We start from the raw sequence: 230,686 nt of genomic DNA, 5'->3' as shown, positions 1-230,686 counted from the left end.
TGATTGCGGAGGAATTTTTGCTAGCTTTTATTCTCTTGCTGCTTGCGATTCTATTTCGCATTCCCGAGCTAGCTCTGGCTATTGGCTTCTGTCATACTCTTCATCTGCTGGGCCATATCATGCAAATACTTCGCTTTCGTCGCCTGGTACCGGGCGGCTTCACGGCTTTGACGACATTTCCCATATTGATCTTAGTCTTGGTCCGTTATCTAAGTCAGCAGTCAGTTTCTTGGCCGCTGCTGCTGATTTTAAGTGCGTTTATAATGGTTTTCCTTTTGGCAAACTTGGCTTTTTTACATAGCAGAGCTCAAAAGATAGAAACTTGGATATACAAGATAAGCAAAGCAAATTGATTTTACAGCTCCTATTTTTATCAATGGCCTTTCTATCTACGACTACTTGCAAAATAAGAATTTTAAAATATGACAAGCTGAAAATTTTCACGGCTTGTTTTATTTTTTGAATTTTTTACGAATAAAAAGATAAAGGAGAAAAATTATGTTTGAAGAAATCATTGAAAAATTGAAGGAATACAAGATTTTTGTTGGACTTTCCTTATTGGGGGTTATCTTTGCTGGCTTTTTCTTGCTGAAGGGCAACGCTCAGCCACAGAATCAGGTCAGTGCACTGGCTCAGGAAGTGGTCACATCAGCTTCGTCTGAAATCGACACAGAAAAAAGAAGTGCGAATCAGGAAAAAATCGACTCAGAAAAGGATATGGATTCAGAGGAATCTGAGGAAGAAGTCACCGTTGATGTCAAAGGAGCTGTCAAAAATCCAGGAGTTTATCAGTTGCGGGCAGGAGCGCGTGTGCATGATGCCTTACAAAAAGCAGATGGCCTACTGCCAGATGCCGAGTCAAAATCCATCAACCAAGCTCAAAAATTAACAGATGAGGCGGTTGTTTATGTAGCTAGAGTCGGTGAGGAAGGGGCAGATGTGACACAAGCTAGTCAGACGCCCGCTGGAAATGGAGAAACGGCAAAAGGGAAGTCTAGCTTGGTCAATCTCAATACGGCGACCGAAGCTGAACTTCAGACAGTTTCAGGAATCGGTCAAAAGAAAGCGCAAGACATCATTGCTTATCGGGAAGCCAATGGCCAATTTAAGTCAGTAGATGAACTGAAAAATGTCTCAGGAATCGGTGCTAAAACCTTAGAAAAGTTAAAAGACTATGTCACAGTGGATAAATAAATTTCCCATCAAACCTATCTATTTCTGTCTTTTGCTGGTGCTGACCTACTTTGCGATTTACACTAGTAGTCTGCCAGCTTATCTAGGTTTAGCAGTCCTCCTTGTTCGGCTCTTCTGGCTTTATTCGACTAGAAATAGTCTGCTTGTTTTGATGCTTTTGAGTCTCTTTGCAGGATTTTTCCTATTTCGGAGAGAAATGGCTAATCAAGCCTTTCAAGATGAACCGAAAACCATCTCTGCCATTGTGATGAAGCCAGATACAATCAAAGTCAATGGCGACTCGCTTTCTTTTCGCGGTCATTCCAATGGTCGAACTTATCAGGCTTTTTATAAAATCCAGTCAGAACAGGAAAAACAAGCTTTTCAAAAGCTGAGCGATCAACTGCTTTTGGATATTGATGGAGAGCTTAGTTTAGCAGAAGACCAGCGTAATTTTTCAGGTTTTGACTATCGGGCTTATCTGAAAACGCAGGGGATTTACAGGATTTTGAAGATCAATCAAATCAAGTCCAGTCAGCATTTTAACAGTCTTAATCCTTGGGATTGGCTGTCGGTCTGGCGGAGAAAAGCCTTGGTTTATATCAAAGAAAACTTCCCTAGTCCCATGAGTCATTATATGACTGGACTCTTGTTTGGTGATTTGGACACAGATTTCGCTGAGATGAATGAACTTTATTCCAGTCTGGGGATTATCCATCTCTTTGCCCTATCTGGCATGCAGGTCGGCTATTTCATGGATGGTTTTCGTCGTATTCTCCTGAAATGTGGCTTGAAAAGGGAAACTGTCGATTGGCTTCAGCTACCCTTTTCCTTTATCTATGCCGGTTTGACTGGTTTTTCAGTGTCGGTCGTGAGGAGTTTAGTGCAAAAGCTGCTCTCGCAGTTTGGTGTGACTAAGTTGGACAACTTTGCTTTGACAATCATGCTTCTAGCCATTTTTATGCCCAATTTTCTCTTGACGACGGGTGGCATTCTTTCCTGTGCCTATGCTTTTGTCATCTCTGTCATGGACTTTGAGCATTTACCTTCCATGAGAAAGGTGCTGGCAGAAAGTCTGACTATTTCACTGGGGATTTTGCCGATTCTGATTTTCTATTTTTCCGAATTTCAGCCGTGGTCTATTCTGCTGACTTTTCTATTCTCAGTCGTTTTTGATCTTTTTATGCTTCCAGCCCTGACTTTTATTTTTGCCCTATCACCTCTTTTGAAAATTACCCAGGTCAATGCCTTGTTTGAACTGCTGGAAGGGCTGATTCGCTGGACGGCGTCTATTTCTTCACGGCCAGTGGTTTTTGGTCAGCCATCTATCTGGATGATGCTGGGGCTGCTGATCACTCTTGGCTTGCTCTATGATTTTCGCAGACAGAAGAAAGTTTTGATCCTTCTCAGTTTGGCTCTTGCTCTGCTATTTTTCGTCACAAAGCATCCCTTGCAAAATGAGATCACTGTCATCGATATTGGTCAGGGAGATAGCATTTTCTTGCGCGATTGGCAGGGGAAATCTATTCTGATTGATGTAGGTGGGCGAGTGGAGATTGGCAAGAAAGAAGCTTGGCAGAAGCGGATTTCTTCGACAAATGCAGAAAAGACCTTGATTCCCTATCTGAAAAGTCGGGGACTTAGTCACTTGGATGTTTTGGTTTTGACCCACACCGATACGGATCACATGGGCGATATGCTGGAAGTGGCCAAGCATTTTTCTATAAAGGAAGTTTACGTGTCTAAGGGGAGTTTGACCCAGCCAGATTTCGTGGAGAAACTAGGTCGGATGCAGACAAGAGTCCATGCAGTAGAAGTAGGAGATAGGCTTCCGATTTTTGATGGAGCTTTGCAGGTTCTCTATCCTGAGGATACGGGCGACGGTAGCAATGATGACTCTGTCGTTTTGTACGGGAAGTTTTTTGGAACCAGCTTTTTGTTTACAGGAGACTTAGAGGAGAATGGCGAAGCTACCTTGATGCGACGTTTTCCGCAACTCAAGGTGGATGTCTTAAAAGCAGGACACCACGGTTCCAAAGGCTCCTCTAGCCCAGAATTTTTAGAGCAAATCCAGCCCAAACTAGCTCTCATCTCCGCAGGGAGGAATAACCGCTACAAGCATCCTCATCAGGAAACTTTGGACAGATTTGAGAACATTCAGACACAGATTTTCCGGACAGATGAGCAGGGAGCCATTCGCTTCAGTGGCTGGGATTCTTGGCAGATTGAGACGGTACGTTAGAAAACAAGAATGTTAACTTATTAAAGTGATATCGATTGTTTTCTGTTATTTTAGTAGGTTGTGGGATTGTGAGTTATTCTAGATTCTTGTGGAATACAATAAACGAGAAAAGAGTCGTCAATAACGAGAAGCCAGTCAGCTTTACATTTAAAAATGGAAAGGTTGTAACTGTATAGGGTTAGGTTTGAGTCATTTTTGATGTAAAATTTGAAGATTAAAAATATTGAGCTGTATCTGAATTTGAGTGATAGAAGCTAAAATATGGTATAATATCAAATAAGTTTGGAGAATAAAATTAGAATTTAGAGACAGTATTGTGAATATTTATAATTGGATTCAGAAAATAATCTTTAATACATACGAAGAATGGCATATGAAAAACCCTATATATGATAGTAGCGGTTTTCACATTGTGGGAATTGATAATTCGCTAAAGGCTATGCAGGATGGATATATTATGTATACCGAGATATATCCCCCACATGCTATAAATGGCTGTACATCCATGAAGGCAGTCGTCGGTAAAAGCGAAGAAGTTCTGAATTTATATATGGAAATCAATGGTAAAAAATATGCTATTTTTGACTTAAGCTATGGCGATGCAGTGCAGATCATGAGAACTTTCGTGAAAAGATCAGCTCTTCCGGACGAAAAAACATATACAGAAGTTTTGGGAAATGACAATGAGAAGATTAAGGCTTCTTTCACTGAACTATCAGAACTGCTGATAGGAGATTCTAAGTATGCTCAGAGCTTTCTTAAGAGAGTAAAGCCAGAAAATATGGAAGATATCGAAATTGCATGGGAAGAACTTTATGAAGAACTGTTAAGACTGGGAAAGGCGGTTGAATTAGACTGGAAAGGTAGAAAGGATATTTTTGTTCACGCAGTAAAAACATTGAGTTTAGGTTTGAAGCTTGAAATAAATGAAGACATACTCGACGGGAATGAAGATATTCCGAGATGGAGCAAAGTGATTAATTCTTTATGGGAAGATCATATTTTAGCAGCAATAGATATGGGCAGTGACAGCTATGTATTGATTATCCTTAGTAAAGAAAATTTTAGTAGAGTAAAAGAATTAGCGAGAATAATTTTGCATCGCATAGCCGCTGCTGAAGAGATGTGAAAAATTCTAATTTGCAGAATAAACCACTTGATAGACACTTTTTCAATGAAGCTTTCATGAACAGTGTCTCATTCGTTTGGGCGACAAAGTTGACCGTTGTATTGATTTATTTATGTAACTGTGCTATTATATACGTTATAAAAATTATAAAGGAGAATGTTATGTTTGCTGCATATAAAAAGTTCTGGGTTCAATATGCTGATTTTAGCGGCCGTTCAAGCCGTTCGGATTACTGGTGGGTTGTCCTATGTAATTTTTTGATTACCTTACCATTTTCGTTGATTGCCTTTTTCGGTTTCCTTATTCCACTTTTTAGTGAAATTTATTATGCGGGATTGTACGATTATGAACCCGATTTATCTGGAGCTATGGCTGGCGCTGGTTTAGCTACGTTCATAATGTTCTTGCTTGCCATCTATGGACTTGCAACGATCGTTCCTCATCTCGCTATCACAGTTCGTCGTCTTCGCGACGCTGGTTTCCACTGGGCATTTATTTTTTTGGGAGTAGGGCCATCAATAGCTTCTGTCATTCCAGTTTTGAATATTTTAGCTGCTTTGGTTTCTCTTCCATGTGGTATTGCTCTGATTGTATTGCTTTGCCAATCCAGCAAGCCAGTTCAACAAGTGACTGGAAATCCTTACGGACAACAGGTTGGTCAGCAAGGATTCCAAGGCCAGCAATTTGGTCAACCGCAAAACCAGCAGTTTGGTCAGTCAGGATTCCAAGGTCAGCAATTTGGTCAGCCACAAGCACCAGTTCAGAATCAACAGTTTGGTCAACCGCAACAACCGGTTCAAAACCAGCAGTTTGGTCAGTCAGGATTCCAAGGCCAGCAATTTGGTCAGCCACAAGCGCCAGTTCAGAATCAACAGTTTGGTCAACCACAACAACCGGTTCAAAACCAGCAGTTTGGTCAGCCGGGATTCCAAAGTCAACCATTTGGTCAGCCGCAAGCACCAGTTGAAAATCAACAGTTTGATCAACCACAACAGCCAATTCAAAATCAACCATTTGGCCAGCCAGTTGAACAGGAAGTTCAGCCAGCGGTTGAACCTGCACCGGACCAATCATTTGTATCCCCATTCCAAGAACAGCAAGAGCCTGTTTTAAATGAAAATGGAACTGAGGAAACATCAGAAAACTAATAAAAAAATCAAAGGAGGCTGGGATATGATTATCCTAGCCTTGATTTGTTATAGAAAAAACTCTTGATGTGGAGGCGGAATGCTAAAACAGTCCACTGGACTACTTTAGCTTGGAGATGAAATATCCGTAAAAATGTATCAACAGCATTACTCTGACAATTTTTAGATTAAAGGGATTGCTTTTGGAGAAAGAATAAATGTTGTTCGTGAACTTTCCTGCAGCAAACTCTAGTTTTATTTGTCGAATCGTGAAAACCAGCAGACTTTCCTGCTGTTTTTTGTTACAATTTAAACATGAGAAAGAATCAAGTAAAAATGAAAAGGGAGTGCACTGTGTTAGCAATTGAAAAAATTAAGAAAATCACTCCCGAAAATCTTCCATCCTTAACGATTTTGACAGGAGATGACTTGGGGCAATTTGAGCTGTTAAAAGATGAGTTTCTGAAGAAGATTCAATATAATCCAGCAGATTTGAATGTCACGCTTTTTGATATGAAAGAGGCAGCTTATCAAGATGTAGAGCTAGATTTAGTCAGCCTACCTTTTTTTGCGGATGAAAAGATTATTATTCTAGATCATTTTGCGGATCTGACGACGGCAAAAAAGCGCTATTTATCAGATGATGAGCTTAAGTCCTTTGAGCAGTATTTGGAAAATCCAAGCAGCACAACTAGATTGGTGATTTTTGCAGAAGGGAAACTGGACAGCAAGCGCCGACTAGTTAAGATGCTCAAGCGAGACGGACAGATCTTTGAAGCAGCTGAAATCAAGGAAGCAGATTTACGCCAGTATTTTGCCAAACAGGGGCAGCAGGAGGGGTTGGAGTTTGCTCCGAAGGCTTTTGACCACTTGCTCATCAAATCAGGCTTTCATTTCAGCGAAATCAGTAAAAACTTGGCTTTTCTGAAGTCCTATAAGAAATCTGGGCAAGTCAGTCTAGAAGACATTGCTGAAGCCATTCCTAAAACCTTACAGGATAATATCTTTGATTTGACCCAGTTGATTTTACAGAAACAAATTGATGCGGCGCGGACTCTGGTTCGGGATTTGACCCTGCAGGGCGAGGATGAGATCAAGCTGATTGCCATCATGCTAGGACAGTTTCGGATGTTTACTCAGGTTAAGATTTTGGCGGAGAATGGCCGAACTGAGAGCCAAATCGTGTCGGATTTATCAGACTATCTAGGTCGTAAGATTAATCCCTTTCAAGTCAAGTATGCACTCAAAGATGCGCGTGGGCTTAGCCTCAGCTTTTTGAAAAGAACTCTGGCCTGCTTAATTGAAACCGATTATCAGATTAAGTCTGGGCTCTATGATAAGGATTATCTTTTTGACCTTGCTTTACTGAAAATTGCAACAGAAAACTTCTGAAAGTCCAGCAAAATTGATAAGCAAAATAGTTGAAAAAAGCAGGTGTTTGCGTTATCATGCTTATAATAATAAAGAAAATGAGGACAAGTAAATGGCAATTATTTTACCAGATCTACCTTATGCATACGACGCTTTAGAACCTTACATCGATGAGGAAACAATGCACCTGCACCATGACAAGCACCATCAAACTTACGTGAATAATGTAAATGCAGCGCTTGAAAAACACCCTGAAATCGGTGAAGATTTAGAAAAACTTTTGGCAGATGTTGAGTCTATTCCGGCTGATATTCGTCAGGCAGTGATTAACAACGGCGGTGGCCATCTGAATCACGCACTTTTCTGGGAATTGATGACAGCGGAAAAGACAGAGCCATCTGCGGAGTTAGCAGCAGCTATTGATGCGACTTTTGGTTCATTTGAAGATTTCAAAACAGCCTTCACAACAGCAGCAACGACTCGTTTCGGTTCTGGCTGGGCTTGGTTGGTAGTCAACCAAGAAGGTGGTCTGGAAGTTGTCTCAACACCCAACCAAGACACACCAATTTCTGATGGTAAAACACCAATCCTCGGCTTGGATGTCTGGGAACATGCTTACTACGTGAAATACCGCAATGTTCGTCCTGACTACATCAAAGCTTTCTTCTCAGTGATTAACTGGAACAAGGTCAACGAGCTCTACGCAGCAGCAAAATAATAGAAAGACAACCCGAATCAAGATGATTCGGGTTTTTCTCTTCAAAATTGCCCTTTATACTTGTTATTTTTGGGATATTTTTTTATAATACTAAAAAATCAGGAGAAATATTTTGAATAAAAACGATATAATGAAATTTGCTGGGATGTTTTTGGCATCCTTCTTGCTTATTTGTGGATTGACTCTATTTTTCCAACAAAATCAACAAGTTAAAAAGAGCGTGCCGGAATCTAGTCTAGCAATCACCTCTTCGTCCTCTGGAGAAGAGACAAAAACAAACACAGAGCCAGCTCCTGTTGCTGCTAAGACACCGGAAGAGAAGCAGCGAGTGATGGAAGAAGACCTCCCGACCATGGAAGCCTTGGGCTTATCTTACGATTATGCGAATATGACCTTGACACAAGTCATCCAAGCCTACATGGATGAAGTAGGGATTGACCATTCTCAGATTGCTTTTTCATACAAGGATCTGACAAGCGGGCAAACCTATGCTATGAACGATACCCAGCCCATGACAGCCGGCTCCACTTATAAACTGCCTCTCAATATGTTGGTCGTTGATGAGGTGGTTGCAGGCAAATTATCATTGGAAGAGCGTTTTGATATTACGAACACTAGTTACGAATACAAAGGAGAGCATGATAATTATGTAGCAGCCTTCAATGGTGCTATGTCTATTCCAGATATGCAGGAGTATTCGCTGATTTACTCTGAAAATACACCAGCTTATGCTTTGGCAGAGCGGTTGGGTGGGATGGATAAGGCTTATGATCTGTTTAAAAAATACGGCCAATCAAAAGCGGAAATCAAGACCATCAGTAAAGAAAATAAAACAACAACGGATTATTATATTCAAGTCCTAGAGTATCTATGGAATAATCAAGAAAAATATAAGGATCTTCTCGATTTCATCGGGGTTTCTTTCCCAAATGAATATTACAAGCGCTATGTTCGCGGCATTACCATTTATCAAAAGCCTGGCTATGTCCGTGAGGCACTCAATGTCAACGCGATTGTCATGGAGGAGAAACCTTATATTGTGGCCCTCTATACGGCCTATTTGGGTGGCAGTACGGAGGCTAGTGACGAGATTAGCGGTGTCGGAATTGATCAGGTTGGTCAGATTGCTTATATCATCAATGAGTGGCATCGTGTAAATATGAACTAACCCAGTCCGCTATTGTAACGCTAGGTTATTACATCACAAACTTTGAATCAGAATACTTTTCTTCCTCTTTAGGCGAAAACGTTATTCCTGAATGTAACTTCTAATCCTAGAATAAGTGCTGTTTGCCTACATCTTAGAAGCTCTGCAAAGAGGATCGGTGTCTGGGGAGATAAATTATCTCATTCCATTAAAAATTTTTAAAATAGTCGAGGAGACAGCTTAATGCTTCAAATACATATTTTGCTTGCCATGTTACTGATTTTAGTTGCTGTGGTAATTCCAGTGCTTTATTTTAAAAAGACTAAGCAGATTTCTTTGCTTGTTTTTCTCTTGGGAGGGGTTGGATTTTATCTGTCCAGCCAGATTTTTGAAAATCTATTGCATCGTTTGGTTTTGCAGCCTCAGGCCGATGGGACGATTGCTCTGATGAAGGACTCTCCTTTACTCTATGTTCTTTATGGCATTACAGCTGCGGCGATTTTTGAGGAGACGGCGCGTTATCTGATTTTTTATTATCTGCAAAAGAAGCGTCCCTTGACTGTTAACGATAGCTTAGCTTATGGTCTGGGTCATGGTGGGATAGAGGCCTTCTTTATCGGAATTGCAGGACTTTTGAATCTTTTTTTCCTTGTCCAACTAGTCAGTCAAGGTGATAGTAAGTTGCTGGCACAGTTACCACAAGTGACGATTTCCTACGTGCAGCAGCTGCAAATAGGAAGTATTTATTTACTGGCTTTTGAACGAATCTTAGCACTTGCGATTCAAGTTTTCCTGACCTTCTGGGTTTGGGCAGCTGTAAAAGAGAGAACAGCAAAGTATTTTTTTGCAGCTCTGGTCTTCCATGCCCTTATTAATCTAGCGCCTGCTCTTGTCCAGGTTGGCTGGCTTGCTCAGCCTATCTTGGTCGAAGTTATGATTTTTGTAGAATTTCTTGCTCTGGTATATCTGACCAAGAAATTTCTGCCGGTTTATTTTTCTGAAGCTAGAGTTAGGAAAGCTTAGTAATAAATGACAGGATACAGCGTGCTTCAATCAATACTTTAGCAAATAGAACACTTAAAAGGCTGGAAATGGATTCCAGTCTTTTTGCAAGAAGTAACGTGGATAAAGTAATTCGTTTCTTTTGTAAGTGGATTTATGCTATAATCGTAATAGTATCAAACAAAAAGGTTTATTATGATCAATAAGGAACATTATCAAATTATTAAACAACATCCAGCTTTTGCTAATCTACCTGTGGAGCTTTTTGACAAAATAGCTGTTGAGATTCAATTTCGTAAGATTCCCAAAGGGCAGATTATCTTTTTTTCAGGGGATCGTCGGGAGCGGCTTTTCCTTTTGCATCAGGGCTATGTTCGTATCGAGCAATATGATTCAACGGATACATTTTCCTACATGGACTATATTAAAAAGGACAGTATTTTTCCTTATGGGGGCATGTTTTTTGATGAGCGGTATCATTATACTGCCAGTGCGGTCACTAATGTGGAGTATTTCAGCATTCCCATGGACTTGTTTGAGAATTGTTCAAAGAGGAGTGTAGAACAGCTGCTATTTATCACCAAGCGGTTATCGCAGATTTTAGAATTTCAGGAGCTCCGCTTGAGAAATGTTGTATCAGCCAGTGCCACGGATCGTGTTATCCAATCTCTCTCCATTTTATGCATGGATTTTTGCAAGGAGGGAGACAGCCTACCATTTCCTATCAGTATGAAAGAATTAGCCAAGCTGGGAGCTACAACACGCGAAACAGTCAATCAGGTTCTAAAAAAATTGAGGGAAGAAGGCCAGATTGATTATGAGCATAAGAAACTCACTTTTAAAAAGAAAGAATATTTTATGAAATATTTTGAAGGAAGCTAATCAGTCATTTGATTAGCTTTTTTCAAACATTTTGCTACATTTTAGCCATTTTTCTGATGATATCCTCATATTAAGCGCACATTATTTTTTTGTAAAAAAATATATATTCTTAAAAATAATATAATAGCTATAATATGCAAAGAAAACGCTTAAAAAAAGATAAATATGAAAATGTTTTATAAAAAACACAAAGGATTTGGCATTTACAATGTAAGATTTTTGATGTAAGCCTTTTCAAACAGTGGTAGAATAAGAGACATAAAAGGGATTGGGAAACCAAACCTCAATGAAGAAGGAGGACAGTTGATGTCTACACATCCAATTCATGTTTTCTCAGAAATTGGGAAACTGAAAAAAGTTATGTTGCACCGTCCAGGCAAAGAGTTGGAAAACTTGCTGCCGGACTATCTAGAACGTCTTCTTTTTGATGATATTCCTTTCTTGGAAGATGCTCAAAAAGAACACGACGCTTTTGCTCAAGCACTTCGTGATGAAGGAGTGGAAGTTCTTTATCTTGAAAAGTTGGCTGCTGAGTCACTGACTTCTCCAGAAATTCGTGAACAGTTCATCGAAGAATATCTGGAAGAAGCAAATATTCGTGGACGCGAAACGAAGAAAGCTATTCGTGAATTGCTGCATGGTATCAAGGACAACCAAGAATTGGTTGAAAAAACAATGGCAGGGGTTCAAAAAGTTGAATTGCCAGAAATTCCTGAAGAAGCTAAAGGTCTGACTGACTTGGTGGAATCAGATTATCCATTTGCGATTGATCCAATGCCAAACTTGTACTTCACTCGTGACCCATTTGCAACAATGGGTAATGCAGTATCTCTTAACCACATGTTTGCAGATACTCGTAACCGTGAAACTCTCTACGGTAAATACATCTTCAAGCACCATCCAGAATACGGTGGTAAGGTTGAGTTGGTTTACAACCGTGAAGAAGATACTCGTATCGAAGGTGGAGATGAGTTAGTTCTTTCTAAAGATGTACTGGCAGTTGGTATTTCTCAACGTACAGACGCAGCTTCTATCGAAAAACTTTTGGTGAACATCTTCAAGAAGAATGTTGGCTTCAAGAAAGTTTTGGCTTTCGAATTTGCTAACAACCGTAAATTCATGCACTTGGATACTGTCTTCACTATGGTAGACTATGACAAGTTCACGATTCACCCAGAAATCGAAGGCGACCTTCGCGTTTACTCAGTTACTTATGAAAATGAAAAACTCAAGATCGTTGAAGAAAAAGGTGACTTGGCTGAACTTCTTGCTCAAAACCTTGGCGTAGAAAAAGTTCATTTGATTCGTTGCGGTGGTGGCAATATCGTAGCAGCTGCGCGTGAACAATGGAATGACGGATCTAACACCTTGACTATCGCTCCTGGTGTGGTAGTGGTTTATGACCGCAATACCGTAACCAACAAGATTTTGGAAGAATACGGGCTTCGCTTGATTAAGATTCGCGGAAGTGAATTGGTTCGGGGCCGTGGTGGACCTCGTTGTATGTCTATGCCATTTGAACGCGAAGAAGTTTAATCCGTGCTAGGCAGTCGTCAATAGAAAATCTAATAACTAGAAAGAGGAAATAATAGAATGACAAATTCAGTATTCCAAGGACGCAGCTTCTTGGCAGAAAAAGACTTTACTCGTGCAGAGTTAGAATACCTGATTGGTCTTTCAGCTCACTTGAAAGATTTGAAAAAACGCAACATTGAGCACCGTTACCTTGCTGGTAAAAATATTGCTCTCTTGTTTGAAAAAACTTCTACTCGTACTCGTGCAGCCTTTACGACAGCAGCTATCGACCTTGGCGCGCATCCAGAATACCTTGGAGCAAACGATATTCAGTTAGGTAAAAAAGAATCTACTGAAGATACTGCTAAAGTATTAGGACGTATGTTTGACGGGATTGAATTCCGTGGCTTCAGCCAACGCATGGTAGAAGAATTGGCAGAATTCTCAGGTGTTCCAGTATGGAATGGTTTGACTGACGAATGGCACCCAACTCAAATGCTTGCTGACTACTTGACTGTTCAAGAAAACTTTGGCCGTCTGGAAGGCTTGACATTGGTATACTGTGGTGACGGGCGTAACAACGTTGCCAACAGCTTGCTGGTAACAGGAGCTATCCTTGGTGTTAATGTTCACATCTTCTCACCACAAGAACTCTTCCCAGAAAAAGAAATCGTTGAATTGGCAGAAGGATTTGCTAAAGAAAGTGGCGCACACATCCTCATCACTGAAGATGCAGACGAAGCTGTTAAAGGTGCAGATGTTCTTTACACAGACGTTTGGGTATCTATGGGTGAAGAAGACAAATTCGCAGAACGCGTTGCACTTTTGAAACCTTACCAAGTTAACATGGAATTGGTGAAAAAAGCTGAAAATGAAGACTTAATCTTCTTGCACTGCTTGCCAGCATTCCACGATACAAATACTGTTTACGGTAAAGATGTTGCTGAAAAATTTGGCGTAGAAGAAATGGAAGTAACAGACGAAGTCTTCCGTAGCAAGTACGCTCGTCACTTCGACCAAGCAGAAAACCGTATGCACACTATCAAAGCGGTTATGGCTGCAACTCTTGGAAACCTCTACATTCCAAAAGTATAATTTTACATAAGAAACCGTCTACCAACAGCTATGAGGGCTGCGACTAATAGCTTTAGTCCTGCCCTCTTTTATATGATAAGGAATGTTTATTTCCTTGTTGAGAATTTGAAAAATATAAAAAATAGAAGCGCATTCGTTCGAGCGCAATAAAGGAGAATTAAATGGCAAATCGTAAAATCGTTGTAGCCTTGGGAGGAAATGCCATCCTTTCATCTGATCCATCAGCAAAGGCTCAACAAGAAGCTTTGGTTGAAACAGCCAAGCATCTTGTAAAACTAATCAAAAATGGGGATGATTTGATCATCACCCATGGAAATGGTCCGCAAGTAGGAAACTTGCTGCTGCAACACTTGGCAGCTGACTCTGAAAAGAACCCTGCCTTCCCACTAGACTCTCTTGTTGCAATGACAGAAGGAAGCATTGGTTTCTGGTTGCAAAATGCGTTGCAAAATGCTCTCTTGGATGAAGGCATTAAAAAAGATGTTGCTTCAGTTGTAACACAAGTTGTTGTAGATAAGAATGACCCAGCTTTTGTCAACTTGAGCAAGCCAATCGGTCCTTTCTATTCTGAGGAAGAAGCAAAAGCAGAAGCTGAGAAGAGCGGAGCGACTTTCAAAGAGGATGCTGGCCGTGGCTGGCGCAAAGTTGTTGCTTCACCAAAACCTGTTGACATCAAAGAAATTGAAACTATCCGTACTCTCTTGAACGCTGGTCAAGTTGTGGTAGCAGCTGGTGGCGGCGGTATTCCAGTTATCAAAGAAGATAATGGTCATCTGGCTGGTGTTGAAGCTGTTATTGATAAGGATTTCGCTTCTCAGCGCTTGGCTGAATTGGTCGAAGCAGACCTCTTCATCGTCTTGACTGGTGTGGATTATGTCTTTGTCAATTACAATAAACCAAATCAAGAAAAATTGGAACATGTAACAGTTGCTCAACTGGAAGAGTATATCAAGCAAGAACAATTTGCACCAGGCAGCATGCTTCCAAAAGTAGAAGCAGCGATTGCCTTTGTCAATGACCGTCCAGAAGGAAAAGCAGTTATCACTTCCCTTGAAAATCTTGGTGCTTTGATTGAATCTGAAAGCGGAACAATTATTGAAAAAGGTTAGTCATAATTAATTTATACATACTTTAGAAAATCATTTATATTTATTTTCTGTTTTCTTTTAATAAAGTTTTTAGGAAAAGCATATTTGGCGGTTACATTGTCTTCCTTTTATTCAAATTTAAGAAAGCTTTTCCTGAAAATATTTAATAGCTTTTCACAAAAATACTAGCTTTTTAAATGTTAATATGGTAAAATAAATTTAAATAGAAAGCGTTTTCTTGAATGAAAATTCAAGAAAGTAGTCAGTTTTTTACACTTTGTTATAATATTAGGAGGAAAAAACAATGAGTGAAAAAACAAAAAAAGGTTTTAAGATGCCTTCATCTTATACCGTCTTGTTGATAATCATTGCTATTATGGCAGTGATGACATGGATTATTCCTGCGGGTGCTTTTGTAGATGGTGTTTACAAAGCTCAGCCTCAAAATCCACAAGGGATTTGGGATGTCCTCATGGCACCGATTCGGGCTATGCTAGGTACTCATCCAGAGGAAGGCTCGCTGATTAAAGAAACCAGCGCAGCGATTGATGTAGCCTTCTTCATCCTGATGGTTGGTGGTTTCCTTGGCGTTGTTAATGAAACGGGTGCTCTTGACGTAGGGATTGCCTCTATCGTGAAGAAGTACAAGGGCCGCGAAAAAATGTTGATTTTGGTTCTCATGCCTTTATTTGCCCTAGGTGGTACAACTTATGGTATGGGTGAAGAAACCATGGCCTTCTATCCGCTTTTGGTTCCAGTTATGATGGCTGTTGGTTTTGATAGCCTGACTGGTGTAGCGATTATCTTGCTCGGTTCCCAAATTGGATGTTTGGCTTCTACTTTGAACCCATTTGCAACAGGTATTGCTTCAGCAACTGCTGGAGTTGGTACGGGAGATGGTATCGCTCTTCGCTTGATCTTCTGGGTTGTCTTGACTGCTCTGAGCACTTGGTTTGTTTATAGCTACGCGGACAAGATTCAAAAAGATCCGACTAAGTCGCTGGTTTACAGCACTCGCGAAGAAGATTTGAAACACTTTAATGTAGAAGATTCTTCATCAGTAGCATCAACACTTAGCAGCAAACAAAAATCAGTTCTCTTCTTATTTGTTTTAACATTTGTTCTGATGGTATTGAGTTTCATTCCATGGACAGATCTTGGTATCACTATCTTTGATGACTTTAATGCTTGGCTGACTGGTCTGCCAGTTCTTGGCCAAATCGTTGGTTCATCTACAGCTGCTTTGGGTACTTGGTACTTCCCAGAAGGAGCAATGCTCTTTGCTTTCATGGGTATCCTTATCGGTATTGTTTATGGTCTTAAAGAAGACAAAATTATTTCTGCCTTCATGAATGGTGCTGCTGACTTGCTCAGTGTTGCCTTGATCGTAGCGATTGCCCGCGGTATCCAAGTTATCATGAACGATGGTATGATTACTGACACTATCCTCAACTGGGGTAAAGAAGGTCTGAGTGGTCTATCTTCACAAGTCTTTATCGTTTTGACTTATATCTTCTATCTGCCTATGTCATTCTTAATCCCATCCTCATCTGGTCTTGCCAGCGCAACTATGGGTATCATGGCACCACTTGGTGAATTTGTAAATGTACGTCCTAGCTTGATTATCACTGCTTACCAATCTGCTTCAGGTGTCCTAAACTTGATTGCACCAACATCCGGTATTGTGATGGGAGCTCTTGCACTTGGACGTATCAACATTGGTACTTGGTGGAAATTCATGGGCAAACTCGTAGTCGCTATTATTGTAGTGACCATCGCCCTTCTTCTCCTTGGAACCTTCCTTCCATTCCTATAAAATAGTGAGTGAGGTGATTCCATGAAAATAGATATAACAAATCAAGTTAAAGATGAATTTCTTATATCATTAAAAACCTTGATTTCCTATCCTTCAGTACTCAATGAAGGAGAAAATGGAACACCTTTTGGACAAGCAATCCAAGATGTCCTAGAAAAAACTTTAGAGATTTGTCGAGACATAGGTTTCACTACCTATCTTGACCCTAAAGGTTATTACGGATATGCAGAAACCGGTCAGGGAGCAGAGCTTCTGGCCGTTCTCTGTCATTTGGATGTTGTTCCATCAGGTGATGAAGCAGATTGGCGGACACTGCCATTTGAAGCAACTGTCAAAGACGGCTGGGTATTCGGACGTGGTGTCCAAGATGATAAGGGACCATCAATGGCTGCTCTTTATGCAGTCAAGGCTCTGCTAGATAGCGGAGTTGAATTTAAAAAGCGGGTTCGTTTTATCTTTGGTACAGATGAGGAGACACTTTGGCGCTGTATGGGTCGATACAATGAGTTAGAGGAGCAAGCTGCCATGGGTTTTGCACCAGATTCTTCTTTCCCTTTGACCTATGCTGAAAAAGGCCTCTTGCAAGTCAAGCTGCATGGTCCTGGCTCAGATAAGCTAGACCTAGAAGCAGGAGCAGCCTTTAATGTTGTGCCTGGCAAGGCTAGCTACCAAGGAGAGCTTTTGGAACAGGTCGTGGCAGGTTTGCAAGTAGCTTCTTTTGACTATGAGCAAACAGATCATCAAGTCACTGTCCTTGGACTGCCTAAGCATGCCAAGGATGCAGCTGAAGGTGTCAATGCTATTGTTAGGCTGGCGACAGTTTTGCAGCTCTTACAAGCTCATCCTGCCCTGACATTTATTGCAGAAGCGGTGGGAGAAGATGCAACTGGCAGCCGTTTATTTGGTGACGTTTCGGATGAACCGTCTGGCAGACTCTCCTTTAATATTGCAGGTCTGACTCTGAACTCAGAAAAATCTGAAATCCGTATCGATATTCGGATTCCTGTTTTGGCGGATAAAGATCAGTTAGTGGCAAAACTAGCTGAGATTGCTGGGCGCTACCAGCTTGACTATGAAGAATTTGACTATTTGGCTCCGCTTTACGTACCTAAAGACAGCGAACTGGTCAGTACCTTGATGGCCATCTATCAAGAAAAGACTGGCGATGCCAGTCCAGCTCTGTCCTCTGGTGGGGCTACCTTTGCTCGGACCATGCCAAACTGTGTGGCCTTCGGCGCTCTATTCCCAGGGGCTGAGCAGACGGAGCATCAAGCCAATGAACGAGCTTCTTTGGATGATTTCTATCGTGCAATGGATATCTATGCTGAGACCATTTACCGCTTGGCCGGAGAGTAAAATTGCTGGGATATATTCGTTGTTGCTATTTTTTCTAAGGTGAAGCTATTGAAGTTTTTAAAATGATCCTTAAAAGATATTGATAGAAACAAAAGGAGGCTGGGACAAAAGTCCGACCTCAAATATAAAAAGCGAACAAAACTAGTTTTCTGGTAATCAGAATTCTGCTTTGTTCGCTTTTTGCATTTAATTATAGATTTGAAGGGCTTAATAATTAAGATTTTTAAAAATTGAAATCTTTTTGTCTCAGCCTCTTTTTGTTGCACTATGTTTTACAATATATCATTTACTAAAGAAAAATGGGGGCGCAAATTCTTTGAGTTTATCAAAGCATTCGATAGCGGATTGGTTATCTTCACAGATAATTAAGCACACATCGTCTCCACAGACTGTAGCAACAATCTGGGGTAACTCCAGAGCATCTAAAATGGCACCAAAAGATTGGGCTAGTCCGGGCAAGGTTTTCATGACGACTTGATGCTGAACGGGGCGCAACATAACTAGGGCATCTTCCATATAGAAGCGCAGCCTTTTCTCCCAACGAGAAGGGGCGATGCTGTTAATGACATAGTAGGATCTGTCGTTTTCGGTCACCTTGACTAGATTTAGAGTTTTCATGTCACGAGAAAGGGTAGACTGGGTGACAAACACTCCATTTGCTTCTAGTAGTTCTTGGAGTTCCTGTTGGGTATGGACCCTTTTTTCCATAATGAGGGAGCGGATGAGACGATGTCTACTTTCGATTTTATTCATAGATTCACCTGTATTTATTTGATAAACATAGCGTCGCCAAAGCTGAAGAAGCGGTAGTACTCAGCGATAGCATGCTCATAGGCTTGCAGTGTCAGTTGGCGTCCAGCAAAAGCCGATACCAGCATGACGAGAGTTGATTTTGGCAAGTGAAAGTTAGTCGAAAAAGCATCGACAATCTTCCACTGATAGCCTGGTTTGATAAAGATATTGGTCCAGCCAGAGTCAGCTTGGATTTGGCCATCGAATTTACTACCAATTGTTTCTAAAGTGCGGATAGAAGTGGTACCTACGGCAACGACACGGTGGCCGCTTGCCTTGACTTGACGCAGGGTCTCGGCTGCTTCTTCAGATAGGGTATAAAATTCGGAATGCATTTCATGCTCGTCCAAGTTATCAACTGATACGGGACGAAAGGTTCCAAGTCCGACATGCAGGGTCAGGTAGACGAGTTTAATGCCTTTTGCAGCAATTTTATCCAGCAATTCCTCTGTGAAATGGAGGCCAGCGGTTGGAGCGGCAGCGGAGCCGTTTTCTTTGGCATAGACCGTTTGATAGCGCTCACGGTCTTCTAGTTTCTCATGGATATAAGGCGGCAGGGGCATTTCACCCAAACTTTCTAGGACTTCCAGGAAAATCCCCTGATAGTCAAAGCGAACAATCCGTCCACCGTGCTCCAGCTCTTCTGTAACGGTGGCAGTCAAACGGCCATCACCGAAAGAAACATGCGCTCCGACTCTTAGACGCTTGGCAGGCTTGGCTAGGACTTCCCAGAAGTCTCCTTGGGTATTTTTAAGGAGCAGGAGCTCTACATGACCGCCGGTTTCAGGCTTGGTTCCATAAAGGCGAGCTGGTAGGACACGGGTGTTATTCATAACCAAGGCATCGCCTGGCTCAAGTTGGTCAATAATGTTGTCAAAATGTTGGTCACTAAACTGGCCAGTTTTCCGATCTACGATGAGCAAGCGAGAGGAGTCTCGCTTCTCCAAAGGGGTTTGAGCAATTAATTCTTCCGGCAAGTGAAAATCAAAATCAGCAGTATTCATTCTATCTCCTTAAACAGTTATCATCATCCAAATGTAGTAAGCGGCTAGTAAAAAGGGAATACTAATTAAGAAACTTCCCAAGCATAAAAACACTATCTGCCAGCTTCGATGTTTTTTTAAGAAAAGACCGATGATAAAAAGTGTAATTCCTAGCAAAAATATAATAATCATTGGTAACAGCATTCTTTTATTATACCACGATTTGTTAATAAATCCTTCAAGGAAAATTTGAAAAATTAAGCAGATTATACTTGACAAAAATTGGTCTATACCATATAATAAAAGAAAGAAATCAAACAAGATAAACAGGAGAGATAGGATGAAAGTTATTCGTGTTGAAAATCAAGTGGAAGGCGCAAAAGTAGCTTTGGCACTTTTGAAAGAGAAGTTAGCTCAGGGAGCCAAAACTCTGGGATTGGCAACAGGAAGCAGTCCAATCGAGTTTTACAAGCAAATCGTTGCCAGCGACTTGGACTTTTCAGAGCTGACCAGTGTAAACTTGGATGAGTACGCGGGACTTTCAGAAGATAATCCTCAGTCTTACCGTTACTTTATGAATGAGCAGCTGTTTCATAAAAAACCTTTCAAAGAAAGCTTTCTGCCGAATGGTGTGGCAGAAGATGCGGAAGTAGAAGTAGAGCGCTACAACCAAGTTTTAGCTAATCATCCAGTAGATCTGCAGATTTTAGGAATTGGAATCAATGGTCACATTGGATTTAATGAGCCTGGAACGAGTTTCGACAGCACCGTCCATATCGTTGATTTGGAGCAGTCAACCATCGAAGCTAATGCTCGCTTCTTTGATAAGATCGAGGATGTACCTACTCAGGCTTTCTCAATGGGGATTCGTAATATTCTGGATGCTAAATCCATCATCCTTTTTGCTTACGGTGCTTCTAAGGCTCAAGCAATTGCGGGAACGGTACAAGGTGAGGTGACGGAATCTTTGCCAGCTAGTGCCCTTCAACGACATGAAGATGTGGTCATTATCGCAGATAAAGAAGCTCTGAGTTTGTTAGATGCCTGATTTTCTATTTCCTATCTAATTTTTAGATAGGATTTTTTATATTTGCTAAAAACCTTGTAGAAAATATGTTATACTAATAAGGAATGATTTTTTTGGAGGATAAATGTGAAGAAGAAGTTTTTTGTACTTGGATTGATTTTATCAGCTGTTTTGTCGCCACTTGCTGCTAGTGCAGATGAATTAGTGGATAGAGCGCAGAAAATGTATCCAAATGATCACGTACAAGCGATTAATCGGCCCAAATCATCTTTGATGATTGATGGTAATACAGGAGATGTGCTGTGGCAGGACAATATTGATGAGGTCCGTGACCCAGCCAGCATGAGTAAAGTCATGACTTTGTACTTGGTCTTTGAGGCGATAAAAGAAGGAAAACTCAGTTTGGACACGGTAATCAAAGCGACACCACAAGACCAAGCCATCGCCGGTATTTATGAAATTTCCAATAATAAAATTGTTGCAGGTGTGGACTACACTGTTTCGGAGCTGATTACCATGACGGTTGTGCCATCATCTAATGCAACGACTGTCATGTTGGCGAATTATTTATCAAATAACGATCCAGATGTTTTTCTGGACAAAATGAATGCCAAGGCTCAGGAATTGGGCATGACCAACACCAAATGGTTCAATGCCAGCGGAGCAGCGGCGATTTCTTTCAAGGGCTACTATACTCCTCAGAATTATGACAATTATGCTAGCAATCAGACGACTGCGCGTGATTTGGGGATTCTGGTTTACAATTTTGTAAAAAATTATCCTGATATTTTAAACTATACCAATCAGGCTAAAGTGACGGTAAAAGCTGGCACGCCATATGAAGAAACGTTCGATACCTATAATTACTCTTTACCGGGTGCTCGCTACGCTCTAGAGGGAGTAGATGGCTTAAAGACAGGCTCAAGTCCGAATGGTGCCTTCAATTATATTGCGACAGTCAAACGTGGAGACCAGCGGGTGATTGGTGTCATTATGGGGGTTGGCGACTGGTCTGACCAAGACGGCGAATATTATCGTCATCCATTTGGCAATGCCTTAATCGAAAAAGCCTACGCTGACTATGAATACAAGAAGGTATTTTCTAAAGGAGAGCAGGAAATTGATGGGGAGACATACAATCTACCAGAAGATTTTTATGTGACGGTCAAAAAAGGCACTGAACCAAAAGTAAAAGTTGAAAATGGTGTCTTAAAAGCTGAAAATGACTTGACAACGCTCTCTACGCTAATCTCAGATGGTATGAAAGTGGAGCGAGTAGAACGATCTATCGCACAATCTGTGAAAGAAGTGGCTACAGGGAAAAATACCAAAAAAGCATGGTATAATCTTCTGATTAATAATCGCTTGCTTATCCTGTTGCCTGTCGGGATACTCGTCCTTATCTTGTTTGCCGAAAACTCTAAACGCAAAAAAAGAAGAGCGCAGGCTAAAACTAGACGAGATAGATACAGATAAATAATTTTCATCTATAAAGAAATCAAATAAAACTCAGTTGAAATAAATTGGTAGACTCCCTTTATAGTGGATAGTAAAAAAACTAAAAATTTACTAGAAACTAAATGGAGAGTATATCAAATCACTGAGTTTTCTTTATATATTTTAGGAGTCTCCCTTGACCACTTTAAAAAAATTTCAGAATAGCTATTTTGTCTATTTTTTGATGTACAATTTTTATTTTCTTTCATTGTCGTTGTTTTCGACCTTGATATCGGTTTATATGCTGGATAAGGGGTACACGGCGGGTCAAGTATCCATTGTCGTATCAGCTTCCTTCTTTTCGTCCATGCTGGCTCAGCCCATCATGGGAATGTTGAATGATACACTTGGAATCAAGAGAGTTTCGCTTGTCAGCTTTGGATTGATTATTTTAGGAGCCATCTTTTTCATGCAGGCTGATAATCTCTGGCTTTTGACCATCTGGTACAGTTTTGTCTTGATGCTCATTAACGGAGTCAGCACAGTGATGGATGTATTGGCGACCCAGAGCCCTTATAAATACGGGGAAATTCGAATTTGGGGGACAATCGGTTATGCCTTTGGTTCGCAACTGGCAGGTTTGATTTATAAAAATATTTCTCCTCAAGCCATTTATCTGGTCTTTATTGGGACTATGTTGCTGAGTATTCTAGGGGTTCTTGGTATGAATCCTAAGCGGGATAGGTTGACTAAAAAAATTGAAAAAAGAGGCCATTCGTTCTTTTCAGCCATTCTTAAAAACAGAACCTATCTTTCTTATCTCATTCTTGTCGCCCTTTACTCTGGTGTAGGCAATACAGGTCACACTTATATTCCATCTATGCTAGAATACAGTGGCTTGAGTGTTGATTGGGCAACGACAGTCGTGGCTGTCTCTGTACTATGCGAGACTCCCTTAATCTTTTATTCTTACCTTTTCATGGATAAGATATCTGTCAAAAAGTTGCTCTATATTTGTTTGGGTATGATGCTCCTTCAGTACGCAGTTTATGCTTTGAACTTTGGCTTAGGCTCGAAAATTGTAGTCACTCTGATTTCCAAGCATGCTTCTGGCATGCTACTGACTATGCTTAGTTTGCGCATTGTTGCAAATTTGGTGGATGAAAAATATTTGGTGACAGCCTTTGCGCTGCTCCAGACAGGGCGAAATTTAGGCACGATTTTCATCCAGAATATGTCAGGCTCCATCTTGGATCACTTTGGCTATGAAAGGATGAATCTTATGCTGACAGCCATTATCGGCCTGGTGCTCTTGCTTGCCCTCTTCTTGAAAGTTCCTGAAAAGAAGAATCAGAATTTATTTGGATAAGAAAAAACGAGCCTGGAAATTTTTCAGCTCGTTTTTCTTTGGGGAAATTGGCAAGAAAGTAAGCAGCTTTTCTTTGTTCTATGTACACAAGTTCTCACTTTGGCTTTTTAATTACGAATAAAGATATAAAAGACATTGTTTTGAAAGGGAAATGCTCATGTTGCTTGCGAAAAATGAAGAGGGGATTTTGCTGAATGCCATGGAAAACCAGCCGTCCCTAGGCGAACAAACCTTTTGTCCGGCCTGTTCCGGTGAGGTCCGTTTTAAAAATGGAAGGGTCATGCGGCCACATTTTGCGCATATTTCTCTTGAAAATTGTTTGTTTTATGCGGAAAATGAAAGTGCGGAGCATTTGAACTTGAAAGCTGGACTTTATAGCTGGGGGAAGCAAAGCCAAGAGGTTCAGGTGGAGGCCTTTTTGCCTGAGATAAGGCAGATTGCTGACCTTTTGATAGACGACCGCATAGCGCTGGAAATCCAATGTAGTCCTCTCAGTCAGGAACGACTAGAAGAAAGGATGCTGTCCTATCGCCAGCATGGCTATCCGGTCCTCTGGCTTTTGGGCAAGAAATTATGGTTAAAACAGTCGCTGACGAAACTGCAAAAGGACTTTCTTTATTTTAGTCAAAATATGGGCTTTCATCTTTGGGAATTGGATGAGAAAAAGCAGGAGCTTCGGCTTAAATATCTCATTCACGAAGACTTGCATGGGCGAGCTCAGTACAAGGTCAAATCCTTTCCTTTTGGTCAAGACTGCCTTTTATCTGTCCTCCGCAGCCCCTTTCAGAAGCAGGAGTTAGAGAGTTATCTGGCTCGGCAGGATCCAGAGATTTGTCGCTATGTTCGTCAGCAGCTTTATTACCAGCAGCCTCGATGGATGAAGCTCCAAGCCCAGCTTTATCAAAAAGGAGACAATCTTCTGACCAAGTCAGTAGAGGATTTTTATCCGCAGGTTCGGCCTGTTCAAGCCAGCTCCTTTTGCCAAATAACAAGAGATTTGACGCCCTATTACCAGCACTTTAATCGCTATTATCAGGCTGAAAACAATAAGCAGCTTCAAATTATCTATCCACCGGTATTTTATGCGAGGAGGAGAGCAGATTCTTAAATATTATTCCACTTCCTATTGATGAAGAAGAGAGTTTTTACCTATACTTTGAATTTAAGAATATTTGAAAATCCTGTATAATAAAGTAATAAGTTAGATATTTCAAAATTCTAATTTTGACTAGTCCAACCAACTTTACCAAAGATGAGAAGCGAAAGGAGCCACCATGAAGAAAATTTTTGTAATCTTTTTGAGTATCATCACGCTCAGTTCAGCTATGTTTTTAGGAGGTTGCAGTCTGCTAAACAGTCGGTCAGAAAAAGAAAAAATGATTCAGATTGCGGAGGGGAAGAAAGCACAGACAGCAATAGAAGAATTACTAAGACAGGAAGATTCTAAAGCATTGACTGAGGAGGGGATTATAAAAGAATATTCAATAAATAAAGATAAATTAGAGTATAATCCTATGGGGGGGTTAATCGTTGAACTTATAATCAATGGTGAACCAGAATTAACTATTAAAACAACATTGATGGAAGAATCTGAAGAGAAATTAGAACACACAGGTTATGTAATCTCTGGTGAACTCGCAAAGAAATTGAGGGGAGAATAACATGAGATATGATAAAGCATTTAGTGATAAGAAAAAAGTTAATATTGCATTGCAAGAATATGAAATTAAGAAAGTAAATCAAGAGATCAAACTTAAAGATGGAGGCTATGTCGGCACCGTCGCCCAAATTTACGACAATGTACATGGCAATGAGGAGCAATTTTCTATCTTTACGAACTTCTATCAATGATTGCGTTTTCATATTCTTTGGAAAAATAGTATAATAATCAATATAAGACGTTAATCTAAAACTGGTTTCTTATTTTCGTTAAGGTATCAGCTTTAGCAAAGATGAGAAGCGAAAGGAGCTATCATGAAGAAAATTTTTGTAATATTTCTGAGTGTCATCACGCTCAGTTCAGCTATGTTTTTAGGAGGTTGTAGTATGCTAAACAGTCATTCAGAAAAAGAAGAAATGATTCAGATTGCAGAGAGTCAGAAATCTAAAAAGTTAATTGAGGAAATGTTAAGGAAGAAAGATCCTGAAGCACTGACAGAAAAGGGGATAATAAAAAAATATACAATAAATGAAAAAAATCTTAAATATAATCCAATGGGTGGCTTAATAGTTGAGCTTATAATAAACGATGACCCGGAATTAACAATTACCACAACATTGATGGAAGAGTCTGATGGGAAGCTAGAACATACAGGGTACGTAATTTCTGGTGAGCTTGCAAAGAAGTTGAGGGGAGAATGAGATGACGTATGATAAATCATTTAGTGATAAACAGAAGGTTAAAATTGCTTTGCAAGAATATGAGATAAAAAATGTTAATCAAGAGGTTGAACTAAGTGACGAAACATATATCGGTACTGTCTCCCAAATTTACGACAATGTAAATGGTAATGAAGAGCAGGTTTATGTACTAACAAATAATGTAACGAATCGCGCCGCTGTCCCCTACTCCGCTTCGGATGCTGAGCGTGCTCAGGTGCAGGATGTGACGGTCATGATGCAGGGATCGCAGACCAAGACGCACACTCCTAAGTTGCTCCACGACACTGTTACGGATTGGCTGCCTACAGACTTTGTGACGGCGGCCCACCGCCTGGGTCCTGTCGGTGCAGTGGAACATGCTACCCCTTTTGTTTATCGCCATTCCCAAAATATCATCACTCAGAAAAGCCGGGAAGTGCTGGATAAGGCAGATCGAGATGCTAGCAATAATATAGGAGATGCGGTCGGATTCTTTAATAAAGATGTTGGTCAGGCTGTGACGAGGGGGGCTTAATTCTTTAACTTGAATTGTCAAATTAAGTGCACAATTTTACCATAAAATACTTCATAAGGAGTTTTCCGGTTGAGACACTTTCGTGGTCTATTATTTAGTTTATCCTCCCACAGCTGAATGGTGTGCTCGTCAATGAATGTTAAGTCGCTCCCTTTGGGAAAATACTCCCTTAATAATCCATTGGTATTCTCATTTGTTCCCCGTTGCCAAGGCGCATGAGGGTCTGGGAAATAGACCTCTACCTTTAATTTGTCCGTCAAGTCTTGATGATTCGTGAATTCTTTTCCTCTATCTGGAGTGATCGTTTCTTTCGGTAAGGGCTCCAACATTTGTACCATCGCCTCTATGACCAGTTTGCTTTTCTTGACCGCTACCTTCTTGATTTTAAGAAAACGAGAATAGCGATCCGTTAGAGTAACTAAGCAAGCTTTCCCGGTTTTCCCTGCAACCGTATCTGCTTCCCAATCACCGATCCTATCTCGCTTGTTTGCTTCTTCGGGTCTTTCATGAATGGTATGAGAAATAGGAATTTTCCCTCTGTTTTCAACATGACCTTTCGTATGACGTGTTTTCCCACGATGACGGAGTTTGCGAATCACACCACGAGCGCCATGTGAAAGCTTGTCGTCAAAGTGACCGCGATAGATGGCTCTATAAATCGTTTGATAACTAATAACAGCTTTCCCATATTCTAGGCATAACCGGCCTTCTATTTCTTCAGGAGACCATTGGCAATCGAGAAAAAGGTGCTTGACTATTTTGCTTAGATTCGAGTCTAGATCTAACTTTCTCTTTCGTCCACAATGTGATTTTGCAAGTTGATAAGCTGCTTGTGCTTTGTTGGGAGAATAGATATTTTCTTTCGTATGACGTTTCCATTCCCGACTAATGCTGGAAGGATGACGGTGAAGTAATTTTGCGATTTGAGAGAAATTTAGTCCTTTTGTACGGTAAATCAGAATACTTTCGCGTTCATCTATGGTAAAATGGTGATAGCTCATAAGATTTCCTTTCGTAACTAGTTGGTTCAATTCTATTTTACTAGAAAATCTTATGAATTTTTATTGTGCACTTATATTGTATATTCAAGGTCTAAGAAAAGAGCTTTTTCCGATATGCTTCAAGAAGAGTATGAAATGGCAACAGCCATTTTACGGAAACAGGAGTGGGATACTAGTGTTGAATGGCAGGTTCTAAATCAGTATATAGAATCCTATGATATAATGGCGGATGAAGCCAGTAATGACCAGTTGAAAAAATTAGATTTGAAAGATGAGGAATTGGTAGAAAACTTCTCAAGACAGAGACGTCGATTAGAGTGGGGTATTGAAGAGAACTATCGCCGTCTTCGTGAATCTAAATGAATAACGACAGATGCTTTAGTGAATAAAAATAACGGGCATAAGATTGAATAGAGTTAGAGTAAAGGAAAAAGTTTATGTTTATAACAGAATCAAGATCAGAACCAGTAAGAGCTTATTTTTCATCATCCAAAACGATTGATTTAGTAGAAATCAAGAAAGCAATAGAAAAGCAAATTATAACGAATGTTCTAGCTCCGCTCTTGCTGGCTCAAAGGAACAGGCTGCAGAGCACATATGATAATCTTTTTACCGATGTCGCAAAGACAGTTCAAGAAAGCGTAGAAGTAGCTGCAGATCAGTTGGATACCTCTATGAAAGGCCAATTCTCTAAGAAAGTTGTGACCGTCATAAAAGAAAATAGTGAAAAATATAAAGAAATTTAACAATTGAGCTCTTTTGGATTCGAGTCCTGATTAGTCAGGAATCGGATGCAGAGAGCTCTTTTAAATGAAGTTTATCTATTTGTCTACCCTGCTATTTTGATGCTTGAGTTTCATAAAATCAGAATTTTTGTGATAAAATAGAAAAGATGGAGGAAATTTCTATGGCAAAACAAAGAAATGAAATTGAAGAAAAATATACTTGGGATTTGAGCACCATTTTCCCAACAGATGAAGCCTTTGAAGCAGAATTGGCGCAGGTTTCAGAAGAAGTGAAGAAAGCAGCTAGTCTGGCTGGACATTTGCTGGATTCAGCGGACAGTCTTTTGACAACGACTGAAGTGCAGTTGGACTTGATGCGACGGATTGAAAAGCTTTATTCTTATGCTCACATGAAGAATGACCAAGATACTCGTGTGGCCAAGTATCAAGAATATCAAGCTAAGGGTATGACTCTTTATAGCGAATTCGGACAAAGCTTTGCCTTCTATGAGCCCGAATTTATGGCGATTACAGAAGAACAATACCAAGCTTTTTTGTCTGAGCAGCCGAGTTTGCAGCTGTATCAGCATTATTTTGACAAGCTTTTGAAAAAGAAAGCTCATATCTTGACACAGCGTGAAGAGGAGCTACTGGCTGGTGCTGGTGAAATCTTTGGGGCAGCGGGCGAAACTTTTGCTATCTTGGATAATGCAGATATCGTCTTTCCGATGGTGCATGATGAAGATGGAAATGAAGTTCAGCTCAGCCACGGCAACTATATCACCTTGGTTGAGTCTAAAAATCGAGAAGTCTGTAAGGAAGCTTACGAGGCTCTCTACAGCGTATACGAGCAGTATCAGCATACCTATGCCAAAACTCTGCAGACCAATGTCAAGGTTCACAACTACAATGCGAAAGTCCGCAAGTTTTCATCTGCCCGTGAAGCGTCCTTGTCAGCTGACTTCATTCCAGAGAGTGTTTATGACAGCCTAGTTTCAGCGGTTAATAAGCATTTGCCTCTCTTGCAGCGTTATATCGCTTTGCGAGCGAAGATTTTAGGTATTTCTGACTTGAAGATGTATGATATGTACACACCTTTGTCAGAGACAGACTACAAGTTCACTTATGAGGAAGCCTTGTCTAAGTCTGAGGAAGTTCTGGCTATTCTGGGTGAGGATTATTTGAGCCGAGTGAAGAAAGCATTCTCAGAGCGCTGGATTGATGTTCATGAAAATCAAGGCAAGCGGTCAGGAGCATACTCAGGCGGTTCTTATGATACCAATGCCTTTATGTTGCTCAACTGGCAGGATACGCTGGACAATCTCTTTACCTTGGTGCACGAGACGGGTCACAGCATGCACTCCAGCTATACACGTGAGACGCAGCCTTATGTTTACGGAGACTACTCTATCTTCTTGGCTGAGATTGCTTCAACGACCAATGAAAATATCCTGACAGAGAAGCTCTTGGAAGAAGTAGAAGACGACGCTACTCGCTTTGCTATCCTCAATCACTTCTTGGATGGCTTCCGAGGTACAGTCTTCCGTCAAACCCAGTTTGCTGAGTTTGAGCACGCTATCCACAAGGCTGACCAAGAAGGTCAAGTTTTGACTAGCGAGTTTCTCAATGACCTCTATGCTGACTTGAATGAGAAATATTACGGTCTGAAAAAGGAAGACAATCCGCAGATTCAGTACGAATGGGCTCGGATTCCGCATTTCTACTACGATTACTATGTTTTCCAATATTCGACAGGCTTTTCAGCAGCTTCTGCCTTGGCTGAAAAGATTGTCCATGGCAGTCAGGAAGACAAGGACAAGTATTTGGACTATCTGAAAGCTGGGAACTCTGACTATCCACTCAATGTCATCAAAAAAGCAGGTGTGGATATGGAAAAAGAAGACTACCTAAATACTGCTTTTGCTGTCTTTGAGCGTCGTCTGGATGAATTTGAAGCTTTGGTCGAAAAGTTGGGACTGGCATAAAATGGTCGAGACTTATAATCAAAACTCCAATCCCAATATGCGGCGGCCAGTGGTCAAAGAAGAAATTGTAGACTTTATGAGACAGAGACTCCAGCCGGTCGCTGGTAGACTCAAGGAGCTGGAGGATTTTGCCAGAGCTGAAAATGTACCTGTGATTCCCCATGAGACAGTGGCTTACTTCCGCCTGCTACTCGAAAGTCTCCAGCCTGAGAAGATTTTAGAAATCGGTACGGCTATTGGTTTTTCGGCCCTTTTGATGGCGGAACATGCTCCTCAGGCTCAGATTACAACTATTGACCGTAATCCAGAGATGATTGAGCTGGCCAAGGCTAATTTTGCTAAGTATGACAGCCGTCAGCAGATCACTCTGCTGGAAGGTGACGCAATGGATTTGCTTGATACACTGGAGGATTCTTACGACCTTGTCTTTATGGACTCTGCCAAGTCCAAGTATGTGGTCTTTCTGCCCCAAGTCCTTAAGCGCCTTAATCCTGGTGGCCTGGTCCTCATCGATGATGTATTCCAAGGTGGCGATGTTGCCAAGCCTTTTGAGGAAATTAAACGTGGTCAGCGGGCTATTTACCGTGGCTTGCATAGTCTTTTTGACGCAACTCTGGACAGCCCAGATTTGACTTCTAGTCTGCTTCCCTTGGGAGATGGGCTGCTTATGATTAGAAAAAAATGAGATATCTGAAATTATCCTGTTATTTAAAAGTTTTTAGCAAAATTTAAGATATCAAGTTAGATTTGTGGTACAATAGACAAAGTGAATTTATATAAAAGCGAGGAGAAAAACATTCTATGAAGAAAAAATTGTTCGCAGGAGCTGTGACACTTTTATCCGTTGTTACGTTAGCTGCGTGTTCGCAAGCAGATGGTAAAGACATTATTACCATGAAGGGAAACACAATTACGGTTAATGAGTTTTATGATCAAGTTAAGAGCAATGGAGCTGCTCAGCAAGTCTTGCTTCAAATGACGATCAAGGAAGTATTTGAAAATAAATACGGTAAAAAGGTAACCGATAAAGAGGTGACAGAAGCCTTTGATAAAATGAAATCAGCCTATGGCTCTGCTTTCCAAAAGGTTCTTGCACAAAACGGATTGACCGAAGATGCCTATAAGGATCAAATTCGGACCAATAAATTGGTTGAGTATGCTGTAAAAGAAGCTGCTAACAAAGAATTGACAGATGAAAATTATCAGGCTGCCTTTGCAAATTATACGCCAGAAGTGACTGCTCAAATCATCAAGCTGGACAGCGAAGATAAGGCTAAAGAAATCCTTGAACAGGCTAAAGCGGAAGGTGCTGATTTTGGTCAAATCGCAAAAGATAACTCAACAGATGCAGCAACCAAAGAAAAAGGTGGAGAAGTGAAGTTTGATTCTGGCTCGACAGATGTTCCAGATGCTGTCAAAAAAGCTACTTTTGCCTTAGAAGAAAATGGAATTTCAGATGTTGTAACTGTTCGAAGTTCTCAAAATTATAGCTCCAGCTTCTATATTGTTAAGTTGGTCAAAAAATCTGAAAAATCTTCAAATTGGAAGGATTATAAAAAGCAGCTGAAAGAAGTTATTTTAACGCAAAAACAAAATGATGCTAGCTTCATTCGCTCAGTTGTAGCCAAAGAGCTGAAAGATGCAAATATTAAGGTGAAAGATGCTGCTTTCCAAAATGTTTTTGCGCAATATATTGATTCAGAAACCTCAGATTCATCTGCCTCTGCTTCCTCAAGTGCTGCCAGCAGCTCAAAGACTTCTGAGTCCAGCTCAGCAGCTGAAAGCAGTTCAGAAGAAGCTTCTTCATCAGCCGCAGAATAAGGTTGACGAAAAGAGAATAAGCAAGTATAATAAGACTGGTGAGAATTGATTTTTCAAGTTCTTAGTTCAGAGAATTGGCGGTGCTGCGAGCCATCTGAGACGGGAAATCATGCTACTCATCTTGGAAAATAGAATATGAAATGAGAATGACAAGTTCATTGAATGAAGGTGGTACCGCGGTTTTTCGCCCTTCGGACAAGGAACTTGTCTTTTATATTGACTGTGGAGGTCAAACGATGAAAACCTATTTGGTCAAACAGAAACTTCGCTTAGGCGGCGAACGTTTTGATATCAAGGACGATCGAGGCAATGTAGATTACCAAGTGGAAGGATCTTTTTTCCAGATTCCTAAGACTTTTACCATCTACGATGCACAGGGGCAGACTGTCAGCCAGATTTCCAAAACCTTTCTAACTTTCCTGCCCCAGTTTGAGATCAAGCTCAGCAACGGACATAGCTTTTATATCCGTCAGAAATTCACGATTTTGCGTGATAAGTATGAATTTGACAATTTGGGGCTACGAGTGGAGGGCAATTTTTGGGATCTGAATTTCCGTCTGCTGGATGATCACAATCAAGTCGTTGCGGAGATTGCCAAGGAGCTTTTCCATCTAACCTCTACTTATCAGGTTCATATTTATGAGGAGACTTATTCAGATCTGGTGATTTCCCTCTGTGTCGCTATTGATTATGTCGAAATGCTGGAAAGCTCGTCGTCATAATGCAATTATTTTTAGAAAAAATTTAAGGAGAAAAAATAAATGAAACAAATGTCAAGTGCTCAGGTTCGTCAAATGTGGCTGGATTTTTGGGCAACTAAAGGTCATGCAGTAGAACCATCTGTCAGCTTGGTGCCAGTCAATGATCCAACCCTGCTCTGGATTAACTCTGGAGTAGCAACCCTCAAGAAATACTTTGACGGAACCATTATTCCAGAGAATCCTCGGATTACCAATGCTCAAAAGGCGATTCGGACCAACGACATCGAAAATGTCGGAAAGACTGCCCGCCACCATACTATGTTTGAAATGCTGGGCAACTTCTCTATCGGCGATTATTTCCGTGATGAAGCGATTGAGTGGGCTTACGAGCTTTTGACTAGCCCTGAGTGGTTTGATTTCCCCAAAGACAAGCTTTACATGACCTACTATCCAGATGACAAGGACTCTTACAACCGCTGGATTGAAATGGGAGTGGATCCAAGTCACTTGATCCCAATTGAGGACAACTTCTGGGAAATCGGTGCAGGACCTTCTGGACCAGATACAGAGATTTTCTTTGACCGAGGCGAAGCTTTCGACCCAGAAAATATCGGAGTCCGTCTCTTGGAAGAAGATATTGAAAACGACCGTTATATCGAAATCTGGAATATCGTCTTGTCACAATTCAACGCCGACCCTGCTGTACCGCGTAGCGAGTACAAGGAATTGCCTCATAAGAACATTGATACGGGCGCTGGTTTGGAGCGTTTGGTCGCTGTTATCCAAGGGGCGAAGACCAACTTTGAAACAGACCTCTTCATGCCAATTATTCGTGAAGTAGAGAAACTGTCTGGCAAGGTCTATGACCAAGATGGCGACAATATGAGTTTCAAGGTTATCGCAGACCATATCCGCTCGCTCTCCTTTGCGATTGGTGATGGCGCTCTTCCAGGAAATGAAGGCCGTGGTTATGTCCTTCGTCGTCTGCTTCGTCGGGCTTCTATGCATGGTCAGAAGTTGGGTATTGAAGGGACCTTCCTTTACAAACTTGTACCAACTGTGGGCAAGATTATGGAAAGTTACTATCCAGAAGTTCTTGAAAAGCAAGGCTTTATCGAAAAGATTATCAAGAGTGAGGAAGAGTCTTTTGCTCGTACTCTGCACTCTGGTCAACACTTTGCCCAAGGCATCGTAGCAGACCTGAAAGAAAAAGGTCAAACAGTCATTTCTGGTCAAGATGCCTTCAAACTTTACGATACTTACGGCTTCCCACTGGAGCTGACTGAGGAAATCGCTGAGGAAGCAGGCATGACGGTGGATCGTGCTGGCTTTGAAGCGGCTATGAAAGAGCAGCAGGATCGGGCGCGTGCTTCCGTCGTCAAGGGCGGCTCAATGGGCATGCAAAATGAAACACTGCAGGCCATCACAGTAGAGAGTGCCTTCAACTACGAAAGAGAAGAGTTGACAGCTGAGTTGGTCGCTATCGTGGCGGACGATGCAGCAGTGGAGTCTGTTGAGATAGGCACAGCTGCCCTCATCTTTGCAGAAACACCATTCTACGCAGAAATGGGTGGTCAGGTGGCCGACCACGGTCAAATCTTTGATGCAGAAGGCAATCTGGTAGCGCAAGTAAGGGACGTGCAAAAGGCACCAAATGGTCAGCCATTACATACTGTAGAAGTTTTGGCTCCTTTGGCTCTGGGGCAAAACTATAAACTGGAAATTGACCACAGCCGTCGTTACCGTGTGATGAAAAACCATACGGCGACTCACCTCTTGCATGCAGCCCTACATAATGTTCTTGGGAACCATGCAACCCAGGCAGGCTCTCTGAACGAAGTAGAATTCCTGCGCTTTGACTTTACGCATTTCCAAGCAGTGACAGCAGAAGAGCTGCGCGCTATTGAGCAAGAAGTCAATGAGAAGATTTGGGAAGCTATTGCCATTGAGACAGTAGAGACAGATATTGATACAGCTAAGGAAATGGGTGCCATGGCGCTCTTTGGCGAAAAGTATGGTAAAGAAGTTCGTGTCGTAACCATTGGTGACTACTCTGTTGAGCTTTGCGGAGGCACCCACCTAGGCAACACTTCTGAAATCGGGATTTTCAAGATTATCAAAGAAGAAGGTATCGGATCTGGAACTCGTCGTATCTTGGCAGTCACCAGCAAGGAAGCTTTCGAAGCCTACCGTGAGGAAGAAGAAGCGCTCAAGGCTATCGCAGCGACCCTCAAGGCACCGCAAATCAAGGAAGTGCCTAATAAGGTAGAATCTCTGCAAGAACAGCTTCGCCAACTCCAAAAAGAGAATGCTGAGCTCAAGGAAAAAGCAGCAGCAGCGGCCTCTGGGGAAGTCTTCAAGAATGTTCAAGAAGCAAATGGACATCGCTTTATCGCTAGTCAGGTCTCTGTTTCCGACGCTGGTGCCCTGCGTACCTTTGCGGACACTTGGAAGCAGAAGGACTATTCAGATGTTCTCGTACTGGTCGCAGCAATTGGAGACAAGGTCAATGTCCTTGCAGCCAGCAAGACTAAGGATGTTCATGCCGGTAATCTGATTAAGGAATTGGCACCGATTGTGGATGGTCGAGGCGGTGGTAAGCCAGACATGGCTATGGCCGGCGGCAGCAAGCAATCAGCCATCCAAGATTTACTTGGAGCAGTTGCTGAGAAATTATAATAGATTTTTTAAGATCAGGATTGATGTCCTGGTCTTTTTTTTCGCTTTTCTAAAGACAAGAAAATGTTTAATTAAAATGTTTTTATGAATAAAAATACAAATAATGCTTGACAATATCGGATTTTGATAGTAGAATTATACGCATATTTATACAAAGGAGTTTTAAAATATGCGTATTTCGATTGTTGGAATTACAGGTTACTCAGGATTAGAACTCCTTCGTATCCTACAGCATCATCCAAGAGCTAAGGTCGTTTCGATTCATGCGACGAAGGAAATCGGCAGATTTTTGTCAGAACTTTACCCACATTTAAAAGGGCTGTGTGACCTAAAAATTGAGGTGTTTGATAGTCAGCGTATTATGCAGCAAGCTGATCTGGTATTTTTTGCAACTCCGAGCGGGGTAGCAAAAGAGATGGTGGCAGATTTTATTGCAGCAGATTTTCCGGTAATTGACTTGTCTGGAGATCATCGCTTACCAGGAGATATTTATAAAAAATGGTATAAAAAAGTGCCTGCTCAGGCAAGTATTCAGAAAAAGTTTATTTATGCCTTGTCTGAATTTGTAGATGTAAGTAAGAAGCACTTTATTGCCAATCCAGGCTGCTATGCTACAGCAACGGAACTGGCCTTGGTTCCTCTGTTGCAAGCGCAGGCTATTGAGCTTGATTCTATTATTGTGGATGCTAAGAGTGGTCTGACTGGTGCAGGGAAAAATCCTACAGAAGCCAGTCATTTCGTACAGGTTCATGATAACTATATCACTTATAAACTAAATCAGCACCAGCATATTCCTGAAATTGTTCAGTTTTTGCAGAACTTTGATGAGAAGCTTGTGTCTATCCAGTTTTCGACTTCTCTGATCCCGGTTAATCGTGGGATTGTGGCAACGGTTTATGTAAAATTGAAAAAAGGCCTGAATGTAGCAGATATTTCCAGTATGTATCGACGATGTTATCAGGATAAACCTTTTGTCAGGGTGCAGGCAGCCTTACCAACCTTGCATCAAGTGATTGGTACTAACTACACAGATATAGGTTTTGATTACAATCCGGTGACCAATATCTTAACGGTGGTTGCAGTTCTAGATAACTTGGTCAAGGGAGCGGCTGGACAAGCTGTTCAAAATATGAATCTTATGTTTGCTTTTCCAGAGACGGAAGGACTTCTCAGTCCACCTCTATTTGTATAGTGATGATTGGAGTCAGAATGAAAGTAATTGATGGAAATATTGCCAGCCCCCTAGGCTTTTCAGCCGACGGTTTATATGCTGGTTTTAGGAAAAAGAGGCTGGACTTTGGCTGGATTGTTTCAGAAGTGCCAGCTAGCGCTGCAGGAGTTTATACGACCAACAAGGTCATTGCGGCTCCGCTCATCGTCACGAGAGAATCCGTGAAAAAAAGCGGGAAACTGCAAGCAGTAGTGGTCAATTCAGGTGTAGCCAATTCCTGTACAGGAATCCAAGGAATGGAAGATGCCTATGAGATGCAAAGGCTGACAGCACAAAAACTGAAGATTGAGCCTGACTTAGTAGGTCTTGCTTCAACAGGAGTCATCGGTGAGCTGCTTCCAATGGATGCACTGAAAAATGGTCTGTCGCAAATTGTCATCAGTGGTAAGGCCGATGATTTTGCTCGAGCGATTCTAACGACAGATACCTGCACGAAAACCTGTGTTGTGACGGAACGATTTGGTAAGGATTTGGTGACCATGGCAGGAGTAGCGAAAGGATCAGGAATGATTCATCCTAATATGGCTACCATGTTGGCTTTTATCACTTGTGATGCCAATATATCTAGCCAAACATTGCAGAAAGCACTTGAACAGAATGTTGAAACGACTTTCAACCAAATTACAGTGGATGGAGATACGTCAACTAATGATATGGTTTTAGTCTTGGCCAACGGTTGTACTCAAAATGAAGAAATTTTGCCCGATACAGAGGAGTTTGAACGCTTTGCCCAGATGCTGCACTATGTAATGGAAGATTTGGCGAAGAAGATTGCTAAAGACGGAGAGGGAGCGAGTAAGCTGATTGAGGTGGATGTTCTGCATGCTCAGGACAGCCTGAGTGCACGAATGATTGCCAAAAGTGTGGTCGGTTCCAGTCTAGTCAAGACAGCGATTTTTGGAGAAGATCCAAATTGGGGCCGAATTATAGCCGCGATTGGATATGCAGGAGCCGAGTTGTCAGTTGCAAATATTGATATCTTTATCGGTCAGCTTCCGGTCATGTTGGCTTCTAGTCCAGTTGCTTTTGATGCAGAAGAAATGCAAGAAATGATGGGGCAGGATGAAGTCACTATTACCATTGACCTCCATGACGGAGACGCTACTGGACAAGCTTGGGGGTGTGACTTGTCTTATGATTATGTGAAAATAAATGCCCTCTACAGAACCTAAGGAGAAATAATATGAAAGATGTTATCGTGATAAAAATTGGCGGTGTTGCCGCTCAGAAATTATCTGCTTCTTTTATCAAGCAGGTGAAAAATTGGGTCGATAATGGGAAAAAGATTATTCTTGTTCACGGAGGAGGTGTTGTCATCAATCAGCTCTTGCTGGAACGTCATTTGCCGAGTCCTAAGGTCAAGGGGCTACGTGTGACCAGTCAGTCAGATATTCCTATCATCAAGAAAGCTCTGCTGGATATCGTTGGACAGGGTCTGACTCAACAGTTCAATCAGGCTGATATTGACAGCATTCAGTTAGTGTCTCATCTGGGCCAGACCGTGTCGGCGGATTATATCGACAAATCAATTTATGGCTATGTTGGTCAGGTCACGGATATTCACAGTAGTTATTTGGAGCAGCTTTTGGATGACCATATTATTCCAGTGTTGGCTTCACTTGGGGAAAATGCAGACGGTCAAGTATTGAATATCAATGCGGATTATTTAGCTGCTGCTGTAGCTAAAAAATTTCAGGCAGAGAAATTGATTTTGATGACGGATACGCAAGGTGTCTTGGAAGATAAAAAAGTGCTGCCACAGATTTTGACCAGCCAAGTGCCCCAAAAAATCCAGAAAGGAATTATCAAGGACGGTATGATTCCAAAAATTGAAAGTGCTGTTCAGACAGTCCTCTCTGGTGTCAGTCAGGTCTGGATTGGGAATAGTCTTTCGGCAGGAACCTTGATAGCAGAGGGATAAATATGAGTTTTTTATTTCAAAATTATAATCGAGCCTCGATTGAATTTGTCAAGGCCGAGGGCAACTATCTGATGGATAGTGAAGGGCGTGCTTATTTGGATTTTTCTTCTGGGATTGGGGTGACCAATTTGGGCTTTCACCCGCAAGTCCAAGCGGCTCTGCTTCGGCAGGCTGAGCAAATTTGGCACAGTCCCAATCTTTATCTCAGCTCATTGCAAGAAAAGGTGGCTGAGGAGTTGGTTGATGGCTATGATTACCTAGCATTTTTCTGCAACAGTGGGGCAGAGGCCAATGAAGCAGCCATTAAGTTGGCCCGAAAATCCAGCGGCAAGCAGGGGATTATTAGTTTTCAGCAGTCCTTTCACGGTCGGACTTTCGGGGCGATGGCTGCGACTGGCCAAGAGAAAATTAAAATAGGATTTGGTGACGGTCTTTCTCATTTCAGCTATGCCATTTATAATGATTTAGCCAGTGTTAAAGCCTTAGTCAATAGTGATACTGCTGCTGTGATGCTGGAATTGGTTCAAGGAGAATCGGGTGTCCTGCCAGCTGATGAGCAATTTGTTCAGGATTTAGCTGATTTTTGTCGGCAAAACAAGATTTTGCTAGTGGTAGATGAGGTGCAGACAGGGATGGGTCGAACGGGCAAGCTTTATTCCTTTGAACACTATGGCATTGTGCCAGATATTGTGACTTTGGCCAAGGGACTGGCCAATGGAGTGCCAGTAGGGGCAATGCTAGGCAAGAAAGAGCTGGCTTCAGCCTTTAATTACGGCAGTCATGGTTCAACTTTTGGCGGTAATCGATTAGCCATGGCAGCTGCTTTAGAAACATTGCGCCAACTAAAAGCGCCTGACTTCATGGAAGAAATTCAGGAGAAAAGCAGATTGCTAGTCGGAGAATTGCAAACAGCCCTCCAAGGAAATCCAAGGATCCTAGCTATTAGAGGTCTGGGTTTGATGATTGGAATCGAAACAAGCTCTAACCTGTCTGTCCTAGTTGAAAAAGCACGGGAAAAAGGCTTGATTGTTCTGACAGCTGGAACGAATGTGATTCGCCTCCTGCCACCTCTGACCCTTAGTGAGGAAGAAATCCAGCGAGGCGTAGGCACTCTCAAGGAAGTATTTGAAGAAGTAGATTAGAAACTCAGCTGAAGCTGGGTTTTCTTTTGTCAAGGATTCTATACTTTATGACAAAAATCTTTATTTTTTTGACAAATATACTTGTCAAAAAGAAAAGAATCTGTTACAATGTATTTAAGTTAAGAAGAAAAGATAAAAGGAGGGACTCATGGATATACTGTTTTGGTGTCTACTTCCGATATTTTCTGGTTTGTGGCTGACGTCATCCAGTGAATTGAAAAACGTAAAAAGGAAGTTGAAACGTTTAGAGAGAAATAAAGAAAGGAGTGGAGAAATGTCACGTTTTTTTAAAGAAATGATTGGGAAAAAACCGATCATAGTCGGTGAACTTTTCGGGACAGATTGCTGGGAGGTGGTTGATGCTGATGACGATTGGGTTAAGTTGAGTAAGACCAATAAAAAAGGTCAAACAAGAATGAAGCTCATGCGAATTGACGATATCAAGTCTGTTGAACTGAAAGAAGACTGAGAGGTGTTGTCATGAAGCTGAAAAATCGACTCAAAGAGCTGAGGGCCAGAGACGGGCTGAATCAAACTGACTTAGCCAAGAAAGCCGGCGTTTCCCGGCAGACGATTAGTTTGCTTGAGCGGGATGAGTACACACCCTCCGTGGTCATTGCCCTCAAGATTGCTCAGATTTTTAACGAAAGCGTTGAAAATGTCTTTCGCCTAGTGGAGGAAGAGTAGAACGTTAGGAAAAATCGGTGACTGGGGATATTTTATGCTAGCCGTCTTGTCTTGAAGACTAGCAAGCAAGTTCTATATCACGGTGATACTGGATCTAAAGCTGATAAGTTGTATAGGTATATTAGTACTTTCCGTAAGTGAGAGAAAGTAAAACGAGGAGAAAAACAATGCAAGAATTTATGGAAAACTTTAAAGTTAACGAAGAACAAGCAAAAATTGCTGGTGTCTGTGCAGGTTTGGCGGATTATTTTGGGATAAAGGTAGCTTATATTCGTCTGATCTTCGGAGTTGTAGTGCTAGCATCAACTGAGCTAGGGATTTTTGTAGCCTTGGGCTATGCCTATCTAGCAGGATGGTTCCAAAAGGATTATTTGTGGAATAAAATGAGCAAAAAAGTTAGAAATCACTTTATTTTTCTTATGACAGTCCTGATTATTTTACCTTTATTTGGCCGTGAAATACTGGAAACTGCCTCTGACTTTATTAGCCAAGTCATGGCTTGGCTGACTGCACTTATGTAAATATAGGAGAAAACAATGTCAACAAAGAAAAGAATATTGAGAAATATCGGCATCTTAATTCTTGCTGTTATATTAGGAGGGGTAGTTGGTTTTATAATGGCTCATTTTGAACATTTTTCTTGGCCGACTGTTTTAAATGTTGAATTGCTGAAGAACATTGGTCGAGCGAGTTTGTTTATTCTCTATCCCGTAACCTTTTTCTTGCTCTATCAGACGCATAAAGTTCACGGGGCTTACCAGAGAGAAGAAGATGATGACAGAAGCTATGATCTATATCGTCAAACTTTCAAAACCCTAGAATATGCGACGATTTTATATAATATCTCGTCTGCTCTGACTCTATTCACCCTCTTTGTAGGAGTGAGCTACCTAGGTCCGCTACTAGGGTCAGAAACGACGATTGACATTCCATTTTATGATATTGTACTGTTTCTTGCTTTGATTTTAGGGCAAATTCTTGTATTGAAAACTACTCAGAAGGTTCGTCAATATAAATTATCTGCTATGCCAACCATTGAGGAGATGAAGGACTATGCGCTGTCCTATGATGAAGGGGAGTTGCAGGCTCATTATGAACAAAGCTTTTTGACCCTCTTCAACCTCAATCAGCGCCTCATTCCAGGTCTCTATATCCTTCTCTTTCTTGTCGGAGCTGGGACACCGATGCAGGTCGTATCTGGCATGATTGTCTTAACCATTATTTTTGTCTATATCAATGCTGAATCTTATCAAGCGGTTAAAAGATATTTCAAATAAGCTGTTTGGCGGCCAAAAAGGAGTTCGTCATGAAATTAATCAAAAAAATCAACTTTATGGAAGAAAAGAAATATGTAATCGGTCTAAATGTAGCGGGGATCTTGCTGATTTTTCCCTTCTCCGTGCTTTTTGCGAAATTGACCCAGCTAATCTTTCGTGCAGACCATTATGATTTTTCGGGTCTAGATATCGTCTATTTGTTAGTTTTTACCTTTATCCTTGTCGTCATCCATGAGTACATCCACGGTTTCTTCTTCAAGTTTTTTGGTAAAGGGAAAGCCAAGGTAAAGTTTGGTTTTAAAAATGGGATGGCCTATGCGACTAGTCCAGGTACCTTCTACCATCGTAAGGACTTCTTGGTCATTGGTTTGGCTCCCTTTGTTTTGATTAGCCTACTTCTGACTTTATTGGCCATGCTGGGCTTGCTCAGTTCAACTCTCTACATGCCTCTAGCTAGTCTTCATGCAGCGGGTTGTGTTGGTGACTTTTACATCGCTTTGCTGCTGTTGGGGCAGACTGATGATATTCTCATCGAGGATACTGAGGTTGGCATGAATTTTTACCAGAAAGAAGAAGGAAATTAGGTCATCAAAGGTACTTGCTATTAGGCTTATTGATAAAGAGTTTTAGTCCTGGTTCTTTCGAAGTCAAAAACAAAGTTTAAGTGTATTTTATCTGGTACAAAATAAAAAAGATTATCAACTTGAACCGCACCCCAAAAAGTTAGATTTTTCTGTCTAACTTTTTGGGGTCAGTACAACTTGGTTGATAATCTTTTTATGTTCTGTTTTACTTATTCTTTTTCTTTCAAAGAACTTGCCATCTGGCTAGTAATTCCTAGTGTTGTGTGCTTATCGTTCTATGTTTGAAAGTAGCTCTTATTTATCAGGCTGCCATTGCCAGTTGGCTCCGAATTGTGCTAATAGATCAAAGGCAGCTTCTGGTCCCATAGAACCAACAGCGTATTCATGCAGCGGCACTTGGTTTTGGCTCCACAGCTGTTCGATTTTATCAATCAATTCCCAGCTAGCTTTTACTTCATCCCAGTGGCTGAAATTGGTCGAGTCGTTATTGAGCACGTCAAAAATCAGCTTTTCATACGGGTCTGGAGAGGCTCCTGAGGCTGTGGCATCTGTCCGGTAATCAAATGAAATCGGAGCTAGATTAAAGAGCTCGCCGACTTCTTTTCCGTTGACACTGAGTGAAAATCCTTCGGTTGGCTGGATGTAAATAGTCAAAATATTTGGTTTGAGCGGCTCACCAAAAATGGAATCCATCTGCTTGAAAACAATATTGACATGAGTACCCTTTGCGGTCAGGCGTTTTCCAGTTCGGAAGAAGAAAGGCACATCACGGAAACGGTCAGTATCAATAAAGAAGGCACCAGAAACAAAAGTTTCAGTGGTCGATTCAGGATTGACATTGGGTTCGCTACGGTAGGAAATGTATTTTTTTCCGTTGACTTTGCCAGACTTGTATTGCCCCCGAATGAAGAGACGCTTCAAATCGTCCTCACTTGGCTGAACAATGCGCTCAAAAACTTTGACTTTTTCTGCTCGAATGTCTTCTTTGGTAAAGCTTTTTGGCTTATCCATGGCTAGCAGAGAGAGGAGTTGTAAGGTATGGTTTTGCACCATATCGCGGAGAGCCCCAGATTGATCATAATAGCCACCGCGTTCTTCAACACCGAGCTTTTCAGCAAACGTAATCTGCACATTATCAATATAATTGCGGTTCCAAATATTTTCAAACAGGAGATTAGCAAAACGAATCGCGAAGATGTTTTGGATCATTTCCTTGCCCAGATAGTGGTCAATCCGGAAAATCTGTTCTTCGTCAAAAGTGGCCAGTAAGTCTTCGTTGAGCTTGCTGGCAGTTGCCAGATCTGTCCCAAAGGGTTTTTCGACAATCAGACGCTCAAATCCTTTTCCATCAACAATATGCTCAGATTTGAGGTGCTTGGCAATGGTTCCAAAAAACTGAGGAGCCATAGAGAGGAAGAAGAGTTTATTGTTCTCTGCCTGATATTCCTCATTGAGCTTGTTTTGCAGCTTGCACAGCTCAATATAATGCTCGGTATCCTGCACATCGTGGCTTTGATAATAAAAATGACTGGCGAATTCTTGGGCTTGCTCAGGACTGTCAGCTAGGTCTAAGATAGAGTCGACAACGACAGACTCAAAATATTCCTTACTCCAAGGTCTGCGGGCAGTTCCGATAACGGCAAAATGTTCAGAAAGATTGCCAGATTTATAAAGTCTAAACAGGGAAGGATAAAGTTTTCTTTGGGCTAAGTCCCCACTGGCACCGAAAATTGTAACAATAACTTTTGAAGACATGATACCTATTACCTATCTAAATGTGATTGTTTCTATTTTATCACAATTTTCAGAAAAATTGTATTTGAAAAATTCGGATTTGGTGGAAAGAAAATATCCCGAGGGAAAGTCGGGATACGAGTTTAGGATTGGCTTTTCTTCTTGATAGCGCGAAAGAGGAAATAGTAGAAAATAAAGTTGCCACCCACGAGGACTAAAAGCAAGCTGAAGACATTGTGGACACCAGTTGTGGTGTCGGGTGCTTGATTGAGCAGGACGGCTGCAATTGCTGTTCCCAAGGCGCCTGCGAAGGTCTGAGCTAGTTGAAAGAGGGCAGTTACATCTGCTGTTTTTCCTTTGCTGGCTTGTGAGGCGGAAAGAGCCATAGTATTGTTGAAGGCCATGTTGCGGCCCAGAGTAAAGAGGATATAAAAACCTAAGATTAGTGGGAGATTGAGCCAGTTTGTAAAGAAGCTATAGACAATCATGACGAGAAAGACTAGGCTATTACCGCCAAAGAGAGATAGTTTAGGGCCTTTGTTATCGTATAATTTTCCCAGAAAAGGAGACATGAAAGCTCCGATCATAGTTCCTGGAAGGAGGGAAAATCCAGCTTGAGCGGTTGAGACATTCTTGACCAGCACGAGAAAGTTGGGAATGAGAAAATTGCTGGATAGGTTGGAAAATTGAAAGATCAAAAAAGGTAGAATTCCAAAGAAAATCGTTGGTTCTTTCAAGATACGGATGTCCAGGAATGGATGTTGGACAGTCAGACTCCGCCAGATGAAAAAGGCAAAGGAAAGGAGGAAAACAGCCAGATACAGCCAATTAACGCTGGCTCCCTCTTCCAAACTGGAAATGGTCATTAAAGAAAAGGAAAGGGCAACTGCAAGAGAGAGAAAGCCAAGCACATCAAAAGGACGCTTGCTTTTACCAGTTGAATTTTGTAGGTTAAAATAGGCTAGTAAAAAAGAAATGATGGGAACCGGTAAGATACAGGTATAAATCATATGCCAGTCAAAGGAGGCAATCATATAGCCTCCGTAGGTCGGGCCGATGGCTGGTGCCAGGCTGATGACTAGACCGCTCAGTCCCATGAAAAGTCCAATATTTTTCCGAGGGATTCGTTCTACAATGAGATTAAACATGAGCGGCATGGCAATTCCAGTTGCTCCGCCTTGGAGGATTCGTCCTATCATTAGGAAGGTAAAATCTTGTGCCAGCGTGGCAATCAGATTTCCAAGGCTAAAGATGGCGAGTGAGGTAAAGAGGATGCGACGCTCAGTCCAGTTGTGGGCCAGAGTCGCTCCCAGCGTTATAGTGATGGCGACCGCCAGCAGGTAGCCAGTCGTAATCCATTGTAGTACTCCTAGGCCCAAGCCAAAGACCTGGCTGAGGTGGGGAAAGGTCACATTCATACTAGTCTCTGAAAGAATTCCAGCAAAGGCGACTAAGGCCACAGCCAGAATAGAAAGCAAATCTTGTTTCCTTGCTTTTTCTTGCTTCATAAAAATAACTCCTTTTCAAATGAGATAGTATTATTGTAGCACGATTTTCCCAAGATAGGAGAGAAAAAAATCAAATAGCAACTTTAATCAAGGTTCTTCTAATTTATAAAATCCAGTCAGACCAACTTTGTAAAGGGGAAAGAATGAATTGCAGGGATTGCATATAAAAGAAACACCCATGAAAATGGATTTTCACAGGTGTTTGACTTTAAAAGACTCGATAGACGTAAGGATTGTCCGGTTTTTCTACCCTATCAAAGCTTTCAACTTCTAGAGTTGGCAGGCTTTGTCCCAGACTTTTATGGTAGTGCATGGCAAGTTTCCCCTTGGCATGAATCCAGGTATTATCCTTGAAATGCTGGGTATTTCCGGTCGTCAAGAGACCATAGACACCCGAGTCAGCAATACAGTGGATGATGCCGAAGCGAAAGAGAAATTGACTCTTCTGATCGCTGGGATCATTGTAGACAAAGCCGGTGAACTCCAGCGTCTTGCCTACAAACTCGTCGGGATAATCATAGATGACTTCCATGATTTCCATGTAGTTCTCAGTTGTGACCTGAATGGTATCTTGCTTGACATATTTCTTGGCGGCTGCCCGCATTTCTTTTTCGTAAGCCCCTTTGGTAAAGTAGGTGCTGGTGTCCGGCTTCAGGTATTGGCTGGTTGTGCCTTCGTCCTGCTGGACGGCTGCAGAAGTTCCCTCAGCCAGTGGAAAATGAAATCCTTTGGCCGAAACGGTGGTCGAATCCAAGGTGACAGTTGGAAAGAAAATTCCCACAAAAAGCGGAATGACAAGGAGCAGGACGCTGCCTAGCTTGGCCCAGCGAGTGCTTAAATGACTGTGAACCTCCATCTTCTTCATCCAGATAATGAGCTGCACGACTGCCAAGACAAAAGACAGAATCATAGACAAGTAGGCCAGATAGGAGTAGTGGAGATTGATATATTGGTTGAGCTTGCCCGTCAGCTGCAGATACATGGTAATCTCAAAGTAGCCGACTAAGATTAGAAATCGAATCATAGCACCACCCCCACAAGCCAAGAGTAAAGAAAGACGACGACGGTAACCAGGCTGATAAATTGCCAGATAAAGCGTGTCTTAAAGTAGTTTTTCATCATCAGCAGATTCTTGACATCCAGCATAGGCCCAATGACCAAGAAAGCTAAGACTGGTGCTAAGCCGAAGCTAGCAATCAAGGAGCTCCCGATGAAAGCATCAGCTTCGCTGCAAAGTGAGAGCAGGAAGGACAGCAGCATGAGCAGGAGAATAGCGACAGCTGGTGTCGAGCTGATGGAGGTCAGGATTCTGGTTGGCACATAGACTTGTACTATGCTGGCGAAGAGACAGCCAAAGACCAGATAGCGACCAGTATCGAAAAATTCGTCAATGGCCTGCACAAAGACCTGAAAAAGCTTTTGTCCTTTGCTGAGATGTGAAAAGTCATGCTCATGAACAGGCTTGCGATTTTCTTTTTGGATATTGCTATCCGCAAAGAAGCCCAGAAAGATCCCTAAAAGAATAGCCACTGCCATAGAACCTAAGGCACGAAGCAGAGCCATTCGGAAGGAATTTCCAAATGCTGAGTAGGTCGCAAAGAGCACGATGGGGTTGATGACTGGAGCCGTTACCAGAAAAGGCACAGCCGTGTAACTGGGAACTTTCTTTTCCAGAAAACGATTTATAATGGGAACAATTCCGCACTCGCAAGAGGGGAAGACAAAACCAATCAAGCTCCCAAAGAAAATCCGAGCCCACTTGTTCTTAGGCAGGAAGTGATAAACCTTATCTGGCGTGACATACACCTCGATAAAGCCAGAAATAATACTCCCTATCAAGACAAAGGGCAGGGCCTCAATGATGATGGAGAGAAAGATGGCACCAGCCTGTAAGACGCTGGAAGGAAGGTTAGAAAAGAAGCTCATGCTTTTTTAGCCTTGCCTTGCGTTTCTTTTTTCTTTTTGTCATCTGGAAATTCTACTTTTTCCAGCTTGGGCAGAGCGGCAAATTCCTCGAACATCTTGTCTAAATCGTCTGTTTTAGTAAATTTAACAGCCATAAAAGTACCTCATTTCTAAAATAATAATTCTATTATACTACCAAAAGAAAAAAAATGATATTTTCAGCCATGATGGATCAGAGACAGTAGACTTATCCTAGCAAGAAAAAGATGGATTAAACTAGTCTTTATAGATTTTTCAGCTTCATATTATGATATAATAGAAGCGTTATGGAAAATTTAAATATTGAAAAAATTGCCCAGAAATTGGGTCTTAGAGAAAGCCAAGTATCACAGGTCCTAGATCTAACCGCTGAGGGAAATACGATTCCTTTTATTGCTCGTTATCGTAAGGAAATGACAGGAAATCTGGATGAGGTAGAGATTAAGGCAATCATTGACTTAGATAAGAGCATGACTGCTTTGGCAGAGCGTAAAGCAACAGTTTTGGCCAAGATTGAGGAGCAGGGCAAACTAACGGATGCACTGCGCTCTGAGATTGAAGCTGCTGAAAAGTTGGCCGATGTGGAAGAGCTTTATCTGCCCTACAAGGAGAAGCGGCGCACAAAGGCAACCATTGCGCGTGAAGCTGGTCTCTTTCCTTTGGCTCGACTTATCTTACATGATGTGCTTAATCTGCAGGAAGAGGCTGAGAAACTGACTAGCGAAGCCTTTCCAACAGCAGAAGCTGCTCTAGCTGGAGCAGTGGATATTCTGACTGAAGCAATTTCTGAAGATACCAAGCTGCGGGCTTGGACCTACCATGAGATGCAGACCAATTCTTCTATCGTATCCAGTCTCAAAGACGGGGATTTGGATGAAAAGCAGGTCTTCCAGATTTATTATGATTTTTCCGAAAAAGTAGCGACCATGCAAGGATATCGTACCTTGGCTCTTAACCGTGGTGAGAAGCTAGGTATTCTCAAGGTTGGTTTTGAGCACAATCTTGAGAAAATTCTGCGCTTCTTTGAAGTACGCTTCAAGGTGAAAAATGCCTATATTATTGAAGCAGTTCAGCAAGCGGTTAAAAAGAAAATCATTCCAGCCATGGAGCGCCGTATTCGGACCGAGCAGACTGAGGCTGCTGAGGATGGAGCGATTCAGCTTTTCTCAGATAACCTCCGTCATCTCCTCCTGATTGCTCCTCTCAAAGGTCGTGTAGTACTGGGCTTTGACCCAGCCTTTCGGACAGGAGCCAAGCTAGCTGTTGTTGATGCGACAGGTAAGATGATGACGACTCATGTTATCTATCCAGTAGCGCCAGCAAAGCCAGCTCAGATTGAAGCTTCTAAGAAAGAGTTATCAGAGCTGATTGAGCAGTTTAGTGTGGAAATCATCGCCATCGGAAACGGAACGGCCAGCCGAGAAAGCGAAGCCTTTGTAGCAGAAGTTTTGAAATCTCATCCAAATGTCAGCTATGTCATCGTCAATGAGAGCGGAGCATCTGTATACTCTGCTAGTGAACTGGCTCGTCATGAGTTTCCAGAGTTGACTGTTGAAAAGCGCTCAGCTATTTCCATCGCCCGCCGTCTGCAAGATCCTTTAGCAGAGTTGGTTAAGATTGACCCTAAGTCCATCGGAGTTGGTCAGTACCAGCATGATGTCAGTCAGAAAAAGCTGTCTGAAAGTCTGGACTTTGTCGTGGATACCGTGGTCAACCAAGTCGGAGTCAATATCAACACCGCAAGTCCTGCCCTGCTGGCCCATGTAGCTGGTCTTAATAAAACTATCTCAGAAAATATTGTCAAGTACCGGGAAACGGAAGGCTTGATTCGGTCTCGCGAGGCCATCAAGAAAGTGCCACGTCTGGGCGCAAAAGCTTTTGAACAGGCAGCCGGCTTCCTGCGTATTCCCGAAAGTGATAACTTGCTAGACAATACAGGCGTTCACCCAGAGTCCTATAAGGCAGTGGAGGAGCTCTTTAAGCGTCTTGAAATTAGCAGTTTGGATGAAGCAGCCCAAGCCAAATTAAAAGCTGTTCAGATTGCTAGTTTGGCTGCAGAGCTAGGCTTGGGAGAAGAAACTCTCAAAGATATTATTGCCGATCTGCTCAAGCCTGGTCGAGATTTGCGTGATTCATTTGATGCGCCGGTTCTGCGGCAAGATATCTTGGATATAAAGGATCTGCGCATTGGTCAAAAATTGGAAGGCGTCGTCCGCAATGTCGTCGATTTCGGAGTCTTTGTGGATATCGGCATCCACGAAGATGGCCTTATCCATATTTCTAAAATCAGTAAAAACTTCATTAAACATCCTAGTCAAGTCCTATCAGTCGGTGATCTGGTCACTGTCTGGGTGGATAAGCTAGATGTGGAGCGGGAGAAGGTCAACCTCTCTCTGATAGCACCAAATGAATCTAACTAACTACGTCAGGCAGGTTTCGCTGGAAGATTTCGGCTGGGAATTTCGCCACCAAGCTTTTTGGAACAAGCGTCTCCGCACTACAGGCGGACGCTTCTTTCCCAAAGATGGCCATCTGGATTTCAATCCGAAAATCTATGAAACTTTTGGGCTAGAGACCTTTCGAAAAATTGTCCGCCATGAGTTGGTCCACTATCACCTCTATTATCAAGGCAAAGGTTACCGTCATGGAGATAGAGACTTTAAAGAATTACTCAAGCAGGTGGATGGTCTACGCTATGCTCCATCCTTGTCCGACTCGCAAACCTTTCTCATCTATGAATGCCTGAGTTGCAGAGCACTTATTCGCCGCAGACGCAGAGTAAATATTCAAAAGTACCGTTGTGGTCGCTGTAGAGGTAGATTAGCGTTCCTAAAAGAGGAAACAAACAGAAGCTGAGCGAATGAAAAACGGATAGAGGCAGAATCAGCCTTGGGGCTGATTTTTTTGTCCTTTTGCTATGATAAAATGAAGGAAAGAATGAGAGTTGAGGTCGTCATCATGAAAACTAAATTTTATAAATTAAGAAGAAACCGAGTGATTTCAGGGGTTTTGTCGGGACTGGCCGATAAATTCAACTTTGATCTTGGCTTGCTGCGTTTCCTGTTTATCATCTTTACAGTTGTGAATTTTGGTTTGGGTATTTTGATTTATGTCTTGCTGGCCATGGTTATGCCCTATAAGGAAGATCTGGAAGAAGAAATGTACGGGACCGGCCCTCGCAAGATAAAAGAAGCTGAACCTATCAACGACAATGATGGTTGGTTTTGGTAAATGTTGATTTAAAAGTCAGTTCATTTAGTGGACTGACTTTTCTGTGGTTTAATGGCTATATTGCCAAAAGGAGTTGCAATGGAAGTTTGGAATGCTTATGACTTCAATCGAAATATACTGCCTTATCTTTTAGTCAGAGGAGAGCCTGTTCCTAAAGGTCAGTTTCATCTTTGTGTCAATGTCTTGGTTCGCCATGAAGATGGAGATATTCTCGTTATGCGCCGTTCTGCCAGCAAGCCTTTATATCCCGGCTATTATGAGTTTGGTGCGGGAGGGAGTGTCCTAGCTCATGAAAGCAGTTTGGTAGCTGCCCGCCGTGAGCTTGAGGAGGAAACAGGCTTGGTACCCGACAGCATGGAATTGCTTGAGAAAAGAACGGAAGTAGCAGATCAGTGCCATTTTGACTACTATTTAGCTCTTGTTTCATGTGACAAGACATCTATTTCTTATCAGGAAGGTGAAACAGACGGGCACATTTGGCTACCAGTCAGTCAACTTTCGGATTTTATCGAAAGTCATCCTTGCTTCCGACATCAAAAACAGATTTTAGGGAGACTGATAAAGAGGTTGCATAGCTAACTCGCTTAGTATTGAAAGTTTTTCTGCAAAATATACTCTGTTTTAAAATGGCTAGGGGCATTACTTATTAAAGAGCCTCACTTCGCGAGACTTGTTCAGAATTATTCATTTTTTCTAGCTACCATCTGAAACATTTCAAAACTCTCAAAAGATTCTGTGATTTTAGTGCTACTGAGAGTTTTTTATTTATATTCTTTTTAAGTTTTCCATTATATAATGGAATATAAGATGAAGCTATATGTTAAATCTGTTTTGATATGTTACATTTCTAACAATTCCGTAACAAGCAAGCGCTATTCTTGCCTCTCTGCATAAAATCAGATAAAATAAAAGTGGATTATTATCAAATTAGGCAAATGTCTGAAAATGTGATATAATAAAACGATATATGAAAAGAGGTAACTATGGATATTTCAGAAATTCGTCAAAAAATTGACGCAAATCGTGAAAAATTAGCTTCTTTCAGGGGGTCTCTTTGACTTAGAAGGTCTGGAAGAAGAAATCGCCATCTTAGAAAATAAGATGACAGAACCTGACTTTTGGGATGACAATATCGCAGCCCAAAAAACATCTCAGGAGCTCAATGAACTCAAGCAAACCTATGAGAATTTCCATCAGATGACCGATTTGTTTGATGAATCGGAAATTTTACTTGATTTTCTAGCTGAAGACGATTCTGTTCAAGAGGAGTTGGAAGACAAACTGGCAGACTTGGCTAAAATGATGACCAGCTACGAGATGACTCTCTTGCTGTCAGAGCCTTATGATAATAACAACGCCATTCTTGAAATTCACCCAGGGTCTGGTGGTACAGAGGCTCAAGATTGGGGCGATATGTTGCTACGGATGTACACGCGCTTTGGCAATGCCAAGGGCTTCAAAGTAGAAGTCTTGGATTATCAGGCTGGTGATGAGGCGGGTATTAAGTCAGTGACCCTTTCATTTGAAGGACCGCATGCTTACGGTCTGCTCAAGTCAGAAATGGGAGTCCACCGTTTGGTTCGAATTTCGCCATTTGACTCAGCTAAACGCCGCCATACTTCCTTTACTTCAGTAGAGGTCATGCCAGAGTTGGATGATACCATTGAAGTAGAGGTTCGCGATGATGATATCAAGATGGATACTTTCCGTTCAGGTGGAGCCGGCGGGCAGAATGTCAACAAGGTATCGACTGGCGTGCGGCTGACGCATATTCCGACGGGAATCGTGGTTCAGTCTACCGTTGACCGAACCCAGTATGGCAATCGTGACCGAGCTATGAAAATGCTTCAGGCCAAGCTCTACCAGCTTGAACAAGAGAAAAAAGCAGCAGAAGTAGACTCGCTCAAGGGAGATAAAAAAGAGATTTCTTGGGGAAGTCAGATTCGTTCTTATGTCTTCACCCCTTATACCATGGTCAAAGATCATCGAACCAGCTATGAAGTAGCTCAGGTAGATAAGGTCATGGACGGAGACTTAGACGGATTTATTGATGCCTATTTAAAATGGCGTCTCAACTAAAAAAATAAACTGAAGCTAGAAGTATGGAATGATTTAGATAGCTTTAGCATCTTATGAAAGGACTCTTTACAATACATGTCAATGATTGAAATGAGAGATGTTGTCAAAAAGTATGACAACGGGACCACTGCCTTACGTGGTGTGTCTGTGAAAATTGAACCGGGGGAGTTTGCCTATATCGTAGGCCCCTCAGGTGCAGGTAAATCAACTTTTATCAGACTGCTTTACCGTGAAGTGAAATTAAACAAAGGCAGTTTAAATGTGGCGGGCTTTAACTTAGCTAAGATAAAAAAACGGGATGTGCCAATGCTGCGCCGTCAGGTTGGGGTTGTATTCCAGGATTATAAACTGCTTCCTAAGAAGACGGTTTATGAAAATATTGCTTACGCGATGGAAGTTATCGGTGAGCGTCGCCGCAATATTAAAAAGCGGGTTATGGAAGTCTTGGATCTGGTAGGTCTCAAGCACAAGGTTCGTTCTTTTCCAAATGAGCTTTCAGGTGGGGAGCAGCAACGGATTGCCATTGCGCGGGCCATTGTCAATAATCCTAAGGTGCTGATTGCTGATGAGCCGACAGGTAACCTGGATCCAGATAATTCATGGGAAATCATGAATTTGTTGGAGCGCATCAACCTGCAAGGGACAACAGTTCTAATGGCGACCCACAATAGCCAGATTGTAAATACTCTGCGTCACCGCGTAATTGCCATCGAAAATGGTCGTGTGGTGCGTGATGAGGCGGAAGGAGAATACGGATACGATGATTAGAAGATTTTTTCGTCACCTGCTAGAATCGCTGAAAAGTCTCAAGCGAAATGGTTGGATGACAGTAGCAGCTGTGAGTTCAGTTATGATTACTCTCAGTTTGGTTGCTATCTTTGCTTCTGTTATCTTAAATACAGCAAAATTAGCATCTGACATTTCAAACAATGTCCGGGTCGTTGTGTATATGCGCAAGGATATTGCAGATAACAGTGAAACGATTGTAAAAGAAGGTCAGACAGTTCAAAATGAAGATTATCATAAGATTTATGATGCTCTGACTGCTATGGAACATGTCTCAAAGGTCACTTTTTCAAGCAAAGAAGAGCAGTATGAGAAGCTGACAGAGACGATGGGAAGTGAATGGAAGGTCTTTGAAGGAGATTCTAATCCACTTTACGATGCTTACATTGTTGATACGACAGAGCACCAATATGTAGAATCCGTTTCTGCAGCAGCTAAAAAAATTGAAGGAGTGTCTGAGGTTCAGGATGGTGGAGCAAATACAAAGAGACTCTTTGCTCTATCTGACTTCATTCGAATTTGGGGTCTGATAGGAGCAGGTCTGCTTATCTTTATTGCCGTCTTCTTGATTTCAAATACTATTCGGATTACTATTATTTCACGGAGTCGTGAGATTCAGATTATGCGCTTGGTAGGAGCGAAAAATGGTTATATCCGTGGCCCATTCCTTTTTGAAGGAGCCTGGATTGGTTTGTTAGGCTCAATCGTTCCAGCAGCCCTAGTCTATTTTGTTTATAACATGGCTTTTCAGTCCATGAATAAAAGTCTGGTTGCTCAAAACTTATCTATGATTGAACCAGATTGGTTTGTTCCGGCTATGATTGCTTCTTTATCAGTATTGGGAGTCTTAATTGGTGCACTCGGCTCAGCCATCTCAATGAGACGCTTCTTGAAAATTTAACTATTAAAACAGCTCACAAGGCTGTTTTTTTTATGACCTGAAATAAAAACGAGGCAGGAATCATTCCTGCCCCACTATTGATTTATTAGAAAAATGGATTAAAAATCTTTTCGTGGCCAATCGTTGTATCATTGCCATGCCCAGGATAGACACGATAATCTTTAGGTAAGACAAATAATTCTTCACGGATACCAGTGAGTAGCTGCTCCAGATTGCCAGTCGGTAGATCTGTACGGCCGATGGTTTCACGGAAGAGAGCATCACCAGTCAGAACCACCTGATCTTCTGGGAAAATAATGGAAACTCCTCCGATAGAATGACCAGGTGTCTGAACAACGTAGAAGGAGAAGTCATCAAGTTGGTAGTCTTCGTGATAGCTGAAAAAGTGTTCAGCTGGCTTCAGAATGACATCTTCCAAATCTGCATGGCGGTCAAGCCCTGATAGATTGTCTGTCGGAGTATAGAGCCAGCTTGCTTCGCTCTCAGCTACATAGACGGGTGGATTGGCGAAGTTATCTCGGACCTTATCCAGACTCATAATGTGATCGTAATGTGTATGAGTCAGAAAAATAGCTGTGATGGGCTTAGCGATTTCTTCTAGCTTGCGTTGGATTTTCTGCCAGTCGCTGCCGGGGTCAACCACGATAACATGACGGTCATTTTCAAGAATATAAGTATTTTCAAAGGCGATGAGATTGACAATTTTGTGAACTTTCATGGGGCTTCCTTTGCGTATGTTTTCTTACTAATGAGTGTAACAGAAAAGTGGAAATTTTGCACAAAATTTATTTTGTGGCTCAGCTTATTTTCAGATGTTTCAGGCTGGCATTTGTGATATAATCATAGCAGTATGACACAATCGAACTATAAATATGCTGTCATAGACTTGGAGGCTACAAGTGCGAACAGCAATGCAAAAATTATTCAAATCGGCATTGTCATCATTGAAAACGGGGTGATTTGCCAAACTTATGAAACAGATGTGAATCCACATGAGGACTTGGATGAGCATATTAAACAGCTGACGGGACTGGATGATCAGCGCTTGCGCCAAGCTCCGGATTTTTCACAGGTTGCCCGTGAGGTTTATGAACTGATTGAGGACGCGATTTTTGTCGCTCATAATGTCAAGTTTGATGCCAATTTATTGGCAGAAGCTCTCTTTTGGGAAGGCTTTGACCTGCTGACTCCGAGAGTGGATACGGTGGAATTAGCTCAGGTTTTCTATCCGACATTTGATAAATATGCCTTGGGGAACCTGTGCGAGCTTTTGGAAATTCCTCTGGAAAATGCTCACACCGCTTTGGCAGATGCTCAGGCGACAGCTCAGCTATTTCTAAAAATCCAGGAAAAGATGGCAGGACTGCCAAAATCTTTGCTAGAGAAAGTGCTGGAATTTGCTGATAGTCTCATCTATGAGTCACGGCTAGCGATCGAAGAGATTTTTCAGTCGATGCCAGACTATTCTGGTCAGTTTTTTCAGGAGACGCATGGTATCTTTTTGAAAAAGCCGAAAATCTTACCGTCTGAAAAGAAACTTTCGCAGGACTTTCTGACCAACCTTTATCTGCTGGGGCTAGATGAGCGCCCCGACCAGCTGACATTTGCCCAGTATGTGACTGATGCTCTTAATCAGACTGCGGCTAGCTTTTTGGAGGCCCAGACAGGACTTGGCAAGACCTTTGGCTATTTATTGCCCATTTTGTCTCATGGTCGGGAAAGAGTCTTGGTGACCGTTCCGACGAAGATTTTACAGGACCAGCTGATGCAAAAGGAAGGCCGACTCTTAGAGGAAGTCTTTCATATTGCTTTTCATAATCTCAAAAGTCCCGAAAATTATCTGAAATTAGATCAATTTTATCAGAGTCTATCGGTACTGGATGATAATCGACTTGTTAATCGTTGCAAAATGCAGCTTTTGATCTGGCTGACAGAGACGGAGACGGGTGATTTAAATGAAATCGGTCAGGCTTATCGTTTCGAATCTTACTTAAGCCAGATACGCCATGATGGGAAATTAAGTAAGCATTCGCTCTTTTATGAAGAGGATTTTTGGCGACTGGGACAGGTCAAGGCAGCTAGCAGTCGTGTCGTGATTACCAATCATGCTTACCTTCTGACGCGCCTAGAAGATGATCAGTCCTTGCTGGACAATCGGATGCTGGTGGTGGACGAGGCCCAAAAAATGTTTTTTGCCTTGGAAGGTTTCTCGCAGGCCAGTATCAATTTGACCAAGCAAGTGCAAACTATCAGCCAAGCCCTGCAGACAGAAAAACAGATTTTACAAGAACGCATCCTGCAAAGCATCCAATTTGAATTGGCGGATGCTGCTGAAAAGAAGCGGGGTAAGACCAGTGAATTGGATTCCAAGAAGATAGCCAAGCTACGTCAGGATGTGTCTGAGCTGGATGATAGCTTGTTGCCAGAGCTCAGGGAATTATTTTCAACCAAGTACCAATACTACTGGCTAACGGAGGAACAATTTGCAGATCATCGGGTGACAAGGCTTCATGCTGGGCGTTCAGAGCTTATGAGATTTAAGGATTTCCTGCCTGATACCGTCAAGGTGATCTTGGTTTCTTCTACTTTGGAGATTAGTTCCAAGGTGAATTTACCTCAATTGTTAGGCTTTGAGGATTATCATTTTTATAAACTTCCTCATCAAAAGAGACCCTTGCAGAAACTTTTCTTAGATCTAGATTTTCCAGATGTGGTGGATTTATCAACGCAGGAATACGCTGAGAGAATTGTCGCAAGCTTGGAGAGCTTGGCACCACTGACTCTGCCGATGGTGGTTCTCTTTACGTCCAAGGACTTATTGCTGGCTACTTCAGACCAGCTAACCTTGCCGCATTTGGCTCAGTATAAGAATGGCGAGCCAGCCAATATCAAGCGTCGCTTTGACAAGGGAGAGGCGCTTATCTTGCTGGGAGCAGGCAGTTTCTGGGAAGGAGCAGATTTTGCTCAGCAAGAGCAAATCATTCAGCTCATTACGCGGATTCCTTTTGACAATCCCAAAGATTTCTTTGTTCAAAAAATCAATCATCATTTGAAGGTAGAAGGAAAAAATCCTTTTTACGATTATCAGTTGCCGTCAGCTATTTTACGATTGAAGCAGGCTATGGGGCGAACCCGTCGCAATGAACACCAGAAGTCGGCTGTCATTCTTTTGGACAAGCGTATTTCAACCAAACGTTACGGTCGGCAAATCCAGCAAAATCTGAACCAGCTGGCGTCTTTAGAAATGCTTTCGCAGCTGGATATTTTACAAGAATTAAAAAATTTTTTCGACTAAAACTGCTTGAAAACAGTCAATTTTATCTGGCTGTTTTTCTAAATGATTTCATATTTTGTCGGCTAGCTATGCCAAAAATCTGTTATAATGATAAGAATAGGAAGAAGGTTATAACATGAAAAAATATGTACCAGGGATTGTTTTATCGTTTGGGATGGCAGCTGTTTCCATTATATTAGGGAATTGGTTTCCGCTGATTGGTTCCAGTGTTTTTGCGATTGTGCTAGGAATTTTACTTAGTAATTTCCTGAAAATTCCGGATTCTTTTCAGCCGGGCCTGACCTATTCAGGAAAGAAGCTGCTTCAATATTCTATTATCTTTTTAGGTTTTTCCATGTCAATCGGCAATGTTTCTGCAACGGGCTTGTCCTCTCTGAAGATTAGTATTTTAACCATTTTGATTGCTTTTTTCGCAGCATATGCCGCTGGAAAATTTTTCAAGATGAGGCGGGTTTTAACCGTTTTGATTGGTTTTGGAACAGCTATCTGCGGTGGTTCTGCTATTGCAGCAGCTTCGCCCATTCTAGAAGCAGAGGAAGAGGAAATCGCTCTGTCTATTTCAACGATTTTCTTCTTCAATATTTTAGCTGTTTTCATCTTTCCTTTTCTGGGCCACCTTATGCAGATGTCCGATGGCTATTTTGGGACTTGGGCAGGAACGGCCATCAATGATACTTCGTCAGTTGTTGCGGCAGGTTATACCTATAGCCAGGCAGCCGGTGATTTGGCAACCATTGTCAAGCTAAGCCGGGCTTTGATGATTGTACCCGCTTGCCTTATCTTTGCGGGTTATCGATATGTCCGAGGTAAGCAGTCAGCGCAAAAAGTGGACTTGAAGAAGATTTTTCCTTGGTTTATTTTGTGGTTTGTTTTAGCTTCTGTAGTGAGCAGTTTGGGAATTTTCCCGTCAGAGCTAGTTCCTTACACAAAACTCTTGTCTCAATGGCTGATGGCCATGGCTTTAGCTGGGATTGGAGCTAAGGTGTCTTTGAAACAATTTAAGGAAGCTGGAGCTGGGCCTTTATTAACCGGAGCTTTTGCTTGGTTCTGCGTCGCAGTCTCTAGCTTGATTATCCAATATTTTTTGTAAGAAAGGAGAATTATGCTTTCACAAAAAAGAACATTTGAGTCACGAATTGACTATAGCCTGCTTTTACCAGTTTTGCTTCTGCTTTCGATTGGTGTAACGGCTATTTATATAGCAGTTAGCCATGATTATCCAAAAGAAGTTGAAACGATTGTAGGTCAGCAAATTGCCTGGATTTTCCTTGGTTTCTTGATTAGTTTCATCATCATGTTTTTTAATACGAAATTTCTCTGGCTGATTACACCTTATTTGTATGTTTTTGGTTTGGGGCTGATGATTCTACCGCTGATTTTTTACAGTGACAGCTTAGTTGCCTCCACAGGTGCGAAAAATTGGGTAGCTATCCACGGTGTCAGTCTCTTTCAGCCGTCTGAGTTTATGAAAATCTCGTATATTTTAATGCTGTCGAGGGTTGTAGTGAATTTTATGCAGCAGCATAAGAAGGAAGAGCGAACCATAAGGTTAGATTTTCTATTGATTTTTAAATTAGGGCTTTATACCTTGCCTGTATTATTTCTTTTGACCTTACAGAGTGATTTGGGGACAGCGCTAGTCTTTGCTGCTATTTACTGCGGCATTGTTCTTTTGTCTGGTGTCTCGTGGAAGATTATCCTGCCGATTTTCTTTTCTGCGACTCTTCTCTTTACTGCTTTCATGTTTATTTTTATTTCCGCTGGGGGTCGTGCCTTTCTGCATAATTTAGGGATGCCGACTTATCAGATTAATCGTATCTTAGCTTGGCTCCACCCCTTTGAATATGCTCAGACGACGACTTATCAGCAGGCACAGGGACAGATTGCCATTGGCAGCGGTGGCTTGATAGGTCAAGGGTTCAATGTTTCCAATCTTCTTGTTCCTGTCCGTGAAAGTGATATGATTTTCACAGTGATTGCGGAAGATTTTGGTTTTCTTGGCTCTACCTTGGTGATTGTGATTTATCTAGTTCTGATTTACCGAATGCTCAAGATTACCATCAAATCTAACAATCAGTTTTATACCTATATCTCAACTGGTCTGATTATGATGCTGCTCTTTCATATTTTTGAAAATATTGGAGCTGTGACAGGCATCCTACCGCTGACGGGGATTCCGCTCCCTTTTATCTCTCAAGGAGGCTCCTCTATCATTAGCAATCTTATCGGAGTTGGTCTATTGCTTTCGGTTTCTTATCAAAATAGTCTAGCAGAGGAGAAACGAGAGGGAACGCCCTCTATCCGTAAAAAAGTTGTGCTTAGAAAAATAAAATAAGAAGTGGATACATTCGTATCCTAGAAAGGTGTTTCATATGAAAAAAGTAGCTCTCATGTTAGCCAATGGCTTTGAGGAAATAGAAGCGCTCACCGTTGTCGACGTATTGCGTCGAGCAGGCTTCGTCTGTGACATGATTGGCTTTGAGGAGACTGTGGCTGGCTCTCACCAGATCACTGTCCAAGCTGATCAAGTCTGGAATGGGAATTTATCTGCTTATGATATGGTCGTTCTTCCGGGCGGGATGCCAGGGTCGATGAATCTACGCGATGACAATCGTCTGATGAACGTTTTAAAGGAATTTCAAGCAGAAGAGAAATTTGTCGCGGCTATCTGTGCGGCCCCCATTGCCCTTGATCGAGCAGGTCTGTTAAATGATAAAAATTTCACTTGCTACGATGGGGTGGAAGAGGCAATTGAAAATGGTAGCTATCTTAAGCAGACTGTTGTCGTAGATGGAAAGCTAATCACCAGCCGCGGCCCGTCAACGGCCTTGCCTTTTGCCTATGAGTTGGTTCGCCAGTTAGGAGGAGATGCAGATCAATTGGCAACAGGAATGCTTTTCAAAGATGTTTTTGGAAATTAAGATAATTCACTCGATTTTCGGGTGAATTTTTTCTATCTGACTTGGTGAAAAATGCTTGAAAATATGCTTTTCTGTCAGAGATAATACCCCCTTTTTTGTGAAGAATATGGTATAATAAAGGGTATGAATTATCAAGATTACATCTGGGATTTGGGTGGGACTCTCTTGGATAATTATGAAACTTCGACCGCAGCTTTTGTCCATACATTGCAAGATTTTGGTCTGCACGCGAGTCATGATGAAGTTTATAAGGCTCTCAAGGTCTCTACCGATTATGCAGTCCGCCAATTTTCCCCTACAAACAAGGATTTCTTAAAGACTTATAAAGCTAATGAGGCCAAAGAATTGGAGCAGCCGATTTTATTTGATGGTGCTTCAGAATTATTGGCCCAGATTATCCAGCAAGATGGCAGAAATTTTTTGATTTCCCACCGGGATGATCAGGTTTTAGAAATTTTGAAAAAGACGCAAATCAGTGCTTATTTTACGGAAGTAGTGACAGCTAGTAATGGCTTTAAACGAAAGCCGGATCCTGAGTCCATGCTGTATTTAAAAGACAAGTATCAGATTCAGTCTGGACTGGTTATCGGGGATCGGCCGATTGATATCGAAGCTGGACAAGCCGCAGGATTTGCAACCTATCTCTTTGATGATATGAAAAATCTTGAAAAATTTGTAGATATTGAACTAGAAAAGGAATAATATGACAGAAGAAAAGCAACAAGACATGCAAGTGCAAGAATATGATGCCAGTCAGATTCAGGTCCTAGAAGGCTTAGAAGCCGTTCGGATGCGCCCAGGTATGTATATTGGTTCGACCTCTAAAGAAGGTCTGCATCACTTAGTATGGGAAATTGTAGATAACTCAATTGATGAGGCTTTAGCTGGCTTCGCCACGCATATTCAAGTCTTTATTGAAAAAGATAATTCGATTACGGTGGTTGATGACGGCCGTGGAATCCCAGTTGATATTCAGGAAAAAACAGGCCGGCCGGCCGTGGAAACTGTCTTTACTGTACTTCATGCCGGAGGAAAATTCGGCGGTGGCGGATACAAGGTCTCAGGAGGTCTGCACGGAGTTGGCTCTTCCGTTGTAAATGCTCTGTCCACTCAGCTGGATGTCCGCGTTTATAAAAATGGCCAGATTCATTACCAAGAATACAGTCGCGGTCAAGTAGTCGCTGATTTAGAAATCATCGGTGAGACAGATCGTACAGGTACGACAGTTCACTTTATACCAGATCCAGAGATTTTCACTGAAACGGTAGAATTTGACTTTGAAAAGCTCAATAAGCGGGTGCAGGAACTGGCCTTCCTCAATCGTGGTCTCAGAATTTCCATTACAGACAAACGAGAAGGACTGGAACAAAGCAAGGATTATCACTATGAAGGCGGAATCTCTAGTTACGTTCAGTACATCAATGAAAATAAGGATGTCATCTTTGAAACGCCGATTTATACAGATGGGGAAATGGACGACATTACCGTTGAAGTAGCTATGCAGTATACGACTGGCTATCACGAAACAGTGATGAGCTTTGCCAATAACATCCACACCCACGAGGGCGGAACGCATGAGCAGGGTTTCCGAACAGCTCTGACGCGGGTTATCAATGACTACGCCAAGAAAAACAAACTTCTCAAGGAAAACGAAGATAATCTGACGGGTGAAGATGTCCGTGAAGGATTGACAGCTGTTATTTCTGTTAAACATCCGAATCCGCAGTTTGAAGGGCAAACCAAGACCAAGCTGGGCAATAGCGAAGTGGTCAAGATTACCAATCGTCTCTTTAGCGAAGCTTTCTCAGATTTCCTTTTGGAAAATCCTGCGGTGGCTCGAAAAATCGTAGAAAAGGGAATTTTGGCTTCCAAGGCGAGAATTGCTGCCAAGCGAGCTCGGGAAGTAACCCGCAAGAAGTCTGGCTTGGAAATTTCCAATCTGCCAGGTAAATTGGCCGATTGCTCGTCCAATAATCCACAGGAAACAGAACTCTTCATCGTGGAGGGAGACTCAGCGGGTGGTTCAGCTAAGTCTGGCCGTAACCGTGAATTTCAGGCCATTTTGCCAATTCGAGGGAAGATCCTCAACGTTGAAAAAGCCAGCATGGATAAGATTTTAGCCAATGAAGAAATCCGTAGCCTCTTTACTGCTATGGGAACAGGCTTCGGAGCTGACTTTGATGTTAGCAAGGCTCGCTACCAAAAATTAGTCATTATGACTGATGCCGATGTAGATGGTGCCCATATTCGGACTCTGCTCTTGACTTTGATTTATCGCTATATGAAGCCGGTTCTGGAAGCAGGCTATGTCTATATTGCTCAGCCACCAATCTATGGTGTCAAGGTCGGAAGTGATGTCAAAGAATACATCCAGCCTGGGGTGAACCAAGAAGAAGAATTGCAAGCAGCTCTGGCCCGTTACAGCGAAGGACGCTCAAAGCCAACTATCCAGCGTTACAAAGGTCTGGGAGAAATGGATGACCATCAGCTGTGGGAAACGACCATGAACCCTGAACATCGCTTGATGGCGCGGGTTTCTGTCGATGATGCAGCAGAAGCAGATAAGATTTTTGATATGTTGATGGGTGACCGTGTTGAACCTCGTCGTGAATTTATCGAAGAAAATGCTGTATATAGCACGCTTGATGTCTAAAAAAATCAGAAAAACTAACAATTATGAATAAAATTATGATATAATCAATATGTTTGTTTTAAAGTAACAAAATGAAGGAGTTTTATATGTCTAATGGACTAATTATTCTCATTATTGTAGTAGCTGTGCTTTTGATTTTAGGCTATGTAACAGCAGTATTGATGAGAAAACGAAATGAAGCTTTACTTCAAAAATTGGAAGAAAGAAAAGAGAAACTCTATAATCTTCCAGTAAATGATGAAGTTGAAGCAGTAAAAAATATGCATTTGATTGGGCAAAGTCAGGTAGCTTTCCGCGAATGGAACCAAAAATGGGTTGATTTATCCTTAAACTCATTTGCTGATATTGAAAATAATCTTTTTGAAGCGGAAGGCTACAATAATTCATTCCGCTTTATGAAGGCCAAACATGCAATTGGCAATATTGAAAGTCAGATTGATTTAATTGACGATGATATCAAGGAAATTCGACAAGCCCTAGAAGAATTAGGCAAGCAAGAATCAAAAAACAGCGGCCGAGTACTTCATGCTTTAGATTTGTTTGAAAAATTGCAGGTTACAGTTGCCGAAGATGCAGAGGCTTATGGCCAGTCTCTTCCAGAAATTGAAAAACAATTAGCAAAAATCGAATCTGAATTTTCACAATTTGTCACACTCAACTCATCAGGGGACCCAGTAGAAGCAGCAGAAATCCTAGATAAGACCGAAGATCATATCCTTGCCTTGACCCATATTGTTGAGAGAATTCCAGCTATTGTGAAAGAATTAACGGAGACCTTGCCAGATCAATTAGAAGATTTGGAATCAGGTTACCGCAAGTTGTTGGATTCAGGTTATCACTTCATTGAAACGGATCTTGAATCTCGCTTTCAACAGTTGCATGCGGCTTTAAAACGCAACGAAGCCAATGTATCATCTCTGGAGTTAGATAACGCTCAGTATGAAAACGAACAGGCACAAGAGGAAATTTCAGCCCTCTACTCAATCTTCACTCAAGAAATTGAAGCGCATAAAGTCGTGGAAAAGCTGGTAAAAAATCTTCCAAGCTATCTTGCCCATACAAAAGAAAATAACCAGCAGCTTCAAAAAGAAATTGAGCGCCTTTCTCGGTCTTTCCTCTTATCGGAAGCAGAAATTTCCCATATCAAAGACCTTCGAGGAGAGTTGTCAGCTCAAGAAGAGGTTGTTCTCGGAGCTGTAGAAGATTCTTCAGAAACCCAGCAAGCCTATTCACTTGTTCGTGAAGAGTTAGAGAGTATTCAAGAGCGTCTGAAAGAAATTGAAGACGAACAGATTGAGCTTGGAGAGGACCTTGCTGAGATCGAAAAAGATGATGCCAATGCTCGTCAGAAGGTAAATATTTATGCCAATAAATTACACACTATCAAGCGATTTATGGAAAAACGGAATTTACCAGGCATTCCACAATCTTTTCTTGAAATCTTCTTTTCAACAAGTAACAACATTGAAGAACTTGTAAGAGAGCTTGACGAAAAACGTGTAAATATTGAATCAGTCAACCGTTGGCTGGAAATTCTGACCAATGATATATATGAGTTGGAGTCTGAGACTTATCAAATTGTTCAAAACTCAACTTTGACAGAGCAGTTGCTGCAATATTCCAACCGTTATCGCTCATTTGATGATAATGTTCAAGCAGCTTTCAACGAATCTCTCTATGTTTTTGAACATGAATTTGATTATGCAAAATCTCTAGATATCATTTCAAAGGCCTTGGATCTTGTTGAACCAGGTGTTTCAGACCGTTTTGCTACCTCATACGAAAAAACACGTGAAAATATTCGTTTCTAAGAAAGTTCCTTCGGGAACTTTTTTCTTTGCAATCTTGCTTGTTTTGTCGGTAAAAATCCTGTATAATACAAAAAATTACAGAAAATATGAGGTAAGAAAATGAGTCAGGTCAAAGGTCTATTGGTAATGGATGTAGACAGCACTCTCATCATGGAAGAGGGCATTGATTTGCTGGGAGAAGAAGCAGGAGTGGGGCAGCAAGTGGCTGTTATCACAGAGCGAGCCATGCGCGGGGAATTGGATTTCGAGGCAGCCTTGCGGGAAAGAGTTTCACTCTTGGAAGGCCTCCCAGAAACCATCTTTTCTCAACTAGCTGAGAAAATTCATTTCACGCCCGGTGCTAAAAAATTAGTTGATGAGTTACATGAGCGTAGTTACAAGGTTGGCTTGGTTTCAGGCGGTTTCCATGAAACGGTGGATAGGCTGGCTGAGCAGCTAGGAATTGACTATGTAAAGGCCAATCGCCTGGAAAGTAAAAATGGTTTCCTGACCGGTCGAGTTTTGGGAGAGATTGTTAGTAAAGATACTAAAGTTCAGATGTTGAAAGAATGGGCTCAAGATAATAATTTGGAATTAAATCAAACCATTGCGATGGGGGATGGCGCCAATGATTTGCCTATGATTCAAACGGCAGGCATTGGAATTGCTTTTAATGCCAAGCCAATTGTAAGAGAGCAAGCACCTTATCAAATCAATGTTTACGATCTCTACCAAGTGATTGACATTTTGGATGCTAAGAAAAAATAGGAGGCACTATGCATATTTTGTTAGCACCGGATTCTTTTAAGGAAAGTTTGTCTGCTGTTCAGGTAGCAGAAGCCTTGAAAGAAGGTTTTTCCCAAGCCTTGCCAGAGGCGACTTTTGACTTACTGCCTATTGGAGATGGCGGCGAGGGGACCGTGGCTGCCTTGATTTCTACTATGCACCTAAACGAGTTTCGCCATTGGGTGACCGGACCTTTTGGCCAGCCAGTCGAAATAAAATATGCTAGACAAGACCAGCTAGCCCTTTTTGAAATGGCAGATTTGGTTGGACTGGCTTTAATTCCTAAGGGAAAACGCAATCCTTTAGGCTTGGAAACGAGAGGTCTGGGGGAGCTGATTCTTCATTTGGCTGAAAATGGAGTCAGGAAGATGCTGGTCGGTGTTGGAGGATCGGCAACGAATGATGGAGGTCTTGGTATGGCAGCCGGTTTGGGTTATGAATTTTTTGATGAAAACAATCATCAGCTGCGACCTATCGGTTCCTCTCTAGGGAGAGTTGCTCGAATTTCTGGAGAACATGTTCCAACTTACTTGGATGATATAGAAATCGAAGTTTTGACAGATGTTTCCAATCCTTTATGTGGTCAGCAAGGAGCGACTCATATCTTTGGACGGCAAAAAGGCCTGTCTGAATGGCTTCTTTCATCTATCGATCAGGAAATGAGGAAGTTCTATGAACTGGCCAATCCACAGATTTTTACCCAAGCTGGTGCTGGCGCAGGAGGTGGTATGGCAGCAGGGCTGGTCACATTTACCAAGGGGAAAGTCGTGTCAGGAATTGATACCTGTCTGGATTTGCTGGATTTTGACCGCAGAGTTAGAGAAGCGGATTTAGTTGTTGTTGGTGAGGGCCGCATGGATAAGCAGTCTTTGGCAGGAAAGGCTCCAGTTGGGGTAGCAAGGCGGACGCCAAAAGAGATTCCTGTTCTTGCTATTTGCGGTAGCTTAGCAGATGATTTGCCCCCATTTCCTAGTGAAAATATCCAAGCAGCTTTTCCAATTATCTCGCAAGTGGCGGATTTGGATACAACTTTAGGTCGAGCGAGGGAAAATCTAGTTCGTACTGCTCGCAATATTGGCAACCTATTAGCAATCAAAAAAAGCGGAATTTAATCCGCTTTTTTCAGTAAGTATTCGATTTCTTTGACAATTAAGCCGTTTGCAAATTCAAATATATCGCAGGATAGGTCACCGCAATCATTGACCAAAATTGTTAGAATCCGACTCTGATCGGAATTGGTGTGATAGTGTTGGCAGCTAAACTGGGTGGAATTGTCCTGATGAGTCTCCCTTATCCTGTGGAGGTAGCCTTCTTTTCCCTGGATGATTTCTGGGGAGTCTCCATGTAGCTCCCAGACGACATGCTCGTCTAAAAAAGTTTGATAAATATCCCAGTCACGCTGATTTTCTGCCTCAAAAAAGGCAAATAATTTTTCTAAATTTGTCATCTATTTAAACATTTTTTCCAAAAGGAAGTCTTTTTGTCTGCAGATTTTTTATTTTTTACTGGGTGGAGCACATTAGTAAACTGTTTATTCAAATCTTTTTCTTCAACATCAACAGGATAATTGCTGTGGATGACCAATCCAAAAGGCGAGGATTGGCAAAAGGCAGAGACGATGGTTGCCTCACAACTCAGCTCTTTAGCTGTCTTGAGATAAAAGACTTGGTAGCTGGATTCGACTTCAGGAGAGATTTTAACTGTGACGGGCTGGTAGCTTTCCGTTATGTTAGCTACTATCTCTTTAAAATGCTGCTTCATAATAGAAGAGTTTGCATCAGAAATAGAGCAGTAGCCTATCACCCGCTCTTCAAAAGTTTCCAGAAATTTACGCTGTTCATCAGGATTGAACTTAGCATTCCCTTGAGATTTTTCCATGATAATTTTATTAAAGTCTGCCATATCTTTAGTATAGCATAAATAAATTGATTTCTTCTGTTAAAACACATAAATACTCCAAAACAAACAATGTAATCGATTGCAAGTTAAAAATTGTGATTTTTCAAGCAAAGATACTATTTTTCCTTGAAAAAAAAGCGTTTTTACGGTATTATAGACTAGTAAATAATTTTAAATAATAAGGAGAGTCAGAAATGTCAATTATTACTGATGTTTACGCTCGCGAAGTCCTCGACTCACGCGGAAACCCAACACTTGAAGTAGAAGTTTATACTGAATCAGGTGCTTTCGGACGTGGTATGGTTCCTTCAGGAGCTTCTACAGGTGAACACGAAGCAGTAGAACTTCGTGATGGCGACAAATCTCGTTACGGTGGTCTTGGTACACAAAAAGCAGTTGACAACGTGAACAACGTTATCGCTGAAGCTATCATTGGTTACGACGTACGTGATCAACAAGCTATCGACCGTGCAATGATCGCTCTTGACGGTACTCCAAACAAAGGTAAATTGGGTGCGAACGCAATCCTTGGTGTGTCTATCGCTGTAGCTCGTGCTGCTGCTGACTACCTTGAAGTTCCACTTTACAGCTACCTTGGTGGTTTCAACACTAAAGTTCTTCCAACTCCAATGATGAACATCATCAACGGTGGTTCTCACTCAGACGCTCCAATTGCTTTCCAAGAATTTATGATCGTACCTGCTGGTGCACCAACATTCAAAGAAGCTCTTCGTTGGGGTGCTGAAATCTTCCACGCTCTTAAGAAAATTCTTAAAGGCCGTGGTCTTGAAACAGCTGTAGGTGACGAAGGTGGATTCGCTCCTCGTTTCGAAGGAACTGAAGATGGAGTTGAAACTATCCTTGCTGCTATCGAAGCTGCTGGTTATGTTCCAGGTAAAGACGTATTTATCGGATTTGACTGTGCATCATCAGAATTCTACGATAAAGAACGTAAAGTTTACGACTACACTAAATTTGAAGGTGAAGGAGCTGCTGTACGTACTGCTGCAGAACAAATCGATTACCTTGAAGAATTAGTTAACAAATATCCAATCATCACTATCGAAGATGGTATGGATGAAAATGACTGGGACGGTTGGAAAGCTCTTACTGAACGTCTTGGCGGCAAAGTTCAATTGGTTGGTGACGACTTCTTCGTAACAAACACTTCTTACCTTGAAAAAGGTATTGCTGAAGGTGCTGCTAACTCAATCCTTATCAAAGTTAACCAAATCGGTACTCTTACTGAAACATTCGATGCTATTGAAATGGCGAAAGAAGCTGGTTACACTGCTGTTGTATCACACCGTTCAGGTGAAACTGAAGATTCAACAATCGCTGACATCGCAGTTGCAACTAACGCTGGACAAATCAAGACTGGTTCACTTTCACGTACAGACCGTATCGCTAAATACAACCAATTGCTTCGCATCGAAGATCAACTTGGTGAAGTAGCTGAATACCGTGGACTGAAATCATTCTACAACTTGAAAAAATAATCTCTTTATGGGATTAGGGGCTGTAAAGCCTTTGAAATAAGCACTTGGGGGCGCTTTCCCTTAGTGCTTTTTTGATTTTACTACCCTTTTTACTACCCCTACTAATTTTTGGTATAGTAAGAGGGTAGCCCGAAAATGGGTCACCCTTATTATTTATAAATTGCTGATAGCTGTTTCATAATTTGAGACAGCTTTTTTTGCGTTTTCTTGGTTAGTATGCCAATAAGTATTTTCAGTGATCATCAAATTAGAATGACCTAATCTGTACTGAACATCTTTCGGGCTAGCTTGAGCATAGAGCATCATAGTAGTATGTGTATGGCGGAAACCATGAAATGATACGTTAGTTACTCCTGCAGCCTTAAAATGCTTATTAAGGCGCTTTCGTAAGTTACAAGCATAGGCATATTTTTCTGTAAATACAGAGAATACAACCGTTTCAGATCGGCCTAATTTCCAAGACTGAATTTGTTGGCGGTTTTTGTATTGTTTGAGCATAAGTAACGTGGCGTTGTCTATTGGTATATCACGATAACCAGCACTTGACTTAGGAGAGTTTATTTCTTGATAGCGATTTAGTGTCTTATTGATACTTATAACACCGCTTTCTAGGTCAATATCAGACCATTCAAGAGCTAGAGCCTCACTTATTCGGCATCCAGTGGCCAGTAAGGTCTTATACAGGACAACATCAAATAGATTTTCATAATTTGATTGATCGAGTGTATCTAAATAATCGAGAAACTGTTTTAATTCTTTGTTGTCTAAGTATTTGACAGCAGCCTTTTCTTTTTGCTGTTTACGTGGAACGATGACATCATTAGCTGGATTGTATTGTATTACCTGGATAGCTACGCCATATTTCAAAATACGCTTATTCATGTTATGGAGCAAGGAGTAGTTAGCAAATGCTCCCTTTTCGCCTGTATTAGCCTTGTCAGCCCATTTGTTTACTTGCTGTTGAAGAATAGGCGTAGTGAGTTTAGATAGCTTATAATCGCCAAATACGGGTAATAAATGCACTCTAACCAACCCCTCCATGGATTGTCGAGTATTTGGCTTAACTGTATTCTTATAACTATTCCACCAAACTTTTACAAGCTCATTGTATGTTGTAATTGTCGGCTTGTCTTTAACTGTATATCCGTTAGCAGCGAAAGCATTGATAGCATCACGCGCTTTTATCTTAACACCTTTTTTAGTGGTTGCTGTAACAGTTGTACGGGCTTTCTTGCCCGTTAGTTGGTCAACGCCTAGATAAACACTAGCATAATAAACTCTTTGGCCATTCTTTTTGATTTTCTCTTTGATATTCATGTATTTGTACCTTTCTTTCCATCAGCAGGCAAGGCGCGTGGTTTTGTTAGGTATTTATACATGAGATCGATTAGTTAGTTTTTACTAATTTTGATTGTCGTATGTTTTGTTAATTGATCTTCTAAAATATTTACGGTGTAACCAGAAACATCTATATTCTCAAGTAAAAAACTTGATTTTAATATATGTTCCAAAATTTTAGGAACTACTTTAGAACGTTGTCGAATGTACGTACTAAACGAAACAATTTCTGAAGGTGTGATATAGTCAATTTTTTGTAAAGACGAATTAGGAATATCATTGCCAAAGAAATTAAAAAATCTTGCTGTATTTATATCATCAATATATATCGTTTTTGTTGGCTCGTTCATTATAGCTAGTAAGGCAGTGTATAGATATTTTTCTTTATAGGTGAGTCTATACCCAAAATAGAAATATTCTCGGTTTTTAGCACCGCCAAAAAGTGAATAGTCAAAATTAGATAAGTTATTTTTTAACAAATTTCCTTGCAAATCTCTCGATTGTTCAATAGCTAAATTAATAAATTTTTTGATTGTTTCGTCTGAAATTTGATAATCAATCTTAGAAATGGTATTTTGAGCGATCTGTAATGCTTTATTTGTTATATCATCGTGTAAAGAGTTATACTCATCATAATTTTTTATACATTCAGGAGCTAAATCCATAATTTTTAAGTGTAGATAAGTATTGTAATCGCCGTAGAGTAACTCTTCAACACTCATTTTTCCAATAGATGCAATTTTTAGTAAGTTTTCTTTATTTGGTAAATTGCGACCTTTTTCCCAGTTGTTAACTGTACCTTTGCTAGTATTAAATTTTTCTCCAAATTTTTCCATAGAGTCGCCATGGCTTAAGCGGATATTTTGAATACGTTCTCCAACGAGTTTATTATTTATTTTCACGTTTTACACCTCCTTAAAGAACATAATAAACTTTTTTTAAGAAAAAGTAAAGAAAAGTATTGACTTTATAAAAATAAAGTTTTATAATCTAGGTATTCAAAAGTAAAGGAGGTGTGGAAATGAATAGAGAAAACAAGATGCGTGGATATAGGAATATGCTAGGTTTAACACAAGAGAAACTCGGAAAAAAACTTGGTATATCTAAGCAGAGTTATTACAACAAAGAAAGTGGCAAGACACAATTTTCAGATAAAGAAAAACTTAAGATTAAAAATCTTTTAATCCCTTTATTTCCAGATATTACAATAGAAGATATATTTTTTTAAACAAAAGTATGCAAAAGTAAAGAAAAGGAAAGTGTAAGGTGGAGTTAAAGCGAAAATAAAAGCCATGTACAGGCGACCAAACCAGCGTACACGGCTAAGGAAAAATAACAAAACTCAAGCAAAGGCAAGGCGCGTGGTTTTGTTAGGTATTTAGTAAGGGGACAAACCCCTTTGTAAATAGTCTCCTTTAATTCTATCAAATTTCGAGGAGAAAGACAACGTAATTTATAAAAAGAAAGCGGAGGATGAAAATGGAGATTCTATCTAAAGAAATACAGTTACAAGGCTTACAATTACTAAAACAGACTCTTGAAACTTTAGTTGAGCTAGAAAAACAACGATCTAATAAGTTAGATTTAATTTCTCGTAAAGAATTAATGGATCTGCTAGGTATAAGTGCTACAACCCTTGATAACTGGGAATCCCTTGGTCTCCAGCGGTACCAGACCCCAACGGATGGAGCTAAGAAAATATTCTATCGTCCGTCAGATGTGTATTTATTTTTAGCAATAAAATAGGAGTTATGGAATAAACAATAATCAAAAAATAATCTAAAAAATAGCAATCACACAAACAACGAAACAGAGGTAAATACTATGAATACATATTTTGAAAATTTTGAAAAAGAGCTAAAACTAGTTGATGAAAAGCTAGATATTTTATCGGAGTGGCATCTAGCAAAAGATCATAGGGGAGCAACAGAGATTACTGAGGATTGTAGATCAGCAATCAGTCAGCTATGGTTTCAGTTTTACAAATTATCAAAAGTCTATAAAAAGCAAGAGGCAAGTCATGAGGATTTCTTTAATAGAAATGTTGAGAATTTGCTTGGGAAATTAAAAAAATATGACGACGAATGCACGGAAAGACACGGCCAGGCTCCTGACTGGTTGCTATTCAATTTCTTAGATCAAGCAATAAAAGAAAACAATTTAAGTAATGGGATTGATCATGCAACAGCTTCAACGTGGATGTACTTACGTAGTTTAGTAGCTGCTGATCTACAAAAAAGAGGTCTATTAAAATGAACGAGCTAGATTTAACCAATACACAAGCGCTTATCTTTTCCGTGGTTTTGACTGGCTTGATGCTGTATCTAAACCGCCGAGACCGCCCAAAAAGCGCCCAAATTGAGCGAGAAAACACACTGACAGTAGGAAACACCTAGCGAGGATTTAAACCCTGATTATGGGCGTTATATTCAAGCGAAACAATATGATCAGACACCTAAAAATGGAGCTAAAAAGATTTTTTATCGGCCTAGTGCTGTTTATCTATTTTTAGTGGTGAAGTAGGAGGATAGAGCATGGAAATAGTAAGTTTTGATTCAGCAAAAGAATTAGGCCTTGATGCATTTTATAGTGAGTATCTAGATGTGTTATTTATTTCAAACCAGGTAAACGAAGAAACACGTGCAGCAATCATAGAATGTTATAAGAAACCGCAGGAAGCTGATAAATTAGAATAAGGAGGGGATAATGGCAAAAACAAAAGTCTATTTTTGGCTAAAAATTGATAAGAAGTTTTTTGATAATATCTTTATCAAGAGACTAAAGACGGTACCTGGTGGGTACACTATGACAGTGATTTATATTAGGCTCATGCTAGAGAGCTTGGAAAGTGACTGTATTTTATACTATGAGGGCTACTTTGACAATCTCAAGGAAGAGTTAGCCTTAAAATTAGATGTATCAGAAGATGATATAGATATGACCATGGCATACTTTACAAAATGCGGTCTAATTCAGATTGATGAAGATAAAAATGCAGAGCTACCACAAGCTAAAGCCTTGGTACAACAGGAAACTAACCAAGCAGCATATATGCGAGAATATCGGAAACAGCAGCAAGAAAAGCGGGAGAATCTTACAATGTTATCTGATAATCTTACAACGTCAACTATGTGTAAGACAGAGAAAGAGATAGAGAAAGAGATAGAGAAAGAGTTAGAAGAAGAGATAGAGAAAAAATTTCCTACTGCTGAAATCTCTAACTACTATCAAACCCGTATAGGGATTATAGATGGCCAACAGTATCAGATATTGACCGACTATCTCACGCTTGATGGCATGGAGCTAGAGGTTATCAAGACTGCCATAGACAAGGCTGCAGATAACAGCAAGCGATCTTTTAGCTATATCAATTCAATACTGAAGAACTGGCGACAGAATGGCATTAAAACCATGGTACAAGTTGAAGATGAACAGAGACAGTTTCAGCAAAAGAAACAAGGTCAGTCTGATAATGATATTCAAGATCCGTTTATCTACTGACGGAGAGGAGAATCAATGGAATTACTGAATACAGACCAGTTAAACGAAAAAATAAAGGTTACTGATGAGCTTTGCCCAACTCATCAGATTAACCTGGTACAGTTCCAAAAGCCAGATGGTTATACATCGCCTTACTGTATGGAATGTACTAAGGAGAACATTAAACGGACGGAGTTAGAGGGCATAGAAAAAGCCCTAGGGTATGATTTGGACTATTCAACCTATGATGTGCTAGCGCGTGAAAGCACGGTGTCAAATGAGCTGAGAGAAGCCTCTTTTAGCACTTTCAAAGCTGAGATAAAAGAGGAATACGAGGCCAAGGAGTTTGCTATCAAGCAAGCTAAACAGTACCTAAACGGTATGACAGGAAACACGCTGATTATGGGCAATCCTGGCACTGGCAAAAGCCATTTATGCTATTCCATGGCCAAAGCCATCAACGAAGGCTACAAGGCTAAGAATGAGCCCAAGAGTGTCCTCTTTGTCAGCATCGCTGAAATCGTCACGCGCATTCAGTCAGGCTGGCAGTATAGACAGAGTGATTTTACAGAATATGATGCCTTGAAGCTATTGACAGAGGTTGATTATCTCTTTATTGACGATCTAGGCACAGAAAGCGTTATGAATAGCCGAAAAGATGAAGCTAATAATTGGGTACAGACCTTTCTTTTCAAGGTTTTTGATAAGCGGGAAACAACTATCATCAACACTAATCACAACGGCAAAGAGCTGGCCAAGATTTATAATGACAAGCTAGTCAGTCGAATAGGAAAACGATCAGAGGGGAATGTATACAACATGACAGACATCAAAGACAAGAGGATGAAGCGCAATTTTTAGCCATACGGAGGGCGCTATCCCTTAAAACTCGGTAGAGAAAAGTATTAAGAAAATCACATACAGCTAGGCAGTCATTTTGGCACAGATTTACATGACCACGGGGCGACCAGGTAAGTTTGGGGCGGTTATCCGCTGGGGACAGTCTAGGCTTACAAAAAGAAGTATTCTACAAGGAAGCAGACAAGAAATAAGTCTTTTTATCACGGAAAAGTATGCTCATTTGGAGAACAATTACACAGAAAAAATAAATAATAACGAGGTAAAACAGTGTGTCAACAAAAACAACTTATGAAAAGCTAACAAAAAACTTGGATAGAATCGCCGATAATTTGCACCAAATCGGAGAGCAAAACAACTTAGTCGATTTATCCTTGCTATCTGCTCAGTTAGGGGCTATCAAGGAGGATTTAGCCAGGTTGCTTTGGGTTGAATTGCCTGAACTGAATGACGGCAGCAAATTAGAGAAACTTTTTAATAAGTCAACGGGTATGCTTTTCGGCCCTGGCATTTTTGAAATTGATGCAATGAGGCAGGCCTTTTTCAAGCGACAAGCTCAAACATTCTTTACGACAGAGGAAGAGCGACAGGCATATCTTACTTACACAGAAAAGCTATACTTAGGAGCGACTAAAACTTTTAAAGAAATCATGAAAGATACTAACCAAAATTTACCCAATTCTAGTTATCAAGAAAAACAAAAACGAAATATCAAGCAATTTACAACGGCTATCAGTAGCAATGTACAACACAAGGAGTTATCAAAATGAGCGAGCTACTAGGTGCAATTTTAACACTACTACTTTTCTTTCTGACCGGCGTATGTGCTGAGCTGTTTCACTCCTGGGCTATTGCTTACAGACGCCGAGGATATATCACCAAACGGCAACTCAGAAAGATGGAAAAATGGCTTGAAACAATGGAGGCGAGAAGATGAACCAAGGATGAACCAAGGGAATTTATCAAAAATTGGCTTTTGGGATATTAAAAAGGGTAGTATTTTAGATGTAGAAATAAGAAGAGCTAGTATTAACAAGCGCTTAAGAGATACTGGATTACAATAGTTGAATAATGAGGTTTAAAATGTTAGAAAATAGGGATAAAACAATTCTTGAAATTTTAGAGCAAGGCTTTATAGTTTTTTCGAAAAATGGTATAATAAATAAAGCTGAGTTACCAAAACATGGTAGTGTCACAATTAAAACACAAGATGGTCAACCAATATTTTTGGAAATTCAGAAAAAAGAAAAAATAAGCTGACTAGAAAAACTAGAGGCGAGATAATTGAGTTTAATACTCTTTTGTCTCGTCTTTTTAATTGTCATAAGGAGGTAAAATATGACACTAACAATATTGAAAAACGATATTAAGGCATTTGGAAAGAAAAAGATCGAGTTTATGAGTAGTTACGTTGCTATGCAAGAGGATTATCAAAAGAAACTTGCCGAGGGAATGATCGGTCAGAAATGGGCTGATCAAGAGCTCCAAAATTATAAAAAAGAAGCAGATACATTCTCTTATAACACTTCACAATCGCTCTATAAGCAGCTAGAAGTAGAGAAAAAGAATGAATTAGCCAGATATGAAACGGCAGGACAATCCGTAACAGCTGATGATGTAGCTGAACTGAGTTTACTATCTACCATGAAATTATCAAGTAAGGAGATGCTTTCCTATCTGGAGAAATATAAAAATAAACCCCTAGCAATTAAAAAGTTGTTGGAGATTATACATAACGATACGAATTTGACCTTTATTGAAATAGATATTGATAAATATGACAATAAGCAGAAACTTGAAAATTTATTTCATCTCCTAACAAAAAGAATTGATTATTTTGGTGAGGGCATAAAAGTAAATGGTGATAAAGCTGATTTAGCAATCCATCAATCAATTGTCGAAAATTCTTTAAAATCTATTGATGTAGAAGTTCAAAAATATTTAACGGCTTAGGAGCCAATCGGTCGTTAAATGAAAAATAATCATAATCTAATACCAGTTACCAAACGAACAAGACAAGAACAAATAGTAATCAGTCGTAAAGGTGGCAAGGCATCGGGAGAATCTAGGAGAAAGAAAGCTCATTTAAGAAAGACCTTAGATGAGCTTTTAACCATGGATGTCTCAGATGAGCGACTAAAACAAAAGTTAGAAGAGATGGGACTACACGCTGATAATCAAACCTTGCTGTGTGTAATTATGCTTGAAAAAGCTATTAAAGGTAATGTAAGAGCTGCTGAATGGATTGCTAACATCATAGGAGCGTATAAGAAAGATAAACTGGATATCCAAGATCAAAAGGAGCGTATCAAGTTTCTTAGACATCAGAATAAGAAACAAGAGACTCTTATTGGTGAAATAGAGCAGCCTTTGATAATCGTAGATAAATGGGCTAGTGAGTATGACGCAGTAGAGATTGATTTAGGAGATATAGATGACAAAGAAGAAAATTGAGCGCATTTCTGTTATACACAGAGAAAAGATTTTATGGCTCAAGTGGTATTTTATGCGAGATAAAGAAAAACCTAAGTACAGTGTTCTTGAACGTAAAATGTTTGATGCGGTTAAAAATCAAGATATGCTAGCTTATCAAAAATACGCAACTATTAAGCAGATAACAGATATTAGGGTACAGACAAGTGAAGATGATGTTTTAGAGGCAGTAAAAGAGGTTTATGTCTATAATCGCATGAATGTTATTGGAGCTTGTCAGCGAATACTATTTGTGAGTCAGTCGCCAGCTTATACCAAATTGAATAAGTGGTTTGATACCTATTCTGATCTGTATTTTAGTATTATACCAGTATCTAATATATCTGCTTATCATGAGTTAGTAAGAAATTGATTTCATTGCTAAAGTCAATATAATATGAGATAATAAGATTCGGATAAGTAGGGCAGTGGTTTGAAGAAGGAATACGCTCTCTCGTAGAGAAATGGCGGTGCAAATCCGTCCGACTACTTATTTAGCCCCAGATATGGGGTTTTTATTGTATGGATTAAAATGAGAACTCTAATATAGTGAGTTGCTTGATAACATCGAAAAACTGATTAAAATAGTGTAAAATCCCCCCTTTTTATACATATAAAATGAAATCATGAGTAATATACTTGTGATTTTTTTGCTGGAAATGAAAGACAGAGGCGCTTTGCAGATGAGTAGATAAAGACAGGGAACGGTTATCAATCAGCAATTAAAGCTGGTTATAGTGATAGTTAAGCTAATAACCCTATTGCTGAACTGTTGGGAAATGTTGGGATAAAAGAGTACATAAACAAACAAATTCAAGAGCTGCATAAGACTAATACCTCGCAAGTAGAAGGATCTTTATCCATTCTATCAGATGTTGCAAGAGGCAAGAGAGAATTAAAACGAGGAAAAGCATTCGGAAAAAGAATTTAATGACTAAAAGTATTTACAAATAATAACTTTTGAGTTATAATTCTTCTTAGAGAGAGGTGCTAATAGTGCATAATATCTATTTTTACAAGGATAAGAACGGTAATGAGCCTGTTTTAGATTATATGCGAGAGCTTGCCAATAAAAAGGGAAAAGATAGTAGAATTAAACTCAATAAAATCAATGATTATATTGAGTTGTTAAGCCAGCATGGAACACGCGCAGGTGAGCCATATATTAAGCATTTAGATGCTGAAATTTGGGAACTTAGACCACTAAGGGATAGGGTTTTATTTGTTGCTTGGATTGATGGCAGTTTCGTTTTATTGCATCATTTTATGAAAAAGACACAGAAGACTCCAAAGAGAGAAATTGAACAAGCCAAGCGTGAATTAGAAGATTTAAAAGAAAGAGGGCTAGATAATGAAAAATAGTGCGATCGGCAGCAATTGGAAAGATGTTAGAGCTGAGCTTTTTAGCAAAGAGGAGATTTTAGAAAGTGATATGCGCGTGGCTATCATGAGCGAGCTTATCGAGGCCAGAAATGAGAAGGGAATAAGCCAAAAGAAATTGGAGGAATTAAGTGGTGTAAGTCAGCCTGTCATTGCTAGAATGGAAACAGGTAAGACAAGCCCGCAACTGGACACGGTGCTAAAAGTATTAGCAAGTCTGGGAAAAACTTTAGCAGTGGTACCTTTAGAACATGAACAGGCATAGAAAAATAGCACCATTAAATGGGTGCTATCTCCTTGCCTGCTGAACTCATAAATATAGTACCTTTTTTGTTACCCTTTAATAATTTCTAAATTGTTTGTACGTTGGTTATTTTGACAAAATAAGTAGAAATAAAATTTATAAATAGGCGTAATTTATTGTAATATATAATAGGGAAATAACTTGAAAAAATAATCTCTTTATGGGGTTAGGGGCTGTAAAGCCTTGATATTAAGCACTTTGGGGCTCTATCTCAAGGTGCTTTTAGTTTTCTATCATTTGTTGAAATTTGGAGATGGGCTGGGGGATACTTCTTGGTAAGGTGTTTGTTTTATGTTTCAGAGTGTATCTTCAACAATGAAACGGAATATTTACGTTCACTACTTTTTTTATGCCTCTAATAATGGTATACTAGAAGGCAGATATTTTGTTTAGAAAAGGGTAATCAATGCAAATAAAGACTATTTCCCAGCGCTTGGAGCGAGTAGCTGCTTTCGTGCCGGATGGGGCTAAGCTGCTGGATGTTGGGAGTGATCACGCCTATCTGCCTATTTACCTGATTCAGCAGGGACGGATTGAGAAGGCTCTGGCCGGTGAAGTGGTAGAGGGGCCTTTTCAGTCTGCCCAGAAAAATGTAGCAGAGCATGGCTTGACGGAGCAGATTGAGGTTCGCTTGGCCAATGGTCTGGCGGCTTTTGATGCGGAGGATCAGATTGGCACCATCGTTATCGCTGGTATGGGTGGTCGCTTGATTTCAGAGATTTTGGAAAATGGCAGAGCGAAACTTGCGTCTGTTTCCCGCTTGATTTTGCAGCCCAATAACCGAGAGGATGAACTCCGTAGCTGGCTGGTATCCAATGGCTTTTGCTTGTTGGCTGAGGATATCTTAGAGGAAGCTGGCAAGTTTTATGAAATCCTAGTGGCAGAAGCAGGCCAGCAAACTTTGACAGAGCAAGAAAAGCGTTTCGGACCTTTTCTGATGAAGCAACAGTCACCTGCTTTTCAGCTAAGATGGCAGAAAGAACTGAAGAAACTTGAAGGAGCTCTAGCCCACATCCCAGAAAAGAATGAGCTAGAACGCTCTGCTATGTCCCAAAAGATCGAAAGTATCAAGGAGGTACTACATGTTAGCAAGTGAAATTATCGCTCGTTATGAAGCCTACTGCCCGCAAGAACTGTCCATGGAGGGTGACATTTCAGGCTTGCAAATCGGAACTTTGGACAAAGAAGTGGACAAGGTCCTAGTAGCGCTAGATATCCGCGAGCAGACGGTGGCGGAGGCTATTGCGGCAGGTGCTGGACTGATTATCGTTAAACATGCGCCTATTTTTCGCCCGCTCAAGGACCTAGTGGCGGATAAGGCGCAAAATCAGATGATTTTAGACCTCATCAAGCATGATATTGCTGTCTATGTCAGCCATACTAATATTGATGTTGTGGAGGACGGACTTAACGACTGGTTCTCTCAGCGTTTAAAGATTGAGGAGACAAGTTATCTCAGTCAAACGAGTCCTGATCACGGTATTGGTCGCGTGGGGAAGATAGCTCTTCAGACCTTTGGGGACTTTGCGGCTAAGGTCAAGGAAACTTTTGGACTAGATAGTTTGCGTCTGGTCGCTTATGAAGAAGCAGATCTCGAACGCGTGATTGAGCGTGTGGCTATTTGTGGTGGCAGCGGTCAGTCCTTTTATCCGGAGGCCATTGCCAAGGGAGCGCAAGTCTACATAACTGGTGATATTTACTATCACACTGCTCAGGAAATGCTGACAGAAGGGCTTTTAGCACTGGATCCAGGCCACCATATTGAGGTTCTTTTTACGGAAAAAATAAAAGAAAAATTTGATACTTGGAAGGTAGAAGAGGGCTGGGAGATTGAGATTCTAGCTAGTCAGGCTTCGACCAATCCTTTCCGGCATATTTGAGAGGGAGTGACATGAAAAAAGTAGCAGTAATTGGTGCTGGAATTGTCGGATCAACAGCCGCTTACTATCTGTCCAAATCCCCAGATGTGGAAGTGATTGTCTTTGATGATGGCAAGGGGCAGGCGACCAAGGCAGCAGCTGGCATTATCAGTCCTTGGTTTTCCAAACGTCGCAATAAGGCTTGGTACAGGATGGCACGTCTGGGCGCTGATTTTTATCAGGATCTGATTACGGAACTAAAAGAGGCTGGTATCCAGACAGACTTTTACCAACAGACAGGTATTTATCTGCTGAAAAAGGATGAGAGCAAGCTGCAGGAGCTTTATGATTTGGCTGCTAATCGTAGAGAAGAGTCGCCTCTAATTGGGGAGGTGAGTCTTCTCAGTCGTCAGGAAGCCCAGGAGAAACTTCCAGACTTGCAAGGATTTGAGCGGCTTCTCTATGCTTCCGGTGGTGCCCGTGTGGAGGGAGCACTCTTGACGGAAACGCTTCTGAAAGCCAGCAAGGCAGAGCTGGTTGAGAAAAAGGTAAGCTTGACAGTAGAAGGAGAGCAACTTCTGGTGGATGGTTGTAACTTTGATTGTGTTGTCTTGGCTGTGGGAGCTTGGCTGGGAGAAATCTTGCAGCCGCTGGGCTATGAGACAGATGTTCGGCCGCAAAAGGGACAGCTACGTGATTTTAGGCTGGCTGAGCAGACAGATGACTACCCTGTTGTTATGCCTGAGGGCGAGCTGGATATCATTCCTTTTCTGGCAGGCAAGGTCAGCGTCGGTGCCAGCCATGAAAATGATCAGGGCTTTGATTTGACGGTAGATAGGACGGTTCTGAATCAGTTGCAGCAAGAAGCGGAAACTTATTTTCCAAGCTTGGCTACTGCAGGGATTTTAGGCGAGCGCGTGGGAACACGGGCTTATACCAGCGACTTTTCTCCTTTCTTTGGAGCTGTGCCAGACTTGCCACATGTCTACGCAGCTAGCGGACTAGGATCTTCTGGTCTGACAACTGGTCCGCTCATCGGACGCCAATTGGCCCAGATGGCTCTAGGAGAAGCGGGGCTGCTGAATCCAGCTGACTATCCTATCGATAGGTATGTGAAGAAGGTTTGATATGACAGAACATATTTTGAATTGGGTTAATATTTGTGTTAAAAAAGGTGATGAAATTTTACTGCTTAATCGCCAGCATGATAATTTTAAAGGGTGGATACAACCAGGCGGGAAGGTGGAGTTTCCAGAATCTTTTTTTGAAGCTGCAAGGCGTGAATTAAAAGAAGAAACGGGGCTGACTGCTCTAAACTTGGAATTGAAGGGGCTTTCAGGCTTCACTAATCCGAGTAAAAAAGAACGGTATGTGTATTACGATTTTCTTTGTACTGCCTTTGAGGGTCAAGTTAGGGGAAACGATCATGAAGGGGAGCCCAAATGGTGGAAGATTTCGGAACTTGACCAAATAGACATGCAGGCCGATATTCGTGAACGCTTGCCTCTTTACTGGCGGAAAGGCTCTTTTGAGCGAATTCATTATTGGGATGAGGAGGATCACTGTATCGGCGAGACCAAGACGATTTTGTATGATTGATTTTAGAGGATAGGGAGAAGTTATGGACTGGTTACGATCGCAGCCTGTGGTTATGCAGGCATTCTTGGCTGGGCTGTTCACATGGGGTTGTACTATTGTGGGCTCGGCTATTGTATTTTTCTTTAAACAGGTCAGTCGCAAGCTGCTGGACATTATGATGGGCTTTGCGGCAGGCGTTATGATTGCGGCTTCCTTTTGGTCGCTTCTGGTACCGTCGATTGAGTATGCGCAAAGTTCTTATGGCAAGCTATCCTGGTTGCCTGCAGCGATTGGGTTTTTAGTAGGAGGTTTTTTCCTGCGGCTGATTGATGCTGTGGTGCCTCACTTGCACTTAAGCAAGGATATTTCAGAAGCGGAGAGTGTTCCTGAGCATAGCTGAAAGAAGCTGTCCAAAACGGCTCTGCTCTTTTTAGCCATTACCATTCATAATTTTCCAGAAGGTTTGGCGGTAGGAGTAGCTTTTGGTGCCTTGGCTGCCAATCCTAGTCCGAAAGCCTTTGTCGGCGCGATTGGTCTGGCTTTGGGAATCGGTCTGCAAAATGTTCCAGAAGGAGCGGCTCTATCCATTCCGATTCGGACGGATGGCAAGTCTCGGCTTAAAGCTTTTTACTGGGGGGCCATGTCGGCTATTGTAGAGCCTGTCGGAGCAGTGCTGGGAGCTGTCGCAGTCATGGCTATGACGGCTATTCTGCCCTATGCCTTATCCTTTGCGGCAGGAGCCATGATCTTCGTGGTGGTAGAGGAGTTGATACCGGATTCGCAGACCAATGGCAATACCGATGTGGCGACTCTATGCCTCATGGTGGGCTTCGTCATCATGATGGTTCTAGATGTAGCTTTGGGCTGATTTGGGGCTGATGTTAGACCAGAATTGAATAGCAGAAGAAAGCGGATATTCCGCTCTTTTTCTTTTGTTTAAGGGTAGTGAAAAGGATGACATCCGCTTTCAAAAATGGTAAAATAAGGAGAATACATTAAGAGAGGAAACTCATATGAAAGGTATTATTCTTGCAGGTGGTTCTGGTACACGTTTGTATCCATTGACCCGCGCTGCGTCAAAACAGCTCATGCCGGTTTATGACAAACCCATGATTTATTATCCGCTGTCAACTCTTATGCTGGCTGGTATCAAGGACATCTTGATTATCTCCACTCCGGCAGATTTGCCTCGTTTTGAGGATCTGCTGGGTGACGGCTCTGAGTTTGGCATCAAGCTCTCCTATGCAGAGCAACCAAGTCCGGACGGATTGGCACAAGCCTTTATCATTGGGGCTGATTTTATTGGAGATGATAATGTAGCGCTGATTCTTGGGGATAATATTTACCATGGACCAGGTCTGAGTAAAATGCTCCAAAATGCTGCTGCTAAGGAAAAAGGAGCAACTGTCTTTGGCTACCATGTCAAGGATCCAGAACGCTTTGGTGTAGTAGAATTTGATGAAAATATGAATGCTATCTCCATCGAAGAAAAACCGGAACAGCCGCGCTCTAACTATGCAGTAACTGGACTCTATTTTTACGATAACGATGTTGTAGAAATTGCCAAGAACATCAAACCAAGTCCTCGCGGGGAGTTAGAAATCACTGATGTCAACAAGGCTTACTTGGAACGTGGTGATTTGTCTGTTGAGCTTATGGGACGTGGTTTTGCTTGGTTGGATACAGGAACTCACGAAAGTCTCTTAGAAGCTGCTCAATATATCGAAACAGTTCAGCGGATGCAGAACGTTCAGGTGGCAAATCTGGAAGAAATTGCCTATCGTATGGGCTATATCACTAAAGAGCAAGTGTATGAATTGGCGCAGCCGTTGAAAAAGAATGAATATGGCCACTATCTCTTGCGCTTGATTGGAGAAGAGTAATATAATGACGGAACAATTTTTTGATAAGGAATTAGCAGCGCGTGAGGTGCCTGGAATCCCTGGAATGTTAGAATTTGATATCCCTGTTCGCGGGGACAATCGAGGCTGGTTTAAGGAGAATTTCCAAAAGGAAAAAATGCTGCCGCTAGGCTTCCCTGAAAGCTTCTTTGCAGAAGGGAAATTGCAAAATAATGTCAGCTTTTCTCGTAAAAATGTCCTGCGGGGTCTTCATGCTGAGCCTTGGGATAAGTACATCTCTGTTGCAGATGACGGTAAGGTGCTGGGTTCTTGGGTCGACCTACGCGAGGGCGAGACCTTTGGTAATACCTACCAGACAGTAATCGATGCCAGCAAGGGAATTTTTGTGCCACGGGGTGTAGCCAACGGCTTCCAAGTCCTTTCTGATACTGTTTCCTATAGCTATCTGGTCAATGACTATTGGGCTTTGGAACTCAAACCCAAGTATGCCTTTGTTAACTATGCAGACCCAGCTTTAGGCATCCAGTGGGAAAACCTAGAAGCAGCAGAAGTCTCAGAAGCAGACAAGAACCATCCGCTACTTAAGGATGTCAAACCTCTAAGAAAAGAAGATTTGTAAAAAAGAATTCTTTTCTGATGCATTAATTTATATTGAAATATATGATTTAGCTCAGCTCCTATCCGAGCGAAGCGAGTGGAAGAAATGATTGCTGCTGGGGTGTAAATCATGAGAGTGGGACAGAAATCGGTAATTCATTAGAATTCGATTTCGTCGTCCCACCTCCGCACAGTTGAGTAGGGCTGTAAAAGCTGATGAAATCAGCGTAGTAGAGCCCACTCAACCACTGCGTCTTGATCGACAATCCAAAGACAATTGAGAGGCTAGGACTTTTGTCCCAGCCTCATGATAGGAGATTTTTGAGACATTAGGCTCAAAAATAAGCAATGAAACCGAAGGTTTGCTTGCGTCCCTACCACTTAAGGCAATTATAAAAAAGTTAAGGAATAAAAATGACTGAATACAAAAAAATTATCGTGACAGGTGGAGCTGGTTTTATCGGTTCTAACTTTGTCCACTATGTTTACAATAACTTTCCAGATGTTCATGTGACAGTGCTGGACAAGCTGACTTACGCGGGTAATCGTGCCAATATTGAAGAAATTTTAGGCGACCGCGTTGAGTTGGTTGTTGGAGATATTGCTGACGCTGAGTTGGTGGACAAGCTGGCAGCTGAAGCTGATGCGATTGTTCACTATGCGGCAGAAAGCCACAATGATAACTCGCTCAATGATCCGAGTCCATTTATCCACACCAACTTCATCGGAACTTACACACTTTTGGAAGCAGCTCGTAAATACGACATTCGTTTCCACCATGTGTCAACTGACGAAGTCTATGGTGACCTGCCTCTGCGTGAAGATTTGCCAGGTCATGGAGAAGGTCCAGGTGAGAAGTTTACGGCTGAAACCAAGTACAATCCAAGCTCGCCTTACTCATCAACCAAGGCGGCTTCAGACTTGATCGTTAAAGCTTGGGTGCGCTCATTTGGCGTCAAAGCGACTATTTCTAACTGCTCAAACAACTATGGTCCTTACCAGCACATCGAGAAGTTCATTCCGCGCCAGATCACCAATATTCTGAGTGGTATCAAGCCAAAACTCTACGGTGAAGGTAAAAACGTTCGTGACTGGATTCATACTAATGACCATTCATCAGGTGTTTGGACGATTCTGACCAAGGGACAAATCGGTGAAACTTACTTGATTGGTGCTGATGGTGAGAAGAACAATAAGGAAGTGCTGGAGCTGATTCTTAAGGAAATGGGACAACCAGCTGACGCTTATGACCATGTGACAGATCGTGCCGGTCACGACCTCCGCTATGCGATTGATGCTAGCAAGCTCCGCGATGAGCTAGGCTGGAAGCCTGAGTTTACCAACTTTGAAGCGGGTCTCAAAGAAACAATCAAGTGGTACACGGATAATCAAGACTGGTGGAAATCAGAAAAAGAAGCAGTTGAAGCTAACTACGCTAAGACTCAGGAAGTGATTAAATAAATTAGATTGAAGCAGGTGTGCGAGACAAGGTAAAAAATGTAGAGTTTTTAGTAGCCTATCTCAAATCGTAGGAATTAGCTACCAGGCCTATCTGAATCTTTTATGATACAAAAATGAGGTTGAGACGATTATTGTCCTAGCCTCTTTTTCGTAATGTTTAGCCTCTTAGAGTAGATTTTTCAAAAGAAAGTTTTTAAAAAAATTTGCTATAATAGATCTATGAACAAGCTAATCCAATCAAAGCTGGAACTGTTGCCGACCAGTCCCGGCTGTTACATTCACAAAGACAAAAACGGTATCATTATCTATGTCGGAAAAGCTAAGAATCTCCGCAATCGGGTTCGCTCTTATTTCCGTGGCAGCCACGACACCAAGACGGAGGCCTTGGTTTCCGAGATTGAGGATTTTGAGTTTATTGTCACCGAGTCCAACATTGAGGCTTTGCTCCTAGAAATCAATCTAATCAAGGAAAATAAGCCCAAGTACAATATCATGCTCAAGGACGATAAGTCCTATCCTTTTATTAAGATTACCAACGAAGTCTATCCGCGTCTGATTATCACGCGCCAAGTCAAAAAGGATGGGGGGCTCTATTTTGGCCCCTATCCAGATGTCGGTGCAGCCAATGAAATCAAGCGTTTGCTCGATCGAATTTTCACTTTCAAAAAATGTACCAATCTACCTGCAAAAGTCTGCTTTTATTATCACTTGGGGCAATGCGAAGCCCATACGATTTGCAAGCGGGATAGCCAGTATTTCAAGAATATGGCTCAGGAAGTGTCGGATTTTCTCAAAGGTCAGGACGATAAGATTATCGATGAGCTCCGTGATAAGATGAATAAAACAGCTGTAGCTATGCAGTTTGAGCGAGCAGCTGAATATCGTGACCTGATTCAAGCTATTGGCACCTTGCGAACCAAGCAGCGGGTTATGGCCAAGGATTTACAGAATCGGGATGTCTTTGGTTACTATGTAAATAAGGGCTGGATGTGCGTACAGGTCTTCTTTGTCCGCCAGGGCAAGCTAATCGAGCGTGACGTTAATCTCTTTCCTTATTACAATGATCCTGATGAGGATTTTTTGACCTATATCGGCCAGTTCTATCAGGAAAAATCCCACCTCAAGCCCAATGAAATTTTGATTCCGGCAGATATTGACGAAGAAGCTGTCCGAGCCATGGTGGATACCAAGGTGCTTAAGCCCCAACGAGGCGAGAAGAAGCAGTTGGTCAATCTGGCTATCAAGAATGCTCGGGTCAGTCTCCAGCAGAAATTTGACCTTTTGGAGAAATCCGTTGAGAAAACGCAGGGCGCTATAGAAAATCTAGGGAAGCTCCTCAATATTCCGACACCAGTCCGAATCGAGTCTTTTGATAACTCTAACATCATGGGGACCAGTCCCGTCTCAGCTATGGTGGTCTTTGTCAATGGTAAACCTAGTAAGAAAGATTACCGCAAATACAAGATCAAGACCGTGGTAGGGCCGGACGACTACGCCAGTATGAGAGAGGTCATCAAGCGACGCTATAGTCGGGTGATACGTGACGGGCTGACGCCACCAGATCTGATTGTCATTGATGGTGGACAGGGCCAGGTCAATGTCGCTAAAGAAGTTATCCAGGATCAGTTGGGATTGGATATTCCCATCGCTGGACTGCAAAAAAATGACAAGCACCAGACTCATGAATTGCTCTTTGGCGATCCTCTGAAAGTCGTAGAATTATCTCGTAATTCTCAGGAATTTTTCCTCCTCCAGCGCATCCAAGATGAAGTCCACCGCTTTGCTATCACCTTCCACCGTCAGCTCCGGTCTAAGAATTCCTTCTCATCGAAACTGGATGGTATCGAAGGCTTGGGGCCAAAACGCAAGCAAAATCTCATGAAACACTTCAAATCTCTGACAAAGATTAAAGAAGCCAGTGTGGATGAAATCGTCGAAGTCGGAGTACCGCGAGCGGTGGCAGAAGCTGTGCAGGCAAAACTCAATCAAACAGAGCCATCCCGTCCCTTGTTAGAAGTGGCAGAACCCTTAGCAGAATTGGATAGTTAATATATAAACTAAGACCGTGAAAACGGTCTTTTTGTGGTATAATGGGAAAGAAGTGAGCCAGAATGGAGAGACAATCATGATACCTATAGAAAAATCAAATCCGTCTGAAGTTGAAAAAATTTGCTTGGCATTATATAGAAAAATGAATTTTCAAGATTATCCTGAATTTAAAAATGAATTAAATAAATGGGTCACAGATAATATACCAGGACTTGAGAGTGAAAAGGATGCTTTTCTAAAGATAATGTCTGCGGAGTATTTATTTTTAGAGGAATGTAAAAAATTGTTGGATAATTTTATCGTTAATGAACCTAAATTAACAGAGTATTTAAAAAAATCCTATGGAAAGATAGATTCGAGATTAAGGAAGAAAATAATTGATTTAAAGAACGTTTCGGTATGCCCGTATTGCAATCGTAATTATATAAACTCAACATATAAAGTACTTCATTGTAATAATTGTAGTCAAGAATTATTAGTAATTGATGAGGCTGAAAAAGAATGTCGATATTGCAAACAAGAGATTAACAGTCAGACTAAAGTAGTAAACACTGCTCAACTAGACCACTTTTCTCCAAAAGACAGCTATCCACTGTTTTCCGTTTCATTTTACAATTTAATTCCTAGTTGTTATAGCTGTAATCATGTGAAATCAAATAAGGGTTTAGAATATAGTCCCTATGATACTAGTTTTCCATTCGATGATGTAAAGTTTACATACATTCCAAAGTCTGTCGATGAGATTAAAATCAAAATTAATTCTCATAATATTGACTTTAAAAATGGAATTCGTATTTTGGGTATAGAGGAGCTATATCAAAGTCACATTGATGTAGTAAATGAATTGATTTGGAAAAAAGAAGTATATACAGATAGTTATAGAGATGGTTTGTCAAAAATCTTAAATCAAACAAATCATGAATTGAGAAAAGCTGAGTTGAATCGCTTTATAACAGGTCACTACACAGATAAAGAAAATTATGGGAAAAGACCACTTTCAAAAATGGTTACAGATATTAGTAGAGAAATGGGACTGATAGGAGAAGAGGAATGAAATTAATTGCCTTGGTGATTAAACAGTACGATGAGCTTTTTAAAAATCAAATATTTAATTTTTCAGACGAATATAAAGTTGATTTTGATTTTGAAACGAATGAATTAAAAATTGATAAAAATCCAGATTATATTGAAAATTTTTATGGAAGATCAGTTAATAATATTAGTTTAATATCAGGGATAAATGGTACAGGGAAGTCAAGCATATTAAATATGCTTGTACATTATGATGTATTTCAAAATGAGGAAGCTTTTATTGAAGATAAAATATATTGTTTAGTTTTAAAAAGTGAAACAGAATTATATTTTGAGTTCGTATATAATTTCTTTGATAGTAGTAAATATAGTCTTTATTTTGATGGTGAGCTGATGAGTGGATTCTCTACTTTTACGGAGGGAAAAAACAAAGGTAGCATTAAGAGTTCTATATATAATTTAGAAAATAGAGATAGTAGAAAAAATCCAAATATTTCAAGTATTATACTTGGCTTCTTACAAAGTCGTTTTAAAGAAAAGCTTAAGAGGTACAGTGTATATAATAAAAATAAAAATCATCAAACTATTATTAACAGACATTTCACAGAAGCATATCCTAGCGATATTTTTGAAACTTATCAAAATTTGTATAAGGATGGACTAATTAAATCGGACCTGAAATTAAAATTGGAAATACAACTTGAAAACATAGAAGATATATTTCCTTATATGAAATTTGAGGAATATAAAAACAAAACAAAAGCCGAACGGTTTAGAGAGTTTGCTGAATTTAAAGAAGACTTTCTTGAGGGACTAGATTTAATGGAAGATGAATCAGTACGTGAAGTTTGGAGAACTATACATGACTTAAAAAAAGAGCAAAAGATAACAACTGAGCTGGATATTAACAGAAAGACAAATTTTTTAATAGTTAATATATTTTATAGATATCAAGTGGAGTTACCTGAATTATTTTTAGAATTTAATAAAAGTTTTAACAAATATTTAGATGATAAAAATCTAGGTCATAAAAAAAAGACAAGATTATTTTCCGAGATTGCAATTACTATGTCTACTGGAGAAACTAATCTTTTACTTTTAATTAGTGAGATTAGAAGAGTTTTATCTCATAATATTTCCCGTGATCACTACATAATTTTAATTGATGAAATAGAGATGGGGATGCACCTTGAATGGTCTAGAAACTTAATTAATTTTTTAGTGGACTATATAAATAAAATCAACAAAATAGGAGGAATGAGCTTCCAACTCATTTTCACAACCCACTCTCCCTACATGCTTTCGGATATTAAACCAGGAAATGTGATTATGCTTGAAAAGAATCAAGAAACTGGATATTCAGAAGGTAAAGTTCTTCAAAACACTTTCGCTAAGAATATCCAAGAAATCATGAAGGAAAATTTGATTGATAACATTTATGGTGATTTTGCCTTAGCAAAAATTAATTCTATGATTGATAGATTAAACGGAGAAGAGAAACAGGAAGGAAACGAAGACGAGAAACTTTTAAAAGAAATTCATTTGATCAGCGAGCCTATTCTTCGTAATAAATTATTAGAGATGTATGATAAGAAATACTATACCTCAGAATTTAGTATTGAAAAACAACTGCAGAAGTTGAATCTTAATGAGGAGCAGCGTGAGCAGGTCAGAGCAATGATTAAAGAAAATAAAAGAAATTCTAATGCGGATAAATAGTATTTGTACATAAATTATTTTAAATAGAAAAACCAAAGAATAGGAAGTGATAAGATGAACCACAGAATTGCAATTCTCTCTGATATACATGGGAATACCATGGCTTTGAAGGCAGTTCTGACAGATGCTAAAAGACAGGAAGCGACAGAATATTGGCTTTTGGGGGACATTTTCCTCCCTGGTCCGGGAGAAAATGATTTGCTAGCCTTGTTAAAAGGTCTTCCTATTACAGCGGCTGTCTGCGGAAACTGGGATGATTGTGTCTTAGAGGCTTTAGATGGACAATATGGCTTAGAAGACCCACAGGAAGTCCAGCTCTTGCGTATGACGCAGTATTTGATGGAGCGAATGGATCCTGATCAGATCGCTTGGCTGCGGAGTCTGCCTATGGTTGCGAAGAAAGAAATTGATGGCCTGCGTTTTTCGCTCTCTCATAACTTGCCTGACAAAAACTATGGGAGTGACTTACTGGTTGATAATGGGACGGAAAAATTTGACCAGCTACTTGATGAGGAGACTGATGTGGCAGTTTACGGTCATGTCCACAAGCAGTTGCTTCGCTATGGCAGTCAAGGGCAACAAATTATCAACCCTGGTTCGATTGGTATGCCCTATTTTGATTGGTCGGCCTTGAAAAATCACCGTGCCCAGTATGCCTTGATTGAAGTTGAAGACGGGGAACTGGTAAATATCCAATTCCGGAAAGTCGCCTATGATTACGAGGCAGAGTTGGAATTGGCCAAAGATAAAGCTCTCCCTTTTATCGAAATGTACGAAGAATTACGACGTGAAGATAATTATCAAGGGCACAATCGAGGATTGTTGGCTTACTTGAATGACAAGTACGGTTACACTGAGGATGTGAGAAAATTTTTTGGAGAAAACGACGATTAATCCCCTAGAGAAGGAAAGGTGAAAAAAGAAAGCTAGAGTAGCTAAATCATCTAGTCATACTAATGAAGTTGTTGGATGATAATAGACTGGAGAAGTATCATGTTAGACATAAGAAACCAAAGTGTAAAGCCCCTTTTAGCAACATCCTAGTATTTGGAATTATTATATAGAATAGAGGTAGCAGAACTTGAAAAGGGAATTTGGCTGGCTTGCCACAAACGTGCTTCAGCTATGATTTGACAATAAAATAATATTGTATTATAATATATGTATTCTTTATTTACAGGAGGTAATAATGAAAAAAATTATTACAGCTAGTGTAGCGCTTTTATCAGTTATCACTTTAGCAGCATGCTCAGGAAAAACAGCTTCAGAATCTTCTGGTAAAGCTTCAAGCTCGGTAGAAAAAAAATCTACTTCAGAGAATCAATCAAGTGGCTCTGAAACTTCATCAAAAACGGCTAGTTCAGATGCAGAACTGTCAGAAATTGTTCTCTTGACTGACGAAGAAATCGACAATGCTAAGACAATTGGCGATATGAAAGCTCTCTTTGGGAAGCTGATTGATAACTACCAAAAATACATTACTGAAATCGGGAAGAAAGTCCCAGAGGCTGGGAAAGAAGCTTACAATCAGCAAGTAGAACCTGCAATTCAGTCTATGGAAGCTTCTAGAAAGGCATTTAATGACACGCTTTCAAGTGTTGGCTCAGACGATGCAGAACTTCCAGAACAAAGTCGTGCCCTATTCGTTCAACAGTTGAAAACAGGACGTGATACCATGAAGAAAGCGATTGAAGGGGCTTATAAAGCTCTTGCTCCTCTCACATCTGGACAATAATATCAACAAAGTAGGTGAGCTATCACCTGCTTTTTCTGTGCTAAAATTAAAAAAGAGAAGCAAAGAAAGGACACTTTGAGAGAAAAGTTTGAATATACAAGTTCCTGAGTGTTTTCTCATTTAGAGAAATCTGTAAAAATAGAGAATAGCTACTGAAAACATTCCTAACACTTTTTTAGTCAGGTTCCTTTCCATGGAAAATCCCTGCAAACTCTTACAAAATGTGATAAAATGAAGCTAGTAGATTTAGAAAAGGAAGTTACTATGAAATTTCTTGAGTTAAATAAAAAACGTCATGCGACCAAGCATTTTAACGATAAGCCCGTAGATCCAAGGGATGTGCGGACTGCGATTGAGATTGCGACTTTGGCCCCCAGTGCTCACAATAGTCAGCCTTGGAAGTTCGTTGTCGTGCGGGAACGCAATCAAGCTTTAGCTGAGACAGCTTTCGGTGGAAATGTTGCCCAGATTAAGGAAGCGCCAGTGACTATTGCCCTCTTTACGGATACAGATTTGACAAAGCGAGCTCGTAAGATTGCGCGCGTAGCTGGAGTGAGGAATTTCTCAGATGAGCAGCTCCAATTTTACATGCAGAATTTGCCAGCTGAGTTTGCTCGCTACAATGATCAGCAAAAGAGTGATTATTTAGCACTTAATGCTGGTCTGGTGGCCATGAATCTTGTCCTAGCTCTGACTGACCAAGGTATCGGATCCAATATCATTTTAGGTTTCGACAAATCCAAAGTCAATAAGGTTTTGGAGATTGACGCGCGTTTCCGTCCAGAGCTCTTGATTACTGTTGGCTATACAGACGATAAGTTAGAGCCTAGCTATCGTTTGCCAGTCGATGAGATTATTGAGAAACGTTGATAAAATTCTATTTTTAGAATTTACGATTTAATTCGATAGATAGTTCGTTTTAAATCAAATGATGTATTGAGGTGAAATAATGACAATTGATTTTAAAGCAGAAGTTGAAAAACGCAGAGAAGCCCTCTTGGCTGACTTGTTCAGTCTGTTGGAAATTAACTCAGAGCGGGACGATTCAAAGGCAGATAAGGAACATCCTTTTGGACCTGGTCCTGTTCAAGCCCTACATAAATTTTTAGAAATCGCTGAACGTGATGGCTATGAAACCAAGAACGTGGACAATTATGCCGGGCACTTTACTTTTGGCGAAGGAGAAGAAGAATTAGGAATTTTTGCTCACATGGATGTGGTGCCAGCTGGAAGTGGCTGGAATACAGATCCTTACAAACCTGAAATCATTGATGGCAAGCTTTATGCGCGTGGTTCATCTGATGACAAAGGGCCAACCATGGCTTGTTACTACGGCTTGAAAATCATCAAAGACTTGGGCTTGCCGGTTTCTAAGCGCGTGCGCTTTGTGGTAGGTACAGATGAAGAGTCTGGCTGGAAAGACATGGAGTATTACTTTGCTCATGTAGGCCTGCCTGAGCCTGATTTCGGCTTCTCGCCAGACGCTGAGTTCCCAATCATTAACGGTGAAAAAGGGAATATCACAGAATATCTCCACTTTGGTAACAGTAATGATGGCAGCTTTAAACTCAAGAGCTTCACTGGCGGACTTCGCGAGAATATGGTACCTGAATCAGCAACAGCTATTTTTACGTCACCAGTTGATGCAGCTGAATTGGATGAGAAATTGCAAGAGTTTGCGGCTGGCCACAAGCTTTCAGCTAGTCTGAAAGCAAATGGCGACGCTGTTGAAGTGACGGTTATTGGGAAGTCTGCTCACGGTTCTACACCAGAGGATGGTATCAACGGAGCAACCTACTTGGCTCTCTTCCTCAATCAATTTGACTTTGCAGGAGATGCCAAAGCTTATCTGGAAGTGGCAGCACAAGTTCTGCACAACGATTTCGCTGGCGAGAAGTTAGGAATTGCTTATACAGATGCTAAAATGGGCGCTCTCAGTATGAACGCAGGTGTTTTCGATTTCGATAGTGCTAAGGATGACAATACCATTGCTCTGAACATCCGTTACCCACAAGGAATTGATCCAAAAACGATTCAGGCTGATCTTGAAAAAGTTCCAGGTGTCGTGTCAGTGAGCCTGTCTGAGCATGAGCACACACCGCACTATGTCCCAGCGGATGATGAATTGGTAGCAACACTTTTGAGTGTTTACGAAAAACAAACAGGTCTCAAAGGACATGAGCAAGTCATCGGTGGCGGAACTTTTGGCCGTCTTTTGAAGCGCGGTGTGGCTTTCGGTGCTATGTTCCCAGACTATGTCAACACCATGCACCAAGCCAACGAATTTACAGATGTAGAAGACCTTTTCCGTGCAGCAGCGATTTACGCGGAAGCAATCTACGAGCTAATCAAATAAAAAGAAGAACTCGTTTGGCATTGTCAGATGAGTTTCTTTGCAAGGAGCTGCCATGCAGACACTAGAAGATATTAGCAAGGCCATCATGGCTGATCCAGAAAATCAGAAATATACAGAGCAGGGTATCAAGCCGCTTTTTGCGGCGCCTAAGAAAGCTCGAATTAACATTGTCGGTCAGGCACCAGGTCTTAAAACCCAGCAGGCGGGGCTTTACTGGAAGGACAAGAGTGGAGACCGATTGAGAGAATGGCTGGGTGTTGATGAAGAGACTTTTTACAATTCAGGCTATTTTGCAGTGCTTCCTATGGATTTTTATTTCCCAGGACATGGAAAGTCTGGAGATTTACCGCCTCGTAAGGGCTTTGCCGAAAAGTGGCATCAGCCGATTTTAGAGCTTTTACCAGATATTGAGCTGACAATTTTGATTGGTCAGTATGCGCAGAAATACTATCTGCAACAAAAAGGCATTGTTAAGCTGACCGAGACTGTCCAACATTATCAAGACTACCTGCCGGAATTTTTCCCTTTGGTACATCCATCTCCTCGCAATCAAATCTGGATGGCTAAGAATCCTTGGTTTGCGGAGCAGATTGTGCCAAATTTGCGGTCTCGTGTGCAGGAAATTATATTAAAGTGAGAGCAAAAGACTTCCTACAAGATATTTTTTGGGTGTCACACTTCGTAGAAACTTACAATTTGTATCACTGTTAGGCGATTTCAGACTAGATTTGTGAGAAATGACTCTTTAAATCAAATTGCTAGATTATTTGCAAAATAGGAATAATAAAGAAGGTGTCTCATGAAACAATTATTTTTATGTTCATATTTGGCTGATATCAAGAACCTTTTTAAGTCTTATGCGGCTGACAAAGGTCTGGGCGACCATCTGCTTTTTATCCCTACAGCCGGAAATGTGGAGGAATATCGAGATTACATTGATGAGGCAAAAGTAGTCTTTGAGGATTTAGGTTTTGCGGTAGAGGTTCTAGACCTGGATCAGACCGACCAAGAGACGGCTCAAGCTAAGATTTTCCAGACCAAGCTACTTTATATTGCGGGTGGCAATAGCTTCTATCTTTTGCAGGAATTGAAAAAGAAGCATTTGCTCAGTTTGATACGGGAGCAGATTGCAGATGGTATGGTCTATGTGGGTGAATCAGCTGGTGCTATCATCACAGCTGAGGATATTGACTACAGCAAGCTCATGGATAATAAGGGAGTGGCAGGTGAACTGTCCGATACAGCGGCACTAAACGAAGTGGATTTTTATGTCCTTCCTCATGCTGGCGAAGAACCCTTTTCCGAAAGCACTCAGGCAATCCTAGATACTTACAGAGACAAGCTCAATCTGCTGCCAATCAATAATAGCCAAGCGGTGCTTGTGGAGGGTGAAGAAGTGCGGGTTTGGTGGAAAATAAATAAGAATATTGGGGTAGTATTTTGATTGAAAAGACATACGAAACATCAAGTGGAGTCATTCACTATTGGACAAATGATGGTGATGAATCATCCCAAAGAGTTCTTATCTTTTTACCTGGGCTAACTGCTGACCATAGGTTATTTGAAAAACAAATAGAATATTTTAAAGATACATATAGAGTCTTGGTTTGGGACGCACCTGGACACGCGTCATCTTATCCTTTTAAGCTCAATTTTAGCTTGTTTGATATGGCGAAATGGCTAGATGGAATATTTGTCAAAGAGAGAATAGAGAATCCAATACTAATTGGTCAGTCAATGGGAGGATATGTAGGACAGGTTTATGCTCAACTTTTTCCCGAGAAATTAAAAGGCCTTGTTACAATTAATTCACCTTCCATGCAAAGGAAGTATTATACAGCTATGGAATTGTGGCTCTCAAAAAATATGGAGGCAATTTATAGAATCTATCCATGGAAAGCTCTTTTGAAATCTGGGCCTAAAAGCGTATCAACAACAGATTATGGAAGAAAACTGATGTATGATATGATGATGGTTTATGATGGCAATCAAGAAAGGTATGCTCGTCTTGCGGGATACGGATATAAGATATTTTCAGAAGCAGTAGAGAAGAATCTATCTTATGAAGTAAAATGTCCACAATTGGTTATATGTGGAAAAGAAGATCGTGCAGGGTCTTGCATACGATATTTGAAGGCCTATGAAAGAAATACTGGAAAGTCTGTTAAATGGATTGATAAGGCGGGACATAATTCTAATACCGACCAACCCGATATTGTAAATAGACTGATTAATGAATTTTTGAATAACAAAATTAAAGAAAAGCTTGGTTGAAAGACCGGCTTTTTGATATAATAGACTCTATGAATACAAAAGATAAAATTTCAAATTATCAACTGTTGCTAGATCAGTTGGAAGCCTTGCTGGATGGTGAGACCAATGCCTTGGCAAATCTGTCGAATGCTAGCGCCCTGCTCAATCAAGCCCTGCCTAATTCTGTTTTTACTGGTTTCTATCTTTTTGATGGGTGCGAGCTGATTTTGGGGCCCTTTCAAGGGGGCGTTTCTTGTGTCCACATTGCATTAGGTAAGGGAGTCTGCGGGGAGTCAGCTGAGAAAGAGCAGACGATCATTGTGGATGACGTCACCCAGCATGCCAACTATATCTCCTGTGATAGCAGGGCTAAGAGTGAGATTGTACTGCCGATGATAAAAGACGGTCGCCTTCTGGGAGTGCTGGATTTGGACTCAGCCTTGACGGGTGATTATGATAAGGTAGATCAAGAATATCTGGAAAGGTTCGTCCAGATTTTGCTTGAAAAAACGACTTGGAATTTTGAAATGTTTGGAGAAAAAGCCTAATGTATCAAGCTTTATATCGGAAATACCGCAGTCAGACCTTTGGTCAGCTGGTGGGGCAGCAGGTAGTAGCCACCACCCTGCGGCAGGCTGTGGAGCAAGGGAAAATCAGCCATGCCTATCTCTTCTCTGGCCCGCGTGGAACAGGAAAAACCAGTGTTGCCAAGATTTTTGCCAAGGCTATGAACTGTCCTAATCAAAAGGACGGCGAGCCCTGCAATGATTGCTATATCTGTCAGGCTATCACTGAGGGGAGCCTTGAAGACGTCATCGAAATCGACGCGGCTTCTAATAATGGGGTCGATGAGATTCGTGATATTCGGGACAAGTCTACCTATGCGCCTAGTCTGGCCAAGCACAAGGTCTATATCATTGACGAGGTGCACATGCTCTCGACAGGGGCTTTTAACGCCTTGCTCAAGACCTTGGAAGAACCGACAGAAAACGTCGTCTTTATCCTAGCGACGACAGAGCTGCATAAGATTCCAGCGACTATTCTTTCTCGCGTCCAACGTTTTGAGTTTAAGTCTATCAAGACTCAGGACATTATTGGCCATATTGAGTGGATTTTGGAGCAGGAAGGCATTGATTTTGAGCAAGAAGGTGTGCAGATTATTGCCCGTCGAGCTGAAGGCGGGATGCGAGATGCCCTGTCTATTCTCGATCAGGCTCTTAGCTTGACTCAGGAAAATCGTTTGACTACGGACATTGCTGAGGAAATCACAGGCTCTATCAGTTTGGGAGCCTTGGATGCTTATGTAGCTGCCTTGATTGCTCATGATGCAGTCACAGCCTTGGATAATCTCAATCTGATTTTTGACAGCGGCAAAAACATGGCCCGTTTCGTGACGGACCTCCTGCAATATCTGCGTGATTTGCTTATTGTCAAAACTGGTGGGGAGAATACTCATGCTAGTGAGCTTTTTCTGGAAAATCTCAAGACACCGCAGGATGCTCTCTTTGCCATGATTGAGACGGCGACCAAGAGTCTGGTAGACATCAAGAATAGCTTGCAGCCTAAGATTTATACAGAGATGATGACCATTCGGCTGGCCGAGGAAAAAACAGGCTTGGATGAGATTCCTGACAACTTGGCAGAAGAGTTGACTAATCTCAAGCAGGAAATCCAGCAGCTCAAGCAGCAATTAGCCAATGTCGGCAGTCAGCCAGCTCCAGCAGTTAAAAGAGCAGAAGTACGACCTCAGAAATCCAAGACTTATCGGGTGGACCGTAATAAGGTCAATGCCATCTTGGAAGAAGCGGTGGAAAATCCTGAATTAGCTCGTGGCAATTTGACCAAGCTGCAAAATGCTTGGGGTGAAATCATCGAGAGTCTGGCGGGCGCGGACAAAGCCTTGCTCATTGGTTCTCAGCCAGTCGCAGCCAATGAAAATCATGCTATTTTGGCATTTGAGTCTCATTTCAACGCTGAGCAGACCATGAAAAGAGAAAATCTCAATACCATGTTTGGGAATCTGCTGAGCAATGTTGCTGGGTTTTCACCAGATATTCTGGCCATTTCCCTAGAGGATTGGACTCAAATTCGGGCAGAATTTTCAGCTAGAAGTCGTAGCAATAAAGCAGAAGCAGCCGAAAAGCAAGAAGGAAGCTGGATACCGGAGGGATTTGATTTCTTAGCAGAGAAAATCACCGTACAAGATGATTGAATTTAGATTTTTATGATTTTTCATGCTATAATGGAAGAATGAATAGACGACAATTTATAGTAATGGCGGCTTTTACAGCCCTAGAAACATATTTTTTTAATGAGGCAATCATGTCTGAGCACTATCTGATGGCTATTTTCTGGGCTATTCTGATTGGGCGTAATCTGCAAATTAGCTATGTCATGGGGCGGATTGTGGATGAAATTGATAAACATTTGAAGCATAAGTAAATGTTCAAAGTGAAATAAATGGCTCCTTGTCACTACAGTAGGTGACAAGGAGCCATTTTTCTTATCTTCCGAAAGGTGCTAGCTAAGCAGTTGCTTCCATTTTGCCTTTACCAGCTGATGAGGGAAACTTCCCCGCTGTTGAGCCAGATTTCCTGTCCGTTCTCCAACTGGACTAGGAGTTGCCCGCTGTCAGAGACGTCACGGGCGATCCCCTTATAGGTTTGATTGTTTTGGTGGAAACTTACTTGTCGGCCAAGGACTAGGGATTGCTTCTTGTAAAGGTAAATGAGCTCCTCTGGGTCACTTTCAAAAAAGCAGGTCCAAATTTCGGTAATCAATTCATTTCTGGTGATGGGAGCTGGGGCGCTAAAGAGCGATCCTGCTTTATTTTGCAATTCTTTGGGGAAGTCACTAATGCAAAAATTAAAACCAACTCCGATAATGACATCTGTGACGAGACCAGTTTCAATTGAAGTAGTGGCTTCGGTCAAAATGCCAGCAATTTTCTTGTTTTTGTAGTAGATATCATTGACCCACTTGATGTCCACATCCATGAGGGTCAAATTTTTGACTGCCTTATAAATAGCCCCTGCTGTCAGAATGGTATAGGAAGGAATTTGCTCAAAAGGCAGGTTGGGCTTGAGATGGAGGGACATATAAAAGCCACCTTGATTGGGGCAGAAAAAGGATCGTCCGAAGCGACCGCGGCCGGCGGATTGAGCAGCAGCCAGATAGAGGGTGTTTGCCTCACCACCCGCTTCCATACCTGCTTTTGCATCCATCTGAGTAGATTGGCAGTTGGGGTTGAAGGAAACCTTGACAGGTGCCTCTTGCTCAATCAGGTCTGGAATCAGTAAATCTCCTGTTTTAAGCTTGTAGCCACGATTTTTAACAGAATCAATCTGCACACCTTCCTTTTCCAAGCGCTGAATGGCCTTCCAAATGGAGGTTCTGGAAATGCCTAATGTCTGAGCCAGGCTTTCTCCGTTAACATAATCGTCAGCTTGGCTGAGAATGGTAAATAATTTTTCGTAGGTTTTCATTCGTTCTTTTTCTGTTAGATGCTGCTTTCTCGAATGGTCAGCTTGGTAGAAAGTTTGACCATATAGGGAATGGAATCCTCTTCGGATGCTAAACTTTGATCCAGAATATGCAGAGCCTGCTTGCCCATTTCTTCTGTAAAAACAGTGACTGTACTGAGACTTGGATAGATGTACTTAGCAATAGAGGTATCATTAAATGAAATGATGCTGACATCTTGGGGAACCTGGATTCCGTGTTCTTGCAGAGCCCGCAAGGCACCGATAGCCAAAGCATCGCTAGAGATGAAGAAGGCGGGTGGCAGCTGGTTTTTGTACTCGCTAAGAAGCTCAGTCATCATCTGATAGCCTGATTCCGAAGAAAAGCTGCCTACTTTAACGAAGTCAGGTTGATAAATTTCTTTTTCAGACAGATACTGCTGAAAGCTTGCCAAACGAGGGTCGCTGATTAGACTAGTCTGGTCAGAGGTTCTTTCTTGTCCGGCAATCATGCCAATCTGCTCAAAACCAGCATTTATGAAGTGCTGAAGAACTTTCTGTACAGCATTCTCAAAATCAACTGTTACACAGCTGTGGCCTGCATTAAGCGTATCACTGTCGACAAAAACTAAGTGGTTGCTGTACTGCTCCAGCTGTTGAATTTGAACTGGGCTGAATTTACCGATGGCAATCAAGCCATCAATGCCTTTCAATAGCTCAAGAGAATCGTTTTGAAACACTCTGAGAATCTCATAGCCCAATTCCTGGGCTTTTTTTTCAATACCCAAGCGAATAGAGTAGTAGTAGAGGTCATTGAGTTCCTCCTGCTCGGTGTACCATTCGATAAGCCCGATACGGTAGGCTTGAGTCCTGTTTGGCTTAGTTTTTCTTGATTTTTTATAGTTTAGTTGCTCAGCGATGTCAAAAATCTTTTTTCGGGTGCGATCACTGACTGACATGGCAGGGTCGTAGTTGAGTACGCGGGAGACCGTAGCGGGAGAGACCCCAGCAGCCTGGGCAATATCCTTAATCGTAGCCATTTGATTTGGTCCTTTTTAATTTACTGTCTACATAAATTATAACTCAAAAAATAGTAAATATCAAAGTTAAGTTTAGTAAAACTTAACTTTGTTCTCGAAATGAGCTGGGTGAAAAGCCAAAATATTTTTTAAAAGCCTTTGAAAAGTAAAGGGGATCTGAGAAACCGACAGAATAGGCGATAAATTGGATAGGTTCACGGGTGCTTTCGAGGAGTTGTTTAGCTCGATGCATGCGTATATAATGCAGATACTCTTTGGGAGAGAGTCCATTGTATTCTTTAAAAATGGTTGTCAAATAGCTGCGATTGACATTTAGTTCATTAGCAATACCTTGAATGCTCAGTTGTTCAAGCGGATAGCGAGTTTCTAGAATACGTTTGGTATCTATATACAACTGATAAGTGGAATTTTGTTGTTTCAGGAGCTGTTGGTTTGGTGCGAGTTTCCCTAGTTTAAATAGTAGTTCATAGAGCATGGCGAGAAGTTGTAAATGACTTAACATGGTAGATTGGGAATGTTCAGCTTCTTGAATAATATCTATAATAAACTTTCCCAAACTATCAGTAGGACTAGTACTTGAGTTTCTTAGAAATCCTGTTTTGCCAATTTCTGATAAGTTAAAATAATCCGAAACCTTTGTTCCACTAATTCCGAGCCAATAATAGGACCAAGGATCTTCAAAATCTGCTTTATAGTAAGTTAGTTCGTTTGGTTTTAGTAGGAATAAATCACCAGCTTTCAGGAAAATTTGTTCTCCTTTATAGTGAAAGACACCTTTGCCTTTTGTAATAAAATGAAGGACGAAACCGTCACGAATAGCAGGCCCGAAAGAATAGTTCGGCTGGCAATCCTCATAGCCGTAAAAGTCTAATAATAAATCAATTGTTCCCGTCTGGTATTCAGAAAATATAAGCATACTTTTTACATCTCCGTACATTAGAAATAGTATTGTATTTTTTATTGTCACCTAACATTTTACCATATTTCCCTAACATAATTCTATTTTAGGAAGCGATTTCAAAAGGTAAAATATTAGTAAATATGGAGGTTCAGAAATGGCTATCAAAATAGACAAGCATCTATTCTACATCAATACAAAAGATTCCAGTCTTATCATTGAGGAAAGGGATGGCTACCTTTTGCTTAAACACTTAGGCAGAAAAATCGAATCCTATCATTTTTCCAATACAGTATTTGAGCGAGATCATGCATTTTCTGGTAATCCGAGGTCGAATGAGCGGAGTTTTAGCTTAGATACCCAGCGGCAGGTTTTGGGTCAGCATGGTTTAGGAGACTTTCGGCAACCTTCTCTGCAAGTCCAACATGCTAATAATGAAGTAACAGATTTTCGGTTTGTTGAGAGTCAGCTGATTAAGGGAGGTTTGGAAGTTCCAGGACTGCCTAGCCCTCACAGTACAGAAGATGCAGAAACACTGGCCTTTATTTTAGAGGATGCAGTAGCTCACTTACGCCTCACTCTCTATTACACAGCTTTTGAGGATAGCAATACCATTGCAACCTTTACTAAGCTGGAAAATATCGGTAGAGAGACAGCAGTCATACATAAGAACTTGAGCTTAATGACAGATTTGCCGGCAGGTGCTTATGATGTGATTAGTTTACAGGGAGCTTATGCTAGGGAAAAAACAGTTCGTCGTCACAAGCTAGAACAGGGAATTTTCAAAATAGCTTCCAACCGAGGAGCTTCTGGTCACGCGCAGACTCCAAGCCTTATCCTTTGTGATAGTGAATCGACGGAAGAGGCTGGTCAAGTTTGGGCAATTCAGCTCCTTTATAGCGGAAACTTTGAAGCTTGGATTCAGCAAAATCAGTTGAATGAAGTTCGGCTAGGTATCGGTATCAATGAAGATAACTTTGCTTGGAAACTGGAAGCGGGGCAGACTTTCTATAGTCCTGTTGCTCTGTTGAATTATTCGGCTCAGGGTTTGACTGGTCTTAGTCATGAGAGCCAAGCTTTTGTTCAAGAGCATATCATTCCTAAAGCTTTTGCGAAGCGAGAGCGGCCAATTTTAATCAATAACTGGGAAGCAACTTACTTTGATTTCAAAAAAGAGAAGTTGCTAGAGTTAGCAGATGAGGCACAGAAAGTTGGTATTGAGCTCTTTGTTCTCGATGATGGCTGGTTTGGCAACCGTTTTGATGACAATCGGGCTCTGGGCGACTGGTTTGTCAATGAAGATAAGCTAGGTGGCAGTTTGACAGAGCTCATAGCAGAAGTTCATAGCAGAGGATTGCAATTTGGTTTATGGGTTGAGCCAGAAATGATTTCCGTAGACAGTCAGCTTTATCGGGCACATCCAGACTGGGCTATTCAAGTGCCTGATCGGGATCATACCTACTCTCGCAATCAACTCGTATTGGATTATGCTAATCCAGATGTGGTAGCCTATATCAAAGGAACACTGGATCAGCTGTTGAGTCAGCACGATATTGACTACATAAAATGGGATATGAATCGTAATATTACCAATCTTGGGAATGGCACTAACTATCTGGCGACCAAAATGCAGTCGCATAAGTATATCTTGGGGCTTTATGAAATTGTAAAATATTTGACAGAGAAATATGAGAATATTCTCTTTGAGTCCTGCTCAGGTGGTGGTGGACGAAATGATCTTGGTATGATGCGGTATTTCCCTCAAGTCTGGGCTAGTGACAATACCGATGCCATAGCTCGTTTGCCAATCCAATATGGGTCTTCTTATCTTTATCCGACTATTTCAATGGGTGCTCATGTGTCGGCAGTGCCTAATCATCAGATGGGACGAATTACTCCGCTGGCAACTCGTGGTCATGTGGCTATGATGGGAAATTTGGGGTATGAGCTTGATTTGACTAGTCTATCAGATGAAGAGAAAGCGGCGATTGCAGACCAGGTGAAGTTGTATAAAGAATTACGGCCAGTGGTCCAGCTAGGACGTCAGTATAGGCTAATCAATCCAGATGTTGGCTCCAATGAAGCAGCAGTTCAATTTAACTATGAAGATCAAACGATTGTAACATATGTCCGAGTCTTATCAGTTGTGGAAACGATGGAAACAACCTTGAAACTAAAAGACTTAGAGGAAGAAGGGCTTTATGAACTTCAGGGAAATGGCGCAGTTTACTCAGGTGCAGAACTCATGTATGCTGGTATCACTATGAATCTTCCGCAAGGAGATTATCTTAGCAGACAGTTGCATTTTATTAAAAAATAAGGAGGCTAGACCATGAAATGGTTTAAAAAGATGAGCTTAGCTGCTATTACAGGACTGTCCCTTTTGGGGCTGTCAGCTTGCAGCAGCCAAGGTGAGTCAACAGATGGTAAGGTAACGATTGAGTATTTCAATCAGAAGGGTGAAATGGTTGATACCCTTCGTGAGATTGCCAAAGACTTCGAAAAAGAAAATCCGAATGTGCATGTGAAAGTGGTATACGTCCCTAACGCTGGGGAAGTACTCAAAACGCGCGTTCTGGCTGGAGATATCCCAGATGTTGTCAATATCTATCCCCAGTCTATTGAATTGCAAGAATGGGCTAAGGCTGGGTACTTTGAAGATTTATCTGACAAAGACTATATTAAGCGAGTTAAGAATCATTACGCAGATAAATATGCGATTGACGGAAAAATTTACAATATCCCTTATACTGCCAATGCTTATGGTATTTATTACAACAAAGATAAATTTAAAGAACTGGGATTGAAAGTTCCAGAGACTTGGGAAGAATTTGAAGAATTAGTTGATACGATTATAGCAAAAGGGGAAACACCTTTTGCCATTGCAGGAGCAGATACTTGGACCTTGAATGGTTATCATCAGTTAGCTCTTGCCACTGCAACAGGTGGCGGTAAGGAAGCGAATGATTATCTACGTTTTTCCAAGCCAAATGCCATCAAGTCTTCAGATTCAGTGCTTAAAGATGATTTCAGACTGTTAGATTTATTCCGCAAAAAAGGTGCCATGCAAACCAACTGGCAGGGAGCAGGCTATACTGATGTTGTCGGTGCCTTCGCTAGAGGCGATGCCCTGATGACTCCAAATGGCTCTTGGGCTATCACAGCAATCAATGCGCAAGAGCCTAAGTTTAATGTTGGAACTTTCCCTTTTCCTGGAAAGCAAAAAGGACAAAGCTTGACCATTGGAGCAGGAGATCTAGCTTGGTCTATCTCTTCAAGTAGTAAGCACAAGAAAGAAGCCAATGCCTTTGTTGAATATATGTCACGTCCAGAAGTTATGCAGAAATATTATGATGTGGACGGCTCACCAACAGCTATTGAAGGTGTCAAGGAAGCTGGGTCAGATGCACCGCTAGCCGGTCTTGCTGAACTAGCATTTACAGACCGACACCTCGTTTGGCTAGCTCAAGACTGGACCAGTGAAAGTGATTTTTATACCTTGACTGGGAATTATATTACAACTGGAAACAAAGAGGATATGGCGAAAGCACTAAATGCCTTCTTCAATCCGATGAAAGCAGACGTAGAGTAGGAGTAGATCTACTATGAAAAAATTGATTGAGAAATATTGGGGCTGGCTCTTTGTCCTTGTTCCCCTTGTACTACAGGCTGTATTCTTCTATGTGCCCATGTTTCAGGGTGCCTTCTACAGTCTGACAAACTGGACTGGTTTGACCTATAATTATAAGTTTGTTGGACTCAATAACTTTATGCTCCTCATGAGCGATCCTAAGTTTATGAACGCAATAGGCTTTACATTGATCATTACTATTTGTATGGTGGTTGGTGAGATTATGCTGGGAATCTGGATAGCGCGAGCTCTCAACTCGAAGATAAAGGGAAAGACTTTCTTCCGAGCTTGGTTTTTCTTCCCCGCTGTCCTATCTGGATTGACTGTGGCTCTTATCTTTAAGCAACTTTTCAACTACGGATTGCCAGCTATAGGGAATGCCTTAGGAATTGAATTTCTTAAAACCAGCCTTCTAGGAACGAATGGAGGCGCAATCTTTGCAGCAATCTTCGTCTTGCTTTGGCAAGGGGTAGCCATGCCCATTATCATCTTCCTAGCTGGCCTTCAGTCTATCCCGACTGAGATTACAGAAGCAGCTCGAATTGATGGAACTAGCAGCAAACAAATTTTTTGGAAGGTGGAACTTCCTTATCTGCTACCAAGCGTTTCCATGGTCTTTATCTTGGCTCTAAAAGGTGGTTTGACTGCATTTGACCAGGTCTTTGCCATGACAGGCGGCGGTCCGAATAATGCGACCACCTCTCTAGGACTTCTGGTATACAACTATGCTTTTAAGAGCAATCAATTTGGTTATGCCAATGCCATTGCTGTTATCCTGTTTCTCTTGATTGCGGTTATTTCTATTATCCAGTTGAGAGTATCTAAGAAATTTGAAATCTAAGAGGAGAAGCCCGATGAAAAATGCAGAAAGAAAAGCTAATTTTAGTAAATATATCTTGCTAACACTGGGGTCTATTATCATTTTAATTCCACTCTTAGCAACGATATTCAGTTCCTTTAAGTCTACCAAAGACATCGTTAATAATTTTTTCGGATTTCCGACTCAACCGACTTTAGAAAATTTCCAACGCCTTTTGGCTGATGGTATCGGAGGCTACTATTGGAATTCAATTGTAATCACGGTTCTATCTTTGGCTGTTGTCATGATTTTTATTCCCATGGCTGCTTACTCTATCGCTCGTAATATGTCTAAGAAAAAAGCTTTTGGTATTATGTATACGCTTTTGATTTTAGGGATTTTCGTTCCTTTTCAAGTTATCATGATTCCTATCACAGTTATGATGAGTAAGCTAGGACTAGCCAACACTTGGGGATTAATTATCCTCTATCTGGCTTACGCTGTTCCACAGACTCTCTTTCTCTATGTAGGCTACATTAAGATTTCCATTCCAGACAGTCTGGATGAAGCAGCAGAAATTGACGGTGCTGGAAAGTTTACAACTTATTTCAAGATTATCTTTCCTATGATGAAACCTATGCATGCGACAACTATGATTATCAATGCCCTCTGGTTCTGGAATGATTTCATGCTTCCTCTCTTGGTACTCAATAAAGACTCCAAGATGTGGACTCTGCCACTCTTCCAATATAACTACACAGGTCAATACTTTAATGATTATGGACCGAGCTTTGCTTCTTATGTTGTTGGGATTATCACCATTACTATCGTTTATCTTATCTTCCAGCGCAACATTATTGCTGGAATGAGCAACGGGGCAGTGAAGTAAGCTCAAGATACAAAACCTGTAAAAAGCTCACAGTGCATACAAAGGCAACCACATCCGTAAACTACTGAATTAGTAACGGCTGTGGAAGATTCATCTTTTTCGCACAGAGCTTAGGGCGTGTTCTATTCAGCGCATGGGAAAGAGTATAGAAGACAAGATTTTAGAGGAGAAGACTATGGCTATTCAAAATAAGACCATGCTGATTACTTACTCAGACAGCTTGGGGGAGAATTTAAAAGATTTATATGACAATTTAGAAAAGCATTTTGGCGATGCAGTTGGAGGAGTGCATTTGCTTCCTTTCTTCCCATCAACTGGTGACCGGGGATTCGCCCCAGTAGACTATGAAGAGGTTGATTCAGCCTTTGGTGACTGGGAGGATGTAGAAAAGCTGGGTGAAAAATATTATCTCATGTTTGACTTTATGATCAACCACATCTCACGCCAGTCCAAGTATTATAAGGATTTTCAGGAAAAGAAGGATCAGAGTGAGTATCGTGACCTCTTTCTCAGCTGGGATAAGTTTTGGCCAGAAAATCGTCCGACGCAAGCTGATGTTGATTTGATTTATAAGCGTAAGGATCGTGCACCTAAGCAAGAAATCGTCTTTGCAGATGGAAGCACCGAGTATCTGTGGAACACCTTTGGTGAAGAGCAGATTGATCTAAATGTTCGCAGTCAGGTAACTAATGATTTCATCAAGAAAACATTGCGTCAACTGTCAGAGCATGGCTGTGATCTGATTCGTTTAGATGCATTTGCCTATGCAGTCAAAAAGTTAGATACCAATGATTTCTTTGTTGAGCCAGAAATCTGGGATTTATTAGAAAAAGTTCAGCAGCAAGCGGCTGAGTTTGGGACGGATATTTTACCAGAAATTCATGAGCATTATTCTATCCAGTTCAAGATTGCAGAGCATGGCTACTTTGTCTATGATTTTGCGCTGCCGATGGTAACTCTTTATTCTCTATACAGTGGTAAAGCTGAGCGTCTAGTCAAGTGGCTTGAAATGAGTCCTATGAAGCAATTCACAACACTGGATACTCACGATGGTATTGGGGTTGTTGATGTTAAGGATATTCTGACTGACGAAGAAATTGACTTTGCAACCAATGAACTATATAAGGTTGGGGCCAATGTCAAGCGCAAATATTCCTCAGCTGAGTACAATAATCTGGACATTTACCAGATTAACTCGACTTACTACTCAGCCTTGGGAGATGACGACAAGAAGTACTTCATTAGCCGTCTGATTCAGGCTTTTGCTCCAGGGATTCCACAGGTCTATTATGTTGGTTTCTTAGCTGGGAAAAATGACCTTGAACTGCTAGAAAATACTAAGGAAGGCCGCAATATCAACCGTCATTATTACAGTAATGAGGAGATTGCTGAAGAAGTCAAGCGTCCAGTTGTGCAAGCCTTGCTCAAGCTTTTCAGTTACCGCAACCAGTCTGCTGCCTTTGACCTAGATGGCACTATTGAAGTGAATCTATTGGATGAAAATAGCCTCCGGATTGTCCGTAGCAATGCAGATAAATCAGTCACTGCTCAAGTAGTTATTAACCTCAAAGAATTGACATATAGCGCTAGTGAAAATGGCCAAGCTATCACTTTTGAATAGAGATAAGAAAAGAGAAGAAGAATGGTAGAATTAAATCTGAAAAATATCTATAAAAAATATCCCAACAGCGACCACTACTCAGTGGAAGACTTCAATCTAGATATCAAGGACAAGGAATTTATCGTCTTTGTCGGTCCGTCCGGTTGCGGGAAATCAACTACGCTGCGTATGATTGCGGGTCTTGAAGACATCACCGAAGGAACAGCCTCTATTGACGGTACAGTGGTCAATGATGTGGCACCAAAAGACCGCGACATCGCTATGGTCTTCCAGAACTATGCCCTTTATCCGCATATGACTGTCTACGATAACATGGCCTTTGGTCTAAAGCTGCGCAAGTACAGCAAGGAAGATATTGACAAACGGGTCAACGAAGCAGCAGAAATCCTAGGCTTGAAGGAATTCTTGCAGCGCAAGCCAGCTGATTTGTCTGGTGGTCAGCGTCAGCGGGTAGCTATGGGACGCGCTATCGTTCGGGATGCAAAGGTTTTCCTTATGGATGAGCCTCTGTCTAACTTGGATGCTAAGCTGCGTGTTTCTATGCGGGCGGAGATTGCCAAGATTCACCGCCGTATCGGGGCAACAACTATTTATGTTACCCACGACCAAACAGAAGCTATGACCTTGGCGGATCGTATCGTTATCATGTCAGCGACCAAGAATCCTGCTGGAACTGGAACGATTGGACGAGTGGAGCAGATTGGTACACCGCAGGAAGTCTATAAACATCCGGCAAATAAGTTTGTTGCCGGCTTCATTGGCAGCCCAGCTATGAACTTTTTTGAAGTGACACTGGAAGATGGCCGTCTTGTCGGACCAAACAGAGACTTCAGTCTCCAAGTCCCAGAGGGCAATCTTAAGGGGTTGCGGGAGAAGGGCTATGAAGGCAATAAGTTGATTTTTGGTATTCGTCCGGAAGATATCAACATGGAACCAGCCTTTCTGGAAACCTTCCCTGAGTCGGTTCTAACTGCGAAGATTTCTGTTTCTGAGTTGCTTGGAGCGGAGTCTCACCTCTACTGTGCGGTTGGTGGCAGTGAGTTTGTTGCCAAAGTTGATGCACGTGATCATATGAATACAGGAAGCAGTATCAAACTTGGCTTCGACCTAAACAAGGCGCATTACTTTGATGCTGAGACGGAAGACAATATTTTCTAATCTATTGCTCCTTATAAAATAATCCAGACAGATTACTGTTTGGATTTTTACAAAAAATCTATCTATAAAATTAGTAAAATTTTACTAAATTTATTGAAATTTTACTCAAAAACAGGTATAATAAAGAAAACGATTACAAAGTCGATCATTCATTTTAAAGGAGTTTAGCTTATGTCAAACCTAATTTCAGCGGAGCAAGTCCGCGCAGATTTTGCCAAAGTTTTTGGAGTAGAAGCGGATCACACATTCTTTTCACCTGGTCGAATCAATCTGATTGGTGAGCATACGGACTATAACGGCGGCCATGTCTTTCCTGCAGCAATTTCCCTAGGAACTTATGGAGCGGCTCGCAAGCGGGACGATCAGCTCTTGCGATTCTTCTCAGGGAATTTTGAAGAAAAAGGGATTATTGAAGTGCCGTTGGAAAACCTGCACTTTGAGCCTGAGCATAACTGGACCAACTATCCGAAAGGAGTTCTGCATTTTCTGCAGGAGGCGGGTCATAAGACTGACCGAGGAATGGATATCTATGTTTATGGAAATATTCCCAACGGATCGGGCTTGTCTTCTTCTGCATCTCTAGAGCTTTTGACGGGTGTCATTGCTGAGAAACTCTTTGATTTGCAGTTGGAACGTCTGGACCTAGTGAAAATTGGTAAATTGACTGAGAATGAATTTATCGGGGTTAATTCTGGTATTATGGATCAGTTCGCTATCGGAATGGGAGCTGACCAGCGGGCTATTTACCTTGACACCAATACTCTTGAATATGACTTGGTGCCGCTTGATCTCAAGGAAAATGTCGTAGTGATTATGAATACCAACAAGCGTCGGGAATTGGCGGATTCTAAGTACAATGAACGCCGTGCTGAGTGTGAAAAAGCTGTTGAAGAGCTCAATCGTAAGCTGTCTATCGCAACCTTAGGCGAGTTGGATGAGTGGGCCTTTGATGAGTATAGCTATCTGATAGAGGACGAAAATCGTCTCAAACGAGCTCGCCATGCTGTTTTAGAAAATCAACGTACTTTGCAAGCACGGGCAGCTTTGCAGACAGGCGATCTTGAAAAGTTTGGCCGTCTCATGAATGCTTCCCACGTTTCATTGGAGCATGACTATGAAGTGACTGGTCTAGAGCTGGATACCTTGGTTCATACGGCCTGGGAGCAAGATGGTGTTCTAGGGGCTCGTATGACTGGGGCTGGCTTCGGTGGCTGCGCCATTGCTTTAGTTGCTAAGGATGGGGTGGAATCTTTCAAAGAAAATGTCGGCCGCAAGTATCAAGAAGTTGTCGGCTATGCCCCTAGCTTCTACATTGCAGAAGTAGCTGGCGGAAGCCGAGTGCTGGATTAAATGGCAGAAAAGAAACTTGGGCTGACAGTAATGCCAGCCCTTTACTAGCAAGAGAAAGGAAGAACTATGCCCAAGAAGTTACTGGATGCTTTTGTATCAGCAGTGATTGACAATAGCACTTTTGAGGAAATGGACGCCATTTATCTAAGCAATCGTGTCATGGCTCTGGTTGGAGAGACAGTGGCTGAGCAGGAGACGACGGCTGAGCAGTTAATTGACCTGAAGGATGACTTGGTAGCTGTAGCTATGAAGAATGGGAAGATTGGTGATACTCTGGCTGAGCAGGATGTACTGGGAGCTGAGCTCATGAACTTGATTACCCCTGCCCCTAGCCAGCTCAATCGGGACTTCTGGACGACTTATGCCTCCAATCCCGAGCAAGCTGTAGCTGATTTTTACCAGCTTAGTCAAAAAAATGACTATATCAAGGTCAAGGCTATTGCTAAAAACATTGCTTTCAAAGCACCGACTGAATATGGAGATTTGGAAATCACTATCAATCTTTCCAAGCCGGAAAAGGATCCCAAGGAAATTGCGGCAGCTAAAAAGGCTAAGAATAGTAATTATCCAGCCTGCCAGCTTTGCATGGAAAATGAAGGCTACCAAGGCCGCTTGGACCACCCAGCCCGAGCCAACCATCGGATTATTCGCTTCGATTTGGCCGGACAGGAGTGGGGCTTCCAGTATTCGCCCTATGCCTACTTTAATGAACATTGCATCTTTCTGCACAGTCAGCACCTTCCCATGTCTATTAGTCAGCTGACCTTTGAGCGCTTGCTGGACATCGTTGAGACTTTTCCGGGTTATTTTGCTGGCTCAAATGCCGATCTGCCCATTGTCGGCGGCTCTATCCTGACCCACGACCACTATCAGGGCGGACGTCATACTTTCCCTATGGAAATAGCAGAGCTGGATTGCAACTTTACTTTTAGCGGATTTGATGAGGTGGAAGCAGGCATTGTCAAGTGGCCCATGTCCGTCATTCGGCTGAGATCTGAGAAGAAGGAACAGTTGATTGAGTTGGCTGACAAGATCTTGCAGGCTTGGCGGACTTATTCTGACCCTAGTGTGCATGTGTTGGCAGAGTCTGAGGGTGAGTCACATCACACTATCACACCGATTGCCCGCAGAAAAGATAGATTTTTTGAGCTAGACTTGGTCTTGCGGGACAATCAAACGTCGCCGGAACATCCAGACGGCGTTTATCACCCTCATGCAGATGTGCAGCATATTAAGAAAGAAAATATCGGCCTGATTGAGGTTATGGGACTGGCTATTCTACCGCCTCGGCTCAAGGAAGAACTCAAGCAGGTAGAACTTTTCTTGCTGGGAGAAGACTGTCAGGTTGCTGCCTATCATCAGGAATGGGCCAGTCAACTCAAAGACCAGAATCCAGATGTTACCGCTGAGACGGTGGAAGGAGTAGTTCAGGCCTCGGTTGGACAAATTTTCAGCCGTGTGTTGGAAGACGCGGGAGTCTACAAGCGAACAGAGGAAGGGCAGGAGGCTTTCATGCGCTTTGTCAAATCCGTCGGCATCCAGCCCTAGGAAATGTGTTATAATGAATCTAGCGTAACAGGGAAAGGAAGTTTTATGGCAATTTTAGTATTAGGTGGAGCTGGCTATATCGGCTCGCACATGGTAGACCGTCTGGTAGCGGCAGGCAAGGAAGAGGTAGTTGTCGTTGATAATTTGGTGACTGGTCATCGGGCAGCCGTCCATCCGAAAGCAGTCTTTTATGAGGGGGATTTGGCGGATAAGGACTTTATGCGTGATGTCTTTGCCAAACATCCATCTATCGATGCAGTCATTCACTTTGCTGCTTTTTCACTGGTGGCAGAGTCTATGTCGGATCCACTCAAGTATTTTGACAATAACACAGCCGGCATGGTTTCTCTTTTGGAGGTCATGCAGGAATGCGGTGTTAAAAATATTGTCTTTTCTTCGACAGCGGCGACTTATGGTATTCCTGAGGAAGTTCCGATTCTGGAAACGACTCCGCAAAAGCCTATCAATCCTTATGGTGAGAGCAAACTCATGATGGAGACCATTATGCGTTGGGCAGACCAGGCCTATGGCATCAAGTTTGTAGCCCTGCGTTATTTCAATGTGGCTGGTGCTAAGCCTGATGGCTCTATCGGTGAGGACCACGGACCCGAAACTCATCTCTTGCCGATTGTGCTTCAGGTTGCTCAGGGCAAACGTGAGAAGATTTCTGTCTTTGGCGATGACTACGACACTCCTGATGGGACTAATGTTCGCGATTATGTCCATCCTTTCGACCTAGCTGACGCTCATATTTTAGCGGTTGAGCATCTGCGTGCCGGTCAGCCTTCGGATGCTTTTAATCTTGGCTCCTCGACTGGCTTTTCTAACCTGCAAATTGTAGAAGCAGCTCGCAAGGTGACCGGACATCCGATTCCTTTGGAAATAGCAGAGCGGCGCCCAGGTGATCCGGATACGCTGATTGCTTCCTCTGAGAAAGCAAGAAGGGTTCTGGGCTGGCAGCCGAAATTTGACAATATCGAAACCATCATTGAAACCGCTTGGAAATGGCATTCCAGCCATCCAAATGGCTATGATGATAGAGGATAAACTGACAAACCAGCAAGAAAAGCTGGTTTTTTTCTTGCTTTTTGAATCAGATTATGGTTAAATTTTATAAAGAAACAACTGTTGCGCAACGATTGTGTTAGAAAGGGATATCAATGCCTCCAAAAAATAAATTTACTAAAGAAGAAATAATTGAAGCTTGTTTAGATCTTGTTCGAGAAGAGGGGAGGTCGGCTGTCACGGCACGAGCTGTTGCTGCTAAATTAAAGTCCTCTTCTAAGGTCATTTTTGGTCTCTTTGATAACATGGAAGAGTTGAGCAAAGCAATCGTCATTGCTGCTGAGAAGACCTTTGTCAGACAAGTTGAAATCGCATTACAGGAAGAAAAAGCCTTCCGTGCTGTTGGGATTACTTATATCCAATTTGCAGCTGAGGAGCCCCAGCTTTTTCAATTGATTTTTATGAATGAGCCTGAGCGTCACATTGACAAGTTTGCTGACTTTTTGCCAATCAAAGATTACAGTTATGAAAAAATGATTCGGTCTATTCAAGAGGAATATGGACTCTCAAGACAACTGTCAGAGCAGCTCTACCAACATCTATTTATTTACTCACACGGAATTGCCAGTATGACTGCTGCAGGAATCTATCGATTTTCATCAGCAGAACTGCTGCCTATGCTGACACAAGTATTTACAGCTTTTATAAAAGAATTATTGGGAGGAAATCATGATTGAACTAAAGGAAGTTAGAAAGTCTTATGGTACCAATGAAATTTTAAAAGGTATTGATTTACAGATTGCAGACCAAGATTATTTGGTTATTTTGGGAGCTTCTGGCTCAGGTAAATCAACCTTACTCAATATTCTTTCAGGCTTAGAAAAGCCAGATCAGGGCGAGGTTCTATATGATGGAGAAAATATTGCCTCTTTGAGCGAAAGCCAGCTGACAAAGTTTCGTAAGGAACAGGTTGCTTTCATTTTCCAACAATATTATCTATTGCAAGAGCTGACAGTAGAGCAGAATGTTAAAATGGGAGCCCACCTAGCAAATAATCAAGATTACCTGCCAATTCTTGAAGCAATGGGGCTTAGGGACAAACTTCACCAATATCCTAGTGAATTATCAGGAGGAGAGCAGCAGCGCGTGGCTATTGCCAGAGCCTTAGCGAAGAAACCACGGGTCCTTTTTCTTGATGAACCAACAGGAGCTTTAGATGAAGCGACTGGTCGCCAGATTCTTTCCTACGTTGCTCAAATGAAAGAAGAACTTGGTTTTACTCTGGTAATGGTCACTCATAATGAGCATATCGCTCAGCTAGCTAAGACAGTTGTCAAGATAAACAGCGGAAAAATCCAAGAGATTTTGGTTAATGAAGAGCCAAAAAGCGTAGAAGAGATTGGATGGTAGGCTATGGTAATCGGTATTAAGGATTTACGCAAGCTGTTTGTTGTATCAATAATCAGTTTTTGTGCGGTGTTAGTTTCTACTTTATTTGTCAATTTTTATATTGATCTTCAAGCAATCAATATTGAGAAGTTATCTCAACCTGCTAAGGCCTACTATGATGCTCAAGTCCTCATTGCTAAATTTGTTTCCTTGGTGAGTGGAGGTGTTCTCTCTTTCTTAGCAGTTTTGCTTTTATTCTTTTATATCAAGCAGTTTATTGATAGTCATAAAGAGGAGCTAGGAATTCTCAAAGCTTTAGGCTACCAAAATTTCGAATTGGCCAAGCATTTCTGGGTCTTTAGCTTTTCGGTTTTTCTAGGAACGTTCCTTGGTTTCGGAGCTTCATTCTTCTTTATGCAGGATTTTTATGATTTGCGAAATCAAAAATCTCTGCTGCCTCTTATTAACATTCATTTTCATTGGGAATTGCTGGGGGCTTTAGTTGTCTTGCCGACCCTTATTTTTGCTCTATTAGGGATTGGCTACGCTGCTATTAAACTAAATCAACCGAGTCTCTATTTGCTGAGGAGACTAGAATTGACGCGGGTCAAGCATAAGCGTCACAAGGTAAAATCTGACCGACCATTTTTGAAAGAGCTGAGTGCAGTTCATTTTTATCAACGGAAACTTCTGATTTTCTTTGTCATTTTTGCAGCTTTTTCCTTTGCAGCCATGATGCAACTTTCCTTTGGAATGAAAGAGTTTATTGATGGCAGTATTCAAGCCATGATGATGGGTATAGGGCTTGTGTTGTCACTTTCAGTTTTGCTGCTTTGTTTAGGAACGGTTGTTCAAGAAAATAAAGCTAGTCTAGCTCTGATGAAGGCCTTTGGCTATAGTCAAAAGGAATGTTATCAAGTTATTCTAGCCAGATATCGAGTAGTGGCTTATCTAGGCTTTGTCTTAGGAACAGCTTATCAATACGGAATCATGAAATTATTGCTTAAAGTCATTGTAAAAGATGTTCAAGGCGTGCCTGATTACTCATTTGATATGCAGCTTTGCTTCCTTGTTTTTTTAGCTTTCGTAATGGTTTATGAATTTCTTGTCGCTTATTATTTCCGAGCTATTAGACGATTGAGTCTTAAAGAAGTCATGCTAGCTGAATAAGAAACCTCATCTCGCTTTTATGCAGGAAAAACCTGTATGAAAGCCTTTTTTATGCTATAATGATGAAAAAGTATGAGGAGAAAATGATGAATCAAACTGTTCAATATTTACAAGAATTAACGGCTATCCCTTCCCCAACAGGCTTTACGGCTGAGGTGGCAGACTATTTGGTACACACGCTAGAAGGATTGGGCTATGAGCCTGTTCGGACCAATAAAGGCGGCGTTCATGTCGTGGTGAAGGGCGAAAATGATGTCCAACATCGGGTCGTGACGGCCCATGTGGATACTCTGGGAGCTATCGTGCGTGCGGTCAAGCCAGACGGTCGGCTCAAACTGGATCGAATTGGCGGTTTCCCTTGGAATATGATTGAGGGAGAAAACTGTCTGGTTCATGTGGCCAGCAGTGGCAAGACTATCAGCGGTACAATCTTAGTTCACCAAACTTCCTGCCATGTCTATAAGGATGCTGGGACGGTTGAGCGGACTCAGGACAATATGGAAGTGCGTTTGGACGAAAAGGTGATGAGTGAGAAAGAAACGCGGGATTTAGGAATCGAAGTAGGTGATTTTATTTCCTTTGATCCGCGTACCACAGTTACCGAGTCATGCTTTATCAAGTCCCGTTTTCTGGATGATAAGGTCAGCGCAGCTATTTTGCTCAATCTTTTGCGCATTTATAAAGAGGAAAATATTCAGCTGCCAGTGACGACTCACTTTGCCTTCAGTGTCTTTGAGGAAGTCGGCCACGGAGCCAATTCCAGCCTGCCAGAGCAAGCGGTAGAGTATTTGGCGGTTGATATGGGGGCTATGGGTGACGATCAACAGACGGATGAGTATACGGTTTCCATCTGTGTCAAGGATGCTTCAGGACCTTATCACTATGGTTTCCGCCAGCATTTAGTTAATTTAGCCAAGGAGCAGAATATTCCTTACAAACTGGACATTTATCCGTTCTACGGGTCGGATGCCTCTGCAGCCATGAGTGCAGGAGCAGAAGTCAAGCATGCCCTGCTAGGCGCTGGCATCGAATCCAGCCACTCTTATGAGCGTACCCATATTGATTCAGTTGTCGTGACAGAGCGCATGGTGGATGCTTATCTAAGAAGTGGATTGGTGGAGTAAAAGTAGGACATCTAAGCTGGATAAAACACAAAAAATCTGAGTATCACAATAGAAATCAGATAGTTGTTTTGTTCAAGTGATTGGTTTTTTGTAGAGGTTGAAACCAGATTAAAGATATTTGGAAAGTTACGATGTTGGTGTATTTGAAAAAAATTCTTCTATTTTTATTTATTACAATTATAACTGCTCTAGTTTTCATCTTCACTTATCATCAAATCTGCCTGACTAAAGAGCAGAAATTGCTTGATAAACCCGCAGGTCGCCTGGTTCAAGTAGACGGCAAGAATATGAATGTCTATGTAACTGGTCAGGGAGAAAAGACGCTGGTTTTTTTGGCGGGCGGTGGCACAACGTCCCCCATTCTCGACTTTAAGACCCTTTATTCAAAATTGGAACAAGATCATCGCATAGTTGTGGTCGAACGCTTGGGCTATGGCTTCAGCGATGACAGCGAAGGGGATAGTAGAGATATTGACACGGTACTTGCCCAGACGAGGCAGGCTTTAAAAAAGGCTGAAATCAAGGGTCCATATACATTGGTAGCTCACTCTATGGCTGGACTAGAAGCGCTTCATTGGGTTGCAAAATATCCTGAAGAAGTCCAAGGCATTATCGGACTGGATATAGCCTTGCCAAGTTCTTACACCAACCTAAGCCTTTACCCCTTGGTTTATAAAGGCTTACAAATGGCTGCTAATTTAGGCTTAAGTCGGGTATTTTATGATGTTGACAAGCAAGTTCCCGCTCTTGCGGCTGGTGATTTGACAGCAGAAGAAAAGCAGGTATACAAGGCTCTTTTCTATCGTCGTCCATTGTCAAATGCTGTTTATGAAGAGGTCATGCAGGTTAAGCAAAATGCTGAGGCAGTTTCTAGAGAAAAGCTTCCTGAACTACCGATCTTACTCTTTTCTTCAAATGGCCAAGGGACTGGTTATAGTCAGGAAGAATGGCAGAGCTTCCAGAAGGATTTTGTAGCGCAGCATCCACAGACAGAGCTGATTCTACTGGACTGCCCTCACTATGTGCATGATTATGCCAGTGATGAGTTGTCAGAAAAAATAAAGCAGTTTCTAAAATAGCAAGTTTTATAGGAGCTTGAAATACTAGAAAAACGAGAAGGAAAGATTCCCTCTCGTTTTTGAATATACAGATTATTTGACAGACCAGACACTGACTGACTTTTCTTCCACTGGAAATTCTCCCCAGCCTTCGTCGTCAATCGTCACGATTTGAGAGCTGTTGTCCAGAGAATCGCTGAATTCTCTGCCAGCCCATTCTGAACCGACCAGCATACGTTTGCTGCTTGTTTGGTCATTGCTGACAACAACAGCGATTGGCTGACCCCCGTCCTTGCCCTGACGAGTCCAGCCGATACAGTTAGCATCGTCAAAGTAGTCAGTCTGCTCGCCGTAAGCTAGATTGAGGCGGGCATCCAAAAGCTTGTCCAGCACATCCTGAAAACTCTCCTGAGCAAACTGGCCCTCAATGCCATAGTAGTCTCCGTAAAAGACACAAGGAAGTCCAGCTTCTCGTAGAAGGATGAGAGCATAGGCTGCTGGCTTGAACCATTCTTCGACAGTGGACTCCAAAGCCTGCCCCCGCTGAGTATCGTGATTGTCCACGAAGGTCACGGCTGACTCAGGATGATTTTTTGCCAGAGTATGGTCAAAAATGGTCCGTAAGTCATAGTCTGATCCAGCTCTGCTGGCATCAAAGAAGTTGTGGTGGAGCTTGACATCGACAAGGTCAAAGCGATAGTCAATACTTTCTAGATACTCGTTATTGGCTGTCTCATCGCCATTCCAAAATTCTCCAAAGACATAGAAATCATCGCCATATTTTTCAGTAATATCACGGATGAAATTCTTCATAAAGAAGGAGTCAATGTGCTTGACAGCATCCAAACGAAAACCTTGGACTCCAGTTGTTTCGATAAACCAGTGAGCCCAGTCATAGAGATTTTGAATGACCTCTGGATGTTTGAAGTCAATATCGGCGTACATGAGATAGTCATAGTTGCCGTTTTCATTGTCCACCAGCTCATCATCCGCCCAGCCTTTATTGTCTCCTTGGATGAGGTAAATGCCAGACTTATTGTTTTTGGCATCGTAGTCCGTACCGGTGAAGTGATACCAATGCCATTTAAAATCATTGTAGGCTTTATTGCGACCTGGGAAGGTGAATTTAGTCCAGCCTTTGATTTCGAAAGGTTCTGACAAGACCTTTGTTCGGTCGTTAGGATCCACTTCAACGACGGTAAATCGCTCTTTGCAGTCTGCTGCTGCCTTGTGATTAAGTACCACATCGGCCATTGGCTCAATGCCGTTGGCTTTCAAAGTCTGGATAGCTTTTAGGTAGTCTTCCTTAAAACCATATTTTGTTCGGATGGTTCCTTTTTGGTCAAACTCACCCAAGTCGAAGAGGTCATAAACTCCATAGCCAACATCATTTGAACTCGTTGCCTTAAAAGCTGGCGGCATCCAAATTTTGCGAATGCCTTTTGATGCTAGGTTCGGAGCATCCTCCGCCAAGCGATTCCAATGCTGTCCATCATTTGGTAAGTACCATTCAAAATATTGCATTAATGTTTGATTTTCCATACTAGATACCTCACATTCTTAGTGATGGGTCTATTTTACCAAAAGAAGAATGATTACGCAAACGTTTGCGTAAATAATTTTTTACTTTTCTTACTTTTTCCGTAGATAAAAGGAATGTTATATTGAATTTAAAGCGCTTACAGAGTATAATGGACTTATATAAATAAATTTTATATATAAGGAAAGGGAGTCTTTATGAAAAAGAGAAGACTAGTCACATTGCTCCTGCCAAGCTTGCTGTTTGCACCTTTGGTATTGTCACAGGCCGTTCAGGCGGATGAGGTGGCTCAGGCGACCAGTGAGCGTACGGAAAATATTAGTACAGAGGCAGCTACACCTGTCGCTTCTGAGCCTACTTCCTCAGTTCAGCAGCCGGCGATTGTAGAGGTTCAAAGTCAGGCTTCGTCTGAGAGTTCAGCGCCAGAAAAGCAAGAAGAAGCAGTTATTTCAAGTGAAAAACTAGTTGCAAGTCCTGTAACAGCGAGTTCGTCACAGGCTCAGGCACCTTTGGCTTTGGCTCAAGAAGTCAGCTTAGCACCTTCCGCTGTATCAACCGTTGCAAAAGGGCAAGATTTGTCCGCTTATACCGGTAGCCTTTCAAATCCCGCTTTAGCTGATAAGGAACTGTCCTTGCAAGAAGCGGTAGACGAGTTGTTAAACTGGGCAGCCGTCAACAATTCTCAACTGGGTAGCAGTGCTCAGGATAGAGTGAATCTGGCCAAGAGTCTGGGAATGATCGAAAAAGAAGCAGACCTGACAGCCAGCGTGCAGGGAGCTAATCTGCAATCTATGTATGCAGTTGCCAAGCGGTTACATGATGCTTATCGTGCCGAAAAGAAAGCACCGCTCTTTTTGAACGGTCGGGCACAGCCGATTTTCCCATATAGCAGTGGGGAAAAGGAAGACCATGACTATTCTTATGAGAAAAGCGATATCGTTCGTTTTCCTGTCTATGTTGAGACGGATCATGATACGGACGGAGACGGCAAGCGAGATTTAGTCAAGGCTATTGTGCAGCTTCCGAAAGCAGCAGCTAAAGGTGATTTTAAAGCTTCAACGATTTTAGAAGCTCGGCCTTATGTTGCAGGAACTTTGGATGAAAATTATGTAACCTTGGAAAGCCTCAATTTGCCGACTAATGGTTCTTATGACATGAAGAGCTTGCGCAATCGTCCTGCCAAGCGCCAGCCTATTTCCAGTATGAGCAGCGTTGATGCAGCTAAAAAAGCCAAGGCATCAGATTGGTATTACTATAGTCCTTATGAAGGGATTTATGACTACGAAGATTTGAACTGGTATGATTATTTCCTAGTGCGGGGCTATGCTTTTATTTCCAGTGCTGGTCTGGGAACCAAAGGTTCAGAAGGCTTTAATACAACTGGCTCTGATTTGGAAATCGAAGCATTTAAGAATATTATCGAATGGGTCAATGGCAAACGCAAGGCCTATACAGACAGAACCAGCAATATTGAAATCAAAGCTGACTGGGCAAATGGCAAGGTCGGCATGACTGGTCTATCTTGGGCCGGTACGACAACTTTCGGTGTAGCAACGACTGGGGTGGAAGGCTTGAAAACGATTGTTCCAGCCGCAGGAATTGCCAGCTGGTATGATTATTTCAATAGTCAGGGGACAGCTTATACTAATCCGCCTTACAGTGACCTATCTTGGCTCTCACTTTATGTCTCCACACGGATTTTAGATCAGGATGATTGGGCCACTATCTGGAACAAGTACGCCGATTATATCAATCAGCTAAATAAGGACCAAAATGCCCACGGCCGCAATTACAGTCAGGTTTGGCGGGAACGGGATTATACCCTGCATCCAGAAAAGATAAAGACCAGTGCCCTGCTAGTGCATGGTTTAAATGATGACAATGTTAAAACCAAACAGTTCGAGCTTATGTACGATGCCTTGAAGAAAGCCGGCCAGAATGTAAAACTCTATCTCCATCAGGGAGACCATGTCAATCCGGCAGCTATTTCTAGAGGCTATGGTATTACAGCTAATAAGCAGGATTTCTATGACTTGCTCAATACTTGGTTCTCACATTACCTCTATGATGTCGAAAACGATGTCAGCAAACTCCCTCCTGTTTTGGCACAAAACAACTATGATCCAAATAAATGGACCAGTTACGATAACTGGAAAAGTAGCAATCGTATGATTCTGACAGCCCAGTCCAAACGCTTGGAAGAAACGATTTCTAGTGACTATGCGGGGGCAGGGATTGACACTAGCAAGCGAGATGAAACGGTCAGTCAAGCTTCTTCCAAAGCGAATCTGACCTTTGTAACAGATGTCAAAGAGGATCTGACCATCAAAGGCCATATTCCTGTCCATTTCAAGGCAGCTCTGGCCAAGGGCAGCGGTAGAAATCTGCAGGTTAATGCGCTCTTGGTAGACGTATCAGACCAAGAATTTGATGTGGTCGGAAATGGTGCTGCTAGCGATGACAGCCAGACAGGTGGCTTCTGGATGGGCAGCAATCTCAGCAATCTGGATATTAAAAACTTTGCGACAACCAAAACCAAATACAAGGTGATTGCTAAAGGCTGGCTAAACTTAGCTAATCCAGAATCAGGCTATACACCATCCAGCTCGGAAAAGAGCATTAAGCCAAAAGTTGGCCAATTCCACGATTATACGATGTATTTGCAGCCGAATCTTTATACTGTGAAAAAAGGTCATAAGCTGGCTCTGGTTCTCAATACTTACGACCCTAGCGACCTCACGATTAAGCGTCAGTATGCAGTGACTTTCAAGACGGACTCCATCAGTGCGCTGTTGCCAACTGTGGAAGCGACTCGTTCGCAGAAGGCTACCTATGTACCAAATGCTCTTGATACCGAATATGCGAAATTGCCTGAGATTATTGGGGAAAAATTAGTTGCACCAGAAATCACAGAAGTTCCAGAATATATCTTTGACAGGAAAGAGCAGAAGGAAAGCCCGTCAGTTGACTTGAAGGTTCGCTATGCAGGACACTATGATCGGGGGACAGTCCAAGTGCAGCAATTAGCAAGTCATCAAGCTCAGCAAGCACCAGCTACCTTACCTAAAACGGGTAGCAATCCAGCAAAAGGAATGCTCCATCTTGGCTTGGCTCTGCTTTTCAGCACACTAGGTATGTCTAGCCTTGCTAAGAAATATTCTCATCGTTAACAGTCACTATTTAAAAGCAGCCAGAAATTCATAATTAGGTGAAGTTTGGCTGCTTTTGCCTTATCGTCTTTTAGCTGGACTCGACTTTCACTTAGATTTGATGTAAGGAGTGCCGGCAATATAGGGGTAGAAAGAATGAAAAATCATATTCAAGATATTTTTGACCAAAGTATGGCGATTGAAAGTTTTACCCATACTGGTTCTGAGCGGGAGATTGAAGCCTTTCTTCAGGAGCGAATAGGAGAGATTCCTTATTTTCAGGAGCATCCTGAGCTGTTTGGCTGCTATCAGATTCCAAATGATTTTTATAACCGCAGTGTCAATTGGGCTTTGGTCAAGCAGGATACGGCTGACACCGTAATTCTTTTTCATCATCATGATACAGTGGATATTGAGGATTTTGGCAGTCTCAAAGACTGGGCTTTTGATAATCAGGCCCTGAAAGAAAAATTACCCTCCATTTCTTCACATTCAGAACTTTTAGCGGATATTGCGTCTGACAAGTGGCAGTTTGGTCGGGGCTCTTGCGACATGAAAGCTGCTCTGGCCTTGCAGCTAGGAGTGGTGGAAGCATACAGTCAAAGACAGTCTGGTCATGTCAATTTGCTCTATCTGTCTGTCGGGGATGAGGAGTCCTATTCCCAAGGTATGCGGGCAGCAACAGCCCTGCTTGCTGAATTGAAGGAGCGCTTCCAACTTCATTACCTTCTGGCTGTAGATTCTGAGCCTTTTGAAAGCCCGTCAGCGGAGGAAAAGGTGCTTCATATAGGAACAGTTGGCAAGTTGATGCCAGTTGTCGTGACTCAGGGCATCCTTTCTCACATGAAAGAGCCACTCAAGGGGATCAATGCCCTGTCCTTGCTAGCCAAGGTTGCTGAAAAAATTGACCTTAATCCGGCTCTGTCTGACATGGCCTACGGAGAACGTTCGCCTTTGCCATCTTGGTCCTATCTGCGCGATTTGAAGGAAAATTACGATGTGTCAACTGTGCTGCGTGCTGCAGGTTATTTCAGCGTCCTTTATCTAGAAAAGAGTCCAAGTGAGCTGCTGGCGACCATAAAGAATCTCAGTCAGGAAGCAGTGGATGGCTTTTATCAAAACTACTGTCAATTGCAGAAAGTTTATGAAGAAAGCAAGCTTGTACCGAAACCGCACGTGCTGACCTATCAGGAATTACTGCAAGAATGCCAAGAAAAAATCGGTTTTGAAGAAATTTTGAAGCAGATTTATGAGGAAGCACAGCAAGCCTTGCAAGAAGGCTCATCCTATCAGGAAATCAGCATTCAAAATATCCAGAAAGTTTTAGATTTCTACGACCGTAAGGAAGCTTTGGTTGTCTTAGCGATCGCGCCGCCTTACTATCCACCCATGAATTGTCGCCGCTTGTCAGATAGTCCGATTATGATTGACAAGATCATTCAACTTTATCGGGATTATCTGGACAAGGAAGCTGGCTGTCAGCTCCAAGTGGACGAATTCTTCATGGGAATTTGTGACCTTAGTTACTGTGCCTTGGAGAAGCCTGCCGCTGAATACCAAGACCTGATTGCTAGTATGCCTGTACCGGAGAATCTTTACCAACTTAATTTTTCGGAAATTGCTTCCAATCATATCCCTGGCATCAATCTAGGCCCATGGGGGAAAGATTTGCATCAGCTGACTGAGCGAGTCTATGAGCAGGATATGCTGGAAACCATTCCTAATTTCCTGCTCTATCTGCTGGAAAATACTCAATCTTTCAAGGTTTAAAGGATGGTTCTGGCTTGTTTTAAAGCAAAATCCGAACTTTTTCGCTCATTTTAAGACAAATAACTTTTAAGATAGTATAATAAGCTCAAAACATAGTAAAGGAGTTTCTCATGATTGAATTTAGAGATATAACAAAAGACTATGATGGCAAGCTGGCGCTTAACCACCTGAATCTGACCTTGGAAAGCGGTGAGATTGTCGGTCTCATCGGTCACAATGGAGCGGGTAAGTCAACAACCATTAAATCCTTGGTCAGCGTCATCAATCCGACACAAGGAAAAATTTTTGTGGACGGCAAGGAGCTATCCAGTAATCGTCTAGAAATCAAGAAAAAAATCGGTTATGTAGCCGATTCTCCTGACCTTTTCTTACGTCTGACAGCCAATGAATTCTGGGAGCTAGTGGCGACTTCCTACGATATGACCACGGCAGAAGTAGAAGCTCGTTTGGGTGAGTTGCTGGCTATTTTTGATTTTGCCGGCCATCGCTATGAAGTGATTGAGTCGTTTTCACACGGTATGCGGCAGAAGGTCTTTGTCATTGGTGCCCTTTTGTCTGATCCAGATATCTGGGTCTTGGATGAGCCTTTGACGGGGCTGGATCCTCAGGCAGCTTTTGATCTAAAGCAGATGATGCGTGAGCATGCTGACAAGGGCAATACAGTTCTTTTTTCAACCCACGTTTTAGAAGTGGCCGAACAGCTATGCGATAAGATTGCCATCCTCAAAAAGGGAGAGCTAATATTCTATGGCACGATTGAAGGATTGAAAGGTCAACATCCCGAACAGTCCCTCGAAGCCATTTACCTAGGTCTGGCTGGCCGCAGAGAAGAGGTGAGTCCAGATGCGCCTTAAAGTGATTAAAAAATTAGTTGATATCAATATCCTCTATGCTATCCAAACTTCTCAGCTGCAACAATACCGCAAGAAGCAGGCAAAGAATCTAGAGGTCAAGGTCAATGTTTCCCTGCAGGCTATTCGAATGTACCTGATTTTGGGTCTGGTCTACCTATTCATCTTTGGTATCATGAGTGCTTTCAATCGCATGGTAGGAAATCCGGGCCTTTTTGCTAATATGGTCTCCATATTTGCTATGTTTTCCATGTCGCAGGGCTTCCTCGTTTTCTATAATGTCTTTTATGAAAGCAAGGATTTGCAGTCCTATCGGCCCTATGCCTTTAGTGAATCAGAAATCATCGTAGGAAAGAGCATCTCTGTTGTTCTGACTCTCTTGATTGCAATTCTGCCGATGTATAGCTATTTCATCGTTCTAGGCCTTCAAGGTGGAAATCCTTTAGTCGGTCTTCCTATGGCCTTGATTTCGATTGTGATTTTAAGTTCGGTTTTGACCTTTGTCATTTTGATTTTGGTGCATTTTATCACCAAGACAGCCTTCTTTAGAAAGTATAAGACCATCCTATCCAATGTGATTCTAGGGCTTGTTTCCCTAGGTTCGGTAGGACTCTATATCTTTATCAATCAGATGAATAGCCGTAGTATCGCAAGTAACACAATGGCCACGCCATATTTCCCGCCAGTTGTGGCCTTTTACGACTTTATTATCAATCCTTTCAGCTTGACTGCGGTTTTAGGAATTTTAGCTTGGCTCGCCGTAGCAGCCTTTCTCTTTTTACTGGTCAAGTTCAAGGTGATACCAGAATTTTATGAGGCAGCCTTGATGACGGGTGCAGCAGGAGGTAAACGCGAACGTGTACATGATATCAACATGGACGAGGCCAAGAATTTCAAGAAGTTTGTCTGGCGCTATCATCTTCGGCTGCTGAGTGAAGGTTCAGTCGTTTTACAGGCTCTCTTTATGTCGGCACTGATTCCCTATATCATTATTTTTAGTATGGTCATGGGAACGATCAATGCAGGCTTGGATATTAGTCCCTTTCTGATTCCACGGTATTTGCTTCCGCTTATCTTTCTATCTATGTTTATCGCTACGCTCAATTCAGGGGGTAATAATCTGACCTCTATCGGTTTATCCTTAGAGAGGGAAAATTTTGATTATCTGAAGGTTTTGCCTTTTGATTTGAGAAAATATATTCGTCTCAAATTCTGGTATCTTTTTGCGATTCAATCCATTTTGCCAGTGATTCTCCTTTTTGTGACCAGTCTTCTATTTCATATCCATCTGGTGATTCTTCATGCTATGCTACTGACTTGGTTTATGGCTAGTCTAGCATGGAGTGCTTGGGGCTATCATCGAGACTATAAACACTTGGTGACCAACTGGTCCAATGTCAACGAGTTGATGAATCGGGATAATAGTATGGGGAAAACGCTGTTGGCTCTCCTATTTACTTTTGGAATTATCATTGTGATAGGGCTTTTCTATATGATTTCCTACTTCCTACCTCTCACCGTCCTTTATTTCCTTTCAGCGGTGCTGATTCTTGTTTCTGGACTCATATCTTATCTGACATACCGAGACTACATGAGGCGACTCGATAAGGAAATCGCCAGTTTTTATTAAAAAGTACTGAGATGCTTAGAAAATATCAGAAATATGAGGTCTTGCAAAACACATTCTGAGTAAAGGCATATTTCAAATAACTATCTCAAAAAGGCTTAGAAGAACGTTTCTAAAAAACGTGTTTCTAGGCCTTTTATGATGATACAAAGATTAGCGTCTTTTGAGTTTTAGAAGCAAGTGTCTCTATCTTCTGTTTTAATTTCAGTTTATCTTCCTGTCACATGATCTCTTACGGAAATGTCAGGGCAATATCTCTTTATTTAGAACAAGGTGATAAAGTATGGTTAAAATGAGCGGACAAAAAACTGCCTTGTTGGCAGCTTTCTACATGAAATAAACAATAGCCAAGTACTGGAGAGCAGAAGCAGCTAGGATGAAGAGATGCCAAATCATGTGGAAGTAGGGCTTCTTTTTAGCATAAAAACCAGCGCCGACTGTGTAACAAAGACCGCCTGCTAGCATGAGTCCCCAAAACACTGGTCCAGTTTGTCCGATAATTTGCGGGATGATAAAGATAACCAGCCAGCCCATAATCAGATAAAGGGCCAGACTGAATTTCTCATTGACTTTTTTGGCAAAGATTTTGTAGAGAATGCCGAAGATAGTCGTGCCCCACTGAATCGCAATAATCAGATAGCCCCGCCAGTCATTCATGAGTGAAAGGACGACGGGAGTATAGCTGCCAGCGATGGCAATGTAGATCATGGAGTGGTCGATAATCCGCAGAATATATTTGTGGGTCGAGCCATAGGACATGGAGTGATAAATGGTGGAGGAGAGAAACATGAGGAAAAGGCTGATGACAAAGATAGAAGTACCGATAGCAGAGACTAGGCCATGCCTTTCATAGCTGTAAACAGCGGAAATCGGAAGGAGAATCAGCATCAAAACAGCTCCGACGGCATGGGTAACAGCATTAGCAATTTCCTCTCCAAAAGAGAGCTTTTTACTGAGTTTAAGCGCGTAGTTCATCGTTATTTTCCTCCTTTTTGGGTACTTGGATAAAGGCTAGGGTTTGCTGGTAGAGCTTGACGGTAAGACAGGCACTGGCAATGATGGGCGTCACTTCAAGTTTCTGTCCATTCATGTAATCCACAAAGTCGTTGTAAAGCTTTTCAGACTGGGTTTGGGCATTCAGCATATCCAAAGTAGCTGCAATATCCTGAATAGAAAAAACAGTTTTTAAGCTTGTAATGGCAATCAAACGGGCAACTTGCTGGCGATTGTATTTTTTCTTTAAGGGTTTATCAAGATAGGCATGTTTAACATAGTTATTAATCATTGATGCGGTCAGTCCTTTGTCCGAAGCGGTGAAAGCAGGCTTGCAGACGTTATTGACATAGAGCAGGACTTGGTCCAAATATAGATCAAGATCAGGTAATTCATCCCATCTTGGAAAAAGAATTGTTGTTTCCAAATTTCAATCTCTCTTATATCTAGTTTTGATAACTAGATAATATCATTTTTAAAAAATAAAGTCAAGAATAAATCCATGTTTGATAAAATCTGCTATAATCATTAATAAAGTAAAGTAGGAATGCAGACTCGCAGTCCAACGTTAGAAAGAGTAAGTATGAAGATTTTAATCCCAACTGCTAAAGAAATGAATGAAAAGCAGAGCTCACTGGGTTACTCCCAGTTAACGCCTAAAAGCAAAATTATAATAGAAGAGTTGTTGAAATTCTCAGCCAAGGAGCTGGAAAAATTATACAAAATCAGTCCGCAAATGGCTGAAATAGAATACCAGCGGATTCAAAATCTGAGCAAAAATGAAGCGGAGACTTACCCAGCTTTGCTCTTATTTGACGGGCTCATGTATCGCAATATCAAGCGAAAAGATTGGACACAAGAGGAAAAATCCTACATTCAAGAGCATTTGCTTTTAACTTCTAGTCTATATGGGGTCATTCCTGCCCTTAGTCCGATTGCCCCTCATCGGCTGGACTTTTTGGTGGGGCTGAAGCCCAATGGTCAAACGCTGAAAAAATTTTGGCAGGACGATTATACAAAAGCAGTAGCGGATGAAGATATGCTGCTTTCTTTGCTGTCTAGTGAATTTGAGGAAGTTTTTGATAAATCAGTCAGAGATAAAATGCTTCGTTTTAAATTCTTAGAGGAAAAGGCTGGCAAACTCAAAAGTCATTCTACCATTTCCAAAAAGGCGCGTGGGCAGTTTCTGACTGCTTTGATGGAAGCGCAGGTCGATAAACTTGAGCAAATCAAACAGCTCTCTTTTGCAGGTTTTGCCTTTCGAGCTGACCTATCGGATGACAAAGAATTCATCTTTGTAAAGGAAGAATAAGAAAAGGCTTCACTTGGATCTTATCTAAGTGAAGCTTTTACATATTCTGTTAATTGCACTTGATTCTGTAATTCGATGAATTTCTCAGGGAAAGTCTGGCGAACTTTTTGATAGCGATTTTTAGTCCTTTTTGTCCGGCCATCCCAAAGGATCCAGCGGATAAATTCCCAGTCAAACTTCTCAGAACAGCCTGGTGCCATGCTTTCTCTAGTTTGATTGCGATATTTTAGATAGCGTTTGAAAGCCCGATAGAGGCAGCTCCAGCGAGAAAAGTTCAGAAAGATGATTTGGTCAGCCTCTTTCATCCGCTTTTCATAAAAACACCAAGAGTAGTTGCCATCAATGACCCAGGATTGATTTTGCTGGAGGAAATCTGCTAAATCAGCTCGAACTTTGTCCTGACTGCGAGCCTGCCAATTTACTTTAAACTGGATCGTGTCCAGATGAAGGACGGGAAGTTGGTAGTATGATCCTAAATGCTGGGCCAAGGTTGATTTTCCTGAACCCGAGTAGCCAATGATAGCAATTTTCATTAGAAGTCTCCTTTGTTTAATGTGCAACAAAAAAAGCTCCTTAGAGCTCCCTTTGCATGCGTGGCGCATTATTTAGCAAGTTTAGCTGAAAGACGTGCTTTGTCGCGGCTTGCTTTGTTTTTGTGGATCAAACCTTTAGTTTCTGCTTTATCGATAGCTGAGCTAGCAGCACGGAAAAGTTCTTCAGACGGGTTTGCTTCAAATGCTTTAATTGCAGTACGCATAGCTGATTTTTGAGCTGAGTTTTTTTCGTTTTGTTTCACGTTCAATTCAGCGCGTTTGATAGCTGACTTAATGTTTGCCAAGTTATTCACCTCCATTGAAAATACTAACTATCTAATTATATATGAAAAGTTTTGATTTGACAAGCCTAAATTATTTTTTTAGATAGATTTCATCAATTTCATGGTTTTCTGCTTTGTGTAAAATAATCTCAGCTCGGTTACGAGTGGGCTCGATGTAGTCCAGCAGATTGACGAGATTAATTGTTTTCCATATATTTTGCGCGAAAGCCATGACTTCGTCATCGGACTGGGTTGTGAAGCGATAATAGTAGTTGGTTTGGTCGTTTTCAGCTAGAGCCAGCATTTTTTTAAAGCGATCCAAATACCAAGATTCGATATTGTCAACTTCGGCATCTACATAGATAGAAAAGTCAAAAAAGTCGGTCATATACAGCCGTTCATTCTGTGGATTTTGGAAAACATTGATTCCTTCCACAATGACAAAGTCAGCAGCCTTGATTTCTTGCTTTTCATTTGGGACAATATCATAAATTTCATGCGAATAAACAGGGATTTGATAATCCTGACCATTTTTGATGGTGTCTAGGAAGTCAAGGAGCAGCTCCATATTGTAACTTTCTGGAAAGCCCTTGCGATTTAAAATTCCTGCTTCAATCAGGGTTTGATTGGGGTAGAGAAATCCATCTGTTGTAACCAGTTCGACCGATGCATTTGAAAATGTCCGCGATAGGAGGATTTGTAGCAGCCGGCTGGTGGTTGACTTTCCAACGGCAACGCTGCCAGATACTCCGATGATAAAGGGCTGTTTTTTGCTTTCTTTTTGTAGAAAAATTCCTTTTGAAAAGGCAAGGTCTTCCTTGGCACGCTTGTAAATCTGAATTAAATTTGTCAGTGGCAGATAAATATCAGTCACGTCCTGAAGGCTGATTTTATCATTGAAACTTTTAATAGAATCGAGCTCTGCTTCAGTGAGCGGTGGATTTGTTTTGCGATGCAGATTCTGCCATGTGTGGCGGCTGATTTTTTCAAAATGAATAAATTCGTTAGTCATAAGTTACTCCTATATGATGGATTTTAGTATAACATACTTTTGGAGAAATGAAAACGATTTACAAATCTAGAAAATTTATGATAAAATGGTTTTATGACTAAAATGTATTTTGCAGAAAATCCGGATGCCAAACATGACATTCATGAATTAAAAGTGGAACTATTAGGACAACAGATGACCTTTTTAACGGATGCTGGTGTCTTTAGCAAAAAAATGATCGATTACGGCAGTCGAGTTCTTTTATCTACTCTGGATTTTGGAAAAGGAGAAACCTTACTGGATGTCGGCTGTGGGTACGGAACTCTGGGCTTGACCCTGGCTAAAGCGCAGACTCTAAAGGTCACTCTAGTGGATATCAATCAGCGGGCTTTAGACTTGACGCGGAAAAATGCGGTAGCGAATCAGGTGTCTGCCGAGATTTTCCAATCTAATGTCTATGAAAATGTGACAGGAAAATTTCAGCATATTATCAGTAATCCGCCGATTAGGGCTGGTAAGAAGGTGGTACACGAGGTTATTTCAGGCAGCTACAATCATTTGCTGGATGACGGAGATTTGACGATTGTCATTCAGAAAAAGCAAGGAGCTCCTAGCGCCAAAGCCAAGATGGAAGAGGTTTTTGGGAATTGTGAAATTTTAAAAAAAGACAAGGGATATTATATCCTTAGAAGTAAGAAGTGATGATGAGAGCAGTTGATATTATTCAAAAGAAACGTGATGGACTGGAGTTGTCCAGCCAAGAGATTGAGTGGTTGATTGAGGGGTATGTGGCTGGAACAGTGCCAGATTACCAGATGTCAGCCTTTGCTATGGCTGTTTATTTTAAGGGAATGACCACTAGGGAAATTTCTGATTTGACCATGGCGATGGTGGGAACAGGCCAGCAGTTTGACCTGTCAGCAATTTCAGGGATTAAGGTAGATAAGCATTCGACTGGCGGAGTGGGGGATAAGGTAACTTTGATTTTGGCTCCTTTAGTAGCTAGTTTTGGAGTGCCAGTTGCCAAGATGAGCGGTCGTGGACTGGGTCATACTGGCGGTACGATAGACAAGCTAGAGTCTGTCAAAGGCTACCAAGTGGAGCGCAGTCAGGAAGATTTCATCAAGCAGGTTCAAGATATCGGCCTGTCTGTGATTGGCCAGTCAGATAAGCTGGTCAAGGCAGACAAGCTCCTCTATGCCCTACGCGATGTGACAGCTACGGTCGATACGATTCCTTTGATTGCCAGTTCAGTTATGAGCAAGAAAATCGCTGCTGGTGCGGACAGTATCTTGCTGGATGTGACCGTCGGTGAGGGTGCCTTTATGAAAAATCTAGAGGATGCCCGTGTCCTAGCCCGTACTATGGTAGATTTAGGTAAGGCTGTCGGACGCAGAACGGTTGCAGTTATTACGGATATGAGTCAGCCTTTAGGTACTAGCATTGGCAATCGTTTGGAAATCTTGGAAGCACTGGAAATCCTTCAAGGACAAGGACGCGAAGATATTACGGAATTTATCTGTGAGCTCGCTCGGATCATGCTTAATTTGGCTAATGTTGAGAAATCTGTTTCTGAAATCAGAGAACATTTGACAAACGGAGCAGCTTTAAAAAAATTTGAAGAGATGATTGCAGCTCAAGGTGGAGATCTAGAGGACTTGTATCGACCATCCCAAGCGGCTTATGTGGCTGCAGTGAGAGCAGAGCGATCTGGTTATATCACAGAGCTTCCAGCCATGGAATTTGGCTTGTTTGCGATGAGATTAGGAGCAGGTCGAGCCGTCAAATCTGATAAACTAGATTATGAAACTGGAATCGTGTTTGAAAAGAAGGTTGGCGAAACAGTCGAAATTGGGGAAATTGTCGCAAAAATTTACGCAAATGAAAAAATTTCTCAAGAACTAGTTACAGAATTCCAAAAAAATGTTAGAATAGGTAGTGAAAGCGTTGCAGTAAGCGAGATTGTCGAAGTGATCGCTTAATTCTAGGAGAATCCAACATGAAACTAAACAAATACATTGACCATACGCTTTTGAAACCTGATGCAAGTCAGGAGCAGATAATGAATTTGATCGAAGAGGCTACAGAGCACGACTTTGCTAGTGTCTGTGTCAATCCGACTTGGGTGGCATTTGCTGCTCAGGCACTGAAGGGGACAGATGTCAAGGTTTGTACTGTTATCGGCTTTCCTTTGGGAGCCAATACTCCTGAAGTGAAGGCTTTTGAAGCCGAAGATGCGATTCAAAATGGGGCTGACGAGATTGATATGGTTATTAATATCGGTGCCTTAAAGTCTCAGGATTATGAATTGGTCGAAAAGGATATCCGAGCTGTTGTTGAGGCTGCAAAAGGAACTTTGGTCAAGGTCATTATTGAGACCTGCCTGTTGACAGATGATGAGAAAGTGAAAGCTTGCCAAATTGCTCAGAAAGCTGGTGCGGATTTTGTCAAGACATCCACTGGTTTCTCAACTGGTGGTGCAACCGTTGTAGATGTAGCTTTGATGCGTAAGACAGTTGGGCCAAATATGGGAGTCAAGGCTTCTGGCGGTGCCCGTTCTTACGAAGATGCACTTGCATTTATCAAAGCTGGTGCGACTCGCATTGGAGCATCCTCTGGTGTAGCGATTATGGAGGGAGACGTGGCTAATGGCGACTACTAATTTGATTGATTTAGTTGTAGAAACCACGAAGAATGCCTATGTTCCATACTCTCATTTCCCTGTCGGAGCTGTTTTATTAGCTAAAAATGGACAAGTTTTCACAGGTGTCAATATCGAAAATGCTAGTTTCGGCTTGACCAATTGTGCAGAGCGAACAGCCATTTTTAAAGCTGTTTCTGAAGGCTTTTTAGACTTTGAGGAATTAATTGTTTACGGAGAAACGGAAAAACCGATCTCCCCGTGTGGTGCCTGCCGCCAAGTAATGGCAGAGTTTTTTAATCAGGATTTACCAGTGACCTTGGTCGCTAAAGATAAATCGACGGTCGTGATGACGGTCAAGGAGTTACTTCCATACTCTTTTACAGACTTAACTTGAGTCTGTTGCTGGTCAACTGACCAAAATTAAACTTGCAACTAAGTTGCACATCTTATATAGGAGGTTCAGAAATGAACAAGAAACAATGGCTAGGTCTTGGTCTAGTGTCTGTCGCAGCAATCGGACTTGCTGCATGTGGGAATCGTGCGTCTAAATCAGATAGCTCTAACGCTAAAACTGATTTAAAAGCTGCTATCGTAACCGATACAGGTGGTGTTGATGATAAGTCATTTAACCAATCTGCATGGGAAGGTTTGCAAGCTTGGGGTAAAGAAAATGGCCTTTCAAAAGATAACGGCTATACTTACTTCCAGTCGACTGACGAGTCACAATACGCGAACAACCTAAACCAAGCTGCTACGGATGGTTACAACCTAGTATTTGGTATCGGTTTTGCCCTTCGTGATGCCGTTGAATCTGCTGCAAAAGATAATTCAAGTATTAACTACGTTATTATTGACGATGTGATTGAAGGTCAAAAGAATGTTGCTTCAGCAGTCTTTGCAGATAATGAAGCAGCTTACCTTGCTGGTGTTGCAGCTGCAAAAACTACTAAGACAAAACAAGTTGGTTTCATAGGCGGTATAGAAGGTGCAGTTATCACACGTTTTGAAAAAGGTTTCGAAGCTGGTGTGAAATCAGTTGATCCATCTATCAAGATTAAAGTGGACTATGCTGGCTCATTCGGCGATGCAGCTAAAGGTAAAACAATTGCTGCTGCTCACTATGCTGGCGGTGCGGATGTTGTTTACCAAGTAGCTGGTGGTACTGGTGCTGGAGTATTTAACGAAGCTAAGTCAATCAACGAAACAAGAAATGAAAATGAAAAAGTTTGGGTACTTGGTGTTGACCGTGACCAAACTGAAGAAGGTAAATACAAATCTAAAGATGGTAAAGAATCTAACTTTGTCTTGGCATCAAGCTTGAAACAAGTTGGTAAGACTGTCCAAGACATCGCTAATCAAACTGCTAAAGGTAAATTCCCAGGTGGTAAAACTACAACCTTTGGTTTGAAAGACGGTGGTGTTGATTTGACAACAACCAACCTTTCTGAAGATACTAAAAAAGCTGTTGAAGAAGCAAAAGCTAAAATCCTTGACGGTAGCATCACAGTTCCTGATAAATAATTGAATGTTGAGCGATCCGACCTACTAGGGTCGCTCATTTTTAAATTCTGACGCCTTTGCATCGATTAAGCCTACTAGGATAGGAGTCCGAGGAGGTTATATCGACATAAAATGAAATTCTGGAAAGGAAAGAGCCATGACACATGAAAATATCATTGAAATGCGAGAAATTACCAAGGTTTTTGGTGAATTTGTAGCCAATGATAAAATCAATTTGGAACTCCGAAAGGGTGAAATTCACGCTCTTTTAGGAGAAAATGGTGCCGGGAAGTCAACCTTGATGAATATGTTGGCCGGCCTACTTGAGCCGACTAGTGGTGAGATTGTAGTAAACGGAAAGCCAGTTAAGCTGGACTCTCCATCAAAGGCGGCCTCACTTGGTATCGGGATGGTGCATCAGCACTTTATGCTTGTGGAAGCCTTCACTGTTGCTGAAAATATTATTCTTGGAAGTGAGATTACAAAAAATGGTATCTTAGACTTGAAACGCGCTACGCAAGAAATTAAGCGTTTGTCTAAGAAATATGGTTTGTCGGTCGATCCATCTGCCAAGATTGAGGATATTTCTGTTGGAGCCCAACAACGTGTTGAAATTTTGAAGACCCTTTACCGTGGTGCAGATATCCTAATCTTTGACGAACCAACAGCTGTTTTGACACCATCTGAGATTGATGAATTGATGAAAATCATGAAAAACTTGGTCAAGGAAGGTAAGTCTATCATTCTTATTACCCATAAGTTAGATGAAATTCGTGCAGTTTCTGACCGAGTAACCGTTATTCGTCGAGGAAAATCGATCGAAACAGTTGAAATTGCAGGTGCAACCAACCAAGACTTGGCGGAAATGATGGTTGGACGTGCTGTTTCCTTCAAGACTGAGAAGAAACCTTCTAATCCGCAAGAAACAGTTCTTTCAATCAAGAATCTTGTCGTTGAAGAGAATCGCGGCGTTCCAGCTGTTAAAGGACTTTCACTGGATGTTCGTGCTGGTGAAATCGTTGGGATTGCAGGAATTGATGGAAATGGTCAGACTGAGTTGATTCAAGCTATTACAGGACTTAGAAAAGCAAGCTCGGGTGAAATTTTGATCAAGAACCAGTCTGTTATTGGTAAGAAGCCACGTCAGATTACAGAGATGAAGGTCAGCCACGTCCCTGAAGACCGTCATCGCGATGGTTTGGTGCTGCAGATGTCCATTTCTGAAAATATTGCTTTGCAGACTTACTACAAGGAACCACTTAGCAAAAACGGCATCTTGAATTACAATAATATTTATTCTTACGCGTGCAATCTGATGAAAGAGTTTGACGTGCGGGCAGCTAGCGAGTATGTACCTGCTTCAGCCCTCTCAGGAGGAAACCAGCAGAAGGCTATCATTGCTCGGGAAGTGGATCGTGATCCAGATTTGTTGATTGTCAGTCAGCCTACTCGTGGACTTGATGTCGGAGCAATTGAGTACATCCATAAACGCTTGATTGAGGAGCGTACTCAAGGTAAGGCAGTACTTGTTGTCAGCTTTGAGCTAGATGAAATACTCAATCTTTCTGACAGAATCGCCGTTATCCATGATGGCAAGATTCAAGGAATTGTGACTCCAGAGAAAACCAATAAGCAAGAACTTGGTATTCTCATGGCTGGTGGTAAGATTTAGAAGGGAGATTCAAATGTCTAAGAAAACACAACAGATTGCAGTTCCCTTAATCTCAGTTCTTTTAGGGATTTTATTGGGAGCGATTGTCATGGCTATCTTTGGCTATGATGCCATCTGGGGATATGAATCCCTCTTTAAAACAGCTTTCGGTTCTTTGAGAAGTTTGGGTGAAATTTCTCGGGCGATGGGACCTCTAGTTCTCATTGGTCTGGGTTTTGCCGTTGCTAGTCGGGCTGGATTTTTCAATGTCGGACTTCCAGGTCAGGCCTTGGCTGGTTGGATTCTGGCTGGTTGGTTTGCCCTTTCCTTCCCTGACCTACCTCGCCCTCTGATGTTGTTAGCAACTGTAGTCATTGCTGCAGTAGCTGGTGGGATTATTGGTGCTATTCCAGGAGTTCTGCGTGCCTATTTAGGAACGAGTGAAGTCATCGTTACGATTATGATGAACTATATCGTCCTCTTCGTTGGAAATGCCTTTATCCGCAGCTTTCCAAAATCTGTGATGCAGAGTGTTGACTCTAGTAAACGTGTCGGTGCTAATGCGATTTATCAAACAGAATGGCTGAGAAGTCTGACAGCCAACTCTCGGATGAATATCGGTATCTTCTTTGCCTTGATTGCAGTCGTGCTAATCTGGTATATGCTGAAGAAAACAACGCTTGGTTTTGAGATCCGTGCTGTTGGTCTTAACCCAAATGCAGCTGAGTATGCAGGGATGTCTTCTAAACGGACCATCATCTTGTCCATGATTATTTCTGGCGCCCTTGCAGGACTTGGAGGAGTCGTAGAAGGATTGGGTACTTATCAGAACGTCTTTGTACAAGGTGGCTCTCTAAGTGTCGGATTCAATGGTATGGCGGTTAGCCTTTTAGCAGCCAATTCTCCAGTTGGTATCCTTTTTGCGGCTTTCCTCTTTGCAGTTTTAAGTGTCGGTGCGCCAGGTATGAACGTGGCTCAGATTCCGACAGAATTGGTGAATATTGTAACAGCTTCTATCATCTTCTTTGTCAGCGCCCATTATTTGATTGAGCGTATGACTGGTATGACGATCTTTGATTTCCTTAAAAATCGTCGGCAGGAAGCTAAAAAAGTGAAGGAGGGAAACTAGGATGAATATTGTAACGGTATTAGGTTTATTAGTATCATCTATGCTGATTTATGCGGCTCCCTTGATTTTCACAAGTATTGGCGGAGCTTATTCAGAGCATGCTGGGGTCGTCAACGTCGGCTTGGAGGGAATCATGGTGATGGGAGCCTTTACAGGAGTTCTCTTTAACCTGACCTTCGAAAGTAGCTTGGGTAGCTTGACTCCGTGGCTTTCCTTGTTTGCTGCTGGGTTGGTTGGAGTACTCTTCTCTCTTATCCATGCTGTAGCAACCATTAACTTCCGCGCAGACCACGTTGTTAGTGGCACTGTGTTAAACTTGCTGGCACCAGCTTTGGCAGTTTTCCTTGTTAAAGCTATTTATAACAAGGGGCAGACTGACAATATTCAGCGTTCATTCGGGAAGTTTAATTTCCCTGTCCTATCTGATATTCCAGTTTTGGGAGACATTTTCTTTAAACACACAAGTTTGATGGGATATTTGGCCGTTGCCTTCTCTTTCTTAGCTTGGTTTATTATGTTTAAGACAAAATTCGGACTTCGTCTTCGCTCAGTCGGAGAGCACCCGCAGGCAGCGGATACCTTGGGTATCAATGTGTATCTGATGCGTTATTGCGGTGTCATGATTTCTGGTCTGCTCGGTGGTATTGGTGGAGCTATTTACGCTCAGTCAATCTCTGTTAACTTTGCTGTCACTACTATCGTAGGACCAGGCTTTATCGCCTTGGCAGCCATGATTTTTGGTAAGTGGAGTCCTATCGGTGCGATGTTGGCTAGTCTCTTCTTTGGAGCTTCCCAAAGTTTGGCGGTTATCGGAAACCAGTTGCCTCTCCTTTCAAAGGTACCGACAGTTTATCTGCAGATTGCGCCTTACGTATTGACGATTGTAGTCCTTGCGGCATTCTTCGGTAAAGCTGTTGCTCCGAAAGCGGATGGTATCAACTATATCAAGTCTAAGTAATCATCAAAAGAGAAATCCATCGCTTGCATGAGGCATGACGAAAAGATTGTCACGTTTCAATGCGAATGATGATGAAATGAACTCATTAATTGCCCTAAAAAATGTTTTTAAGGCAGTTACCTATTAAAAATCCATTATTCTTAACATGAGAATAATGGATTTTTTTATCCATTCGTTAAAGTGGATTTCCAGAACAAATGCACGAGGGTTTCTTCTGGATAAATTTGTGAATCACTATTTGTTACATCAAACAGTTTTATATGTTTCATAAATCATGATCAAATGATATTTTTTGCTACATACTAATCTTTTTCTAAAGATCTAACTTTTTCAAGTCAGCTAAGCTAAACTGATTCAACGTATTCAAATATCAGACAGAAGTCTTCTATGCTCTTCCAGTGTTCAGCTCCTAGTTTAGAGACGGAGAAAATCAAAGAAAAATCTCTGCTAACTTGTGTTTTATTTTTTAACTATCCCTTAGACTTTTATCAGTCTGCAAAAATTAATGGTATTAACCATGAATTAAGAGACATCATTTTCAAAGCTGAGACTGTTATCTGAAAATTATCTTTTCATCGTGTGGATGTATCAAGAATTTGTTTATTTGAATGAACTTGTGATATAATTAAAAGATATGTAAAGAAGGTTTTAACAATGAATATTCAACAATTGCGTTATGTGGTGGCCATTGCCAACAGTGGGACCTTTCGCGAAGCAGCAGAAAAGATGTATGTCAGTCAACCCAGCCTATCTATCGCGGTGCGAGATTTGGAAAAGGAGCTGGGATTTAAGATTTTCCACCGAACGAGCAGCGGGACCTTTCTGACTCGGCGTGGCATGGAATTTTACGAGAGAGCTCAGGAATTGGTCAAAGGCTTCGATGTTTTCCAAAATCAATATGCCAATCCCGAAGAGGAAAAGGATGAATTTTCCATTGCCAGTCAACACTATGACTTTTTGCCACCTTTGATTACGGAGTTTTCTCAGAGTTATCCTGACTACAAGAATTTCCGGATTTTCGAGTCTACGACTGTGCAGATCTTGGACGAGGTAGCCCAAGGCCACAGCGAGATTGGGATTATTTATCTCAACAATCAGAATAGCAAGGGCATCATGCAGCGGATAGAAAAGCTAGGCTTGGAGGTCATTGAGCTGATTCCTTTCCAGACCCACATTTACTTGCGGGAAGATCATCCTTTGACTCAAAAGGAGGAGCTGGTCATGGAAGACTTGGCAGATTTGCCGACGGTTCGCTTCACACAGGAAAAGGATGAATATCTCTACTATTCGGAGAACTTTGTTGATACCAGCGACAGTTCACAGATGTTTAATGTGACGGATCGGGCTACGCTGAATGGGATTTTGGAGAGAACAGATGCTTATGCAACGGGTTCCGGTTTCTTGGACAGCGATAGTGTAAATGGGATTACTGTCATTAAACTGAAAGATGATCTAGACAATCGTATGGTCTATGTCAAGCGAGAAGAAGTGGAGCTAAGCCCAGTCGGGGAAGCCTTTGTAGTTGTTATGAAAGAATATTTTGCACAGAAAAGAGAAGTATGAAACGAAAGATTGCCATTCCTTTTTTAGTTATTCTCTTGATTGTCCTTGATCAGGCAGTCAAGTATTATATTGTCTCCAATTTTTCCTTAGGACAGGTCAGGAAGTTTATCCCTAAGTTTGTCAGCTTGACCTACTTGCGAAATACTGGTGCAGCCTTTTCTATAATGGAAAATCAGCAGTGGTTTTTTGCGTTGGTCACTTGTATCGTGATTGGAGCGGCTATTTGGTATTTGATTAAGAATATTCAAGCGTCCAAATGGATGCTGTCTGGGCTGATCCTGGTTATAGCTGGTGGATTGGGGAATTTTATTGACCGGATTCAACGAGGATTTGTAGTGGATATGTTCCAGTTGGATTTTGTCAATTTTGCTATTTTTAATGTAGCAGATATGTACTTGACTGTTGGAGTAGCGATTTTGTTATTGGTTATTTTGAAGGAAGAAAAAGATGGAATTTAAAATTGATGCAGTGGCCGCCGGTCTACGTTTGGATAAGGCAGTGGCGGATTTCACTGAGTTGTCACGTAGTTTGGCCAATGAGCAGATTAAAAACGGTCAGATTTTGGTCAATGGACAGGCTAAAAAAGCCAAGTATGCTGTCAAAGAAGGTGATGTCATCAGCTATGAAGTGCCAGAGCTAGAAGAGGTAGAGTATGTAGCAGAGGATCTTCCGCTAGAAATCGTCTATCAGGATGAGGATGTAGCCGTCGTCAACAAGCCACAAGGCATGGTGGTTCACCCGTCAGCTGGGCATACCAGCGGTACTCTGGTCAATGCTCTCATGTACCACATCAAAGACCTTTCTGGCATCAATGGTGTGTTGCGTCCGGGGATTGTCCATCGCATTGATAAGGATACTTCTGGACTTTTAATGATTGCCAAGAATGACCAAGCGCATCTAGCACTTGCAGACGAGCTCAAGGATAAGAAATCCCTGCGTAAATACTGGGCTATTGTTCATGGAAATCTGCCTAATGATCGCGGAATAATTGAGGCACCGATTGGCCGTAGTGAAAAAGACCGCAAGAAACAGGCAGTCACAGCCAAGGGTAAGCCTGCTCTGACGCGTTTTCAAGTCTTGGAGCGTTTTGGGGACTATACGCTGGTTGAGCTACAGTTGGAGACTGGTCGGACGCATCAAATCCGCGTCCACATGGCTTACATTGGTCATCCAGTAGCTGGAGATGAGGTTTATGGACCACGTAAGACCCTGAAAGGGCATGGTCAATTTCTGCACGCGCGAACTCTAGGTTTCACCCATCCTCGGACTGGCGAAGTGTTGGAATTTACAGCTGAAGCGCCAGCTCTTTTTCAAGAAACTTTAGAAAAGCTGAGGCAGCAATAGATTTGTTGAATTAGCTGAGGTGCTCTTTTCAAAGAATTTAGTAATGATATGGATAACAAGGGCTCGAAAGAGCCGTTTTTTATCTTCTGTATTTTTAATCTATTTCGTGGTATAATAATACAATCTAATAGAGAAGGAAGAGGCAATGAAAGCAAAGCGAATTGTATTTAAGGTGGGTACGTCGTCATTAACAAACGAAGATGGCAGTCTGTCACGCGCCAAGGTAAAGGAAATTACTCGGCAGTTGGCTCTCTTGCACGAGGCAGGGCATGAGTTAATCTTGGTCTCATCAGGAGCTATTGCAGCAGGTTTTTCTTCTCTGGGCTTTAAAAAGCGACCGACTAAGGTGGCTGATAAACAGGCTTCGGCTGCGGTTGGACAAGGTTTACTCTTGGAGGAATATACGACTAATCTTCTTTTGAAGCAAATCATTTCAGCACAGATTCTTCTGACACAAGATGATTTTGCGGACAAGCGGCGTTACAAGAATGCCCATCAGGCCTTGTCTGTCTTGCTGAATCGCGGTGCTATTCCCATCATCAATGAAAATGACACGGTTGCTATCGAGGAGCTTAAGGTCGGTGATAATGATACGCTGAGTGCACAGGTGGCAGCCATGGTTCAGGCAGACCTTTTGGTGCTCTTGACAGATGTTGATGGACTTTATACAGCTAACCCTAGCACGAATCCAGATGCCCGTAGGATTGACAAGATTGAGAATATTACCTCTGAGCTGATTGATATGGCAGGCGGTGCGGGTTCAAGCAATGGAACTGGCGGTATGCTGACAAAGATTAAGGCTGCAACGCTTGCGACCATGTCTGGAGTTCCGGTCTATATCTGCTCCTCGCTCAAGACGGATGCTCTGCTGGAAGCTGCGGAAGAAACCAAGGATGGTAGCCTCTTTTTGGCCCAGGAAAAGGGGCTAAAAACGCAGAAGCAATGGCTGGCTTTCTATGCCAAAAGTCAAGGGGAAATCTATGTAGACCAAGGAGCAGCTGATGCTCTTAGAAATAATGGAAAAAGTTTGTTAGTGTCAGGTCTTGTATCTGTATCAGGTAGCTTTACCTATCAGGATACAGTGACAGTTTATGAAGAAGGCAGTGGAGCTATTCTTGGTAAAGGGCGCGTGCGTTTTGGCAAGTCAGCTCTTAAAGATATGCTCAAGTCCAAAAAGCCCAAGGGTGTCGTGATTCATCGGGATGACTGGATCTCTCTGACGCCGGAGCTAGATGAACTGTTCTTAGAATTTTAGAAGTTAAAGTTGAACACGACTTAAAGAAAATGTTTAGTGAAAGAAAGCTTCGCTTTCTTTATTCGCAATTTTCAACAGTTCCTTGAACTATTGAAACAGCTTTTGTATTTTATGAAGGGAGTCGTTATGGCCTCAACACAAGCGATTTTTGAAAAGGTTCAGAAAGTCAAGAAGACGATCAATACGGCCACAACGGCTGAGAAAAACCATGCTTTGGAAGAAATGGCAAAGCAGCTCTGGCTTTCTCGTGCGGATATTTTAGCAGCCAATAAATTGGATATGACCGCAGCAAAAGGTAGGATTTCAGATGTGATGCTGGACCGCCTCTATCTGGATGAGGATCGCATTGCTGCCATGGCAGAGGGTATTCGCCAATTGATTGACTTGGAGGATCCTGTAGGGCAAGTCTTAGAAAGGACTGAGCTTGAGAACGGCCTTTTCATCAGTAAAAAGCGGGTGGCTATGGGAGTGATTGGGATTATCTACGAAAGCCGGCCCAATGTAACCTCTGACGCTGCTGCTTTAGCGCTAAAGAGTGGCAGTGCGGTCGTTCTCAGAAGCGGAAAGGATGCCTATCAGACAGCGCTGGCTATTGTTACAGCTCTGAAAAAAGGTTTGGCTCAAACGAAAATTTCGCCGGACTGTATCCAGTTGGTCTCTGATACTAGTCGGGCTTCGGCACAGGCTATGATGAAAGCTAAGGGCTATCTGGATTTGCTCATTCCGCGTGGAGGTGCCGGACTGATTCAGGCTGTCGTGGAGAATGCGACTGTGCCAGTTATTGAGACAGGTACTGGAATTGTCCATATCTATGTAGATAAGGATGCTGATCAAACCAAGGCTTTGGCGATTATTGAGAATGCCAAGACCAGTCGCCCTTCTGTCTGCAATGCCATGGAGGTGCTACTGGTTCATGAAGAGATTGCAGCTGAATTTTTGCCACGTTTGCAGAAAATGCTGGTGACAGACCGTGATGGTGCGCAAGAAAACCCTGTTGAATTACGTTTGGATGAGAAATCAGCTCAGTATATCTCGGGCTCGCAAGCTAAATCGGAAGATTTTGATACCGAATTTTTGGATTACGTCTTAGCGGTCAAGCTGGTTTCTTCGCTGGAAGAAGCGGTGGAGCATATTGAAGCTCACAGCACCCATCACTCGGACGCCATTGTGACGGAGAACGATGCAGTGGCAGCTTACTTCACAGATCAGGTGGATAGCGCAGCAGTTTATGTCAATGCCTCAACCCGCTTTACAGATGGCGGTCAATTTGGCCTCGGCTGCGAAATGGGGATTTCCACTCAGAAACTGCATGCCAGAGGTCCTATGGGACTGAAAGAGTTGACCAGCTATAAATACGTCATCCAAGGGACTGGTCAAGTGAGGAAATAATGATGAAAATTGGATTTATCGGTCTGGGAAATATGGGCGGCAGTCTCGCTCGTCTAGTTGCCCAAGATGAAAGATTTAGAAGTGAATTACTCCTGGCTAATCGCAGTCGAGACAAGGCTGAAAAGATTGCTGCGGAAGTTGGTGGCCAGCCGGTCAGTAATAAAGAAGTTTTTGCTCAGGCAGAGGTGATTTTTATGGGAATCAAACCAGCTCAATTTGCTGACTTGCTGGCTGAATATCAGGAAGTTCTAGAAAAACGGGAGTCTCTTTTGCTGGTTTCCATGGCTGCTGGTCTGACCTTGGAAATATTAGAAAAATTGACACCTAGCCACCATCGTTGGATTCGGATGATGCCTAATACCCCTGTTGCCGTCGGCGAGGGTGTTATTACCTATGCTTTATCCCAGCAAGCACATCAAGCGGATGAGGATTTATTCCGAGAGCTTCTGTCTTCGGCTGGTCTTTTGGTCAAACTAGAGGAAAAGCAGTTGGATGCGGCGACGGCTCTTGCTGGCTGTGGACCAGCTTTCGTCTATCTCTTTATAGAGGCTTTAGCGGATGCAGGTGTCCGAGCAGGACTCAATCGCGATATATCCCTGCAGCTAGCCAATCAGACCCTCTTGGGTGCTGCTAAGCTAAGTCAGGTCAGTGGGCAACATCCTGCTCTACTCAAAGATCAGGTCTGCAGTCCGGCTGGTTCGACCATCGCCGGGGTAGCTAGTCTGGAAGAAAATGCCTTTAGAGGAACGGTCATGGAAGCCGTTCAAGCTGCCTACAAGAGGACGCAGGAGTTGGGGAAGAAATGATTTAAATCTTTAATTTTTTAGATTATAGGAAAAGGTGTGACATGCGAGGACAATTTTTGTCTTTGCAGGCTCACTCTTTTTTTCTTTGTTTGATAATCAAATAAGTCCTCTCTTTAAAACTGTGGTATAATAAGTACTATGCAAACCAAACCGACTTCTGCTTATGTGCACATTCCTTTTTGTACCCAGATTTGTTATTACTGTGATTTTTCCAAGGTTTTTATCAAAAATCAGCCAGTGGATTCTTATCTGGAGCATTTGATTGAGGAGTATCATTCTTACGACATCAAAAAGCTCCGTACCCTCTATATCGGAGGCGGGACTCCAACGGCTCTCTCGGCACCTCAATTGGAATTTTTACTAAAAAAACTGACGGATAAGCTGGACTTGTCTTATCTTGAGGAGCTGACCATCGAAGCCAATCCCGGGGACTTGGATGAGGAGAAGATTGCTGTACTCAAAGACTCGCCTGTCAATCGGGTTTCGTTGGGCGTACAGACTTTTAATGACCGCATGCTCAAGCAGATTGGCCGCAGTCACTCGGAAAAGGACATCTATGAGAATATTGCCAATCTCAAAAAAGCGGGTTTTGACAATATCTCGATTGACCTGATTTATGCCCTACCCAAGCAGACCATGGAAGATGTGAAAATCAATGTAGCCAAGGCTATTGCTCTGGACATTCCTCACATGAGTTTGTACAGCTTGATTTTGGAAAATCATACGGTCTTCATGAATCGGATGAGGAGAGGGAAGCTGCCTCTGCCTAAGGAAGATTTGGAAGCGGAGATGTTTGACTACATTATTGCTGAGCTTGAAAAGGCCGGCTTCGTGCATTATGAGATTTCAAATTTTTCCAAGCCAGGCTTTGAGAGCCGTCACAATCTTATGTACTGGGACAATGCGGAATATTATGGTATTGGAGCGGGAGCGTCTGGCTATGTCGATGGTGTTCGCTATAAAAACCACGGACCAATTCGTCATTATCTGCAGGCGGTGGAAGCGGGCCATGCCCGAGTGCAGGAAGAAGTGCTGACGCTGAAAGAAAAGATGGAAGAAGAGATGTTTCTAGGACTGCGCAAAAAATCTGGCGTTTCCAAAAAACGTTTTGAGGAAAAATTCGGTATTTCTTTTGAAGGCCAGTATGGAGCTGTTGTGTCTGATCTGACCGAGCAGGGCTTGCTAGTGCCAGACAGAGATATCGTGCGCATGACCAAACAAGGCCTCTTTTTGGGCGATACGGTTGCTGAGAAATTTATATTGGAGTAAATCATGGGCTTAACTTATCAAATGAAAATGAAAATTCCTTTTGATATGGCAGATATGAATGGCCATATTAAGCTGCCGGATGTTATCTTGCTGTCCTTGCAGGTATCGGGGATGCAGTCGATTGAGCTTGGCGTCAGTGACAAGGATATGCTGGAGCAGCATAACCTAGTCTGGATTATCACGGACTATGATATTGATGTTACACGTCTGCCACGATTTGCAGAGGAAATTACCATTGAAACAGAAGCTTTGACCTATAATAGGCTCTTTTGCTACCGTCGCTTCACGATTTTTGATGAAGCAGGTCAGGCCATTATTCAGATGATGGCAACCTTTGTTCTTATGGATCGAGATAGCCGCAAGGTTCACGCAGTTGAACCTGAAATTGTCGCTCCTTACCAGTCTAACTTTTCCAAGAAATTGCTGCGCGGTCCCAAGTATCCAGCTTTGGAAAATCCTGTTAGCAAGGACTACCATGTGCGTTTTTATGACTTGGATATGAATGGCCATGTCAATAATAGCAAGTATCTGGACTGGATCTTTGAGGTTATGGGCGCAGACTTCCTCACCCAGCACATTCCCAAGAAAGTCCATCTCAAGTATGTCAAGGAAGTTCGACCAGGCGGCATGATTGCTTCTAGCTATGACCTAGAAGGTCTGCAGAGCAATCACCAGATTTCCAGTGACAGCGAAGTCAATGCCCAGGCGCTAGTGACCTGGCAGGAGTTTAAACAAGAGAATTAGGAAGAGTAGAAATGACTTATAAAGGATATTTGATTGATTTAGACGGGACGATTTACAAGGGAAAGAGTCGGATTCCGGCTGGTGAAGCTTTTGTGCATGAGTTGCAGAAGCGTAAGATTCCCTATCTTTTCGTGACCAATAACACCACGCGCACTCCAGAAACTGTCAAAAACATGTTGGCAGAAAATTTCAACATTGAGACACCGCTGGAGACTATTTACACAGCGAGTATAGCAACCATTGACTATATGCTGGAAAAAAATCTGGGTAAGAAAGCCTACGTTATTGGCGATGTGGGACTTAAACACGCTATTGCAGAAGCTGGCTATACAGAAGACACAGAAAATCCAGACTATGTAGTAGTGGGTCTGGACTGGGAAGTGGACTATGAGAAGCTGACGATAGCGACTCTGGCCATTCAAAAAGGTGCTCACTTTATCGGGACCAATCCTGATCTCAATATTCCGACGGAGCGCGGTCTGCAGCCGGGAGCAGGTGCTATCAACGCCCTCTTGGAAGCAGCCACTCGGGTTGAGCCCACCTTTATCGGCAAGCCAAATGCCATCATCATGGAAAAAGCCATAGAGCATTTAGGACTGGCACCTGAAGAAGTGGTCATGGTCGGTGATAACTATCTGACAGATATTCGAGCGGGAATCGACAACGGCATTCCGACCCTCTTAGTCACGACTGGCTTTACCCTGCCAGAAGAGGTGCCCAATCTGCCGATCCAACCGACGCATGTCTTGTCTAGCTTAGCGGAGTGGGACTTCGATGCGTGATAAATTGAGATTTTCAGCAAGCGTCTTGTGCTTGTTGGCAGCAGCGATATTGCTAACTATTTATCTGGCTTGGTTCTTATACCCAATGGAGATTTCTTATTTCAACCTACCAGATAAAGTTTATTTAAAATCAGAGACCATTCAGTATAATTTTAATATTTTGATGAATTACCTGACCAATCCTTTTAGTCAGAAGCTGGCAATGCCGGATTTTCGCTCGTCAGCAGCAGGTCTGTATCATTTCCAGGCGGTTAAGTATCTCTTTCATTTGGCACAGGCTGTTTTCCTACTGACTTTGCCGGCTTTGATTCTCTTTATCCAAAAAGTAGTCAAAAAGAGATTTTTAGCCCTTTATCAAAGAAGTTTGTTTATCTTGAGCGTATTGCCATTTGTCATGATTTGCTTGGCTGGCTTGATTGGTTTTAACAGTTTTTTCACACTCTTTCATCAAGTGCTTTTTATGGGAGACAATACATGGCTATTTGATCCAGCCAAGGATCCAGTTATTTGGATTTTGCCAGAAGAATTTTTCATGCACGCCTTTATTCTTTTTGCTTTGCTTTATGAGGGAATCTTTTCGACATTGTTTTTCCTGAGCAGAAAGAACAGGCTCTAATAATAGCAGAGGAGATTTTATGTTTTTTTCACCTGAACCTTTAAATCCTAAAAAAGATTTAGGGCGATTTTCAGCAGCCTGTTTTACTTACTCTATCGTGATGCTTGTGGTTATTTTTATATATACTTTCCTCTCGATTCTTTTGGTCCTCCCGCAACAGGATTTTGATTTAGCCAAGACAGAGGAAATTGTAACGAAATTTATGGATTCGGATGGTGGAGCATATATTATTGCCTCTTGCCTAGGTATTTTAGTTTTTACAATTTTCCGAGGCAAGCAGTTGTTTACTCAAGATTTGCGCAAGAAAAATAAGAAAATGACTGCCAAAGTCTTCTTTTTCATGATTTGTTTTCTATTTTTTGCTCAATTATATAGCGCCTTGACGACTCAATTCATGGAGAGTATTTTATCACTCTTTGGTTTGGATCTTTCTGAGATTATATCACAGGATTTTAGTTCTCGAAGCGTCACCATGTTTATCTATTCAACGATAATGGCGCCGATTACGGAGGAAATGATTTTCCGAGGAGCGGGCTTGCGGGCTTTGGAAAAGTACGGGAAGGTATTTGCTATAATTATGACAGCACTTCTTTTTGGTCTCTTTCACGAAAACCTATATCAGCTTTATTTTGCCACCATAATCGGTCTGGGTTTCGGATATATCGCTTTTGAATATTCTATTTTCTGGGCGATTTTCTTCCATATCTTCAATAACTTGGTAATAGCAGAAGGGCTTGATTTCCTGACCAACTATATTCCAGAAAGAATTGTTAATATCGTCAATTATTTATTGATGGCTACAGGGTCTACGGTAGTATTGATTGTGCTTATTCTGAATTGGCCTAAGATTAAAGTGTATATCGATGAAAATAGACCTCAACCAGGGACATATAGGCAGGCCTTTAAGTCGGTCTGGTTCTGGGTGTTTTCAAGTTTATGTATTCTCTCTGCCGTTTTACCAATCCTCATCATTTATATCAACTCTAGATAATGAATCAAATAGAAAAGAAGTCTGAGCAGGCTTCTTTTTTGTATTTTTAGATAAATGAATTATGTTTTTGAAAGAAAATGACAGAAAATGCTTGACTTTGATTTTAAATCATGTATAATATAAGTGTAATCGATTGCAGAGGAGGTGTTATATGCTGAAGTCGGAGAGAAAGCAGGTCATACTAGAAACTGTGACTAAAGAAAAATTTGTTTCTTTAGAGTATCTGGTGCAAGCTTTAAACACTTCAGAATCAACTGTTAGAAGAGATTTGGATGAGCTTGAAGGCGAGCGTAAGTTAAGACGTGTTCACGGTGGTGCGGAGAGTCTTCATTTTTTGCAAGAAGAAGAAAGCAATCAAGAAAAATCTATCAAAAACATTCAAGAGAAGACCAAAATTGCTCAAAAAGCAGCAGATTTGATTCAGGAATACGACGTGATTTTTATTGATGCTGGCACGACTAATGAGCTTTTAGTCAATGAATTACATGATCCAAGCGTTACAGTGGTAACCAACTCTATCCACCATGCTACTAAGTTAGTTGAACGGAATATTCCCACTGTTATTATTGGCGGTGTCGTGAAACGCTCAACAGATGCCAGTATTGGCGGTGTTGCCTTGAATCAGATTGGTCAATTAAATTTTGATAAGGCTTTTATAGGGATGAATGGCATTGATAGTTCCTTTTACACGACTCCGGATATGGAAGAAGGAGCGGTTAAGCGGGCTATTTTGGAAAATGCTAAGAAAACCTATGTTTTGGCTGATGCTTCAAAGCTGGGGAAGACATCTTTTGTAAAAGTCGCACCAATTTCGCGTGCAAGGCTTATTACAAATCAAATTGAATCTGAAGTGATTCAAAAGATTAAAGAAAAAACGGAGGTAATAGAAGCATGATTTATACAGTCACACTAAATCCTTCCATTGACTATATCGTCCGCTTGGACAAGGTCAATTTAGGTAGCGTCAACAGGATGGACAGTGATGATAAGTTTGCCGGCGGCAAGGGCATCAATGTCAGTCGTGTTCTCAAACGACTAGGAATTGAAAACACAGCGACAGGCTTTATTGGCGGCTTTACTGGGAAATTCATCACAGACAACTTGATCAGCGAAGGGATTGCCAGCAATTTTGTCGAAGTGGATCAGGATACGCGTATTAATGTCAAAATTAAGGCGGATGCTGAAACAGAGATTAATGGACCCGGTCCAGAAATTTCCACTGAAAAGCTAGCTGAGCTCAAGGAAATTCTTTCTTCATTGTCTCCAGCTGATACGGTAGTCTTTGCCGGCAGCAGTCCTAAGAATCTAGGAAATGTTGTTTACAAGGAACTGATTGGTTTGACCCGAAAAACTGGCGCTCAAGTAGTCTGCGACTTCGAAGGACAAACCTTGCTGGATTCCTTAGAATTTGAGCCACTTTTAGTCAAACCTAACAACCACGAACTAGGTGATATTTTCGGTGTCAAGCTGGAAAACTTGGATCAGATTGAAAGCTATGCCCGTCAAATCTTGACGAAAGGTGCCCAACATGTCATTATTTCTATGGCTGGTGAAGGTGCCTTGCTGGTGACTCGGGACGGTGCTTACTTTGCTAAGCCCATCAAGGGAAATGTGAAAAATTCTGTCGGGGCTGGAGATTCCATGGTGGCAGGCTTTACTGGAGAATTCGTCCGTTCAGGCGATGCAGTAGAGGCCTTCAAATGGGGTGTAGCCTGCGGAACAGCCACCACCTTCTCAGATGATTTGGCGACAGCTGATTATATCAAAGAAACTTATGAAAAAGTAGAGGTAGAAAAAAGATGAAAATTCAGGATTTACTGAGAAAAGATGTCATGTTGATGGATTTGCAGGCAACTGAGAAGACAGCAGTTATCGAAGAGATGATTCAAAGTCTTGTGAAACATGGTTATGTGACAGATTTTGAAACTTTCAAGGAAGGAATTCTTGCGCGTGAAGCCCTGACTTCAACTGGTTTGGGTGATGGAATTGCCATGCCTCACAGCAAAAATGCTGCAGTAAAAGAAGCAACGGTACTCTTTGCAAAGTCAAATAAAGGTGTAGACTATGAAAGTTTGGATGGCCAGTCGACGGATCTCTTCTTTATGATTGCTGCTCCAGAAGGTGCTAACGATACTCACTTGGCTGCCTTGGCTGAATTGTCCCAATACCTGATGAAAGATGGTTTTGCTGAAAAATTGCGTAAGGTATCTTCGCCAGATGAAGTTATTGCTCTTTTTGACCAAGCGTCTGAAAAGGCAACTGAACCAGCAACTGTTGCTCCTGCAACTGAGGGAGGGGACTTCCTTGTAGCGGTTACAGCTTGTACGACAGGGATTGCCCATACTTATATGGCTCAAGAAGCTTTGCAAAAAGTGGCTGCTGAAATGGGTGTTGGCATTAAGGTTGAAACCAATGGTGCTAGCGGAGTCGGCAACAAACTGACAGCAGAAGATATCAAAAAAGCGAAAGCAGTCATCATCGCAGCGGACAAGGCTGTTGAAATGGATCGTTTTGACGGCAAGCCTTTAATCAATCGTCCAGTTGCAGACGGTATCCGCAAGACAGAAGAACTCATCAATCTGGCTCTGTCAGGAAATGCTGAAGTATACAAGGCTGCCAATGGTGGAGCTGTAGCAGCAAGTAGTAATGAAAAACTGAGTCTAGGCGGAGCCTTCTACAAGCACTTGATGAGTGGAGTATCACAAATGCTGCCATTCGTTATCGGGGGCGGTATCATGATTGCCATCGCTTTCTTGCTGGATCAAATTTTGGGTGTGCCACAAGACCAACTGTCCAACCTAGGAAGCTATCATGAAATTGCGGCTCAGTTTAAGGCAATTGGTGCAGCAGCCTTTGGTTTCATGTTGCCAGTCTTGGCTGGTTACATCGCTTATTCAATCGCTGAAAAACCAGGTCTGGTATCTGGTTTCGTAGCTGGAGCGATTGCTAGCAGCGGTGCATCCTTTGGCGGTGTGGCCTATGCTGCGGGTGGTGAAAAGACACTCTCTTTAGCAGGTGTGTCATCTGGTTTCCTCGGAGCTTTAGTTGGCGGTTTCCTGGCTGGTGGTGTGATTTTAGTCCTTCGCAAGCTTCTTGCTGGTCTGCCTCGCTCACTTGAAGGTATTCGCTCAATCTTGCTCTTGCCACTTCTTGGTGTGTTAGTGACTGGATTCCTGATGCTGGCAGTCAATATTCCAATGTCAGCTATCAACACAGCTCTCAATGATTTCCTTGCAAGTCTGAGCGGAAGCTCTGCTGTCCTTCTTGGTCTCTTGGTCGGAGGTATGATGGCAGTTGATATGGGTGGACCAGTTAACAAAGCAGCCTATGTATTTGGTACAAGTACACTGGCAAGCACTGTTTCAACTGGTGGTTCTCCAGTCATGGCAGCGGTTATGGCAGCAGGAATGGTTCCTCCGCTTGCAGTATTCGTTGCAACTCTTCTTTTCAAAGATAAATTTACTGCCGAAGAACGTGATTCAGGTTTGACCAACATTGTCATGGGGCTTTCCTTCATCACAGAAGGTGCGATTCCTTTTGGAGCTGCTGACCCAGCCCGCGCTATTCCAAGCTTTATTGTAGGATCAGCTCTTACAGGTGCGCTTGTCGGTCTATCTGGCATCAAACTTATGGCTCCTCACGGAGGAATCTTCGTAATCGGTTTGACCAACAACCCAATCCTTTACCTTGTGTATGTCTTGATTGGTGCAGTAGTCAGCGGTATTATCTTTGGATTCCTGCGCAAGCCATTGGAAAAATAATCTTTAGACTGAATGAAAATAGAATCTCAACCGAGATTCTATTTTTTTGCATGATTCATACCCTCTGCTGATAAGTATAGGTAGAAAGTCCCATAGAATTATGATATAATGGGCTATCGTATATTTTTAGGAGAATAGTAATGAATTTACAACGTGAACAAGAATTTGTTAGCCAATATCATTTTGACGCGCGCAACTTTGAATGGGAAAAAGAAAATGGAACACCAGAAACAAAGGTTGATGTGAATTTTCAGCTAATTGAGCGGAATGAGGAAACCCAAACAACTTCTTTGATTGTCATTTTGACTTTCATGATTGTATTTGATAACTTTGTCATCAGCGGAACGATTTCACAGGCTAACCATATTCAGGGACGTTTGGTCCAGGAACCTAGTGAATTTGATCAAAATGAAGTGGAGGAATTGGCTCGTCCTTGTTTGACTATGCTCAATCGTCTGACCTATGAAGTGACGGAAATTGCTTTGGATTTGCCAGGTATTAATTTGGAGTTCTAATGATGAAATTAGCGGTTATAACGGATTCTTCTGCTTTTTTATCAGAGAATCTTCTGGAAAATGAAAATCTTTTTGTCTTAGATATTCCAGTAGTGATTGCTGGTGAAACTTATGTAGAAGGAAAAAATCTGACAGCCAGTGAGTTTTATGAGAAAATGGCTGCCGCAGATGAATTGCCAAAGACTAGCCAGCCTAGTATTGCAGAGCTGGAGGAAACTTTGACTAGCCTTGCCAGTAAGGACTATACTCATGTGTTGGGTCTCTTTTTATCCAGTGGGATTTCAGGATTTTATCAAAATATCCAGTACCTTAAGGCTGAGTTTGATGGCTTGGAAATCGCCTTTCCTGATTCAAAAATCACCAGTGCTCCGCTGGGGATCATGGTTGAAAATGCTTTGACTTGGGCCGCGGAAGGGCAGGATTTTGAAGCAATTTTGACCAAAATCCAGCAGCAAATCGATGGGACCAGCGCTTTTATCATGGTTGACGACCTGAATCATCTGGTTAAGGGAGGTCGCTTGTCTAATGGCGCAGCTATTCTGGGCAATCTCCTGAGTATCAAGCCTATTCTGTATTTTAACGATGCGGGTGTCATCGAAGTCTTTGAAAAGATTCGGACGGAAAAGAAGGCGACTAAGAGGTTGCTTGAGGTAGTTGAGGAAAGAACTGGAACGGGTTCCTATCAAGTTATCGTGATTCATGGGAATGCTGAAGAGAAGGCGGAAAGCTTGCGCCAGCAGCTGATAGAGGCTGGTGTGGCAGATGATATTTCCCTTGCTACCTTTGGCAGTGTCATCGGCACTCACTTGGGCGAAGGCAGTGTCGCTTTGGCTTACATTCCGCTTGTATAGCGATTCCGCAGGGCAGCTAGTCAAGAAATAGAGAGTAGAGGTTCGAGATGAGTATAAAAGTCATTATTGCTGGTTTTAAAGGGAAGATGGGCCAAGCAGCCTATAAGATGGTAACAGAAGATCCTGAGTTGTCTTTGGTTGGTCTGTTGGATCCTTTCACAGATGAAAAAGAAGTAGCAGGAGTTCCGGTTTTTAATGCCAAAGAGGAACTGACAGGTCTTCAAGCAGATGTCTGGATTGACTTTACGACTCCAAAAGTTGCTTATGAAAATACCCGCTTTGCTCTTGAAAATAGCTTTGCTCCAGTGGTCGGAACGACTGGTTTCACGCATAATCAGATTGAAGAGCTGACAGAGCTATCTCGTCAAAAGAGTCTGGGCGGTTTGATTGCGCCGAATTTTGCTCTGGGAGCCGTTTTGCTTATGCAGTTTGCAGCTCAAGCAGCCAAGTATTTCCCAGATGTGGAAATTATTGAACTGCATCATGACAACAAGAAAGATGCACCGAGCGGTACGGCTATCAAGACAGCTGAATTGATCAGCAAAGTTCGGACGAGTAAGCAGCAGGGAGCGGCTGATGAGGAAGAATCGTTGGCTGGTGCCCGTGGGGCAGCGTTTGACGGTATGCGGATTCACTCAGTGCGTTTGCCGGGCTTGGTTGCTCATCAGGAAGTTATCTTTGGTAGTCAAGGAGAAGGGCTGACTTTGCGGCATGACTCCTATGACCGGGTTTCCTTTATGACTGGGGTAAATCTGGGTATCAAAGAGGTAGTGAAGCGCTCTGAATTGGTCTATGGATTGGAACATTTACTATGAGATTAGAGAAGATGCCTTCTGAGTTTCAGGAGGCTTTGCCAGTATTAGAGAAGATTAAAGAGGCTGGTTTTGAGGCTTATTTTGTCGGTGGTTCTGTACGAGACGCACTGTTGAATCGACCGATTCACGATGTGGATATTGCCAGCTCGGCCTATCCTGAGGAAATCAAAAAAATCTTTCCTCGGACTGTTGATGTCGGTATTGAGCATGGAACAGTTCTGGTCTTGGAAGGCCAGGGAGAATACGAAATAACGACTTTTCGGACTGAGGATGTCTATGTGGACTACCGCAGGCCTAGTCAGGTCTCTTTTGTGCGCTCTTTGGAAGAGGACTTGAAGCGCAGGGATTTTACAATCAATGCCCTTGCTTTAGACCAAGAGGGGGAGATTGTGGACCTCTTTAACGGTTTGGCAGATATGAAAAATTGTATTCTGCGGGCAGTCGGAGTGGCTGCAGAGCGTTTTAATGAAGATGCTCTTCGCATCATGCGAGGCTTTCGTTTTCAGGCTGGTCTAGACTTTGATTTGGAAGACTTGACCTTTCAGGCTATGGCAGACTGTGCGCCGCTTTTGGAGAAGATTTCGGTAGAGCGGATTTTTATCGAGTTTGACAAGCTGTTGATGGCTCCTTTCTGGCGGAAAGGTTTGGAGAGTCTGATCAAAGCTGCTGCCTACGACTTTCTTCCTGATATGAAACATTCAGCAGAAGCTTTGCAGGAACTATTAGACAGTTTAGTAGAAGAGTTTCAATTTTCTAGTTCTGAGCAGGCTTGGGCTGCACTTTTGCTGGCTTTGAAAGTAAAAGATGTTCGTAAGTTCTTGAAGCATTGGAAGACCTCCAATGACTTTCAAAAGCGAGTAAATCAGCTAGTGGCTGTTTATGAGATTCGGCAGGAACGGAGCCTTTCTAAGCGAGATTGCTATCAGTATGACTTTGATTTGATTCTGCAGGCAGAAAGTTTGAGACAGGCAGCAGGTTTGCCAGTTGAGTTTGAGGCTATTGAGGCGACATATGCTGCTCTGACCATTCATGACAAACATGAGATTGTGGTGACGGGCAGTCATTTGATCCGAGATTACGGCTTTAAACCCGGACCAGAATTGGGACAAATCCTGACTAAAATTGAATTGGCCATTGTCGACGGAGAATTGGCAAATAGCAAGGAAGAGATTATGAACTTTATTAAGGAGCAAGTTGGATGAGTGATTTTATCGTTGAAAAGCTGAGCAAGTCTGTAGGGGATAAGACAGTCTTTCAAGAGATTTCGTTTATCATTCACGACTTGGATCGGATTGGATTGATTGGAGTCAATGGGACAGGAAAAACCACCCTTTTAGATGTCTTGTCTGGCAAATCAGGCTTTGATGGTGATGTCTATCCTTTTTCAGCAAAATCTGACTATAAAATCTCTTATTTGACTCAGGAACCGGACTTCGATGAAGAAAAGACAGTCTTGGATACTGTTTTGTCTAGTGATTTGCGAGAAATGCAGCTCATTCGAGAATACGAACTGCTCATGGCTGCTTATGATGAAGCTAAGCAAGCTCGTCTGGACAAGGTCATGGCAGAAATGGATTCGCTGCATGCTTGGGAAATTGAGAGTCAGGTAAAAACCGTCCTATCCAAGCTCGGTATCTCAGATTTGGCAGCAAAAATCAGCCAGCTTTCAGGTGGTTTACGTCGACGGGTGCAATTGGCGCAGGTTTTGCTTTCCGAAGCAGACTTGCTGCTGCTGGATGAGCCGACCAACCATCTGGACATTGATACGATTGAATGGCTGACAAATTTCCTGAAAAATTCAAAGAAGACCGTCCTCTTTATCACCCACGACCGCTATTTTTTGGACAATATTTCCACGCGGATTTTTGAATTAGACGGTGGAAACTTGATAGAGTATCAGGGCAACTATCAGGACTATGTCCGACTCAAAGCTGAGCAAGATGAGCGCGATGCTGCCCTGCTACACAAGAAACAGCAGCTTTACAAGCAAGAACTGTCTTGGATGCGCCGTCAGCCTCAGGCGCGAGCGACCAAGCAGCAGGCACGTATCAATCGTTTCCATGACCTTAAAAGTGATTTGGCTAGTCAGACCAATCAGACGGACTTAGAAATGAACTTTGAAACCAGCCGTATTGGGAAGAAGGTCATCGAGTTTCAGGATGTGGATTTTGCATACGGAGACAAGCAGATTTTGTCGCATTTCAATCTCTTGCTGCAAAACAAAGATCGACTAGGCATTGTCGGAGATAATGGAGTGGGCAAGTCTACTTTGCTCAATCTAATTGCTGGTCAGTTGCAGCCTCAATCTGGTCAGGTCATAATCGGCGAGACAGTCCAAGTAGCCTACTTTTCTCAGCAGATTGAAGGGCTGGATGAGTCCAAGCGGGTCATCAATTACTTGCAGGAAGTGGCGGAAGAAGTTAAGACAGGCAGTGGGACGACCTCCATTACTGAGCTCTTGGAGCAGTTTCTCTTTCCTCGCTCAAGCCACGGCACTTTGATTGAGAAATTGTCTGGTGGAGAAAAGAAGCGGCTTTACCTGCTTAAGCTTTTACTAGAAAAGCCTAATGTCCTGCTTCTGGACGAGCCGACCAATGATTTGGATATCGCAACCTTGACAGTTCTAGAAAATTTCTTACAGGGCTTTGCAGGGCCAGTGATCACAGTTAGCCACGATCGGTATTTCCTCGATAAGGTAGCTAGCAAGATTTTAGCTTTTGAAGATGGACAGGTCAGAGAGTTCTTTGGCAACTACACGGACTATCTAGATGAGAAGGCTTTTAGACAGTCCAGCGCAGCTATTTCCCAAAAGAAAGAAAAGGAAAAGCCCGTTAAGGCGCGGGAGCAGAAGAAGCGGATGAGCTACTTTGAAAAGCAAGAGTGGGAGACCATCGAGGCGGCTATCGAGGAGCTGGAAGCACGCATCGAAGCCATTGAGACGGAAATGGAATATAACGGCTCAGACTTTACCAAGCTATCGGAACTTCAGAAGGAGCTGGATGACAAGAATGAGCAGCTTCTTGAAAAGTATGAGCGCTATGAGTATCTGAGTGAGTTGGAGTAGCATAGTTAGGCAGTACATTTGTTATGGATACAAGTTTGTGAGGGAGAATGATGGAAATTAGGATTTATAGCCAGCCTAGTCAGGAAATCAAGGATCAGCTATTTGAGCTGGTTCAAAACTGCCACGTTACAGATGGGACCTATCGTCTTCCTTATCTGGATAATGCCTATAATTTTGATGCGGAAATGCCAGCCTTTTTTCTGGCAAATTTAGATCATCAAACGGTCGGTTTTTTATCAGTTTATGCGGATGAGCCAGGTCAGGCAGAAGTATCTGTCTATGTATTGCCCGACTATCGCAGACGAGGCATAGCGAACACTCTTTTGCAGGAATTTTCCAAAGTTGCAGAAAAATACGATCTATCCCAAATCGAATACATCAGTGAAGTCAAGTTTTTAGCAGACCATCCGACCTTTGCTGAGAAATTTGACTATGATTTGAAAGAAACGGAAATCTGGCTGGAGCAGGCGGCGGGGACTTTCCCTGAAGAAGAAAAAGAAGGCCTTGAGGTTTTGCTGGGCAAGAAAGAGATGGTTGCGGAGATTGCGGCTTTTCAGTCGCAGATTTTTGGAATGCTGATGGAGACTGCGCTTCACTATGCCAGTCAAGCGCTGGAGAGCCCAGATAGCCTGCTCTATGTCCTGAAAAAAGATGGTCAAATCGTGGCGTCCTGCTCAGTGGATACAAGTTTTGGTAGCAATTATCTGTTTGCCTTAGCTGTGGATCAGGCCTTTCAGGGACAGGGCTTAGGGAGTCACCTAGTCAGGTCTATCCTGAATGACCTTGCTAGCCGAAATGGACAAGTCTGTCAAATCGTCGTAGAAGCCCAGAATACAGGTGCCCTGAGGCTGTATGAAAGATTGGGCTTTAAACGAAAGTCGGAAACAGTTTATTTAAAGAGAAAATAAAAAGATTAGCCTTCAGAGTAAAGGGCTATGGAGGTCAGGAGATCTGTTTATGATAAAGAGAAAAGAGCCATTCTTAGTTCAGGCAGGATTGGTGCTAGGCTTACTAGCCTTGGGAAATTTAGTCGGCGATGTTAGTCAGTTCTTGCGTTATCTTTTGGCAAGTCTGGCATTCTTATTTTTCCTCTATCTAATGATGGGAATGCTGACGCACAGCAAGCAAGTCAAAGAGCAACTAGGTCAAGCGCTAGTGGCCTCGGTCTTCCCTACCTTTTTCATGCAGGGAATGGTGGCTTCGACTTATTTAAAGAGCTGGACTTTTTTGGGAAATTTTGCCCGAATTAGTGCGCAAGTGCTGTGGTGGCTCAGCTTTAGCGGGCTGGTTTTCTTGATGGTCTATTATATCCTGACCTTTGTCTTCCCTTTCAAGTGGGAGAACGTCTTTCCGGCTTGGACGGTCTTATTTGTCGGGATCGGTGTCGCTCCTCTGACAATTGCAGTTCCTCAACAGTTGGCTTTGGGGCAACTGGTCTTTTGGTATGGACTTTTAGCGACTATCTCGGTCTTGCCAATCGTCCTTTATAAGACTTATAAAATCGGCTTAGCAGAGAATGTTCGCCCGAATACAACAACGATTTGTGCGCCTATTTCCTTGATGACAGCGGCTTATGTGGCTACTTTTCCTCAGCCAAATCTTGTCTTGTTGAGTTTGCTCTTGATTTCAGGTCAATGCTTTTATGCCTTTATTTTGTGGCAACTTCCTCGTTTGCTCAATCGTCCTTTTTCAGCAGGTTTTTCTGCCTTTACCTTCCCTTTGGTCATTTCGGCTGTGGCTTTGAAGCAATCTTTAAACGTATTAGAATTAGGTTTAGCTGGGCAGATTCTGCTTGTTTTTGAAATTCTGATAGCTCTGCTTGTTGTCCTTTATGTTGCATTCTTATATCTAAAGGATATTTTTGGAAAGTAAAGATTTCTACGATTTTATGCTTTATATAGTAAGATTTGTAATAAGGGAAAAATGGGAGTTTCTCAAATTGCCTTATGTGATAGCCATTGTGAACAGTAGGATTTTGGGTGATAAATTGTGTAAAAAAGGAAAGGATAATGGCTGTTTCTGCGGTCATGAACTTTGAATCTTGTCCAGCCATCTCATCTATTGATAGGAAAAGAGTTTGGATCTCGTGCCCTGAAGCGGAAGCGCCAGCCATTTTTCAAAGAACTATGAAAAAATAGCAAGGTAGAAGCTTAGAACTGAACCGTTGCTTGGATAGAAGCTGTGTAGTAGAAGAGCACAAAAAATATATTTTGAAATAAACTCGACGGCTGTAGATGCAGTCGTTTTTATTTGGTGTCCTATCTCTCTTTGGCCAATATGCAATCTGCTAATGTGCTTGATTATGGTACAGGCGAAGTGAGTCTTGGCTAGTGATTTTTAAGCAATGATTGAACATTCGTTTGAAGTGAGGTGACATGGTGTGGTTCCACTTCAAACGAATATTTTTCTATCTTTATTCTAAGCAGAATCTAATTTTCTGCTGTAAAATAATTTGACAGTTCTTAAAATATTTGATATATTAAAATCAACATATTAACATAAAAAGAAAGGGATAGAAGGGTTTTACAGTATCCTGAAAAATTTAGGATAAATTGTAAACGCTTACTATCGGTGGTTGTCAAATGAATAGAGATTTATTTGATAAAAGATGTAAGTTTGGAATTCGCAAGCTAACGTTAGGTGTTTGCTCTGTTATGATTGGAGCGGTCTTGTTTGGGGCCAATCAAGTCTCTGCTGACGGTCTAGCAGAGACACCAACTGGCCCAGCAGGAGTAGTTGCGGTATCTCAACCAAGTGTGGCACCTCCTGCTACTGAAGTTACGGGAGAGGCAACATCTTCAGAGGTAAATGGGAAAGTAGAAAAAGAGGATAAGCCTGCAGCAGCAACTGCTACTGCACCAGTATCTACAGAAAATGCAGCTACACCCGCATCTCCATCAACAGATACAGGTACCACTTCAGAGAAACCTTCTGATGCAGCTGCTGAGACAGAAGAAACGGTTGAAAGAGACTATTATTCCCGTTCTTTAAAGAATGTCAAACCTGTCTTGGAAAAAGAAGACATCACGATTAACAAAACAGATCACCCTAAAGAAGACCTATCCAGCGAGCTTGATAAGGTGAAAAAATTAAAGAATGCAACGGTTCATTTGGAGTTTAAGCCAGATGCAAATTCGCCAAAGTTTTATAGTGTATTCTCTGCTTCTAGCTCCTCTCATGTCAACGAATACTTTACTCTTGCGGTCAATAATGGAACAGCAGTTGTCGAAGGTCGTGATCGCAATGGGCAGCAATTCTATGAAAATTATAACAATGCCCCTCTGAAAGTAACTGCGGGTCAATGGAACTCCATCACCTATACAGTAGGAAGACTAAATCCAGATTCTCCAGAAGGTCGCGTGCGCCTCTATGTCAATGGTGTCCTATCAAGAACCAGCTATCAGTCAGGAAAATTCTTGAGTGACATGCCGGATTTGACCAATATGCAGTTGGGCGCTACAGTACGTGGTAAGCAAAGCCATTGGCCAGGGACTTTTGCCGTTCGAAATCTAACTGTCTATGACCGTGCTCTTTCACCAGAGGAAGTAGCTCAGCGTAGCCAGATTTTCAAGCGGAAAGAACTTGAAGGACAGCTAGCTCCTGGTGCCTCCCTGAGTGAAAAGACAGATGTATTTGAGAGCGGAGCTGGCGGTCAGGCTAATAGTCAAGGAATTAAAAGCTATCGAATCCCAGCCTTGTTAAAGACTCAGAAAGGCACCCTGATTGCAGCTGCGGATCAGCGTCGCCTGCATGCGTCAGACTGGGGGGATATCGGTACAGTTATTCGCCGTAGTACAGATGGCGGTCAGACTTGGGGACCAGAAAAGACGATTGTCAATTTGCGCAATAATCCCAAAGCAACGGATCCGAATCAGGGCTCTCCTGTAACGATTGATGTGGCTATGGTTCAGGATAAAGACGGAACCATTCATGCCATCTATGATATGTTTACAGAAGGGCGGGCTGTTTTTGACCTGCCTGCTAAAAACGAAGAAGCTTATACAACGATTGATGGCAAGGTTTATCAGATTCTTTATCACGAAAATGGCCAAAAATATACAATTCGTGAAAATGGAACAGTCTATGATGCAAACGGTGCAGCGACAACCTATCGTGTAGTGGTCAATCCACAGGAAAAAGACTATCGAGATAAAGGTGACCTTTATGACGGAGACCGCCTGATTGATAATATTTATTTCACGACGAAGAAAGATTCGCCTTTCCGTGTCGCTCGGACTAGCTATCTATGGACATCAGTGAGTAAGGATGATGGACTGACTTGGTCTGCTCCGCATGATATCACTCCTATGGTCAAGAAAAACTGGATGAAGTTCTACGGGGTCGGTCCTGGTACAGGTATTCGCCTTCATACAGGCCCGTACAAAGGACGTTTGGTTATTCCGACTTATTCGACTAACGAATCTTCCCATTTACATGGTTCTCAGTCTTCTCGGGTTATCTATTCAGACGATAATGGACAAACTTGGCATTCTGGGGCAGCAGTCAACGATGGTCGCAGAGTGAATAATGCAGAGATTCAATCCAGCACCATGAATCATCCATCTGCTCAAAATACGGAAGCAACCGTTGTACAATTAGCAAACGGTCAGCTGAAAATGTTCATGCGTGGATTGACGCGAGACCTGCAGGTTGCAACCAGTGAAGATGGAGGTGCTACTTGGCTTCCTGAAGTGAAGCGATACAAAGATGTACCTGATGTCTATGTACAAATGTCAGCGATTAGTGCGGTCAAAGATGGACAAGAATATGTGATTTTGGCGAATGCCAGCGGACCTGGCAGAAATAATGGCCATGTTCGAGTTGCCAGAGTGGATCAGGCTGGCAATCTGACTTGGATTGCTCATCGGGAAATCAATAAAGGAAAATTTGCCTACAACTCTCTGCAACAAATCAATGATCAAGAGTTTGGCTTGCTTTATGAAGGAGCGGAAGGGAATAAAAATGACTATACTCTCTCCTTCAAGAAGTTTAACTGGGATTTCTTGCTGAAAAACAGTGTTTATCCGACAGAGGCTAAGGTAGTCAGCGCGAAAAACACAGAAGAAGGACTCGTTGCCCTACGTTTTGATCACGAAGTGCTTGTCAATGAAGCGCCAGTATTTGAGTTAGAAAACGGCAAGGAAGCTACCTTTGTCACCCAGGCGGACAGTAAGACGCTTTTGTTCTATGCGGATGATGATTCGGCTGGTCAGAAGATTACTAAGCTAAAATCAGGCAGCATCGAAAGTATTCATAATTTGGCTGTTTCTGTAATCGGAACGAGACTTCCAGCCGCAGGTTCGGCTCCAGAAGCAGTTACACCTTATATTGCACCGACACCAACAGTTCCAGATCCTGACTTAGTGGCAAGATTTGCAGCTAAGAAGACAGCTGAGTGGACTCCTGTAGGAACAACAGAGCAGCATGGAACAGTCACTACAGTTGAGAAGAACGGTGTCCGCTATAACCAGCTCTCCTCAAAATCTACTCATGATAACAATCAAAATCCAGCTCTCTTCCAGAAAGAAGGCTTGCAGGTAGATCAAGAAGGAAATGCTAGTGTCAACTTAACTTTTGTAGAAAATTCTGAAACAAACCATGGCCGCTTTGGTGTCTTTATGAAATATAAAGATACATCAAACAATGTCTTTGTCGGTTATGACAAAGAAGGCTGGTTCTGGGAATACAAAACGCCAGGAAATGGTAACAGCGCTTGGTATCGTCAGACTCGTGTACCAGCACCGAAAAAAGGTTCAACCAATAACTTGGTAGTAACCCTGAAGGCAGATGGTCAGCTCAATGCGACCAATAATGGCGAGCAACTCTTTAATACAGTGACGCTTCCAGCTGCAGTCAAGGAGAATCTCAAGAATGAGCGCAAGATTTTGGTCAAGGCAGGTACTTATCAGGGCACTGAACTGACTTCTGTTTTGATAAAGACAGATAACCAAGAAGGCATGACTCCAACTCAGCCGACAGGAGAAAAGGAAACAGGTCCTGCTGTAGATGACTCTAAAGTCACTTATGATAAGATTCACTCAGCAACGATGGAAGTGCTGATTGATAAGGCCTTCCCGCGTGTCAAGAGCTACACAGTCAACAAGCACATACTGACAGGTCAAGTCAAACAGCTGGATCAAGTCACCATCAACTCACATGCTATCAAGCCGAAAGTGACTTACCGCAAGGTTGATGAGCAGACAGCTGAGTATGATTTAGTCTTGAAGGATCCAGAGCATCTGATTGATGCAGAAATGACCGTTCGATTGAAAGTTGTAGATAACCAGCTGCACTTTGATGTGACAAGAATCGTCAACCATAACCAAGTCGAAGCTGGTAAACCAATCGATGATGTTAGAAAATTGATTTCTTCTATCAACTTTGCGGACAATGCGTTGGTATCTGTCTCTAGCGAGCAGGCTGGTGCTAAGTTTGATGGGGCGACCATGTCCAACAATACCCATGTCAGCGGAGATGACCATATCAATGTGACCAATCCGATGTCGGATTTGCGCAAGGGCTATATGTACGGATTTGTCTCAACAGACAAGCTGGCGGCTGGAGTTTGGAGTAACTCTCAAAACAGCTTTGGTGGCGGCTCAAACGACTTTACTCGCTTGACTGCTTACAAGCAAACAGTGGGTAAGGCTAACTATGTCGCAATCAAGAGCTCACCATGGCAATGGCAAAAAGAACATAAGGGAATCGTTTATCCAGATTATACTCTGGAATTGCCAAGTGCTAAGGTGGTCGTGATCGAAGATGCCAACAAGGATAACCAAGTGGACTGGCAGGATGCGGCTGTAGCTTATCGTCAAATCATGAACAACCCGCAAGGCTGGGAAAAGGTTAAAGACATCACCGCCTATCGAATTGCCATGAACTTTGGCTCTCAAGCTCAAAATCCATTCCTGATGACTCTGGATGGTATTAAGAAAATCAATCTTCATACCGATGGACTTGGCCAAGGTGTCCTCTTGAAGGGATATGGAAATGAAGGACATGACTCAGGTCACTTGAACTATGCAGATATTGGTAAACGAATCGGTGGAGTTGAAGACTTCAAGACCTTGATTGCTAGGGCTAAGGAATACGGTGCTCACATCGGTATCCACGTCAACGCATCAGAAACCTATCCAGAATCCAAATACTTCAAAGAAGAAATCCTACGTAAGAATCCTGACGGTAGCTATAGCTATGGCTGGAACTGGCTGGATCAAGGTATCAATATTGATGCTGCTTATGACCTCGCTCATGGCCGTCTCAAACGTTGGCAAGATTTGAAAGAAAAACTTGGCGAAGGATTAGACTTTATCTATGTCGATGTCTGGGGTAATGGTCAGTCAGGTGATAATGGGGCTTGGGCAACCCATGTCTTGGCAAAAGAAATCAACCAACAAGGCTGGCGCTTCACCATTGAGTGGGGACATGGTGGTGAGTATGACTCTACCTTCCAGCACTGGGCAGCTGACTTGACTTATGGTGGCTATACTAACAAGGGGATTAACAGCAACATCGTCCGCTTTATCCGCAATCACCAAAAAGATTCTTGGATTGGTGACTATCCGTCCTATGGCGGCGCAGCCAACTATCCACTTCTTGGCGGTTACAGCATGAAGGACTTTGAAGGCTGGCAAGGACGGAGTGACTATAATGGCTACGTGACCAATCTCTTTGCCCATGATGTCATGACCAAGTATTTCCAACACTTCACTGTCACAACATGGAAGAATGGTAATCCGGTTACCATGAATGATAATGGCGGCAGCTACAAGTGGACACCAGAAATGGAAATCGGTCTAACAGACAAGGATAACAATCAAGTTACTATTCGCCGTAAATCAAACGATGTGGCAAATCCAGGCTACCGTGAGAGAACAGTCACTCTTAACGGACGTGTAATTCAAGATGGCTCAGCTTATCTGGTGCCATGGAATTGGGATGCCAACGGTAAGAAGCTAGAAAAAGCTCAAGAAAAGATGTATTATTACAATACAAAAGCAGGTCATACAACTTGGACCCTGCCGAGTGATTGGAATGATAAGGTTTACCTCTATAAGCTGACCGACCAAGGTAAGGTTGAAGAGCAAGAGCTGACAGTGACGAATAATCAGCTGACGCTGGATCTTTTGGCAAATCAGCCATACGTTCTCTATCGTACAAGACAGGTCAACAAGGAAATGTCTTGGAGCGAAGGAATGCATATCTATGATCAAGGCTTCAACAGTGGCAAGCTGGATCATTGGACAATTACAGGCGACAAGTCTAAGGCTGAGATTGTCAAGTCACAGGGTGCCAATGATATGCTCCGTATTCAAAACAATACAAGTACTGTGACTCTGACTCAGAAATTAACGGGTCTCAAGCCAAATACTAAGTATGCTGCTTATGTCGGAGTGGATAATAGAAGTGATGCTAAGGCAAGTATCACAGTCCAATCAGGTGGCAAGACAATCACCAACTACACTCATAAGTCTATTGCTCAAAACTATGTGAAGGCCTATGCCCACAATACCAACCGCAGCAATGCGACAGTGGATAACACTAGCTATTTCCAAAATATGTATGTTTACTTCACGACTGGTGATGACGTGTCCAATGTGACCCTGACCCTGAGCCGTGAAGCAGGTGAAAAAGCAACTTACTTTGATGAAATTCGAGTCTTTGAGAATAATTCTACAATGTATGCCGGCGGTCATGATAACCAAAAAGGTGTCTTCAAACAAAACTTTGAAAATGTTGGTCAAGGAATCTTCCCATTTGTTATTGGTGGTGTCGAAGGTGTTGAAGACAACCGGACTCACTTGTCAGAGAAGAATGCACCATATACACAACGTGGCTGGAATGGTAAGAAGATTGATGATGTCATCGAGGGCGATTGGTCACTCAAGACTAATGGTCTGGTTAGCCGTCAACGCATGGTTTACCAAACCATCCCACAAAACTTCCGCTTTGAAGCAGGCAAGACTTATCGAGTAACCTTTGATTATGAAGCTGGTTCTGATGGTACATATGCCTTTGTGAGCGGTAATGGTGAAGTGACTTGGAAGCAAGCAGGAAACCAATGGACCAGTGATCTGGGTAATGCACAAGTGCACGAACTTCCAAACACTTGGAAAGGTTCTCAAAAAGCCAAAAGAGCGACCTTCCTCGTTACAGGAGCACCAGATGGCAATACTTGGATTGGTATCTATTCTACTGCTAGAGGTGGCAATACAAATGGCGATGCAGGCGGAGATGCAAACTTCCGTGGCTACAACGACTTTGTAATGGATCGTCTGCAAATTGAAGAAGTCGAGCTGACAGGTAAGATGCTGATTGACGAAGCAGTGAACAACTACCTGCCACTAGTTACCAGAACGAATTACACTACTGATTCTATGAATGCGCTGAAAGATGCGGTTTATAATCTGACTCAGCAGGATGATGACATCTCAGTTGATGCTGCTAGACAGGCAATCGCTGCAGTGGATCACCTCAAGGCTGCCTTGGTAGAGAAGAAGACTTCCCTCAAAGCAGCAGACTTTGAATCTCTGGAAGCTCCTGCACAGCCAGGAGAAGAGTTGGCTAAAGCCTTTGATGGTAACCGCTCTAGCCTATGGCATACACCGTGGTCAGGTGGTGGTGTAAATAAACCTGCTACTATGGTCTTGAGAGAACCAACTGATTTGACAGGTTTGACCTATGTGCCACGCTCTTCAGGCTCCAATGGTAATCTTAGAAATGTTACCTTGGTAGTGACGGACGAAGGAGGCCAAGAACACCGCTTCTCAGCCGATAATTGGCCAAATAATGCAGCAACTAAAACTATTGACTTTGGTCGGGTTATCAAGGCTAAGAAGATTGTCTTGACAGGCACTCAGACTTATGGCGATAGCGAAAATGAATACCAATCAGCAGCGGAACTAGTCTTTAATCTACCAACAACAAGCGAGGCTGCTCTGGACACAAGTGCTTATGATAAGGCTCTTGCGCGTGCTAAGACGTTGACAAGTCAGGCTAATCGTGAAGCAGTAGAAGAGTTCTTGCAGGTAGCTGCTTACGTAATAAATAACCACTTGTTAACTCCGACTCGCTTGGCAGAATTTACAACTTATCTCAATAGTTTAGAAGATATACCAACTACACCATCAGTTCACAAGACGACTCCAGACGAAGGTGTTAAGATTCCAGTAGTCGAGCAACCACGCTTGGATATTGTGACCGAAGCTCTACCGTTTAATACTGTTGAACGTGAAAACGCACAATTGCCTACGGGCGCACGAAAAGTTGTCCAAGAAGGCAAAGACGGCGAGAAGACTACACTTGTGGAAGTGACCATCGAAAATGGTCAAGAAACTGGCCGTGTGACTCGTGACAGCTTCGTTTCCAAAGCCCCAGTCGATCAGATTGTGGAAATTGGCAAGCCAGTTGAGCAAGTGACACCAGACGAAGACGTTCAAGCTCCAGTAGTTGAACAACCACGCTTGGATGTGGTAACTGAAGCTCTACCGTTCAACACCGTTGAGCGTGAAAATGCTCAATTGCCTAAGGGCATACGAAAAGTTGTCCAAGAAGGCAAGGACGGCGAGAAGACTACGCTCGTAGAAGTGACCATTGAAAATGGTCAAGAAACAGGCCGCACCACTCGTGACAGCTTCGTTTCTAAAGACCCAGTTGACAAGATTGTGGAAGTTGGCAAGCCAGTTGAGCAAGTAACACCAGCCGAAGGTGTTAAAAATCTGGTCGTGGAGCAGCCACGCTTAGATATCGTGACGGAAGCCCTACCGTTTAATACTGTTGAGCGTGAAAATGCACAATTGCCTAAAGGCACCCGAAAAGTTGTCCAAGAAGGCAAGGACGGTGAAAAGACTACGCTCGTAGAAGTAACGATTGAGAATGGTCAAGAAACCGGCCGTGTGACTCGCGACAGCTTCGTTTCTAAAGCCCCAGTCGATCAGATTGTGGAAGTTGGCAAACCAGTCGAGCAAGTCACCCCAGCGGAAGGTGTTAAGAATTTGGTTGTCGAGCAACCACGCTTGGATGTGGTAACTGAAGCTCTACCGTTTAATACTGTTGAACGTGAAAATGAACAATTACCTAAGGGTACCCGAAAAGTTGTCCAAGAAGGCAAGGCCGGCGAGAAGACCACACTTGTGGAAGTGACGATGGAGAATGGTCAAGAAACAGGCCCCACCACTCGCGATAGCTTTGTTTCCAAAGCTCCAGTTGACAAGATTGTGGAAGTTGGCAAGCCAGTTGAGCAAGTAACACCAGACCAAGGCGTTCAAGCTCCAGTAGTTGAACAACCGCGCTTGGATGTGGTGACTGAGGCCCTACCGTTTAATACTGTTGAACGTGAAAGTGCTCAACTGCCTACGGGCGCACGAAAAGTTGTCCAAGAAGGTAAGGACGGTGAAAAGACAACGCTCGTAGAAGTAACAATCGAAAATGGTCAAGAAACCGGCCGTGTGACACGTGACAGCTTCATTTCCAAAGACCCAGTTGATCAGATTGTAGAAGTTGGCAAACCAGTTGAGCAAGTCACCCCAGCAGAAGGCGTTAAGAATCTGGTCGTGGAGCAACCACGCTTGGATATTGTGACTGAAGCTCTACCGTTCAACACCGTTGAGCGTGAAAATGCACAATTGCCTAAGGGCGCGCGAAAAGTTGTCCAAGAAGGCAAGGACGGTGAGAAGACGATTCTGGTTGAAGTGACCATCGAAAATGGTCAAGAGACCAGCCGCACCACTCGTGACAGCTTCATTTCTAAAGCCCCAGTTGACAAGATTGTGGAAGTTGGCAAGCCAGTTGAGCAGGTGACCCCAGCAGAAAGCATTAAGAATCTTGTTGTCGAACAACCACGCTTGGATGTGGTGACTGAGACCCTACCGTTTACCACTGTTGAACGTGAAAATGCTCAATTGTCTAAGGGCATACGAAAAGTTGTCCAAGAAGGCAAGGATGGCGAGAAGACTACGCTCGTTGAAGTGACCATCGAAAATGGTCAAGAAACCGGCCGTGTGACTCGCGACAGCTTCGTTTCTAAAGATCCAGTTGATCAGATTGTGGAAGTGGGAACCAAGGAAGAACAGCCAACACACCCAAGCAAACCTGACGCGCCAGTTAAGCCAGTCACTCCAGCTAAACTAGGCCAAACAAATGAAGCAAGGGCCACTCTGCCAAATACAGGCACAGTAGCAGATTCTGCTTCCCTTATGGGTCTCTTGTTGGCATTGACAGGATTGTTCCTGATGAAGAAAAAGGAAAAATAAGAATTCTCGTAATTCAAGTCATGTTAATCTTCAAGTTGAATAATATAAGTTTGTGAATTTTTCCCAAGCTAAATAGTCTAAGGTGGGAAGAAACAAAAATGATGATTTTTGCTCTCTTCTCACCATTTTTATGTTTTATAGACTTAAGTTAGATTTGTGGTAGAATTCGCAAAGAAGGTATTTTTTCAACCAAAATCGAAAGCGCTTACTCTGATAAGAGGAGAAAAATAAAAACATGGATAAAAGATTTTTTGAAAAGAAATGTACATACAGCATTCGCAAGTATGCCGTAGGAGCTTGCTCGGTTCTGATAGGAGCTCTTCTATTTGGTTCTCAGTTGGCATCGGCAGCTGAGGTTGAGCCATCAAATTCAACCACGACTGTTAGCACGGTAGCAGATAGTGGGGAGAATCCTTCGGGGACGGTAGAAAAAGTAGAAGCGCTAACAGAACTGCCTGCTGAATTAGCAGATAAGTTAGCAAAAGCAGAGTCTGGGGAAAATGAAGCACCTGCTTCCAACAATAATGAAAACACTCATGAAGCACCTTCAGATACAGCTAATCCCAAGCCGGATCAGCCTGCTGCCAGTGCGGAAACCACTCATCCCCAACCAGCCCAGCCAGAACCGTCTGCACCAGCAAAAGAAGTGGTAAATACCCCTGATGTCAATCATTTATTGAATGCTCAGGTCAGAGCATCAAACCATGAGCAAAATACATCTAACACTGCTGACAAAGCGGTTGATGGAGACGACAGCAGCCGTTGGGCGACCGACCGAGATGCAGTAAATCCTCATCTGACGCTGACACTGGAGAAGACCACCTCCATCAAGCGACTGGAGATTGACTGGGACCGCAGAAAGAGAGCGGGCCAGCCTAATGACCCAAATGTGCAAGGTTGGAAACTCTACTATGCTACAGCAGAAGCTATCAATGAAGAAGAAGCTACTCGCAAATGGAAACTAGCCTACGAAAAAGATGGTCAACCTATCTTAGATGAAAGGGTTAATCTTGACACTCCGATTGAGGCTAAATATCTCAAGTTAGAAATCACCAAATACGCTGAGGGCAGCATGCGCTGGCGCAATGTCGGCATTCAAGAGTTACGGGCTTATTCCAATATTCCTGATCCAGCAAAAGTAACCAATCTTAACCAAGTAGAGTCGCTGACTCTAGCTCAAGATGGTCGCTCGCTAGTCATGCCTGAGTTACCAGGAGAAGTCAGCCTAGTCGGTAGCAATAAGAAAGGTGTGATTGACCTAAACAACAAAGTCTATCAGCCTCTAACAGCAGAAACGGTCAAAGTCTCTTTGCAACAAGTACATGAAGGCCAAACAGTGACCAAGGAATTTGAGATTCGAGTGCCTGGCCGCTATGCAGACGAAGGTGTGGGAGACAAGCCGAAAGTTGCTCCGACCGTTCAGCAATGGCATGGTGAAGAAGGGCGTTCATCCATTTTAGAAGACACAGTCCTATCTGTTGGAGACTCAGGCTTTGATAAGGCGGCTAATTTCTATGCTAATGACTTGATTTCAAGAGGCTTAGAGCTAGCAAAGGGAGATAACACAGCTGCACACCGGATTGAGTTTAAAAAAGTAACGGACAAAGGTTATGGTGAAGAAGGCTATGGCATTACCATTCAGGACAATGTCTTTACCATTGAAGCACAGACCAATAAAGGTGCCTTCTATGCCACTCGGACCCTGCTTCAAATGGGCCAAGAAAATATCCAAAATGGTGAAATTCGAGACTTCCCAAGTTTCAGCCACCGTGGCTTCATGCTAGACACTGGCCGCAAGTTTATTCCTTATGATGCGCTTGTGGACATCATGCTCAACATGGCCTACTACAAGATGAATGACTTGCAATTGCACTTGAATGATAACTATATCTTCCTCAAGGAGCACGTGGCAGGTAAAAATCTGACCAGAGAGCAAGAGCTAGAGTATGTGCTCAATCATGCAGATACAGGCTTCCGTTTACAGACAGATATTGTAGGTGACAATGGCGTAGCCTTGACCTCTAAACAGCATTATACCAAGGAAGAAATGCAAAAACTCATCGCCTTGGCAGATGAACTAGGAATCAATCTGGTACCGGAAATCGATACACCAGGGCATGCCTTGTCCTTTGTCAAGGTTCGTCCAGACTTGATGTATCAAGGTCAGCTCAGTCCGAATAAGCACAATGTAGAACGTGTTGCCATGCTGGATCTAGACAAGCATTATGACGAAACTCTGCGCTTTGTCAAATCTGTTTATGATAAATTGTTGGATGGCGATGATGCTCCGCTACGTGGTGTCAAAACCATTCATATCGGGACAGACGAATACTATGGCAACAACGAAAACTATCGCCGTTATGTCAACGATTTGATCACCTATATCAAAGGTAAGGGCTATACGCCACGGATTTGGGGCTCACTCAGCCGTAAGAGCGGCCAGACACCAGTTGATCTAAAGGATGTCGAAGTGGATATCTGGAGTTTGGGCTGGCAGCAACCGCAAGCAGCCTTGAAGGCCGGCGCTAAAATTATCAATATTACCGATGTTCCGACCTACAGTGTGCCAAATGGTAATAATCAGCAAGGAGCTTACGGAGACTATTCATCTTATGAGCACCAATACAATCGCTGGACGCCAAATGACTTCACGACAGCAGGAAATGGTCCAAAACTAGCAGCTTCCAACCCTCATATCTTGGGTGGTGGACATGCGGTTTGGAATGATAATATTGATCTCCATGAAACAGGCATGACTTCTTATGATATATTCAAGCGCTTCTTTGAAGCAACAAGGGTCACTGCTGAAAAAACTTGGGGTTCCGACCGTACTGCTAGCAGCTTTGCTCACCGTACCTTGCCACGTCCAGAATATGTCTATGCACCAGATAGCAATCCAGAGTATAAGATTGATGATGCAGAGACTTATGACATCAATCCTAAGACTATCAAGCGCTATGATGCAAGCAATGTTACAAAGACTGATCAAGGTCTGGTCTTTAACAAAGAAAGCAAGATTGAAAATGCTATCGGCAATATCGGTCCAAGTCATGTCCTAAAAGTCAATGTGACGGTCACAGGAGACGGTGTTCAAGAGTTAGCTTCCAGTGAAGGAAACAAGCTCTACTTGTCTGATGAGTCAGGAAAAGTCGCTTATCAGTTTGAGCAACACCATATTCAATTTGACAAGAGTCTGGAAAAAGGCAAACGCTATGAACTCGTCTTTGTCACCAAGCCTCAGTCAACGGAGCTCTATGTCAATGGCGAGAAGATAAATCGTCTTGCCAACCCAGCCCATCCAAGATTAGCTCACACCAGTCTTGTCCTACCTCTTGAGAAAATCGGCGGTTTTGAAGGTACCTTGCATAGCCTGAGCTTGTCTGATAAGCCTTTTGTCAATCCACGTTTGATTGCACAAGACCAGCTTGCCCGTGTGGAAGCAAGTAGTGAGCAGTTACCAGGAAACTCTACAGAAGGAGCAATCGCTAAGGCTTTTGATGGCAATCCTGCGACTTTCTGGCATTCACATTGGACGAAGAAGGATCCGTCTTATACGGTTACTATGACCTTGAAGCAGACGACGGCTGTGAATGCGCTGACTTATCTCCCTCGCCCAGGCGGTGGAAATGGTCTTGCGACCCAGTACGAAGTCTATGCTAAAAAAGCTGGACAATTGGTCAAAGTAGCAGAAGGAACTTGGGCTAATAATACAGCTGAAAAGATCGCAAACTTTGAAGCTGTAGAAACGGACACGATTCAGTTGAAGATTTTACAAGGAGTGGAAGGATATGCTAGTGCAGCGGAAATCAATCTTTTGAAACCGATCGCAGCATCAGATGAGCCAGCTACACCTCCAGCACCAAAACCAGATCCAAAACCAGAAACTCCAGCACCGAAAGATGATGGAACTGTTGAGTTGGAAGATACCTTTGTCGCTAAAAAACCAGCAGACCCAAGTGCAGTCGAATCTGCTTTGAGAAGCCAAGACTATCTCAAAAAACAATACAAGGTATTCCCGACTCCTCATAAGGTTACTTATGGAAATGGCTTGGTGCGTCTGGACCAAAAAGTCCATTTAGTGATCGGTGAGCAGGTTGATATTTACACCCGCAATCGTCTCAAATCGATTTTGCAGAACAGCAATATTTCCTATACTACTGGTAAGACAGCAGAAGCAGGCGCAACCAATATCTATCTGGGAGTTCATCAGACTGGCTCAAAAGCAGAAGAAGCACAGAGTGCAGAGTCTGTGAATCAGGGCCTCTTTGATAAGATTGATGCTTATTCATTGGTTATCAAAGGCCAGCAAATTTCCATCGTCGGAAAAGATACAGATGCTGTCTTCTACGGACTGACAACGCTTAAGCATATGCTCAATGAGAGCCCTGCTCCAGTTCTGCGTGAGGTCAATGTAGAAGACTATGCTGATGTGAAGAATCGTGGCTTTATTGAAGGCTATTATGGTAACCCATGGTCCAACGAAGATCGTGCGGCCTTGATGCGCTACGGTGGTGATTTGAAACTGACCCAGTACTTCTTTGCGCCAAAAGATGACCCATATCACAACAGCAAGTGGAGAGAACTTTATCCAAAAGAAAAACTAGAAGAAATCCGTCAGCTGGCTAAAGTGGGTAATGAAAATAAAACTCGCTATGTCTGGACTATTCATCCATTTATGAACAGTCGCATTCGCTTCCAAAATGAGACGGTTTACCAAGAAGACTTGAATGCAATCAAGGCTAAATTTACCCAGTTACTGGACGTCGGCGTTCGTGAGTTTGGTATCCTTGCGGATGATGCAGCTCAGCCTTATGGTGGATACGAAAGTTATAATCGCTTGATGAAGGACATGACTGATTGGCTGACTGAAAAGCAAGCGACTTATTCAGGCTTGAAGAAAGAGATGATTTTTGTTCCGAGTCAATATTGGGGCAATGGTCGAGAAGACGAGTTACGTTCACTAAACCGAAATCTTCCGCAAAGCAGTATTATGACTCTGACAGGGGGTAAGATTTGGGGAGAAGTTTCTGAAAACTTCTTGACTCAACTGAAGAGAAACTTGGAAGCTTCTGGTCAACCTTATCGTCCAGTTCAGCTCTGGATTAACTGGCCATGTACGGATAATTCCAAACAGCACCTCATCTTAGGCGGCGGTGAGAAATTCCTCCACCCTGGTGTGGATCCAAGCCTAATCGGTGGGGTCATGCTCAATCCGATGCAGCAATCAGAACCTTCTAAAATTGCGCTCTTCTCAGCAGCAGAGTATAGCTGGAATATATGGAAAAATGAGGCTGAAGCCAAAGCTGTCAACGATATAGCTTTCAACTTTGCAGAAACAGGCCGCTTTACAGAGACCAAAGAATCTGCTGCCTTCCGCGAGCTTGGTAAGCACATGATTAACCAGCATATGGATACTCGTGTTGTGAAGCTAGAAGAATCTGTCGAACTGGCTCCGAAATTGACTAGCTTTATGACCAAGCTGAAAGCAGGCCAAGATGTCACAGCTGAGCGGAAAGAATTGAAGGCAGAATTTGCTAAATTAAAAGCAGCAGCTGAGACTTATAAAGCATCAGGCCATGAACGGATGCGCGAGCAGATTAAATACTGGCTTGACAATACTATTGACCAAATGAACGCTCTAGATGCTCTCTTGACAGCCACTGAATCTATTGGTGGTAAAAATGCTGATGGACTCTGGAATAATTACTACAAGGGCTTGAAAGCTTATGAGCAATCTAAGAAACATTCCTTCTGGTATGTCGATCACAATGAAAATGCTGAGCTTGGTGTACAACATATCCGTCCATTTATCCTCAACCTAAAAGAATACCTAGCGAAGGAAATCGAAAAAGAACTGAATCCAGATAAAGTCGTAACGACTTTTATTACCAACCGTACAGGTGCCGAAGGCGACTTGACTCAAGTGCTGGACGGAGACCTATCAACTCAGATTATCTTTAAGACTCCGACCCGAATTAGCACTGGTGATTATGTTGGGCTTCAGTTCAATAAGGCTGTTTCTATCAAGAAATTGAGCTTTGCCATGGGAGCTGTCAGCAATCCGAAAGACACCTTTAACAAGGCGAAGATTGAATACCTAAATGAAGCTGGTGAATGGACAGCCCTTCCTCAAGGTAGCTATGTCGGAAATGAGTCTGAAATTACACTAGAGAATCTTGACATCAAGGCTAAGGGCGTTCGGATGGTAGCGACAGAAGACCGAGACAATACTTGGTTTGCTGTCCGTGAAATCGCGGTGAACCGTCCTCTTGAAAATGCCAAGAAGAAGGCTGGCAGCATTAGCATCAGTTCAAATCTGGTCTATAAGCTCAATACAACGGCTGCTAAGATGACAGATAATAGTGACAGCTCAGAAGCAATGCTGGCAAGTTCTTCAACGGCAAACGGCGAACGCGATACAACACCAGTAGATGCTTGGGTGCAGCTGGATCTTGGTTCACAACAAACAGTTAAGAAGATTCGTTTGGTACAAGGTGTGACAGATAAGCTGGCAGCGGGTGTCATTGAAGTCTCTAAAGATGGTCAAAATTGGACGACAGTAGCCAACTTGACTGGTGAGCAAAGCAAAGAAGTTGAAACCAATCAGAATATCCGTTATGTACGCGCGAGAAATACGCAAAAGACCAATTTCTGGTGGCGCATTGGTAACTTCTCTGTCGAATCAGAGACTGGAACAGACCAATACACAGACACTAATGTGGAACAGCTCAAGGCTACCAAGGTAAATGAAAAACTGGGACGCTACGAAATGCAGATTCCGGCTGGTACAGCTCTAGCTGCTGGACAATATCTTGGAATGAAGTTGGATCGTCTCCATGAAATTGAGGATTTAAAACTGGGTGAAAATGCTAATCAAGCACTCCAGCTCCGCTATTCTCCAAATGGAGTAGAATGGTATAGTGCAGCTGATCTGAAAGAGCACCAGCTCGTCCGCTATGTACGCCTTGAAAACAAGATGGATCAGGAACAGGTAATCGGAACTACTTCCTTGCTCTTGACTACTAAGGAAATTCAACCAACATCAATTGAGTCTACCAGCATGGGTATCGATCCTAACTATGGTAGCGGAGACGTCCGGAAAGCGAGAAACCTAGATCAACTCTTTGACGGTGACCTCAACACCTATGTTGAATTTTCTGATTATCCACAAACCGATGGTCATATGACTCTCAATCTTGGGGCAACCCGTCAAATTAAGAAGATTCGAGCCTACATCAAAGATGGTACACAGAACTATCTCCGTGATGGAAAAATTCAAGTTAGTGCGGATGGTAAGACTTGGACAGATGTGGTTTCGGTGGGTGACGGTCAGGAAAATCCAGCACGTGATGATTCCTTGACGGATGGCTGGACGCATGATTCACAGCGACCTGGTAATCGCTATATTGAGGGAGAATTGCCGGCAGCAACTGCAGCTAAATATCTAAGAGTATTCTATACAGCACCTTATCGCCATCGCTTTGTCGGCTTTACAGAACTGGTCATCAACGACGGAGAATATACTAAGTCGGTCAACAACCCAACTGTAGAGGGTACCGGTACAGAAAGCAAGTCATCTGAAAAGAATAATATAGCAGATGGCAATATTCTCAGCAGCTACAAGACGACTCAAGATAGCGGTGAGTTGATTTACCATCTATCTGAAAAGACAGAATCCAACCACATTCGCCTGATTTCAGATGTTCCAGCAGGAAGCACAGCGCATGTCTGGGCAAGAACTGTATCTAAAGACGGTCAAACAGCATGGCAAGACTTGGGGGCAGTTACCACAAGTTTCCAAACCTTCCAGCTTGCCAATAGTGTACACTTGCTCGATGTTAAGCTGACATGGGAAGGCGGACGACCAGAGTTCTATGAAATCTCCACCTACCATGCGGAGGTAAGTGACACTCCAACATCTCCAGTTCACAAGACGACTCCAGATGAAGGTGTTAAGATTCCAGTAGTTGAACAACCACGCTTGGATGTGGTAACTGAAGCTCTACCGTTCAACACCGTTGAGCGTGAAAATGCTCAATTGCCTAAGGGCACACGAAAAGTTGTCCAAGAAGGCAAGGACGGCGAGAAGACTACGCTCGTAGAAGTGACCATTGAAAATGGTCAAGAAACAGGCCGCACCACTCGTGACAGCTTCGTTTCTAAAGACCCAGTTGACAAGATTGTGGAAGTTGGCAAGCCAGTTGAACAGGTGACACCAACTGAAGGCGTTAAGAATTTGGTTGTGGAGCAACCACGCTTGGATATCGCCACTGAGGCTCTACCGTTTAATACTGTTGAACGTGAAAATGCACAATTGCCTAAGGGTACTCGAAAAGTTGTCCAAGAAGGCAAGGCCGGTGAGAAGACGATTCTGGTTGAAGTCACAATCGAGAACGGACAAGAAACCGGCCGCACCACTCGTGACAGCTTCGTTTCTAAAGACCTAGTTGACAAGATTGTGGAAGTTGGCAAGCCAGTTGAGCAGGTGACACCAGCAGAAGGCGTTCAAGTTCCAGTAGTAGAACAACCGCGCTTGGATATTGTGACTGAAGCTCTACCGTTCAACACCGTTGAGCGTGAAAATGCTCAATTGCCTAAAGGCACACGAAAAGTCGTCCAAGAAGGCAAGGCCGGTGAAAAGACTACGCTCGTAGAAGTAACGATTGAGAATGGTCAAGAAACCGGCCGTGTGACTCGCGACAGCTTCGTTTCCAAAGACCCAGTTGACAAGATTGTAGAAATTGGCAAACCAGTTGAGCAAGTCACTCCAGATGAAGGGGTTCAAGCTCCAACAGTTGAACAACCGCGCTTGGATATCGTGACGGAAGCTCTATCGTTTAATACCGTTGAACGCGAAAATACTCAATTGCCTAAAGGCACACGAAAAGTTGTCCAAGAAGGCAAGGACGGTGAGAAGACTACGCTGGTTGAAGTGACCATCGAAAATGGTCAAGAAACTGGACGTGTGACTCGCGATAGCTTGGTTTCTAAAGACCCAGTGGCTCAGATCGTGGAAGTTGGCAAGCCAGTTGAGCAGGTGACACCAGCAGAAGGCGTTCAAGTTCCAGTAGTAGAACAACCGCGCTTGGATATTGTGACTGAAGCTCTACCGTTCAACACCGTTGAGCGTGAAAATGCTCAATTGCCTAAGGGCACCCGAAAAGTTGTCCAAGAAGGCAAGGACGGCGAGAAGACTACGCTCGTAGAAGTGACCATTGAAAATGGTCAAGAAACAGGCCGCACCACTCGTGACAGCTTCGTTTCTAAAGACCCAGTTGACAAGATTGTGGAAGTTGGCAAGCCAGTTGAACAGGTGACACCAACTGAAGGTGTTAAAAATCTGGTTGTGGAGCAGCCACGCTTGGATATCGTGACTGAAGCTCTACCGTTTAATACTGTTGAACGTGAAAATGCTCAATTGCCTAAAGGTACACGAAAAGTTGTCCAAGAAGGTAAGGCTGGTGAGAAGACCACTCTCGTTGAAGTGACGCTTGAGAATGGTCAAGAAACCGGCCGTGTGACTCGCGACAGCTTCGTTTCTAAAGCCCCAGTCGATCAGATTGTGGAAGTTGGCAAGCCAGTTGAACAGGTGACACCAGCGGAAGGCGTCAAGAATCTTGTCGTCGAACAACCGCGCTTGGATATCGTGACCGAAGCTCTACCGTTCAACACCGTTGAGCGTGAAAATGCTCAATTGCCTAAGGGTACTCGAAAAGTTGTCCAAGAAGGCAAGGACGGTGAGAAGATTACGCTCGTTGAAGTGACCATCGAAAATGGTCAAGAGACCAGCCGTGTGACTCGCGACAGCTTTGTTTCCAAAGATCCAGTCAATCAGATTGTGGAAGTGGGAACCAAGGAAGAACAGCCAACGCAGCCAAGCAAAACTGCTGCGCCAGTTAAGCCAGGCACTCCAGCTAAGCTAGGCCAGACAAATGAAGCAAGGGCCACTTTGCCAAATACAGGAACAGCAGCAGATTCTGCTTCCCTTATGGGTCTCTTGCTGGCATTGACAGGATTGTTCCTGATGAAGAAAAAGGAAAACGGTGAAAACTAAATGTTCCCGACAAAAGAGCTAGTGCATAGAAATTGACTTTCGTACTAGTCATTTGAAGGCGGAAAATGACATCACAAACGATTTAGTGTGAGTTGTATTCCGCCTATTTTATAATCATAAATCTAATTTAGGGACTATAGATTTGTTTGCATACATATAGAGTATGGTTGTTAAATTTATAAAAAAATGTTTTCAATTACTATATATTTTGATTGGTGTAAACTGATAGATAGTTCCCTTTGTTTTTAATAATTCAAGGTAAAATATATTTTTTTGAACAAAGTTGCAAACGCTTACTAATATAAGGCGTTCAAATAGGAAGGTTCCTTTATGGAAAAGAAATGTAAGTACAGTATTCGAAAATACGCTATCGGTGCTTGCTCTGTTATGATTGGAGCTGTATTTTTCGGTAGCCAAATCGTCGCAGCGGATGAGGCTCAGCCTGTAACCAACCATCAACCTGTAATATCTGCAATAGCAGAGTCGGGTTCGACTAGAGAAAGTACAGTTAGCCCTGAAACAAGTCCGTCCGTTTCAACAGCATCAACAGCAGCAGAACCAATAGTAGAAACAAGAAATGAAGCAACCAGTAGCTCAGTTGAACAAGCATCTACCCCTGTAACAGCTAGTACTAAAGAAGAAAGAGCAACTGCTTCCTCTAACAATGCAGTCAGCCAGCCAACTTTGCCAGCTCAGGGAGCTAATGCGACTGAAAACACTGAAACAGAGATTGCTGACCATGGACCACTGCCAAGCAAGGCTCAATTGGACTACCACAAAGAAGAATTAGCAGCCTTTATCCACTTTGGTATGAACACCTATACCAACTCTGAGTGGGGAAATGGTCGTGAAAATCCTTCTAATTTTAATCCAACCAACTTAGATACAGACCAATGGATTCGAGTGTTAAAAGAAACAGGATTCAAACGGACGATTATGGTTACCAAGCACCATGATGGTTTTGTTCTTTATCCGTCTGCGCATACCAATCACACTGTTGCAGCTAGTCCCTGGAAGAATGGTAAAGGAGATGTCCTAGAGGAAGTTTCTAAGTCTGCGACCAAGTATGACATGAATCTTGGGGTCTATCTTTCTCCATGGGATGCCAATCATCCGTCTTATAAGGTTGCCACTCAGGATCAATACAATGAATATTACCTTAATCAACTCAAGGAAATTTTAGATAATCCTAAGTACGGTAATAAAGGAAAATTTGTCGAAGTCTGGATGGACGGTGCTCGGGGAGAAGGAGCTCAGAAAGTCACTTATACTTTTGATAAATGGTTCGAATACATAAAAAAAGCAGAGGGTGACATCACTATTTTCTCTGCCCAACCGACTAGTGTTCGCTGGATTGGGAACGAAAAAGGTACAGCAGGTGACCCAGTCTGGCATAAGGTGAAGCGTGACAAAATTCTAGCTAATCCATCAACAGACTATCTGAATCACGGCGACCCTGCTGGAGATATGTATTCCGTTGGGGAAGCGGATGTATCTATTCGCTCAGGCTGGTTCTACCATGAAAATCAACAGCCAAAATCACTGCGTGAATTGATGGATATCTACTTCAAGTCTGTCGGTCGCGGAACACCGCTTTTGCTCAATATTCCGCCTAACAAAGAAGGACGATTTGCAGATGTAGATGTTGCCAGATTAAAAGAATTCCATCAGACGCTCAAAGACATGTATGCTACTAATCTAGCAGCAGGTGCTAGTGTGGTAGCGGATTCTACTCGGAAGAATGCTAAATACAATGTCAATCATCTGGTCGATGGTGATGACAAGACATCTTGGGCCTTGTCAAATGATGCATTGACTGGTTCTTTCACAGTTGACTTGGGAGAGAACAAGCGTTTTGATGTGGTCGAGTTGAAAGAAGATATTGCTAAAGGTCAGCGGATTTCCGGTTTCAACATTGACGTAGAAGTCAATGGTCGTTGGGTTCGCTATGGCGAAGGCAGTACAGTTGGCTACCGTCGTCTGATTCAAGGCCAGCCAGTCACTGCAAGAAGAGTCCGTGTTACCATTACTGGTGCTCAGGCGACTCCGATTTTGACAAACTTTGCCCTTTACAAAACGCCTCAATCTATCGAAAAGACAGATGGATATCCTTTGGGCTTAGACTATCACTCTAACACTGAAGGAAATAAAAACAATACTACTTGGTATCAAGAAAATGAAGGTGTTCGGGGAAGCTCCATGTGGACCAACCAAAAAGACGCCAGCGTTGAATATCAATTCACAGGAACCAAGGCTTATGTTGTGTCTACTGTTGACCCTCAACACGGTCCCATGGATGTCTATGTAGATGGTCAGAAAGTTGCAACGATTGATACGCAGAGCACCGTGCGCAAACGCAGTCAAACGGTATATGAAACAGGCAACCTAGCAGAAGGTACTCATACTATCAAGCTGGTGAATGCTAGCAATCGCGCCATTGCAACTGAGGGGATTTACACTTTAAATAACCAAAGCAAGGGCATGTTTGAGCTGAGTCAGCCAACTTATGAAGCTGAAAAAGGAAAAACTGTCACTGTCACTGTCAAACGTGTCGGTGGTGCTAAAGGTTCAGCAGATGTCCGCGTGGTGACCGAGCCTGGAACAGGTGTTCATGGCAAGGTTTACCAAGACAAAACAGAGATTCTACACTTTGCTGATGGGGAAACTGAAAAGAGAGTAACGCTCCAGACTATTGACTTTAAAGAACAAGAAGACCAAGTCTTTGACTTTAAAGTTAAACTGTCTGATTCAACAGAAGGAAGCTTACTTGGCTTTATCTCATCTGCAACAGTTCGTGTCATGAAAGCGGATAGTCTTTCGCATAACCAAAAAGAATACGATGACCAAGCCAGCCAGCTTATCTACAGTCCAAATTGGCACAGACAGACCAATGCTCAGGGAAATTTCAGCAATACAGAAAGCTGGGCTTCTTATAACGGCTTGTCTGCTGATGCCAAGAAAAAGCTTTCTGTGACAGCTATTTTCAGTGGTACAGGGATTGATCTAAGTGGCTTTGTGGATCCAAATCATGGTATTTATAAGGTCAGCCTAGATGGCAAAGTCTTAGACTATCAAGAAGGTCAAGGAAATTCCACAGAATACAACGGCAAGAAATACTTTAGTGGTAAAGCAGCTCAGCGAAAAGGCAATCAAACTCTGGTCTCCCTTAAAGGTTTGAAGGACGATGTTCACGTTCTGACCATGGAACTGGATCCTGAGCGCAATGATTTGACTAGAAATATAGGAATCCAATTAGATAGGGTCGTGATAAAAGGAACTGGCTCTCATCTCATTTCTAAACAGGACTTTGTGGAAGAGATCAAGCAGTTGAAAGAAACGGTCAATCAAATTACCCCAGAATTATTGAAAGATACACCGAATAGCCGTGCCGCTTTTGTAGATCATAAGAACATTTTGGAAAATGAATTGGCAAAAGAAACACCAGATGTCCAAGCAATCTTCAATGCAGTGAATCAATTGAAAGAAATTTTGGATAATCCAGATAACTTTGTTCCAGAAAATCGTCCAAACCTCCCAGAGGAACCAAGTCCGTCTCAACCATCTACGCCAGATCAGCCTTCAACTCCATCTCAACCGTCTATGCCAGATCAGCCTGCAACACCTGATCAAAAACCAGATCAGCCGATTGTAACGCCTCCAGTCACTAAAGAAGAGAAAGATTTGCTTCAGGCACGCAAGCAAAACTTTAATAAAGACTGGTACTTTAAGCTGAATCCGACTGGCGACCAATCCAAGGAAAATATCAATATGAAGGATTGGACCAAGCTTAATCTGCCACATGACTGGAGTATCTTCTTTGATTTCGATCATTCATCTCCAGCCCGCAATGAAGGCGGTCAGCTGAACGGAGGAGTGGCTTGGTATCGCAAGACCTTCACACTTGAAGAAGAAAATAAAGACAAGAATGTCCGTCTGACCTTTGATGGTGTTTACATGGATTCGCATGTCTATGTCAATGGCAAGCATGTCGGCCACTATCCAAACGGTTATAATCACTTCTCTTATGATATCACGGACTATCTCTACAAAGACGGTCGTGAAAATACGATTGCTGTTCAGGTCACCAACAAGCAACCAAGCAGCCGTTGGTACTCAGGTAGTGGTATTTACCGAGATGTGAACCTAGTCATGACAGATAAGCTTCATGTCAGCAAACATGGCAATAAGATCACCACACCGAAGCTAAAAGAACAGCAACAAGGTGCGGTTGATACAGTCGTTGCCAGCAAGGTTGTCAATACTGATAGCAAGGCACATCAAGTTTATGTTGAGCACCAAGTCTTTACCAAAGAAGGTCAGGCTGTGTCAGCTGCTGTCCGTTCTGCTGTTAAAGAACTAGCAGCCAATCAAGAAGTTCAGTTTGACCAAACGCTTCAGGTCAATCGACCAACCCTGTGGACGACTAAATCCGACAAACCACAGCTCTATGTCATGAAGACCAAGGTATATAAGGATGGTCAGCTGGTTGATGTGACCGAAGATACCTTTGGTTATCGCTACTTTGACTGGACTGCAGCAGACGGATTCTCACTAAACGGTGAGCGCATGAAATTCCACGGTGTATGTATTCACCAGGATAATGGAGCACTAGGTTCAGAAGAAAATGCCAAAGCCATCTATCGCAAACTGAAATTGCTCAAGGAGATGGGGGTCAATGCTATTCGGACTTCTCATAATCCAGCCAGCGAACAGTTGTTGAATGCTGCAGCTGAGCTTGGATTCTTAGTACAGGAAGAAGCCTTTGATACCTGGTATCACAGCAAGAAGACCTATGACTACGGACGTTTCTTTGATCAAGAAGCAACCCATCCAGATGCTAAGCCAGGTGAGAAATGGTCTGACTTTGACCTGAGAATGATGGTCGAAAAAGACAAGAACAATCCATCTATCATCATGTGGTCTCTCGGAAATGAAGTCGAAGAAGCCAATGGAGATGCACGTTCTATTGCGACTGCTAAGCGCTTGAAGGCTGTCATCAAGGCTATTGATACAGAACGTTATGTCACCATGGGTGAAAACAAATTTAGCCAACGTTCTTCTGGTGGCTTTATCGAAGTCGCGAAAATCATGGACGTCGTAGGGATGAACTATGGCGAGCACAACTATGAAGCAGTGCGTCGAGCTCATCCAGATTGGAAGATTTATGGTTCAGAAACATCCTCTGCGACTCGTACACGTGGCTCTTACTACGATCCATCACGGATTTTGAACCACGACCACAGTGCTGGCCGTCGTTATGAGCAGTCCGACTACGGAAATGATAAGGTAGCTTGGGGACGGACAGCGACTCAGTCATGGACCTTTGACCGTGACCATGCCGGCTATGCAGGTCAGTTTATTTGGACAGGGATTGACTATATCGGTGAGCCGACTCCTTGGCACAATATGGATCGTACCCCAGTTAAGAGCTCCTTCTTTGGTATCATTGATACAGCAGGTCTGCCTAAGAATGACTTCTATCTCTACCAAAGCCAATGGCGCTCAGTCCAAGACAAGCCGATGGTTCATATGTTGCCACACTGGAATTGGGATGAGCAAAGCCTACAAGACAGAAAGATGTTGGTTGATGGCAAGGTGCCTGTCCGCGTCTTCTCAAATGCAGCCAGCGTTGAGCTCTATCTGAACAATGAATCGCTTGGCAAAAAGACCTTCACCAAGAAGCAGACAGCAGATGGCAGAAGCTATCAAGAAGGTGAAAATGGTCAACTCTATCTGGAGTGGAAGGTTGCTTATAAGCCAGGTACTCTAGTGGCGGTTGCCAGAGATGAGTCTGGCAAAGAGATTGCGCGTGATACTGTGACAACTGCTGACCAACCTAGCAATGTCCGTCTGGTTAAAGAAGAGCATGTCATCGGAGCAGATGGAAAAGATTTGACCTACATCCATTATGAAATCGTAGATGCCAATGGTAATCTCGTGCCGACAGCTAATAATCTTGTACACTTCAATTTGCATGGACAAGGCGAAATTGTCGGTGTGGATAATGGTGAACAGGCCAGCCGTGAACGTTACAAGGCTCAAGCAGATGGCACATGGAAGCGCAAGGCCTTTAATGGCAAGGGTGTGGTCATCGTTAAGTCAACAGAAACAGCAGGTAAGTTTACTCTATTTGCTGATTCAGAAGGTCTAGGTTCAGACTCTGCAACGGTTTATACGGTGAAAAGAACACAGTCTGCCAAAGAATTAGTTGACTTGCTTCCAGCAAAAGCAACAGCTATGGTTGGTGACGAAGCACAACTTCCACAGACAGTCAAAGCTATTTACAATGACGGTAGCACAGAAGACAAGGCTGTGACTTGGAAGATACCAGCTGACCTGACTAAAACGCGTGGTGTCAAAGAAGTTCTAGGAAGTGTAGCAGGCACGAGCCTGACTGCTCGCTTGATGCTGAAAGTTTTGGATCTGGTAGCTTGGTTGCCAAAATCCCAGACAGTGCCAGTCAATACAGCAACAGAGGAACTGGATAAGACAGTTACAGCGGTCTTCTCTGACGGTACGACCTCAGATACTGAAGTCAGCTCATGGACTTTGGAAAATCCAGATGCATTGAAAGCTGAAAATGGCCAAACAAATGCCACAGGCAAAATTGCAGACTCAGACATCTCAGTGTCAGCTAGATTCCGAGCATCTAATCAGGACGTAACAGAAGGTTCTGTGACAGGTATTCAGATAGGGGGCAAGGCTCTGGCTGACTTTAGCGTAGACAAGACCTACTATCGTATCCCGCTTGCTTATGGCGCAACTGTACCGACAGTCTCAGCGACAACCACTGGAGGTGCCACAGCAACTATCCAGCAGGCTAGTGCTGACAATGACAAGCTGACTTCTATCTTTGTGACAGACGAGTCTGGTCGTCTGACTCGAGTGTATCGCCTACAATTCGTCGAAGCTAGCCCATCCTTGACAGGCATTGAGCTAGAAGTAGAAAAGACAGAAAATCTTGTTGAGGATCAAGCTGTACCTTATAAAGTCAAAGGAATTTACGAAGATGGTACACAGGCGCTCCTGTCAGAAAATGATGTAGAACTCACGATTAAGTCAGGAGATGGGGCGGAAGTCAAAGCTGAAAATGGCAAACTCTTGCTCTACCGTAAAGGAACAGCTCGTATCACAGCTCGTCTTGCTAAGGCAGATAAGACCCTGACTTCGCAAGAGCTAACCTTGAGTATCGCTGAAAATACACAAGAAAAAACCATTACAGAGCTGCGGCCGATTAAGATATCGACAGACTTGCACAAGTTACCAACTCTTCCTCAAGAAGTTCTGGCGGTTTATAATCAAGGTCTGCCACGCAAGGTAGCCGTGACTTGGGAGCCGATTTCCCAAGAAAAGGTTGACCGTTACCATAGCTTTACCGTCAAGGGGCGAGTAGCAGGTACTGACATTGAAGCACAAGCTCATGTGACTGTCGAAGGATTCTTGACAGCTGAGGAGGTATCGTTAGCCGTACCAAAAGGCGAGAAGATTAAGCTTCCAGCGACAGTCCGTGCCTATCACTCCGATGGCAGTGTCCAGTATAAAGAAGTAGCCTGGGATGCTGTTCCAGCAGATGCGACAGCTCAAGCTGGTAAAGTAGAAGTTACAGGAACAGTCGTGGGACTCAATCTGAGAACCAAGGCTCACATCCGAGTGTCTGAGCAAACGGTCCAAAACAAGAATATCTCTAAACAATGGACAGGGTCAGAACTTCCAGCAGCCTTTGTATCTGATACTGGTGGGGATGATAGCGCTAGTGCTTTAAATGATACCCACATTTCAAGAAATCCAGGTGGTGCTAAGAATCGTTGGACCAACTGGCGTACTGGAAATGAAGAAGATTATGCAGGTATCCTATTTGGTGATGCTGGTGACTTGACCAAACGCTTTGTTGATAATCTAAAAGCAGACTTCTACACGGATGGTGCGATTGGTCTGCCAGAAGAATATGTCATTGAGTACTACGTCGGCAAAGACCTGCCAGAATTGCCAAAAGATACGAACCATGTTCGCAAAGAGGCTCAGCATCCATTCAATCAAGCAAGTAATTGGAGGCAGGTGACTGGACTTCGTGCACCTCAGACCTTGAGTGCTAATTCTGAAAATGTCTTCCGCTTTGATAAAGTAGAAACACCAGCTATCCGTATTCGTATGAAGAAGAAAGCGAACACCTCAGGTGTCGGTTTGACTGAGTTGACGGTCATGGGTAACAGCGTCGAAGAAGCGACAAGTGCGACAGCTAAGCTTATGGTAGACGGTCAGCCTGTCCCAGGATTTAACAGTGCTATCAAAGAGTACGAGATTGTTAAGAAAGAAACAGGCAATCAAGTGACTGCAGAAGTAAGCGACAATGGGCTAGCGACAGTGATTCCAGCAGCATCTGAAAAGGATCCTGTCCGTGTACTCATCAAGGCTGAAAATGGTCAAATCGTGGATGAATATCGCATTCGCTTTGTTAAAGAGAGCAAGCAAATAGGTAAGCCTGTGGCTGCTGAAACATTATCAACAGTCGTAAATGTAGGAGAGAGACTCAAGTTGCCAACAACTGTACCAGTTTATTATCCAAGTGGTACTGAGTGGGTTAAGAAAGATTTAGCAGTTACTTGGAATCCAGTTGATGAAAGTCTGCTTCAAACTAAAGGTAGCTTCACTCTGACTGGAACGATTCCTGGAACAGATCTACAGGCACAGCTTAAAGTACGAGTAAGCGAGCAAACTGGGCGCAATGCTGCTTTAAACCAAAATCATAACGACCAAGATTCACTTGCCTTTGCTTCAATGACTAATGACACAGATCAAGCTTCACAAGATAGGGTTCACTATGTAAATGATGGTTCGACCAACGAAAGCAATCGCTGGACCAACTGGTCAAGACAAGCTCCAAGTAAAGAAGTATCTGTCGGTGTGCTTTTCAAAAAGCAAGGTCAGATTGCAGCTGAGACAGTACAACAAGTTGGTATGCAGTTCTTCAGAGATAGTGGAACAGATGCACCGCAAAGTCTCGTCTTAGAATACTATGACGGTCCAGACTTTACTGCACCAAATCCAGCTTCTCGTTATGCTGAGCAGGCTGAACATCCATTTAACAATGCAAATAATTGGAAGCAATTGAACTATACAGCAGATAGCGAAATCATAGCTGGCAAGATGATTCATTTCAATTTTGAACCAGTTAAAACAAAAGCTATCCGAGCTCGTATGATGCGCAAGGATACGACTAACGGGGTTGCCCTTGTAGAGTTCACTGCCGTTACTCCAACCGAAGCGCTTCAGTCAACTACAGCAACGAACATCACTGTTAATGGTCAAGCCTTGGCTGATTTTGCAGCAGATAAGACAGATTACCATCTGGAGTATCAAGGCACAAGACCAAGGATTGAAGCGACTGCTACAAACAATGCAACGGTAACAGTTGTTCAGTCTGATAGCGATGAGCTTCCAAGTCTCGTTCGTGTGGTAACGGAAGACGGTCAAACGACTAAGGAATACCGGATCCAGCTAGTGAAGAAAGCAGCGGATGCTACACCGCCAGTTCACAAGACGACCCCAGCAGAAGGCGTTAAGAATCTTGTTGTCGAGCAACCACGACTCGATATCGTGACGGAAGCTCTACCGTTCAACACCGTTGAGCGTGAAAATGCTCAATTGCCTAAGGGGACACGAAAAGTTGTCCAAGAAGGTAAGGACGGCGAGAAGACTATGCTCGTTGAAGTGACAATCGAGAATGGTCAAGAAACCGTTCGAACCACTCGTGACAGCTTCGTTTCTAAAGCCCCAGTAGATAAGATTGTGGAAGTTGGTAAGCCAGTTGAGCAAGTCACCCCAGTGGAAGGCGTCAAGAATCTTGTTGTCGAACAACCACGCTTGGATATTGTGACAGAAGCTCTACCGTTTACCACTGTTGAACATGAAAATGCACAATTGCCTAAGGGCACGCGAAAAGTTGTCCAAGAAGGCAAGGCTGGCGAGAAGACAACGCTGGTTGAAGTCACAATCGAGAACGGACAAGAAACCGGCCGCGTGACACGTGACAGCTTCGTTTCCAAAGCCCCAGTCGATCAGATTGTGGAAATTGGCAAGCCAGTTGAGCAAGTTACCCCAGCGGAAGGTGTCAAGAATCTTGTCGTGGAACAACCACGCTTGGATGTGGTGACAGAAGCTCTACCGTTCAACACCATTGAACGCGAAACTGCTCAGTTACCTAAGGGTACCCGAAAAGTTGTCCAAGAAGGCAAGGCCGGCGAGAAGACTACACTTGTGGAAGTGACGATGAAGAATGGTCAAGAAACCAGCCGTTTGACTCGCGATAGCTTCGTTTCTAAAGCCCCAGTCGATCAGATCGTAGAAATTGGCAAGCCAGTTGAGCAAGTCACCCCAGCGGAAGGCGTCAAGAATCTTGTCGTGGAACAACCACACTTGGATATCGTGACAGAGGTTCTACCATTTAGCACTGTTGAACGTGAAAGTGCTCAATTGCCTAAGGGAACCCGCAAAGTTGTCCAAGAAGGTAAAGACGGCGAGAAGACTATGCTCGTTGAAGTAACGATTGAGAATGGTCAGGAAACTGGCCGTGTGACTCGCGACAGCTTCGTTTCCAAAGCCCCAGTCGATCAGATCGTGGAAGTTGGCAAGCCAGTTGAGCAGGTGACACCAGCAGAAGGCGTTAAGAATCTTGTTGTCGAACAACCACGCTTGGATATCGTGACAGAGGTTCTACCATTTAGCACTGTTGAACGTGAAAATCCACAACTTGCTAAAGGTACGACCAAAGTTGTCCAAGAAGGCAAGGCTGGTGAGAAGACAACGATCGTAGAAGTAACGATTGAGAATGGTCAAGAAACCGGCCGTGTGACTCGCGACAGCTTCGTTTCTAAAGCCCCAGTCGATCAGATTGTGGAAGTTGGTAAGCCAGTTGAACAGGTGACACCAGCGGAAGGCGTCAAGAATCTTGTCGTGGAACAACCACGCTTGGATATCGTCACTGAGGCCCTACCGTTTAATACTGTTGAACGTGAAAATCCTCAATTGCCTAAGGGCACTCGAAAAGTTGTCCAAGAAGGCAAAGACGGTGAGAAGACGATTCTGGTTGAAGTGACCGTCGAAAATGGTCAAGAAACTGGCCGCACCACTCGTGACAGCTTCGTTTCTAAAGCCCCAGTTGATAAGATTGTGGAAGTGGGAACCAAGGAAGAACAGCCAACGCAGCCAAGCAAACCTGACGCGCCAGTTAAGCCTGGTACTCCAGCTAAACCAGGCAAGACCGAGGAAGACTTGCGTATCTTGACGGATGAAGCTACCAAGGTTCAAGTTATCGGCACAAAATCCGCGCTCGAACAGGTCGCAAGCTTGAAAGTTAAGAAAGTTGCATCACAAAGTTTAGCGGGCAAAGTCTATGATGCTTACGACATTACCTTGGAAGACAAGTTTGGCAACGCTATTCAGCCAAGTGGAAAAGTCCTTGTTAGTCTGCCGCTTGCAGCCAATAAGGAGGTCGAAAATGTCTTCTATGTCACAGCTGCTAACCAATTGGATGCTCTGGCATTCCAGCAAAAAGGTCAAATTGTCGAATTTATGTCGGACCACTTCAGCGTCTATGCAGTTGTTTATAAGGTATCTCAGGATCATTTAGCAATTAGCCAGGACGATGGAAGTGAAAAACAAAAGTCCTCTGAATCTGCTGTTTCAGCCATATCTAACGGTCAACGAAATATGTCAGGAAACAAAGAAGGTCAGCTCCCGAATACAGGGGAGGAAAGTAACCAATCTGCCTTCCTAGCTTCTCTGATATTAGCATTATCAAGCCTTTTCCTTCTGTCAGTTAAAGACAAGAAGAAATACTAAAAAGTTTTAAAATAAGCTTTTTCGGTACCTCATTGAGGTGCCGTTTTTGAATTGGAATAAAACGATATTAGCTGATTCGAAATTTTAAAACAAGCTCCTTTAGCTGGCTAAGGAAGTTGAAAAGATTTAAAAATCGTTCAAAACAAGGCTGGGAGCTGTTTAAAATTGATGAAAATAAACTAATTTCTTCTTTTATTTTGATTGATTGTAAAAATAACTTACCTTTCTTAACAAGTCTAATCATCAAAAAGCAAAAAATACCATGCAAACCTTTTCATCACTAAAAAAATCTGCTATAATTAAGTAGAAAATAATACAGAGGAGAATATCATGTCAAAAAAAATTATCGGAATTGATTTGGGAGGAACTTCCATTAAGTTTGCTATTTTAACGCAGGAAGGCGAAATCCAAGAAAAGTGGTCTATTAAAACCAATATCTTAGATGAAGGAAGCCATATTGTGGATGAGATGATTGAGTCTATTCAACATCGTTTAGGACTCTTGAACTTGTCAGCTGTGAATTTTATGGGGATTGGGATGGGATCGCCTGGTGTTGTTGACCGTGAAAATGGGACAGTAATCGGTGCTTACAATCTCAACTGGAAGACTTTGCAGCCGGTGAAAGAGAAAATTGAAAAAGCAACAGGAATTCCATTCTTCATTGACAACGATGCCAATGTTGCTGCCCTTGGTGAGCGTTGGATGGGAGCTGGCGACAATCAGCCAGATGTGGTCTTTATGACGCTAGGAACCGGTGTCGGTGGTGGAATCGTTGCCGAAGGAAAGCTCTTGCACGGACTTGCTGGAGCAGCAGGAGAGCTTGGTCACATCACAGTGGACTTTGATCAGCCAATTCAGTGTACCTGCGGCAAGAAAGGCTGCTTGGAAACTGTTGCATCTGCGACTGGAATTGTCAATCTGACTCGTCGTTATGCGGATGAATATGCTGGCAATGCTGAGTTGAAAAAACTGATTGACAACGGTGAAGATGTCAACGCTAAAATCGTATTTGACTTAGCCAAGGAAGGCGATGAGCTGGCCTTGATTGTTTATCGCAATTTCGCGCGCTATCTGGGAATTGCCTGTGCCAACATCGGCTCTATCCTAAATCCTTCAACAATCGTTATCGGTGGTGGTGTATCTGCAGCTGGAGAGTTTCTGCTTGAAGGTGTCCGCAAAGTTTATGAAGAAAACAGCTTCCCGCAAGTGCGTACTTCAACCAAATTGGCTCTGGCAACGCTTGGAAATGATGCCGGCGTGATTGGAGCAGCTTCATTAGTTTTACAATAATTTGTAAGTATCATACATTTATTCTCCTGCTAAACTTGGCAGGAGAATTTTTTTGAAAAATCTGCTATACTAAAGAAAGTTTAACGATTCAGGAGACATCATGACCAAAGCAGATACGATTTTTAAAGAAAATATTAGCAGGATTTTAGAAGAAGGAGTTTTTTCTGAAAATGCTCGTCCGCGCTACAAGGATGGAAATGTGGCTAACTCCAAATATATCACAGGTTCTTTTGCAGAATACGATTTGAGCAAGGGCGAGTTCCCAATCACAACTCTGCGACCGATTGCTATCAAGTCCGCCATCAAGGAAGTGCTCTGGATCTATCAAGACCAGTCTAATAGTCTGGAACTACTTAATGATAAGTACAATGTTCACTATTGGAATGACTGGGAAGTTGGCGATACGGGCACCATTGGTCAGCGCTACGGAGCCGTTGTCAAGAAGCACGATATTATCAATAAAATTCTCCAACAGATGGAGGCTAATCCTTGGAATCGTCGCAATATCATCTCTCTCTGGGATTATGAAGCGTTTGAAGAAACAGATGGCTTGCTTCCATGCGCTTTTCAAACCATGTTTGACGTTCGGCGTGTAGATGGTGACATTTATCTGGATGCGACTCTGACTCAGCGCTCAAATGATATGCTGGTTGCCCACCACATCAATGCCATGCAGTATGTAGCTTTGCAGATGATGATTGCCAAACATTTTGGCTGGAAGGTCGGTAAGTTTTTCTACTTTGTCAATAACCTGCATATCTATGATAATCAATTTGAGCAGGCGGAGGAACTCTTGCGTCGGGAACCTAGCAACTGCCAACCACGGCTCGTTTTAAATGTGCCAGACGGAACCAATTTCTTTGATATCAAGGCAGAAGATTTTGAGTTATTAGACTATGATCCGGTCAAACCTCAGCTCAAGTTTGATTTGGCGATTTGATTCCTTTGGAAAAAACAGACCAATCTTTTGGCCGAACGAAGGAATGATATTTTTCCGAAAAGCATAGTTGAAAAAAGCCTTTTTCTGTAAAATTTGATAAAATGGAATTACCAATTAAAAGGGTGGGATAATGACAAAGAAAATCATTGCCATTTGGGCTCAGGCAGAGGCTGGTCTTATCGGAAAAGAACAAGTCATGCCTTGGCATCTGCCGGCTGAGCTCCAGCATTTCAAAAGAACGACAACTGGTCATGCTATTTTGATGGGGCGAGTGACCTTTGACGGACTGAACCGTCGCCTCTTGCCAAATAGGACCAGTATTATTTTGACTAATAATCAAGATTATCAGATAGATGATGAAAATGCCTTAGTTTTCAACACTATCGAGGATGTGCTGGACTGGTACCAGCATCAGGATAAGAATCTCTATGTTATCGGTGGCGCTCAGATTATAGCAGCTTTTGAGCCTTATTTGGACGAATTGATTCAGACTCAGATTGCTGCCAAGTTGGATGGGGACACCTATTTCCCGCAGAGTTTTGACTGGTCTCTTTACCGAGAAGTCAGCAGCGAATTTTATCCAAAAGACGAAAAAAACATCTATGACTTTACTGTTAAAAAATATGAAAGAAAGGACTCGTAAGAATGGAGCGAAGTGTTTTTGGTTTTTTTACGGCCTTTTTATGTGTGATTTGTCTGATTTGTTCTCTACAGACTTTTCGTAAAAAACGTTATGGTTTAGCCGTTCTATTTTTGTTAAATGCTTTTACTAATTTGGTCAATTCCATCCATGCTTTTTACATGACCCTCTTTTAAGATGTATGAGAATAATGAAATAGAAATTTAGAATTGGAGTAGAAAATGCCTACAAATCGTAATAATGAGATGATGGTGTATTGTTCTTTCTGCGGAAAGAATCAGGACGAAGTCCAAAAAATCATCGCAGGCAACAATGCCTTTATTTGTAATGAATGTGTCGAGTTGGCGCAGGAAATTATCCGAGAAGAATTAGCTGAAGAAGTCCTGGCTGATCTTTCTGAAGTACCAAAACCGCAAGAATTGCTCAATATTTTGAATCACTATGTGATTGGTCAAGATCGGGCGAAGCGAGCTTTGGCTGTTGCTGTTTACAATCACTACAAGCGGATTAATTTTCATGATAGCCGTGAAGAGGATGATGTGGAGCTGCAAAAATCCAATATCCTCATGATTGGTCCGACTGGATCTGGTAAAACCTTCCTGGCTCAGACCTTGGCACGCAGTCTCAATGTTCCTTTTGCTATCGCGGATGCGACAGCCTTGACTGAGGCTGGCTATGTCGGTGAAGACGTAGAGAATATCCTGCTCAAGCTCTTACAGGCAGCAGACTTTAATATTGAGCGGGCAGAACGCGGTATTATCTATGTGGATGAAATTGATAAAATTGCCAAGAAGAGCGAGAATGTTTCCATTACCCGTGATGTTTCAGGTGAAGGTGTTCAGCAAGCCTTGCTAAAGATTATCGAAGGAACAGTAGCCAGTGTGCCTCCTCAAGGTGGCCGCAAGCATCCGCAGCAAGAAATGATTCAAGTTGATACCAAGAATATTCTTTTCATTGTTGGCGGTGCTTTTGACGGTATCGAAGAAATTGTCAAACAACGTCTTGGTGAGAAGATTATCGGTTTTGGCCAAAATAATCGTGCTATTGACGAAGGTGGTTCCTATATGCAGGAAATTATTGCGGAAGATATCCAAAAATTTGGACTAATTCCTGAGCTGATTGGACGTTTGCCAGTATTTGCAGCTTTGGAGCAGTTGACTGTTGACGATTTAGTTCGAATTTTAAGTGAACCAAAGAATGCTCTTGTCAAGCAGTATCAAGCCCTTCTCTCTTATGATGATGTCAAATTGGAATTTGACGAGGATGCCCTCCAAGAGATTGCAAATAAAGCGATCGAACGCAAGACAGGTGCCCGCGGACTCCGCTCAATCATCGAAGAAACCATGATGGACGTCATGTTTGAAGTTCCAAGTCAGGAAAATGTCAAACTGGTCCGCATTACCAAAGCAGCAGTAGATGGAACAGACAAGCCGATTCTGGAAACTGCTTAACGAGGTGCTTATGGAAATCAATACACACAATGCTGAGATTTTGCTGAGCGCAGCCAATAAATCACATTATCCTCAAGATAGTATTCCTGAAATTGCTCTGGCTGGCCGCTCCAATGTCGGAAAATCCAGCTTTATCAATACACTGCTCAACCGCAAAAATCTAGCTCGGACATCGGGAAAACCTGGTAAAACGCAATTGCTAAACTTTTTTGACATCGATGGCAAGTTGCGCTTTGTGGACGTGCCGGGCTATGGTTATGCCAAGGTTTCCAAGAGCGAGCGGGCCAAGTGGGGGAAGATGATCGAGGAATATCTGACTAGCCGTGACAATCTGAGAGCGGTCGTGAGCCTAGTAGACCTGCGTCATGACCCTAGTGCAGATGATGTTCAGATGTACGAGTTTCTCAAATATTATGAAATTCCAGTCATCGTCGTAGCAACCAAGGCGGATAAGATTCCGCGCGGTAAGTGGAATAAGCATGAAAGCGCCATTAAGAAAAAGTTGAACTTTGATAAGAGTGATGATTTTATCATCTTTTCATCGGTCAATAAAGCTGGTTTGGATGAAGCTTGGGATGCTATTTTAGCGAAAATTTAAAAGAAGTCTGGTTCATTTTAGAACTAGATTTCTTTTTGTAAAATGTTACAAACTTGTAACTTTCCAATAGCACTTTTTAATCATATAATATGGTACAATAATGAAGTCTAGAAACAATAATTTAGGAGAAAATGATGAAAAAGAGAAGATTGTCTAAAAGAGGAAAAAAACTTCTTACTAATATCTTTGTGCTAGTTTCAGCCATTACTGTTGGTTTTGTTCTGGTAAACCGCATCAACCCAGCAAGTGCTTATGATGATAACGGACAACAGCCGATGAGTCAAACGGATTATTTCATTTCACAAATCGGTGAGCCAGCGAGACAGTTGGCACAAGACAATGATTTATATGCCTCTGTGATGATTGCTCAAGCTATTTTGGAGAGTGGATCTGGTCAATCAGGTTTATCTGATGCACCGCACTACAATCTATTTGGCATTAAAGGGCAATATGCAGGTCAGTCTGCAACGATGCAGACATGGGAAGATGATGGTCAGGGAAATGCTAGCGTTATCCATGATGAATTTCGTTCTTATCCTAGTTATGCGGAATCACTTCAAGATTATGCTTACGTTTTAAAACAAAATCATTTTGCTGGGGCTTGGAAGAGTAATGCTCCAACCTATCAAGATGCAACAGCTGCGCTGACTGGCGTCTACGCAACAGACAGTAGCTATAATCTGAAATTAAATGCTATTATTGAAAAATACGATTTAAATCGTTTTGACACTCCCAGTTTCCAATATGGATTTGATGGCATGGTTTACAACCCTTATCGACAACAATACACCTCACAAGAAGTTTTAGATGTCGATATTGCTTGGGCAAGTAAGTACAATTAATAGGATACTCATTTCTTAAAACGGAGTGAGACATACGGGAACAGCCTGACTCTGGATGAAATGAGTTAGGCTGTTTTTTTTACGAATATTGCCTAAATAAGCGAATTTCGATATAAATCAAGAGAAGGTACAGGGTTACATAACTTTATTTATCACTACTTTCGTCAGCGAACGTTTTAGGAGAAAGAAATGGGAAAATTTAAAGATTTACTTGAAAAGCAAGAAATGATTATCTTGGACGGAGCCTTGGGGACAGAGATGGAAAGTCGAGGCTATGACGTTTCAGGCAAGCTCTGGTCAGCTAAGTATCTGTTGGATAAACCTCAGATTATTCAAGACTTGCATGAGGCTTATGTTCGGGCTGGCAGTGACATCATCACCACTTCCAGTTATCAGGCTAGTATTCCATCTTTTGTAGAGGAAGGTCTAAATCTAGAAAAAGCCTATACCCTTCTCAAAGAGACGGTCTTTTTAGCGCAGACTGCTATCAAAAATGTCTGGCAGGGTTTATCGTTAGATGAGCAGAAGCAGCGCTCCTATCCTCTGGTGGCAGGCTCGGTAGGGCCTTATGCTGTTTATCTGGCTGACAGTTCAGAATACACGGGAAACTATCAGCTGAGTGAGGCAGAATTCCGTGATTTTCATCGTCCGCGTATTCAAGCTTTGTTAGAAGCAGGAAGTGATTTGTTAGCTATTGAAACGATTCCAAATGGGGCAGAAGCGGCAGCAATCGTCCGACTCTTAGCAGAAGAATTTCCGCAGGCGGAGGCCTATCTGTCCTTTACTGCTCAGACAGAATCAGCTATCTCAGATGGGACGCCTATCAAAGAAGTAGGAGCCTTGGCTCAATCTAGCCCGCAAGTGTTGGCGGCCGGTTTTAACTGCACAGCTCCGCATTTGATGACTCCTTTATTAGAGAGACTTCGACAAGTATGCGATAAACCTTTGTTGACCTATCCAAATTCTGGAGAAATTTATAATGATGTGACCAATACTTGGCATGATAATTCTAAACAGGACAAGGACTTACTGGAAAACAGCAAACTCTGGCGAGAGCAGGGAGTTCAACTATTTGGCGGTTGTTGTCGAACACGGCCAGAAGATATCAAGCAGCTAGCTAGTAGTCTAAGAAATTGAAAATGTTGATTTTCAATTTCATTTTTAGAAAAACTTCCAGAAAACGCTTTCGAAAAATAAAAGTTTGTGATATACTGTACATAGTTTAATTTAGAGGAGAAATTATAATGGTCGAATCGACATTTATTCCAAAACTAGAAGCAGCTTGTCGCAAGAAAGAAGGCTTGTTCGATACAAACAAGGGTAAGTATGCTGTCCGCTCTATCTTTGCGGGAGCTTTTCTAACCTTTAGTACAGGAGCAGGAGCTATTGCAGCAGATTTGACAAATAAGATTGTCCCAGGAACTGGACGCTTTCTCTTTCCCTTTATCTTCGCTTGGGGCTTGGCCTACATCGTCTTTCTAAATGCCGAGCTGGTGACATCCAATATGATGTTTCTGACAGCTGGTACTTTCCTAAAGAAGATTGATTGGAAAAAAGCGCTGATTATTTTGTTCTATTGTACCTTCTTTAACCTGATTGGGGCTCTGATTGCTGGTTGGCTCTTTGCCAATTCGGCGGCTTATGCAGGACTTAGCAAGGACAGTTTCATTGCTGGTGTTGTGCAGATGAAGCTTGCTCGTTCTAATGAACTTGTTTTACTTGAGGGCATATTGGCCAATGTCTTTGTTAATATTGCTATTCTTTCCTTTGTCTTAGTCAAGGATAGTACAGCCAAGCTTTTCTTGGTTATTTCAGCCATTTATATGTTTGTATTCTTAACCAACGAACACTTGGCAGCCAACTTTGCTTCTTTTGCTATCGTTAAGTTTAGCTCAGCTGCATCAGAGGTGGCAAATTTTGGCATCGGAAATATCCTGCGTCACTGGGCTGTGACCTTCGTAGGGAACTTGATTGGTGGTGGCTTGCTTATCGGTCTGCCGTATGCTTGGTTCAATAAAAAAGAAGAACATTATGTAGATTAATCTGCAGCTTGGTGTTGCAATAATTCTATAAAAAAATATTTTAAAAAGATTGCTCAAAAGACTTGCAATCTTTTTTTATCTGTGATATCATTATTAATGGTTTGAAAAAACTGCCTAAGACAGTAGGGGAGCTCGACTCATAAAGATCCTACCGAGGACAAAACGTATCATGTAAAAGAAGCGTATTGTACTTTCGTGTCTAGGTTTGGGCGCGTTTTTCTTTTGGAAAAATTCCCCAAGCAAAATAATTACGGAGGTGAAACACTAAATGAGTGAAGCAATTATTGCTAAAAAAGCGGAATTAGTTGACGTAGTAGCTGAAAAGATGAAAGCTGCCGCATCAATCGTCGTTGTTGACGCTCGTGGTTTGACAGTTGATCAAGATACTGTTCTTCGTCGTGAGCTTCGTGGAAGCGAAGTTGAGTACAAAGTAATCAAAAACTCAATCTTACGTCGTGCAGCTGAAAAAGCTGGACTTGAAGATCTTGCATCAGTATTTGTTGGACCATCTGCAGTAGCATTTTCTAACGAAGATGTTATCGCACCAGCGAAAATCTTGAACGATTTTTCTAAGAACGCAGATGCACTTGAAATTAAAGGTGGTGCTATCGAAGGCGCTGTCGCATCAAAAGAAGAGATTATTGCACTTGCAACTCTTCCAAACCGCGAAGGACTTCTTTCTATGCTCCTTTCTGTACTTCAAGCGCCAGTTCGCAACGTTGCACTTGCTGTCAAAGCAGTTGCAGAAAGCAAAGAAGACGCAGCTTAATCTTAAGCTACGCAGCGTAGCCTAGCTACGAAAAAAACTATTATAAATTTAAAACTTATTTGGAGGAAATAACAATGGCATTGAACATTGAAAACATTATTGCTGAAATTAAAGAAGCTTCAATTCTTGAATTGAACGACCTTGTAAAAGCTATCGAAGAAGAATTTGGTGTAACTGCGGCTGCTCCTGTAGCTGTAGCTGCTGCTGGTGGTGCTGAAGAAGCTGCTAAAGATTCATTTGACGTTGAATTGACTGCAGCAGGCGACAAGAAAGTCGGCGTTATCAAAGCTGTACGTGAAATCACTGGTCTTGGACTTAAAGAAGCTAAAGCGCTTGTTGACGGTGCACCAGCACTTGTTAAAGAAGGCGTTGCAACTGCAGAAGCTGAAGAAATCAAAGCTAAATTGGAAGAAGCAGGAGCTTCAGTTACTCTTAAATAATCAATACCAGATTGTTTAAGGCTGAAAGCCTAGTATTAAAACCTTTTCGTTGAGTTAAGGTGATTTTAAAAAAGGATGTTTTACTTGAAACACCGCTAAAAACACCCCCACAATAATTTGTGGGGGTGTTTTTGCATTTTTAGATAAATTTTTTATACCAAAATTGGAGATTGATTTATTGATTTTTGAGACTTGAAGGGGAGTAACCTTATGGTTTATTAAAACTAACAAACTTTAATGTTATAAATTGACAGCGTTTCCATTTTTGTGTAATATCAATACTATAGGACAAACATATATTCATTTAAGGAGGAAACTAGGATGCAATTATTGATTGAACTGCAAAAAATAGATCAGTTTATCTTGCCGGTGAACTATAATTATCTCCTTCAATCAATGATTTATAATTTATTGAAAAATAAGGAAGACTTATCTGTACAACTTCATGAGAGGGGCTATCAGTTAGAGGATAAACATTTTAAGTTGTTTACGTTTTCATTGTTGCAAGGTCAATATAAAATGCAAGGAAAACGAATAGAGTTTCTTGATAAGGTTAGGTTCGAAATTAGAACGATTGATCAATCCATTTTATTCACTATTGCAGAGTCCTTGTCAAATCTAGATGAATTGCGAATTGGTCGAAATCTTGTAAAAATTTTAAATGTAAAAATTGGAGAGAAGAAATTGACGGGGACTTCTTATAAGATTCGGATGATTTCTCCCTTGGTGGTTCGTTCTACAGATGCTGACACCAAAAAAACATTGTATTACAATCCGTTTGATACGGAGTTTCATAGCAGAATCATGGAGAATTTTGAGAGGAAATATCAAGCTTTTTATCATAAAGTACCGACAGGTAGATTTGATATAGAGCCGATAAATTTTTCTTTAAAAAATAAATTTGTTACCAAATACAAAGACTTTCTCATAACAGGTTGGAGAGGAGAATTTGAGATAAGAGGAGATGCGGAGGTGTTGGATTTCCTCTATCAAGTCGGGATTGGTGAGAAGAATTCGATGGGATTCGGAATGTTTGTGATTGAAGAATAGGAGGATAAAATGGATATGGAATTTAGGAATTGTAAGTTAGAGCTTGACTTAAAATGTCATGCGCCAATTATTCATTTCCAGCCTAGTGTTAATGCTAAAGGAGCTACTCTTAGGGCTAGTGAAGTGAAGCCGAAATTTGATAAATATCTTTGGACGAAGGAACCTGAGGAACTTGCAACCTATGAACTGTTACCTTATAAGATGAAGTTTATAGCAAAAAAGAAAAAAGAGGTGATAGACGAAAACAAAGAAGATGAAGATGTTGATATCCCTCTCTATTATGCTAAGGACCAAAAAAGAATGGTCATAACTAATCCAAGAATAGTCATTACTTGTTTTGACCCTACTCTTCAGAAATTGATAATTAAGCATATCAAAAACTTTTTCATAGTGACAAATTTTGGAGCTGCGCAAGGAAAAGGATATGGTAGTTTTACTGTAATTGATCCTGAGAAAAATGATCAGGTTGAGCAAGAAAATATTGAAAAAATCTTAATGGAAGAGTTTGGTTTAAAAACATTATATAAGATAGATTGTAAAAAACTATCTGAGAAGTTATCTAAGTTTGATGCGGCAAAAATGATTTTTAGAGTCATTGAAAACTTCTATAAGATTATTAAAGGAGGGATTAATCATAAGAACTATATAAAAGGTTTTTTGTTTATATATATGAATGAGAAGGGAATAAAAAATGAAAAAGCTGCTTTAAAAACAGAAATTATAGATATTCCATACTCTTCAAATCAAAACAAAGTAACACAGGAATCCCAAATTAATAGCCATAAAGAGTGTTATGTTAGAGCACTGCTTGGTCTATCTTCTTCCTTTGCTTTTAAGGATCAAAGAAGGGAAAATGGTGGTCCAGTTGATGTGAATATTAAAATTTCACATGCTGATGAAACGATCGAACGTTTTCCTTCTCCTTTAACATTTAAGGTGATTAATAATATTGTTTATATTATTCCTAAAAAAATTGATGAGAGAATATGGGAAAAAGAATTTGTTTTTACCTATGAACTTGATAAAAAAAGGGGGCACGTTCATGGTATTCAGCCAAAAGAAAAGCCAGAGGAACTAGAATTATATACTCCAGATTCAAATGAATTTTGTTTAGAAGATTTTTTAGAAGAAGCTGTTAAATATTATAACGAAAAAAGGAACAAAATTACGATAAAATTAGCCAATAATGAAGCAACAAAAAATGGATCAAAAAGGAAAGAAATAGAACTTCCTCAAGTGGTTGAAGTCAAATAAAAAGGAGATGAATAAATGAAATACGTAGGTATTACAATCGGTCCGATTTTTAAAACTATTGGAGAGGCGATCTCTCCGGCAGGTTTGTGGTTTGGCAGTTATTTTTTCTCAACGGTGACAAAGAAGCTCTGTGAAAAACTTGTTGAGATTCCAGAGGTTAGGATTTTTTCACCGTTTTATGACTCTAATAGTAAACAAGACCCACAAGAAGATGGTATTGGTCGTTACCATGATCGGATTTTGTTTTTAGATGTTGATAGTGGGGTAACTAAGGAACAATTACAGGATATAATTTCAGCAGTGAAGAAGGAAATGGCTGGGAAATTCGGAGTGTTTAATTCAGGGCAGATTGAGAATTTTATTAACAATTATCTGAGAATTGATTTTGTTATTCTTGATGAAAAAACCATGAATGGAATTATAGAAAAAAGAGAAAAAGAAGGTGAGGATGGAAACAATATAGCTATTATACTGAATGATGCTTTGGATGCACTGGAGCTGATGGCTGCGGGTAAGGGAAGAACAGATAAGAATCTATTTGCTTCGTTCTTTGCAGGCAAGAAAGGCAATCGGAATATCTATATTAAAGAAAGTAAGCTATTTACAGATACCAAACCAAATAGTCAGTTGGTTATAAAACATCCAGATCGTGATTCTGATTTAAAATCAATTGAAGACATTGCTCTATCTCGAAAGAAAGAGGAAAGCTCTTCTGAAGAGGCTCTTGATGGTGAGGTAGCACCGATCAGAAGCGAATACTACGCAGTCGTTAATTCGGATGGAGATAAGGTCGGAACTCTTTTGAAAGCTTTATGTAAAGATGTAGAAATCTCCCAACAGTCTGATAGGATAAATAGTTTTTCGAAGGCTTGTTTAGACTATGCTGGTGAAGCGGCTGAGCTTGTCGGAAATTATGGGGGGATGACGATTTATGCTGGAGGGGATGATTTACTGTTTATCGCTCCTGTTTACTCTCTTTTTTCCTTATGTCGTGAATTGGACGAAACGTTTAAAAATACCTTGAAAAAAGGCCTGAAAGAAATTCTGTCAGATGTTGAAATCAATGTCAGCTTGTCCTTTGGTGTTGCTGTTCAGTATGTAAAATATCCTCTATATGAAGCACTGGAAAGAGCTAGAGTTCAACTTTATAAGGCTAAAGAAAGCTGCGGTAATCGTCTGGGGATAGAGTTAGTCAAGCACAGTGGGAAAACTGTTCAATTGATGGTAGAAAACGAGAAGTTGGAGGCCATTGATACATTGATAACATATCGAGCAGCTATGAAAGCTCAAGCACTGGAATCGGTTCTCTATAATCTGCAAGATACAGAAATAGTTTTTAAACTGTTGTTTGAGAAGACTGCACAGAATGCATTTGACCTTCAAGAATATAAAACCAGATTTTTAAATAATTTTAACAATCCAAACCAGTTGTCTTATCATAGTTATCTTGACGAAATAGCTAAATTTTTCTATGACAACTATTTGAAAGAGTATCATAAGCCAGATACGAAAGTAAAGGTTGATGGGGTTTGTACAAAACGAAACATAAGTATAGGGGAATTCTATACTAAAGAGTTACAGGCTATTTTATTTTTGGTGAAGTTTTGGCAGGGAGGCAAGTGATGACAGAATATCTTGTGACTTTTAAACCGCTGGGAGATTATTCTTTTGGTTCAGACAGACACTTTAGTTTTGTCAGTAGAAATAACTATTCGAATGATGAATATGCCCCCTATTTTATCCGTACTAATCGCGTTCCTGAGCAGTCCACAGTCTTTGGGATGATACGCTATCTTATCTTAGTCAGTAATGGGATTCAGCTGAAGCAGGATTTTCGGTATGATGACGTTACGCGGAATAAGATGAAAAAACTAATCGGAGAGAAGAGCTTTTCTCTAAATGGAAGTGTACAACATTTCGGAAAATTAGAAAAAATCTCTCCCATCTTTCTGCTAAAAAATAGTGAGGAAATTATCATACCAAATCCGTTTAACAACAAGCAGGTGAAAGAGGGGATTGAACAGTTTGCACCAATGATACTAGAAGAAATTAAAGTATCGACTAGTTTTGGTGAGATCTCTCTTCCTAAATCTAAGGAATATAATCCTAAAGAAGGGTATGGAAATGGCTATTATAATATTAAGACAGGCTGCCTAGAAGCAATCGAAGATATTTTTATGACTAAGGTAGCGACTGGTGTAAGGCGTGTTACGCAGAAGGATCTGCAGAACCTGAAGATAAATATTCGAGATTTATGTGAGTCATTTGTGAATAACGCTATGAAACAAAAGGTTTCTAATTTAGATAGGAACAGCAATCTTAGTTTAACCGAGTTTATAACTAATTTTATGGATTTGTTAGAAAAGCACAACAAAGGGGAAAAAAATCACTTTCAAGAAAAATTGGAAAAATTATCACAAAATTTTGATGCTGACCGTCTATTTAAGCGAGAGGTACATCAGCTACAGAAGGACTACGAATTTGCTGTCTATGTAAAGGTTAAGGATGGTATTGTATTAAAAGATGGTATCGTTCCTATGGGACAGAAAGGCACCCTTTTCAAGGTTTCTGTTCAAAAATCTGAAAATAATGAGAATAATTTAGAAAGTGAAATCACAAAGCATTTCCAGAAGCATACTCCACAAGGTCAGACTTGGCAATACTGCCTATCAGATGTGTGCTTGTTAGATGATGTTAAGGGCTTTGCGATTTTAGAGGAAAAACTAGTTCGCCAGCTTCATACAGACCTTAGTAAAAATCGTCTGAAAGGTCTCAGTCTGCAAGGTCATCACCTTCTATACAAGGCGGGCAGTGTCTTTTATGGTGATGATAAAATTCCGTTAAAATCTGGCATAGAAGCAGCAGGCTATAATGTTATTTGCAAAATTGAAGGAAGTAAGGAGTAAAAAATGAAAGCAAAAATTTTTGTCATTGAATGTATAACAAACTTGCATGTAGGCAATGGGGATGTAAATTTTAACATCATTGATAACGAAGTGGAGCGCGATGTTGTGACGGGATTTCCGACGATTAACTCCTCAGGCGTTAAAGGTGCTCTGAGGTCCTTCTTTGAAGAAAATAAGTTATCGAAGATTAATGAAATATTCGGTTCGGAAAATAGTAAGGTTACTACTTCAGGAGCACTAAAATTTCTTAGTGCGAATCTACTAGCCCTGCCAATTCGTTCAATAAGTGGTGGGGATAAGCCCTATTCAATACATGCTCCGAAAACAGCCTGTGAAGATTTCAAGCAAACGCTTAAAAATTTTCAATTAGAAAATGTTTCAATAGCAGAAATAAATGGCGGAGATGAGAAGATAACTCTGGACGAAGATAATTCTTGCTTTGAAAAATATGGATTACCAGTAATTGCTCGGAATAGTGTCGGAGTACAAACTAATTTGTGGTATGAGGAAGTTGTGCCCCACAAATCGATTTTCTATTTTGCAGTGGTGGCATCAACCAGTGAGGCAGATGACCTTTTAGATGTGTTTACAGAGTCGGTGAGAGAAAAAATCATCCAGTTTGGTGCAAATGCTTCCGTAGGTTATGGACTTTGCAAGGTTATTAAAGTGATTTCAGAAAATGAAGAAGGAGTCAACAATGGATAAGAACAGAATTAATCGGTTGCTTCCTATTGCTGTTGAGGTGATTAAAAATAAGCTTTCGGAGCCAATTCCAAATGAGTTTCGAGGATATATCGCTTCTTTTGGAGCCGCGGTTACTATGGGAAGTCTCCCAGCCGCAGTCGCCTATTATTCGGCTGCATCAAAAAATGCCAAAGAAGATCGCACCAAGCTCCCTGTTATGATTTTGGAAGTTTTGAAGGGAGAAAATACAGCTATTACGGTAGACACCTTGTTTGAGTATGTGACATCGTTCAAAAATGATAATGAGAGTTTCGCTATTAAAGAAGATGTACTGCATGCAGCAATCGCAATCAAACTAGGGTTAAATTTGTTTGAAATTGAGTCAAAGGATAAAAAAGTCAAGGAAGACGAGAAAAATGGAGGGTAAGGATGATGTTTAATTCAAAAAACATGTCTTATATCTACTATCATGAATATTTTGAAGGTTTAAAAGAGCGGAAAGAACCATCAGGTCTAGTTTATGAACTGGGTAGGCAAAAAAAATCTAGTGAAGAGCAATTTGGTGAGAGAAATATGGCTTTGCAGGATTTTAAATTTGACCTTTCTCTATCGCCTTTGGAGCATTTAAAAAATGCTTCAAAAGGTGTAGCAAGTTTCCAAACCTTTTCTTTGGAAACTATTTATCCTGGCCTCATGATAGGAACTGGCAATCCCCATGATTTGAAATCAAAGGGTTCTATTTATTCTGGCTTTTCATTTGATTATGTAACGGGACTGCCCTATATACCTGGCTCCTCTGTCAAAGGGGTATTGAAAAGCGTCTTTCCTACGAAAGAAGATACCAAAGATGATATTAATCAGCAAAAGATGGAATATATTAAGTCACTTCTTAAGCCAGTACTTTCTGATGAAGAAGTTTATGGCTTGAAAGATAATATTTTTGAAGATAATGATGTCTTTTTAGATGCTTATCCCTGTCCAACCTCTAAGCAACAGTGCCTAGCATTGGAGTTTATTACGCCTCATAGTGACATCATCAAGAATCCTATTCCAATCAACTGTCTGAAGGTTAAGCCAGGAGTCTCTTTTGAATTTGGCTTTTATCTGAAAGAGTGTCAGCTTTCAGATGGAGTTCAAATTACGGTTAAAGAAAAAATAGAGTTATTTAAAACCATCTTAACTGATGTAGGCATTGGTGCTAAAACAAATGTTGGTTTCGGACAGTTAGAGTAGCAGAGGAAGCTTTTATGAAACAATTTGAGTTGTGGCTAGATGAAAGTGGGAAATTTGCAGATTCTGAGTCTCAAAGAGAGGAAATTTACTCTTTTCTCGGTGGTGTGCTAGTTGAAAAGGCTGCTATTAAAAACTTTAACTTTTCTAGCATTCTTAATGATGACTCATTAAATCATGCGATGAATATGACCCCAAATCAGAAAAAGCAATATGTTATTCCTAAATTGATTGAATTTAAAAATCAGACGGATGCGCGTTATATCTTTTTTGAAAATATTGAGTGGCAGGGAAATGGGGATAATCGACAACTGTATTTACAAATCTTATCCGAGGGTCTCATGCAACTCACGCAGCTATTGGAGGCAAAATATGGTGATATCAGATTGGATATTATCATTGCCAGTCGTGTAGCTCGAAAAGGCATAGAGGAGTTTGTTCATATTCAGGAGTCTGAATATAAGCGTGCCTTTACAACGAGTTTAAAAACAAGTGAAGTCAGCTATCGTTCTGGGACAGATGTTCAATTTCAGTTGAAAAAAGCGACGGAATCACAAAGGTTAATTTTGGCGGATTTTGCTTCGAATATTCGGCGGATGTATTTGCGAGACCTTCCAGTCTTTCGGGATCAGAGAGCAGTCTTGCGCAATTTATTTGAGGATTCTTATGTATTTTCTCTGTTAACGTTATCCTCAGATAGTCGCATCCGATATTTGCTTACTCAAAATGATGTATCAGAAGCTCTGATGGAATACTATACATCTCAAACTATAAAGACCAAGGGAACATATTTACATCTGATTGTCGATCGAATGGAGTATCTGAGTTACAGAGTGTTGAAGTCGCAATTAAAACAGTTTGCTTCGGAGATTTTAGCTTATACAGCGAGACAGGATGATTATGAGAAATCTATTGAGATATTTACAGAGATTTGTGATCAACTACTGCCACTTTTGAGAGATAAAAAGTATCCATATGAGTTGTTTGCTTTTGAAGTATTCCTGCAACTAAGCGATGTCTACCTGCGTTCTGGCCGTTCTTGTCAAGCAGGTCAAGTCATTTCTCAAAGTTTAGAATTGGTAAAGATTTCTGAAAATAGCTTAGAAAATCTTTTTAGCCTCTATCGAATCAAGGAAAAACTCGCTGTATTTTACATTGACAGTGGTCAGTATAAAAAAGCTTCTCAATTAATGGCAGATCTCCGAGCTATTTTTGAAGACCTGCTAGATCTATTGTTAACTTATGATTCAATTTCAAATTATTTTCAATCCTTGAAGTCCGAATACTATGGGGATGTTCTCTGTATGGAAATCTATAGTCTCTTATTTCAAGCCCAGCAGGAAGATTTTAAATTAGAGAGTATCATCCGTTTATCTGATGATGGCTTGCAGCAGTATCCGAGTTTTCCTGGAGAGTTGGAGCGTCATCGGCAATATCGTAGCAGAATTGAACTTCTGAGGAAGGATGCTAAAGCTGCGCTTCATTGGTTGATTTTAGCGATTGACTATGAGCATCAGATGGATAGTGAGATAGATGAGGTTGTGATTCAAGATTTTTGGGATAGGGTTGAGCGACAAGAGACAACCATTAGTCAACAGTTCTATGCCATGTATTACTCTTTAATCATGACTGAGGCTTATCAGCAGGATATAGACTTTGCTAAACTACTTTATACTGCCTTTGTCAAACATCCAATCTATCAAGAGTTCTTTTCATTTTACAAGCGAAATAAGTTAACAAAGTTAGTCAATACGGAGAAAATTTTCTACCATCCTATGGAGATAGTCTATTGGAATTTTGCTAATTATTATCGCTTTGAGGGACAAATGGAAGACAGCCTGAATTGCTATGATAAGGCTATTAAAGTATGTATGAGAAACCAAGATAGTTTCACGTTAAAACTACGCTCCATTCCAATCTATGCAGCTAAAATTAGCTGCGAGAAGTTGCAAGGGAAAAAATCTAATACTTACGAAAAATTAAAAGCTACCCTTCATCAATTGGAAACAATGGTGACGGGCTATACTGGCAAAAATGATGTTGATTTTTCAGAAACGCAAGAATTGCTGAGAGAATGGACGGGATTTTTTGACAATCTTGATCAAAAGTCGGAGGCTATTACTGATAAGCTTTGGTCTTTTTCTCAGAGATGGAGATATTAAATGGAGTATCGTTTTATTGTAGATGCTGAAGTGGATGGTCTTTATGGTCCTCTGCTGACGATGGCTGTCATAGTCACAAAACTAGATGGAACGGAAGTAGCCACTTTTTACGGTGGTATACCTAAGCAGATCGCGGAGACCAAAGAAGCCTGGGTACTGGAACATGTCATTCCCTACATCGGAGCTTACCAAGTCTTTGCTACAGAAGAGGAACTTTTGGAAGAGGTCTGGCAGCTCTGGTGTACTTATCGGACTTCCGCGCGTTGCTTTGCAGATGTACCCTTTCCTGTAGAGAGTCGGCTTTTCCATAAGATAGTAGAAAAGGATAGGAAAAATAGAGCATTTTTGGCTCCTTTCCCTATTATTGATGTTGCCAGTCTTTTGTACGCAAGAGGATTTGAACCCATTGGAAACCGACTGGATTTAGTCTCGCATTTCGAAGGAAGGCTGCATAATGCGCTAGATGATGTCAGACTATCAAGTCGTATCATCCAAAGACTGCTTGGTGAGTGAGATGTTTTCGTTAGAAGAGCTATTTTCGAAAAGAAATCAAAGAGAAGCACTCTTGCATCTATCAGGTAAGCCAAATAGAGTAGGTAGTGATGGTGTGCTTTTGAGCGAATTAGCAGATTATTGGTCGATGAACTCAGAGAGTATTCGGAAGGTAATAGAGCAGGGAAAGTATCGGCCGAGTTTGATTTACCAAACAGACTTTATTAAAAAGTCAGGTGGTAAAAGAAAAATTTCTTCATTTGGGACAGTAGACCGCTTCATCTTGAGGTTGTTGGAACAAAAGCTAAATCGCTACCTTAATGATAGCTTTTTAGAACATTGTTTTGCTTATCAGGAAAATAAGGGCGTGCTGGCTGCTGTTTCTTGCGTGCAACAATTTCTAAGCCAAAATCTTCATCACCTTGTTGAAATTGATCTCCATCATTATTTTGATCAGATTGACCTTGAAAAACTTCAAGAGCAGCTAGGCGGGATATTGGAAGATCGCAGGGTGCTTGATTTGCTAACTGCTTACCTGTATGCAAGTGTTTCGTATCAAGGGCAAGTACATGAGAATACAATCGGCTTAATTCAGGGGAGTGCGATCAGTCCTGTTTTAAGCAATCTATATCTGAGGGATTTCGATCAATTTTTAGAGAGTAAGGGTTGGAATTGGCTTCGATATGCTGATAATATCTACATTTATTGCAAAAATAGGAGTGAGGCTCAGGCTATTTACAAAGAGGCGACGGAAGTTTTGGTACGCGATTTCGCTTTGGAAATCAATCAGAAAAAGAGCGGTGTCTTTGCTTCTATGAATCGCAGGGTCTTAGGTTATGATTTTCTCCTCAGGGAAGGAGAGGTAATTTGCCAGAAGCATCAGTATACTCCTCTCAGTTATTATTCTGGTTGGCATCCTAGTCAGCTAAATTTTGTCAATCGTCAGTATCATATAGTTGAAGGTGGCATTTTAAATCAAAAGGATTATTCGCTACTCTTTGAAAATGAAGAACATCGGTATCATTTGCCGATAGAGGCAGTGGAGCAGATTGATATTTATTCGGATGTCATTATTGCACCGCGGACGCTCAAGCTTTTGGCTCAAAAGAGGATCCCTTTGGTAGTTCATAATGACTTTGGCAATATCCAAGCCTACTTTATTCCTGAGACCATGAAGAGTCCAGCTCCGCTTTTATTGAAGCAGTGCCAAGTGTATCTGGACGAGGAAAAGCGTTTGCTGTTGTCCAAGCAGTTTGAATTATCGCATTTTCATAATTTGCGGGCAAACTGTCGCTATTATCTTAAAAGATATAAGTCCAATAAGCTTCTTTTTGAGATTGAGAAAGACTTGACGATGGCGATTAAGGAAGTTCATCGCAAAAAGTCGGTCGATGATTTGATGCTTTTAGAGGCACGGGTCAAGCAGATATACTATCCGATGTTTAATGAGATTTTGAATCAAAGTGGTTTTTCTTTTGTTAAGCGAACTAAGCGGCCACCCCGAGATCCACTAAATGCTTTGATTAGCTTTTGCAATACGATTTTGTATAGTCGTGTTCTGCGCCTGATCTGGCAGGCTAGACTAGATCCTAAAATCGGAGTGCTGCATGCTTCAAATAATCGTCCTTATAGTTTGCATCTGGATTTTGCGGATTATATGAAGCCAGTTATCGTGGATCGAGTGATTTTGAGCTTGATCAATAAACATCAAATCAATGCTACAGACCATTTTGAAGAAAGGGAAGACGGATCGGTTTATCTGAATCGTGAAGGGAAATATATCGTCTTGCGAAGTTTTGAGGAAAAGCTACAGACTAGGCTGGTCATGGGGCGTTCAACCTATACCTATGCCCAGCTTATTCAGCACGATATTCGTCAGTTTAAGAGAATCTTGCAGAAGGATGGGGACTTAAAACGCTTTAAACCCTACAAATACTATTAAAAAGTCGGTCGATCTTTTCGATTTTTTGCCTCCTTTTCAAAAGCTGTCAACCAAGCGGTTTATGAGCGATGGGTACAAAAAGATCGACCGACTTTTTTCATTGAAATCTTGAAAAAAGCCCTATTTTTTGATACAATCAATCTAGAAACAGCGAAAATACTGTTGTTATACCTTACCTATAAGGAATTGAGACTTATGAATCCAAACAGTCACCTTTGGCTTTCATTTGGTGGTAATTGTTATACCTTACCTATAAGGAATTGAGACATATTAAAGCTTCTTCGTCTTTTTCGTTTATTCCTAGTATTGTTATACCTTACCTATAAGGAATTGAGACTCTAGGCCATTCAAGATAGCATTGACACGGTCAGCTTTGCTAGGTTATACCTTACCTATAAGGAATTGAGACATACGAGCATAGTTCGTGAACCATCTTTACTTACTCCGTAGTGTTATACCTTACCTATAAGGAATTGAGACTTTGTAAATTCTGGCGCATTTACCCAAGCTACTTTTTTGTTATACCTTACCTATAAGGAATTGAGACATGAATTCGATGATTGTTTTTGTTGCCTGCTTTCTTGATTTTGGTGGTTATACCTTACCTATAAGGAATTGAGACATAAGATTTACACTAGAAAGATCGGGTTCTGTAACCGGTGGAACTTCTGGTTCGCTGTTATACCTTACCTATAAGGAATTGAGACAAGTAAGTCGTAAACACGATATCAAACTTCAGCTGAGTGAGATCGGTCAGTTATACCTTACCTATAAGGAATTGAGACGTTTCAGCGTCAAATGAAAAAATCTTTGCCATTATTCTTCTGTTATACCTTACCTATAAGGAATTGAGACGCTCTGCGTGAGCAGCCTTTTCAGCTTCAGACTTGTTATGTTATACCTTACCTATAAGGAATTGAGACTACCAGCATCCGCTAGAAATTCAACAGTCCATTGAATAGAAGGCCTATCGTTATACCTTACCTATAAGGAATTGAGACCTTAAGAATATGTGTGAAACTTTTAAAATGCGCAATCTTTTTTTAACCTTATCGCGTTATACCTTACCTATAAGGAATTGAGACAATTTATTTAAAACTTCTGTAATGGCACCTAAAATTTTAGTTATACCTTACCTATAAGGAATTGAGACTTCTCCCCGGGATTGAGAGTGATTACATCGGTTGGAGAGACTTTTGTGTTATACCTTACCTATAAGGAATTGAGACAAATAAGACTTCTGCGATCTAAATCATTGATTAGAAGTAAATAATTTGTTATACCTTACCTATAAGGAATTGAGACATATAAATGTCGGTATAAAACATCTTTGGTTTAACTCTGCAATTAAAGTTATACCTTACCTATAAGGAATTGAGACTCTCGAGACTTTTCGCTTATAAAAGCGTAAGTCCCGTCGATGCTTGGGGTTATACCTTACCTATAAGGAATTGAGACTTTTCAACTAGTTCATAATCGATCCACCTAGGTCTAGAGAGTTATACCTTACCTATAAGGAATTGAGACTTTTTTTGGTGTCATTGGTATTTTTTCGCAAGTGGAGATGTTTTTGTTATACCTTACCTATAAGGAATTGAGACAGAAGTTGCTCATCAGTGCCGAGGAAGCCCTTCATAGAAAAAGTTATACCTTACCTATAAGGAATTGAGACGAACTTGACATTAAATCCTTGAGAAGCAAGCTCCGGTTATACCTTACCTATAAGGAATTGAGACTAAGCAGAGGATGGTTTTTATCATCCTGAGACACTTCAGCATCCAGTTATACCTTACCTATAAGGAATTGAGACTCTTTCGGCGAAGTAGACCCTTCACCTTCTCCTTTAGTATAAAGGTTGGCTATGTTATACCTTACCTATAAGGAATTGAGACTGGTTAGAAAGACGTCAACGCTATTGTAAGGGTGAGTAAACTTAAATGTTATACCTTACCTATAAGGAATTGAGACTTACGAACAGCAGAAGAAGTACCAGTACCATTAGCAAGAGTTATACCTTACCTATAAGGAATTGAGACTCACGACGGAAGCTTCAGGACTATTTTTCCATTCCATCTTGCGGGAGTTATACCTTACCTATAAGGAATTGAGACCTAGCCCACACCCGATGGAAGTGGCAACTAAAGGGAAAGGCTCGTTATACCTTACCTATAAGGAATTGAGACTCTCTTGTACCAGTATCTGGCAATTTAGCTTTTGCTGGTTATACCTTACCTATAAGGAATTGAGACGACCTGGCTTCTGACCAGGGTTTGGCTGATCTGGCTGTTGACCTGGTTATACCTTACCTATAAGGAATTGAGACTCTTTTGAAGCTTCTACTATATCCTTGTATGAATTAGCAGTGATGTTATACCTTACCTATAAGGAATTGAGGATTGTGTAGCTTATAATAAACGGCAGCGGCTGTTTTTTTTTCCGTTGTTATACCTTACCTATAAGGAATTGAGACCTCAATTTGTCGAGGACTAATAGTCTTAGCATCACCCGGTTATACCTTACCTATAAGGAATTGAGACGCTTTGCCCTGATTAGCTGGGTCCTTTCTTGGATCTTTTGCGTTATACCTTACCTATAAGGAATTGAGACCCTAAGGAATGCAACGTTTTGCCGTCGCAATGATTCATCTCTTATCAGTTATACCTTACCTATAAGGAATTGAGACGTGATGTTGTAGTAAGTGCCGTTTTCGTACTCGTAGGTTATACCTTACCTATAAGGAATTGGTTGCTTCAACTGAAAAAACTTGCGGAAGCAAGTTTTTTGTGGTATATTGAAAGTGCTTTCTTGGAGAGATATTTGAATCGGAGGTTGTTTATGTCTGAGAGTCAATCTGTATATAGTCACCATATCTTTGTTTTGCCCTTTGCGGCCAAGGGGCTGGAGTCTTTTCCGAAGTCTTCCAATTGGGAGGAACTCAGCCAAGATGTCAATGAACTTCCCTATCTGAATGTAGAAGCTGGTGAAAAAAGCGAGCGTTTAAAGTACGCTTATCGCCGATATTTAAATAAAGAAGCAGAGGAGCTGATTTTCCGCAATCCTGAGCTGGTCACAAACTATGCTTATACTGGCTTAGAAAAAGGTGATGTGTATCGGATTTCTTATTATAATCAAATCGACAAACTTGAGTGTTATGACCTAACGCTTGACTATATCATGCTTCGTTATTTTCCAAATTTAGAAGCAGGTTTCCTGATTTTTTCAATGGAAAATCGTTGCAAAGATAAATTGGAAGATATTAAAAACATCAACCAGTATGGTCGTCATCTCTATGCTCCTTTCTTGACTCCATTGCTGCGTGATTTAGTCTCACCAAATAATATTGAGTTGATTAAGAGTGAAAAAGTTAATGAGGCTCCACAGCCATCTGGCTTGATTTCTTCCTATGGGATCATGTCGGCTCCGAAAGAAATCTTACAGGATTTCTTTGGCTTGCCTGAGGAAGCGATATTTCCGGAAGAAATCTCACAGTTTGAGTCTAAGCCTCACTTGGAAATCATCATTGATGACCGCATGTATGTGGTGAGCTACATGATGGTTCCTGAAGTAGAGGAGTTGATTTATAAAACGGCGAATTGGGCGAATTTTGATGATTCGAAGCATAGTTTAGAGGAGATGAAGCTTCTTTTTAGTATTTTATACGTTGATAAGGGAGATTCAACATGTCTGAGTCGAGATATGCTGAAGGCAGAGCTAGAGAAGCTTCTCTATACGAGGTGGTCAGCTGAGGGAAGCCTTTATATGGCCAGCCAGCATTCCATGATTTTTATGAGTGGTTCTGATTTTCCAGAATTTTTCCTCAAAGGCTACTTTTTGACGGAATATCTGGACTTGGCTTTGATTACGCTCAGTCAGAGGATTGGTATTTTGAAGTATTCCAAGGATGCGGGGGATAAGGTCAATGCTACAGTTTCTGATAAACTGAAGCTGCAGAAGGCTTACACGACCTTTAAAAATCAATTTTTGCTTCCAGAGCTGTGCCCGCAGGAGCAAGCAGTGGAAATCTACGAATTGCTACAAACCTCACTCTATATCGAGAAGCATATCAATCTCCTAGATAGTCAAATCAGTGAACTGCATGATATCAGTCAGACGGAAGCAAGTAATAAATTGAATGACAGAGTATTAGTGCTGACTGTTTTAAGTCTAGCTTTAGCAATTGTTCCGAATATCAAAGAACTGCAGGATAATTGTTTGACAATATGTAATCTGAGTCTGGCGTATTCATCTTGGCTTACTTTGCTCATTCTTCTTTCGACAGTTTGTTTCTTCTATTTCAAAAAGAGAAAATAAATGTATATTATCTTGACATATGATGTGCATCGCAAACGCGTGGCCAAGGTTTTAAAGACCTGTCGGAAATACTTGGTTCATGTGCAAAAGTCGGTCTTTGAAGGGCATATTACTCCAGCAAAGCTGAGCGCTTTACAAAAGGAATTAGCCAACATTATAGAACCTCAGACAGATTCTGTACAGATTTATCAGTTGGAATCTCCAAAATACACCAAGAAGATTCAAATCGGCATGGTAGAATCCAACGACTTTATTCTTTAGGGATTAAAGTGGTATCATAGTCAGTCAATCAATCGAGTCTGGGACAAAAGTCCTAGCCTCTCAATTGTCTTTGGATTGTCGAGCAAGACGCAGTGGTTGAGTGGGCTCTACTACGCTGATTTCATCAGCTTTTACAGCCCTACTCAACTGTGCGGAGGTGGGACGACGAAATCGAATTCTAACGAATTACCGATTTCTGTCCCACTCTCGATTTTTCTGATTTTGTCTTTCAAAAAGTCGGTCGATCTTTTCGAATTTTTGTCTCTTTTTCAAAGGCTGTCAACCAAGCGGTTTAGGAGCGATGGGTACAAAAAGATCGACCGACTTTTTTCATTGAAATCTTGAAAAAAGCCCTGTTTTTTGATACAATCAATCTAGAAACAGCGAAAATGCTGTTGTTATACCTTACCTATAAGGAATTGAGACTTTTACTGAGCCAGACAATGAATTACTGTCTGCATTATTCGTTATATGTTATACCTTACCTATAAGGAATTGAGACTCGACATTATCGACGATTTGATTAAGAGAGATTGGGCTATCATCGTTATACCTTACCTATAAGGAATTGAGACCTTTAAGAATAGCCGCCTTAATTTTCCCTTGGTCAAAGTTATACCTTACCTATAAGGAATTGAGACTCATGACCCCCTCCCGCTATTTGAGCTATGGAGATTAATCGTTATACCTTACCTATAAGGAATTGAGACACAACCTTGCTTGCGCCAGTCATTTACAGTTATCATAGTGCCAACCTGTTATACCTTACCTATAAGGAATTGAGACACCATTTCTGGTGGATTCACCCAAGCGACTTTTTCTTGGGTAAATGAATTTAGTTATACCTTACCTATAAGGAATTGAGACGACATCTCGACATGCGCTCAGCCATTGCCCGATCCCAACTAGTTATACCTTACCTATAAGGAATTGAGACCTGCTGTGGCTGATCCGGATTTGGTTGCGGCTGCTGTGGCTGGTTATACCTTACCTATAAGGAATTGCTTGTGTGTCTTTGTCTGTCTCCGAGGGCACCAAAAAAGCGAGCAAATTCTTGTCTGCTGGGAAGCCTGAGAATTTGTTCGCCTTTTGTTTTGGCTCTTTGTCAACTGTAGTGGGTTAACGAAAAGTCATACTCTGGAGAGGACAACATTTGTTCTCTCCTTTTTGATATTCAAAGCGATGAGGATGCGTTTTTTGAAGTTGTCAAAGGTCCTGAAGCCGAAAGCGTTGCGCTTGATAACCTTGATGAGGTTGTTAGTAGCCTCCAGTTTTGCATTTGAGTAAGGGAGTTCAAGAGCGTTGATAATTTTATCTTTGTCCTTGAGAAAGGTTTTAAAAACAGTCTGAAAGATAGGATTTATACAAGAAATTGTTTCTTCAATGAGTCCAAAGAAATGCTCCGCTTGTTTCTCTTGAAAATGAAAAAGCAAGAGTTGGTAAAGCTCATAGTGTTCTCTGAGTTCTTGAGAGTAAGAGAGTAGCTTTTCCAGAATCTCTTTGTTGGTCAAATGCATGCGAAAAATCGGGCGATAAAAGCGTTTATCGCTGAGTTTACGGCTATCTTGTTGGATCAGTTTCCAGTAGCGTTTCAGTGCCTTGTATTCGTGAGATTTTCGATCCAATTGCTTCATAATTTGAACACGAACACGACTCATAGCCCGGCTCAGGTGTTGGACAATATGAAAGCGATCGAGGACGATTTTAGCGCATGGAAAAAGTTGTCTAGCCAAGTCATAGTAGGGACTAAACATGTCCATTGTAATGACTTTAACGCTGTTTCGGACTTGTCTGGAATAGCGCAGAAAGTGATTGCGAATGGTTGCTTGCGTTCGTCCGTCCAGAATTGTGATGACCTTGAGCGAGTCAAAATCCTGCGCAATGAAGCTCATCTTTCCCTTCTTGAAGCCAGCTGAAACAGTCTCTCCCCAGACTGTTTCACTCCCAAGACATGTGTTCTGGAAGCCAGTTGAGATCAGTCTTGAACTCGAATTCTTTTAGTTTGCGAATGACGGTTGACGTGGAAACTGCTAAGCTTTCAGCGATGGCCGTCATAGGGACTTTCTCGATCAATTTTTGAGCGATTTTCTGGTTGACGATGGTTGCGATTTGGTGATTCTTCTTGACTAAGGGCGTTTCTGCGACAGCTACTTTCCCGCAATCCTGACAGCGGAAACGGCGTTTCTTTAACCGAATCAGCGTTTTGTATCCCGCACACTCTAGATAGGGGATTTTGGATTTTCTTTGGAAGTCATATTTAACCATTTGTCCTTGACAGTGAGGGCATTTAGGTGCGGGATAATCTAGCTTAGCGAGGATTTCTTTATGAGTCCCCGAGTCCTTGTAATCTAGAATGATGATATTTTTGTCTTTAATTTCGAGTAGGTTTGTGATAAAATTTAATTGTTCCATAAGATTCTTTCTAATGATGGTTTCGTTGCTTTTCATTATAGGTCTTATGGGACTTTTTTTCTACAACAAAATAGGCTCCATAATCCCTGCGGTGGATTTACCCACTACAGAAATTATAGAGCCCGAAAGTGATGGATTTTTTGATTTATTATCAATTGTAGTAGGTGATCGCTGATGATGCCTAGGAATATTTGATGAAGTTCTTTAATCTGCTTTTTGATGAGTGATAAGGCGATATAAGCATTTTATAAGAAGGATTTAAGAAAAATTTTAATTTTTTCTTATTCCTTTTTAATCTTAGGGGATTATACTAGAGTCAATAAAAAACAAACCAAAGGAGAATCCTATGAAATTCAATCCAAATCAAAAGTATACTCGTTGGTCAATCCGTCGTTTAAGCGTGGGTGTGGCTTCCGTCGTGGTTGCTAGTGGTTTCTTTTTGCTAGTTGGGCAACCAAACACTGTGCATGCAGATGTTCTCACTTCAACTCCTGCTCAAGTTCTTCAAGTAGATTCATCATCAGTAGAAAAGTATGAGTTGCCAGAGACAGTTCTGAAAGAAGCTGTAGATTCAGCTCTTCCTGTAAATCAGACGACTCCAACTCTAAAGGAAGTAGTTGATGAGACTAATTCTTCAGACAAGTCTAGCCTAGCTCCTAAGGAAGAAGTTGCAAAACCAAAAGAAGAAGAGGCTATGTCGGAAGTTAACGAACCAAAAGAAGAAAAGGTTATGTCGGAAGTTAACAAACCAAAAGAAGAAGAAGCTAAGCCAGTAGCAACTCATGATGCAGTTTCAAAACAAGATCGTGAAGAGACTACTCCTCAATCAGTAACAACTCCAGAGGAAGTTAAAAAAGGCGTTGCTGAGAATACTAAAGATACAGTAGATGTTCCAGCCAGCTACCTAGAAAAAGCGAATGTTCCTGGTCCATTCTTGGCGGGTGTTAACCAAGTCATCCCGTATGAAGCTTTCGGTGGCGACGGCATGTTGACGCGTCTCTTGCTCAAATCTTCTGACAAGGCACCTTGGTCAGACAATGGCACAGCAAATAATCCAGCTCTCTTACCGCTTGAAGGCTTGGCCAAAGGTCAATACTTCTACGAAGTAGATTTAAATGGCAACACGACAGGTAAAGATGGACAAGCCCTTCTCGACCAACTTCGTACTAACGGAACTCACAGTTACCAAGCTACTGTCAAAGTTTATGGCGCCAAAGACGGCAAACCAGATTTGACAAATCTTATCGCGACTCGTCAAGTAACGATTCAGCTTCGTGGAAAAGAAATGGCTACAACACCATCTCAAGAAGGTCAGATGAATAAGAAGCCTTCTACAACACCATCTCAAGAAGGTCAAATGAATAAGAAGCCTTCTGCAACACCATCTCAAGAAGGTCAGATGAATAAGAACCCTTCTGCAACAGATTCTATGAGTACAGCTGAGGGTACGAAGGAAGTAGATCATCGCATGACTGATGTGAAGGGGGAACGCCCAACTTCTAAGCCGATGGTAGATACGATGAAAAAAAATGATAAGCCTACGTTACCAAAAACTGGTGAAGCTCAAACAGCTACAGCTACCATTGGTTTCTTAGGACTAGCCTTGGCAGGAATTCTTAGCCTTCTAGGTTTGAAAGCAAAACAAGAAGATTAAGGTTCAAATCATTTAAAAATTACTCAAAATAGTGTTATACTAAAGCCAGTATAACACTGTTTTTATCAGGAGATTGGCAAATGGGAAAGACAATTTTACTCGTTGATGATGAGATGGATATTCTAGATATCCAAAAGCGCTATCTTGTGCAGGCTGGTTATCAGGTTTTAGTGGCTCGAGATGGTGTGGAGGGGTTAGATCTTTTTAAAAAGAAATCTGTTGACCTGATCATCACAGATATCATGATGCCAAATATGGACGGTTATGACTTTATCAGTGAGGTTCAGTCTATCGCACCTGATCAACCTTTTCTCTTTACAACGGCTAAGACCAGCGAGCAAGACAAAATTTACGGCTTGAGCTTGGGAGCAGATGACTTTATCGCCAAGCCTTTCAGTCCGCGCGAGCTGGTTCTAAGAGTCAATAATATCTTGCGTCGTATTCAGCGTGGGGATGAGACAGAACAAATTGAGCTCGGTGATTTGGTGATGAATCATGTGGTTCATGAGGTTCGCATCGGGGAGCATTTTTTGGAATTAACAGTGAAGTCCTTTGAACTGCTCTGGATTTTAGCTAGCAATCCTGAGAGAGTTTTTTCAAAGACGGAGCTTTACGAGAAGGTGTGGCAGGAAGACTACGTAGATGACACCAATACCCTCAATGTTCATATCCATGCACTCAGACAAGAATTGACCAAGTATGCCAGTTCAGACACTCCTGCCATCAAAACTGTCTGGGGTCTTGGGTATAAAATGGAAAGACCACGAGGTATAAAATGAAATTAAAAAGTTACATTATAGTGGGGTATCTGATTTCTAGTCTATTAACCATTTTGCTCGTGTTCTGGGCAGTTCAGCGAATGTTGATCGTGAAAAGTGAGATTTATTTCCTAGTTGGAATGACCTTGATTGCTAGTTTTATTGGAGCAGCAGTCAGTCTCATTCTCTTATCGCCAGTATTTTCTTCCCTTCGGCATCTGAAAAAACAGGCTCAGAATATTGCTGACAAAGATTTTAGTACAGAGATTGACGCCAAGGGCCCTATCGAATTTCAAGAGTTGGGTCAGGCTTTTAATGATATGTCTCATAACTTGCAAGAAACGTTTGAATCACTTGATGAAAGTGAGCGCGAAAAAGGAATGATGATTGCCCAGCTTTCTCACGATATTAAAACTCCCATTACCTCTATTCAGGCGACTGTGGAGGGTATTTTAGATGGAGTAATCAAGGAAGAGGAGCAGATTCATTACCTGACTACGATTAGTCGCCAGACAGAGCGTTTAAATAAACTAGTGGAAGAATTGGATGTTTTGACTCTTAATGCCCAGCCTCGAGCGGAATCCGATGGAGAAGCTGAAATAGTCTTTTTAGACCAGCTTTTGATCGAGGCTATGAGTGAATTTCAGCTCTTGATTGAGTAGAAAGAGCGGGACATTTACATTCAAGTGTCTCCTGAGTCAGCAAAAATTAAGAGCCATTATGACAAACTTTCCCGTATCTTGGTCAACTTGCTAAATAATGCTTTTAAGTATTCAGACCCAGGAACTAAAATTGAGGTTACGGCTCAATTAACTGAGCAAGTCTTGACAATTAGTGTGAAAGATGAAGGACAGGGCATTGCTCCCGAGGATTTGGATAAGATTTTCAAACGCCTCTACCGTGTGGAAACTTCACGTAATATGAAGACAGGTGGCCATGGTCTGGGCCTTGCGATTGCGCGTGAGTTGGCTCATCAGCTGGGTGGAGAAATTACGGTCGAAAGCCAGTGTGGCCTAGGAAGCACCTTTACATTTGCTCTCAACTTAACATAAATCCTCAGTCAGTGGTGAATACTTTCAACTCATGGTGTAGAAAAGATAAAATCAAATTCAAGTTTTTTCAAATCTATCTCCCTATTTTTAGGGGGATTTTTATTTTATACTATAGTCAGAAAATGATCGAGAGGTTTTTGAAATGGCTACAAGTTTTTTGTTCTTTATTTCAGTTTTTCTGGCAGGGATTCTTTCCTTTTTCTCCCCTTGTATCTTACCACTTATGCCGGTTTATGTAGGAATCTTGTTAGATGAAGAGCAGCCGAGGACGTTCAAGATTCTAGGACGAGAGGTTTCTTGGTATGGGATGGTCAAAACACTCTGCTTTATAGCGGGATTGTCGACTGTATTTTTAGTCTTGGGCTACGGTGCTGGTGCTCTAGGTCAAGTCCTATACGCCCCTTGGTTTCGCTATCTTTTGGGTGGAATTGTCATACTATTGGGAATCCACCAAACGGGCGTCATCAATATCCAGCAGCTGCAAAAGCAAAAAAGCATCCAGTTTAAACAGAATAGTAAACGGAGTGACTTGCTTAATGCCTTTATTTTAGGGATTACTTTTAGCTTTGGTTGGACACCCTGTGTTGGGCCTGTTCTGAGCTCTGTTTTAGCGATTGCTGCTTCTGGGGGAGCTGGTGCTCTTCAGGGCGGTTTGCTTATGTTGGTTTATACACTTGGATTAGCCCTTCCATTTCTAGCCATGGCTTTGGCTTCCGGCTGGGTATTACAGCGCTTTGCGAAACTCAAACCTTATATGGGAACGCTTAAGAAAATCGGCGGTGCTCTCATTATTCTCATGGGAATTTTGCTCATGCTGGGAAATCTCAATATCCTAGCATCGTTATTTGGATAAATATTGTATAATTAAAGGAGAAACATCATGAAAAAAATCGCAACTCTTACAATGGCTACTCTTAGTATCTTTGCCTTGGCTGCTTGCTCCAGTCAAAAGTCAAATTCAGATATGAAAAAGATGGACGACAGCAGCATGATGAAGAAAGACGATATGAAAAAAGATGACATGAAGAAGGAGAATATGAAAGACTCTAGCATGTCTGATGACAAGATGCAAAAGGATGATATGAAGGACTCTTCTATGATGTCCGACAGTAAGTCTGACATGAAAGATGATATGAAATCAAGTGATTCAAGCATGAAGGATGAAATGAAAGATTCATCCGAAATGTCATCTGATAAATAAAATTATCAATGAGAGTGGAAGTCGTCAATTTTGTCGGCTTTCTCCTTGTTTGGAGAGGAAAGAATACTATGAAAAAACTGTCTCTATTAACCGCAGGGCTGCTTTGTGTAGGATTATTGGGAGCTTGTTCAAATCAGCAAATGAATTCGGAAGCTTCCAAAAATGATAAAAGTTCCATGACTAGCAAGTCAAATTCTAACCAAGCTACAAAAATGGCTAAGGATTTCGCTTTGCAAGGAGTGGACGGCAAGACCTATAAGCTGTCTGATTTTAAAGGCAAGAAAGTCTATCTAAAGTTTTGGGCTTCTTGGTGCTCTATCTGTCTATCCACACTTGGAGATACCAATGATTTGGCCAAGGAGCAGTCAGGAAAAGATTATGTTGTCCTGTCGGTGGTGTCTCCGACTTTTAATGGAGAAAAGTCTGCTGATGATTTCAAGGAATGGTATAAATCTTTGGATTACAAGAACATGCCAGTTCTTATGGATACTAAGGGAGAATTACTGAAAGAATACGGTATTCGCTCTTATCCATCTGCTCTTTTTGTTGGCAGCGATGGTTCTCTTGCCAAGACGCATATTGGCTATATGAGCAAGGAAGATATTGAAAAAACACTAAAGGAAATCAAGTAGAAAGGAGTAAAGAAAATGGAAGGAAAATGGAAAATTTTTCTGGTTTTAATTGGCTTGCTTTTCTGTTTTGGACTGGTCTATGTGATTGCAGGGAATGGTAAGCAATCATCTCCTGAACAGATCAAGAAAGCCTCTATGAGCAAGACAGAAGTGACCAAACAAAAGAAAGAAGACGTCAAGGAAGAAGATAAGCGGGAGATTTATCTGGCTGGCGGTTGTTTCTGGGGTGTAGAAGAATATTTCTCTAGAGTACCAGGTGTCATTGATGCTGAGTCTGGCTATGCAAATGGTAAGAGCGACACAACCAAGTATGAATTAGTTTCCCAAACTGGTCATGCTGAGACGGTGAAAATTACCTATAACGTTAAAAAGATATCTCTCAAAGAAATCTTACTTCATTATTTCCGTATCATTGATCCGACTTCCAAAAACAAACAAGGAAACGACAAAGGAACCCAGTATCGAACGGGTGTTTATTATAAGGACGAAGCTGATCTTGATACTATTAATCAGGTCTTTGATGAAGTTGCTAAGAAATATGATAAGCCTTTGGCTGTCGAAAAAGAAGCTCTGAAAAACTTTATCAAGGCGGAAGATTATCACCAGGATTACCTAAAAAAGAATCCTAATGGATATTGCCATATCGATGTCAATCAAGCTGCTTACCCTGTTATCGAAGCTAGTCGTTATCCAAAGCCTAGCGATGAAGAGATTAAGTCCAAGCTCACGCCAGAAGAATACGCAGTCACACAAAAGAATGACACAGAGCGGGCCTTCTCTAACCGCTATTGGGATAAGTTTGATGCTGGTATCTATGTGGATGTGGTGACAGGCGAGCCTCTCTTTTCATCAAAGGATAAGTTTGACTCAGGCTGCGGTTGGCCGAGTTTCACACGTCCTATCAGTCCAGATGTTGCGACTTACAAAGAAGACAAGAGTTTCAACATGACACGAACGGAAGTTCGCAGTCGGGCTGGAAATTCCCATCTGGGTCATGTTTTCACTGACGGTCCTAAGGACAAGGGCGGCTTGCGCTATTGCATCAATAGTCTGTCCATTAAGTTCATTCCAAAAGCTGAGATGGAAAAGAAGGGCTACGGTTATCTTTTGGATTATGTTTAAGAGCATTTTGATTGGAAATTTGCTATAATAAATCCAGTAAAAATAAGGAGTTGAATCTTGTGTATTCAATTATGATTGTAGAGGATGAGTATCTGGTAAGACAGGGGATTGCTTCCTTGGTAGACTATGAACAGTTTGGTATGCAAGTTATTGCCCAGGCTGAAAATGGTATAGAAGCTTGGCAGAAATTTCAGGAAAATCCTGCTGACATCCTGCTGACCGATATCAATATGCCGCAGATGAACGGCCTCGAACTGGCCAAGCTAGTCAGGGACCAGGCTTCTAAGTGCCATATCGTTTTTTTGACGGGCTATGATGATTTTGACTATGCTCGGACGGCCATTAAGCTAGGTGCAGATGACTATCTTCTCAAGCCATTTTCCAAGGATGATGTTGAGGAAATGTTGGCTAAGGTGCAGACTAAGCTTGATAAAGAGCGTAAAAAAGCACAGATTCAAAACTTGGTCGATCAAGGGCAACGCTCTGAGTTGGAAGAGGCGATTCATACGCGTCTAGCTGATTCAGAATTAAGTCTGAAAAGTTTGGCTTCCCAGCTGGGTTTCAGTCCGTCCTACCTAAGTGTTCTCATAAAAAAAGAACTAGGCTTGCCCTTTCAAGATTATCTGATTCAAGAGCGGATGAAAAAAGCAAAACTCTTACTCCTGACTACAGATTTGAAGATTTATGAAATAGCAGAGCAGGTAGGTTTTGAAGATATGAACTATTTTTCTCAGCGCTTCAAGCAGGTGGTCGGGCTGACACCTCGGCAGTTTAAAAAAGGAGAGGAGAAATGAAACGATATCCGCTTCTTATCCAGTTGATTGTCTATATTTTTCTGCTGGTTCTTTTACTCTTGGGATTTGTTGGTAGTCTTTACTATCAGACTAGCTCGGAAACTATTCGACAGCTGACAGAGCGGACGACGCGTAATAGCATGGAGCAAAGCGGGCAGTTCATAGCTTCCTATTTGCAGAAATTAAAACAAACCACTTCCACACTGAGCAAGGAAGAAACGATTCGGAAGTTTGCTCAGAATCAAGAAAGCAGTGAAACGTCAGTTCAGTCTTTGATGAAAACCATCATTGAAACAGATCCGGATTTGGTGTCGGCAGTATTGGTTACCAAGGACGGGCGCGTGGTCTCGACAGATTCTCAAATCAGCATGCAGACATCCTCTGATATGATGAATGAAAAATGGTATCAGGAAGCTGTCCATACCAGAGCCATGCCTATCTTGACTCCTGCTCGGAAAGAATCTCTGTCATCTGAGAAGGAGAAGTGGGTTGTTTCCGTCACTCAGGAAGTGGTGGATGACGCAGGGCAGAATCTGGGTGTTTTGCGTCTGGATATCGGCTATAAGAGTCTCAAAGCTTATCTGGATCGGCTTCAGCTAGGGAAGAAAGGCTTTAGTTTTATTGTCAATAGCCAGCATGAATTTGTCTATCATCCTAAGAAGAGTGTTTATTCCTCCAGTCAGGAAATGAAAGCGATGCAGCCCTATATCTCGGTCAAGGATGGTTACGCAGACCAGAAACAGGCTTTTGTCTACCAGATTGATATTGCGGACAGCGACTGGACTTTAATTGGCGTCGCCTCATTAGAGCAATTGCAGATGCTTCAGTCACAGATGCTTTATTCTTTTGTGGGAATGAGCGTTTTAGCACTCCTGCTGTGCTTGACTGGTATTTGGTTTGTTCTGCGTTTGTGGATTAAGCCTCTGCAGAATCTGCAGGCTGTCATTCTGAAGATTGGGGCAGGTGACTCAAATCTGCGAGCGGAATCAAAGGGGTCTCCAGAGTTGGTTGACTTGGCTCAGCAGTTCAATAAAATGCTGGACCAAATTGAACAGCTGATGGAAGCTGTCAAGATTGAAGAACAAAATGTCCGACGCTATGAGCTCCGAGCCCTCTCAGCTCAAATCAACCCCCATTTCCTTTATAATACCTTGGATACCATTGTATGGATGGCTGAGTTTAATGACAGCAAGCGTGTTGTTGAGATAACAAAGTCACTTGCTCAGTATTTCCGTTTGGCGCTTAATCAAGGGCACGAACAGATTTCTCTTAGAGATGAGATTGACCACGTTCGTCAGTATCTTTTCATCCAGAAGCAGCGCTATGGTGACAAGCTCCAATATGAGATTGAAGAGGATGAATCTCTAGCTGATTATAAACTGCCCAAGCTGGTACTTCAGCCTTTGGTTGAAAATGCAATCTACCATGGCATCAAGGAAATTGACCGACATGGCATGATTCGGGTGACGTCGAAAGTAGAAGAGGGACAACTGAG

The 230,686-nt window shown here is 42.0% G+C and carries 192 protein-coding genes, 7 pseudogenes, 2 CRISPR repeat arrays and 1 other annotated feature (2 of these 202 only partly in view); of the genes and pseudogenes, 176 read left to right on the top strand and 23 right to left on the bottom strand.

What is annotated here, in order from left to right; genetic code table 11:
* From FZ952_RS01285 to FZ952_RS01215, 15 genes are all read left to right on the top strand, one after another.
* Positions 1 to 353: the 3' portion of an HXXEE domain-containing protein gene (locus tag FZ952_RS01285; RefSeq protein ID WP_187423840.1), read on the top strand. 196 nt of this gene lie to the left of the window's left edge; the window shows 353 of its 549 coding nt (coding positions 197-549); its start codon lies beyond the left edge, outside the window; its stop codon occupies positions 351 to 353.
* A 145-nt stretch (positions 354 to 498) separates the two neighbouring features.
* Positions 499 to 1,194 (top strand): helix-hairpin-helix domain-containing protein, encoded by a 696-nt coding sequence (locus tag FZ952_RS01280; RefSeq protein ID WP_148880316.1) that lies wholly within the window; start codon positions 499 to 501, stop codon positions 1,192 to 1,194.
* Positions 1,175 to 3,415 carry a DNA internalization-related competence protein ComEC/Rec2 gene (locus FZ952_RS01275; RefSeq protein ID WP_148880315.1) on the top strand — a complete coding sequence of 747 codons (2,241 nt, stop codon included), beginning with the start codon at positions 1,175 to 1,177 and terminating at the stop codon, positions 3,413 to 3,415. The genes FZ952_RS01280 and FZ952_RS01275 overlap by 20 nt, the downstream gene beginning before the upstream one ends.
* Before the next feature lie 316 nt (positions 3,416 to 3,731).
* On the top strand, positions 3,732 to 4,544 hold the full coding sequence (locus tag FZ952_RS11695) for a DUF6630 family protein (RefSeq protein WP_262366311.1): 813 nt from the start codon (positions 3,732 to 3,734) through the stop codon (positions 4,542 to 4,544).
* 161 nt (positions 4,545 to 4,705) lie between these two features.
* On the top strand, positions 4,706 to 5,692 hold the full coding sequence (locus FZ952_RS01265) for a DUF805 domain-containing protein (protein WP_148880314.1): 987 nt from the start codon (positions 4,706 to 4,708) through the stop codon (positions 5,690 to 5,692).
* A 333-nt stretch (positions 5,693 to 6,025) separates the two neighbouring features.
* Entirely contained in the window at positions 6,026 to 7,063 is a 1,038-nt protein-coding gene (gene holA, locus FZ952_RS01260; protein ID WP_148880313.1) for a DNA polymerase III subunit delta, read from the top strand.
* Positions 7,064 to 7,154: 91 nt separating this feature from the next.
* Positions 7,155 to 7,760, top strand: a complete 606-nt coding sequence (locus FZ952_RS01255; RefSeq protein ID WP_062198773.1) for a superoxide dismutase — start codon at positions 7,155 to 7,157, stop codon at positions 7,758 to 7,760.
* A 112-nt stretch (positions 7,761 to 7,872) separates the two neighbouring features.
* Complete coding sequence (locus tag FZ952_RS01250; RefSeq protein WP_148880312.1) at positions 7,873 to 8,928, top strand: serine hydrolase; 1,056 nt, start codon at positions 7,873 to 7,875, stop codon at positions 8,926 to 8,928.
* 222 nt (positions 8,929 to 9,150) lie between these two features.
* The gene (locus FZ952_RS01245) at positions 9,151 to 9,930 is read left to right on the top strand and encodes a YhfC family intramembrane metalloprotease (protein ID WP_148880311.1); all 780 of its coding nucleotides are present in this window, start codon (positions 9,151 to 9,153) and stop codon (positions 9,928 to 9,930) included.
* Between the two features lie 174 nt (positions 9,931 to 10,104).
* Positions 10,105 to 10,791 (top strand): Crp/Fnr family transcriptional regulator, encoded by a 687-nt coding sequence (locus tag FZ952_RS01240; protein ID WP_148880310.1) that lies wholly within the window; start codon positions 10,105 to 10,107, stop codon positions 10,789 to 10,791.
* Positions 10,792 to 11,097: 306 nt separating this feature from the next.
* A complete protein-coding gene (gene arcA, locus FZ952_RS01235) occupies positions 11,098 to 12,327 on the top strand; it encodes an arginine deiminase (protein WP_148880309.1) in 1,230 nt (409 codons plus the stop codon).
* A 57-nt stretch (positions 12,328 to 12,384) separates the two neighbouring features.
* Positions 12,385 to 13,401 (top strand): ornithine carbamoyltransferase, encoded by a 1,017-nt coding sequence (argF, locus tag FZ952_RS01230; protein ID WP_037614483.1) that lies wholly within the window; start codon positions 12,385 to 12,387, stop codon positions 13,399 to 13,401.
* A 161-nt stretch (positions 13,402 to 13,562) separates the two neighbouring features.
* A complete protein-coding gene (gene arcC / locus FZ952_RS01225) occupies positions 13,563 to 14,510 on the top strand; it encodes a carbamate kinase (protein ID WP_148880308.1) in 948 nt (315 codons plus the stop codon).
* A gap of 283 nt (positions 14,511 to 14,793) precedes the next feature.
* Positions 14,794 to 16,305 (top strand): YfcC family protein, encoded by a 1,512-nt coding sequence (locus tag FZ952_RS01220; RefSeq protein WP_148880307.1) that lies wholly within the window; start codon positions 14,794 to 14,796, stop codon positions 16,303 to 16,305.
* A gap of 21 nt (positions 16,306 to 16,326) precedes the next feature.
* Positions 16,327 to 17,661, top strand: coding sequence for a dipeptidase (locus FZ952_RS01215; RefSeq protein ID WP_148880306.1), 1,335 nt, complete (start codon positions 16,327 to 16,329; stop codon positions 17,659 to 17,661).
* 282 nt (positions 17,662 to 17,943) lie between these two features.
* Here the strand turns inward: FZ952_RS01215 and FZ952_RS01205 are convergent, their stop codons facing one another.
* Together FZ952_RS01205 and queA are read right to left on the bottom strand one after the other, a co-directional pair.
* Positions 17,944 to 18,414: an arginine repressor gene (locus tag FZ952_RS01205; protein ID WP_062198752.1), complete on the bottom strand. Its 471-nt coding sequence runs from the start codon at positions 18,412 to 18,414 to the stop codon at positions 17,944 to 17,946.
* A 14-nt stretch (positions 18,415 to 18,428) separates the two neighbouring features.
* Positions 18,429 to 19,457, bottom strand: coding sequence for a tRNA preQ1(34) S-adenosylmethionine ribosyltransferase-isomerase QueA (queA, locus tag FZ952_RS01200; RefSeq protein WP_148880304.1), 1,029 nt, complete (start codon positions 19,455 to 19,457; stop codon positions 18,429 to 18,431).
* Positions 19,458 to 19,776: 319 nt separating this feature from the next.
* On the opposite strand from queA, the gene FZ952_RS01195 reads away from it, so the two are divergent.
* The 8 genes and pseudogenes from FZ952_RS01195 to FZ952_RS01160 form a co-directional block, all read left to right on the top strand.
* A complete protein-coding gene (locus FZ952_RS01195; RefSeq protein WP_148880303.1) occupies positions 19,777 to 20,484 on the top strand; it encodes a glucosamine-6-phosphate deaminase in 708 nt (235 codons plus the stop codon).
* Positions 20,485 to 20,589: 105 nt separating this feature from the next.
* Positions 20,590 to 21,939 (top strand): DUF1958 domain-containing protein, encoded by a 1,350-nt coding sequence (locus FZ952_RS01190; RefSeq protein ID WP_148880302.1) that lies wholly within the window; start codon positions 20,590 to 20,592, stop codon positions 21,937 to 21,939.
* A gap of 157 nt (positions 21,940 to 22,096) precedes the next feature.
* Entirely contained in the window at positions 22,097 to 23,269 is a 1,173-nt protein-coding gene (locus FZ952_RS01185) for an MFS transporter (RefSeq protein WP_262366310.1), read from the top strand.
* A gap of 157 nt (positions 23,270 to 23,426) precedes the next feature.
* A complete protein-coding gene (locus FZ952_RS01180; RefSeq protein WP_148880300.1) occupies positions 23,427 to 24,377 on the top strand; it encodes a competence protein CoiA in 951 nt (316 codons plus the stop codon).
* 166 nt (positions 24,378 to 24,543) lie between these two features.
* The gene (locus FZ952_RS01175; protein ID WP_148880299.1) at positions 24,544 to 24,930 is read left to right on the top strand and encodes a DUF1310 family protein; all 387 of its coding nucleotides are present in this window, start codon (positions 24,544 to 24,546) and stop codon (positions 24,928 to 24,930) included.
* A gap of 1 nt (position 24,931) precedes the next feature.
* Positions 24,932 to 25,120 carry a hypothetical protein gene (locus FZ952_RS01170; protein WP_148880298.1) on the top strand — a complete coding sequence of 63 codons (189 nt, stop codon included), beginning with the start codon at positions 24,932 to 24,934 and terminating at the stop codon, positions 25,118 to 25,120.
* 123 nt (positions 25,121 to 25,243) lie between these two features.
* Positions 25,244 to 25,630, top strand: a complete 387-nt coding sequence (locus FZ952_RS01165) for a DUF1310 family protein (RefSeq protein ID WP_148880297.1) — start codon at positions 25,244 to 25,246, stop codon at positions 25,628 to 25,630.
* Position 25,631: 1 nt separating this feature from the next.
* Positions 25,632 to 26,150: pseudogene (locus FZ952_RS01160) on the top strand (hypothetical protein); the annotation flags it as partial.
* A 32-nt stretch (positions 26,151 to 26,182) separates the two neighbouring features.
* On the opposite strand, the gene FZ952_RS01155 reads toward FZ952_RS01160, so the two are convergent.
* Entirely contained in the window at positions 26,183 to 27,166 is a 984-nt protein-coding gene (locus FZ952_RS01155; protein WP_148880296.1) for an IS30 family transposase, read from the bottom strand.
* Positions 27,167 to 27,280: 114 nt separating this feature from the next.
* Between FZ952_RS01155 and FZ952_RS01150 the strand changes: the two genes are divergently transcribed.
* The 16 genes from FZ952_RS01150 (at position 27,281) to FZ952_RS01075 (ending at position 41,919) form a co-directional block, all read left to right on the top strand.
* Positions 27,281 to 27,529: a hypothetical protein gene (locus FZ952_RS01150; protein ID WP_262366308.1), complete on the top strand. Its 249-nt coding sequence runs from the start codon at positions 27,281 to 27,283 to the stop codon at positions 27,527 to 27,529.
* A gap of 74 nt (positions 27,530 to 27,603) precedes the next feature.
* A complete protein-coding gene (locus FZ952_RS01145) occupies positions 27,604 to 27,912 on the top strand; it encodes a hypothetical protein (RefSeq protein ID WP_148880295.1) in 309 nt (102 codons plus the stop codon).
* Between the two features lie 161 nt (positions 27,913 to 28,073).
* Positions 28,074 to 29,876, top strand: a complete 1,803-nt coding sequence (gene pepF, locus FZ952_RS01140) for an oligoendopeptidase F (protein WP_148880294.1) — start codon at positions 28,074 to 28,076, stop codon at positions 29,874 to 29,876.
* A gap of 1 nt (position 29,877) precedes the next feature.
* On the top strand, positions 29,878 to 30,561 hold the full coding sequence (locus tag FZ952_RS01135) for an O-methyltransferase (protein ID WP_148880293.1): 684 nt from the start codon (positions 29,878 to 29,880) through the stop codon (positions 30,559 to 30,561).
* Between the two features lie 116 nt (positions 30,562 to 30,677).
* Entirely contained in the window at positions 30,678 to 31,697 is a 1,020-nt protein-coding gene (gene prsA / locus FZ952_RS01130) for a peptidylprolyl isomerase PrsA (protein ID WP_148880292.1), read from the top strand.
* 140 nt (positions 31,698 to 31,837) lie between these two features.
* On the top strand, positions 31,838 to 32,419 hold the full coding sequence (locus FZ952_RS01125; protein WP_187423839.1) for an LURP-one-related/scramblase family protein: 582 nt from the start codon (positions 31,838 to 31,840) through the stop codon (positions 32,417 to 32,419).
* Positions 32,420 to 32,458: 39 nt separating this feature from the next.
* Positions 32,459 to 35,077, top strand: a complete 2,619-nt coding sequence (alaS, locus tag FZ952_RS01120) for an alanine--tRNA ligase (protein ID WP_148880291.1) — start codon at positions 32,459 to 32,461, stop codon at positions 35,075 to 35,077.
* 169 nt (positions 35,078 to 35,246) lie between these two features.
* Positions 35,247 to 36,269, top strand: coding sequence for an N-acetyl-gamma-glutamyl-phosphate reductase (gene argC, locus FZ952_RS01115; RefSeq protein WP_148880290.1), 1,023 nt, complete (start codon positions 35,247 to 35,249; stop codon positions 36,267 to 36,269).
* A 17-nt stretch (positions 36,270 to 36,286) separates the two neighbouring features.
* Positions 36,287 to 37,480 carry a bifunctional glutamate N-acetyltransferase/amino-acid acetyltransferase ArgJ gene (gene argJ, locus FZ952_RS01110; protein WP_148880289.1) on the top strand — a complete coding sequence of 398 codons (1,194 nt, stop codon included), beginning with the start codon at positions 36,287 to 36,289 and terminating at the stop codon, positions 37,478 to 37,480.
* Positions 37,481 to 37,491: 11 nt separating this feature from the next.
* Positions 37,492 to 38,229 carry an acetylglutamate kinase gene (gene argB, locus FZ952_RS01105; RefSeq protein WP_148880288.1) on the top strand — a complete coding sequence of 246 codons (738 nt, stop codon included), beginning with the start codon at positions 37,492 to 37,494 and terminating at the stop codon, positions 38,227 to 38,229.
* A 2-nt stretch (positions 38,230 to 38,231) separates the two neighbouring features.
* Positions 38,232 to 39,371 carry an acetylornithine transaminase gene (locus FZ952_RS01100; protein WP_148880287.1) on the top strand — a complete coding sequence of 380 codons (1,140 nt, stop codon included), beginning with the start codon at positions 38,232 to 38,234 and terminating at the stop codon, positions 39,369 to 39,371.
* Between the two features lie 274 nt (positions 39,372 to 39,645).
* Positions 39,646 to 39,840 carry an aspartyl-tRNA synthetase gene (locus FZ952_RS11690; protein WP_262366307.1) on the top strand — a complete coding sequence of 65 codons (195 nt, stop codon included), beginning with the start codon at positions 39,646 to 39,648 and terminating at the stop codon, positions 39,838 to 39,840.
* An 11-nt stretch (positions 39,841 to 39,851) separates the two neighbouring features.
* On the top strand, positions 39,852 to 40,058 hold the full coding sequence (locus FZ952_RS01090) for a helix-turn-helix transcriptional regulator (protein ID WP_005590740.1): 207 nt from the start codon (positions 39,852 to 39,854) through the stop codon (positions 40,056 to 40,058).
* Between the two features lie 167 nt (positions 40,059 to 40,225).
* Positions 40,226 to 40,579 (top strand): PspC domain-containing protein, encoded by a 354-nt coding sequence (locus tag FZ952_RS01085; RefSeq protein ID WP_148880285.1) that lies wholly within the window; start codon positions 40,226 to 40,228, stop codon positions 40,577 to 40,579.
* A gap of 15 nt (positions 40,580 to 40,594) precedes the next feature.
* The gene (locus tag FZ952_RS01080) at positions 40,595 to 41,335 is read left to right on the top strand and encodes a DUF3169 family protein (protein ID WP_148880284.1); all 741 of its coding nucleotides are present in this window, start codon (positions 40,595 to 40,597) and stop codon (positions 41,333 to 41,335) included.
* Positions 41,336 to 41,364: 29 nt separating this feature from the next.
* On the top strand, positions 41,365 to 41,919 hold the full coding sequence (locus tag FZ952_RS01075; protein WP_037617041.1) for a DUF3267 domain-containing protein: 555 nt from the start codon (positions 41,365 to 41,367) through the stop codon (positions 41,917 to 41,919).
* Positions 41,920 to 42,213: 294 nt separating this feature from the next.
* Here FZ952_RS01075 and zwf read toward each other — a convergent pair whose 3' ends face one another.
* The 5 genes from zwf to FZ952_RS01050 all read right to left on the bottom strand — a co-directional run bounded on the left by zwf (position 42,214) and on the right by FZ952_RS01050 (position 47,221).
* Complete coding sequence (gene zwf, locus FZ952_RS01070; RefSeq protein WP_148880283.1) at positions 42,214 to 43,674, bottom strand: glucose-6-phosphate dehydrogenase; 1,461 nt, start codon at positions 43,672 to 43,674, stop codon at positions 42,214 to 42,216.
* Positions 43,675 to 43,796: 122 nt separating this feature from the next.
* On the bottom strand, positions 43,797 to 45,161 hold the full coding sequence (locus FZ952_RS01065; RefSeq protein ID WP_148880282.1) for an MFS transporter: 1,365 nt from the start codon (positions 45,159 to 45,161) through the stop codon (positions 43,797 to 43,799).
* A gap of 208 nt (positions 45,162 to 45,369) precedes the next feature.
* Complete coding sequence (locus FZ952_RS01060) at positions 45,370 to 46,185, bottom strand: TIGR03943 family putative permease subunit (protein WP_148880281.1); 816 nt, start codon at positions 46,183 to 46,185, stop codon at positions 45,370 to 45,372.
* Positions 46,182 to 47,087: a permease gene (locus tag FZ952_RS01055; protein WP_148880280.1), complete on the bottom strand. Its 906-nt coding sequence runs from the start codon at positions 47,085 to 47,087 to the stop codon at positions 46,182 to 46,184. The genes FZ952_RS01060 and FZ952_RS01055 overlap by 4 nt, the downstream gene beginning before the upstream one ends.
* On the bottom strand, positions 47,084 to 47,221 hold the full coding sequence (locus tag FZ952_RS01050; RefSeq protein WP_148880279.1) for an SPJ_0845 family protein: 138 nt from the start codon (positions 47,219 to 47,221) through the stop codon (positions 47,084 to 47,086). Before FZ952_RS01050 ends, FZ952_RS01055 begins: the two co-directional genes overlap by 4 nt.
* A gap of 171 nt (positions 47,222 to 47,392) precedes the next feature.
* Between FZ952_RS01050 and FZ952_RS01045 the strand changes: the two genes are divergently transcribed.
* From FZ952_RS01045 to ftsX, 7 genes are all read left to right on the top strand, one after another.
* Positions 47,393 to 49,525: a Tex family protein gene (locus FZ952_RS01045; RefSeq protein WP_148880278.1), complete on the top strand. Its 2,133-nt coding sequence runs from the start codon at positions 47,393 to 47,395 to the stop codon at positions 49,523 to 49,525.
* Positions 49,512 to 49,961, top strand: coding sequence for a SprT family protein (locus FZ952_RS01040; RefSeq protein ID WP_148880277.1), 450 nt, complete (start codon positions 49,512 to 49,514; stop codon positions 49,959 to 49,961). Before FZ952_RS01045 ends, FZ952_RS01040 begins: the two co-directional genes overlap by 14 nt.
* A 102-nt stretch (positions 49,962 to 50,063) precedes the next feature.
* Entirely contained in the window at positions 50,064 to 50,336 is a 273-nt protein-coding gene (locus FZ952_RS01035) for a PspC domain-containing protein (protein ID WP_037617049.1), read from the top strand.
* 78 nt (positions 50,337 to 50,414) lie between these two features.
* Positions 50,415 to 50,915, top strand: a complete 501-nt coding sequence (locus tag FZ952_RS01030) for an NUDIX hydrolase (RefSeq protein ID WP_148880276.1) — start codon at positions 50,415 to 50,417, stop codon at positions 50,913 to 50,915.
* A 404-nt stretch (positions 50,916 to 51,319) separates the two neighbouring features.
* Positions 51,320 to 52,415, top strand: a protein-coding gene (gene prfB / locus FZ952_RS01025; protein ID WP_148880275.1) for a peptide chain release factor 2 whose coding sequence is annotated in 2 segments (ribosomal slippage) — positions 51,320 to 51,391 and positions 51,393 to 52,415 — 1,095 coding nt in all. Because the reading frame shifts where the segments join, the coding sequence is not laid out codon by codon here.
* 75 nt (positions 52,416 to 52,490) lie between these two features.
* Positions 52,491 to 53,183, top strand: a complete 693-nt coding sequence (gene ftsE, locus FZ952_RS01020; protein WP_037617054.1) for a cell division ATP-binding protein FtsE — start codon at positions 52,491 to 52,493, stop codon at positions 53,181 to 53,183.
* Positions 53,176 to 54,102, top strand: coding sequence for a permease-like cell division protein FtsX (gene ftsX / locus FZ952_RS01015; RefSeq protein WP_148880274.1), 927 nt, complete (start codon positions 53,176 to 53,178; stop codon positions 54,100 to 54,102). Before ftsE ends, ftsX begins: the two co-directional genes overlap by 8 nt.
* Positions 54,103 to 54,187: 85 nt before the next feature.
* Here the strand turns inward: ftsX and FZ952_RS01010 are convergent, their stop codons facing one another.
* Positions 54,188 to 54,820 (bottom strand): MBL fold metallo-hydrolase, encoded by a 633-nt coding sequence (locus tag FZ952_RS01010; RefSeq protein ID WP_148880273.1) that lies wholly within the window; start codon positions 54,818 to 54,820, stop codon positions 54,188 to 54,190.
* Between the two features lie 132 nt (positions 54,821 to 54,952).
* Between FZ952_RS01010 and FZ952_RS01005 the strand changes: the two genes are divergently transcribed.
* The 9 genes from FZ952_RS01005 to FZ952_RS00965 all read left to right on the top strand — a co-directional run bounded on the left by FZ952_RS01005 (position 54,953) and on the right by FZ952_RS00965 (position 66,659).
* Complete coding sequence (locus FZ952_RS01005; protein WP_148880272.1) at positions 54,953 to 57,397, top strand: bifunctional DnaQ family exonuclease/ATP-dependent helicase; 2,445 nt, start codon at positions 54,953 to 54,955, stop codon at positions 57,395 to 57,397.
* Between the two features lie 115 nt (positions 57,398 to 57,512).
* Positions 57,513 to 58,487: a YeiH family protein gene (locus FZ952_RS01000; protein ID WP_148880271.1), complete on the top strand. Its 975-nt coding sequence runs from the start codon at positions 57,513 to 57,515 to the stop codon at positions 58,485 to 58,487.
* A gap of 12 nt (positions 58,488 to 58,499) precedes the next feature.
* A complete protein-coding gene (locus tag FZ952_RS00995) occupies positions 58,500 to 59,732 on the top strand; it encodes an FtsW/RodA/SpoVE family cell cycle protein (protein WP_148880270.1) in 1,233 nt (410 codons plus the stop codon).
* Positions 59,733 to 59,769: 37 nt separating this feature from the next.
* Entirely contained in the window at positions 59,770 to 60,318 is a 549-nt protein-coding gene (locus FZ952_RS00990) for a DJ-1 family glyoxalase III (RefSeq protein ID WP_148880269.1), read from the top strand.
* Positions 60,319 to 60,441: 123 nt separating this feature from the next.
* Complete coding sequence (locus tag FZ952_RS00985; protein ID WP_187423838.1) at positions 60,442 to 61,020, top strand: HAD-IA family hydrolase; 579 nt, start codon at positions 60,442 to 60,444, stop codon at positions 61,018 to 61,020.
* A 1-nt stretch (position 61,021) separates the two neighbouring features.
* Complete coding sequence (gene gyrB, locus FZ952_RS00980; RefSeq protein WP_062199441.1) at positions 61,022 to 62,971, top strand: DNA topoisomerase (ATP-hydrolyzing) subunit B; 1,950 nt, start codon at positions 61,022 to 61,024, stop codon at positions 62,969 to 62,971.
* Positions 62,972 to 63,057: 86 nt separating this feature from the next.
* The gene (gene ezrA / locus FZ952_RS00975) at positions 63,058 to 64,782 is read left to right on the top strand and encodes a septation ring formation regulator EzrA (protein ID WP_148880267.1); all 1,725 of its coding nucleotides are present in this window, start codon (positions 63,058 to 63,060) and stop codon (positions 64,780 to 64,782) included.
* Positions 64,783 to 64,881: 99 nt separating this feature from the next.
* Entirely contained in the window at positions 64,882 to 65,529 is a 648-nt protein-coding gene (gene serB / locus FZ952_RS00970; RefSeq protein ID WP_148880266.1) for a phosphoserine phosphatase SerB, read from the top strand.
* Between the two features lie 8 nt (positions 65,530 to 65,537).
* Positions 65,538 to 66,659, top strand: a complete 1,122-nt coding sequence (locus FZ952_RS00965; RefSeq protein WP_148880265.1) for a glycerate kinase — start codon at positions 65,538 to 65,540, stop codon at positions 66,657 to 66,659.
* Here the strand turns inward: FZ952_RS00965 and FZ952_RS00960 are convergent.
* A complete protein-coding gene (locus FZ952_RS00960) occupies positions 66,656 to 66,994 on the bottom strand; it encodes a nuclear transport factor 2 family protein (RefSeq protein ID WP_148880264.1) in 339 nt (112 codons plus the stop codon). The two genes, FZ952_RS00965 and FZ952_RS00960, sit on opposite strands and share 4 nt — an antisense overlap.
* On the bottom strand, positions 66,991 to 67,449 hold the full coding sequence (locus FZ952_RS00955; protein WP_148880263.1) for a DUF1694 domain-containing protein: 459 nt from the start codon (positions 67,447 to 67,449) through the stop codon (positions 66,991 to 66,993). The genes FZ952_RS00960 and FZ952_RS00955 overlap by 4 nt, the downstream gene beginning before the upstream one ends.
* 191 nt (positions 67,450 to 67,640) lie before the next feature.
* Here FZ952_RS00955 and eno point away from each other — a divergent pair, with 191 nt between their 5' ends.
* A complete protein-coding gene (gene eno / locus FZ952_RS00950; protein WP_037617231.1) occupies positions 67,641 to 68,945 on the top strand; it encodes a surface-displayed alpha-enolase in 1,305 nt (434 codons plus the stop codon).
* Between the two features lie 153 nt (positions 68,946 to 69,098).
* Here eno and FZ952_RS00945 read toward each other — a convergent pair whose 3' ends face one another.
* Positions 69,099 to 70,262, bottom strand: coding sequence for a tyrosine-type recombinase/integrase (locus FZ952_RS00945; RefSeq protein WP_148880262.1), 1,164 nt, complete (start codon positions 70,260 to 70,262; stop codon positions 69,099 to 69,101).
* 74 nt (positions 70,263 to 70,336) lie between these two features.
* The gene (locus FZ952_RS00940; protein ID WP_148880261.1) at positions 70,337 to 71,185 is read right to left on the bottom strand and encodes a helix-turn-helix domain-containing protein; all 849 of its coding nucleotides are present in this window, start codon (positions 71,183 to 71,185) and stop codon (positions 70,337 to 70,339) included.
* Positions 71,186 to 71,304: 119 nt separating this feature from the next.
* On the opposite strand from FZ952_RS00940, the gene FZ952_RS00935 reads away from it, so the two are divergent.
* The 35 genes and pseudogenes from FZ952_RS00935 (at position 71,305) to FZ952_RS00760 (ending at position 99,720) form a co-directional block, all read left to right on the top strand.
* On the top strand, positions 71,305 to 71,511 hold the full coding sequence (locus tag FZ952_RS00935) for a helix-turn-helix transcriptional regulator (protein WP_148880260.1): 207 nt from the start codon (positions 71,305 to 71,307) through the stop codon (positions 71,509 to 71,511).
* 251 nt (positions 71,512 to 71,762) lie between these two features.
* Positions 71,763 to 72,029 (top strand): hypothetical protein, encoded by a 267-nt coding sequence (locus tag FZ952_RS00930; protein WP_148880363.1) that lies wholly within the window; start codon positions 71,763 to 71,765, stop codon positions 72,027 to 72,029.
* A gap of 78 nt (positions 72,030 to 72,107) precedes the next feature.
* The gene (locus FZ952_RS00925) at positions 72,108 to 72,539 is read left to right on the top strand and encodes a hypothetical protein (RefSeq protein ID WP_148880259.1); all 432 of its coding nucleotides are present in this window, start codon (positions 72,108 to 72,110) and stop codon (positions 72,537 to 72,539) included.
* Positions 72,536 to 72,716, top strand: a pseudogene (locus FZ952_RS11685) (hypothetical protein); the annotation flags it as partial. The gene FZ952_RS00925 and the pseudogene FZ952_RS11685, both read left to right, overlap by 4 nt.
* A gap of 101 nt (positions 72,717 to 72,817) precedes the next feature.
* The gene (locus tag FZ952_RS11525; protein ID WP_187423837.1) at positions 72,818 to 72,979 is read left to right on the top strand and encodes a hypothetical protein; all 162 of its coding nucleotides are present in this window, start codon (positions 72,818 to 72,820) and stop codon (positions 72,977 to 72,979) included.
* A 10-nt stretch (positions 72,980 to 72,989) separates the two neighbouring features.
* A complete protein-coding gene (locus FZ952_RS00915) occupies positions 72,990 to 73,784 on the top strand; it encodes a DnaD domain protein (protein ID WP_148880258.1) in 795 nt (264 codons plus the stop codon).
* Between the two features lie 15 nt (positions 73,785 to 73,799).
* On the top strand, positions 73,800 to 74,624 hold the full coding sequence (locus tag FZ952_RS00910; protein WP_148880257.1) for an ATP-binding protein: 825 nt from the start codon (positions 73,800 to 73,802) through the stop codon (positions 74,622 to 74,624).
* A 269-nt stretch (positions 74,625 to 74,893) separates the two neighbouring features.
* Positions 74,894 to 75,391: a hypothetical protein gene (locus FZ952_RS00905; protein ID WP_148880256.1), complete on the top strand. Its 498-nt coding sequence runs from the start codon at positions 74,894 to 74,896 to the stop codon at positions 75,389 to 75,391.
* A 313-nt stretch (positions 75,392 to 75,704) separates the two neighbouring features.
* A complete protein-coding gene (locus FZ952_RS11515) occupies positions 75,705 to 75,881 on the top strand; it encodes a hypothetical protein (RefSeq protein WP_187423835.1) in 177 nt (58 codons plus the stop codon).
* A gap of 78 nt (positions 75,882 to 75,959) precedes the next feature.
* Positions 75,960 to 76,574, top strand: coding sequence for a hypothetical protein (locus FZ952_RS00900; protein ID WP_148880255.1), 615 nt, complete (start codon positions 75,960 to 75,962; stop codon positions 76,572 to 76,574).
* Between the two features lie 18 nt (positions 76,575 to 76,592).
* Complete coding sequence (locus FZ952_RS00895; protein WP_148880254.1) at positions 76,593 to 77,075, top strand: hypothetical protein; 483 nt, start codon at positions 76,593 to 76,595, stop codon at positions 77,073 to 77,075.
* On the top strand, positions 77,056 to 77,466 hold the full coding sequence (locus FZ952_RS00890) for a hypothetical protein (protein ID WP_148880253.1): 411 nt from the start codon (positions 77,056 to 77,058) through the stop codon (positions 77,464 to 77,466). Before FZ952_RS00895 ends, FZ952_RS00890 begins: the two co-directional genes overlap by 20 nt.
* Positions 77,467 to 78,089: 623 nt before the next feature.
* Complete coding sequence (locus FZ952_RS00880) at positions 78,090 to 78,455, top strand: type II toxin-antitoxin system RelE/ParE family toxin (protein ID WP_148880252.1); 366 nt, start codon at positions 78,090 to 78,092, stop codon at positions 78,453 to 78,455.
* Positions 78,445 to 78,738 carry a helix-turn-helix domain-containing protein gene (locus tag FZ952_RS00875; protein ID WP_015604674.1) on the top strand — a complete coding sequence of 98 codons (294 nt, stop codon included), beginning with the start codon at positions 78,445 to 78,447 and terminating at the stop codon, positions 78,736 to 78,738. The genes FZ952_RS00880 and FZ952_RS00875 overlap by 11 nt, the downstream gene beginning before the upstream one ends.
* Before the next feature lie 445 nt (positions 78,739 to 79,183).
* Complete coding sequence (locus FZ952_RS00870) at positions 79,184 to 79,873, top strand: tRNA (adenine(22)-N(1))-methyltransferase (RefSeq protein WP_148880251.1); 690 nt, start codon at positions 79,184 to 79,186, stop codon at positions 79,871 to 79,873.
* On the top strand, positions 79,860 to 80,657 hold the full coding sequence (locus FZ952_RS00865) for a Nif3-like dinuclear metal center hexameric protein (protein WP_148880250.1): 798 nt from the start codon (positions 79,860 to 79,862) through the stop codon (positions 80,655 to 80,657). Before FZ952_RS00870 ends, FZ952_RS00865 begins: the two co-directional genes overlap by 14 nt.
* Before the next feature lie 11 nt (positions 80,658 to 80,668).
* Positions 80,669 to 81,763 (top strand): NAD(P)/FAD-dependent oxidoreductase, encoded by a 1,095-nt coding sequence (locus FZ952_RS00860; protein WP_148880249.1) that lies wholly within the window; start codon positions 80,669 to 80,671, stop codon positions 81,761 to 81,763.
* 1 nt (position 81,764) lies between these two features.
* Complete coding sequence (locus tag FZ952_RS00855) at positions 81,765 to 82,235, top strand: 8-oxo-dGTP diphosphatase (protein ID WP_148880248.1); 471 nt, start codon at positions 81,765 to 81,767, stop codon at positions 82,233 to 82,235.
* Between the two features lie 22 nt (positions 82,236 to 82,257).
* Positions 82,258 to 83,082 (top strand): annotated as a pseudogene (gene tmpA, locus FZ952_RS00850) (ZIP family manganese transporter TmpA).
* A gap of 145 nt (positions 83,083 to 83,227) precedes the next feature.
* The gene (rfbA, locus tag FZ952_RS00840; protein WP_148880247.1) at positions 83,228 to 84,097 is read left to right on the top strand and encodes a glucose-1-phosphate thymidylyltransferase RfbA; all 870 of its coding nucleotides are present in this window, start codon (positions 83,228 to 83,230) and stop codon (positions 84,095 to 84,097) included.
* A gap of 4 nt (positions 84,098 to 84,101) precedes the next feature.
* Positions 84,102 to 84,695, top strand: a complete 594-nt coding sequence (locus FZ952_RS00835) for a dTDP-4-dehydrorhamnose 3,5-epimerase family protein (RefSeq protein ID WP_015605114.1) — start codon at positions 84,102 to 84,104, stop codon at positions 84,693 to 84,695.
* Between the two features lie 392 nt (positions 84,696 to 85,087).
* A complete protein-coding gene (rfbB, locus tag FZ952_RS00825; RefSeq protein ID WP_148880246.1) occupies positions 85,088 to 86,134 on the top strand; it encodes a dTDP-glucose 4,6-dehydratase in 1,047 nt (348 codons plus the stop codon).
* A 219-nt stretch (positions 86,135 to 86,353) separates the two neighbouring features.
* The gene (uvrC, locus tag FZ952_RS00820; protein ID WP_148880245.1) at positions 86,354 to 88,183 is read left to right on the top strand and encodes an excinuclease ABC subunit UvrC; all 1,830 of its coding nucleotides are present in this window, start codon (positions 86,354 to 86,356) and stop codon (positions 88,181 to 88,183) included.
* A 76-nt stretch (positions 88,184 to 88,259) separates the two neighbouring features.
* A complete protein-coding gene (locus FZ952_RS00815) occupies positions 88,260 to 89,237 on the top strand; it encodes a hypothetical protein (protein WP_148880244.1) in 978 nt (325 codons plus the stop codon).
* Positions 89,234 to 90,934 carry an AAA family ATPase gene (locus tag FZ952_RS00810; RefSeq protein WP_148880243.1) on the top strand — a complete coding sequence of 567 codons (1,701 nt, stop codon included), beginning with the start codon at positions 89,234 to 89,236 and terminating at the stop codon, positions 90,932 to 90,934. Before FZ952_RS00815 ends, FZ952_RS00810 begins: the two co-directional genes overlap by 4 nt.
* Positions 90,935 to 90,988: 54 nt before the next feature.
* Positions 90,989 to 91,828, top strand: coding sequence for a metallophosphoesterase family protein (locus FZ952_RS00805; protein WP_148880242.1), 840 nt, complete (start codon positions 90,989 to 90,991; stop codon positions 91,826 to 91,828).
* 295 nt (positions 91,829 to 92,123) lie between these two features.
* Positions 92,124 to 92,669 (top strand): hypothetical protein, encoded by a 546-nt coding sequence (locus tag FZ952_RS00800; protein WP_037617215.1) that lies wholly within the window; start codon positions 92,124 to 92,126, stop codon positions 92,667 to 92,669.
* A 264-nt stretch (positions 92,670 to 92,933) separates the two neighbouring features.
* A complete protein-coding gene (locus FZ952_RS00795; protein WP_148880241.1) occupies positions 92,934 to 93,539 on the top strand; it encodes a nitroreductase family protein in 606 nt (201 codons plus the stop codon).
* Between the two features lie 79 nt (positions 93,540 to 93,618).
* Positions 93,619 to 95,025 (top strand): dipeptidase PepV, encoded by a 1,407-nt coding sequence (gene pepV, locus FZ952_RS00790; protein ID WP_148880240.1) that lies wholly within the window; start codon positions 93,619 to 93,621, stop codon positions 95,023 to 95,025.
* Between the two features lie 52 nt (positions 95,026 to 95,077).
* On the top strand, positions 95,078 to 95,662 hold the full coding sequence (locus tag FZ952_RS00785) for a uracil-DNA glycosylase family protein (RefSeq protein WP_148880239.1): 585 nt from the start codon (positions 95,078 to 95,080) through the stop codon (positions 95,660 to 95,662).
* 162 nt (positions 95,663 to 95,824) lie between these two features.
* A complete protein-coding gene (locus FZ952_RS00780; protein WP_148880238.1) occupies positions 95,825 to 96,469 on the top strand; it encodes a Type 1 glutamine amidotransferase-like domain-containing protein in 645 nt (214 codons plus the stop codon).
* Positions 96,466 to 97,299 (top strand): alpha/beta fold hydrolase, encoded by an 834-nt coding sequence (locus FZ952_RS00775; RefSeq protein WP_148880237.1) that lies wholly within the window; start codon positions 96,466 to 96,468, stop codon positions 97,297 to 97,299. The genes FZ952_RS00780 and FZ952_RS00775 overlap by 4 nt, the downstream gene beginning before the upstream one ends.
* Positions 97,300 to 97,328: 29 nt before the next feature.
* Positions 97,329 to 97,826, top strand: a complete 498-nt coding sequence (locus tag FZ952_RS00770; protein ID WP_037617253.1) for a GAF domain-containing protein — start codon at positions 97,329 to 97,331, stop codon at positions 97,824 to 97,826.
* Positions 97,826 to 99,490 carry a DNA polymerase III subunit gamma/tau gene (gene dnaX, locus FZ952_RS00765; RefSeq protein WP_148880236.1) on the top strand — a complete coding sequence of 555 codons (1,665 nt, stop codon included), beginning with the start codon at positions 97,826 to 97,828 and terminating at the stop codon, positions 99,488 to 99,490. Before FZ952_RS00770 ends, dnaX begins: the two co-directional genes overlap by 1 nt.
* 38 nt (positions 99,491 to 99,528) lie before the next feature.
* Positions 99,529 to 99,720, top strand: coding sequence for a DUF3272 family protein (locus tag FZ952_RS00760; RefSeq protein WP_148880235.1), 192 nt, complete (start codon positions 99,529 to 99,531; stop codon positions 99,718 to 99,720).
* A 107-nt stretch (positions 99,721 to 99,827) separates the two neighbouring features.
* Here the strand turns inward: FZ952_RS00760 and birA are convergent, their stop codons facing one another.
* The 3 genes from birA to FZ952_RS00745 all read right to left on the bottom strand — a co-directional run bounded on the left by birA (position 99,828) and on the right by FZ952_RS00745 (position 102,695).
* Positions 99,828 to 100,763: a bifunctional biotin--[acetyl-CoA-carboxylase] ligase/biotin operon repressor BirA gene (gene birA / locus FZ952_RS00755; RefSeq protein ID WP_148880234.1), complete on the bottom strand. Its 936-nt coding sequence runs from the start codon at positions 100,761 to 100,763 to the stop codon at positions 99,828 to 99,830.
* A 14-nt stretch (positions 100,764 to 100,777) separates the two neighbouring features.
* Entirely contained in the window at positions 100,778 to 101,779 is a 1,002-nt protein-coding gene (locus FZ952_RS00750) for a LacI family DNA-binding transcriptional regulator (RefSeq protein ID WP_148880233.1), read from the bottom strand.
* 82 nt (positions 101,780 to 101,861) lie between these two features.
* Positions 101,862 to 102,695 (bottom strand): AraC family transcriptional regulator, encoded by an 834-nt coding sequence (locus FZ952_RS00745; protein ID WP_003031194.1) that lies wholly within the window; start codon positions 102,693 to 102,695, stop codon positions 101,862 to 101,864.
* Positions 102,696 to 102,834: 139 nt separating this feature from the next.
* Here FZ952_RS00745 and FZ952_RS00740 point away from each other — a divergent pair, with 139 nt between their 5' ends.
* From FZ952_RS00740 to FZ952_RS00675, 14 genes are all read left to right on the top strand, one after another.
* Positions 102,835 to 104,997 (top strand): alpha-galactosidase, encoded by a 2,163-nt coding sequence (locus FZ952_RS00740; protein ID WP_148880232.1) that lies wholly within the window; start codon positions 102,835 to 102,837, stop codon positions 104,995 to 104,997.
* A gap of 12 nt (positions 104,998 to 105,009) precedes the next feature.
* Complete coding sequence (locus FZ952_RS00735; RefSeq protein WP_148880231.1) at positions 105,010 to 106,269, top strand: extracellular solute-binding protein; 1,260 nt, start codon at positions 105,010 to 105,012, stop codon at positions 106,267 to 106,269.
* 13 nt (positions 106,270 to 106,282) lie between these two features.
* Positions 106,283 to 107,149: a carbohydrate ABC transporter permease gene (locus tag FZ952_RS00730; protein WP_148880230.1), complete on the top strand. Its 867-nt coding sequence runs from the start codon at positions 106,283 to 106,285 to the stop codon at positions 107,147 to 107,149.
* Between the two features lie 13 nt (positions 107,150 to 107,162).
* The gene (locus tag FZ952_RS00725) at positions 107,163 to 107,996 is read left to right on the top strand and encodes a carbohydrate ABC transporter permease (RefSeq protein ID WP_002915387.1); all 834 of its coding nucleotides are present in this window, start codon (positions 107,163 to 107,165) and stop codon (positions 107,994 to 107,996) included.
* Positions 107,997 to 108,171: 175 nt separating this feature from the next.
* A complete protein-coding gene (gene gtfA / locus FZ952_RS00720; RefSeq protein WP_148880229.1) occupies positions 108,172 to 109,617 on the top strand; it encodes a sucrose phosphorylase in 1,446 nt (481 codons plus the stop codon).
* A gap of 21 nt (positions 109,618 to 109,638) precedes the next feature.
* A complete protein-coding gene (locus FZ952_RS00715; protein ID WP_002904355.1) occupies positions 109,639 to 110,775 on the top strand; it encodes an ABC transporter ATP-binding protein in 1,137 nt (378 codons plus the stop codon).
* Between the two features lie 171 nt (positions 110,776 to 110,946).
* Complete coding sequence (locus FZ952_RS00710) at positions 110,947 to 112,125, top strand: galactokinase (RefSeq protein WP_148880228.1); 1,179 nt, start codon at positions 110,947 to 110,949, stop codon at positions 112,123 to 112,125.
* A gap of 66 nt (positions 112,126 to 112,191) precedes the next feature.
* On the top strand, positions 112,192 to 113,673 hold the full coding sequence (galT, locus tag FZ952_RS00705; protein ID WP_148880227.1) for a UDP-glucose--hexose-1-phosphate uridylyltransferase: 1,482 nt from the start codon (positions 112,192 to 112,194) through the stop codon (positions 113,671 to 113,673).
* A gap of 45 nt (positions 113,674 to 113,718) precedes the next feature.
* Positions 113,719 to 114,720 (top strand): UDP-glucose 4-epimerase GalE, encoded by a 1,002-nt coding sequence (gene galE, locus FZ952_RS00700; protein WP_187423834.1) that lies wholly within the window; start codon positions 113,719 to 113,721, stop codon positions 114,718 to 114,720.
* 113 nt (positions 114,721 to 114,833) lie between these two features.
* Positions 114,834 to 115,415: a TetR/AcrR family transcriptional regulator gene (locus FZ952_RS00695; protein WP_148880225.1), complete on the top strand. Its 582-nt coding sequence runs from the start codon at positions 114,834 to 114,836 to the stop codon at positions 115,413 to 115,415.
* On the top strand, positions 115,408 to 116,088 hold the full coding sequence (locus FZ952_RS00690; RefSeq protein WP_148880224.1) for an ABC transporter ATP-binding protein: 681 nt from the start codon (positions 115,408 to 115,410) through the stop codon (positions 116,086 to 116,088). Before FZ952_RS00695 ends, FZ952_RS00690 begins: the two co-directional genes overlap by 8 nt.
* Positions 116,089 to 116,091: 3 nt before the next feature.
* On the top strand, positions 116,092 to 117,237 hold the full coding sequence (locus tag FZ952_RS00685) for an FtsX-like permease family protein (RefSeq protein WP_148880223.1): 1,146 nt from the start codon (positions 116,092 to 116,094) through the stop codon (positions 117,235 to 117,237).
* Positions 117,238 to 117,323: 86 nt separating this feature from the next.
* Positions 117,324 to 118,361, top strand: a complete 1,038-nt coding sequence (locus FZ952_RS00680) for a M42 family metallopeptidase (protein WP_148880361.1) — start codon at positions 117,324 to 117,326, stop codon at positions 118,359 to 118,361.
* Positions 118,362 to 118,600: 239 nt separating this feature from the next.
* Positions 118,601 to 119,440: an alpha/beta fold hydrolase gene (locus tag FZ952_RS00675; RefSeq protein WP_262366306.1), complete on the top strand. Its 840-nt coding sequence runs from the start codon at positions 118,601 to 118,603 to the stop codon at positions 119,438 to 119,440.
* 72 nt (positions 119,441 to 119,512) lie between these two features.
* Here FZ952_RS00675 and FZ952_RS00670 read toward each other — a convergent pair whose 3' ends face one another.
* Positions 119,513 to 120,961, bottom strand: a complete 1,449-nt coding sequence (locus tag FZ952_RS00670; RefSeq protein WP_148880221.1) for an alpha-amylase — start codon at positions 120,959 to 120,961, stop codon at positions 119,513 to 119,515.
* 195 nt (positions 120,962 to 121,156) lie between these two features.
* Here FZ952_RS00670 and FZ952_RS00665 point away from each other — a divergent pair, with 195 nt between their 5' ends.
* From FZ952_RS00665 to FZ952_RS00650, 4 genes are all read left to right on the top strand, one after another.
* Positions 121,157 to 124,129, top strand: a complete 2,973-nt coding sequence (locus tag FZ952_RS00665) for a CocE/NonD family hydrolase (RefSeq protein ID WP_148880220.1) — start codon at positions 121,157 to 121,159, stop codon at positions 124,127 to 124,129.
* A gap of 135 nt (positions 124,130 to 124,264) precedes the next feature.
* Positions 124,265 to 125,878, top strand: coding sequence for a M20/M25/M40 family metallo-hydrolase (locus tag FZ952_RS00660; protein WP_148880219.1), 1,614 nt, complete (start codon positions 124,265 to 124,267; stop codon positions 125,876 to 125,878).
* A gap of 110 nt (positions 125,879 to 125,988) precedes the next feature.
* Positions 125,989 to 126,732 (top strand): ABC transporter ATP-binding protein, encoded by a 744-nt coding sequence (locus FZ952_RS00655; RefSeq protein WP_148880218.1) that lies wholly within the window; start codon positions 125,989 to 125,991, stop codon positions 126,730 to 126,732.
* The gene (locus FZ952_RS00650) at positions 126,722 to 128,359 is read left to right on the top strand and encodes a hypothetical protein (RefSeq protein ID WP_148880217.1); all 1,638 of its coding nucleotides are present in this window, start codon (positions 126,722 to 126,724) and stop codon (positions 128,357 to 128,359) included. Before FZ952_RS00655 ends, FZ952_RS00650 begins: the two co-directional genes overlap by 11 nt.
* A 324-nt stretch (positions 128,360 to 128,683) precedes the next feature.
* Here the strand turns inward: FZ952_RS00650 and trhA are convergent, their stop codons facing one another.
* Both trhA and FZ952_RS00640 read right to left on the bottom strand, forming a co-directional pair.
* Positions 128,684 to 129,331: a PAQR family membrane homeostasis protein TrhA gene (trhA, locus tag FZ952_RS00645; protein ID WP_062199357.1), complete on the bottom strand. Its 648-nt coding sequence runs from the start codon at positions 129,329 to 129,331 to the stop codon at positions 128,684 to 128,686.
* A complete protein-coding gene (locus tag FZ952_RS00640; RefSeq protein WP_148880216.1) occupies positions 129,315 to 129,776 on the bottom strand; it encodes a DUF1836 domain-containing protein in 462 nt (153 codons plus the stop codon). The genes trhA and FZ952_RS00640 overlap by 17 nt, the downstream gene beginning before the upstream one ends.
* 156 nt (positions 129,777 to 129,932) lie before the next feature.
* Between FZ952_RS00640 and yaaA the strand changes: the two genes are divergently transcribed.
* Positions 129,933 to 130,661 (top strand): peroxide stress protein YaaA, encoded by a 729-nt coding sequence (gene yaaA, locus FZ952_RS00635; protein WP_148880215.1) that lies wholly within the window; start codon positions 129,933 to 129,935, stop codon positions 130,659 to 130,661.
* A 20-nt stretch (positions 130,662 to 130,681) separates the two neighbouring features.
* Here yaaA and FZ952_RS00630 read toward each other — a convergent pair whose 3' ends face one another.
* The 3 genes from FZ952_RS00630 to coaA form a co-directional block, all read right to left on the bottom strand.
* Positions 130,682 to 131,194 (bottom strand): DNA topology modulation protein, encoded by a 513-nt coding sequence (locus FZ952_RS00630; RefSeq protein ID WP_148880214.1) that lies wholly within the window; start codon positions 131,192 to 131,194, stop codon positions 130,682 to 130,684.
* 68 nt (positions 131,195 to 131,262) lie between these two features.
* A complete protein-coding gene (gene rpsT, locus FZ952_RS00625) occupies positions 131,263 to 131,499 on the bottom strand; it encodes a 30S ribosomal protein S20 (protein WP_001274000.1) in 237 nt (78 codons plus the stop codon).
* 70 nt (positions 131,500 to 131,569) lie between these two features.
* Positions 131,570 to 132,490: a type I pantothenate kinase gene (gene coaA, locus FZ952_RS00620; RefSeq protein ID WP_148880213.1), complete on the bottom strand. Its 921-nt coding sequence runs from the start codon at positions 132,488 to 132,490 to the stop codon at positions 131,570 to 131,572.
* Between the two features lie 93 nt (positions 132,491 to 132,583).
* On the opposite strand from coaA, the gene FZ952_RS00615 reads away from it, so the two are divergent.
* The 57 genes and pseudogenes from FZ952_RS00615 to cas2 all read left to right on the top strand — a co-directional run bounded on the left by FZ952_RS00615 (position 132,584) and on the right by cas2 (position 219,566).
* Positions 132,584 to 133,171 carry a class I SAM-dependent methyltransferase gene (locus FZ952_RS00615; RefSeq protein ID WP_148880212.1) on the top strand — a complete coding sequence of 196 codons (588 nt, stop codon included), beginning with the start codon at positions 132,584 to 132,586 and terminating at the stop codon, positions 133,169 to 133,171.
* A 2-nt stretch (positions 133,172 to 133,173) separates the two neighbouring features.
* The gene (locus FZ952_RS00610; protein ID WP_148880360.1) at positions 133,174 to 134,451 is read left to right on the top strand and encodes a pyrimidine-nucleoside phosphorylase; all 1,278 of its coding nucleotides are present in this window, start codon (positions 133,174 to 133,176) and stop codon (positions 134,449 to 134,451) included.
* A 17-nt stretch (positions 134,452 to 134,468) separates the two neighbouring features.
* A complete protein-coding gene (gene deoC / locus FZ952_RS00605; RefSeq protein ID WP_148880211.1) occupies positions 134,469 to 135,131 on the top strand; it encodes a deoxyribose-phosphate aldolase in 663 nt (220 codons plus the stop codon).
* Positions 135,118 to 135,507 carry a cytidine deaminase gene (locus tag FZ952_RS00600; protein WP_148880210.1) on the top strand — a complete coding sequence of 130 codons (390 nt, stop codon included), beginning with the start codon at positions 135,118 to 135,120 and terminating at the stop codon, positions 135,505 to 135,507. The genes deoC and FZ952_RS00600 overlap by 14 nt, the downstream gene beginning before the upstream one ends.
* A gap of 71 nt (positions 135,508 to 135,578) precedes the next feature.
* Complete coding sequence (locus FZ952_RS00595) at positions 135,579 to 136,634, top strand: BMP family protein (protein ID WP_125404495.1); 1,056 nt, start codon at positions 135,579 to 135,581, stop codon at positions 136,632 to 136,634.
* 136 nt (positions 136,635 to 136,770) lie between these two features.
* Positions 136,771 to 138,285 (top strand): ABC transporter ATP-binding protein, encoded by a 1,515-nt coding sequence (locus tag FZ952_RS00590; RefSeq protein ID WP_148880209.1) that lies wholly within the window; start codon positions 136,771 to 136,773, stop codon positions 138,283 to 138,285.
* A 13-nt stretch (positions 138,286 to 138,298) separates the two neighbouring features.
* Positions 138,299 to 139,393 (top strand): ABC transporter permease, encoded by a 1,095-nt coding sequence (locus FZ952_RS00585; protein WP_148880208.1) that lies wholly within the window; start codon positions 138,299 to 138,301, stop codon positions 139,391 to 139,393.
* A gap of 1 nt (position 139,394) precedes the next feature.
* On the top strand, positions 139,395 to 140,351 hold the full coding sequence (locus FZ952_RS00580) for an ABC transporter permease (RefSeq protein ID WP_148880207.1): 957 nt from the start codon (positions 139,395 to 139,397) through the stop codon (positions 140,349 to 140,351).
* Positions 140,352 to 141,005: 654 nt separating this feature from the next.
* Positions 141,006 to 141,914, top strand: a complete 909-nt coding sequence (locus tag FZ952_RS00575) for a LysR family transcriptional regulator (protein WP_148880206.1) — start codon at positions 141,006 to 141,008, stop codon at positions 141,912 to 141,914.
* Positions 141,911 to 142,372, top strand: coding sequence for a signal peptidase II (gene lspA, locus FZ952_RS00570; protein WP_148880205.1), 462 nt, complete (start codon positions 141,911 to 141,913; stop codon positions 142,370 to 142,372). The genes FZ952_RS00575 and lspA overlap by 4 nt, the downstream gene beginning before the upstream one ends.
* Positions 142,362 to 143,258, top strand: coding sequence for an RluA family pseudouridine synthase (locus FZ952_RS00565; protein WP_148880204.1), 897 nt, complete (start codon positions 142,362 to 142,364; stop codon positions 143,256 to 143,258). The genes lspA and FZ952_RS00565 overlap by 11 nt, the downstream gene beginning before the upstream one ends.
* Before the next feature lie 145 nt (positions 143,259 to 143,403).
* Positions 143,404 to 144,513, top strand: coding sequence for a glutamate 5-kinase (gene proB / locus FZ952_RS00560; protein WP_148880203.1), 1,110 nt, complete (start codon positions 143,404 to 143,406; stop codon positions 144,511 to 144,513).
* Between the two features lie 126 nt (positions 144,514 to 144,639).
* Positions 144,640 to 145,902 carry a glutamate-5-semialdehyde dehydrogenase gene (locus tag FZ952_RS00555; protein WP_148880202.1) on the top strand — a complete coding sequence of 421 codons (1,263 nt, stop codon included), beginning with the start codon at positions 144,640 to 144,642 and terminating at the stop codon, positions 145,900 to 145,902.
* A 2-nt stretch (positions 145,903 to 145,904) separates the two neighbouring features.
* The gene (proC, locus tag FZ952_RS00550) at positions 145,905 to 146,708 is read left to right on the top strand and encodes a pyrroline-5-carboxylate reductase (RefSeq protein ID WP_148880201.1); all 804 of its coding nucleotides are present in this window, start codon (positions 145,905 to 145,907) and stop codon (positions 146,706 to 146,708) included.
* A gap of 138 nt (positions 146,709 to 146,846) precedes the next feature.
* Complete coding sequence (gene hemW / locus FZ952_RS00545) at positions 146,847 to 147,977, top strand: radical SAM family heme chaperone HemW (protein WP_148880200.1); 1,131 nt, start codon at positions 146,847 to 146,849, stop codon at positions 147,975 to 147,977.
* 3 nt (positions 147,978 to 147,980) lie between these two features.
* Positions 147,981 to 148,721 (top strand): acyl-[acyl-carrier-protein] thioesterase, encoded by a 741-nt coding sequence (locus FZ952_RS00540; protein WP_148880199.1) that lies wholly within the window; start codon positions 147,981 to 147,983, stop codon positions 148,719 to 148,721.
* A gap of 11 nt (positions 148,722 to 148,732) precedes the next feature.
* Entirely contained in the window at positions 148,733 to 149,503 is a 771-nt protein-coding gene (locus tag FZ952_RS00535) for a TIGR01457 family HAD-type hydrolase (RefSeq protein ID WP_148880198.1), read from the top strand.
* Positions 149,496 to 150,119 carry a TIGR01906 family membrane protein gene (locus tag FZ952_RS00530; RefSeq protein WP_148880197.1) on the top strand — a complete coding sequence of 208 codons (624 nt, stop codon included), beginning with the start codon at positions 149,496 to 149,498 and terminating at the stop codon, positions 150,117 to 150,119. Before FZ952_RS00535 ends, FZ952_RS00530 begins: the two co-directional genes overlap by 8 nt.
* A gap of 19 nt (positions 150,120 to 150,138) precedes the next feature.
* Positions 150,139 to 151,110, top strand: coding sequence for a CPBP family intramembrane glutamic endopeptidase (locus FZ952_RS00525; protein WP_148880196.1), 972 nt, complete (start codon positions 150,139 to 150,141; stop codon positions 151,108 to 151,110).
* Positions 151,111 to 151,261: 151 nt separating this feature from the next.
* Positions 151,262 to 152,005, top strand: a complete 744-nt coding sequence (locus FZ952_RS00520) for a DeoR/GlpR family DNA-binding transcription regulator (RefSeq protein ID WP_148880195.1) — start codon at positions 151,262 to 151,264, stop codon at positions 152,003 to 152,005.
* Positions 152,002 to 152,913 carry a 1-phosphofructokinase gene (gene pfkB, locus FZ952_RS00515; protein ID WP_148880194.1) on the top strand — a complete coding sequence of 304 codons (912 nt, stop codon included), beginning with the start codon at positions 152,002 to 152,004 and terminating at the stop codon, positions 152,911 to 152,913. The genes FZ952_RS00520 and pfkB overlap by 4 nt, the downstream gene beginning before the upstream one ends.
* Entirely contained in the window at positions 152,910 to 154,871 is a 1,962-nt protein-coding gene (locus FZ952_RS00510) for a fructose-specific PTS transporter subunit EIIC (RefSeq protein WP_148880193.1), read from the top strand. Before pfkB ends, FZ952_RS00510 begins: the two co-directional genes overlap by 4 nt.
* A 140-nt stretch (positions 154,872 to 155,011) precedes the next feature.
* A complete protein-coding gene (locus FZ952_RS00505) occupies positions 155,012 to 155,386 on the top strand; it encodes a DUF1149 family protein (protein WP_037617102.1) in 375 nt (124 codons plus the stop codon).
* A gap of 2 nt (positions 155,387 to 155,388) precedes the next feature.
* Positions 155,389 to 156,237: a DegV family protein gene (locus tag FZ952_RS00500; RefSeq protein WP_148880359.1), complete on the top strand. Its 849-nt coding sequence runs from the start codon at positions 155,389 to 155,391 to the stop codon at positions 156,235 to 156,237.
* Between the two features lie 47 nt (positions 156,238 to 156,284).
* The gene (dapB, locus tag FZ952_RS00495) at positions 156,285 to 157,052 is read left to right on the top strand and encodes a 4-hydroxy-tetrahydrodipicolinate reductase (protein WP_148880192.1); all 768 of its coding nucleotides are present in this window, start codon (positions 156,285 to 156,287) and stop codon (positions 157,050 to 157,052) included.
* Entirely contained in the window at positions 157,049 to 158,254 is a 1,206-nt protein-coding gene (locus tag FZ952_RS00490) for a CCA tRNA nucleotidyltransferase (RefSeq protein ID WP_148880191.1), read from the top strand. Before dapB ends, FZ952_RS00490 begins: the two co-directional genes overlap by 4 nt.
* Positions 158,251 to 160,116, top strand: a complete 1,866-nt coding sequence (locus tag FZ952_RS00485) for an ABC-F family ATP-binding cassette domain-containing protein (protein WP_148880190.1) — start codon at positions 158,251 to 158,253, stop codon at positions 160,114 to 160,116. Before FZ952_RS00490 ends, FZ952_RS00485 begins: the two co-directional genes overlap by 4 nt.
* A 50-nt stretch (positions 160,117 to 160,166) precedes the next feature.
* Complete coding sequence (locus tag FZ952_RS00480) at positions 160,167 to 161,024, top strand: GNAT family N-acetyltransferase (RefSeq protein ID WP_148880358.1); 858 nt, start codon at positions 160,167 to 160,169, stop codon at positions 161,022 to 161,024.
* A 49-nt stretch (positions 161,025 to 161,073) separates the two neighbouring features.
* Complete coding sequence (locus tag FZ952_RS00475; RefSeq protein ID WP_148880189.1) at positions 161,074 to 161,988, top strand: TDT family transporter; 915 nt, start codon at positions 161,074 to 161,076, stop codon at positions 161,986 to 161,988.
* Positions 161,989 to 162,698: 710 nt separating this feature from the next.
* Positions 162,699 to 165,023: pseudogene (locus FZ952_RS11920) on the top strand (sialidase domain-containing protein); the annotation flags it as partial.
* Between the two features lie 480 nt (positions 165,024 to 165,503).
* Positions 165,504 to 170,591 (top strand): annotated as a pseudogene (locus FZ952_RS11915) (SpGH101 family endo-alpha-N-acetylgalactosaminidase); the annotation flags it as partial.
* Positions 170,589 to 172,370 (top strand): G5 domain-containing protein, encoded by a 1,782-nt coding sequence (locus tag FZ952_RS11910; RefSeq protein ID WP_410468279.1) that lies wholly within the window; start codon positions 170,589 to 170,591, stop codon positions 172,368 to 172,370. The pseudogene FZ952_RS11915 and the gene FZ952_RS11910, both read left to right, overlap by 3 nt.
* A gap of 235 nt (positions 172,371 to 172,605) precedes the next feature.
* Positions 172,606 to 180,552 (top strand): annotated as a pseudogene (locus tag FZ952_RS00440) (beta-N-acetylglucosaminidase domain-containing protein); the annotation flags it as partial.
* The gene (locus tag FZ952_RS11670) at positions 180,553 to 182,424 is read left to right on the top strand and encodes a G5 domain-containing protein (protein ID WP_410468278.1); all 1,872 of its coding nucleotides are present in this window, start codon (positions 180,553 to 180,555) and stop codon (positions 182,422 to 182,424) included.
* Between the two features lie 330 nt (positions 182,425 to 182,754).
* A complete protein-coding gene (locus FZ952_RS00435) occupies positions 182,755 to 194,262 on the top strand; it encodes a G5 domain-containing protein (RefSeq protein ID WP_148880187.1) in 11,508 nt (3,835 codons plus the stop codon).
* Positions 194,263 to 194,592: 330 nt separating this feature from the next.
* Positions 194,593 to 195,552 carry an ROK family glucokinase gene (locus FZ952_RS00430; RefSeq protein ID WP_148880186.1) on the top strand — a complete coding sequence of 320 codons (960 nt, stop codon included), beginning with the start codon at positions 194,593 to 194,595 and terminating at the stop codon, positions 195,550 to 195,552.
* 100 nt (positions 195,553 to 195,652) lie between these two features.
* A complete protein-coding gene (locus FZ952_RS00425) occupies positions 195,653 to 196,492 on the top strand; it encodes a thymidylate synthase (protein WP_148880185.1) in 840 nt (279 codons plus the stop codon).
* A gap of 130 nt (positions 196,493 to 196,622) precedes the next feature.
* On the top strand, positions 196,623 to 197,135 hold the full coding sequence (locus tag FZ952_RS00420) for a dihydrofolate reductase (protein WP_148880184.1): 513 nt from the start codon (positions 196,623 to 196,625) through the stop codon (positions 197,133 to 197,135).
* A 218-nt stretch (positions 197,136 to 197,353) separates the two neighbouring features.
* Positions 197,354 to 198,583 (top strand): ATP-dependent Clp protease ATP-binding subunit ClpX, encoded by a 1,230-nt coding sequence (gene clpX / locus FZ952_RS00410; RefSeq protein WP_037617718.1) that lies wholly within the window; start codon positions 197,354 to 197,356, stop codon positions 198,581 to 198,583.
* A gap of 10 nt (positions 198,584 to 198,593) precedes the next feature.
* Positions 198,594 to 199,181, top strand: coding sequence for a ribosome biogenesis GTP-binding protein YihA/YsxC (gene yihA, locus FZ952_RS00405; RefSeq protein WP_037617720.1), 588 nt, complete (start codon positions 198,594 to 198,596; stop codon positions 199,179 to 199,181).
* Between the two features lie 134 nt (positions 199,182 to 199,315).
* Entirely contained in the window at positions 199,316 to 200,023 is a 708-nt protein-coding gene (locus FZ952_RS00400; RefSeq protein ID WP_148880183.1) for a glucosaminidase domain-containing protein, read from the top strand.
* A 189-nt stretch (positions 200,024 to 200,212) separates the two neighbouring features.
* Complete coding sequence (mmuM, locus tag FZ952_RS00395) at positions 200,213 to 201,160, top strand: homocysteine S-methyltransferase (RefSeq protein ID WP_148880182.1); 948 nt, start codon at positions 200,213 to 200,215, stop codon at positions 201,158 to 201,160.
* 107 nt (positions 201,161 to 201,267) lie between these two features.
* Complete coding sequence (locus FZ952_RS00390) at positions 201,268 to 202,065, top strand: formate/nitrite transporter family protein (protein ID WP_062199285.1); 798 nt, start codon at positions 201,268 to 201,270, stop codon at positions 202,063 to 202,065.
* Positions 202,066 to 202,160: 95 nt separating this feature from the next.
* Positions 202,161 to 202,295: a sequence feature (ribosomal protein L10 leader region), on the top strand.
* Between the two features lie 38 nt (positions 202,296 to 202,333).
* Positions 202,334 to 202,834, top strand: a complete 501-nt coding sequence (rplJ, locus tag FZ952_RS00380) for a 50S ribosomal protein L10 (RefSeq protein WP_062199283.1) — start codon at positions 202,334 to 202,336, stop codon at positions 202,832 to 202,834.
* A gap of 74 nt (positions 202,835 to 202,908) precedes the next feature.
* On the top strand, positions 202,909 to 203,274 hold the full coding sequence (gene rplL, locus FZ952_RS00375; protein ID WP_037617729.1) for a 50S ribosomal protein L7/L12: 366 nt from the start codon (positions 202,909 to 202,911) through the stop codon (positions 203,272 to 203,274).
* Between the two features lie 321 nt (positions 203,275 to 203,595).
* The gene (cas6, locus tag FZ952_RS00370; protein ID WP_148880181.1) at positions 203,596 to 204,324 is read left to right on the top strand and encodes a CRISPR-associated endoribonuclease Cas6; all 729 of its coding nucleotides are present in this window, start codon (positions 203,596 to 203,598) and stop codon (positions 204,322 to 204,324) included.
* A 9-nt stretch (positions 204,325 to 204,333) separates the two neighbouring features.
* A complete protein-coding gene (locus FZ952_RS00365) occupies positions 204,334 to 205,578 on the top strand; it encodes a hypothetical protein (RefSeq protein ID WP_148880180.1) in 1,245 nt (414 codons plus the stop codon).
* 15 nt (positions 205,579 to 205,593) lie between these two features.
* A complete protein-coding gene (cas10, locus tag FZ952_RS00360) occupies positions 205,594 to 207,201 on the top strand; it encodes a type III-B CRISPR-associated protein Cas10/Cmr2 (RefSeq protein ID WP_148880179.1) in 1,608 nt (535 codons plus the stop codon).
* Positions 207,201 to 208,484 carry a hypothetical protein gene (locus FZ952_RS00355; protein WP_148880178.1) on the top strand — a complete coding sequence of 428 codons (1,284 nt, stop codon included), beginning with the start codon at positions 207,201 to 207,203 and terminating at the stop codon, positions 208,482 to 208,484. The genes cas10 and FZ952_RS00355 overlap by 1 nt, the downstream gene beginning before the upstream one ends.
* 3 nt (positions 208,485 to 208,487) lie before the next feature.
* Complete coding sequence (locus tag FZ952_RS00350) at positions 208,488 to 209,189, top strand: RAMP superfamily CRISPR-associated protein (RefSeq protein ID WP_148880177.1); 702 nt, start codon at positions 208,488 to 208,490, stop codon at positions 209,187 to 209,189.
* Positions 209,182 to 209,595, top strand: coding sequence for a hypothetical protein (locus tag FZ952_RS00345; protein WP_262366305.1), 414 nt, complete (start codon positions 209,182 to 209,184; stop codon positions 209,593 to 209,595). The genes FZ952_RS00350 and FZ952_RS00345 overlap by 8 nt, the downstream gene beginning before the upstream one ends.
* Before the next feature lie 2 nt (positions 209,596 to 209,597).
* Entirely contained in the window at positions 209,598 to 210,401 is an 804-nt protein-coding gene (gene cmr6 / locus FZ952_RS00340) for a type III-B CRISPR module RAMP protein Cmr6 (RefSeq protein ID WP_148880175.1), read from the top strand.
* Between the two features lie 14 nt (positions 210,402 to 210,415).
* Positions 210,416 to 212,560, top strand: a complete 2,145-nt coding sequence (locus tag FZ952_RS00335; RefSeq protein WP_148880174.1) for a hypothetical protein — start codon at positions 210,416 to 210,418, stop codon at positions 212,558 to 212,560.
* A complete protein-coding gene (locus tag FZ952_RS00330; protein WP_148880173.1) occupies positions 212,561 to 213,073 on the top strand; it encodes a hypothetical protein in 513 nt (170 codons plus the stop codon).
* On the top strand, positions 213,024 to 214,994 hold the full coding sequence (gene cas1 / locus FZ952_RS00325; RefSeq protein WP_148880172.1) for a CRISPR-associated endonuclease Cas1: 1,971 nt from the start codon (positions 213,024 to 213,026) through the stop codon (positions 214,992 to 214,994). The genes FZ952_RS00330 and cas1 overlap by 50 nt, the downstream gene beginning before the upstream one ends.
* 164 nt (positions 214,995 to 215,158) lie before the next feature.
* Positions 215,159 to 217,742: direct repeats of the CRISPR family, unit length 29 nt; unit sequence GTTATACCTTACCTATAAGGAATTGAGAC.
* Between the two features lie 87 nt (positions 217,743 to 217,829).
* Positions 217,830 to 219,305 (top strand): hypothetical protein, encoded by a 1,476-nt coding sequence (locus tag FZ952_RS00320; RefSeq protein ID WP_148880171.1) that lies wholly within the window; start codon positions 217,830 to 217,832, stop codon positions 219,303 to 219,305.
* On the top strand, positions 219,306 to 219,566 hold the full coding sequence (cas2, locus tag FZ952_RS00315) for a CRISPR-associated endonuclease Cas2 (RefSeq protein WP_148880170.1): 261 nt from the start codon (positions 219,306 to 219,308) through the stop codon (positions 219,564 to 219,566). It begins immediately after the preceding gene.
* 397 nt (positions 219,567 to 219,963) lie between these two features.
* Positions 219,964 to 220,574: direct repeats of the CRISPR family, unit length 29 nt; unit sequence GTTATACCTTACCTATAAGGAATTGAGAC.
* 122 nt (positions 220,575 to 220,696) lie between these two features.
* Here cas2 and FZ952_RS00310 read toward each other — a convergent pair.
* Positions 220,697 to 221,978 (bottom strand): ISL3 family transposase gene (locus FZ952_RS00310; protein WP_262366304.1). Its coding sequence is split into 2 segments (ribosomal slippage): positions 220,697 to 221,507 and positions 221,506 to 221,978, totalling 1,284 coding nucleotides; the frame shifts between segments, so codons are not numbered across the junction.
* Positions 221,979 to 222,324: 346 nt separating this feature from the next.
* On the opposite strand from FZ952_RS00310, the gene FZ952_RS00305 reads away from it, so the two are divergent.
* The 9 genes and pseudogenes from FZ952_RS00305 to FZ952_RS00265 all read left to right on the top strand — a co-directional run.
* Positions 222,325 to 223,632: an SSURE domain-containing protein gene (locus FZ952_RS00305; protein ID WP_148880169.1), complete on the top strand. Its 1,308-nt coding sequence runs from the start codon at positions 222,325 to 222,327 to the stop codon at positions 223,630 to 223,632.
* A gap of 80 nt (positions 223,633 to 223,712) precedes the next feature.
* Positions 223,713 to 224,411: a response regulator transcription factor gene (locus FZ952_RS00300; RefSeq protein WP_148880168.1), complete on the top strand. Its 699-nt coding sequence runs from the start codon at positions 223,713 to 223,715 to the stop codon at positions 224,409 to 224,411.
* Positions 224,408 to 225,442 (top strand): annotated as a pseudogene (locus FZ952_RS00295) (sensor histidine kinase). Before FZ952_RS00300 ends, FZ952_RS00295 begins: the two are co-directional and overlap by 4 nt.
* Positions 225,443 to 225,584: 142 nt before the next feature.
* On the top strand, positions 225,585 to 226,295 hold the full coding sequence (gene ccdA2 / locus FZ952_RS00290) for a thiol-disulfide oxidoreductase-associated membrane protein CcdA2 (RefSeq protein WP_148880167.1): 711 nt from the start codon (positions 225,585 to 225,587) through the stop codon (positions 226,293 to 226,295).
* Between the two features lie 27 nt (positions 226,296 to 226,322).
* On the top strand, positions 226,323 to 226,643 hold the full coding sequence (locus FZ952_RS00285; RefSeq protein WP_062199272.1) for a hypothetical protein: 321 nt from the start codon (positions 226,323 to 226,325) through the stop codon (positions 226,641 to 226,643).
* Positions 226,644 to 226,711: 68 nt separating this feature from the next.
* The gene (locus tag FZ952_RS00280; protein ID WP_148880166.1) at positions 226,712 to 227,275 is read left to right on the top strand and encodes a redoxin domain-containing protein; all 564 of its coding nucleotides are present in this window, start codon (positions 226,712 to 226,714) and stop codon (positions 227,273 to 227,275) included.
* Positions 227,276 to 227,290: 15 nt separating this feature from the next.
* Entirely contained in the window at positions 227,291 to 228,397 is a 1,107-nt protein-coding gene (msrB, locus tag FZ952_RS00275) for a peptide-methionine (R)-S-oxide reductase MsrB (RefSeq protein ID WP_148880165.1), read from the top strand.
* 59 nt (positions 228,398 to 228,456) lie between these two features.
* Positions 228,457 to 229,191, top strand: coding sequence for a response regulator (locus FZ952_RS00270; protein WP_148880164.1), 735 nt, complete (start codon positions 228,457 to 228,459; stop codon positions 229,189 to 229,191).
* Positions 229,188 to 230,686, top strand: partial view of a sensor histidine kinase gene (locus tag FZ952_RS00265; RefSeq protein ID WP_148880163.1) — the 5' portion only. Its footprint extends 205 nt past the window's final position; only the first 1,499 of its 1,704 coding nucleotides appear in the window; its start codon is at positions 229,188 to 229,190; its stop codon lies off the right edge, out of view. The genes FZ952_RS00270 and FZ952_RS00265 overlap by 4 nt, the downstream gene beginning before the upstream one ends.

This window comes from Streptococcus sp. Marseille-P7376 (genome assembly GCF_902460385.1).
In the GTDB taxonomy this organism is placed as follows: Bacteria; Bacillota; Bacilli; order Lactobacillales; family Streptococcaceae; genus Streptococcus; species Streptococcus sinensis.
The sequence above is the reverse complement of the archived record's forward strand: the minus strand, read 5'-3'. Positions and strand labels throughout refer to the sequence as shown.

Excerpts from the sequence above, each read along its gene's own strand:
- FZ952_RS01280 (WP_148880316.1), top strand. The coding sequence starts at position 499 with ATGTTTGAAGAAATCATTGAAAAATTGAAGGAATACAAGATTTTTGTT.
- FZ952_RS01275 (WP_148880315.1), top strand. The coding sequence starts at position 1,175 with ATGTCACAGTGGATAAATAAATTTCCCATCAAACCTATCTATTTCTGT.
- FZ952_RS01265 (WP_148880314.1), top strand. The coding sequence starts at position 4,706 with ATGTTTGCTGCATATAAAAAGTTCTGGGTTCAATATGCTGATTTTAGC.
- FZ952_RS01255 (WP_062198773.1), top strand. The coding sequence starts at position 7,155 with ATGGCAATTATTTTACCAGATCTACCTTATGCATACGACGCTTTAGAA.
- FZ952_RS01245 (WP_148880311.1), top strand. The coding sequence starts at position 9,151 with ATGCTTCAAATACATATTTTGCTTGCCATGTTACTGATTTTAGTTGCT.
- FZ952_RS01240 (WP_148880310.1), top strand. The coding sequence starts at position 10,105 with ATGATCAATAAGGAACATTATCAAATTATTAAACAACATCCAGCTTTT.
- arcA (WP_148880309.1), top strand. The coding sequence starts at position 11,098 with ATGTCTACACATCCAATTCATGTTTTCTCAGAAATTGGGAAACTGAAA.
- argF (WP_037614483.1), top strand. The coding sequence starts at position 12,385 with ATGACAAATTCAGTATTCCAAGGACGCAGCTTCTTGGCAGAAAAAGAC.
- arcC (WP_148880308.1), top strand. The coding sequence starts at position 13,563 with ATGGCAAATCGTAAAATCGTTGTAGCCTTGGGAGGAAATGCCATCCTT.
- FZ952_RS01220 (WP_148880307.1), top strand. The coding sequence starts at position 14,794 with ATGAGTGAAAAAACAAAAAAAGGTTTTAAGATGCCTTCATCTTATACC.
- FZ952_RS01215 (WP_148880306.1), top strand. The coding sequence starts at position 16,327 with ATGAAAATAGATATAACAAATCAAGTTAAAGATGAATTTCTTATATCA.
- FZ952_RS01205 (WP_062198752.1), bottom strand. The coding sequence starts at position 18,414 with ATGAATAAAATCGAAAGTAGACATCGTCTCATCCGCTCCCTCATTATG.
- queA (WP_148880304.1), bottom strand. The coding sequence starts at position 19,457 with ATGAATACTGCTGATTTTGATTTTCACTTGCCGGAAGAATTAATTGCT.
- FZ952_RS01195 (WP_148880303.1), top strand. The coding sequence starts at position 19,777 with ATGAAAGTTATTCGTGTTGAAAATCAAGTGGAAGGCGCAAAAGTAGCT.
- FZ952_RS01180 (WP_148880300.1), top strand. The coding sequence starts at position 23,427 with ATGTTGCTTGCGAAAAATGAAGAGGGGATTTTGCTGAATGCCATGGAA.
- FZ952_RS01175 (WP_148880299.1), top strand. The coding sequence starts at position 24,544 with ATGAAGAAAATTTTTGTAATCTTTTTGAGTATCATCACGCTCAGTTCA.
- FZ952_RS01170 (WP_148880298.1), top strand. The coding sequence starts at position 24,932 with ATGAGATATGATAAAGCATTTAGTGATAAGAAAAAAGTTAATATTGCA.
- FZ952_RS01165 (WP_148880297.1), top strand. The coding sequence starts at position 25,244 with ATGAAGAAAATTTTTGTAATATTTCTGAGTGTCATCACGCTCAGTTCA.
- FZ952_RS01155 (WP_148880296.1), bottom strand. The coding sequence starts at position 27,166 with ATGAGCTATCACCATTTTACCATAGATGAACGCGAAAGTATTCTGATT.
- FZ952_RS01150 (WP_262366308.1), top strand. The coding sequence starts at position 27,281 with ATGCTTCAAGAAGAGTATGAAATGGCAACAGCCATTTTACGGAAACAG.
- FZ952_RS01145 (WP_148880295.1), top strand. The coding sequence starts at position 27,604 with ATGTTTATAACAGAATCAAGATCAGAACCAGTAAGAGCTTATTTTTCA.
- pepF (WP_148880294.1), top strand. The coding sequence starts at position 28,074 with ATGGCAAAACAAAGAAATGAAATTGAAGAAAAATATACTTGGGATTTG.
- FZ952_RS01135 (WP_148880293.1), top strand. The coding sequence starts at position 29,878 with ATGGTCGAGACTTATAATCAAAACTCCAATCCCAATATGCGGCGGCCA.
- prsA (WP_148880292.1), top strand. The coding sequence starts at position 30,678 with ATGAAGAAAAAATTGTTCGCAGGAGCTGTGACACTTTTATCCGTTGTT.
- FZ952_RS01125 (WP_187423839.1), top strand. The coding sequence starts at position 31,838 with ATGAGAATGACAAGTTCATTGAATGAAGGTGGTACCGCGGTTTTTCGC.
- alaS (WP_148880291.1), top strand. The coding sequence starts at position 32,459 with ATGAAACAAATGTCAAGTGCTCAGGTTCGTCAAATGTGGCTGGATTTT.
- argC (WP_148880290.1), top strand. The coding sequence starts at position 35,247 with ATGCGTATTTCGATTGTTGGAATTACAGGTTACTCAGGATTAGAACTC.
- argJ (WP_148880289.1), top strand. The coding sequence starts at position 36,287 with ATGAAAGTAATTGATGGAAATATTGCCAGCCCCCTAGGCTTTTCAGCC.
- argB (WP_148880288.1), top strand. The coding sequence starts at position 37,492 with ATGAAAGATGTTATCGTGATAAAAATTGGCGGTGTTGCCGCTCAGAAA.
- FZ952_RS01100 (WP_148880287.1), top strand. The coding sequence starts at position 38,232 with ATGAGTTTTTTATTTCAAAATTATAATCGAGCCTCGATTGAATTTGTC.
- FZ952_RS11690 (WP_262366307.1), top strand. The coding sequence starts at position 39,646 with ATGTCACGTTTTTTTAAAGAAATGATTGGGAAAAAACCGATCATAGTC.
- FZ952_RS01090 (WP_005590740.1), top strand. The coding sequence starts at position 39,852 with ATGAAGCTGAAAAATCGACTCAAAGAGCTGAGGGCCAGAGACGGGCTG.
- FZ952_RS01085 (WP_148880285.1), top strand. The coding sequence starts at position 40,226 with ATGCAAGAATTTATGGAAAACTTTAAAGTTAACGAAGAACAAGCAAAA.
- FZ952_RS01080 (WP_148880284.1), top strand. The coding sequence starts at position 40,595 with ATGTCAACAAAGAAAAGAATATTGAGAAATATCGGCATCTTAATTCTT.
- FZ952_RS01075 (WP_037617041.1), top strand. The coding sequence starts at position 41,365 with ATGAAATTAATCAAAAAAATCAACTTTATGGAAGAAAAGAAATATGTA.
- zwf (WP_148880283.1), bottom strand. The coding sequence starts at position 43,674 with ATGTCTTCAAAAGTTATTGTTACAATTTTCGGTGCCAGTGGGGACTTA.
- FZ952_RS01065 (WP_148880282.1), bottom strand. The coding sequence starts at position 45,161 with ATGAAGCAAGAAAAAGCAAGGAAACAAGATTTGCTTTCTATTCTGGCT.
- FZ952_RS01060 (WP_148880281.1), bottom strand. The coding sequence starts at position 46,185 with ATGATTCGATTTCTAATCTTAGTCGGCTACTTTGAGATTACCATGTAT.
- FZ952_RS01055 (WP_148880280.1), bottom strand. The coding sequence starts at position 47,087 with ATGAGCTTCTTTTCTAACCTTCCTTCCAGCGTCTTACAGGCTGGTGCC.
- FZ952_RS01050 (WP_148880279.1), bottom strand. The coding sequence starts at position 47,221 with ATGGCTGTTAAATTTACTAAAACAGACGATTTAGACAAGATGTTCGAG.
- FZ952_RS01045 (WP_148880278.1), top strand. The coding sequence starts at position 47,393 with ATGGAAAATTTAAATATTGAAAAAATTGCCCAGAAATTGGGTCTTAGA.
- FZ952_RS01040 (WP_148880277.1), top strand. The coding sequence starts at position 49,512 with ATGAATCTAACTAACTACGTCAGGCAGGTTTCGCTGGAAGATTTCGGC.
- FZ952_RS01035 (WP_037617049.1), top strand. The coding sequence starts at position 50,064 with ATGAAAACTAAATTTTATAAATTAAGAAGAAACCGAGTGATTTCAGGG.
- FZ952_RS01030 (WP_148880276.1), top strand. The coding sequence starts at position 50,415 with ATGGAAGTTTGGAATGCTTATGACTTCAATCGAAATATACTGCCTTAT.
- ftsE (WP_037617054.1), top strand. The coding sequence starts at position 52,491 with ATGTCAATGATTGAAATGAGAGATGTTGTCAAAAAGTATGACAACGGG.
- ftsX (WP_148880274.1), top strand. The coding sequence starts at position 53,176 with ATGATTAGAAGATTTTTTCGTCACCTGCTAGAATCGCTGAAAAGTCTC.
- FZ952_RS01010 (WP_148880273.1), bottom strand. The coding sequence starts at position 54,820 with ATGAAAGTTCACAAAATTGTCAATCTCATCGCCTTTGAAAATACTTAT.
- FZ952_RS01005 (WP_148880272.1), top strand. The coding sequence starts at position 54,953 with ATGACACAATCGAACTATAAATATGCTGTCATAGACTTGGAGGCTACA.
- FZ952_RS01000 (WP_148880271.1), top strand. The coding sequence starts at position 57,513 with ATGAAAAAATATGTACCAGGGATTGTTTTATCGTTTGGGATGGCAGCT.
- FZ952_RS00995 (WP_148880270.1), top strand. The coding sequence starts at position 58,500 with ATGCTTTCACAAAAAAGAACATTTGAGTCACGAATTGACTATAGCCTG.
- FZ952_RS00990 (WP_148880269.1), top strand. The coding sequence starts at position 59,770 with ATGAAAAAAGTAGCTCTCATGTTAGCCAATGGCTTTGAGGAAATAGAA.
- FZ952_RS00985 (WP_187423838.1), top strand. The coding sequence starts at position 60,442 with ATGAATTATCAAGATTACATCTGGGATTTGGGTGGGACTCTCTTGGAT.
- gyrB (WP_062199441.1), top strand. The coding sequence starts at position 61,022 with ATGACAGAAGAAAAGCAACAAGACATGCAAGTGCAAGAATATGATGCC.
- ezrA (WP_148880267.1), top strand. The coding sequence starts at position 63,058 with ATGTCTAATGGACTAATTATTCTCATTATTGTAGTAGCTGTGCTTTTG.
- serB (WP_148880266.1), top strand. The coding sequence starts at position 64,882 with ATGAGTCAGGTCAAAGGTCTATTGGTAATGGATGTAGACAGCACTCTC.
- FZ952_RS00965 (WP_148880265.1), top strand. The coding sequence starts at position 65,538 with ATGCATATTTTGTTAGCACCGGATTCTTTTAAGGAAAGTTTGTCTGCT.
- FZ952_RS00960 (WP_148880264.1), bottom strand. The coding sequence starts at position 66,994 with ATGACAAATTTAGAAAAATTATTTGCCTTTTTTGAGGCAGAAAATCAG.
- FZ952_RS00955 (WP_148880263.1), bottom strand. The coding sequence starts at position 67,449 with ATGGCAGACTTTAATAAAATTATCATGGAAAAATCTCAAGGGAATGCT.
- eno (WP_037617231.1), top strand. The coding sequence starts at position 67,641 with ATGTCAATTATTACTGATGTTTACGCTCGCGAAGTCCTCGACTCACGC.
- FZ952_RS00945 (WP_148880262.1), bottom strand. The coding sequence starts at position 70,262 with ATGAATATCAAAGAGAAAATCAAAAAGAATGGCCAAAGAGTTTATTAT.
- FZ952_RS00935 (WP_148880260.1), top strand. The coding sequence starts at position 71,305 with ATGAATAGAGAAAACAAGATGCGTGGATATAGGAATATGCTAGGTTTA.
- FZ952_RS00930 (WP_148880363.1), top strand. The coding sequence starts at position 71,763 with ATGGAGATTCTATCTAAAGAAATACAGTTACAAGGCTTACAATTACTA.
- FZ952_RS00925 (WP_148880259.1), top strand. The coding sequence starts at position 72,108 with ATGAATACATATTTTGAAAATTTTGAAAAAGAGCTAAAACTAGTTGAT.
- FZ952_RS11525 (WP_187423837.1), top strand. The coding sequence starts at position 72,818 with ATGGAAATAGTAAGTTTTGATTCAGCAAAAGAATTAGGCCTTGATGCA.
- FZ952_RS00915 (WP_148880258.1), top strand. The coding sequence starts at position 72,990 with ATGGCAAAAACAAAAGTCTATTTTTGGCTAAAAATTGATAAGAAGTTT.
- FZ952_RS00910 (WP_148880257.1), top strand. The coding sequence starts at position 73,800 with ATGGAATTACTGAATACAGACCAGTTAAACGAAAAAATAAAGGTTACT.
- FZ952_RS11515 (WP_187423835.1), top strand. The coding sequence starts at position 75,705 with ATGTTAGAAAATAGGGATAAAACAATTCTTGAAATTTTAGAGCAAGGC.
- FZ952_RS00900 (WP_148880255.1), top strand. The coding sequence starts at position 75,960 with ATGACACTAACAATATTGAAAAACGATATTAAGGCATTTGGAAAGAAA.
- FZ952_RS00895 (WP_148880254.1), top strand. The coding sequence starts at position 76,593 with ATGAAAAATAATCATAATCTAATACCAGTTACCAAACGAACAAGACAA.
- FZ952_RS00890 (WP_148880253.1), top strand. The coding sequence starts at position 77,056 with ATGACAAAGAAGAAAATTGAGCGCATTTCTGTTATACACAGAGAAAAG.
- FZ952_RS00875 (WP_015604674.1), top strand. The coding sequence starts at position 78,445 with ATGAAAAATAGTGCGATCGGCAGCAATTGGAAAGATGTTAGAGCTGAG.
- FZ952_RS00870 (WP_148880251.1), top strand. The coding sequence starts at position 79,184 with ATGCAAATAAAGACTATTTCCCAGCGCTTGGAGCGAGTAGCTGCTTTC.
- FZ952_RS00865 (WP_148880250.1), top strand. The coding sequence starts at position 79,860 with ATGTTAGCAAGTGAAATTATCGCTCGTTATGAAGCCTACTGCCCGCAA.
- FZ952_RS00860 (WP_148880249.1), top strand. The coding sequence starts at position 80,669 with ATGAAAAAAGTAGCAGTAATTGGTGCTGGAATTGTCGGATCAACAGCC.
- FZ952_RS00855 (WP_148880248.1), top strand. The coding sequence starts at position 81,765 with ATGACAGAACATATTTTGAATTGGGTTAATATTTGTGTTAAAAAAGGT.
- rfbA (WP_148880247.1), top strand. The coding sequence starts at position 83,228 with ATGAAAGGTATTATTCTTGCAGGTGGTTCTGGTACACGTTTGTATCCA.
- FZ952_RS00835 (WP_015605114.1), top strand. The coding sequence starts at position 84,102 with ATGACGGAACAATTTTTTGATAAGGAATTAGCAGCGCGTGAGGTGCCT.
- rfbB (WP_148880246.1), top strand. The coding sequence starts at position 85,088 with ATGACTGAATACAAAAAAATTATCGTGACAGGTGGAGCTGGTTTTATC.
- uvrC (WP_148880245.1), top strand. The coding sequence starts at position 86,354 with ATGAACAAGCTAATCCAATCAAAGCTGGAACTGTTGCCGACCAGTCCC.
- FZ952_RS00815 (WP_148880244.1), top strand. The coding sequence starts at position 88,260 with ATGATACCTATAGAAAAATCAAATCCGTCTGAAGTTGAAAAAATTTGC.
- FZ952_RS00810 (WP_148880243.1), top strand. The coding sequence starts at position 89,234 with ATGAAATTAATTGCCTTGGTGATTAAACAGTACGATGAGCTTTTTAAA.
- FZ952_RS00805 (WP_148880242.1), top strand. The coding sequence starts at position 90,989 with ATGAACCACAGAATTGCAATTCTCTCTGATATACATGGGAATACCATG.
- FZ952_RS00800 (WP_037617215.1), top strand. The coding sequence starts at position 92,124 with ATGAAAAAAATTATTACAGCTAGTGTAGCGCTTTTATCAGTTATCACT.
- FZ952_RS00795 (WP_148880241.1), top strand. The coding sequence starts at position 92,934 with ATGAAATTTCTTGAGTTAAATAAAAAACGTCATGCGACCAAGCATTTT.
- pepV (WP_148880240.1), top strand. The coding sequence starts at position 93,619 with ATGACAATTGATTTTAAAGCAGAAGTTGAAAAACGCAGAGAAGCCCTC.
- FZ952_RS00785 (WP_148880239.1), top strand. The coding sequence starts at position 95,078 with ATGCAGACACTAGAAGATATTAGCAAGGCCATCATGGCTGATCCAGAA.
- FZ952_RS00780 (WP_148880238.1), top strand. The coding sequence starts at position 95,825 with ATGAAACAATTATTTTTATGTTCATATTTGGCTGATATCAAGAACCTT.
- FZ952_RS00770 (WP_037617253.1), top strand. The coding sequence starts at position 97,329 with ATGAATACAAAAGATAAAATTTCAAATTATCAACTGTTGCTAGATCAG.
- dnaX (WP_148880236.1), top strand. The coding sequence starts at position 97,826 with ATGTATCAAGCTTTATATCGGAAATACCGCAGTCAGACCTTTGGTCAG.
- FZ952_RS00760 (WP_148880235.1), top strand. The coding sequence starts at position 99,529 with ATGAATAGACGACAATTTATAGTAATGGCGGCTTTTACAGCCCTAGAA.
- birA (WP_148880234.1), bottom strand. The coding sequence starts at position 100,763 with ATGAAAACCTACGAAAAATTATTTACCATTCTCAGCCAAGCTGACGAT.
- FZ952_RS00750 (WP_148880233.1), bottom strand. The coding sequence starts at position 101,779 with ATGGCTACGATTAAGGATATTGCCCAGGCTGCTGGGGTCTCTCCCGCT.
- FZ952_RS00745 (WP_003031194.1), bottom strand. The coding sequence starts at position 102,695 with ATGCTTATATTTTCTGAATACCAGACGGGAACAATTGATTTATTATTA.
- FZ952_RS00740 (WP_148880232.1), top strand. The coding sequence starts at position 102,835 with ATGGCTATCAAAATAGACAAGCATCTATTCTACATCAATACAAAAGAT.
- FZ952_RS00735 (WP_148880231.1), top strand. The coding sequence starts at position 105,010 with ATGAAATGGTTTAAAAAGATGAGCTTAGCTGCTATTACAGGACTGTCC.
- FZ952_RS00730 (WP_148880230.1), top strand. The coding sequence starts at position 106,283 with ATGAAAAAATTGATTGAGAAATATTGGGGCTGGCTCTTTGTCCTTGTT.
- FZ952_RS00725 (WP_002915387.1), top strand. The coding sequence starts at position 107,163 with ATGAAAAATGCAGAAAGAAAAGCTAATTTTAGTAAATATATCTTGCTA.
- gtfA (WP_148880229.1), top strand. The coding sequence starts at position 108,172 with ATGGCTATTCAAAATAAGACCATGCTGATTACTTACTCAGACAGCTTG.
- FZ952_RS00715 (WP_002904355.1), top strand. The coding sequence starts at position 109,639 with ATGGTAGAATTAAATCTGAAAAATATCTATAAAAAATATCCCAACAGC.
- FZ952_RS00710 (WP_148880228.1), top strand. The coding sequence starts at position 110,947 with ATGTCAAACCTAATTTCAGCGGAGCAAGTCCGCGCAGATTTTGCCAAA.
- galT (WP_148880227.1), top strand. The coding sequence starts at position 112,192 with ATGCCCAAGAAGTTACTGGATGCTTTTGTATCAGCAGTGATTGACAAT.
- galE (WP_187423834.1), top strand. The coding sequence starts at position 113,719 with ATGGCAATTTTAGTATTAGGTGGAGCTGGCTATATCGGCTCGCACATG.
- FZ952_RS00695 (WP_148880225.1), top strand. The coding sequence starts at position 114,834 with ATGCCTCCAAAAAATAAATTTACTAAAGAAGAAATAATTGAAGCTTGT.
- FZ952_RS00690 (WP_148880224.1), top strand. The coding sequence starts at position 115,408 with ATGATTGAACTAAAGGAAGTTAGAAAGTCTTATGGTACCAATGAAATT.
- FZ952_RS00685 (WP_148880223.1), top strand. The coding sequence starts at position 116,092 with ATGGTAATCGGTATTAAGGATTTACGCAAGCTGTTTGTTGTATCAATA.
- FZ952_RS00680 (WP_148880361.1), top strand. The coding sequence starts at position 117,324 with ATGAATCAAACTGTTCAATATTTACAAGAATTAACGGCTATCCCTTCC.
- FZ952_RS00670 (WP_148880221.1), bottom strand. The coding sequence starts at position 120,961 with ATGGAAAATCAAACATTAATGCAATATTTTGAATGGTACTTACCAAAT.
- FZ952_RS00665 (WP_148880220.1), top strand. The coding sequence starts at position 121,157 with ATGAAAAAGAGAAGACTAGTCACATTGCTCCTGCCAAGCTTGCTGTTT.
- FZ952_RS00660 (WP_148880219.1), top strand. The coding sequence starts at position 124,265 with ATGAAAAATCATATTCAAGATATTTTTGACCAAAGTATGGCGATTGAA.
- FZ952_RS00655 (WP_148880218.1), top strand. The coding sequence starts at position 125,989 with ATGATTGAATTTAGAGATATAACAAAAGACTATGATGGCAAGCTGGCG.
- FZ952_RS00650 (WP_148880217.1), top strand. The coding sequence starts at position 126,722 with ATGCGCCTTAAAGTGATTAAAAAATTAGTTGATATCAATATCCTCTAT.
- trhA (WP_062199357.1), bottom strand. The coding sequence starts at position 129,331 with ATGAACTACGCGCTTAAACTCAGTAAAAAGCTCTCTTTTGGAGAGGAA.
- yaaA (WP_148880215.1), top strand. The coding sequence starts at position 129,933 with ATGAAGATTTTAATCCCAACTGCTAAAGAAATGAATGAAAAGCAGAGC.
- FZ952_RS00630 (WP_148880214.1), bottom strand. The coding sequence starts at position 131,194 with ATGAAAATTGCTATCATTGGCTACTCGGGTTCAGGAAAATCAACCTTG.
- coaA (WP_148880213.1), bottom strand. The coding sequence starts at position 132,490 with ATGACTAACGAATTTATTCATTTTGAAAAAATCAGCCGCCACACATGG.
- FZ952_RS00615 (WP_148880212.1), top strand. The coding sequence starts at position 132,584 with ATGACTAAAATGTATTTTGCAGAAAATCCGGATGCCAAACATGACATT.
- FZ952_RS00610 (WP_148880360.1), top strand. The coding sequence starts at position 133,174 with ATGAGAGCAGTTGATATTATTCAAAAGAAACGTGATGGACTGGAGTTG.
- deoC (WP_148880211.1), top strand. The coding sequence starts at position 134,469 with ATGAAACTAAACAAATACATTGACCATACGCTTTTGAAACCTGATGCA.
- FZ952_RS00600 (WP_148880210.1), top strand. The coding sequence starts at position 135,118 with ATGGCGACTACTAATTTGATTGATTTAGTTGTAGAAACCACGAAGAAT.
- FZ952_RS00595 (WP_125404495.1), top strand. The coding sequence starts at position 135,579 with ATGAACAAGAAACAATGGCTAGGTCTTGGTCTAGTGTCTGTCGCAGCA.
- FZ952_RS00590 (WP_148880209.1), top strand. The coding sequence starts at position 136,771 with ATGACACATGAAAATATCATTGAAATGCGAGAAATTACCAAGGTTTTT.
- FZ952_RS00585 (WP_148880208.1), top strand. The coding sequence starts at position 138,299 with ATGTCTAAGAAAACACAACAGATTGCAGTTCCCTTAATCTCAGTTCTT.
- FZ952_RS00580 (WP_148880207.1), top strand. The coding sequence starts at position 139,395 with ATGAATATTGTAACGGTATTAGGTTTATTAGTATCATCTATGCTGATT.
- FZ952_RS00575 (WP_148880206.1), top strand. The coding sequence starts at position 141,006 with ATGAATATTCAACAATTGCGTTATGTGGTGGCCATTGCCAACAGTGGG.
- lspA (WP_148880205.1), top strand. The coding sequence starts at position 141,911 with ATGAAACGAAAGATTGCCATTCCTTTTTTAGTTATTCTCTTGATTGTC.
- FZ952_RS00565 (WP_148880204.1), top strand. The coding sequence starts at position 142,362 with ATGGAATTTAAAATTGATGCAGTGGCCGCCGGTCTACGTTTGGATAAG.
- proB (WP_148880203.1), top strand. The coding sequence starts at position 143,404 with ATGAAAGCAAAGCGAATTGTATTTAAGGTGGGTACGTCGTCATTAACA.
- FZ952_RS00555 (WP_148880202.1), top strand. The coding sequence starts at position 144,640 with ATGGCCTCAACACAAGCGATTTTTGAAAAGGTTCAGAAAGTCAAGAAG.
- proC (WP_148880201.1), top strand. The coding sequence starts at position 145,905 with ATGAAAATTGGATTTATCGGTCTGGGAAATATGGGCGGCAGTCTCGCT.
- hemW (WP_148880200.1), top strand. The coding sequence starts at position 146,847 with ATGCAAACCAAACCGACTTCTGCTTATGTGCACATTCCTTTTTGTACC.
- FZ952_RS00540 (WP_148880199.1), top strand. The coding sequence starts at position 147,981 with ATGGGCTTAACTTATCAAATGAAAATGAAAATTCCTTTTGATATGGCA.
- FZ952_RS00535 (WP_148880198.1), top strand. The coding sequence starts at position 148,733 with ATGACTTATAAAGGATATTTGATTGATTTAGACGGGACGATTTACAAG.
- FZ952_RS00530 (WP_148880197.1), top strand. The coding sequence starts at position 149,496 with ATGCGTGATAAATTGAGATTTTCAGCAAGCGTCTTGTGCTTGTTGGCA.
- FZ952_RS00525 (WP_148880196.1), top strand. The coding sequence starts at position 150,139 with ATGTTTTTTTCACCTGAACCTTTAAATCCTAAAAAAGATTTAGGGCGA.
- FZ952_RS00520 (WP_148880195.1), top strand. The coding sequence starts at position 151,262 with ATGCTGAAGTCGGAGAGAAAGCAGGTCATACTAGAAACTGTGACTAAA.
- pfkB (WP_148880194.1), top strand. The coding sequence starts at position 152,002 with ATGATTTATACAGTCACACTAAATCCTTCCATTGACTATATCGTCCGC.
- FZ952_RS00510 (WP_148880193.1), top strand. The coding sequence starts at position 152,910 with ATGAAAATTCAGGATTTACTGAGAAAAGATGTCATGTTGATGGATTTG.
- FZ952_RS00505 (WP_037617102.1), top strand. The coding sequence starts at position 155,012 with ATGAATTTACAACGTGAACAAGAATTTGTTAGCCAATATCATTTTGAC.
- FZ952_RS00500 (WP_148880359.1), top strand. The coding sequence starts at position 155,389 with ATGAAATTAGCGGTTATAACGGATTCTTCTGCTTTTTTATCAGAGAAT.
- dapB (WP_148880192.1), top strand. The coding sequence starts at position 156,285 with ATGAGTATAAAAGTCATTATTGCTGGTTTTAAAGGGAAGATGGGCCAA.
- FZ952_RS00490 (WP_148880191.1), top strand. The coding sequence starts at position 157,049 with ATGAGATTAGAGAAGATGCCTTCTGAGTTTCAGGAGGCTTTGCCAGTA.
- FZ952_RS00485 (WP_148880190.1), top strand. The coding sequence starts at position 158,251 with ATGAGTGATTTTATCGTTGAAAAGCTGAGCAAGTCTGTAGGGGATAAG.
- FZ952_RS00480 (WP_148880358.1), top strand. The coding sequence starts at position 160,167 with ATGGAAATTAGGATTTATAGCCAGCCTAGTCAGGAAATCAAGGATCAG.
- FZ952_RS00475 (WP_148880189.1), top strand. The coding sequence starts at position 161,074 with ATGATAAAGAGAAAAGAGCCATTCTTAGTTCAGGCAGGATTGGTGCTA.
- FZ952_RS00435 (WP_148880187.1), top strand. The coding sequence starts at position 182,755 with ATGGAAAAGAAATGTAAGTACAGTATTCGAAAATACGCTATCGGTGCT.
- FZ952_RS00430 (WP_148880186.1), top strand. The coding sequence starts at position 194,593 with ATGTCAAAAAAAATTATCGGAATTGATTTGGGAGGAACTTCCATTAAG.
- FZ952_RS00425 (WP_148880185.1), top strand. The coding sequence starts at position 195,653 with ATGACCAAAGCAGATACGATTTTTAAAGAAAATATTAGCAGGATTTTA.
- FZ952_RS00420 (WP_148880184.1), top strand. The coding sequence starts at position 196,623 with ATGACAAAGAAAATCATTGCCATTTGGGCTCAGGCAGAGGCTGGTCTT.
- clpX (WP_037617718.1), top strand. The coding sequence starts at position 197,354 with ATGCCTACAAATCGTAATAATGAGATGATGGTGTATTGTTCTTTCTGC.
- yihA (WP_037617720.1), top strand. The coding sequence starts at position 198,594 with ATGGAAATCAATACACACAATGCTGAGATTTTGCTGAGCGCAGCCAAT.
- FZ952_RS00400 (WP_148880183.1), top strand. The coding sequence starts at position 199,316 with ATGAAAAAGAGAAGATTGTCTAAAAGAGGAAAAAAACTTCTTACTAAT.
- mmuM (WP_148880182.1), top strand. The coding sequence starts at position 200,213 with ATGGGAAAATTTAAAGATTTACTTGAAAAGCAAGAAATGATTATCTTG.
- FZ952_RS00390 (WP_062199285.1), top strand. The coding sequence starts at position 201,268 with ATGGTCGAATCGACATTTATTCCAAAACTAGAAGCAGCTTGTCGCAAG.
- rplJ (WP_062199283.1), top strand. The coding sequence starts at position 202,334 with ATGAGTGAAGCAATTATTGCTAAAAAAGCGGAATTAGTTGACGTAGTA.
- rplL (WP_037617729.1), top strand. The coding sequence starts at position 202,909 with ATGGCATTGAACATTGAAAACATTATTGCTGAAATTAAAGAAGCTTCA.
- cas6 (WP_148880181.1), top strand. The coding sequence starts at position 203,596 with ATGCAATTATTGATTGAACTGCAAAAAATAGATCAGTTTATCTTGCCG.
- FZ952_RS00365 (WP_148880180.1), top strand. The coding sequence starts at position 204,334 with ATGGATATGGAATTTAGGAATTGTAAGTTAGAGCTTGACTTAAAATGT.
- cas10 (WP_148880179.1), top strand. The coding sequence starts at position 205,594 with ATGAAATACGTAGGTATTACAATCGGTCCGATTTTTAAAACTATTGGA.
- FZ952_RS00355 (WP_148880178.1), top strand. The coding sequence starts at position 207,201 with ATGACAGAATATCTTGTGACTTTTAAACCGCTGGGAGATTATTCTTTT.
- FZ952_RS00350 (WP_148880177.1), top strand. The coding sequence starts at position 208,488 with ATGAAAGCAAAAATTTTTGTCATTGAATGTATAACAAACTTGCATGTA.
- FZ952_RS00345 (WP_262366305.1), top strand. The coding sequence starts at position 209,182 with ATGGATAAGAACAGAATTAATCGGTTGCTTCCTATTGCTGTTGAGGTG.
- cmr6 (WP_148880175.1), top strand. The coding sequence starts at position 209,598 with ATGATGTTTAATTCAAAAAACATGTCTTATATCTACTATCATGAATAT.
- FZ952_RS00335 (WP_148880174.1), top strand. The coding sequence starts at position 210,416 with ATGAAACAATTTGAGTTGTGGCTAGATGAAAGTGGGAAATTTGCAGAT.
- FZ952_RS00330 (WP_148880173.1), top strand. The coding sequence starts at position 212,561 with ATGGAGTATCGTTTTATTGTAGATGCTGAAGTGGATGGTCTTTATGGT.
- cas1 (WP_148880172.1), top strand. The coding sequence starts at position 213,024 with ATGATGTCAGACTATCAAGTCGTATCATCCAAAGACTGCTTGGTGAGT.
- FZ952_RS00320 (WP_148880171.1), top strand. The coding sequence starts at position 217,830 with ATGTCTGAGAGTCAATCTGTATATAGTCACCATATCTTTGTTTTGCCC.
- cas2 (WP_148880170.1), top strand. The coding sequence starts at position 219,306 with ATGTATATTATCTTGACATATGATGTGCATCGCAAACGCGTGGCCAAG.
- FZ952_RS00305 (WP_148880169.1), top strand. The coding sequence starts at position 222,325 with ATGAAATTCAATCCAAATCAAAAGTATACTCGTTGGTCAATCCGTCGT.
- FZ952_RS00300 (WP_148880168.1), top strand. The coding sequence starts at position 223,713 with ATGGGAAAGACAATTTTACTCGTTGATGATGAGATGGATATTCTAGAT.
- ccdA2 (WP_148880167.1), top strand. The coding sequence starts at position 225,585 with ATGGCTACAAGTTTTTTGTTCTTTATTTCAGTTTTTCTGGCAGGGATT.
- FZ952_RS00285 (WP_062199272.1), top strand. The coding sequence starts at position 226,323 with ATGAAAAAAATCGCAACTCTTACAATGGCTACTCTTAGTATCTTTGCC.
- FZ952_RS00280 (WP_148880166.1), top strand. The coding sequence starts at position 226,712 with ATGAAAAAACTGTCTCTATTAACCGCAGGGCTGCTTTGTGTAGGATTA.
- msrB (WP_148880165.1), top strand. The coding sequence starts at position 227,291 with ATGGAAGGAAAATGGAAAATTTTTCTGGTTTTAATTGGCTTGCTTTTC.